Annotated in this window: 232 protein-coding genes, 1 other RNA gene, 1 pseudogene and 3 riboswitches (2 of these 237 running past the window's edge); of the genes and pseudogenes, 74 read left to right on the plus strand and 160 right to left on the minus strand. The window is 44.9% G+C overall.

Features of this window, described 5'->3' with window-relative positions; all coding sequences use genetic code 11:
* A protein-coding gene (locus tag FB592_RS00300) for a thiol-disulfide oxidoreductase DCC family protein (protein WP_141949154.1) crosses the window boundary here: on the plus strand, nucleotides 1-223 show its 3' portion. Its footprint begins 191 nt before the window's first position; the window shows 223 of its 414 coding nt (coding positions 192-414); the start codon falls outside the window, past its left edge; the stop codon is at nucleotides 221-223.
* A gap of 223 nt (nucleotides 224-446) precedes the next feature.
* Here the strand turns inward: FB592_RS00300 and FB592_RS00305 are convergent, their stop codons facing one another.
* Nucleotides 447-1,004, minus strand: a complete 558-nt coding sequence (locus tag FB592_RS00305; protein ID WP_003228837.1) for a YufK family protein — start codon at nucleotides 1,002-1,004, stop codon at nucleotides 447-449.
* Nucleotides 1,005-1,181: 177 nt separating this feature from the next.
* Between FB592_RS00305 and maeL the strand changes: the two genes are divergently transcribed.
* From maeL to maeN, 7 genes are all read left to right on the plus strand, one after another.
* On the plus strand, nucleotides 1,182-2,783 hold the full coding sequence (gene maeL, locus FB592_RS00310; protein WP_021480489.1) for a two-component system sensor histidine kinase MaeL: 1,602 nt from the start codon (nucleotides 1,182-1,184) through the stop codon (nucleotides 2,781-2,783).
* Nucleotides 2,776-3,483, plus strand: a complete 708-nt coding sequence (gene maeM / locus FB592_RS00315; RefSeq protein WP_014477821.1) for a two-component system response regulator MaeM — start codon at nucleotides 2,776-2,778, stop codon at nucleotides 3,481-3,483. The genes maeL and maeM overlap by 8 nt, the downstream gene beginning before the upstream one ends.
* A 473-nt stretch (nucleotides 3,484-3,956) precedes the next feature.
* On the plus strand, nucleotides 3,957-5,036 hold the full coding sequence (nupN, locus tag FB592_RS00320; RefSeq protein WP_021480490.1) for a guanosine ABC transporter substrate-binding protein NupN: 1,080 nt from the start codon (nucleotides 3,957-3,959) through the stop codon (nucleotides 5,034-5,036).
* 75 nt (nucleotides 5,037-5,111) lie between these two features.
* A complete protein-coding gene (gene nupO / locus FB592_RS00325; RefSeq protein ID WP_141949155.1) occupies nucleotides 5,112-6,644 on the plus strand; it encodes a guanosine ABC transporter ATP-binding protein NupO in 1,533 nt (510 codons plus the stop codon).
* Nucleotides 6,637-7,683 carry a guanosine ABC transporter permease NupP gene (gene nupP / locus FB592_RS00330; RefSeq protein WP_070547700.1) on the plus strand — a complete coding sequence of 349 codons (1,047 nt, stop codon included), beginning with the start codon at nucleotides 6,637-6,639 and terminating at the stop codon, nucleotides 7,681-7,683. Before nupO ends, nupP begins: the two co-directional genes overlap by 8 nt.
* The gene (gene nupQ / locus FB592_RS00335; RefSeq protein ID WP_070547701.1) at nucleotides 7,684-8,643 is read left to right on the plus strand and encodes a guanosine ABC transporter permease NupQ; all 960 of its coding nucleotides are present in this window, start codon (nucleotides 7,684-7,686) and stop codon (nucleotides 8,641-8,643) included.
* A gap of 154 nt (nucleotides 8,644-8,797) precedes the next feature.
* Nucleotides 8,798-10,144, plus strand: a complete 1,347-nt coding sequence (gene maeN, locus FB592_RS00340) for a sodium/malate symporter MaeN (RefSeq protein WP_021480493.1) — start codon at nucleotides 8,798-8,800, stop codon at nucleotides 10,142-10,144.
* 35 nt (nucleotides 10,145-10,179) lie between these two features.
* Here maeN and FB592_RS00345 read toward each other — a convergent pair whose 3' ends face one another.
* Nucleotides 10,180-10,395 carry a hypothetical protein gene (locus tag FB592_RS00345; protein ID WP_041052857.1) on the minus strand — a complete coding sequence of 72 codons (216 nt, stop codon included), beginning with the start codon at nucleotides 10,393-10,395 and terminating at the stop codon, nucleotides 10,180-10,182.
* A 230-nt stretch (nucleotides 10,396-10,625) separates the two neighbouring features.
* Here FB592_RS00345 and FB592_RS00350 point away from each other — a divergent pair, with 230 nt between their 5' ends.
* From FB592_RS00350 to mnhG, 7 genes are read left to right on the plus strand one after another with little or no spacing between them, the layout of a single operon-like run.
* Entirely contained in the window at nucleotides 10,626-13,031 is a 2,406-nt protein-coding gene (locus FB592_RS00350) for a Na+/H+ antiporter subunit A (protein WP_014480699.1), read from the plus strand.
* Nucleotides 13,024-13,455, plus strand: a complete 432-nt coding sequence (locus tag FB592_RS00355) for a Na(+)/H(+) antiporter subunit B (protein ID WP_003228819.1) — start codon at nucleotides 13,024-13,026, stop codon at nucleotides 13,453-13,455. Before FB592_RS00350 ends, FB592_RS00355 begins: the two co-directional genes overlap by 8 nt.
* The gene (locus FB592_RS00360; RefSeq protein WP_003220730.1) at nucleotides 13,455-13,796 is read left to right on the plus strand and encodes a Na(+)/H(+) antiporter subunit C; all 342 of its coding nucleotides are present in this window, start codon (nucleotides 13,455-13,457) and stop codon (nucleotides 13,794-13,796) included. The genes FB592_RS00355 and FB592_RS00360 overlap by 1 nt, the downstream gene beginning before the upstream one ends.
* Nucleotides 13,789-15,270, plus strand: a complete 1,482-nt coding sequence (locus FB592_RS00365) for a Na+/H+ antiporter subunit D (RefSeq protein ID WP_141949156.1) — start codon at nucleotides 13,789-13,791, stop codon at nucleotides 15,268-15,270. The genes FB592_RS00360 and FB592_RS00365 overlap by 8 nt, the downstream gene beginning before the upstream one ends.
* Before the next feature lie 5 nt (nucleotides 15,271-15,275).
* Nucleotides 15,276-15,752 (plus strand): Na+/H+ antiporter subunit E, encoded by a 477-nt coding sequence (locus FB592_RS00370; protein ID WP_072175141.1) that lies wholly within the window; start codon nucleotides 15,276-15,278, stop codon nucleotides 15,750-15,752.
* Nucleotides 15,752-16,036 carry a Na(+)/H(+) antiporter subunit F1 gene (locus FB592_RS00375; RefSeq protein ID WP_003228814.1) on the plus strand — a complete coding sequence of 95 codons (285 nt, stop codon included), beginning with the start codon at nucleotides 15,752-15,754 and terminating at the stop codon, nucleotides 16,034-16,036. Before FB592_RS00370 ends, FB592_RS00375 begins: the two co-directional genes overlap by 1 nt.
* A complete protein-coding gene (gene mnhG, locus FB592_RS00380) occupies nucleotides 16,020-16,394 on the plus strand; it encodes a monovalent cation/H(+) antiporter subunit G (protein WP_014477830.1) in 375 nt (124 codons plus the stop codon). The genes FB592_RS00375 and mnhG overlap by 17 nt, the downstream gene beginning before the upstream one ends.
* Nucleotides 16,395-16,432: 38 nt before the next feature.
* Here the strand turns inward: mnhG and FB592_RS00385 are convergent, their stop codons facing one another.
* The 6 genes from FB592_RS00385 to degQ all read right to left on the minus strand — a co-directional run bounded on the left by FB592_RS00385 (nucleotide 16,433) and on the right by degQ (nucleotide 21,223).
* Nucleotides 16,433-16,813 (minus strand): hotdog fold thioesterase, encoded by a 381-nt coding sequence (locus FB592_RS00385; RefSeq protein WP_141949157.1) that lies wholly within the window; start codon nucleotides 16,811-16,813, stop codon nucleotides 16,433-16,435.
* Nucleotides 16,814-16,831: 18 nt separating this feature from the next.
* Nucleotides 16,832-17,476, minus strand: coding sequence for a two-component system response regulator ComA (gene comA / locus FB592_RS00390; protein WP_003220716.1), 645 nt, complete (start codon nucleotides 17,474-17,476; stop codon nucleotides 16,832-16,834).
* Between the two features lie 80 nt (nucleotides 17,477-17,556).
* The gene (locus FB592_RS00395) at nucleotides 17,557-19,854 is read right to left on the minus strand and encodes a histidine kinase (RefSeq protein WP_141949158.1); all 2,298 of its coding nucleotides are present in this window, start codon (nucleotides 19,852-19,854) and stop codon (nucleotides 17,557-17,559) included.
* Nucleotides 19,855-19,861: 7 nt separating this feature from the next.
* Nucleotides 19,862-20,023 (minus strand): competence pheromone ComX, encoded by a 162-nt coding sequence (locus FB592_RS00400; RefSeq protein ID WP_049140565.1) that lies wholly within the window; start codon nucleotides 20,021-20,023, stop codon nucleotides 19,862-19,864.
* A gap of 14 nt (nucleotides 20,024-20,037) precedes the next feature.
* Complete coding sequence (locus FB592_RS00405) at nucleotides 20,038-20,898, minus strand: polyprenyl synthetase family protein (RefSeq protein ID WP_032677058.1); 861 nt, start codon at nucleotides 20,896-20,898, stop codon at nucleotides 20,038-20,040.
* Between the two features lie 184 nt (nucleotides 20,899-21,082).
* Nucleotides 21,083-21,223, minus strand: a complete 141-nt coding sequence (degQ, locus tag FB592_RS00410; protein ID WP_003220708.1) for a degradation enzyme regulation protein DegQ — start codon at nucleotides 21,221-21,223, stop codon at nucleotides 21,083-21,085.
* Between the two features lie 221 nt (nucleotides 21,224-21,444).
* Here degQ and FB592_RS00415 point away from each other — a divergent pair, with 221 nt between their 5' ends.
* Both FB592_RS00415 and FB592_RS00420 read left to right on the plus strand, forming a co-directional pair.
* A complete protein-coding gene (locus tag FB592_RS00415) occupies nucleotides 21,445-21,570 on the plus strand; it encodes a hypothetical protein (protein WP_120028613.1) in 126 nt (41 codons plus the stop codon).
* A 114-nt stretch (nucleotides 21,571-21,684) separates the two neighbouring features.
* Nucleotides 21,685-22,053: a YuzC family spore coat inner layer protein gene (locus FB592_RS00420; RefSeq protein ID WP_017695529.1), complete on the plus strand. Its 369-nt coding sequence runs from the start codon at nucleotides 21,685-21,687 to the stop codon at nucleotides 22,051-22,053.
* Here the strand turns inward: FB592_RS00420 and pdeH are convergent.
* From pdeH to FB592_RS00455, 7 genes are all read right to left on the minus strand, one after another.
* Nucleotides 22,029-23,258: a cyclic di-GMP phosphodiesterase gene (gene pdeH / locus FB592_RS00425; protein ID WP_003243525.1), complete on the minus strand. Its 1,230-nt coding sequence runs from the start codon at nucleotides 23,256-23,258 to the stop codon at nucleotides 22,029-22,031. The genes FB592_RS00420 and pdeH overlap by 25 nt on opposite strands.
* Before the next feature lie 136 nt (nucleotides 23,259-23,394).
* A complete protein-coding gene (locus FB592_RS00430; protein ID WP_003228788.1) occupies nucleotides 23,395-24,867 on the minus strand; it encodes a nicotinate phosphoribosyltransferase in 1,473 nt (490 codons plus the stop codon).
* 15 nt (nucleotides 24,868-24,882) lie between these two features.
* On the minus strand, nucleotides 24,883-25,434 hold the full coding sequence (locus FB592_RS00435; RefSeq protein WP_014477836.1) for a cysteine hydrolase family protein: 552 nt from the start codon (nucleotides 25,432-25,434) through the stop codon (nucleotides 24,883-24,885).
* 96 nt (nucleotides 25,435-25,530) lie between these two features.
* The gene (locus FB592_RS00440; protein ID WP_014480710.1) at nucleotides 25,531-25,929 is read right to left on the minus strand and encodes a YueI family protein; all 399 of its coding nucleotides are present in this window, start codon (nucleotides 25,927-25,929) and stop codon (nucleotides 25,531-25,533) included.
* Between the two features lie 71 nt (nucleotides 25,930-26,000).
* Nucleotides 26,001-26,249 carry a YueH family protein gene (locus FB592_RS00445; RefSeq protein ID WP_003228783.1) on the minus strand — a complete coding sequence of 83 codons (249 nt, stop codon included), beginning with the start codon at nucleotides 26,247-26,249 and terminating at the stop codon, nucleotides 26,001-26,003.
* 72 nt (nucleotides 26,250-26,321) lie between these two features.
* Complete coding sequence (locus FB592_RS00450; protein WP_015384524.1) at nucleotides 26,322-26,543, minus strand: spore germination protein; 222 nt, start codon at nucleotides 26,541-26,543, stop codon at nucleotides 26,322-26,324.
* Between the two features lie 59 nt (nucleotides 26,544-26,602).
* Entirely contained in the window at nucleotides 26,603-27,712 is a 1,110-nt protein-coding gene (locus FB592_RS00455; protein WP_014480712.1) for an AI-2E family transporter, read from the minus strand.
* 114 nt (nucleotides 27,713-27,826) lie between these two features.
* On the opposite strand from FB592_RS00455, the gene FB592_RS00460 reads away from it, so the two are divergent.
* Nucleotides 27,827-28,216, plus strand: coding sequence for a DUF2283 domain-containing protein (locus tag FB592_RS00460; RefSeq protein WP_072175143.1), 390 nt, complete (start codon nucleotides 27,827-27,829; stop codon nucleotides 28,214-28,216).
* Between the two features lie 40 nt (nucleotides 28,217-28,256).
* On the opposite strand, the gene FB592_RS00465 is transcribed toward FB592_RS00460, so the two are convergent.
* The 9 genes from FB592_RS00465 to FB592_RS00505 all read right to left on the minus strand — a co-directional run bounded on the left by FB592_RS00465 (nucleotide 28,257) and on the right by FB592_RS00505 (nucleotide 40,421).
* Nucleotides 28,257-28,493, minus strand: coding sequence for a YuzF family protein (locus FB592_RS00465; protein ID WP_072175144.1), 237 nt, complete (start codon nucleotides 28,491-28,493; stop codon nucleotides 28,257-28,259).
* Nucleotides 28,494-28,670: 177 nt separating this feature from the next.
* Nucleotides 28,671-29,201 carry an HD domain-containing protein gene (locus tag FB592_RS00470; protein ID WP_021480502.1) on the minus strand — a complete coding sequence of 177 codons (531 nt, stop codon included), beginning with the start codon at nucleotides 29,199-29,201 and terminating at the stop codon, nucleotides 28,671-28,673.
* 197 nt (nucleotides 29,202-29,398) lie between these two features.
* Nucleotides 29,399-30,130, minus strand: coding sequence for a (S)-benzoin forming benzil reductase (locus FB592_RS00475; protein WP_033884758.1), 732 nt, complete (start codon nucleotides 30,128-30,130; stop codon nucleotides 29,399-29,401).
* A 62-nt stretch (nucleotides 30,131-30,192) separates the two neighbouring features.
* On the minus strand, nucleotides 30,193-30,648 hold the full coding sequence (gene essA, locus FB592_RS00480) for a type VII secretion protein EssA (protein ID WP_010886603.1): 456 nt from the start codon (nucleotides 30,646-30,648) through the stop codon (nucleotides 30,193-30,195).
* Between the two features lie 31 nt (nucleotides 30,649-30,679).
* Nucleotides 30,680-33,904 carry a type VII secretion protein EsaA gene (gene esaA, locus FB592_RS00485; protein WP_141949159.1) on the minus strand — a complete coding sequence of 1,075 codons (3,225 nt, stop codon included), beginning with the start codon at nucleotides 33,902-33,904 and terminating at the stop codon, nucleotides 30,680-30,682.
* A complete protein-coding gene (essC, locus tag FB592_RS00490; RefSeq protein ID WP_141949160.1) occupies nucleotides 33,901-38,388 on the minus strand; it encodes a type VII secretion protein EssC in 4,488 nt (1,495 codons plus the stop codon). The genes esaA and essC overlap by 4 nt, the downstream gene beginning before the upstream one ends.
* Before the next feature lie 60 nt (nucleotides 38,389-38,448).
* On the minus strand, nucleotides 38,449-39,804 hold the full coding sequence (gene essB, locus FB592_RS00495; protein WP_024573120.1) for a type VII secretion protein EssB: 1,356 nt from the start codon (nucleotides 39,802-39,804) through the stop codon (nucleotides 38,449-38,451).
* A gap of 14 nt (nucleotides 39,805-39,818) precedes the next feature.
* Complete coding sequence (yukD, locus tag FB592_RS00500; RefSeq protein WP_003228763.1) at nucleotides 39,819-40,058, minus strand: ESX secretion system protein YukD; 240 nt, start codon at nucleotides 40,056-40,058, stop codon at nucleotides 39,819-39,821.
* A 69-nt stretch (nucleotides 40,059-40,127) separates the two neighbouring features.
* Nucleotides 40,128-40,421 carry a WXG100 family type VII secretion target gene (locus tag FB592_RS00505; protein WP_003220661.1) on the minus strand — a complete coding sequence of 98 codons (294 nt, stop codon included), beginning with the start codon at nucleotides 40,419-40,421 and terminating at the stop codon, nucleotides 40,128-40,130.
* Between the two features lie 519 nt (nucleotides 40,422-40,940).
* Here FB592_RS00505 and adeR point away from each other — a divergent pair.
* The 3 genes from adeR (at nucleotide 40,941) to FB592_RS00525 (ending at nucleotide 44,236) form a co-directional block, all read left to right on the plus strand.
* On the plus strand, nucleotides 40,941-42,209 hold the full coding sequence (gene adeR / locus FB592_RS00515; RefSeq protein ID WP_064671624.1) for a sporulation transcriptional activator AdeR: 1,269 nt from the start codon (nucleotides 40,941-40,943) through the stop codon (nucleotides 42,207-42,209).
* Nucleotides 42,210-42,310: 101 nt separating this feature from the next.
* Nucleotides 42,311-43,447 carry an alanine dehydrogenase gene (gene ald, locus FB592_RS00520; RefSeq protein WP_029725879.1) on the plus strand — a complete coding sequence of 379 codons (1,137 nt, stop codon included), beginning with the start codon at nucleotides 42,311-42,313 and terminating at the stop codon, nucleotides 43,445-43,447.
* 111 nt (nucleotides 43,448-43,558) lie between these two features.
* The gene (locus FB592_RS00525; RefSeq protein ID WP_003228755.1) at nucleotides 43,559-44,236 is read left to right on the plus strand and encodes a YukJ family protein; all 678 of its coding nucleotides are present in this window, start codon (nucleotides 43,559-43,561) and stop codon (nucleotides 44,234-44,236) included.
* A gap of 250 nt (nucleotides 44,237-44,486) precedes the next feature.
* On the opposite strand, the gene FB592_RS00530 is transcribed toward FB592_RS00525, so the two are convergent.
* From FB592_RS00530 to FB592_RS00565, 8 genes are all read right to left on the minus strand, one after another.
* Nucleotides 44,487-44,696, minus strand: a complete 210-nt coding sequence (locus FB592_RS00530; RefSeq protein ID WP_003228753.1) for an MbtH family protein — start codon at nucleotides 44,694-44,696, stop codon at nucleotides 44,487-44,489.
* A gap of 15 nt (nucleotides 44,697-44,711) precedes the next feature.
* Complete coding sequence (dhbF, locus tag FB592_RS00535; RefSeq protein WP_103803734.1) at nucleotides 44,712-51,848, minus strand: non-ribosomal peptide synthetase DhbF; 7,137 nt, start codon at nucleotides 51,846-51,848, stop codon at nucleotides 44,712-44,714.
* 19 nt (nucleotides 51,849-51,867) lie between these two features.
* Entirely contained in the window at nucleotides 51,868-52,806 is a 939-nt protein-coding gene (locus tag FB592_RS00540; protein WP_041850577.1) for an isochorismatase, read from the minus strand.
* A 27-nt stretch (nucleotides 52,807-52,833) separates the two neighbouring features.
* A complete protein-coding gene (locus FB592_RS00545; protein WP_043940187.1) occupies nucleotides 52,834-54,453 on the minus strand; it encodes a (2,3-dihydroxybenzoyl)adenylate synthase in 1,620 nt (539 codons plus the stop codon).
* A gap of 28 nt (nucleotides 54,454-54,481) precedes the next feature.
* Nucleotides 54,482-55,678: an isochorismate synthase DhbC gene (gene dhbC, locus FB592_RS00550; protein WP_041850575.1), complete on the minus strand. Its 1,197-nt coding sequence runs from the start codon at nucleotides 55,676-55,678 to the stop codon at nucleotides 54,482-54,484.
* Between the two features lie 25 nt (nucleotides 55,679-55,703).
* Nucleotides 55,704-56,489, minus strand: coding sequence for a 2,3-dihydro-2,3-dihydroxybenzoate dehydrogenase (locus FB592_RS00555; protein ID WP_041850621.1), 786 nt, complete (start codon nucleotides 56,487-56,489; stop codon nucleotides 55,704-55,706).
* A 192-nt stretch (nucleotides 56,490-56,681) separates the two neighbouring features.
* Nucleotides 56,682-57,551 carry a ferri-bacillibactin esterase BesA gene (besA, locus tag FB592_RS00560; protein WP_103803735.1) on the minus strand — a complete coding sequence of 290 codons (870 nt, stop codon included), beginning with the start codon at nucleotides 57,549-57,551 and terminating at the stop codon, nucleotides 56,682-56,684.
* Nucleotides 57,552-57,764: 213 nt separating this feature from the next.
* Nucleotides 57,765-58,361 carry a sulfite oxidase-like oxidoreductase gene (locus FB592_RS00565; protein ID WP_003228739.1) on the minus strand — a complete coding sequence of 199 codons (597 nt, stop codon included), beginning with the start codon at nucleotides 58,359-58,361 and terminating at the stop codon, nucleotides 57,765-57,767.
* 100 nt (nucleotides 58,362-58,461) lie between these two features.
* Here FB592_RS00565 and FB592_RS00570 point away from each other — a divergent pair, with 100 nt between their 5' ends.
* Nucleotides 58,462-59,064 carry a biotin transporter BioY gene (locus FB592_RS00570; protein ID WP_003228737.1) on the plus strand — a complete coding sequence of 201 codons (603 nt, stop codon included), beginning with the start codon at nucleotides 58,462-58,464 and terminating at the stop codon, nucleotides 59,062-59,064.
* A 53-nt stretch (nucleotides 59,065-59,117) separates the two neighbouring features.
* Here the strand turns inward: FB592_RS00570 and FB592_RS00575 are convergent, their stop codons facing one another.
* On the minus strand, nucleotides 59,118-60,446 hold the full coding sequence (locus FB592_RS00575; protein WP_003228736.1) for a Na+/H+ antiporter family protein: 1,329 nt from the start codon (nucleotides 60,444-60,446) through the stop codon (nucleotides 59,118-59,120).
* Nucleotides 60,447-60,592: 146 nt separating this feature from the next.
* Nucleotides 60,593-62,095, minus strand: a complete 1,503-nt coding sequence (locus FB592_RS00580; protein ID WP_141949161.1) for a leucyl aminopeptidase — start codon at nucleotides 62,093-62,095, stop codon at nucleotides 60,593-60,595.
* Nucleotides 62,096-62,252: 157 nt separating this feature from the next.
* Here FB592_RS00580 and FB592_RS00585 point away from each other — a divergent pair, with 157 nt between their 5' ends.
* Nucleotides 62,253-62,729, plus strand: coding sequence for a divergent PAP2 family protein (locus FB592_RS00585; RefSeq protein ID WP_003244337.1), 477 nt, complete (start codon nucleotides 62,253-62,255; stop codon nucleotides 62,727-62,729).
* Nucleotides 62,730-62,758: 29 nt separating this feature from the next.
* Here FB592_RS00585 and spsC read toward each other — a convergent pair whose 3' ends face one another.
* The 4 genes from spsC to FB592_RS00605 all read right to left on the minus strand — a co-directional run bounded on the left by spsC (nucleotide 62,759) and on the right by FB592_RS00605 (nucleotide 65,429).
* Nucleotides 62,759-63,415, minus strand: coding sequence for a stationary phase survival protein SpsC (gene spsC, locus FB592_RS00590; RefSeq protein ID WP_080286255.1), 657 nt, complete (start codon nucleotides 63,413-63,415; stop codon nucleotides 62,759-62,761).
* Nucleotides 63,416-63,518: 103 nt separating this feature from the next.
* Nucleotides 63,519-63,839 (minus strand): YuiB family protein, encoded by a 321-nt coding sequence (locus FB592_RS00595; protein WP_003243877.1) that lies wholly within the window; start codon nucleotides 63,837-63,839, stop codon nucleotides 63,519-63,521.
* Nucleotides 63,840-63,892: 53 nt separating this feature from the next.
* Nucleotides 63,893-64,036: a YuiA family protein gene (locus FB592_RS00600; RefSeq protein WP_003243733.1), complete on the minus strand. Its 144-nt coding sequence runs from the start codon at nucleotides 64,034-64,036 to the stop codon at nucleotides 63,893-63,895.
* Nucleotides 64,037-64,208: 172 nt separating this feature from the next.
* Nucleotides 64,209-65,429: an NAD(P)/FAD-dependent oxidoreductase gene (locus FB592_RS00605; protein WP_010886605.1), complete on the minus strand. Its 1,221-nt coding sequence runs from the start codon at nucleotides 65,427-65,429 to the stop codon at nucleotides 64,209-64,211.
* 331 nt (nucleotides 65,430-65,760) lie between these two features.
* Between FB592_RS00605 and yumC the strand changes: the two genes are divergently transcribed.
* A complete protein-coding gene (yumC, locus tag FB592_RS00610; RefSeq protein ID WP_003220618.1) occupies nucleotides 65,761-66,759 on the plus strand; it encodes a ferredoxin--NADP reductase 2 in 999 nt (332 codons plus the stop codon).
* Between the two features lie 38 nt (nucleotides 66,760-66,797).
* On the opposite strand, the gene FB592_RS00615 is transcribed toward yumC, so the two are convergent.
* Nucleotides 66,798-66,938 carry a hypothetical protein gene (locus tag FB592_RS00615; protein WP_003228723.1) on the minus strand — a complete coding sequence of 47 codons (141 nt, stop codon included), beginning with the start codon at nucleotides 66,936-66,938 and terminating at the stop codon, nucleotides 66,798-66,800.
* Nucleotides 66,939-67,216: 278 nt separating this feature from the next.
* On the opposite strand from FB592_RS00615, the gene guaC reads away from it, so the two are divergent.
* A complete protein-coding gene (guaC, locus tag FB592_RS00620) occupies nucleotides 67,217-68,197 on the plus strand; it encodes a GMP reductase (RefSeq protein ID WP_141949162.1) in 981 nt (326 codons plus the stop codon).
* Nucleotides 68,198-68,270: 73 nt separating this feature from the next.
* Here guaC and paiB read toward each other — a convergent pair whose 3' ends face one another.
* From paiB to FB592_RS00650, 6 genes are all read right to left on the minus strand, one after another.
* A complete protein-coding gene (gene paiB, locus FB592_RS00625) occupies nucleotides 68,271-68,894 on the minus strand; it encodes a protease synthase/sporulation negative transcriptional regulator PaiB (RefSeq protein ID WP_014480733.1) in 624 nt (207 codons plus the stop codon).
* A gap of 23 nt (nucleotides 68,895-68,917) precedes the next feature.
* On the minus strand, nucleotides 68,918-69,436 hold the full coding sequence (gene paiA / locus FB592_RS00630) for a spermidine/spermine N(1)-acetyltransferase (RefSeq protein WP_003244000.1): 519 nt from the start codon (nucleotides 69,434-69,436) through the stop codon (nucleotides 68,918-68,920).
* A 337-nt stretch (nucleotides 69,437-69,773) separates the two neighbouring features.
* On the minus strand, nucleotides 69,774-70,136 hold the full coding sequence (locus FB592_RS00635) for a HesB/IscA family protein (protein ID WP_003244166.1): 363 nt from the start codon (nucleotides 70,134-70,136) through the stop codon (nucleotides 69,774-69,776).
* A 78-nt stretch (nucleotides 70,137-70,214) separates the two neighbouring features.
* Nucleotides 70,215-71,069: a diaminopimelate epimerase gene (dapF, locus tag FB592_RS00640; RefSeq protein ID WP_003243745.1), complete on the minus strand. Its 855-nt coding sequence runs from the start codon at nucleotides 71,067-71,069 to the stop codon at nucleotides 70,215-70,217.
* A 122-nt stretch (nucleotides 71,070-71,191) separates the two neighbouring features.
* Nucleotides 71,192-72,406: a NupC/NupG family nucleoside CNT transporter gene (locus FB592_RS00645; RefSeq protein WP_003228710.1), complete on the minus strand. Its 1,215-nt coding sequence runs from the start codon at nucleotides 72,404-72,406 to the stop codon at nucleotides 71,192-71,194.
* 136 nt (nucleotides 72,407-72,542) lie between these two features.
* A complete protein-coding gene (locus FB592_RS00650; RefSeq protein WP_003222913.1) occupies nucleotides 72,543-72,779 on the minus strand; it encodes a YuzB family protein in 237 nt (78 codons plus the stop codon).
* A gap of 262 nt (nucleotides 72,780-73,041) precedes the next feature.
* On the opposite strand from FB592_RS00650, the gene FB592_RS00655 reads away from it, so the two are divergent.
* On the plus strand, nucleotides 73,042-74,109 hold the full coding sequence (locus tag FB592_RS00655; protein WP_003228707.1) for an NAD(P)/FAD-dependent oxidoreductase: 1,068 nt from the start codon (nucleotides 73,042-73,044) through the stop codon (nucleotides 74,107-74,109).
* 25 nt (nucleotides 74,110-74,134) lie between these two features.
* Here the strand turns inward: FB592_RS00655 and FB592_RS00660 are convergent, their stop codons facing one another.
* Nucleotides 74,135-74,461 (minus strand): YuzD family protein, encoded by a 327-nt coding sequence (locus FB592_RS00660; protein ID WP_021480530.1) that lies wholly within the window; start codon nucleotides 74,459-74,461, stop codon nucleotides 74,135-74,137.
* Nucleotides 74,462-74,560: 99 nt separating this feature from the next.
* Here FB592_RS00660 and FB592_RS00665 point away from each other — a divergent pair, with 99 nt between their 5' ends.
* Entirely contained in the window at nucleotides 74,561-74,896 is a 336-nt protein-coding gene (locus FB592_RS00665) for a NifU family protein (protein WP_010886606.1), read from the plus strand.
* A 41-nt stretch (nucleotides 74,897-74,937) separates the two neighbouring features.
* Here FB592_RS00665 and FB592_RS00670 read toward each other — a convergent pair whose 3' ends face one another.
* From FB592_RS00670 to cotNH, 5 genes are all read right to left on the minus strand, one after another.
* Nucleotides 74,938-76,911 carry a S9 family peptidase gene (locus FB592_RS00670; RefSeq protein ID WP_103803738.1) on the minus strand — a complete coding sequence of 658 codons (1,974 nt, stop codon included), beginning with the start codon at nucleotides 76,909-76,911 and terminating at the stop codon, nucleotides 74,938-74,940.
* 107 nt (nucleotides 76,912-77,018) lie between these two features.
* Complete coding sequence (gene thrB, locus FB592_RS00675; RefSeq protein ID WP_003228699.1) at nucleotides 77,019-77,948, minus strand: homoserine kinase; 930 nt, start codon at nucleotides 77,946-77,948, stop codon at nucleotides 77,019-77,021.
* Nucleotides 77,945-79,003, minus strand: coding sequence for a threonine synthase (gene thrC, locus FB592_RS00680; protein ID WP_043940272.1), 1,059 nt, complete (start codon nucleotides 79,001-79,003; stop codon nucleotides 77,945-77,947). The genes thrB and thrC overlap by 4 nt, the downstream gene beginning before the upstream one ends.
* The gene (locus FB592_RS00685) at nucleotides 79,003-80,304 is read right to left on the minus strand and encodes a homoserine dehydrogenase (RefSeq protein WP_014665242.1); all 1,302 of its coding nucleotides are present in this window, start codon (nucleotides 80,302-80,304) and stop codon (nucleotides 79,003-79,005) included. Before FB592_RS00685 ends, thrC begins: the two co-directional genes overlap by 1 nt.
* Nucleotides 80,305-80,504: 200 nt before the next feature.
* A complete protein-coding gene (cotNH, locus tag FB592_RS00690; protein WP_031315327.1) occupies nucleotides 80,505-81,524 on the minus strand; it encodes a spore coat-associated protein CotNH in 1,020 nt (339 codons plus the stop codon).
* A 152-nt stretch (nucleotides 81,525-81,676) separates the two neighbouring features.
* Between cotNH and FB592_RS00695 the strand changes: the two genes are divergently transcribed.
* Nucleotides 81,677-82,177, plus strand: a complete 501-nt coding sequence (locus tag FB592_RS00695; protein ID WP_003243814.1) for a phosphatidylglycerophosphatase A family protein — start codon at nucleotides 81,677-81,679, stop codon at nucleotides 82,175-82,177.
* Between the two features lie 26 nt (nucleotides 82,178-82,203).
* Here the strand turns inward: FB592_RS00695 and nucF are convergent, their stop codons facing one another.
* The 3 genes from nucF to FB592_RS00710 are packed head-to-tail and all read right to left on the minus strand — an operon-like array spanning nucleotide 82,204 to nucleotide 83,736.
* A complete protein-coding gene (gene nucF, locus FB592_RS00700; protein WP_043858611.1) occupies nucleotides 82,204-82,974 on the minus strand; it encodes a 5' nucleotidase NucF in 771 nt (256 codons plus the stop codon).
* Nucleotides 82,975-83,002: 28 nt separating this feature from the next.
* Nucleotides 83,003-83,437, minus strand: coding sequence for a DUF86 domain-containing protein (locus tag FB592_RS00705; protein ID WP_003228684.1), 435 nt, complete (start codon nucleotides 83,435-83,437; stop codon nucleotides 83,003-83,005).
* A gap of 23 nt (nucleotides 83,438-83,460) precedes the next feature.
* Nucleotides 83,461-83,736, minus strand: a complete 276-nt coding sequence (locus FB592_RS00710; RefSeq protein WP_003228682.1) for a YutD family protein — start codon at nucleotides 83,734-83,736, stop codon at nucleotides 83,461-83,463.
* 113 nt (nucleotides 83,737-83,849) lie between these two features.
* On the opposite strand from FB592_RS00710, the gene FB592_RS00715 reads away from it, so the two are divergent.
* Entirely contained in the window at nucleotides 83,850-84,482 is a 633-nt protein-coding gene (locus FB592_RS00715; RefSeq protein WP_021480537.1) for a YhcN/YlaJ family sporulation lipoprotein, read from the plus strand.
* A gap of 15 nt (nucleotides 84,483-84,497) precedes the next feature.
* On the opposite strand, the gene lipA is transcribed toward FB592_RS00715, so the two are convergent.
* Nucleotides 84,498-85,394: a lipoyl synthase gene (lipA, locus tag FB592_RS00720; RefSeq protein ID WP_003222888.1), complete on the minus strand. Its 897-nt coding sequence runs from the start codon at nucleotides 85,392-85,394 to the stop codon at nucleotides 84,498-84,500.
* 234 nt (nucleotides 85,395-85,628) lie between these two features.
* Between lipA and lytH the strand changes: the two genes are divergently transcribed.
* Nucleotides 85,629-86,609, plus strand: a complete 981-nt coding sequence (gene lytH / locus FB592_RS00725) for an L-Ala--D-Glu endopeptidase (RefSeq protein WP_103803739.1) — start codon at nucleotides 85,629-85,631, stop codon at nucleotides 86,607-86,609.
* Between the two features lie 27 nt (nucleotides 86,610-86,636).
* On the opposite strand, the gene yunB is transcribed toward lytH, so the two are convergent.
* From yunB to FB592_RS00760, 7 genes are all read right to left on the minus strand, one after another.
* Nucleotides 86,637-87,404, minus strand: a complete 768-nt coding sequence (gene yunB, locus FB592_RS00730) for a sporulation protein YunB (RefSeq protein WP_015483652.1) — start codon at nucleotides 87,402-87,404, stop codon at nucleotides 86,637-86,639.
* A 72-nt stretch (nucleotides 87,405-87,476) separates the two neighbouring features.
* Nucleotides 87,477-87,782 (minus strand): YunC family protein, encoded by a 306-nt coding sequence (locus FB592_RS00735; RefSeq protein WP_019712942.1) that lies wholly within the window; start codon nucleotides 87,780-87,782, stop codon nucleotides 87,477-87,479.
* 64 nt (nucleotides 87,783-87,846) lie between these two features.
* Nucleotides 87,847-89,235, minus strand: a complete 1,389-nt coding sequence (locus FB592_RS00740) for a bifunctional metallophosphatase/5'-nucleotidase (protein ID WP_128422388.1) — start codon at nucleotides 89,233-89,235, stop codon at nucleotides 87,847-87,849.
* A 19-nt stretch (nucleotides 89,236-89,254) separates the two neighbouring features.
* Entirely contained in the window at nucleotides 89,255-90,076 is an 822-nt protein-coding gene (locus FB592_RS00745; protein WP_024572475.1) for a sulfite exporter TauE/SafE family protein, read from the minus strand.
* A 17-nt stretch (nucleotides 90,077-90,093) separates the two neighbouring features.
* Nucleotides 90,094-90,942: a DUF72 domain-containing protein gene (locus tag FB592_RS00750; RefSeq protein ID WP_141949358.1), complete on the minus strand. Its 849-nt coding sequence runs from the start codon at nucleotides 90,940-90,942 to the stop codon at nucleotides 90,094-90,096.
* 37 nt (nucleotides 90,943-90,979) lie between these two features.
* Nucleotides 90,980-91,327 carry a YunG family protein gene (locus tag FB592_RS00755; RefSeq protein ID WP_128740703.1) on the minus strand — a complete coding sequence of 116 codons (348 nt, stop codon included), beginning with the start codon at nucleotides 91,325-91,327 and terminating at the stop codon, nucleotides 90,980-90,982.
* 96 nt (nucleotides 91,328-91,423) lie between these two features.
* A complete protein-coding gene (locus FB592_RS00760; protein ID WP_072173656.1) occupies nucleotides 91,424-92,764 on the minus strand; it encodes an allantoinase in 1,341 nt (446 codons plus the stop codon).
* A 174-nt stretch (nucleotides 92,765-92,938) separates the two neighbouring features.
* On the opposite strand from FB592_RS00760, the gene pucR reads away from it, so the two are divergent.
* The 6 genes from pucR (at nucleotide 92,939) to yuzJ (ending at nucleotide 99,722) form a co-directional block, all read left to right on the plus strand.
* Nucleotides 92,939-94,534, plus strand: coding sequence for a purine catabolism transcriptional regulator PucR (gene pucR / locus FB592_RS00765; protein ID WP_141949163.1), 1,596 nt, complete (start codon nucleotides 92,939-92,941; stop codon nucleotides 94,532-94,534).
* 144 nt (nucleotides 94,535-94,678) lie between these two features.
* Complete coding sequence (gene pucJ / locus FB592_RS00770; RefSeq protein WP_038829792.1) at nucleotides 94,679-96,028, plus strand: uric acid permease PucJ; 1,350 nt, start codon at nucleotides 94,679-94,681, stop codon at nucleotides 96,026-96,028.
* Nucleotides 96,029-96,033: 5 nt separating this feature from the next.
* On the plus strand, nucleotides 96,034-97,326 hold the full coding sequence (pucK, locus tag FB592_RS00775) for a uric acid permease PucK (protein WP_038829790.1): 1,293 nt from the start codon (nucleotides 96,034-96,036) through the stop codon (nucleotides 97,324-97,326).
* A 12-nt stretch (nucleotides 97,327-97,338) separates the two neighbouring features.
* Entirely contained in the window at nucleotides 97,339-98,823 is a 1,485-nt protein-coding gene (gene pucL, locus FB592_RS00780; RefSeq protein ID WP_101501434.1) for a factor-independent urate hydroxylase, read from the plus strand.
* Nucleotides 98,823-99,167, plus strand: coding sequence for a hydroxyisourate hydrolase (gene uraH / locus FB592_RS00785; protein WP_101501435.1), 345 nt, complete (start codon nucleotides 98,823-98,825; stop codon nucleotides 99,165-99,167). Before pucL ends, uraH begins: the two co-directional genes overlap by 1 nt.
* A gap of 423 nt (nucleotides 99,168-99,590) precedes the next feature.
* Nucleotides 99,591-99,722: a YhzE/YjcZ family sporulation protein YuzJ gene (yuzJ, locus tag FB592_RS00790; protein ID WP_009968115.1), complete on the plus strand. Its 132-nt coding sequence runs from the start codon at nucleotides 99,591-99,593 to the stop codon at nucleotides 99,720-99,722.
* A gap of 206 nt (nucleotides 99,723-99,928) precedes the next feature.
* Here the strand turns inward: yuzJ and pucE are convergent, their stop codons facing one another.
* From pucE to allC, 7 genes are all read right to left on the minus strand, one after another.
* Nucleotides 99,929-100,450: a xanthine dehydrogenase subunit E gene (gene pucE / locus FB592_RS00795; RefSeq protein ID WP_049139625.1), complete on the minus strand. Its 522-nt coding sequence runs from the start codon at nucleotides 100,448-100,450 to the stop codon at nucleotides 99,929-99,931.
* Nucleotides 100,441-102,678, minus strand: coding sequence for a xanthine dehydrogenase subunit D (gene pucD, locus FB592_RS00800; RefSeq protein WP_072173653.1), 2,238 nt, complete (start codon nucleotides 102,676-102,678; stop codon nucleotides 100,441-100,443). The genes pucE and pucD overlap by 10 nt, the downstream gene beginning before the upstream one ends.
* Nucleotides 102,679-103,512: a xanthine dehydrogenase subunit C gene (pucC, locus tag FB592_RS00805; protein ID WP_072173652.1), complete on the minus strand. Its 834-nt coding sequence runs from the start codon at nucleotides 103,510-103,512 to the stop codon at nucleotides 102,679-102,681.
* Complete coding sequence (gene pucB / locus FB592_RS00810; protein WP_072173651.1) at nucleotides 103,509-104,126, minus strand: xanthine dehydrogenase accessory protein PucB; 618 nt, start codon at nucleotides 104,124-104,126, stop codon at nucleotides 103,509-103,511. Before pucB ends, pucC begins: the two co-directional genes overlap by 4 nt.
* The gene (locus tag FB592_RS00815; protein ID WP_141949164.1) at nucleotides 104,123-105,115 is read right to left on the minus strand and encodes an XdhC family protein; all 993 of its coding nucleotides are present in this window, start codon (nucleotides 105,113-105,115) and stop codon (nucleotides 104,123-104,125) included. The genes pucB and FB592_RS00815 overlap by 4 nt, the downstream gene beginning before the upstream one ends.
* A 226-nt stretch (nucleotides 105,116-105,341) precedes the next feature.
* Nucleotides 105,342-106,592: a (S)-ureidoglycine--glyoxylate transaminase gene (gene pucG / locus FB592_RS00820; protein ID WP_072175166.1), complete on the minus strand. Its 1,251-nt coding sequence runs from the start codon at nucleotides 106,590-106,592 to the stop codon at nucleotides 105,342-105,344.
* Nucleotides 106,593-106,608: 16 nt separating this feature from the next.
* Nucleotides 106,609-107,847, minus strand: a complete 1,239-nt coding sequence (gene allC / locus FB592_RS00825; protein ID WP_049139632.1) for an allantoate deiminase — start codon at nucleotides 107,845-107,847, stop codon at nucleotides 106,609-106,611.
* 222 nt (nucleotides 107,848-108,069) lie between these two features.
* On the opposite strand from allC, the gene FB592_RS00830 reads away from it, so the two are divergent.
* Nucleotides 108,070-108,207 (plus strand): hypothetical protein, encoded by a 138-nt coding sequence (locus tag FB592_RS00830; protein ID WP_139020861.1) that lies wholly within the window; start codon nucleotides 108,070-108,072, stop codon nucleotides 108,205-108,207.
* 81 nt (nucleotides 108,208-108,288) lie between these two features.
* Entirely contained in the window at nucleotides 108,289-109,155 is an 867-nt protein-coding gene (locus tag FB592_RS00835) for an endonuclease I family protein (RefSeq protein ID WP_042974677.1), read from the plus strand.
* A gap of 33 nt (nucleotides 109,156-109,188) precedes the next feature.
* Here the strand turns inward: FB592_RS00835 and FB592_RS00840 are convergent, their stop codons facing one another.
* Nucleotides 109,189-110,292, minus strand: a complete 1,104-nt coding sequence (locus tag FB592_RS00840) for an ABC transporter ATP-binding protein (protein WP_064671609.1) — start codon at nucleotides 110,290-110,292, stop codon at nucleotides 109,189-109,191.
* Between the two features lie 181 nt (nucleotides 110,293-110,473).
* On the opposite strand from FB592_RS00840, the gene frlR reads away from it, so the two are divergent.
* Nucleotides 110,474-111,202: a transcriptional regulator FrlR gene (gene frlR, locus FB592_RS00845; RefSeq protein WP_014480777.1), complete on the plus strand. Its 729-nt coding sequence runs from the start codon at nucleotides 110,474-110,476 to the stop codon at nucleotides 111,200-111,202.
* A 24-nt stretch (nucleotides 111,203-111,226) separates the two neighbouring features.
* On the opposite strand, the gene frlD is transcribed toward frlR, so the two are convergent.
* The 7 genes from frlD to FB592_RS00880 form a co-directional block, all read right to left on the minus strand.
* Nucleotides 111,227-112,081 (minus strand): fructosamine kinase FrlD, encoded by an 855-nt coding sequence (frlD, locus tag FB592_RS00850; protein WP_003228626.1) that lies wholly within the window; start codon nucleotides 112,079-112,081, stop codon nucleotides 111,227-111,229.
* Between the two features lie 13 nt (nucleotides 112,082-112,094).
* On the minus strand, nucleotides 112,095-112,997 hold the full coding sequence (locus tag FB592_RS00855; RefSeq protein WP_003228625.1) for a carbohydrate ABC transporter permease: 903 nt from the start codon (nucleotides 112,995-112,997) through the stop codon (nucleotides 112,095-112,097).
* A 3-nt stretch (nucleotides 112,998-113,000) separates the two neighbouring features.
* Nucleotides 113,001-113,879, minus strand: coding sequence for a carbohydrate ABC transporter permease (locus FB592_RS00860; RefSeq protein WP_014477910.1), 879 nt, complete (start codon nucleotides 113,877-113,879; stop codon nucleotides 113,001-113,003).
* 57 nt (nucleotides 113,880-113,936) lie between these two features.
* Nucleotides 113,937-115,205, minus strand: a complete 1,269-nt coding sequence (locus FB592_RS00865; RefSeq protein ID WP_072173646.1) for an ABC transporter substrate-binding protein — start codon at nucleotides 115,203-115,205, stop codon at nucleotides 113,937-113,939.
* An 80-nt stretch (nucleotides 115,206-115,285) separates the two neighbouring features.
* Complete coding sequence (gene frlB / locus FB592_RS00870) at nucleotides 115,286-116,272, minus strand: fructosamine deglycase FrlB (protein ID WP_015251278.1); 987 nt, start codon at nucleotides 116,270-116,272, stop codon at nucleotides 115,286-115,288.
* Nucleotides 116,273-116,487: 215 nt separating this feature from the next.
* Nucleotides 116,488-116,862, minus strand: coding sequence for a nucleotide excision repair endonuclease (locus FB592_RS00875; protein WP_003228617.1), 375 nt, complete (start codon nucleotides 116,860-116,862; stop codon nucleotides 116,488-116,490).
* A gap of 102 nt (nucleotides 116,863-116,964) precedes the next feature.
* Nucleotides 116,965-118,083: an NAD(P)/FAD-dependent oxidoreductase gene (locus tag FB592_RS00880; RefSeq protein WP_021480556.1), complete on the minus strand. Its 1,119-nt coding sequence runs from the start codon at nucleotides 118,081-118,083 to the stop codon at nucleotides 116,965-116,967.
* A gap of 158 nt (nucleotides 118,084-118,241) precedes the next feature.
* Between FB592_RS00880 and sspG the strand changes: the two genes are divergently transcribed.
* Together sspG and FB592_RS00890 are read left to right on the plus strand one after the other, a co-directional pair.
* Complete coding sequence (gene sspG / locus FB592_RS00885; RefSeq protein ID WP_015384584.1) at nucleotides 118,242-118,388, plus strand: acid-soluble spore protein SspG; 147 nt, start codon at nucleotides 118,242-118,244, stop codon at nucleotides 118,386-118,388.
* Nucleotides 118,388-118,663 carry a hypothetical protein gene (locus tag FB592_RS00890; protein ID WP_124072754.1) on the plus strand — a complete coding sequence of 92 codons (276 nt, stop codon included), beginning with the start codon at nucleotides 118,388-118,390 and terminating at the stop codon, nucleotides 118,661-118,663. Before sspG ends, FB592_RS00890 begins: the two co-directional genes overlap by 1 nt.
* Nucleotides 118,664-119,007: 344 nt before the next feature.
* Here the strand turns inward: FB592_RS00890 and FB592_RS00895 are convergent, their stop codons facing one another.
* The 21 genes from FB592_RS00895 to FB592_RS01000 all read right to left on the minus strand — a co-directional run bounded on the left by FB592_RS00895 (nucleotide 119,008) and on the right by FB592_RS01000 (nucleotide 138,379).
* Nucleotides 119,008-120,762 (minus strand): DUF2075 domain-containing protein, encoded by a 1,755-nt coding sequence (locus FB592_RS00895; protein WP_103803713.1) that lies wholly within the window; start codon nucleotides 120,760-120,762, stop codon nucleotides 119,008-119,010.
* A 3-nt stretch (nucleotides 120,763-120,765) separates the two neighbouring features.
* Nucleotides 120,766-121,104 carry a nucleotide pyrophosphohydrolase gene (locus FB592_RS00900; RefSeq protein WP_103803712.1) on the minus strand — a complete coding sequence of 113 codons (339 nt, stop codon included), beginning with the start codon at nucleotides 121,102-121,104 and terminating at the stop codon, nucleotides 120,766-120,768.
* 473 nt (nucleotides 121,105-121,577) lie between these two features.
* A complete protein-coding gene (sufB, locus tag FB592_RS00905) occupies nucleotides 121,578-122,975 on the minus strand; it encodes a Fe-S cluster assembly protein SufB (RefSeq protein WP_003228608.1) in 1,398 nt (465 codons plus the stop codon).
* Between the two features lie 20 nt (nucleotides 122,976-122,995).
* Nucleotides 122,996-123,439: a Fe-S cluster assembly sulfur transfer protein SufU gene (gene sufU, locus FB592_RS00910; protein ID WP_003222809.1), complete on the minus strand. Its 444-nt coding sequence runs from the start codon at nucleotides 123,437-123,439 to the stop codon at nucleotides 122,996-122,998.
* Entirely contained in the window at nucleotides 123,429-124,649 is a 1,221-nt protein-coding gene (gene sufS / locus FB592_RS00915; RefSeq protein WP_015714668.1) for a cysteine desulfurase SufS, read from the minus strand. Before sufS ends, sufU begins: the two co-directional genes overlap by 11 nt.
* A complete protein-coding gene (gene sufD, locus FB592_RS00920; RefSeq protein WP_014480787.1) occupies nucleotides 124,649-125,962 on the minus strand; it encodes a Fe-S cluster assembly protein SufD in 1,314 nt (437 codons plus the stop codon). The genes sufS and sufD overlap by 1 nt, the downstream gene beginning before the upstream one ends.
* A gap of 17 nt (nucleotides 125,963-125,979) precedes the next feature.
* On the minus strand, nucleotides 125,980-126,765 hold the full coding sequence (gene sufC / locus FB592_RS00925; RefSeq protein ID WP_014477918.1) for a Fe-S cluster assembly ATPase SufC: 786 nt from the start codon (nucleotides 126,763-126,765) through the stop codon (nucleotides 125,980-125,982).
* 193 nt (nucleotides 126,766-126,958) lie between these two features.
* On the minus strand, nucleotides 126,959-127,096 hold the full coding sequence (locus FB592_RS00935) for a YuzK family famiily protein (protein ID WP_003228600.1): 138 nt from the start codon (nucleotides 127,094-127,096) through the stop codon (nucleotides 126,959-126,961).
* A 193-nt stretch (nucleotides 127,097-127,289) separates the two neighbouring features.
* Complete coding sequence (locus FB592_RS00940) at nucleotides 127,290-127,667, minus strand: carboxymuconolactone decarboxylase family protein (RefSeq protein ID WP_014477920.1); 378 nt, start codon at nucleotides 127,665-127,667, stop codon at nucleotides 127,290-127,292.
* 84 nt (nucleotides 127,668-127,751) lie between these two features.
* Nucleotides 127,752-128,576: a methionine ABC transporter substrate-binding lipoprotein MetQ gene (metQ, locus tag FB592_RS00945; protein WP_141949165.1), complete on the minus strand. Its 825-nt coding sequence runs from the start codon at nucleotides 128,574-128,576 to the stop codon at nucleotides 127,752-127,754.
* A 13-nt stretch (nucleotides 128,577-128,589) separates the two neighbouring features.
* Entirely contained in the window at nucleotides 128,590-129,258 is a 669-nt protein-coding gene (gene metP, locus FB592_RS00950; protein ID WP_003228593.1) for a methionine ABC transporter permease MetP, read from the minus strand.
* Nucleotides 129,251-130,276 (minus strand): methionine ABC transporter ATP-binding protein MetN, encoded by a 1,026-nt coding sequence (metN, locus tag FB592_RS00955; protein ID WP_003242531.1) that lies wholly within the window; start codon nucleotides 130,274-130,276, stop codon nucleotides 129,251-129,253. The genes metP and metN overlap by 8 nt, the downstream gene beginning before the upstream one ends.
* A 105-nt stretch (nucleotides 130,277-130,381) precedes the next feature.
* Nucleotides 130,382-130,488: riboswitch (SAM riboswitch) on the minus strand.
* Between the two features lie 114 nt (nucleotides 130,489-130,602).
* Nucleotides 130,603-130,947: an SCP2 sterol-binding domain-containing protein gene (locus FB592_RS00960; RefSeq protein ID WP_003228587.1), complete on the minus strand. Its 345-nt coding sequence runs from the start codon at nucleotides 130,945-130,947 to the stop codon at nucleotides 130,603-130,605.
* Between the two features lie 106 nt (nucleotides 130,948-131,053).
* Nucleotides 131,054-131,374 (minus strand): thioredoxin family protein, encoded by a 321-nt coding sequence (locus FB592_RS00965; protein ID WP_014480792.1) that lies wholly within the window; start codon nucleotides 131,372-131,374, stop codon nucleotides 131,054-131,056.
* A 1-nt stretch (nucleotide 131,375) separates the two neighbouring features.
* Nucleotides 131,376-131,738, minus strand: a complete 363-nt coding sequence (locus FB592_RS00970; RefSeq protein WP_015483668.1) for a toprim domain-containing protein — start codon at nucleotides 131,736-131,738, stop codon at nucleotides 131,376-131,378.
* Between the two features lie 77 nt (nucleotides 131,739-131,815).
* Entirely contained in the window at nucleotides 131,816-132,052 is a 237-nt protein-coding gene (locus FB592_RS00975; protein ID WP_003228581.1) for a YusG family protein, read from the minus strand.
* A gap of 55 nt (nucleotides 132,053-132,107) precedes the next feature.
* A complete protein-coding gene (gene gcvH, locus FB592_RS00980; protein WP_003222781.1) occupies nucleotides 132,108-132,491 on the minus strand; it encodes a glycine cleavage system protein GcvH in 384 nt (127 codons plus the stop codon).
* A gap of 66 nt (nucleotides 132,492-132,557) precedes the next feature.
* The gene (locus FB592_RS00985; protein WP_003222779.1) at nucleotides 132,558-132,914 is read right to left on the minus strand and encodes an arsenate reductase family protein; all 357 of its coding nucleotides are present in this window, start codon (nucleotides 132,912-132,914) and stop codon (nucleotides 132,558-132,560) included.
* Nucleotides 132,915-133,024: 110 nt separating this feature from the next.
* The gene (gene fadE / locus FB592_RS00990) at nucleotides 133,025-134,809 is read right to left on the minus strand and encodes an acyl-CoA dehydrogenase FadE (protein ID WP_141949166.1); all 1,785 of its coding nucleotides are present in this window, start codon (nucleotides 134,807-134,809) and stop codon (nucleotides 133,025-133,027) included.
* Between the two features lie 14 nt (nucleotides 134,810-134,823).
* A complete protein-coding gene (locus tag FB592_RS00995) occupies nucleotides 134,824-135,999 on the minus strand; it encodes an acetyl-CoA C-acetyltransferase (protein WP_141949167.1) in 1,176 nt (391 codons plus the stop codon).
* A gap of 10 nt (nucleotides 136,000-136,009) precedes the next feature.
* A complete protein-coding gene (locus tag FB592_RS01000) occupies nucleotides 136,010-138,379 on the minus strand; it encodes a 3-hydroxyacyl-CoA dehydrogenase/enoyl-CoA hydratase family protein (RefSeq protein WP_128740715.1) in 2,370 nt (789 codons plus the stop codon).
* Nucleotides 138,380-138,553: 174 nt separating this feature from the next.
* Here FB592_RS01000 and FB592_RS01005 point away from each other — a divergent pair, with 174 nt between their 5' ends.
* Nucleotides 138,554-138,700: a YuzL family protein gene (locus FB592_RS01005; protein ID WP_003240817.1), complete on the plus strand. Its 147-nt coding sequence runs from the start codon at nucleotides 138,554-138,556 to the stop codon at nucleotides 138,698-138,700.
* A 24-nt stretch (nucleotides 138,701-138,724) separates the two neighbouring features.
* Here the strand turns inward: FB592_RS01005 and FB592_RS01010 are convergent, their stop codons facing one another.
* The gene (locus FB592_RS01010) at nucleotides 138,725-139,633 is read right to left on the minus strand and encodes a proline dehydrogenase family protein (protein ID WP_032722491.1); all 909 of its coding nucleotides are present in this window, start codon (nucleotides 139,631-139,633) and stop codon (nucleotides 138,725-138,727) included.
* A gap of 93 nt (nucleotides 139,634-139,726) precedes the next feature.
* On the opposite strand from FB592_RS01010, the gene FB592_RS01015 reads away from it, so the two are divergent.
* The 4 genes from FB592_RS01015 (at nucleotide 139,727) to mdtP (ending at nucleotide 142,565) form a co-directional block, all read left to right on the plus strand.
* On the plus strand, nucleotides 139,727-139,972 hold the full coding sequence (locus FB592_RS01015; RefSeq protein WP_003228567.1) for a hypothetical protein: 246 nt from the start codon (nucleotides 139,727-139,729) through the stop codon (nucleotides 139,970-139,972).
* Nucleotides 139,973-139,984: 12 nt separating this feature from the next.
* Nucleotides 139,985-140,317, plus strand: a complete 333-nt coding sequence (locus tag FB592_RS01020) for a spore coat protein (RefSeq protein ID WP_003222766.1) — start codon at nucleotides 139,985-139,987, stop codon at nucleotides 140,315-140,317.
* 158 nt (nucleotides 140,318-140,475) lie between these two features.
* Nucleotides 140,476-140,943: a MarR family transcriptional regulator MdtR gene (gene mdtR, locus FB592_RS01025; protein ID WP_014480800.1), complete on the plus strand. Its 468-nt coding sequence runs from the start codon at nucleotides 140,476-140,478 to the stop codon at nucleotides 140,941-140,943.
* Nucleotides 140,940-142,565, plus strand: a complete 1,626-nt coding sequence (gene mdtP / locus FB592_RS01030) for a multidrug efflux MFS transporter MdtP (RefSeq protein ID WP_021480565.1) — start codon at nucleotides 140,940-140,942, stop codon at nucleotides 142,563-142,565. The genes mdtR and mdtP overlap by 4 nt, the downstream gene beginning before the upstream one ends.
* Nucleotides 142,566-142,600: 35 nt before the next feature.
* Here the strand turns inward: mdtP and FB592_RS01035 are convergent, their stop codons facing one another.
* On the minus strand, nucleotides 142,601-142,984 hold the full coding sequence (locus FB592_RS01035) for a tautomerase family protein (RefSeq protein ID WP_015251261.1): 384 nt from the start codon (nucleotides 142,982-142,984) through the stop codon (nucleotides 142,601-142,603).
* Between the two features lie 18 nt (nucleotides 142,985-143,002).
* The gene (locus tag FB592_RS01040) at nucleotides 143,003-143,743 is read right to left on the minus strand and encodes an SDR family NAD(P)-dependent oxidoreductase (protein ID WP_021480566.1); all 741 of its coding nucleotides are present in this window, start codon (nucleotides 143,741-143,743) and stop codon (nucleotides 143,003-143,005) included.
* 133 nt (nucleotides 143,744-143,876) lie between these two features.
* On the opposite strand from FB592_RS01040, the gene FB592_RS01045 reads away from it, so the two are divergent.
* A complete protein-coding gene (locus tag FB592_RS01045) occupies nucleotides 143,877-144,764 on the plus strand; it encodes a LysR family transcriptional regulator (protein ID WP_021480567.1) in 888 nt (295 codons plus the stop codon).
* 19 nt (nucleotides 144,765-144,783) lie between these two features.
* Here the strand turns inward: FB592_RS01045 and FB592_RS01050 are convergent, their stop codons facing one another.
* From FB592_RS01050 to FB592_RS01065, 4 genes are all read right to left on the minus strand, one after another.
* Nucleotides 144,784-145,071, minus strand: a complete 288-nt coding sequence (locus FB592_RS01050) for a YusU family protein (RefSeq protein WP_021480568.1) — start codon at nucleotides 145,069-145,071, stop codon at nucleotides 144,784-144,786.
* Between the two features lie 24 nt (nucleotides 145,072-145,095).
* Entirely contained in the window at nucleotides 145,096-145,923 is an 828-nt protein-coding gene (locus tag FB592_RS01055) for an ABC transporter ATP-binding protein (protein WP_080265401.1), read from the minus strand.
* A 217-nt stretch (nucleotides 145,924-146,140) separates the two neighbouring features.
* Nucleotides 146,141-146,578, minus strand: coding sequence for a YusW family protein (locus FB592_RS01060; protein ID WP_014477935.1), 438 nt, complete (start codon nucleotides 146,576-146,578; stop codon nucleotides 146,141-146,143).
* 110 nt (nucleotides 146,579-146,688) lie between these two features.
* Nucleotides 146,689-148,485, minus strand: a complete 1,797-nt coding sequence (locus FB592_RS01065) for a M3 family oligoendopeptidase (RefSeq protein ID WP_141949168.1) — start codon at nucleotides 148,483-148,485, stop codon at nucleotides 146,689-146,691.
* A gap of 134 nt (nucleotides 148,486-148,619) precedes the next feature.
* On the opposite strand from FB592_RS01065, the gene FB592_RS01070 reads away from it, so the two are divergent.
* Both FB592_RS01070 and mrgA read left to right on the plus strand, forming a co-directional pair.
* Nucleotides 148,620-149,462, plus strand: a complete 843-nt coding sequence (locus FB592_RS01070; RefSeq protein ID WP_141949169.1) for an oxidoreductase — start codon at nucleotides 148,620-148,622, stop codon at nucleotides 149,460-149,462.
* 89 nt (nucleotides 149,463-149,551) lie between these two features.
* Complete coding sequence (gene mrgA / locus FB592_RS01075) at nucleotides 149,552-150,013, plus strand: metalloregulation DNA-binding stress protein MgrA (protein WP_014477938.1); 462 nt, start codon at nucleotides 149,552-149,554, stop codon at nucleotides 150,011-150,013.
* A 41-nt stretch (nucleotides 150,014-150,054) separates the two neighbouring features.
* Here mrgA and htrB read toward each other — a convergent pair whose 3' ends face one another.
* Nucleotides 150,055-151,431, minus strand: a complete 1,377-nt coding sequence (gene htrB, locus FB592_RS01080; RefSeq protein WP_032726833.1) for a serine protease Do-like protein HtrB — start codon at nucleotides 151,429-151,431, stop codon at nucleotides 150,055-150,057.
* Between the two features lie 277 nt (nucleotides 151,432-151,708).
* On the opposite strand from htrB, the gene cssR reads away from it, so the two are divergent.
* Nucleotides 151,709-152,386, plus strand: a complete 678-nt coding sequence (gene cssR, locus FB592_RS01085; protein WP_003228529.1) for a two-component system response regulator CssR — start codon at nucleotides 151,709-151,711, stop codon at nucleotides 152,384-152,386.
* The gene (cssS, locus tag FB592_RS01090; RefSeq protein ID WP_141949170.1) at nucleotides 152,383-153,738 is read left to right on the plus strand and encodes a two-component system sensor histidine kinase CssS; all 1,356 of its coding nucleotides are present in this window, start codon (nucleotides 152,383-152,385) and stop codon (nucleotides 153,736-153,738) included. Before cssR ends, cssS begins: the two co-directional genes overlap by 4 nt.
* 27 nt (nucleotides 153,739-153,765) lie before the next feature.
* On the opposite strand, the gene spxO is transcribed toward cssS, so the two are convergent.
* A complete protein-coding gene (gene spxO, locus FB592_RS01095; protein WP_003221681.1) occupies nucleotides 153,766-153,930 on the minus strand; it encodes an anti-adapter protein SpxO in 165 nt (54 codons plus the stop codon).
* Between the two features lie 167 nt (nucleotides 153,931-154,097).
* Between spxO and FB592_RS01100 the strand changes: the two genes are divergently transcribed.
* On the plus strand, nucleotides 154,098-154,973 hold the full coding sequence (locus tag FB592_RS01100; RefSeq protein WP_003243192.1) for a TetR/AcrR family transcriptional regulator: 876 nt from the start codon (nucleotides 154,098-154,100) through the stop codon (nucleotides 154,971-154,973).
* A gap of 39 nt (nucleotides 154,974-155,012) precedes the next feature.
* Here the strand turns inward: FB592_RS01100 and fumC are convergent, their stop codons facing one another.
* Both fumC and FB592_RS01110 read right to left on the minus strand, forming a co-directional pair.
* Nucleotides 155,013-156,401 (minus strand): class II fumarate hydratase, encoded by a 1,389-nt coding sequence (fumC, locus tag FB592_RS01105; RefSeq protein WP_003228523.1) that lies wholly within the window; start codon nucleotides 156,399-156,401, stop codon nucleotides 155,013-155,015.
* A gap of 66 nt (nucleotides 156,402-156,467) precedes the next feature.
* A complete protein-coding gene (locus tag FB592_RS01110; protein WP_003221676.1) occupies nucleotides 156,468-156,653 on the minus strand; it encodes a YvzF family protein in 186 nt (61 codons plus the stop codon).
* A gap of 117 nt (nucleotides 156,654-156,770) precedes the next feature.
* On the opposite strand from FB592_RS01110, the gene gerAA reads away from it, so the two are divergent.
* The 3 genes from gerAA to gerAC are packed head-to-tail and all read left to right on the plus strand — an operon-like array spanning nucleotide 156,771 to nucleotide 160,403.
* The gene (gerAA, locus tag FB592_RS01115; protein ID WP_032726836.1) at nucleotides 156,771-158,219 is read left to right on the plus strand and encodes a spore germination receptor protein GerAA; all 1,449 of its coding nucleotides are present in this window, start codon (nucleotides 156,771-156,773) and stop codon (nucleotides 158,217-158,219) included.
* Complete coding sequence (gene gerAB, locus FB592_RS01120; RefSeq protein WP_021480573.1) at nucleotides 158,188-159,285, plus strand: spore germination receptor protein GerAB; 1,098 nt, start codon at nucleotides 158,188-158,190, stop codon at nucleotides 159,283-159,285. The genes gerAA and gerAB overlap by 32 nt, the downstream gene beginning before the upstream one ends.
* Nucleotides 159,282-160,403, plus strand: a complete 1,122-nt coding sequence (gerAC, locus tag FB592_RS01125) for a spore germination receptor protein GerAC (RefSeq protein WP_021480574.1) — start codon at nucleotides 159,282-159,284, stop codon at nucleotides 160,401-160,403. Before gerAB ends, gerAC begins: the two co-directional genes overlap by 4 nt.
* Before the next feature lie 7 nt (nucleotides 160,404-160,410).
* Here the strand turns inward: gerAC and liaR are convergent, their stop codons facing one another.
* The 11 genes from liaR to FB592_RS01180 form a co-directional block, all read right to left on the minus strand.
* The gene (liaR, locus tag FB592_RS01130; protein ID WP_021480575.1) at nucleotides 160,411-161,046 is read right to left on the minus strand and encodes a two-component system response regulator LiaR; all 636 of its coding nucleotides are present in this window, start codon (nucleotides 161,044-161,046) and stop codon (nucleotides 160,411-160,413) included.
* The gene (gene liaS / locus FB592_RS01135; RefSeq protein ID WP_003244464.1) at nucleotides 161,024-162,106 is read right to left on the minus strand and encodes a two-component system sensor histidine kinase LiaS; all 1,083 of its coding nucleotides are present in this window, start codon (nucleotides 162,104-162,106) and stop codon (nucleotides 161,024-161,026) included. Before liaS ends, liaR begins: the two co-directional genes overlap by 23 nt.
* On the minus strand, nucleotides 162,103-162,828 hold the full coding sequence (gene liaF / locus FB592_RS01140) for a LiaRS two-component regulatory system accessory protein LiaF (RefSeq protein ID WP_003228510.1): 726 nt from the start codon (nucleotides 162,826-162,828) through the stop codon (nucleotides 162,103-162,105). Before liaF ends, liaS begins: the two co-directional genes overlap by 4 nt.
* A gap of 33 nt (nucleotides 162,829-162,861) precedes the next feature.
* On the minus strand, nucleotides 162,862-163,734 hold the full coding sequence (liaG, locus tag FB592_RS01145; RefSeq protein ID WP_103803708.1) for a LiaG family protein: 873 nt from the start codon (nucleotides 163,732-163,734) through the stop codon (nucleotides 162,862-162,864).
* A gap of 100 nt (nucleotides 163,735-163,834) precedes the next feature.
* Complete coding sequence (liaH, locus tag FB592_RS01150) at nucleotides 163,835-164,512, minus strand: stress responsive protein LiaH (protein ID WP_015714684.1); 678 nt, start codon at nucleotides 164,510-164,512, stop codon at nucleotides 163,835-163,837.
* A gap of 26 nt (nucleotides 164,513-164,538) precedes the next feature.
* Nucleotides 164,539-164,919, minus strand: coding sequence for a cell envelope stress-induced membrane anchor protein LiaI (gene liaI / locus FB592_RS01155; protein ID WP_003243447.1), 381 nt, complete (start codon nucleotides 164,917-164,919; stop codon nucleotides 164,539-164,541).
* A gap of 160 nt (nucleotides 164,920-165,079) precedes the next feature.
* Nucleotides 165,080-166,348, minus strand: coding sequence for an MFS transporter (locus FB592_RS01160; RefSeq protein WP_038427906.1), 1,269 nt, complete (start codon nucleotides 166,346-166,348; stop codon nucleotides 165,080-165,082).
* 175 nt (nucleotides 166,349-166,523) lie between these two features.
* Entirely contained in the window at nucleotides 166,524-167,105 is a 582-nt protein-coding gene (locus FB592_RS01165) for a cob(I)yrinic acid a,c-diamide adenosyltransferase (protein WP_072173516.1), read from the minus strand.
* A 22-nt stretch (nucleotides 167,106-167,127) separates the two neighbouring features.
* Nucleotides 167,128-168,456: an ABC transporter ATP-binding protein gene (locus FB592_RS01170; RefSeq protein ID WP_103803718.1), complete on the minus strand. Its 1,329-nt coding sequence runs from the start codon at nucleotides 168,454-168,456 to the stop codon at nucleotides 167,128-167,130.
* Nucleotides 168,456-169,517, minus strand: a complete 1,062-nt coding sequence (locus tag FB592_RS01175) for a FecCD family ABC transporter permease (protein ID WP_032726839.1) — start codon at nucleotides 169,515-169,517, stop codon at nucleotides 168,456-168,458. The genes FB592_RS01170 and FB592_RS01175 overlap by 1 nt, the downstream gene beginning before the upstream one ends.
* Complete coding sequence (locus FB592_RS01180) at nucleotides 169,480-170,424, minus strand: ABC transporter substrate-binding protein (RefSeq protein WP_003228496.1); 945 nt, start codon at nucleotides 170,422-170,424, stop codon at nucleotides 169,480-169,482. The genes FB592_RS01175 and FB592_RS01180 overlap by 38 nt, the downstream gene beginning before the upstream one ends.
* Before the next feature lie 105 nt (nucleotides 170,425-170,529).
* Nucleotides 170,530-170,668: riboswitch (cobalamin riboswitch) on the minus strand.
* A gap of 153 nt (nucleotides 170,669-170,821) precedes the next feature.
* Between FB592_RS01180 and FB592_RS01185 the strand changes: the two genes are divergently transcribed.
* Entirely contained in the window at nucleotides 170,822-171,613 is a 792-nt protein-coding gene (locus FB592_RS01185; protein ID WP_003228495.1) for an SDR family NAD(P)-dependent oxidoreductase, read from the plus strand.
* Between the two features lie 37 nt (nucleotides 171,614-171,650).
* Here the strand turns inward: FB592_RS01185 and FB592_RS01190 are convergent, their stop codons facing one another.
* The 5 genes from FB592_RS01190 to sigO form a co-directional block, all read right to left on the minus strand.
* Complete coding sequence (locus FB592_RS01190) at nucleotides 171,651-172,529, minus strand: SMP-30/gluconolactonase/LRE family protein (protein ID WP_003228493.1); 879 nt, start codon at nucleotides 172,527-172,529, stop codon at nucleotides 171,651-171,653.
* Between the two features lie 71 nt (nucleotides 172,530-172,600).
* Nucleotides 172,601-174,343: a two-component system sensor histidine kinase YvrG gene (gene yvrG, locus FB592_RS01195; RefSeq protein ID WP_003228489.1), complete on the minus strand. Its 1,743-nt coding sequence runs from the start codon at nucleotides 174,341-174,343 to the stop codon at nucleotides 172,601-172,603.
* Entirely contained in the window at nucleotides 174,340-175,053 is a 714-nt protein-coding gene (gene yvrH / locus FB592_RS01200; protein WP_003243545.1) for a two-component system response regulator YvrH, read from the minus strand. The genes yvrG and yvrH overlap by 4 nt, the downstream gene beginning before the upstream one ends.
* A gap of 148 nt (nucleotides 175,054-175,201) precedes the next feature.
* Nucleotides 175,202-175,441 carry a sigma-O factor regulator RsoA gene (gene rsoA / locus FB592_RS01205; protein ID WP_021480583.1) on the minus strand — a complete coding sequence of 80 codons (240 nt, stop codon included), beginning with the start codon at nucleotides 175,439-175,441 and terminating at the stop codon, nucleotides 175,202-175,204.
* Nucleotides 175,442-175,444: 3 nt separating this feature from the next.
* Nucleotides 175,445-175,975, minus strand: a complete 531-nt coding sequence (gene sigO / locus FB592_RS01210) for an RNA polymerase sigma factor SigO (protein WP_003228469.1) — start codon at nucleotides 175,973-175,975, stop codon at nucleotides 175,445-175,447.
* A 201-nt stretch (nucleotides 175,976-176,176) separates the two neighbouring features.
* Between sigO and FB592_RS01215 the strand changes: the two genes are divergently transcribed.
* The 3 genes from FB592_RS01215 (at nucleotide 176,177) to rsiO (ending at nucleotide 178,077) form a co-directional block, all read left to right on the plus strand.
* Nucleotides 176,177-176,329, plus strand: coding sequence for a YvrJ family protein (locus tag FB592_RS01215; protein WP_003244090.1), 153 nt, complete (start codon nucleotides 176,177-176,179; stop codon nucleotides 176,327-176,329).
* A 119-nt stretch (nucleotides 176,330-176,448) separates the two neighbouring features.
* On the plus strand, nucleotides 176,449-177,606 hold the full coding sequence (gene oxdC / locus FB592_RS01220; protein WP_103803707.1) for an oxalate decarboxylase: 1,158 nt from the start codon (nucleotides 176,449-176,451) through the stop codon (nucleotides 177,604-177,606).
* A 60-nt stretch (nucleotides 177,607-177,666) separates the two neighbouring features.
* Nucleotides 177,667-178,077 carry an acid stress-sensitive anti sigma factor RsiO gene (rsiO, locus tag FB592_RS01225; RefSeq protein WP_003243579.1) on the plus strand — a complete coding sequence of 137 codons (411 nt, stop codon included), beginning with the start codon at nucleotides 177,667-177,669 and terminating at the stop codon, nucleotides 178,075-178,077.
* Between the two features lie 36 nt (nucleotides 178,078-178,113).
* On the opposite strand, the gene FB592_RS01230 is transcribed toward rsiO, so the two are convergent.
* The 6 genes from FB592_RS01230 to FB592_RS01255 all read right to left on the minus strand — a co-directional run bounded on the left by FB592_RS01230 (nucleotide 178,114) and on the right by FB592_RS01255 (nucleotide 184,254).
* Nucleotides 178,114-179,343, minus strand: coding sequence for an ABC transporter permease (locus FB592_RS01230; protein WP_087614705.1), 1,230 nt, complete (start codon nucleotides 179,341-179,343; stop codon nucleotides 178,114-178,116).
* Nucleotides 179,336-180,025, minus strand: coding sequence for an ABC transporter ATP-binding protein (locus FB592_RS01235; RefSeq protein WP_003228456.1), 690 nt, complete (start codon nucleotides 180,023-180,025; stop codon nucleotides 179,336-179,338). Before FB592_RS01235 ends, FB592_RS01230 begins: the two co-directional genes overlap by 8 nt.
* Nucleotides 180,009-181,202: an efflux RND transporter periplasmic adaptor subunit gene (locus FB592_RS01240; protein WP_015251242.1), complete on the minus strand. Its 1,194-nt coding sequence runs from the start codon at nucleotides 181,200-181,202 to the stop codon at nucleotides 180,009-180,011. Before FB592_RS01240 ends, FB592_RS01235 begins: the two co-directional genes overlap by 17 nt.
* 170 nt (nucleotides 181,203-181,372) lie before the next feature.
* A complete protein-coding gene (locus FB592_RS01245) occupies nucleotides 181,373-182,182 on the minus strand; it encodes an ABC transporter ATP-binding protein (protein ID WP_003243882.1) in 810 nt (269 codons plus the stop codon).
* Nucleotides 182,183-182,197: 15 nt separating this feature from the next.
* Nucleotides 182,198-183,208 (minus strand): FecCD family ABC transporter permease, encoded by a 1,011-nt coding sequence (locus FB592_RS01250; RefSeq protein WP_003244298.1) that lies wholly within the window; start codon nucleotides 183,206-183,208, stop codon nucleotides 182,198-182,200.
* Nucleotides 183,208-184,254 (minus strand): FecCD family ABC transporter permease, encoded by a 1,047-nt coding sequence (locus tag FB592_RS01255; RefSeq protein WP_049139749.1) that lies wholly within the window; start codon nucleotides 184,252-184,254, stop codon nucleotides 183,208-183,210. Before FB592_RS01255 ends, FB592_RS01250 begins: the two co-directional genes overlap by 1 nt.
* A gap of 205 nt (nucleotides 184,255-184,459) precedes the next feature.
* On the opposite strand from FB592_RS01255, the gene FB592_RS01260 reads away from it, so the two are divergent.
* A complete protein-coding gene (locus FB592_RS01260) occupies nucleotides 184,460-185,407 on the plus strand; it encodes an iron-hydroxamate ABC transporter substrate-binding protein (protein ID WP_049139696.1) in 948 nt (315 codons plus the stop codon).
* Between the two features lie 234 nt (nucleotides 185,408-185,641).
* On the opposite strand, the gene FB592_RS01270 is transcribed toward FB592_RS01260, so the two are convergent.
* Both FB592_RS01270 and sspJ read right to left on the minus strand, forming a co-directional pair.
* Entirely contained in the window at nucleotides 185,642-187,051 is a 1,410-nt protein-coding gene (locus tag FB592_RS01270) for an amino acid permease (protein ID WP_021480593.1), read from the minus strand.
* 103 nt (nucleotides 187,052-187,154) lie between these two features.
* Nucleotides 187,155-187,334, minus strand: a riboswitch (Lysine riboswitch).
* Nucleotides 187,335-187,450: 116 nt separating this feature from the next.
* Nucleotides 187,451-187,591 carry a small acid-soluble spore protein SspJ gene (sspJ, locus tag FB592_RS01280; protein WP_003221612.1) on the minus strand — a complete coding sequence of 47 codons (141 nt, stop codon included), beginning with the start codon at nucleotides 187,589-187,591 and terminating at the stop codon, nucleotides 187,451-187,453.
* Between the two features lie 166 nt (nucleotides 187,592-187,757).
* On the opposite strand from sspJ, the gene FB592_RS01285 reads away from it, so the two are divergent.
* Nucleotides 187,758-188,240, plus strand: a complete 483-nt coding sequence (locus tag FB592_RS01285) for a metal-dependent hydrolase (RefSeq protein ID WP_049139698.1) — start codon at nucleotides 187,758-187,760, stop codon at nucleotides 188,238-188,240.
* Nucleotides 188,241-188,341: 101 nt separating this feature from the next.
* Nucleotides 188,342-190,195, plus strand: coding sequence for an LTA synthase family protein (locus tag FB592_RS01290; RefSeq protein WP_049139699.1), 1,854 nt, complete (start codon nucleotides 188,342-188,344; stop codon nucleotides 190,193-190,195).
* Nucleotides 190,196-190,222: 27 nt separating this feature from the next.
* Here the strand turns inward: FB592_RS01290 and FB592_RS01295 are convergent, their stop codons facing one another.
* On the minus strand, nucleotides 190,223-191,149 hold the full coding sequence (locus FB592_RS01295) for a substrate-binding domain-containing protein (RefSeq protein ID WP_049139750.1): 927 nt from the start codon (nucleotides 191,147-191,149) through the stop codon (nucleotides 190,223-190,225).
* Between the two features lie 110 nt (nucleotides 191,150-191,259).
* On the opposite strand from FB592_RS01295, the gene modA reads away from it, so the two are divergent.
* Both modA and modB read left to right on the plus strand, forming a co-directional pair.
* The gene (gene modA / locus FB592_RS01300; RefSeq protein ID WP_072173511.1) at nucleotides 191,260-192,042 is read left to right on the plus strand and encodes a molybdate ABC transporter substrate-binding protein; all 783 of its coding nucleotides are present in this window, start codon (nucleotides 191,260-191,262) and stop codon (nucleotides 192,040-192,042) included.
* Nucleotides 192,014-192,706 (plus strand): molybdate ABC transporter permease subunit, encoded by a 693-nt coding sequence (modB, locus tag FB592_RS01305; RefSeq protein WP_120363516.1) that lies wholly within the window; start codon nucleotides 192,014-192,016, stop codon nucleotides 192,704-192,706. The genes modA and modB overlap by 29 nt, the downstream gene beginning before the upstream one ends.
* Before the next feature lie 30 nt (nucleotides 192,707-192,736).
* Here modB and pgoN read toward each other — a convergent pair whose 3' ends face one another.
* Nucleotides 192,737-193,567, minus strand: a complete 831-nt coding sequence (gene pgoN, locus FB592_RS01310) for a glyoxal/methylglyoxal reductase (RefSeq protein WP_015483687.1) — start codon at nucleotides 193,565-193,567, stop codon at nucleotides 192,737-192,739.
* Between the two features lie 446 nt (nucleotides 193,568-194,013).
* Here pgoN and FB592_RS01315 point away from each other — a divergent pair, with 446 nt between their 5' ends.
* Nucleotides 194,014-195,030, plus strand: coding sequence for a hypothetical protein (locus FB592_RS01315; protein WP_141949171.1), 1,017 nt, complete (start codon nucleotides 194,014-194,016; stop codon nucleotides 195,028-195,030).
* A gap of 331 nt (nucleotides 195,031-195,361) precedes the next feature.
* On the opposite strand, the gene FB592_RS01320 is transcribed toward FB592_RS01315, so the two are convergent.
* Nucleotides 195,362-196,798: an SIR2 family protein gene (locus FB592_RS01320; RefSeq protein WP_141949172.1), complete on the minus strand. Its 1,437-nt coding sequence runs from the start codon at nucleotides 196,796-196,798 to the stop codon at nucleotides 195,362-195,364.
* Between the two features lie 109 nt (nucleotides 196,799-196,907).
* On the opposite strand from FB592_RS01320, the pseudogene yvgO reads away from it, so the two are divergent.
* Nucleotides 196,908-197,081, plus strand: a pseudogene (yvgO, locus tag FB592_RS01325) (stress response protein YvgO); the annotation flags it as partial.
* Between the two features lie 46 nt (nucleotides 197,082-197,127).
* Here the strand turns inward: yvgO and FB592_RS01330 are convergent.
* From FB592_RS01330 to helD, 4 genes are all read right to left on the minus strand, one after another.
* Nucleotides 197,128-199,140, minus strand: coding sequence for a Na+/H+ antiporter (locus FB592_RS01330; RefSeq protein ID WP_141949173.1), 2,013 nt, complete (start codon nucleotides 199,138-199,140; stop codon nucleotides 197,128-197,130).
* Nucleotides 199,141-199,395: 255 nt separating this feature from the next.
* Nucleotides 199,396-201,111: an assimilatory sulfite reductase (NADPH) hemoprotein subunit gene (cysI, locus tag FB592_RS01335; RefSeq protein WP_072175782.1), complete on the minus strand. Its 1,716-nt coding sequence runs from the start codon at nucleotides 201,109-201,111 to the stop codon at nucleotides 199,396-199,398.
* A 25-nt stretch (nucleotides 201,112-201,136) separates the two neighbouring features.
* The gene (locus FB592_RS01340) at nucleotides 201,137-202,954 is read right to left on the minus strand and encodes an assimilatory sulfite reductase (NADPH) flavoprotein subunit (protein WP_064671595.1); all 1,818 of its coding nucleotides are present in this window, start codon (nucleotides 202,952-202,954) and stop codon (nucleotides 201,137-201,139) included.
* A 170-nt stretch (nucleotides 202,955-203,124) separates the two neighbouring features.
* Nucleotides 203,125-205,449, minus strand: a complete 2,325-nt coding sequence (gene helD / locus FB592_RS01345; protein ID WP_041850540.1) for a DNA helicase IV — start codon at nucleotides 205,447-205,449, stop codon at nucleotides 203,125-203,127.
* A 577-nt stretch (nucleotides 205,450-206,026) separates the two neighbouring features.
* Here helD and FB592_RS01350 point away from each other — a divergent pair.
* Nucleotides 206,027-206,461, plus strand: a complete 435-nt coding sequence (locus tag FB592_RS01350) for a hypothetical protein (RefSeq protein ID WP_014477979.1) — start codon at nucleotides 206,027-206,029, stop codon at nucleotides 206,459-206,461.
* A 108-nt stretch (nucleotides 206,462-206,569) separates the two neighbouring features.
* On the opposite strand, the gene FB592_RS01355 is transcribed toward FB592_RS01350, so the two are convergent.
* The 7 genes from FB592_RS01355 to csoR all read right to left on the minus strand — a co-directional run bounded on the left by FB592_RS01355 (nucleotide 206,570) and on the right by csoR (nucleotide 213,931).
* Nucleotides 206,570-207,181 (minus strand): trimeric intracellular cation channel family protein, encoded by a 612-nt coding sequence (locus FB592_RS01355; RefSeq protein ID WP_003228419.1) that lies wholly within the window; start codon nucleotides 207,179-207,181, stop codon nucleotides 206,570-206,572.
* Nucleotides 207,182-207,367: 186 nt separating this feature from the next.
* Nucleotides 207,368-207,784, minus strand: coding sequence for a disulfide oxidoreductase (locus tag FB592_RS01360; RefSeq protein ID WP_003228417.1), 417 nt, complete (start codon nucleotides 207,782-207,784; stop codon nucleotides 207,368-207,370).
* A gap of 4 nt (nucleotides 207,785-207,788) precedes the next feature.
* Nucleotides 207,789-208,457: a disulfide bond formation protein BdbD gene (bdbD, locus tag FB592_RS01365; RefSeq protein ID WP_003228414.1), complete on the minus strand. Its 669-nt coding sequence runs from the start codon at nucleotides 208,455-208,457 to the stop codon at nucleotides 207,789-207,791.
* Between the two features lie 119 nt (nucleotides 208,458-208,576).
* Nucleotides 208,577-210,685, minus strand: a complete 2,109-nt coding sequence (locus tag FB592_RS01370; RefSeq protein WP_125121138.1) for a heavy metal translocating P-type ATPase — start codon at nucleotides 210,683-210,685, stop codon at nucleotides 208,577-208,579.
* A gap of 160 nt (nucleotides 210,686-210,845) precedes the next feature.
* Nucleotides 210,846-213,257 carry a copper-exporting P-type ATPase CopA gene (copA, locus tag FB592_RS01375; protein ID WP_103803705.1) on the minus strand — a complete coding sequence of 804 codons (2,412 nt, stop codon included), beginning with the start codon at nucleotides 213,255-213,257 and terminating at the stop codon, nucleotides 210,846-210,848.
* Between the two features lie 83 nt (nucleotides 213,258-213,340).
* Nucleotides 213,341-213,550 (minus strand): copper chaperone CopZ, encoded by a 210-nt coding sequence (gene copZ / locus FB592_RS01380; RefSeq protein WP_003228406.1) that lies wholly within the window; start codon nucleotides 213,548-213,550, stop codon nucleotides 213,341-213,343.
* A gap of 75 nt (nucleotides 213,551-213,625) precedes the next feature.
* The gene (gene csoR / locus FB592_RS01385; RefSeq protein ID WP_003228404.1) at nucleotides 213,626-213,931 is read right to left on the minus strand and encodes a copper-sensing transcriptional repressor CsoR; all 306 of its coding nucleotides are present in this window, start codon (nucleotides 213,929-213,931) and stop codon (nucleotides 213,626-213,628) included.
* Nucleotides 213,932-214,058: 127 nt separating this feature from the next.
* Here csoR and iolW point away from each other — a divergent pair, with 127 nt between their 5' ends.
* Nucleotides 214,059-215,135, plus strand: a complete 1,077-nt coding sequence (iolW, locus tag FB592_RS01390) for a scyllo-inositol 2-dehydrogenase (protein WP_014480865.1) — start codon at nucleotides 214,059-214,061, stop codon at nucleotides 215,133-215,135.
* Nucleotides 215,136-215,171: 36 nt separating this feature from the next.
* Here the strand turns inward: iolW and azoRB are convergent, their stop codons facing one another.
* The 6 genes from azoRB to FB592_RS01420 form a co-directional block, all read right to left on the minus strand.
* Nucleotides 215,172-215,807: an FMN-dependent NADH-azoreductase AzoRB gene (gene azoRB, locus FB592_RS01395; RefSeq protein WP_003228400.1), complete on the minus strand. Its 636-nt coding sequence runs from the start codon at nucleotides 215,805-215,807 to the stop codon at nucleotides 215,172-215,174.
* Between the two features lie 158 nt (nucleotides 215,808-215,965).
* Nucleotides 215,966-217,861: an FUSC family protein gene (locus FB592_RS01400; protein ID WP_103803703.1), complete on the minus strand. Its 1,896-nt coding sequence runs from the start codon at nucleotides 217,859-217,861 to the stop codon at nucleotides 215,966-215,968.
* Nucleotides 217,862-218,026: 165 nt separating this feature from the next.
* Complete coding sequence (locus tag FB592_RS01405) at nucleotides 218,027-218,428, minus strand: YvaD family protein (RefSeq protein ID WP_003242541.1); 402 nt, start codon at nucleotides 218,426-218,428, stop codon at nucleotides 218,027-218,029.
* Nucleotides 218,425-218,784, minus strand: coding sequence for a DMT family transporter (locus tag FB592_RS01410; protein ID WP_103803702.1), 360 nt, complete (start codon nucleotides 218,782-218,784; stop codon nucleotides 218,425-218,427). The genes FB592_RS01405 and FB592_RS01410 overlap by 4 nt, the downstream gene beginning before the upstream one ends.
* The gene (locus FB592_RS01415; RefSeq protein WP_032722523.1) at nucleotides 218,781-219,353 is read right to left on the minus strand and encodes a TetR/AcrR family transcriptional regulator; all 573 of its coding nucleotides are present in this window, start codon (nucleotides 219,351-219,353) and stop codon (nucleotides 218,781-218,783) included. Before FB592_RS01415 ends, FB592_RS01410 begins: the two co-directional genes overlap by 4 nt.
* A gap of 109 nt (nucleotides 219,354-219,462) precedes the next feature.
* Nucleotides 219,463-220,257, minus strand: a complete 795-nt coding sequence (locus tag FB592_RS01420; RefSeq protein ID WP_003228388.1) for an SDR family NAD(P)-dependent oxidoreductase — start codon at nucleotides 220,255-220,257, stop codon at nucleotides 219,463-219,465.
* A 1,084-nt stretch (nucleotides 220,258-221,341) separates the two neighbouring features.
* Between FB592_RS01420 and FB592_RS01425 the strand changes: the two genes are divergently transcribed.
* On the plus strand, nucleotides 221,342-221,572 hold the full coding sequence (locus tag FB592_RS01425) for a hypothetical protein (RefSeq protein ID WP_021480611.1): 231 nt from the start codon (nucleotides 221,342-221,344) through the stop codon (nucleotides 221,570-221,572).
* A gap of 33 nt (nucleotides 221,573-221,605) precedes the next feature.
* On the opposite strand, the gene FB592_RS01430 is transcribed toward FB592_RS01425, so the two are convergent.
* From FB592_RS01430 to secG, 6 genes are all read right to left on the minus strand, one after another.
* Nucleotides 221,606-222,190 (minus strand): hypothetical protein, encoded by a 585-nt coding sequence (locus tag FB592_RS01430; protein WP_021480612.1) that lies wholly within the window; start codon nucleotides 222,188-222,190, stop codon nucleotides 221,606-221,608.
* Between the two features lie 516 nt (nucleotides 222,191-222,706).
* Nucleotides 222,707-223,069, minus strand: a transfer-messenger RNA (tmRNA) gene (gene ssrA / locus FB592_RS01440).
* A gap of 176 nt (nucleotides 223,070-223,245) precedes the next feature.
* Nucleotides 223,246-223,716, minus strand: coding sequence for an SsrA-binding protein (smpB, locus tag FB592_RS01445; RefSeq protein WP_003220025.1), 471 nt, complete (start codon nucleotides 223,714-223,716; stop codon nucleotides 223,246-223,248).
* Between the two features lie 144 nt (nucleotides 223,717-223,860).
* On the minus strand, nucleotides 223,861-226,200 hold the full coding sequence (gene rnr, locus FB592_RS01450; protein ID WP_003228386.1) for a ribonuclease R: 2,340 nt from the start codon (nucleotides 226,198-226,200) through the stop codon (nucleotides 223,861-223,863).
* 18 nt (nucleotides 226,201-226,218) lie between these two features.
* Nucleotides 226,219-226,959, minus strand: a complete 741-nt coding sequence (locus FB592_RS01455; RefSeq protein WP_003242610.1) for an alpha/beta hydrolase — start codon at nucleotides 226,957-226,959, stop codon at nucleotides 226,219-226,221.
* A gap of 131 nt (nucleotides 226,960-227,090) precedes the next feature.
* Entirely contained in the window at nucleotides 227,091-227,321 is a 231-nt protein-coding gene (gene secG / locus FB592_RS01460; protein WP_003220028.1) for a preprotein translocase subunit SecG, read from the minus strand.
* A 148-nt stretch (nucleotides 227,322-227,469) separates the two neighbouring features.
* On the opposite strand from secG, the gene FB592_RS01465 reads away from it, so the two are divergent.
* Nucleotides 227,470-228,240: an alpha/beta fold hydrolase gene (locus tag FB592_RS01465; protein WP_049139742.1), complete on the plus strand. Its 771-nt coding sequence runs from the start codon at nucleotides 227,470-227,472 to the stop codon at nucleotides 228,238-228,240.
* Nucleotides 228,241-228,279: 39 nt separating this feature from the next.
* Here the strand turns inward: FB592_RS01465 and FB592_RS01470 are convergent, their stop codons facing one another.
* On the minus strand, nucleotides 228,280-228,513 hold the full coding sequence (locus tag FB592_RS01470; protein ID WP_003220031.1) for a helix-turn-helix domain-containing protein: 234 nt from the start codon (nucleotides 228,511-228,513) through the stop codon (nucleotides 228,280-228,282).
* A 151-nt stretch (nucleotides 228,514-228,664) separates the two neighbouring features.
* On the opposite strand from FB592_RS01470, the gene rghR reads away from it, so the two are divergent.
* The 4 genes from rghR to FB592_RS01490 form a co-directional block, all read left to right on the plus strand.
* Nucleotides 228,665-229,072, plus strand: a complete 408-nt coding sequence (gene rghR, locus FB592_RS01475) for a transcriptional repressor RghR (protein ID WP_014665397.1) — start codon at nucleotides 228,665-228,667, stop codon at nucleotides 229,070-229,072.
* A gap of 29 nt (nucleotides 229,073-229,101) precedes the next feature.
* Entirely contained in the window at nucleotides 229,102-229,521 is a 420-nt protein-coding gene (locus FB592_RS01480) for a helix-turn-helix domain-containing protein (RefSeq protein ID WP_014480905.1), read from the plus strand.
* Nucleotides 229,522-229,612: 91 nt separating this feature from the next.
* Nucleotides 229,613-229,939 carry a catDE operon transcriptional regulator CatR gene (gene catR, locus FB592_RS01485; protein ID WP_003242888.1) on the plus strand — a complete coding sequence of 109 codons (327 nt, stop codon included), beginning with the start codon at nucleotides 229,613-229,615 and terminating at the stop codon, nucleotides 229,937-229,939.
* 128 nt (nucleotides 229,940-230,067) lie between these two features.
* Nucleotides 230,068-230,686: the start of a methyl-accepting chemotaxis protein gene (locus tag FB592_RS01490; RefSeq protein WP_038829369.1), read on the plus strand. 1,082 nt of this gene lie beyond the right edge of the window; 619 of the gene's 1,701 nt are visible here — the first part of the coding sequence; it begins with the start codon at nucleotides 230,068-230,070; its stop codon lies beyond the right edge, outside the window.

A 230,686-nucleotide genomic window follows, 5' to 3' on the forward strand; every position in this document is an offset into this window, starting at 1 on the left:
CTTTATTGAAGACGGCCAAGTGTACACAAAGTCAACTGCAGCCATTAAGGTTTTCAGGCATCTGCAAGGCCCATGGCGGCTCTTCGTCCTGTTTTTCGCAGTGCCGAAGCCTGTCAGAGATATGGTCTATTCTTTCATTGCCAACAACCGCTATAAGTGGTTTGGCCAAAAAAATGAATGTATGATCCCCTCCCCTTCTATTAAAAAAAGATTTTTACCGTAAATAAAAAATGGCTAGGAAGCTAGCCATCACAGATTGTTGACAAAATCCTAAAACGGCTTCGTTTTAGGATTTTGTCATCTTTTCAGCATGATTGAAAACTTTTGAAGTCGATGAAGAGCGAGCATTGGATGTGAAACGGCGGAAACCTGAGAATCTAGCCGCCGTTTTATTGCGTATAGAGCACGAAGCGCAAATCTGACCACCAAACGCTGAAATGGCTAGCTTACACAGGTAAGCTAGCCATTATGCTATTATAAAGCTTGATAAATATGAACAGAATACCGATAACAAAGGTAAACCAAAACAGCAGTTCCAATAGAATGAACCCGACTAATGACATGAGAGAAAGCGTCGAATAAATCCGGTATACGGTAAACACAAAGTAAGCGAGCGTGACAACCGCAAACCAGATCACAATCCAAATGACATTTTGCAAGAGCACAAAGGATAAAATCCCGCCGCCCAAATAAATCATGGAACCCATTCTGAGTTTTTTCAGGTTGTTCCCTTCCGGATCATTAGCAAAAAACAGCAATGACAGCTCGGTCACGGTATTTGCAATCAATTTCAGAGCGGACAGAACCATAAAATATAAAAGTGCAAAGGCAGCAAATAACGCAAGCCTGATTCCTTTCTCTGAAAAATAATCGAGCATTCCATCATACATTCCAAATGAAGACAGCATCTTCAACGCATAAAGTGAAGTTGAGATGGATAAGGACGAACTAAAAAGCAGGATCGCAATCAGCGGAAAATATCCTGTCAAATAAGTATTTTTCATATAAAAAAGTCCCTTTCTATAATCTACCTCATTTATTATGGAGGACTTAAAACACATTGACAAGATAAATTATTCCATTTTTTCTCCTTTTTACGAATTACGGTCCCAAATCTTCACAAAGCAGCATTTTGAGAGTAAAGTAGTACGCAGGAATCATAAAACGTAAGGAAGTTTTATATGAAAAAAACATTAAAACTGCAAACCAGACTCACCATATTTGTTTGTATCGTTGTATTAATCGCATTGCTCATTACGTTTTTTACAGTCGGTGCCCAAACCACCAAACGAATTAGAGATCAGGAAAAGGCCACTGCGCTGCAGACTGCTGAAATGGTAGCTGAGGCGCCGATGACAGCCGCTGCTTTAGAAAACGGAAAAAAACAAAAGGAACTGCAGAGCTACACAAAGCGGGTTCAGAAAATCACCGGCACGGAATTTGTTGTCGTCATGGATATGAACGGTATCCGCAAAACTCATCCTGACCCGAGCAAAATCGGGAAAAAATTCAGGGGCGGTGATGAGTCCGAGGTATTAAAAGGGCATGTCCATATCAGCACAGCCTCTGGCACGCTCGGGAAATCGCAGAGAGCGTTCGTCCCTGTCTACGCGGAGAATGGAAAACAGGTCGGTGCAGTCGCGGTCGGCATCACCGTAAATGAAATTGATGAAGTGATCAGCCATAGCTTACGGCCGCTTTACTTTATTATTTGCGTCAGCATCTTCGTCGGTGTGATCGGAGCCGTTATCGTCGCCCGTACAGTGAAAAATATCATGTACGGACTTGAACCTTATGAAATTGCGACTCTGCTTGAAGAACGGAGCGCGATGCTGGAATCGACGAAGGAAGGAATACTCGCTGTCGATGAACATGGCAAAATTAAACTTGCCAACGCGGAAGCAAAACGCCTATTCGTCAAAATGGGCATCAACACAAATCCCATTGATCAGGATGTAGATGACATCTTGCCGAAAAGCCGCTTGAAAAAGGTCATTGAGACAAAAAAACCTCTTCAAGACAGAGACGTCCGCATTAACGGGCTGGAGCTTGTGTTTAATGAAGTTCCTATCCAGCTGAAAGGACAAACTGTCGGAGCGATTGCAACATTCCGCGACAAGACCGAGGTAAAACATTTAGCTGAACAGCTTTCCGGTGTTAAAATGTATGCAAACGCACTGAGAGCGCAGTCTCATGAATTTATGAACAAACTGCATGTGATATTAGGTCTCGTCCAGCTGAAAGAGTATGATGATCTTGGAGATTATATTAAAGATATAGCCATACAGCAAAAATCAGAAACAAGTGAAATTATAAATGATGTCAAAAGCTCCGTACTGGCCGGTTTTCTGCTTGGAAAGCAAAGCTTTATACGTGAACAGGGCGCAAATCTTGATATTGAATGCAACGGTGTCATCCCGAACGCGGCAGACCCTTCTGTCATCCATGAACTTATTACAATCATCGGAAATCTCATCAACAATGGCTTAGACGCCGTTGCCGATATGCCGAAAAAACAAATCACCATGTCCATGCGCTTCCATAACAGCATACTTGATATTGAAATTACCGATACTGGAGCAGGCATGTCTGAAGAAGACCAAGCCAAAGTATTTGAACAAGGCTATTCAACAAAGGGCAAAAACCGGGGATTCGGCCTTTATTTCACACAGCAAAGCATCGAAAATTTAAAAGGCCAAATGATCCTCACAAGCGAAAAGAATGAAGGAACGACATTCAGTATTCGCATCCCGTACGAACCGAAGGAGGAAAATCATGATTAATGTACTAATAGTTGAAGATGACCCCATGGTGGGTGAATTAAATAAACGATACTTAAGCCAAATAGATGGCTTTCAGCTGAAAGGCATCGCTTCTTCCTTTCAAAGCGCTCTGCATATTTTAGGCGAGCATCATATCGACCTCATTTTGCTTGATATTTATATGCCGGGAAAAAACGGGCTGGAACTGCTGACGGAATTGAGAGCCCAAAATGAAGCGGTTGACGTGATTGTCATCTCAGCGGCCAGCGAGCTTGACGTGATCAAGAAAACACTTCGGTACGGAGCTGTTGATTATTTAATCAAACCGTTTGAATTTGAACGTTTCCAAACGGCTTTGTCTGATTACAGACGAAAACAAAAGGTGTATTCAACCCATCGCAACATGAGCCAAAAAGAACTGGACGCCGAGCTTTTTCAAAAGAAAGAAGCAACAGAAAAAGTGCAGCTTCCTAAAGGCCTGACAAAAAGCACGCTGAAGCTGATCTGGTCCAGTATCCAGTCATTTGAAAATGAATCTTTTACGACAGAAGACTTGGCAAAGCACACAGAAATCTCTCAAGTATCCATACGAAAATACTTAAAGTTTCTTGAAGATATACAGGTTCTGAATGTAGAAATGGCGTACGGAACGATCGGAAGACCTGTGTTTCAGTACAACGTCAACAACAGTAACCTTAACGGAATAAAGCAATATCTATAAGAAAACGCACTGCTTGTTTTGAGCAGTGCGTTTTTCTGTCATATCTCTTGCCAAGATGCTTGATTCTATTGTTGAAAAGTTATACAAGAATAACAAAGGGCCTTTCAACATTTTTAAGCAAACAATTCTAAAAATAGATACTTTTTAAAAAATTATGCGAAATTCTATTTATTTCTTATTAGTTAAATGATAAATTATGATTGGTAAGTTGATCCCGAAAAACTAAGTCATAAGTCTTACTTCAGAAAACGATGTCACGGTTTTCCGCCCGGAACGCCTTCCACATCCTTCTCTTCCCCGCCTTTCGAAGGAAATACTCACACCACGCTTATTCAGGGAAGAATAGAACTGTCTCAGCGCATTCCATTTGTTATTATCAGAAAATTTTATCGATTCTAAGAAATTGTTCAGGACAGCCCATCACATGACTGGCCGGATCAGCTTTGAACCAAATTTTTCTGGGGGGTTATATCTTGAATAAACGAAAAATCGGATTGGCGATGTCACTTGTGATCGCAGCAGGCACCATATTAGGAGCATGCGGAAACAGCGAAAAAAGCAGCGGCTCCGGCGAAGGCAAAAACAAATTCAGTGTGGCGATGGTTACTGACGTAGGCGGAGTGGATGACAAATCCTTCAACCAATCAGCCTGGGAAGGCATTCAAGCCTTTGGGAAAGAGAATGGGCTGAAAAAAGGCAAAAACGGTTACGACTATCTTCAATCCAAATCAGATGCAGACTATACAACGAACTTAAATAAATTGGCACGTGAGAATTTTGACTTAATTTACGGCGTCGGCTACTTAATGGAGGATTCAATCAGCGAAATTGCTGACCAGCGCAAAAATACAAACTTTGCGATTATAGATGCTGTTGTCGATAAAGACAACGTCGCAAGTATTACGTTTAAAGAGCAGGAAGGCTCATTTCTCGTCGGAGTGGCCGCAGCCCTATCAAGCAAATCAGGAAAAATCGGCTTTGTAGGCGGCATGGAATCAGAGTTAATCAAAAAATTCGAGGTCGGCTTCCGTGCCGGCGTGCAAGCAGTTAACCCTAAAGCCGTTGTAGAAGTGAAATACGCAGGAGGTTTCGATAAAGCCGATGTCGGCAAAGCAACCGCCGAAAGCATGTATAAATCAGGCGTAGATGTTATTTATCACTCTGCGGGCGCCACTGGCACAGGCGTCTTTACTGAAGCGAAAAACCTGAAGAAAGAAGATCCAAAACGCGATGTCTGGGTCATCGGTGTCGATAAAGACCAATACGCAGAAGGCCAGGTAGAAGGAACAGATGATAACGTCACCCTCACTTCCATGGTGAAAAAAGTAGATACAGTCGTTGAAGATGTAACGAAAAAAGCGAGTGACGGAAAGTTCCCGGGCGGCGAAACACTTACCTACGGGCTTGATCAAGACGGAGTCGGCATTTCTCCATCTAAACAAAATCTATCGGATGATGTGATCAAAGCGGTCGATAAATGGAAGAAAAAAATCATCGACGGATTGGAAGTCCCGGCAACTGAGAAAGAGCTGAAAACCTTCAAAGCTAAATAAGAATCGCAGGGATAAGGAGGTCGAGCCCTTATCCCTTGTTTTTCTTTTATTTTGAAATAAAGGAGCGGTCAATCAATGGAATATGTCATTGAAATGCTCAATATCCGCAAGGCGTTTCCAGGTATCGTCGCCAATGACAATATCAATCTTCAAGTCAAAAAAGGCGAAATACACGCGTTGCTCGGTGAAAACGGAGCGGGGAAATCAACATTGATGAATGTCCTTTTCGGGCTGTATCAGCCGGAGCGGGGTGAAATTCGGGTGCGCGGCGAGAAGGTGCACATCAACAGCCCGAACAAAGCGAATGACCTTGGAATTGGAATGGTGCACCAGCACTTTATGCTTGTTGACACCTTCACAGTTGCTGAAAATATTATTCTCGGGAAGGAGCCAAAGAAGTTTGGCAGAATTGACCGGAAGCGTGCTGGCCAAGAGGTGCAGGACATTTCCGATCGATACGGCCTGCAGATCCATCCTGAAGCAAAAGCAGCTGACATATCAGTCGGTATGCAGCAGCGCGCAGAAATATTAAAAACCCTCTACCGCGGTGCCGACATTCTGATTTTTGATGAACCGACGGCTGTTTTGACGCCTCATGAAATTAAGGAACTGATGCAAATTATGAAGAACCTGGTCAAAGAAGGGAAGTCCATCATCTTAATCACCCATAAGCTGAAAGAGATTATGGAGATTTGTGACCGCGTTACGGTTATCCGTAAAGGAAAAGGCATCAAAACCCTTGATGTCCGTGATACAAACCAAGACGAACTCGCCAGTCTAATGGTCGGCCGTGAGGTATCGTTCAAAACCGAAAAGAGAGCTGCTCAGCCGGGAGCGGAAGTGCTTGCGATTGACGGCATAACTGTAAAGGATACCCGCGGAATAGAGACAGTCAGAGATTTATCTCTTTCTGTCAAAGCGGGAGAAATAGTCGGCATAGCAGGCGTCGACGGAAACGGGCAATCAGAGCTGATCGAAGCGGTGACAGGACTCCGCAAAACAGATTCAGGAACAATCACCTTAAACGGAAAACAGATCCAAACCCTGACGCCAAGAAAAATCACTGAATCCGGGATCGGGCATATTCCTCAGGATCGCCATAAACACGGTCTCGTCCTTGATTTTCCAATCGGAGAGAATATCCTGCTGCAAAGCTATTACAAAAAGCCGTACTCAGCATTGGGCGTTTTACATAAAGGCGAAATGTACAAAAAAGCACGCAGCCTGATCACTGAGTACGATGTCAGAACGCCGGATGAATATACACACGCTCGGGCATTGTCAGGCGGAAACCAGCAAAAAGCGATTATCGGGCGGGAAGTAGACAGAAATCCTGATTTATTAATTGCCGCCCAGCCGACTCGCGGCCTTGATGTCGGAGCGATTGAATTTGTCCATAAAAAGCTCATTGAGCAGCGTGATGCCGGGAAAGCCGTTCTTCTCCTCTCGTTTGAGCTTGAAGAAATTATGAATCTCAGTGACAGAATCGCCGTTATTTTTGAAGGACGCATTATCGCCAGCGTTAATCCGCAGGACACCACTGAACAGGAGCTTGGTCTCTTGATGGCAGGAAGCACGCAAAAGGAAGCGGGGAAAGCAAATGGTTAAACGACTCTCTCATTTACTCGTGCCGCTCATCGCAATCATCCTTGGTCTTGCGGCCGGCGCGTTGATTATGCTTGTGAGCGGCTACAGTATGGCCAGCGGATATTCGGCTTTGTGGAATGGGATATTCGGAGAAATCTATTATGTCGGAGAAACCATCCGGCAAATTACGCCTTATATTTTATCCGGATTGGCTGTCGCCTTTGCATTCCGAACCGGACTCTTTAATATCGGCGTCGAGGGCCAGCTGCTCGTCGGCTGGACAGCAGCGGTTTGGGTCGGTACGGCGTTTGACGGACCGGCATATATTCACTTGCCGCTCGCATTGATTACAGCGGCAGCTGCAGGAGGATTATGGGGGGTTATTCCCGGCATTTTGAAAGCGCGATTTTACGTTCATGAAGTCATTGTCACCATTATGATGAATTATATCGCGCTGCACATGACCAATTACATCATTTCAAACGTCTTGACAGATCATCAGGACAAGACGGGGAAAATTCACGAATCCGCCTCCCTCCGCTCTCCTTTTCTTGAACAGCTCACCGATTACTCACGGCTGCATTTGGGAATCATCGTTGCCCTTCTCGCAGCAGTTATCATGTGGTTTATCATCAACAAAACTACAAAAGGATTTGAGCTCCGGGCGGTCGGATTTAACCAGCACGCTTCCCAGTATGCCGGCATGAGCGTGCGGAAGAATATCATGACCTCCATGCTTATCTCCGGCGCTTTCGCAGGCCTTGCCGGAGCCATGGAGGGCCTAGGAACATTCGAATACGCAGCAGTGAAAGGCGCATTTACCGGCGTAGGCTTTGACGGTATCGCTGTCGCTCTTCTTGGGGGAAACACAGCCGTCGGCGTTGTACTGGCAGCATGCCTGCTTGGCGGGCTGAAAATCGGCGCATTAAATATGCCGATTGAATCAGGCGTTCCATCAGAGGTCGTTGATATTGTGATTGCCATTATTATTCTGTTTGTGGCTTCAAGCTATGCGATTCGTTTCGTCATGGGCAAATTGAAGAAAAAGGGGGCGAACTAAGTGGACATTGTGCAGATTTTATCTATCATTGTCCCTGCCACACTCGTCTATGCAGCCCCGCTTATTTTAACTGCTCTCGGCGGCGTGTTTTCCGAGAGATCAGGTGTGGTGAATATCGGCTTAGAAGGCCTCATGATTATCGGGGCGTTCACCAGCGTGTTATTTAATTTATTTTTTGGTCCGGAATTAGGTGCCGCCGCACCTTGGCTTTCGCTCCTTGCCGCCATGGCAGCAGGCGCCCTGTTTTCACTGATTCACGCGGCAGCAGCGATTTCGTTTCGCGCCGACCAGACAGTCAGCGGTGTCGCCATTAACATGCTGGCGCTTGGGGCAACTTTATTTATCGTCAAACTGATCTACGGCAAAGCGCAGACAGACAAAATCCCAGAGCCTTTTTATAAGACGAAAATCCCCGGTTTGGGCGATATTCCCGTCTTGGGAAAGATCTTCTTTTCGGATGTCTATTATACGTCTATTCTTGCAATAGCACTTGCCTTTATTTCCTGGTTTATCTTGTTCAAAACGCCGTTCGGCCTTCGTATCCGTTCTGTCGGAGAGCATCCGATGGCGGCCGATACGATGGGAATCAACGTATATAAAATGCGCTACATCGGCGTGATGGTCAGCGGATTGTTCGGCGGTCTCGGCGGCGGCGTATATGCCTCTACAATTGCGCTTGATTTCACGCACTCTACCATCTCCGGGCAAGGCTTTATCGCCCTGGCAGCGCTTGTATTCGGAAAATGGCATCCGATCGGAGCACTGGGGGCCGCCCTGTTTTTCGGATTCGCCCAAAGCTTAAGCATCATTGGATCGCTGCTCCCTCTTTTTAAAGACATACCAAATGTGTATATGCTGATGGCTCCTTATGTCTTAACGATTCTCGCTTTAACCGGCTTTATCGGGCGGGCAGATGCGCCAAAAGCCAATGGCGTGCCTTATATTAAAGGAAAAAGATAAAACATTCTCCCCTGGGAAGACGATTCTCAGGGATTTTTTTCTAATCCAAAAGGCCCCCTTAATTTAATTGTTTATTAGTTTTTTAACTTAAAAAAATATGAAGTGTTAACGCTTTCTTGTAGACTGTAACAAACAATACATGGGGGTGTATGACATGGGAGCAATTCCAAAAACGGGGACAATTTCACCTGAGCAAAAAGACTCACAGGGGAAAAACCTGTTTCAAAAAATCTGGTCTTGGGAAATCGGTGTGATTCCTCTGCCATTATACACAGTATTAGCAGTTATTATTATTCTTGCAGCCTATTACAATGAGCTGCCGGCAAATATGCTTGGCGGGTTTGCCATCATTATGATTCTTGGTGTGTTTCTCGGAGACATAGGCCAACGCATACCGATATTGAAGGATATTGGCGGCCCTGCTATTTTATCTTTGTTTGTTCCTTCATTTTTAGTCTTTTACAATGTACTGAATTCAACATCTTTAGACGCTGTAACCAACTTGATGAAAACATCTAACTTCCTTTATTTCTATATCGCTTGCCTTGTTGTGGGAAGTATCCTCGGTATGAACAGAATTGTTTTAATACAGGGGTTTATCAGAATGTTCGTTCCACTGGTTGCAGGAACGATCGCGGCCGTTGCAGCCGGCATCCTTGTCGGATTTATTTTTGGCTATAGTGCCTATGATTCCTTTTTCTTTGTTGTTGTCCCGATTATTGCCGGGGGAATAGGTGAAGGGATTTTGCCGCTTTCAATCGCCTATTCACAAATACTGGGCTCATCCGCCGATGTATTTGTGTCTCAGCTGGTGCCAGCCGCAATTATAGGAAACGTTTTTGCTATCATATGTGCAGCCTTAATGAAAAAGCTTGGCGATAAGCGTCCAGATCTAAATGGGAACGGACGTCTCGTAAAATCTAAAAAAGCAAATGAGATTTTCAATCAAAAAGAAGCCGAAGCAAAAATTGATTTTAAGCTAATGGGAGCAGGAGTTCTGCTCGCGTGTACATTCTTTATTTTTGGCGGGTTATTGGAGAAATTCATCTTCATCCCGGGCGCGATCTTAATGATTATTTCAGCTGCGGCTGTCAAGTATGCGAATATTCTTCCGAAAAAAATGGAAGAAGGCGCTTACCAGCTTTATAAGTTTATTTCTTCAAGCTTTACATGGCCGCTGATGGTCGGTCTCGGCATCCTCTTTATTCCGTTGGATGACGTAGCGTCTGTGATTTCTATTCCGTTTGTCATCATCTGTATTTCAGTTGTTATCGCGATGATTGGTTCTGGATATTTCGTAGGCAAGCTGATGAACATGTATCCGGTTGAATCCGCAATCGTTACCTGCTGCCACAGCGGCCTCGGCGGAACGGGTGATGTTGCCATTTTATCGGCATCAGGAAGAATGGGCCTTATGCCGTTTGCCCAAATTTCAACCCGTCTCGGCGGTGCAGGCACAGTTATTTGCGCGACAGTGCTGCTTCGTTTTTTCACTTCATAAACAGAAAGAGTTCCGTTTTATGCGGAACTCTTTTTTTATTTATTCACAATCCGAATATACTCTCGGGGACCAAACGGCAGATCCTTTGATTCCGTCTCACTCATTCTGGCTGACAGGTGGTGCTCCAGTAAATACAGCTCCCACTCATCACCAGCCGCCACACCGCTGCGCCCGTCATATTGATTCAACATGAATGCCCCTGCAAATACTGAGCAGAATAAACCTGAGCACATCACGACTTTTCTTTTCACATGACCAGCTCCTTTCCTTCAGCTTGATCAGGATTGATTTTAAATATACAAATAACCTCTTTTTTGTTAGACTTATTTTGAGGTCAAAAGAACTCATAAAAACCCATTACAGCAGTTCGAAGCGTGGCAGCTTGCAGAAAAGTGCGATATAATTTGGACTAGGTCGTTTGACCGTATATTTCATACATAGCGCATTTTTCAATTGAGAACGAGAAAAGGAGGTCTTATCTTTGCAGCTCTTACATCTTGCTATTTTATCGCCTTTTTTATTTGCTTTTATCATTCCCTTCTTGGCAAAATACGCAAAAAGAGTGCATACGGGCTGGTTTGTGTTGATCTTGCCCGTCTTGCTGTTTATATACTTTCTCCCAATGATCAGGATGACACAATCTGGAGAAACACTTCGATCGGTATTAGAGTGGATTCCGTCACTCGGCATTAACTTTACCGTTTATATAGACGGCCTCGGGTTATTATTCGCTTTACTGATCACAGGCATTGGCTCTTTGGTCACTCTTTACAGCATTTTTTATTTATCGAAAGAAAAAGAACAGCTTGGGCCCTTTTATGTCTACTTATTGATGTTCATGGGCGCCATGCTCGGCGTCGTTCTAGTAGACAATGTCATGGTTCTCTACATGTTCTGGGAGCTTACAAGCCTTTCATCCTTTTTGCTGATCGGCTATTGGTATAAGCGGGAAAAGTCGCGCTATGGCGCAGCCAAATCACTTTTGATTACGGTCAGCGGCGGGCTGTGCATGCTCGGCGGATTTATTCTCCTTTATTTGATAACGGATTCCTTCAGTATTCGAGAGATGGTTCATCAGGTTCAATTAATTGCCGGCCACGAATTGTTTATCCCGGCTATGATTCTCATTTTATTAGGGGCTTTTACGAAATCAGCGCAATTTCCTTTTTACATCTGGCTCCCTGACGCGATGGAAGCTCCGACGCCTGTCAGCGCTTATCTCCATTCAGCTACTATGGTAAAAGCCGGCATTTATGTGATTGCGAGATTCAGTCCTATTTTCGCCTTTTCAGCTCAGTGGTTTTGGATCGTGTCCCTCGTTGGCCTTTTTACGATGGTTTGGGGTTCATTCCATGCCGTGAAACAAACTGATTTAAAATCGATTTTGGCGTTTTCAACCGTCAGCCAGCTCGGCATGATCATCTCCATGCTCGGAGTCAGTGCTGCGGCCCTTCATTACGGACATACAGAATATTATACAGTTGCCGCTATGGCTGCCATTTTCCATTTGATCAACCACGCAACCTTTAAAGGAAGCTTGTTTATGGCAGTCGGGATTATCGATCACGAAACAGGCACACGGGATATCCGGAAGCTAGGCGGCCTGATGGCGATTATGCCGATTACATTTACCATTTCCTTAATCGGGACATTTTCAATGGCCGGCTTACCGCCGTTTAACGGATTTTTGAGTAAAGAAATGTTTTTCACAAGCATGCTTCGCGTGACACATTTTGACCTGTTCAACGTGCAGACATGGGGCGTTCTGTTCCCTCTTTTCGCCTGGATCGGAAGTGTATTTACGTTTATCTACAGCATGAAATTGCTGTTTAAAACATTCAGAGGAAATTACCAGCCTGAGCAGCTTGAAAAACCGGCTCACGAGGCGCCTGTCGGCATGCTCGTACCACCGGTCATTCTTGTCGCTTTGGCTGTCAGTCTCTTCTTTTTCCCGAATATATTGTCGTACAGCCTGATAGAGCCTGCGATGAACTCAATCTATCCGACACTGCTTGCCGGCCATGAGAAATTCCACGTTCACATTTCACAGTGGCATGGGGTTACAACGGAATTGCTCATGACTGCGGGTATTGTTGTGATCGGAACAATTGGTTATTTGTCGCTGAATAAGTGGAAGGGAATCTATAAACTGTTTCCTTCGAAACTCACACTCAACCGGTTATACGATAAGCTTTTGACTCTGATGGAGAAAGGCTCTTACCGGATCACAAAACAATATATGACCGGGTTTTTAAGAGATTATTTGCTGTATATCTTCGCTGGTTTCATCATTCTGATAGGCGGAGCTTTTGCCATTAAAGGCGGATTTTCATTTAAAACGGAAGGCATGGCTAAAATCGGTGTATACGAAATCATTTTGACGCTTGTCATGATCAGCGCCACAGTGGCGACTGTTTTTGCTAGGTCAAGACTGACGGCGATCATTGCACTCGGTGTTGTCGGTTATACGCTTGCATTGTTTTTTGTCATTTTCAGAGCGCCGGACTTGGCATTGACTCAGCTCGTCATTGAAACGATTTCTGTGGCACTGTTTCTGCTTTGCTTCTACCATTTGCCGAAACTGAGGCTGAAAACAAAAACGAGAACGTTCCGGATGACGAATTTTATCATTTCTTTAGGCGTCGGTATTATTGTTACTCTGCTTGGCATCGCATCCTCAAGCCAGCGGACAAAAGACAGCATTGCGTCCTTCTTTGTCAAACACAGCCACGATCTCGGCGGAGGGGATAATGTCGTCAATGTCATTCTTGTTGATTTCAGGGGATTTGATACAATGTTTGAAATTACGGTATTAACAATAGCCGCTCTCGGCATTTACAGCATGATTAAAACAAAAGTAAAAGAGGAGGGGAAAAGCGGTGAATGAACAAAAAACAAATGACTTGATTCTTCAAACCGCGACAAAGCTTGTATCCTTTATCATTTTGCTTTTCTCTTTCTATTTATTTTTATCAGGGCATAACGCGCCCGGAGGAGGCTTTGTCGGCGGACTGATCACGTCCTCTTCCATCGTTCTCTTGCTCTTGGCATATGATTTAAAAACCGTGCGTTCCCTTTTGCCGGTCAATTTCATTTATGTCGCGGGAGCCGGCCTTCTGCTCGCTGTATTAACAGGCGTTGGCTCCTTTGTCTTCGGGGCTCCTTTTTTAACCCACACATTCGGATACTTTCAGCTGCCGATCCTTGGGAAAACGGAGCTCGCCACAGCGACGATATTTGATTTAGGCGTTTATCTTGTTGTCGTAGGCATAACGATGACCATTATTCAAACGATTGGAGAGGAAGAATAATGGAAATCTTAATGGCTGTATTAGCCGGTATTATTTTTATGGCTGCTACGTATTTGCTGCTGTCTAAAAGCCTGCTTCGCGTCATTATCGGAACAGCACTGTTAAGCCATGGCGTTCATTTAATGCTTTTGACTATGGGAGGATTAAAGAAAGGCGCCGCTCCGATTTTGAGCGAGCATGCCAAATCATTTGTCGATCCGCTTCCGCAAGCCCTGATTTTGACCGCAATTGTCATTTCTTTTGGCGTTACGTCATTCATCCTCGTCATGGCCTTTCGCGCTTATCAGGAATTGAAATCGGACGATATGGATCAAATGAGGGGAAATGATCAACATGAATAATTTTGTTATTTTGCCAATCCTGATCCCGCTTTTGTCGGCTATTCTTCTGATTTTCATGACGAAGAATCTTATGCTCATGAGAATCTTCAGCACGGCGGCATCGGCCATCGGGATTGTGATTAGCGGCATACTTGTACAGACTGTCTTCACAAAAGGCATCCAGACACTCAGCCTAGGCGGATGGAAAGCGCCGTACGGCATTGTGCTTGCCGCAGACCAATTCGCCAGCCTGCTCGTTCTCACAACAGCGGTCATCGGTTTATTGGTTGGGCTTTATTCCTTCCGTTCTATCGGTGAAAAACGGGAGCGCTCCTTTTACTACTCCGGCGTACAGTTCTTGCTTGCCGGCGTCAGCGGAGCGTTTTTAACAGGCGATTTATTTAATATGTACGTATTTTTTGAGCTTCTGCTTATTGCTTCCTATATGCTGATTGTATTAGGCGGCACAAAAATTCAGCTGCGCGAATCCCTTAAATATATTGTGTTTAATATCGTGTCGTCTGCCCTGTTTGTCATAGGGGTCGGCTTTTTATACGCTGTAACCGGCACGTTAAGCATGGCGGATCTTAGCGTGAAAATCAGCGAAACAGGACAAACCGGGCTGATCACTGTGATTGGTGTCCTGCTGCTTTTGGTATTTGGCATGAAGGGCGGAATCTTCCCCCTCTACTTTTGGCTTCCAGGCTCTTATTACGCGCCACCGGCAGCAATCTCCGCGTTGTTCGGCGCTTTGCTGACAAAAGTCGGGTTATATGCGATTGCGAGGGTTTTCACATTGATTTTTATTCACGATACAGCCTTTACCCATCAGCTGATGATTTGGCTGGCGGCGCTGACTGTGATTTTCGGTGTGATCGGTTCACTCGCTTATTCGAATGTCATGAAAATTGTGATCTATAACATTATTACTGCTGTCGGCGTGATTTTGTTCGGTGTGGCAGTACACACCCCCGCATCCATTCAGGGCGCGATCTACTATCTGATTCACGATATGCTGATTAAGGGCGCTTTGTTTATGCTGGCAGGTACGCTGATCGCATTGACTGGAACCGCGAGCCTGCATAAAATGGGCGGGCTGATCAAACGCTATCCTGTTCTTGGATGGATGTTTTTCATTTCCGCTATTTCTCTTGCAGGCATTCCGCCACTAAGCGGATTTGTCGGCAAATTTAAAATTGCAGAGGGCGGCTTCGCAGAAGGTGAATTTACGATATCCATGCTGATTCTGCTTTCGAGTCTGCTCGTACTGTACTCTGTGCTGAGGATCTTTATACATGCGTTTTGGGGCGAAGAAAAAGAAACGCCAAAACCAAATCATCGAACAGCTAAAGGACTTCTTTATCCGGCAGCTATTTTTCTCTTGCTGTCTCTTCTCTTCGGGTTGGGTACAGAATGGGTGTCGCCTTACGTTGATCAAGCGGCCGAGACGCTGCTGAATCCGGAAAAATATATCGAAGCTGTTCTGAAGGAGTAGATCGCATGGCATTTCAAATTTTATTAAATGTGTTTCTCGCTTTTTGCTGGATGTTCTTAAGCAACAGTCCAAGCGCCGCAGGATTCATTACAGGCTATATTCTGGGCATGCTCTCTCTCTTTTTCTTCCGGCGCTTTTTCACTCGCCAGTTTTATCTATGGAAATTGATTTCTATCATCAAGCTCTGTTTCATTTTTATAAAGGAACTGTACCTTGCCAATGTCAGTGTGATGAAATCAGTCTTATCTCCAAAACTGAATATAAGACCGGGTATTTTTGCTTTTAAAACTGAACTGACGAAGGACTGGGAAATCACCCTGCTTTCCCTGCTCATTACACTAACGCCGGGAACCTTGGTGATGGATATTTCTGATGACAGAACAATACTTTATATTCATGCAATGGATATCGAGGATGCGGAAAAAGCGATTTTTGATATTCGGGAGTCATTTGAAAAAGCCATACAGGAGGTGAGCCACTGATGTTTACGCTGATCCTGCAAATCGCGCTCGGCATTATGGCAGTGTCTACCTTTTTATATGTCATTCGTGTCATTAAAGGGCCGACTGTGCCTGACCGGGTCGTGGCTCTGGATGCAATCGGCATCAATCTGATCGCAATCACGGCGCTTGTCTCCATTTTGCTGAAAACAAGTGCGTTTTTGGATATTATTTTGTTGCTGGGGATTTTATCGTTTATCGGAACGATCGCATTTTCCAAGTTCCTGGAGAAAGGAGAGATTATCGAAAATGATCGAAACCGCTAAAGTTGTTGTGGCTGTATTCATATTGCTGGGAGCTCTTGTATGCCTCATTGCTTCATTTGGCGTACTTCGCCTTCCCGATGTGTTTACACGCGCTCATGCTGCTTCTAAAGGCTCAACATTAGGTGTCAATATGATTCTGCTCGGTGTCTTCTTCTATTTGTGGTTTGTGACGGGGGAGCTCTCCGCTAAAATCCTGCTTGGGATTCTCTTTATCTTTATTACGTCGCCGATCGGCGGGCACTTGATCTGCCGTGCTGCGTATAACTCCGGCGTCAAGCTTGATGAGAGAAGTGTACAAGATGACTATAACGGAATCAGAAACTTTGTGATTAAACGAAAAGAGGATTCTTATTTATAAAAATAAGCAGCCGGACAGGCAGAGTTCCGGCTGTTTTTTTATTTCTTGATGACAGCCAGCGTGCATCTGGATATACAGATCAGACTCTCTTGCTCGTCATATATGTGAATGTGATAGACAATCGTCGTTCTGCCTATGTGAACGGGCTCGGCTATCGCCTTTACCGTTCCTTCCTTTACAGATTTTAAATGGTTGGCGTTAATCTCCAAACCGACACAAGCCTGTGTTGAATGATCAATCAAGTTCTGTGCACCTGCGCTCGCCGCTGTTTCCGCCAGGGCCACTGAAGCGCCCCCATGCAAATATCCGAACGGCTGAACCGTCCGATGATCCACCGGCATGACCGCAACGCATCGTTCCGCTGTGTTTTCAACAATCTCTATACCAAGCGCTTCAAGCAATGTGTGTTTCGTATCCATCATCTACACCCCCAACATTTAAAGTACACCGTCTGATTTCGCAATCAAAACCGCTTCCGTCCGTGAACCGACATTCAGCTTATTGAAAATCGATGTCAAGCTGTATTCAATGGACCGCTTGCTTAAATGAAGGGCATCTGCGATTTCTTGGTTTGTAAATCCCTTTTCAACTTCTTGAAGAATCAGGCATTCTCTAGGTGTGAGCACATCTTGTTCTTTTTGAGAGGAAGGAGCCGGCTTTGTTTTTTGCTGAGTCATCAGCTGTTTAAAGTAAGCAAAATCGACTAAAATTTCTCCGTTGAGTACGTGGTATATGTATTGGGTGATCTTTTCTTTAGATTCCGTTTTGCTGATGGCACCGTGCAGACCCGCACGAATCGCTTCCTCGAAATAATCCTCGACCTCATAACCGGTATACACGATAATTTTACAATGAGGATTCTCTTGTAAAATCTGTTTAGAAAGCTCCATCCCATTGACCTCGCCGCCTAAATTCAGATCCATTAAAATGAGATCATATGACGAGAAATCATGCTGCTTGATAAACTGTTCGCTCGGTTCAGGACTGAGACAATCAACAGACAAATTCGAATCCGTTTCCAAAATTGTCTTGGTGCCTTCCATGACAGCCGGATGGTCATCAATCACTAGTATCTTTTTCATGTTTTCCTCCCTTTTACTCACTCTTTTCCATTTTATAAAAAAGACTTGGCCTGTGCCAAGTCGTTTCCGTTATAAATCCATTACAATTCGATTTCAATATCAGCCTTAAAGCCCTTTCCTTCACTTGTTTCAATCCGAAGGCGCCCATCTAAAGCCCTGACTCTCTCCTTAATGCCAGAAAGCCCCATGCTCATGGAATGCTCAGTATTCTTTTCCTGATCAAACCCTACGCCATCATCCTCATAATGAAGAACGATTTTGTTTTGAATACTGATGAGCATAATCAGCACATCCGTCGCCTGAGAGTGCTTGACCGCATTAGACAGAAACTCTTGAATGATCCGGTACAAATTCAGCTGCGAATCCAGATCAAGGGAAGCCGTAAATCTCCCGGTATTTAAACGAATATGAAACGGAACCCGCTCCTGCTGCTGCGCCACCAGCTTCGACAGCGCCTTGACCAGCCCAAGATCATACAGAAGCTGCGGCCGCAGCTCATGACACGTCTCCCTCGTCATCGAAATCACATCAGACATCTGCTCATTCATCTGTACAAGCTTGTCCTGCACCTCTTCACGGCACGGATTATCATCCTTCTTGAAATCACCCAAAAACAGCTCACACTGGCGTTTTAAGGAAATCAAATCCTGAAGAACCGAATCGTGGAGATCGCGGGCGAGATCCGAGCGTTGTTTTTCCTCGATCGTGTACATGAGTTTTTTGAGCCATACGGGGTTGGATTCTTGTTGTTTTATTTCTTCTAAATGACTCATCAGTTCTTCGATTTTCATGACGTTTTCGATCGATACATTTGTATAAAAAGCCAAAGTTTTCAGCCAAGAAAGTTCTTCGAGTGTGAGACGAGGCGTATTCATTTTAGATAAACAAAGGATCACAAATGATTTACCACCGCGTTCACCTATCTTCATGACAAAACCTTTATTAAATTCAACGATTTTTCCTATTTCGGATGTTACTTTTCTAAATTCTTTTTGATAGACTTTTTCAAATGAATTTACGTTCTCATCATCATATAGTTTAATACTTCCGTCAGCTGAAACTTCATATACATGTGCTCGGCTAACAAGAGAAACCTCAAGTATAGTATTTTTCAGTTCTTCAAATACTTGAGACAGGGAAGTAGAGTCTCTTATCATCTGCGTGAATTTATATATACTGTCTTGATAATTGAATTTTTCCGAGACCCTTTTTAATCTAAATCTGAAATCAAGTACTTCTTTATAATAAAAGACCGCCAACATGATAATATAAATTAAAAAGGTTAGTTTAACACTATAAAAATCACTATCAGGACTACTAATTAATTCAATTGTAGAGATTAGAATAATTGTTGGCGTTAGAGCTAAAAAGCCATAGTACCTTAATCTGCTTAAAATAAAATCTACATTATAGATTTTATTTGTCATGAATTGAAATACCAATGAGAATGGTATCAGCAGCATAAATGAAGCCGCTAAAAAAGAAGAAACATAATGTGCATTTAAAAACACGTAAGGTATCAAATATAAACACAGAAAAGGCGAAAAAGAAAAGATATTAATGATAGTGAGAACCTTAATAATATGTGCTTGTTCAGTGTCTTTATTTTTAATTAGTATGATACTAAAATAAACCCCTACTATAATAAATAAAAAGAAAAAAGCAAGTAAATTTAATTTAGGAACATAATCTCGAAAGAAAAGATGTGAACGAAAAATTTCACAAACTACATTTATGACCGGAATCAAATATAAAATAAAAACTTTCTTATTAAATAATTTGGTTCCTAATTCTTTGAAATATTGATAAAGAAAGAGAAGATAGTTTAGCGGAACAGATATTAATGTTACCACCATTATAAGCCTGCTCAGCATATCTCCCTTAGCAGACCCTCCAGCGCTTATAAATGCAATAGAGGCAGACAACAGAAAGATAATTAAAACTACAGCTGAGAGAAGGTTCTTTGATTCATTTATTTTTAATATAAAAAAGCAACAAAATAAACAAACAATATAAAATATTAACGGTATTAAGTAAGTAGTGAAATTTTTATCATTAAATAAGGTCATTTTCAACTCAAGATTATGTCCATTTCTTTCCACAATCATCGAACTTACATTTTTTAGTTTGTTCATTTTTATTTCGTTTGTGTTTATCTTTTTATTATTAATACGCTTTACGATATCTCCTTTTTCTATACCGCTGTATGAAGCCATTGAAAATTCATCTACATTGGTAATTACAATATCGCCATTTTTTCCTTTAGAGACAGTTGCCCCTACTAATAAATTATTATTACTAATATAAGTCAAATAAATAACATAAATCAAACTTAATACAACTAACACTACAGAAATTTTGTTATTTCTAGACTTCATTTAAACCTCAGTACTTCCAATCTAGCATTGAATAAATTTCTAATCCTTTAAAACCATTTATTATGCATTCAGATTGATCATTATCAACACCCAATAAACAAGCATTCCCTTCCATTACTTCCCTTAAAACATTTGGGTATTTAATTAAGTATCCTACCATTTCTTGCATAATAAATCCCCTCCTTATTTAATCATAACAGACAATAATTTTTCAGTTTTATCTTCTTCTAGTTTTAATTGTGACATTTCATTTTTTATTTTTTGGAGAGATAAATGTTTCATCACCAGTAAATATTGTATAACGCCTGCTTCTGTCAATTTTCGCTTCAAAGCCTTAGTATTAATAGAAACAAATTCCTCTGGTTTTTGATATAAACTTAGTAGCTCCGCTGAAGCATCGTTAAATTGTTTCTTTAAGTATAAGTATGCCAATGTATTTTTTTTCTGAACAAAATCGTTATTTAAGTAAAACAAACCTTTATAATCATTATCGATCTGTGAAATAATCCCAAGTTCATAAGAATATGAAGCTACAATGGGATGGTATTTGCCTGTTGCCAGCATTACTCCCATTACACAGGGCAATGCCGTTAGCGCTCCTGATTTATTTTTGATCATTTCAAGACAGGCTTCTTCCGTTTGCGGTGCATTCACAATATCATCATGCTGGCCTTGAATTGATTGTAACGCAAAATTCAATATCTCTTGTGAAAATTCTGGTTCATGACTAGCTTGACACATCACTTGTATACTTAGGGTGTAAAGAGCTGTAACTGCATTTAAAGCGATTGACGAGTCAATCTTCATCCAGACAGCACTTCCATTATCTTGATCCTCTAAGTCATCATAAATATCGAATGAGAGTATAAGCAATTCAATTCCGGCAGCTAGCAATTCGATTGCTTTTTGGTCCTGACCGTTAAAAGCTAAATAATGATGAAGAGCCAAATCGGCAAACTCAAACGTATCCTTAGACTCAATAAAATTCTGAAGATATCGTTCCAAGTCCTGATTCATTATTTTTTGGCTTACAATCTCCTTCATTTTCTCCTTGATCCGGACAGAATCTAAACATATCTGCTCAATAACGACTTCCCCCCTCCCATTCCATTTTACTAAATGGGACATTTAAAGGACAGCAGGTTTTTCGTTTTTTAACAATCATATAATACTTTATCCATTTATTGTATCGGTAGAACGAAAAAAAAGACTTGTTTCCAAGTCTTTTTCACGAAATTTTCATTGCATAATTGTATTTATCGAGTTGATCAATGCTTTTGTTAATGTTTCGTAATGAATCTGTCGTTTCTTTAATATCAAGTTCGAGTCGGAATAACAATTGTTTTACTTCTTCAAGTTTCTTTTCCATCGTTTCCACACTCCTTTTTTTGAAAGATCAATGAATTGTGTATGGTGAACGAGTCCTAGGTATTTGATCTGTTACTAATAGTGTATCTGCTTTCGGCTCATTTTTCACCGAAAAGTATGCAAAAAGATCCTGCGTGACACCGCAAATATCAATAGGTCCTTATACTCAAAGAGATCACAACGAGAACGGGACTATTTTTCTATGTGCAGGAGCGTATATTTCTGCTCAGATTGAGAAAGATTCTTAATCTCCTTGATTTTAACGGGTTTCGCATTTTTACTAAGCAAGACTATAGTCCTTCATACCGTATTTTCAAAATTGAATATGCGATTCTTGGCGTTTCCTGACCGACAAACACCGAAAAAGACCGCAACGCTAAAGTTGTGGCCTTTTCGCTTTGTCATATTCGGCAATTAGGGATCTATACATATAGAAACATCCCTTTTTTGTGAGGTGCTCCCATGAGATATCGTTATCCCTGGTTTTACGTGTATCCGTATGAGGTACGCCGTCCGCCCGCTCCTGCCAACAATATTGATACCTTTATCCGTTCAGCGAAGCAGGCCGCAGGGATATTTGCGGATGCCCAGCTCGTTCTCGGCCGCATTGCGGGCTCGCGGGAGCTCTCGCGCCGCATTCTGACCGCAGCCGAGCAGTCCGATAAACAAACCATCAAGCGCCTGATCAAACAAATGGGCGTCCGGCATGAAGTGGATACGGTCTTTAATCCCGACGGCATCTATATCAGCCTTATCGGAACGCAAAGCCGAATGATTCTTGCTTTGCGGTGGTCAGAGGACCGCAATCATTTTGCGTCCATAAGATTATGACACCATTCCAGAGCCTCTAAATAACATTCATACGCTTCTTCTTTGTCGAGTTGATTGCCTAATTCCGAGCAAGTGTCCCAGTTGTTGCTTTCAATTAATTTCACAAGCTCAAGCATTTGGTAGTAGTCGTTTTGATGGCCTAATAATGCTTGCCCGACTTCATCTTTTAAAGGCAATTCTTGAACAATTTCCTCTATTTCTCTATGCAGGAGGGTGTCTATGAGAGAAAACATTCCGATCAGCATATAAGAAGCAGGCTGCGGCCGGGATGTCTTTCTCGCCAGCAGTTCGCAAAGCTTTGCTCTTATCAAAGAAATCTTAATGATTTCGTGCTTGCTGGAATGCCCTTTCCTGCTTAAATCCTTAAAGGAAAGAATATATATCCACCGTTTGATTTCATTAAATCCCAACAGCATAATGGCCTGTTGAATGCTTTCAATTTTCTGGCTCAAACGGCTGTGGGATGAGTTTAAAAATTTTAAAATCTGATAGGACAGTGATAAATCCCGCTCTATGTACTCTGTCACACGCTTTATGTTAGGCTGCTCTTTGCTCAGTTCGTTAAGCAGTTCATAGTAAGAATAGAAATGAGTCGATAGGTCATGCCCGCTGATGATGCGCGGCTCGCTGAAAAAGTAGCCTTGGAATAATTGAAAGCCGTCTTGGACCGCCTGTTTATATTCTTTTCGGGTCTCTACTTTTTCCGCTAAAAAAATCAGGCCGCGGCAGCCGTAGGTTTGCAAAATTGTTCTGCGTTCCATTCGTGTTGTTTTGAGAAAATCAATTTTCAATATATCAATATAGCTCATGAGTTTTTCCAGTAAGTCCTCATCTTGCGGGTTTATTGCATAAAAATCATCAAGCGCCAGCATATACCCCATTTTTTTCAATTCTTTGCATCTAGAAATGAGGGCCGGCGTGATCGGTATATCTTCAAGGATTTCAATGACAAGCTGTTTCGGATTGAAGGAGGTGGGAAGATTTGAAAACATCAGGCTTTCCGTAAAATTAACAAAACAGCGTTTCCCTTCCGTCAGCTTCTCAATTCCGATGTTTAAAAAGCTGTTGATCACCAAATCTGTTGTTGCCTGATCGCCGTCTTTAGCGCTATACACGTTCTCTTCGCTTTCTCTATACAGCAGTTCATAAGCAACAACCTGTTCTTTTCTATTAAAAATAGGCTGTCTTGCAACAAACACCCTCATTGATTTATCCCCCTTACAATACGCGCGGCTTTCACCCCTAAGTATATCAAATAATTTGACGAAAATTGTCTAAACATGAAAAATAATATATACATAAAGAAAACTGGCCCTTCGCGAATGAAAGGCCAGTTTTTCTTTATTCTTCCTCAAGCTCTTCTTCAATTCTGCTTTTCACTTCGTGGATCCGCTGCATTTTATTGCTCCAGCAGTCCTCGCTTAAATCAACCGGGTATTCCTCCGGCTTGCTGATTCTCTTATATTCCTCCCAAAGAAGGCTGAGGTTATCCTGCACATACTGCTGTATGTCTGAAATCTCAGGGTTTTGGTAGCAAAGAATACCCTTCTCAAAAATCAGCTCATGAAGATCCTTCGCATAAAAATTCGTGACAAATTTGCTGATGAATGTATGAACCGGGTGGAACATTCTGAGCCGCTTCTGATCATTCACCTGCTCATCATAAAGCGCAATATAGTCGCCTTCAGAATGATGGTTGGACTGATTAATAATGCGGTAGACTTTCTTTCTGCCCGGTGTCGTCACTTTTTCAGGATTGGACGAAATTTTGATCGTGTCAACCATTTTCCCGTCCTCTTCAATGGCAACGAGTTTATAAACTGCGCCGAGAGCCGGCTGGTCATAGGCAGTGATCAGCTTCGTACCGACACCCCAGACATCAATGCGCGCTCCCTGAGCCTTTAAATTCATAATGGTGTGCTCATCCAAATCGCTTGAAGCAATCACCTTCGCATCTGTAAATCCTGCTTCATCAAGCATTTTCCGGGCTTTTTTTGACAGGTACGCCAAATCGCCGCTGTCCAGACGGATGCCAATGAAATTAATGCGGTCGCCGAATTCCTTGGCAACCCTAATCGCGTTCGGCATGCCTGAACGAAGCGTGTCATACGTGTCAACTAAGAAAACGCAATCCTTATGTGTTTCCGCGTATTTTTTGAAAGCTGTATATTCATCGCGGTAAGCCTGCACAAGCGCATGCGCATGTGTGCCGGAAACCGGGATATTAAAGCGCTTTCCGGCTCTTACATTGCTTGTCGCGCTAAAGCCGCCGATTAAGGCTGCTCTTGCTCCCCACATGGCCGCATCCATTTCGTGCGCCCGTCTTGTTCCGAATTCAAGCGCAACTTCATCACCAATGACGCCTTTAATCCGGGCAGCCTTTGTTGCGATTAATGTTTGATAGTTCACAATGTTGAGCAAAGCTGTTTCAATCAGCTGCGCTTCTACCAGGGGTGCCTCCACCCTCATAATCGGCTCATTGTTAAAAACGAGCTCTCCTTCTTTCATGGAGTAAAGTGAACCTGTAAAAGATAAGCCGCGCAAATATTCAATAAAATCTTCATGATACCCGAGTTCATCCTGTAAATAACTCAAATCGCTATCCGTAAACTTGAAATTTTCCAAGTATTCAATGGCTTTTTCCAAGCCCGCAAATACGGCATAGCCATTTTCAAACGGAAGCCTTCTGAAAAACAGCTCAAAAATCGCTTTCTTTTCATGAATGCCGTCTCTCCAGTACGTTTCCGCCATATTGATCTGATAAAGGTCTGTATGTAATGACAGGCTGTCATCTTTAAATCCGTACTCTAACACTGTTTTTCCCCTTCCTTACTCTGCCACTTGCGCTCCGATGCTGTTTGCAAAATGGGAAAGAGCCCATGCGTGCCCCTCCTGATTAAAGCTGGCAACAGCTTGTTTATGCACAACAATCCGAAAACCTTTGTTATATGCGTCAACAGCTGTATGCAACACACAAATATCTGTGCAGACACCGGCAAGGTGCAGTTCGCCAATCTGCCGCTCTCTGAGTTTGAGCTCTAAATCAGTTCCCGCAAAAGCAGAATATCTCGTTTTTTCCATGTAGTAAACATTAGGCTCATGTTCATGTTTCTGATATAGAGGCAAAAGCTTTCCGTACAGATCTTTTCCTTCCGTGCCTTTTATATTATGCGGAGGAAAAAGACGGGTTTCAGGGTGATATTGATCCCCTTCATCATGAGAATCTACTGCTAATACGACGTAATCACCGTTTGTGATGAATTCTTCAGTTAAATTGACGATCGCCTCTTCAATCATTCTGCCGGGCTCCCCGCAGGTCAATTTTCCGTCACTCGCCACAAAATCATTCGTATAATCAATACAAATAAGTGCTTTTTTCATAGCCGGCCTCCCCGCCATCAGTATGAGAACATTATATCTTATCTCCAGTTGTAAGTGAATTGCCATGAACAAAAAGACAAACGGTCCGTTTGTCTCTTAAGATTTCAGCACTGACCGATTATAAATGTCGTCCTGAATATATATCAATTCACGATTCACAGCGATGTCAGCCGCAATAACGAGGCCTAAAGGCGTATGAAACTGAAGATCAGATACAATCTTGAAGGGCACTCCGTACCGGTTCGCCATTTGGATATAAGGAGAGTAAGACTGATACTGAAGCTCTCCATTAACCAAAAGGGTGACGTTATGGCTGTTTTTCAGCTCGTGCTCCGCCTCTTTATACGGTTTACTTCTAAGCACCTGTCCTTTCGTCAGTGCCAAAACGACTCTTTCTCTTAAAGAGCCTAAAAACAAATGGCGCTCGTCAGGCTTTGTCTCCAAAGGCCCATACATTCCTTGCTGCAAATAGAGATCCATTTTATCTTCACTCAAAAGCCTGTCCTCCCGTCTTGTTTGTCTTCATTATCACCTGATCAGGCAGGAGCTAAACTTTCAAGCGCCGCTTACATTTCTGTTACCCAATGAATGATTTTTTTGGCCAGCTCACCAGCAGGGGTTTCCTCTGTATGCCGGCGCAACGACGCTTCCAGCCGTTCAGGCAGAGTTGCTTTATCTTCTTCATAGGAAATGATCGTGCTCCACTCCAGCTGCGGTACCGCTACAAGCGTGCGCAGTTCTTTTCTGTTTTCATGCAGATACACGTCCGTGATCATTCCGGTTTGCGTATTGATATTTGCTTTTCTGATTTTCATAACATGACCTCTCTATTTAAAGACTACCCATATTATACAATAAAAAAGCAACAGCCTCTTGTGAAAAGGCTGTTACCCGTTAAACGAAACTGTTTCATCAGTGATATCGGCATCTTTGAAGAGAGTTTTACTCGTTTGGTTGTTAATCTTCACAAAATCACCAAGCTGAAATGCGCCTGACCCCGCCCCTGAATGAGCGACGCTTTTGGGCGAAATCGCAAATACGTCTCCAAAGCTTGCCGCGGCATTACCCGTAACTGACATGATATAAATCGGCCCCACAATTGCAGGCATTTCCCCACCTCCGCATTGATTTACAGCATCATATGCAAAGAGCCGCTAATGGTGCCCGCCTATTCAGCTGGCTTTGCGTTTTCCTCGAGTCGTGACCGCTGGCGCAGCTTGATCAAGCGGACAATATTCAGGAAGAACGCCTTCACTACCGCATAAACCGGCACCGCTAAAATCATGCCGAGAATTCCGCCGAAGCTTCCCGCTCCGATTAACAGCAAAATAATCGTAAGCGGATGGGTATTCAGACGCTTTCCGATCACAAGAGGAGACAGCAGGTTTCCGTCCAGCTGCTGAACGATGACGACCACAATAATCGCAAACAGCGCTTTGGCCGGCGAGTCCATAAAACCGACAATGACAGCCGGCGCGGCACCGAGAAAAGGCCCGACATAGGGAATGATATTGGTAATCGCCATGACAATCCCAAGAATCAGGGCATACGGCAGTCCGGCAATTAAATAGCCGATAAAACACGCTGTCCCGACAAAAAGACAGATTAACAGCTGACCCTGGAAGTATGCCGCAAGCGTATCGGATAAATCTTTAAAAATCTTTAAGCCTTCTGTCCGATAAGAAGCCGGAAGAATTTTTACTGCCAAATGCGGAAAGCGGTGTCCGTCTTTCAGCATGTAAAAAAGGATAAATGGAACAGTAATAATAACAAGCGTGATGTTTGTCACGACGCCAAACACCGCAGATAAACTGGACGTGATATTTTGCGGCAGGTTTTGGAGAAAACTTGTCAATGACTGTTCAATTTTTGATATCGATACATAATCCTGGTTCATCATCCAGGTAAACCATTGAGAATGGGACAAATCCTTTGTCAGCGCCTGAATCTGTTTTATATAATCAGGAAGGTTGTTAAACAGCCCTGTCACCTGTGAGGTGATGATAGGTCCAACTGACGCTGAAATAAAGGCAAGCAAACCGATAAACAGTAAATAGATCAATAGAATGGATAATGTCCGCGGAATTTTTTTCTCAAGCAGGCGGACGACCGGATTAAATATGAAATACAAAATTCCCGCAATCAGCATCGGGAAAAACAATGTCGAGATAAAAACAATAAACGGCTGAAATACAAATGAAACTTTTGTTGCTACAAAAATAATCAGCAAAACAAATAAAATCTGCAATGTCCAAAAATGGACTTTTGATTTCAACAAGCTTTGTTCCTCCTAGTTTTTCTTTGTCTGTCAGATAAAAGAACTTATACCCCATCATTGTAACAAAAATGAACTCATATCAGAACTCTTAATATAATGAAAGGATTGTTGGTGATGAAGGCCGTGACATACGATACAGATTCAGAACTGGCTTATATCTATGTTCTTCCTCCGAAAAAGAACAGGAATGTACGGACTGAGGAGCTCAGAGTCAATGATTGTCTCCTGCTGGATATCAGCCAAGACGGCAAAATCGCCGGATTCGAATGTTTTGGTGAGGCAGCACACCTCTGTGCCCCATTTGCCGGGAAATCCCGGCTATATGTAAAAGATTCAGACGGTTATCATTTTCGGGTCTGCCAGCATGCTGCAGTCCGTTCCTGCTATACGGTGTACGGTGTCACTTTCTGTTTTTCAGATGGTGACTATCAGGAATTTGCCGGCTTTGACCTTGATGGAACAATGTATCATAGTGCGTTTTTACAGCGCTTAACTGAAAAATAGGACGTCCCGGTGTACGCCTATTTTTCATGCGCAAGCACTGTTAGACCCGCTCACTGTAATCTGGGGTGATGGAAATCATGTGCTGGATTCTGATCAAACAAACAGAATTTCGGGCTCCTTCAATTGTGATATGGTCAGGTTTTACATCGATCAGTCTGCCTCTGACCGTATCTCGTACTGTCTGTATAACGAACCTTGAGCCGATGAGCTTTTTAATGGTCTGATAGACATAAGGATCGACTAAAGAGACCAGTTGCGGACTACCTTGGTTGACCATACTTTTATCCCCTTTGTGTGTTTTATCTCAGCTTATGCCGCGCTTATGGATAATGACACAGGCTTACCTGATAAAACAAAGGGGTGCGGAGATTTTAGGAGAATACGTTTGGAAGCGGGTGTAAAGGAAGTATCGATGAAGCGGAGACAGCGAAGAAAGCTGGGCGCTGTTCCGTACTTATACAGGCTTTATCACGGATGTCTGGGCTTGATCGATTAATTGGTCCAGCTTTTCTATTTTTTTTCGTGCGGTTGAAGGATCAATTTGGCGGTAATGATGGTGGCCGCCCGGCTCTTCATCCAGTTCGTCCGCTTTTTTGACAATCTGCTGCAGCGTGTTTTTATCTAATTCGCCTTCAGGCAAATAGGAATCTGTATGAAGCAAAATGGCTAGTGCAATCTCTTTTGCCGCTTTCGGTTCCTCGCCAAGCCGAATCAGAAGCTTATGCGCGCGTTCCGCCCCTTTAATGGCATGAATGTCATTTCTTTTGTATTTCTCATAATCCCACTTTCCGTCTGTATACCATTCATAATGGCCGATGTCATGAAGCAGTGCCGCTTTTGCTGCTAAATCAGGATTAATGTCAGCCTTCACAGACAGCCTGTATGCATGATAAGCGCAGGCAATCGCATGTGCCACGCCGGAACGCTGAAGATATTTTTGTGCAATTGGATGGGTGAAAACATCCATTAATGTAACCTTTCTCATGGAAACCCCTCCTTTAGATATTTTTAGAATCCTAACATAATTTGCAGAGAAACTCAATTCTTATGTCACATCATTTTGATCTTCTTATCATCATTGTTATACCCTAAAAGCAGCGTTTCAGTCAGTATATGCGGCTGTTCAATAAAATGCGCTGGCTGCAGCCTTTTGTATAAAAAAAAGAGCAGAAAATATCTGCTCTACAAAAACTCTTTAATATCATAAATGCGGCCGTTTTCCGTCCCTTTTTCTAGTAAAGAAAGCAGCGTGCCGGCAATAAAGTCCGGACTGCGAAGGCTTCCTGTTTCATTTAATTTCCGGAATCGTTCAATGTGGTGGAAATCCTTTTTCGATGAAGAACGGATGACGGCCTGCATCTCAGTGTCCATCACTCCAGGTGAGAACGAAATCATGTTCACCGGCAGCTCTTCATCCTCCTGTTCAAATCCGAATGTCCTCGTAAACATGTCGAGCCCGGCTTTTGAACTGCAATACGCGCTCCATCCCTTATATGGATTTTTGGCGGCTCCTGAAGTAATGTTGACAACCGTCTTTTTGCCGCTGTATGAAGCAAACCGTTTTGTAAACAGCTGACTCAAAAGCACGGGCGCAGTCAGGTTCAGCTGATAATGGCGCTGAAGCTCGTCAAGAGACGCTTCGCCGGCACGTTTGATCGGCGTTACCATTCCGGCGTTATTGACCAGGGTAATACCAGAATAACGATCTGGATCGATGGATGAGAGCAATGTTTCAAATTGCTGTTCAGCTTCTTCGAGATTGATGAGGTCTATTTGATGCTGCGTTAGTTTTTCATGAGAGACATCTGTTTTCGTTCTGGATAAGGCATGGACTTCATGCCCCTTTTCTAAAGCCTGTAATGCAATGGCTTGACCCAGCCCTTTTGACGCTCCGGTGATGATATAAAGTTCCATTGGAAACCTCCTTTTCCGTTATTATTGTACGGCACCGCTTTTACACAACACAAGCACGCGGCCTATGCCTTCTTGTTTTCCTGCGCTGTGACTTTTGGGATGAGGAACACGATGCCTGCAATTCCGAGCAGGATCAGTACGACATAGATCATCGGCAGCAGCAATGATGATGTTTCTTGTTCATCTTCTGTTTCCGTTGATGATGTCTTTGTCATTGGTTTTTCAGCAAAAGTAATTCCAAGCTGTTTCGACTGGGCCGCAATCGTGTTGGAATCCTCGGCATTTGTTGATGTAAACAAATCTTTTATCAGCTCGGCGTCCTTGTCCTTCGGTTTATCAAAAGTGATATCCTTCTGTTCCTCAGGCAGTTCTGTTTTTTCTTCATAGTAGGTATCTTCATGCAAATAATTCGTATCGATTTCGATGTCTTTTTTCTCATACTGGTTTGGCGCGACATCTGTATTTTCTTCAGTTTGGGCAGCAGCTGCAGAGGGTATGAAAAGGGAAAAGGAGAGCATACAAATCATGATCCCCTTTTCCATGCTGCGATTACGCTTCATACGTTTCATCGCTTTCTGCTGTGTGTTCAGCCATCAGCCGGATAATCAGCGGCAGAGCCGCGGCAATCACCGTGATGATCAGCAGAACTGTTATTCCCATTGTAAACAAGTGCCCAGTACCGTACTGGATGTCGATATATACTTTCGAAACTGGATCTTCAAATGTAAAGTTCGGCATGATCAAATCAATAAGCGGTGCGACATAGAATAGAATCATTGCCGCTGAAGCAACCCAGCCAGGGATTGATCCGAATCTGAATGCCGTCCGGATGAAGGCAGAGCTTGCGACCAGCAATAGAATCGTAAACACCGACCACTTAATCGTCTGATCGTCCGGCAGTGAATAAATATTCAAACCGAACAAGCTGATCATAAGTCCGACAAGGATATTCAGAATTCCGAATAACGCTCCTTTGACGAGAAGCGGTGCGTTTTGGTAATACGAGCTGAAATAGCCGATTAACAGACTGCTGATCAACACAATGACAAGGATGACAACCGGAGGTACCGTCTGAATTTTTTCTTCCGGAACCTCTCCGCTGATTTTAAGCGGATTCGCTAAGTAATCATATACATAGCCATTGTTTTGCCCGTCTACTAATGTATTTCCGAGTATGCCGTATACGTCATTTCGCACGAGTTTCGTGGAGGCTACATTTTTCCCCCAGTTGTTGTTTAAGGTGTCGGCTTTCGCTTGAACATCATTGACGCTTTGCTGCATGTTGGTTGTGTAATCAATGATGCCTGACTGGCGATCAGACAATGAACCCATCATGTCTGACATTTGCAGCACTTCCTGGCCGACCGTATCTTGGACACTCAGTGCCATGGTGCCAGACAGCCCATCGTTGCTGAACGTCGCAGATTCCTGTGTTGCGCCCGTTACAAGCTGTTCTGACGCTTTTGCGGCACTTTCAGAGATTTTCGTCAGTTCGTCGAGAACACCTGCTTGAGAGTCACGAATAAAGCCGCTGTAGTCATCCGCAAATTTGGTCATTCCGTCGATGAAGGTGTTAATGTCTTCATCAGTTTGCATCGTGTTGTTTTTGAGAGCTTCCCAGCTGGCTGATTCTTCAGGTGAGAGAGCCAGGACTGATTGGACGTTGCTCTGCTGGCCGTTAATGGCGCCGGCTTTTGCAGCACTGTCAATCGTACCGGATAATACAGAGTCATAAACAGACAAATATTTATAGTATCTCATTAAAGCGGAGATGCTTTCTGTATTGATGTCTCCTGAGAATTGAAGCTGATCTTTATTTTCAAGCTCGCGAATCGCACTGTAAATTCCTTCAAACTCCCGCTTCCGTTTCGCTTCGAGATTTTCAAGTTTACCTTCGAGCTTTTTCACTTTGTCTTTCAGGTCATCAATTTCATCAGTGAGACCATTCATTTGCTCTGTTAGTTCCTCTAACTTCTTTTTCAACTCTTCATTATGAGCAGTTTCTTTTTCTTTGAGCTCTTCTTCAATTTGCTTGATTCGCTCAGACGCTTTGCTGAGCTGTTCTTTTGCTTTTGCAATATCAGAAATGTCGTCGTTTCCTGGTTGATCTTCATTTCCTGGCTCAGTCGTGCCACCGTCGCCTCCTGACTCTCCAGTTCCGCCTTCATTTGCCAGCTTGATAAATTGAAGGGCTGAGTCAGATGAAGCAGTCTGTTCGGCAGATGTGCCCGTTTCGGTTTGTCCGCTGTCTGACGTACCATTAGAGGCATCACCGTTCTGCTCCTGACCGTCTGTTCCCTGCTGGTCTTGATCCTGAGTACTGCCGTCCGTTTGTCCGTCATTACCGGTATCACTGCTGTTATTGTCGTTCCCTGTGTCGCCCTGTGTATCATCGGGATTTGTACTGCCCCCGTCATCAGGTTTTTCTGGATTATCAGTGGACGGATCGTCTGGTTCAGTACCCGGGTCTTCCGGTGTTGGATCCTCTTTTTCAGGCTCCTTCAGATTGTCTGAAATATCCTGAATATCAGCAGCGATATTTTTCAGTTCTTCACGCTGTTTTTCAAGATCAATTTTGAGTTCTTCAGGATCTTCTTCTTTAGGGTCTTTATCTTTATCATTGTTGTCAGAACCATCGTCTATGACTGGGTCGTCCCCTTTCGCAACTGTCAATGCCTGACGTGCCGGGACAAGCAATTCATACACCTGATTTAGTGCAGCCTGTCTTGATGCGGCCTGATATTGTTCGATTAAATTACTTTGGATTTTTGCCATGCCAAGTTCCTGCTGGGACACTTGCCCTTCCCTAATTTGCTGGGCGTTTGCCAGCACATTACTGGTTTGTCCGAGCTGTGTCTTCACTTGGCTGATCCCGGTTGCCAATCCGCTCATGCGTTCGCTGAACTGATTCGCCTTTTGCTGTGCCTGGATGGCGTCCAAGCCTGTCCGGATTTGCTGCTGTGTTGAATCTTGGGCTGCCAAAAGCAGCTTTTTCTGATTTTCTTGATATTCTTTGTATCTTTCAACTGTATCAATGAATTCTTTCAGCGTATTTTTGGCTTCCTCCGCTGTAGAAGCTTTTTCTTTTGTCGTGCCTTGCGCTTCATTCATTGATTTCTTCAGCTCATCGATTAAGTCTTTTTGCTGTTTGATTTCACCTGCTAAATCATTAGAGCTTGGTTTGTAAAAGTTGTACATGACATTCTGGAATTCAGATTCTTTATTGACGATCTTGTCAAATTCTCCTCTGATGTTGTCCACTTTTTGTGAAACAAAATTCCAGTATAAGGCCGACATTTTTTTGTTCATTGTCTTTTGGGCATCCTCAAGCTCACGCTGAACTTTTTCTTTGTTAACCGCATTCAGGTTATCTTGAATGCTGAATTCGAGCGTTGCTTTTTGAGGATGGTCTTTGTCATAGCTCAAAATGTTTTTTGAGAAGTCTGAGGGAATGTAGACAATCGCATCGTATTTCTTTGAAGCGAGACCGGTCTCGGCCGCGCTTCGGTTTACGACCGTCCACGAATAATCAGGACGTTCACCCAGAACGGCCGCTACTTCCTTGCCGAACTGGGCGGATTTGTCCTCTTCATCAGACTTTACCTCATCACTCAATACGCCTGTGTCTTCATTCACCACCGCGATTTGCCGGGTGGAATTGACTGCTTTTTTCGTTGGGTCGTCTCCGATAAATCGGAAAAACAACACCGGCAGCAGCAAAATGATGATGACGGCGGATATTAACTTGATCAAGCTTTTTCGTTGTTCTGTCATCTAGCACTCTCCCTTTCAGCAGAACATAAAGGAATTTGAACTTTTTGCTCCTTCCCGTTTTCCACAACATATCCGAAGCCCGGCTGAATCTCAGGCTCCTGTCTTTGGTACGGGAGAGGAATGACATTTTGCTCAGATTTTTTCATCAGCAGAATCGCGTGGCGGATTTGCTTCATCTCAGTCGTCAAGGAGTCATAGCCTTTTGAGAATTCGCTGTGATTTCCGCCCGGGATAAAGCTGAACCCAAGATGAGCGTATGATTTCATGAAGTTAGCGAGACGGTCTTGTATTCTCGTATCAATCGTCTGCTGGAATCTCGTTATCCCGTCAATCATCAGCACGACTTGTGAGAATCGCAGATTTTGTGCGTCTCCTTGGCGGACGGCTTCTACATACATGGCCTCTCTTGTTTTGAAAATGTCTTCAGCTGTTTCAATCCACTGCTCAATATCTTCTTTCGTTTCCAAATATGAAACATCTGATTCCTTCGCGTAATGAGATAAGCCGCGGTCAATCGAGTCAAACAGGCCGATCATTTCAGTTTCATCATCAATCAGATGTTCGAGCATTACTTTTAAGACGTTTGTTTTCCCGCGCTGAGTCTGGCCTAAAATCAGGCAGTGCTTATGCTTGCCTAAATCAAAATAGACTGGGCTGACTGTTTCTTCATGAAGCCCGATCGGTACAGATAAAGGCTTGCGTTCCAGCTTGAAGCGGATAGACAATTCTCTCGTAGACAAGCTCTCAGGCAGCATCGGAATCGGTGCCGGCTGCTCCATTGAAGCAAATCGCCCTTGAAGTTTCTGTACGTCTGATTTCAGCTCGTTGAACATGCCGATATCATCATCGGCGTCAACAGGCAGGAACATTTGCGCGAAATAAAGCTCTTCCTTTTGAATGATGACGCGTCCCGGAATCGGCTCAAGATTGAATTTCGGACGGCCGTAAATGGAATATCCTTCTGATTGATCCATGAGATAATGGACAACCTTTGTTTTCAAGTTATTTAACAATGACTGGCGGACAGCATTCACCCGCGTTGCTGTCAGCATAAAGTAGATACCCAAGCTTTGTCCGTCTCTGGAAAGCTGGACAAATTCCGATTCAAGCTCATGCATCTCATCCTTGACAATGTCAAAGTTGTCAATGGTGATAAAAATGAACGGAAGCTCTTCTTCGCTCAGCGCATTGTACATTTTGATGTGGCTGATTTCTTTTTCCCGGAACAAACGTTTACGGCGGTCAATTTCTTCTTTGATGCGAATCATGAACTTTTCAATTTTTCTTGACTGGTCCATCAGGAAGTAATCCGCGGTATGCGGGAGCTTCGCTAATGGCAGCAGCGTTCCGTTTCCGAAATCAAAGATATAGACATGAAGCTCTTCAGGTGTGTATACGTCCGCAAAACTCATCAGGAACGTTGCGGCTGCAATCGATTTTCCGTAGCCCGAAGAGCCGAAGATGCCGATATTTCCATCTTCCATCATCTTATAAGCAATTGGCGCCTGTCTTTGCAGATCAGGTTCATCGACATACGCAAAGTGGAAATGGTCTTTTTCGTTTGAAGGGAAAAGAGTGCGCGGAATACGTTCCGCAAGCGGCGGCAGCCAAGGGCTTGGCAGCTTCTCGATTCCCATTTCATCTTGGATGCGTTCAATTTCGTCAACTACAGCTTCGATTTCGGTTTGAACGTCTTTTTTCGCGTTATCTTCGGTATCAACCTCAGAAAGCGGGATCAGACCCGTATCTGTAACAATCGCGATTTCATCCTCAGTACCGTAGACTTCCTCTAAGTAAGGCGCCCCGCTCCATGCAGATTGGAACAGCTCATACACTTCATTGTTTCCGACCTGCAAATAGCCGCGGCCTGTTACGGTAATGTTTGCGGCATCGCTGTTTTTCAAAATTTCTTTACTGTCGGTGGCATCCTGGACCTTGAGCGCTACTTTAAAGCGCGAGTTACTCCAGATCTGGTCGTCGATGATGCCGCCTGGCTTCTGTGTCGCCAAAATCAAATGAACGCCGAGGCTTCGTCCGATACGCGCGGCACTGACAAGCTCCCTGATAAAATCAGGCTCCTCGCTTTTCAGCTCGGCAAACTCATCAGAAATTAAGAACAAGTGAGGCATCGCCACTTCTGCTTTCCCTTGCTTGTATAACTTTGTATAGTCATTGATGTGATTGACTTGATACTGGTCAAACAGGCGCTGCCTTTTTTTCAGCTCGCTTTTAATGGAAGCAAGCGCACGCATACTGAAGTTTTTGCTTCCTTCAATATTTGTGATCGTGCCGAGGAGGTGGGGAATGTTGCGGAACGGCTGCGCCATTCCTCCGCCTTTATAGTCAATTAGTAAGAAAGCCGCTTCATGCGGATGAAAATGCACTGCAAGTGACAAGATGTAGGTCTGGAGAAATTCACTTTTCCCTGATCCCGTTGTCCCCGCAAGCAAGCCGTGCGGACCGTGTGCTTTTTCGTGAAGGTTCAGATACACAATGTCATCTTTCCCTTTATAGCCGATCGGCACTGACAGCGACTTCGACGATTCACTTGTCAGCCATCTTTGCTGAATGCCGATTTCTTTTACTTCCTTCGCATGAAAAAGCTCCAGGAACGATACCGTTTCCGGAATGGAATTCGTAATGCCGACCTGGTGGTTCAGCGTCCGCAGCGTGCGTGAGAACCGTTCGTTGTCCTCACGCTGATGATGATCGAGACGGAACGGAATTCTTACCGCTTTTTTCTTTTGTATTAAAATGTCGCCTTCATGCTCATTAATGTAGCGGACAAGAGTTGTAATGTTTTCCGACAAGCTTTCCTTTGTTTCCGCCGCGACAATTGTCGAGATGCCCAGATGCTCATGCTGTCCTTCTAAATATTCGAGAATGACATGTTCAGAGATCAGCTGCTGATTCGTGATGACAAATACAAAATGCGGTTTGAACTGCAGTTTTTCTTTGTCATCTTCGAGATCACGCTCTCTGATCAATTCGTAAAGTGAAGACAAGAGCTGATCTCGGGTTTGCTCATTATAAATAAATCCTTTTGCATAAATATGGGGCATTTGAAATTGCGGAAGCCACTTCATCCACTCCCAGTCTTTATACTCTTCTTCATGAAAAATAAATACAAAACGCAAATCGTGATAGCTGTTAAAGAACGACAGCTGTCCGATCAACTGGTGAATCTCATTTTTCACAATTTGCGATTTACCGACAAGCCCCATCGGACCTTCTGCCAAATCGACCGTCACCGGCGCATGGCGGATATCTTTATAGACGCGCTGCATGTGCTGCGATTTCTCCATGAGGTCATCGATATCACGATTCGCCAAGTCTCCGCCGCTCATATTGATTTCATAGCTTGACGGAACTGTTCCCGTCCCAAGCCGCAGTTGCAGATAATCCTTGCTTTCAAGTGATTTTTCCCAGATCCGGTCACTGATTTCACTTGTTAAGTATTTCATTTGTTCAAATGAAGGAAAGTGAAATTCAAGAACCTGCTTTTGCTTTTCAGCAAGTGCCTGAAGCTCTTTCCGCTTATTGTCTAAGTAAAGCTTATATACACGCTCCCGTTTTTCCTCGCGTTTTTTCCGCTGGTTTTTATCCCGGAAATATTGCACTGTCGAGGTAATGAGAGTCATCATAAACATGGCCAAAGAAACGAGTATAAATATGCCGCGCGGCTGGATGATGGCAACTACGCCCATCACGATCAGCATCACAAGCGGAGGCAGGATGACGAGCCACAGCCCTCTGTTGGTTTGATCGCTCTCCTGAGAGGGAAAACTGAAAGAAACGCGGTCATCCGGCAGATCGTATACCATCCGCGGCGTTCTTCTGTACTGCGGATATTTTTTCTGCATCTCTGTACTCGGTTTGACCGTTTCTGTTAACGCTGTTTCAAACTGGGCATAATGAACAATTTCTAAAAGGTCTTGTTCCGTCACCCTCATTTGCGTGAAGTTCCAGAATATTTCATCCCCCGGCTTGAGCGGCGTATTGGCGTTGATTTTCTCTCCGTTCAAGAAGATCGTTCCGCTTTCAGGGCGGACCGACCAGCTGCCGCCTGCACGAAGCAAAGAAAACGTGCTTTGTTCTGCAAATGCAAAATCTTGCGGATTCAGATAAATATCTGCATTCGTTTTTTCTGAGGAACATACAATTTCATCCCGATTTCCCGTAAAATAAACGGATTTCTCAGGTTCACTGCCCGTCAATATCAAGCGTATATCCTGCTGATCCGTTTGGAGAGTAAATGATATATCCGTCTCAATCGTGCCGAGACAATCATTTCCCAGGAAAACTTCGTATTGGCCGCCGGATTCCTTTCTTTGAAGAGAAATGACTCCGCTATTAAATGGAATGGAGCTGATCGTAACAGAATCCTTCACATCAGGCCCTATGGTCACCGGATGAGACGACGGGAGGTTAGACAGATTTAATTTTTGAACGTTATTTTGGTAAAAAACCCATAATAGACTCAAATGGCGAACCCCCTTACGGCCGAATGGCAGCATGCGATGACCTGCGCTTCATGTCTCACGTTATTTGTCATCTTTTTTCTCATCTTTCTTTTCTGTTTCTTTTTTCTCGTCTTCTTTTTTCTTCTGTTCTTCTTTTTTCGCTTTTTCCTCGGCTGCGGCTTTTTCTTCTGCCGCTTTCTCTTCTGCTTGTTTTTCTTCGTCTGTTTGTGTCTGTTCTTCGCTTGTATCGACTAACGATGTTTCAGAATTAGACTGTTTATTTTCTTGACGTTCTTTTTGCGCTTTTTCAAGCTCACTATTTACTGAGTCAAGTTCTTTTTGTATGTCTTCATCATTTGTATCCTCAGATAAAAGCTGCTGTTTATATTTAGCTAGGGCAAAGTAAATATAATCATTGTATTCCAGCTTGCGGCCGATACTGATCGCTTCTTTGTATTCTCCTCGACCATAATCAATCCAATATAAGAAATGCTGAGGGTCTGATTGAAGGGTGACTAAATTATTTTCTATATTTTTGGTTTTTGCACTCCCCAGGTTTTCGACCTCAACATAGGACGTCGCCAGCTGATACTGCACCGATTCAGGCAGGCTTTCCGCATCGTACTTGGACAGTGTGCTGATGACTTCACTGTACTGCTTGTTTAAGAACGCACGGTTGCTGTCCACTATCGCCTGGTGCTTTGGCTGCGCGAAAAATAAGGCGTACATCGAATAAATAAGTGCCGGTACAAGCAAAACAATGAGCCCCAGGCCGATATATCGCTGGATGTTCCACTTCTTTCTCGGGATATGTATGTATGTTTTTGCTTTGGCTTCGAGCTCATCAATATGGGTTTGAATCAGCTCGAGCAAATCATCATAGGATTCAGCATCTAATATCGCCTTTGCCTCTGCGGAAAACGTCAGCGTTTCATTGAATTTCAGGTAGTCTTCAAACGCAAAAGCGCCGTCAACTGCCAAAGCCGCTGCCGCTTTCAGCTCCTGCCATACTCTTTCCTCATCACGCTCGTAAGGAGGAATGCTTTCTTTTACTCCATAATGGAGAAAATAAGGCGTAAGCCCTTTATCGAATACAATGTTTTCAGGAGCGACAATCAAATTCAGCCTAGACAGATTGTGCTGCTGTACGGCTTGAACAAGCTGATAGGCAAACTGCCATTTACTTTTTTTATCCTTAGCTTTCATGAAGCGGAATGCTTTATAGGAGGAGGGAGGTTGGATTGTGATGATTACTTCATCATCCGTCACATCGATTTCTTTATGAAAAAATGGATTTATATCTTTGATCACGTTAGCTTCAAGACCGTCGAGAAGCTTTATTTTTTCCCGTTGAAAGGTAAATGTATAGCCGGCATCTGTTTTCTCGGCAACAGCTTCTAATTGGTTTTCTAAATATGATTTTTGTTTACCTGACATTCAACCAGATCCTTTCATAATATTTCAAGCCGGTCTCCGTTTGTAATGCCGCAATCAGACAGCTTGCATTCTCCGGAAAACACCTTATCCTTGTTCACCACTCTGATCCAGTGCCCTTCGCGCGGAGGCATAGATACGCTTTGGGCCTGCCAAGCAATATCAATTACTTTTTTCACCGGGTGGTAATCTGACAATCTGAGATCAAAGACACTGCCGTTATAATGTTTCAAATCTATTGTAATATCAATATACATTTAGGATCACCCTTACATAGAAAGAGCGCCGTCTTCTTTTGAATCAGGCGCTCCTTCCCTTTCATACTGTTATCCGCGGATTTGATTTGCGATGTCTTGGTCAGTAGACTCAAGTGTATTTGCTGTTTGATCAAGCTGCTGATTCACATCTTGAAGCAAATCTGACATTTTGATAAATGAAGGTTTGAGCTGCTCGTATTGATCTGCGAACGCTTCGCTTGAAGCACCTTCCCACATGCTTTTCAAATCAGAGATCATTCGGTTTAAACGATCAACCTGATTTAATACTTCTTGGCTTTCAACGCCGTATTGCTTCGCCATCGCTCTTAGCTCTTCGGGTGTGACACGAATTAATCCTGCCATATTCCTCATTACCTCCTGTGCCATCAGCCTAAATATGGGCTAATTCACTTATTTTTAGAACGTCATTATTATAAAAACAGTTTTTCGGCATAGTCAAACAAATATGTTTTAATTTTACAAAATGAGTCCAATGGTTTATCCCGAATCACTTAAAAATGACATATACTGTAAAGTAAATAGGTTTATTTTCTTAATCTTCTCTTCATTCTCCGAATAATCCAAAAGACCCAAATAACGCTCCAACTCCCAAAAAAAACCTTTCAGAAAATTTGATGCTACAGCACCATTTCTGAAAGGTTCAGTTTTTTCTTTCCTTAATTAGTCTCGCCTCCGATGACTTTCTTAGAAGATTAATAGGATAAGCTGTCGTTATATGAGGCATACAACTGTCCTGCAAAAAGGCGATTACACCGCCAATTGTATATAGAACGTTTCTCTCATGAAATTGTTTTTTTGCTTCTGTTCTTTGTTGTTGATTTTCACAAACAACAACAATCATAATAAAAGGAAGGGGATGAGATGTCAAAGAGAAATCAAGCACGAAAAGTAGGGAGATTTATGACCATGCCGAATGATCCGTTTAAATATAGTTTTGACAGACTTGAAGATGTGGCTGATCATATCAGCGACGTTCTGCGGTGCCCGATCACCATAGAGGATGTTAACCACAAGCTGCTTGCCTACAGTACACACAGCGACTGCACAGACCCTGCCCGGACGTCTACCATTATTGGCAGAAGGGTACCGGAGAAGGTGATTAACAAGCTGTGGAAAGACGGGACAATTCCAGCTCTCTTAAAAACGGACCAGCCGATCAGAGTCAAGCAAATTGATGAAGTCGGGCTGAGCAATCGCGTCGCTATTTCGATTTGGAAAAACAATCAAGTGCTTGGCTTCATATGGGCGCTTGAGATCCAAAAAACATTGTCCGATGAAGATCTGCTGACATTGCAAATGGCAGCAAAAGCAGTGAAAAACAAGCTTCTCAAACTTCAAATCAGAAAAACGAAAAATGAAGAACGCAGCCAAGAATTTTTCTGGAAAATGCTGACCGGACACATCCATCAGGAGGATGATATGGCGGATGGGTTCCATAAGCTTGGAATGGCGGCTCCTTCAGAGTTTTCCGTTATGATCATCCGCATAAATGGCGAGCTGACTGAAAAAATCGAACAGCAGCTGCAATATTTACAGGAAACGACCCAGCAGGTTTACGTGCTGCTGGCGACCGTAGATTCCAATGAACTTATTATATTAACCTCACCCAAAACAGATCATCCTTTTCAAGATTTAAAACAGTTTGCTTTAAGTACGCAAAAACAGCTGAAGGAGCGGTATAAAATAGAAGACGTTTCTATCGCTTTTGGCGGAATATACAACTCTATTTCTTTTGTCTCCCGCTCCTATCAGGAAGCATTGTCCGTCTTAAAAACGAAGGAACGGTTCACTGAAGAGACCAAACATCTTTTCAGCTTTTCTGAGTTAGGCATTTATCAATACTTAGATGTCTTATATGAAAAACGGAAACAGGTGGGCCATTATAATTACTCGCTTTCCAAACTGGAACAATATGACCGGGATCACCAGTCAAATCTGGTAGAGACGCTAGAGCGCTTTATTGAAGCGGACAGCAACGTGAATACCGCTTCCAAGCTGTTAAATATACACGTTAATACGTTGAATTACCGACTCAAGCGGATCAGCCAGATCGCTGAAATTGATTTGAAAAATGTGAATCAAAAATTCACCATCTATTTAGATATCAAACTTCGGCACATGGATTTGTGAAATTTCACAAATCCATGTTTTTTTATTTTCTTAATCAAACAAAGAATTTTCCAAAATATCAAGCTACACTAAAAATATCACAGATACAGGAGGAGACAGATATGATCATAGGGGTTCCTAAAGAGATAAAAAACAATGAAAACCGTGTCGCATTAACACCCGGGGGCGTTTCTCAGCTCATTTCAAACGGCCACCGGGTGCTGGTTGAAACAGGCGCGGGCCTTGGAAGCGGATTTGAAAATGAAGCCTATGAGTCAGCAGGAGCGGAAATCATTGCTGATCCGAAGCAGGTCTGGGACGCCGAAATGGTCATGAAGGTAAAAGAACCGCTGCCGGAAGAATATGTTTATTTCCGCAAAGGACTTGTGCTGTTTACGTACCTTCATTTAGCAGCTGAGCCTGAGCTTGCACAGGCCTTGAAGGATAAAGGAGTAACTGCCATCGCATATGAAACGGTCAGTGAAGGCCGGACATTGCCTCTTCTGACACCTATGTCTGAGGTTGCGGGCAGAATGGCGGCGCAAATCGGCGCTCAATTCTTAGAAAAGCCTAAAGGCGGAAAAGGCATTCTGCTTGCCGGGGTGCCGGGCGTTTCTCGCGGAAAAGTAACGATTATCGGAGGAGGCGTAGTCGGGACAAACGCGGCGAAAATGGCTGTCGGACTCGGTGCAGATGTGACGATCATTGACTTAAACGCAGACCGCTTGCGCCAGCTTGATGACATCTTCGGCCATCAGATTAAAACGTTAATTTCTAATCCGGTCAATATTGCTGATGCTGTGGCGGAAGCGGATCTCCTCATTTGCGCGGTATTAATTCCGGGCGCTAAAGCTCCGACTCTTGTCACTGAGGAAATGGTAAAACAAATGAAACCTGGTTCAGTCATTGTTGATGTAGCGATCGACCAAGGCGGCATCGTCGAAACTGTCGACCATATCACAACACATGATCAGCCAACATATGAAAAGCACGGGGTTGTGCATTATGCTGTAGCGAACATGCCGGGTGCTGTCCCTCGTACATCAACAATCGCCCTGACTAACGTTACTGTTCCATACGCGCTGCAAATCGCGAACAAAGGGGCAGTAAAAGCGCTCACAGACAATGCGGCACTGAGAGCGGGTTTAAACACCGCAAACGGACACGTGACCTATGAAGCTGTAGCAAGAGATCTAGGCTATGAGTATGTTCCTGCCGAAAAAGCTTTACAGGATGAATCATCTGTGGCGGGTGCTTAATTCACAATGAGCTTGCAGAAAGATTTCTGCAGGCTTTTTTATTTTTTAAAAGGAAAAAAGAGACCATTTCACGAATTATGACTATGAAGTTGATCATAAAGGAGGATTCATATGGCTGTTCAGCAATATGGCGTGTTAAAAGGCATAGTCTTAGACATGAAGCGGGAAACAGATGATGACAGTCCTCATTTCCAAGTCAAAATGCTCGGTGAAGAGAATACGTATTACAGGTGCGCCATCAATGTGATGTCCAGTTCTGAGGAATCTGAAGTATTGTATTTGGCTGACGATCAGTTTGATTCGGGCTCAATTACCATCCTTCCGAACATGCCGTATGGATATACAAGGATCAATGAAGCAAACCGTGAAGTGGCACTGGATTATGTGCGGGGCAATTTGTTTGACCCGCGGGAAATGAAGCCTTTGCCTCATGAAATCACGGGACCTGATAATGATTTAAATGATTTTATTGAAACCTATATGAAGAAAGCACAAGATGAGAAAGCGCCGGTTTATATATTTGGTTCAAAATTCGGACCTGAACAGGCTGCAGATAAAATATTCGGCTTTACCCCGACTAACGGAATGCACAATATCCATATGAATCAAGGGAATGCAATGGATACCCGCTGGAAAAAAGACAACGGCTCTTGGCATGACGGGGGTATTCTGATTCAGTTTGCAGATCAGTGGGCCGCTGTGTTTTTAGCGTTTTTATCCCAATCTTGGTGTACAGATGAAAACGGAAACCCGGTCAGGGATTGTGATCATACCCAAACGTCTGCGTAAGATTAGAAAAAGAGACTGCGGCGAGCAGTCTCTTCGGAAGTTTGTTGACAAAATCCTAAAGCGTTTTAAAAGCTTTAGGATTTTGTCATGTTTTCAGCGTGATTGAAAACCCTTGAACTCTAGGAAAGATGAGCATTGGAGCGGAGCGAATGTTCTAATTCGTGAGCACCAACGCGCAGACTTGACAACGAATGCGAGGGTTTATCGACACGCTGAAGAGACTGCGGCGAGCAGTCTCTTTTTGATACGATTACACATTTTCAACAGTCTTTAGGCTGTTTGGCCTCATATCGCTCCAATGCGATTGGATATAGTCCAAACAAGCTTCACGCCCTTTTTGCTCATGAACGACTGTCCAGCCGCTCGGCACATCTATAAAACCGGGCCATAGGGAATATTGGCCTTCTTCATTGATCAGCACCAAATACGTGCCATCCGCATTTTCAAAAGGATTTGCCACTCTATTTCTCCTCCCTTATTTATTCAACTCTTCCAATTTGACAGCGAGAACCTTGCCGATTTGAGCCAGAGGTTCCGGCTGACATAAATCTTTATGACGGCAGTCGATGTCGATTTGTTCAATCTGTCCGTTAATATAAGGCTTCCACGAGTCAGGTTCAATCGGGTCAAACCATTCAGGAATGATTGTTGATCTGAAAAACAAAACATTTCCACGGAAGGTTTTCGGCTTATAGGAACCTAAAATGCCGACAGAATTGACATACGTATTCTTCAAATTTAAAATGACCGTTTCATCCAGGCTCGCAAGCGCACTGCCGTCACGGCGAAGAATCTCAATCGCCGCTTCAAAATCTAGCGGTTTTTCCCCTAAGCTGTCTGGATCATACCCGCCTAACGCCAGAAGGGCAATAAGCGCTTCCTCATCATCCGGTGCCTCTTTTATAGGAAGGAAGTGGTTCGGATAGGCGTCCAGCATCACCAACAGGGATACTTCTTCTCCTTGATTTTGCAGCTGGGTAGCCATCGCTTGAACGACATTCCCGCCCAGGGACCAGCCCAGCAGATGGTACGGGCCTTTTGGCTGGACCGTTCGGATTTGTTTAATGTAATCGGCAGCCATGTCATCAAGTTGTTTCGGAAGCTCCTCGCGCTGCCCGATTCCCCGTGCCTGCAAGCCGTAGATCGGATAATCTGTTCCTATATTGGTCATCAAACCGGCATAACACCAGCTGAGCCCCCCTGCCGGATGAACACAGAATAAAGGAGGCTTGTCTCCGCTTGTTCGGAGCGGCAGCAGAACGTCAAGAGCGCTTTGGCTTGATCCCATTTCAAGTCTTTCAGCGAGCCCGGCTACAGTAGGTGCTTCGAACAAGTTGCCGATGCTGAGTTCAACGCCGAGCGCTTCACGAATGCGGCTCATGAGCTGTACAGCAAGCAAGGAATGTCCGCCTAAATCAAAGAAACGGTCATCAATGCCGACACGCGGCAAGTGAAGCACCTCCATAAAGAGGTCACAGAGAATTTCTTCCTGCGGCGTTCTCGGTCCTCGTCCTGTCACTGCCGCTGCGAAATCCGGAGCGGGCAGTGCTTTACGATCAAGCTTTCCATTCGGTGTCAGCGGCAATTCTTTCATCGTCACAAAGGCAGCAGGCACCATGTAATCCGGCAGTCTCTCCGCAGCATATTTGCGCAGTTCCGCCGTATCAAATGTTTCTTCCGAAGGGATGACATAAGCTGCTAACCGTTTATCTCCCGGCTGATCCTCACGAACGATCACTGCCGCATCTTCAAGCTGCGGATGCTGAACAAGCGCGGCTTCAATTTCTCCCAATTCAATCCGGAATCCCCGAATTTTCACTTGATGGTCTGCACGGCCGACATAGTCGAGAGAACCGTCAGCGCGGAGGCGGGCCACATCCCCAGTGCGGTACATCCGGGTGCCTGGAGGACCGAACGGATCAGCTATGAAGCGTTCAGATGTTAAACCAGGCCGGCCTAGATAACCTCGTGCTAACCCCGCTCCTGATACATACAGCTCTCCGGCAACACCCGGCGGAACCGGCTGCAGGCGTTCATCCAGCACGTATACACCAAGATCGGGAATGCCGCAGCCGATCAAGCTGTTTGCCCGTAAAGCTGCCATGCTTCGGTCTAATTCGATATAGCTCACATGCACCGTCGTTTCTGTAATCCCATACATATTGATAAGCTGCGGTCTATTTTCAGGGTGGCGGTTGTACCAATCCTCTAAACGGCTGAGTTCAAGCGCTTCTCCGCCAAAAATGACATAGCGCAGACTGAGTGCCTGTCCGAGATCCGGCTGTTCCCGTTCCGCCTGCATAAACTGATAGAAAGCAGACGGTGTCTGGTTCAGAACAGTCACCCCCTCTTTGACAAGCAGGCGCAAAAACGCTTCTGGCGATCTGCTGACGTGGTGAGGTACGATCACAAGACGTCCGCCATGCAGCAGAGGACCCCAGATCTCCCACACCGAAAAATCAAACGCATAGGAATGGAACATGGTCCAGATATCGTCTGAGCTGAAACGGAACCAGTGCTCAGTCGCTGCAAATAAACGTGTTACATTTTGGTGAGGAATCATTACACCTTTTGGAACACCTGTTGAGCCGGATGTATAAATGACATACGCCGTATTCAAAGGCGAAAGCGGCTGAGTCCTGTCCTTATTTTTTGGATTCTCTGCAGGGTACGTGTTTAGTTTCTCTGCCAGCTCGGGATCATCCAGCACGATTTTCGGCACGTTTTCAACTGGCGGAATGTGATCTGCTGCTTTAGTGTTCGTCATGATAAACGCAGGCTGGGCATCTTTTAGCATAAAAGCAATTCGATCAGCCGGATAATCCGGATCAAGAGGGAGATAAGCTGCCCCGGCCTTTAGCACCGCCAATAGGCCGACAGCCATTTCCAACGATCGGGGCAGTGCCAATGCCACAAATTGCTCCGGCCCGACACCTTCACTAATCAGCATTCGGGCAAGCCGGTTTGCTCTTTCATTCAGCTCTGCATAGCTCAGTTCCTGATTTTCATATACAACGGCAATGGCATCAGGACGTAAAGCAGCCTGCTTCTCAAATTGCTCTGGCAAACATGCGGGCGGAATCTTTTCAGATACACTTTGCCAATCAGTCACCATGCTGCTGCGTTCCTCTGGTGCAAGAATATCCAGATTTCCGATTTGCTCGTCAGGATCAGACTCGGCAGCCTCCAACAGGCGCATCAATCGGTCAGCAAGAGCCTGAGCAGTTTCCCGCTTGAAAAGATCAGTGCTGTATTCAAGCAGTCCTTCCATCCCGTTTGGTGTCCCGTCAGCAAGGCGATCTTCACTGATTTCCAGCGTCAAATCAAACTTGGCAGAACCGACACTGTTGATTCGCAGGCTGCTCTCCATATCAGGAAGATGCAGTTCAGCGTCCGGTGTGTTTTGGAACGCAAGCATGATTTGGAATAAAGGATGCGTCGCACGCGAACGAGCCGGATTGAGCACCTCTACAAGTCTCTCAAACGGCAGATCCTGATTGTCATAGGCGGCCAGATTCACTTTCCGTACTCTGTCTAGAAGCTCACGAAAGCTTGGGTCACCGGACGTATCAGTTCTGAGCACCAATGTATTAATAAACAGCCCTACAAGATCGCCCAGCGCATCATCATTCCGTCCCGCGATCGGACTGCCGATCGGAATGTCGGTGCCCGCCCCGAGCCTTGTCAATAAAGCGGCGAGACCGGATTGAAGCACCATAAACAGGCTCACCCTATTTGTGCGAGCCAGCTCCTGCAATCGCTTGTGAAACTCGGGCTCAATACGAAAATGAATCGTATCTCCATCATGACTCGGCTCAGCCGGACGTGAATAATCGGTTGGCAGTTCAAGCTGATCAGGCAGGTTTTTCAAGGTTTCTTTCCAGAAAGCAAGCTGACCGGCAATCAAGCTGTTTGGATTATCCTCATTTCCAAGCAGTTCTTGCTGCCAGAGCGCATAGTCTGCATACTGCACAGCAAGAGGCGCCCATTCGGGAGGTCGTCCGTGGCAGCGAGCCGCATAAGCCGTCCCAAGGTCTCGGGTCAGCGGTGTTAAGGACCAGCCGTCTCCGACAATATGATGGACGAGAAGAAGCAGCACGTACTCGTCAGGACCGATCACAAAAAGCTCGGCACGAAAAGCAGGTTCAGCTGCAAGATCAAAGCTGTAGCGTACAGCTTCGGCAAGCCGATCAGAAAGCTCCTTCTCAGCAATTTCAGTAACATGTAACTCAGGATGGGCTTGATCGGCATCTAAAATATGCTGATAGGATGTCCCCTGTGATTCAGGGAAGATCGTCCGAAGGCTTTCATGACGGCAGACGAGGTCATAAAGTGCCGCTTTCAGCAATCCTTGATCCAACTCACCTGACAAACGGACAGCAACCGGAATATTATAAGTAGGACTCGGTCCTTCCAGACAATGCAGGAACCATAGCCGGCGCTGGGCAAATGATAGCGGGATCTTTTCAGGCCGCTCAGCTCTCTGCAAAGCGGGACGTGCACTCTGCGCCAAATCAAGATGGGCAGCGAGTCCGGCTACTGTCGGTTCGTCAAAGAGCTTGGCGATACCAAGTTCGGCTCCCATTACCTCGCGAATGCGGCTCATCAGACGGGCTGCAAGAAGAGAATGGCCCCCAAGCTCGAAGAAACTGTCATCGATACCGACGCGTGCCAAACCGAGAACCTCTGCAAACAAGTCACACAATATCTCTTCCTGAGGAGTCCGCGGGGACCGATCACTGACAGATGTGCTGAAGTCTGGTGCCGGCAGTGCTTTCCGGTCAAGCTTGCCATTAGGTGTTAATGGCAGCTCGTCCATCTCCACAAACGCCGCCGGTACCATATAATCAGGAAGACTAGCCCCCATATAACGACGAAGCTCTGCAGTATCAATAGCACCATCAGCGACTACATAAGCCGCCAATCGTTTGTCTCCCGGCTGATCTTCCCGTACGACAACCGAGGCCTGTTCAATGTGCGGATGATTGGCAAGCACGGCATCAATTTCTCCAAGTTCAATTCGGAATCCGCGAATTTTGATTTGATGATCCGCCCGCCCGATATAATCCAAAGACCCATCGGCACGCCAGCGGGCCTGGTCTCCGGTCCGATACATCCTAGTTCCCGGCGGTCCGTATGGATCTGCAACGAAGCGCTCCGCCGTTAAATCAGGGCGATGGAAATAACCTCTGGCCAAGCCGGTGCCTGCAATATAAAGCTCTCCGACAACGCCCGGCGGCACCGGCTGCAATCCATTATCAAGCACATACACCTGCGTGTTCCAAATCGGTTTCCCAATCGGAGGAACGCCCTGCAGCCCTTCTTCAAGAAAAGCTGCTGCAGACCAAATCGTTGTTTCAGTGGGACCGTATAAGTTCGTGACTGAACAATGAAGGTCTTGAAGCGCCTGCAAAAGACCGCTCGGCAGCGCCTCGCCTCCTACAAGCACTCTAAGCCCCCGAAGTTTCTCAGGTTCACTCGTTACCAAAGCGTGCCACAGTGTCGGTGTCGCCTGCATGATGTTAATATCGAAATTTTCAATCATTTGAGCTAATGCCTGCGGCTCACGGATCGTTTCTTTCTTTGCGATCACAATTTGCGCTCCGCTAATCAGCGGAAGATATAACTCCAATGCTGAAATATCAAAAGCGACAGTCGTCACAGCCAACAGCCTGTCTTCTTCTCCTAGAGAAAATGCCTCCTGCATGGACAGCAGAAAATTGCTTAAGCTTTTCTGTGTCACAACGACTCCCTTCGGTCTTCCTGTTGATCCTGAGGTATAGATGATATACGCGGGATGGTCAAGAGAAACCGATACATCCGGATTTTCCGGCGAATAGCGTTTTATAATCTCCTGTGTAACAGCCTGATCAAGCACAAGCTCCGGTACAGCCAGGTTATCAGGCAGACTGGCTGCTATTTCCTCAGTCGTTATGATGCATGAAGGTTTCGCATCCTCCAGCATGTAAGAAATGCGGTCGGCTGGAAACTCCGGATCAAGGGGGAGATACGCCGCACCAGTCTTGAGCACACCAAGCATTGAGGCCACCATCTCAGGGGAACGCGGCAGCGCCAAAGCGACAAACTGCTCCGGACCAATCCCTTTTTCGATCAACAGACGCGCGAGGCGGTTTGCCTCTTCATTGAGCTTTCGATAGTTGACTTGAATGTCATCACACATGAGAGCGATACGTTCTGGCGTAAGAACTGCCTGCTTTTCGAACATGTCCTGAAGGCTGACCAGCTTCTCGGATTTTGCTGTCTCATTCCATTTAGAAATGACTTTTTCTTTCTCCTCTGGCAACAGAAGCTCCATTTGCCCAATCAGCATGTCCTCTCCGGCAGAAGCCGTTTGCAGCAGCTGCAGGATACGCTGCTGATGAAGCTTAATATCAGACTCACTGTATACCTCGGGATTCGCATCAACATCAATTCGCAGCCCGCTGCCGTCTGTTCTGTCATATACATTGATTGATAGATCATCAACAGGACCGGCTGAAAGATTATGCGTTGTGCCCCGGGCGCCGGCAAAGTCGAGACCGTAATCAAACGGCATAAGATTGATTTGAGGGCCAAATAATCTATGATTTTCTCCTATCAATTTCAGATCGCGCCGAAGCTCTTCATGGCGATACTTATGATGTCGCCGAATGCTGCGGATTTCCCGGGAAATTTGCTGAATCAGTTCAGAAAAGCTCATCGAAGAGCTTACCGTCAGCCGGAGCGGGAGAAGGTTCATCACCATAGCCGGTACATTCAGTGACGCGGACCCTATCCGACCCATCATGGGCAGGCCGAGCACAACATCCTCAGAGCCGGTCATACGGTGCACATAAACAGCTGACACCGCAATCATGACTTCATGCCAGCTTCCTGAGAAATAGCGCGACGCTTCTTTTAACGCGTTTACATCAGACGGAGGCAGATATGCAGTATGACGAAGAAAACTGTTAGATGTTCTTGGCGCCCGATCAGCCAAGCTCACAACTTCAGGTGCATCTGCAAAACGGTCCAGCCAGAATTGACGATCCATCTCATACTGCTCTGATCCGCGATAATCTGTATCCTCCTCCAAAATGGCCTTGAGAGACCCAAAGGAACGGCTTTTAGCTGTTTGTCCTTTTATAAGCGCAGTATATGTACTTGCCACACGCTGGGCTATCAGGGAAAAACCGAAGCCGTCGATCGCTATATGGTGAATGCGCTGATACCAAAAGAAACGATCAGGCCCGGCAATAAACAGAGCTTCATTGAACAAAGGGTCATACCCTAAATCAACCGGCTTTGCTAAATCAGCTTTCATCCAGTTTAATGCTGTTTTTTCCGGATCAGGCTCAGAGCTGACGTCAATGACGTGCAGCTGTACATCCGGAGACGGGTTTATCATCTGCCAAGGCCCGTCCATATTTTCACCGAAGCGGACATGCAGCGATTCCGCTTCCTTGGTCACGTGCCGCAAAGCTTCTTCAAAAAGAGCAATATTGATTGGTCCATTGATTTCTATATATTCCGCTGTATTGTAGATTGGATTGTCCGGATCAAGCTGCTGAGCAAACCATATGCCAGTTTGCGCCCCGGTCAAAGAATATTGAAGATCTTTTGTATCAGGCATCCGTTTGTTTACCCTCCTTTTATAAATAATCCGCGTTTGGCAGCACTTGCTGGCTGCGGGTTGTGAGCAATTTTTGCCATTCTTCGATCGTTGGGCGTTCAGCCAATTCCACGAAAGTCACCTCTGCCCCTTCACGGCGCCATTGTTCCACCAATGTCATGATCCTTACCGAATCAAGACCACGATCGAGCAAATCCTCTTGATCTGTGATGTCTTCCGATGTTTCTTGTAGAAGCTCAGCAATTTGTTTACGGATATTCTCACATGTAAACACATTCTTTTTGCCAGTGTTTGCTGACGTTTTTTGAACGTCTGCCGGCGCATTCTGCAGCTGATCAAGAAGACTGTCAGTCATCACGGTAAACGCACAGCGTCCAGCCGCATAGTCCAGCGCCATTTGATGTTTTTCTAATGAAAAATCAGCAACTGCATCTCCCACAAAAAAGGCTTTAATATCCTCCATAAATGCTTCACATGCTGTAACAAGACAGCCGATATGGGCGTAAATTCCTGTAATGATCAGCTGATCGCGTCCCTCTTTGCGCATCATTTCAAGCAGATTCGTTCTCTTAAACGCGCTGTATCTCCATTTTGTCAGCACAAGATCATCATCCTCCGGTGCCAGCTCGGTTATAATTTTCTCCTCATAAGGACCGCTGTTTAATCCCGGGCCCCAAAAGTCTGTCAGCAGCGCACGGTCATCCGGATTTTGGCTTCCCGGCTGTGCGGTATAGACAACAGGAATCCCAAAATGAACACATTGATTCTTCAGCTTTCGTATATTCGCTGAAAGCTCTGTTACCGGAGACGCTCCCGCTGTGAAAGCATCGACAAAATAGTTTTGCATATCGTGTATTAATAGGACCGCCCGATTTGGATCAGGCACCCATGAGACTTTGTTTTGCGGCATATCAGACGCTGTCGGCATTTGATACGGCTGAATGGCAGGTATAGCCATATGAACACTTCCTCTCAAATTGTTGATTTATTTTTTTGACCCTGCAAGAAGTTTCTCGGAAATGGCTTCACGAAGAGCCTTTTTGCTTACCTTTCCTACCCCTGTCTGCGGAAAGGATTCGACAAATTCAACTCGGTCAGGGATTTTATATGCCGCCAGTCCGCGCTCTCTCAAAAATGCTTTAAGCTCTGCGGCTTTTGGGGCTTCATCCCGGGGAATAATGAACACACAAGATCTTTCGCCAAGAAATTGATCAGGCATGGAGACCATTGCTGCATCATGGACAGCCGGATGCGCCAGCAGATGATTTTCTACCTCTTCAGCCGCAACCTTTTCTCCTCCACGGTTAATTTGATCCTTCGCCCGGCCTTCAACGACAATATAACCGTCTCGTGTCAGCCTGACGATATCACCCGTACGGTAAAAACCGTCCTCAGTAAATGAAGCGGCGTTATGCTCTTCTGCCTTATAGTAACCGCGAATTGTATACGGTCCCCGCGTCAGCAGATGGCCTGTTTCACCAGGTTTTACGTCGCGATCATGATCATCCCAAACACGCACTTCATCATATGGAGACATCGGTTTTCCTTGGGTGTTGACAATGATCTCCTCAGGATCATCCAATCTCGTATAATTGACGAGACCCTCTGCCATTCCGAACACCTGCTGCAGCGTGCAGCCGAAAACAGCTTTTACCCTGCGCGCGGCTTCAGCACTAAACTTGGCACCGCCGACCTGCAGCACTTGAAGGCTGGATAAATCATCACGGCGTGAGGATGCCGCATCCATCCATACCATCGCAAGAGGCGGAACAAGAGCGGTTATCGTGACCTTTTCCCGTTCAATTAAAGGAAATGCGTCATCTGGACTTGGAGAAGGAGATAATACCACTCTTCCTCCAGCGTATAATACGCCGAGAACGCCAGGTGAGCTCAGCGGATAATTGTGTGCCATCGGCAGCGCGGCCAAGTACACCGTGCTGTGGTCGAGCCAGCAGACCTCCACACTCCGCTTCAGGCTGTATATGTAGTCATCGTGGGTCCTCGGAATCAGTTTCGATAGCCCGGTGCTCCCGCCAGAAAGCTGGAGGAACGCCACATCCGAAGATTTGACTTCAGGCAGTTTTACAGGTTCTGTATGCAAATCCTCCAGCGGCAAAAATTCCTCTGCCTCACCTGCGACAATGACGTGTTTCAAAGTCGGCAGCTTGCTTTGAACTTGTCTGGCAAGCGTACGGTAGTCAAAACCGGAATAAGCGTCGGGAATGATATATGCAGCCGCTTCAGCAAACTCGCAAAAATATGTAATTTCACTGCTTCGATGAGAAGGCAGTGCGAAGACTGGAAGCGCCCCCAGACGGAATAGCGCGAAAATAACTTCAAAAAACTCTTTGATATTTGGCAGCTGCACCACGACACGATCCATCTGTTGAATGCCGAGCTTCTGAAATCCGGCAGCCAAACGATCAACCCTTGTGTCAAGCTCTTGATAGCTCCAATGGGTGTTCCCGCATGTAATCGCAATGCGGTCGCCATATTTGGCTGCCCGGTCTCTTAACAAATCTCCAAACGTCTCGCCGGCCCAGCAGCCATTCTTTCGATAGGTCTCAGCTAACTCATCAGGCCAAGGAGTAAATCCTTTCAGCATGTTGCATCCCTCCAGCAATTCATTCTGTTCATATGTGATCCACGCCCATTGCCCGCAGCATTGTCCGAAACTTTGCGGACGTCTCCTGAAGCTCGTCCTCGGGCTTTGAACCGGCCACAACACCAGCTCCAGCATACAGGCGGAGTGAGCGTTCTTCTGCTTCTGCACAACGGATGGTCACGATCCATTCTCCGTCACCGGCATCGTCACACCATCCGACCATGCCGGTAAAGAAACCGCGGTCAAATGGTTCAATGCTGTGAATCGCTTCTCTTGCAAGATCAGTCGGTGTTCCGCAGACTGCTGGCGTCGGGTGGAGAGCCGCCGCCAATTCAAGTGCGGTTACAGACGGGTCGGAAAGCTCTCCCTTAATCACGCTGGACAGGTGCCACATCGTTTCCGTTTTGATCAGTGAAGGCTTCTCCGGAACCTCCAGCGTCCGGCAGAAAGGTCTCAGCGCTGCCGCAACCGCGTCAGCGACAACCGCGTGCTCATGAAGATCCTTTGCGGAAGAAAGCAATTCAGCTGCCCGGCGCTGGTCTTCAACAGGATCATTACTGCGCGGCCTTGAGCCGGCTAATGGGTTGGAAACGACCTGTGTTCCCATCCTTGAAACGAGAAGCTCCGGACTTGCTCCGAGCAATGTTCGGCGGGGAGACGTTTCCTCCTGACTGGACACGTCTGCGGCAAACGTGTAGCCATGCGAGTTATGCTGAGCCAGATGGCGAAGCAATTCATCCGTCTGAATCGGTTCAGGCGATGTCAAATGCAGCGATCTGGACAGGACGATTTTGCTGAGTGTTCCATCGGCAATGCGTGTCAGCCCTTGTTCAACACCATTTTTATAATCCTCAGGTTCAGGAACAGGCTTTATGTGGTATGTATGCCCAGCCTGCTGTTCCTTTTCCTCATGATCAAATTGAAGCGGTCCTGACCAGCGCACTTCTTCAGGTACAACGAGCCGCGCTGCTTTTACTTGATCAAAAGGAACGGCCCCGACAACAAGCGGCCGGCTTTGCCCTGATTGTTTTGCCTGACGTAACGCCTCTGCAATTCGGCCAGAAAGGGTTTCCATTTGGTTTTGCCCGTCTGCCTCCGGTACGATTTCACATATGCCTTTCGCTAACAGTACACGATGAGGAGACGCTAAGAAAAAGGCGCCCGGCTGATATTCATGAAGCAAATGCTCCGCTTTTGTTTCTGTTATAACGTTTTGATCCAACATTCTCATGAACCTCCTTTAAATTCAGTTACACGCCTAAGGTCGCGCCGCCATCTACGCATAAATTATGCATCGTAATATGCCCTGCCTGGCCAGAAACCAAAAAGAGCACCGCATCCGCAATATCCGAAGGCTTGGCTAGTTTTTTGAGCGGAATCCCTGTTTTAAATGTCTCAAGTGATCCTTTTATGACTTGCTCCGCTCCATTCTCGTCGGCCCATAATGACCACTGCATGTCTGTTTCCGTTGATCCGGGAGATACAATGTTGCAGCGAATATTGTATTCTGCAAGCTCAAGGCCAAGGCATTTCGTAAACATCACAGCCGCAGCCTTTGAAGACGCATATGCCGCCATAGATGTTCTTGGTACACCGGCAGCATTCGATCCGACTGTTACAATCGAACCCGATCTTCGGTCCATCATATATTTGCTGACTGAACGCGAGGCGTTAAATACGCCAGTCGAATTCACTGAGAACGTCGCCTCCCATTCCTCATCGCTAAGCGAATGGATCAGTCCCGGGCGAAGGACACCCGCTACATTCACTAAAATATCAATCGGCCCCATTTCACGTTCGATGCGCGCCGTGATCTCGTCAATCGCCGCGCTGTCTCTCACATCCGCAGGAAAAGCTTCTGCATGGCGGCCTTCTGCTTTGAGGCTGCTCACAACCTTTTCCAGCTTTTCAGGATTATAATCAACTGCCGCAATATGTGCGCCTTGACTGGCAAGCGTCCGCGCAACAGCTTCGCCTATTCCTTGGGCAGCCCCTGTTATAAAAGCAATTTTTCCCTCTAAACCCTTTGCATTCATATCATCAATTCCTTTCTTCGCTCCAATGCCGGACAGACATCCAGCGAAAAAGACTGCTGCGCCTTGAAAAACGCAATCCATTGATAATGATTATCATTATCAATTATAAAAATAATCATATCCAAATGTCATGTGACAGTCAAATATAATTTCAGTGACAAATATCTTTTTAAAGGCAAGGCTGAGTATGTCTCAGCCCATTGATAGATGCGGTCCGTCAGGGTGAAGCGCAAAACGCAGCGCCCGGCTGACCAAAACAGGAAGAACTGAAATATGTCCTTCTCCTGAAAACTCGCAAAATTCTGCCCGTATGCCTTGTTCAGATAAAACGGCCAGCCGCTTATAAAGCTCCCTCGCATTGTCGTTCATCCGGCTTTTATGATGCTGCTCCAATTCCCCTGCGGCAAGCAGGATATTGATAGGCTGATTGTTTTTCTTGGTGAGGGAGGCGAAATGGTCCGCTTTCTCGAGAATAAATGGTTTATTCCAATGAATGGACGGACTTCCCGCGATATACGTTTGAAACGCATCGGGCTTTGTTAGCAACACCTGCAGCACGAAAAGCCCTCCGAGCGAATGGCCAAAGATTGTTTGTCTTTTTTTATCAATCTGGTAATCTCGTTCTATCTCCGGTTTTAAATCCTCTTCAATAAATCTGAAAAAGCCCTCCGCTCCGCCATGCTCCGGCCATTCTCTGCCGTCGGGCCTTTCCGGCAGCTTCGATTGGGCTGTTGGCATTGTAAAATCCCGGTGGCGTGCTGAAGAGAACGGCTCCGCTGTCTCATAGCCAATGCCGACGATCACTGCAGGGATCACCCCGGTTTTTTCGGGTCGGCGTCCCTGTATTCGAACGGCTTCCGTCATCGTTCCGAAGACAGAATTGGCATCCAGCAGATAAATCACAGGATAACCAGCGGGTGGCGGCGGCGTACTAGGTTTCGAGATAAAAATGTGATAGGTACGGTTTTCATTGCGTGAAGACATCATACGCACTTCCGTACCAGGAATCGTAAATACGTTTGATGTCCCGCCATTTGTCCGGTCTGTTGTTTGCTCTTTCATGCAGTACGACATTCCTCTCTTTAAACTAAACCGCAATGTATGATAATGATTTTCACTATCAACTAGACACCTCAAATAATAGGTTTTCTTCCAAAGAAAGTCAACTTTTTCCCGAATAAAAAAGGCACCTTGATCAAATAAGGTACCTGCAGACTATCAATATGGAAGTAAAAACCCAATAAAGATGCGGATTGTCCTATTTGAAATAGAACCTTAATCCCATGTAAACCTTTGATTTTGCCAAGGGTCGCCTCTCATGTGATAGCCATTCCGCTCCCAAAAGCCAGGGTGATTTTCTTTCGTAAATTGGATGCCGCGCAGCCACTTGGCGCTTTTCCAAAAATACAGATGCGGAAATACACCCCGCAGCGGAAAGCCGTGTTCAGGGGTTAAAGGTTCGCCATTATGCGCATAAGCCAGAAGGGAAGTTTCCGCTAAGAAATCATCAAGCGGCAGATTGGTCGTCCAGCCCTCTTCAGCATGTAAAATGACGTAGCCCGCTTCTTCTTTTACACCCGCTTTTTCCGCTATATCACAAGCCCGCACGCCTTGCCACACATTATCAAGCCTTGACCATCCCGTGACACAATGAATGTCATTTTTCGATTCATACCGTGGAAAGGCTTTGACATCTTCAAAGCTTAGCAGCATCGGATGGTCAACCAAACCGTATACTTGAAGATTCCATTTCGTCATATCTTCGTAATATGGGACATCTCCGGTATGAAGCACAGGAAATGAAGTGGTGACGTTTTGATTTGGCGGCACTCTTCCAGATTGATCGGACTGTCTTGTTTTTCCGAAATACATATGGGCCTCCTTTTTGTTAACCTAATTTAAAATCATGTTGACAATCTTTTTGTTCTTTATTACTCTATGATTGTGTATGTCAACCTAAGGGGGAACAACGATGAAACAACGTAAACTTCGTGCGGGAGATATGGCGCTGATTGGCATGTTCGCCGCACTTATGGCTGTCGGGGCCAACATTACATCAGTAGCACCCTTTTTACAAGTAGCCGGCATTCCGCTTTCGATGCAGCCGTTTTTCTGTCTCTTGGCAGCTTTGCTTCTTGGCAGCAAACGAGCAGCGATTGCCATGATTGTATATGCACTTGTCGGATTGGCCGGAGCGCCTGTGTTTGCTCAATTTTCAGCAGGCTTCGCACCGTTTGCAGGGAAAAGCGGCGGGTTTATTATCTCATACATTCCGGCAGCATTTGCAGCGGGGTGGTTTTTAGAACGAAACATTCAGCCAAGTAAAATTCGATTTCTCATTGCTTCACTTATCGGAACGGCGATCATGTATCTCATCGGCACTACCTATATGTATCTTGCACTGAAGCTGTGGATTCATACGCCAGTGAGCTACGGCACGGCTTGGGGCTTTATGATTTGGTTTATGGTAAAAGATACAGCGCTGGCTGTGATACTGTCGTTTATCGCACCAGCAATCTACCGCTCTATTCATAAAGCAACCGGCTTTAACAGAAATCACATATCATCTACGTAAACGTTTTTTTATCATAACGAGAAAAGGCTCCCCAGTAAAGGGGAGCCTTTTTCCTATAAAACAAGCGCTGCAATCCAGCCAAAGATGACAAGCGGAATATTATAAAATATAAACGTCGGCACACAAGTATCCCAAATGTGGTGATGCTGGCCGTCCGCACTCAAACCTGAAGTCGGGCCAAGCGTACTGTCACTGGCAGGTGAACCGGCATCGCCGAGGGCAGCAGCAGCTCCGATAATCGCAATCGTTGCCATCGGGCTGAATCCAAGCTGCATGCATAGAGGCACGAAAATGGTTGTGATAACAGGAATCGTCGCAAAAGAAGATCCGATCCCCATTGTAATTAATAAGCCGACAATGAGCATCAGCAATGCGCCCAAGGACTGACTGTGTCCGATAAAACCAGCTGACGTTTTGACCAGTGACTCGACATCTCCGGTTTTCGTCAATACGTTTGAAAATCCGGCTGCAACAAGCATGACAAAGCCGATAAAGGCCATTAAAACCATTCCATCAGTAATCAGTGAGTCCGCTTCATCACGCTTCATCACACCGCTGACAAACAGAACAATCAGACCAGCGAGCGCCCCCATAATCATTCCTTCTACTCCCAAAGTCTGAGATAAGTAAAGCTGGACGCCGAGTGACACAACAATGGCTAGAACCGCGATACCAATGCTTTTTCTCGTATATGGCGATGCTTCTGCACCTGAAATGTCTTTTGTTTCATATTGTTTCGGTTTACGGTATACGATCACTGATAAAATAAGGCCGACAACCATACCTGCAACTGGAATAATCAGTGCGTACGGAATATCAGCAAGCGGAACGTTTAACCCAGCATCCGCCATATTGTCCTTCAGCATGCCTTGGAAGATTTGGCCGAAACCGACCGGAAGCAAAATATAAGGAGCCGTTAAGCCAAATGTAATTACACACGCGATCAGACGGCGGTCCATTTCAAGTTCATTAAAGATTTTCAAAAGCGGCGGAATCAGCACCGGGATAAACGCGATGTGAACCGGAACGACGTTTTGCGAAAAACAAGATACAATTAAAATAATCAGCACAATCAGCACCTTAGACAGTGCTTTTTTTCGAGAATCTTCTTTATTTCCGATTAATTTAACGGAGGCTTCCACCATTGCGTCCGGAAGACCTGTTTTCGTCAAAGCGGCGGCAAACGCGCCAAGCATGGCATAGCTAACTGCAACGGTGGCATTTCCGCCGAGACCGTCTGTGAAAGCTTTAACCGTTTCGCCAAGACCGAGCCCGCCTGTTAACCCGCCGGCCAAGGCGCCTATAATTAATGCGATAACAATATTGACACGCAGCAGGCTTAATACAAGCATAAGCAGGACTGCGATGACGACTGCATTCATGATGATACCCCTCCAAAAATCCTTTAGTTTGCTAATGTAGTAGATAAATAAAGCACGAACGTATCGTATCATAACCGATCCACTTTAGTCAACTAAAGATTTCGGAAGAAAAAATCCCTGCCGCATCATACAGCAGGGATTTTTCATTACTCGTTTTTATCTTCTTCCAATGTAAATCGCTCCGCAAGTGTAGCCAGTGTTCTTGCCATAACGCCAGTAGCCCCGGCCGGCCCGAAGCAGTTTGCTTTATTGGCAGTCGCTGTTCCTGCAATATCAAGGTGAACCCAAGGTGTTGACTCAGCGAATTCACCAAGAAACGTTCCTGCCATAATCGCATGTCCCTCGCGTCCCGGTGAATTGTTGAGATCCGCCATTTGGCTGCTTTTCACGCGTTTTTTATCCTTCTCTGTTATCGGCAGCTGCCAGATTGCCTCGCCGCACTCTTGTGCAGCATCAGCTACCTGCTGGTAAAAGCTTTGATCATTTGTCATTGCGCCGGTTGTTTCTGTTCCTAATGCCACAACGACGCCGCCGGTAAGCGTAGCTACATCGACAAGAACTGACGCGCCATGCTGTTTCGCGTATGTAATGCCATCTGCAAGCACTAGCCTTCCTTCAGCATCCGTATTAAGGATTTCTATTGTTTTTCCGCTTAAAGATACGATCACGTCATCCGGCTTCATGGCCCCGCCGGAAATCATATTATCGGTTGATGGAATAACGCACAGCACGTTTTGCTCAGGACGAAGCTCTCCGATCGTTTCCATAGCACCGAGAACCGCAGCTGCTCCTCCCATATCTGATTTCATGCCGACAATTCCAGATTTCGTTTTAATGGAGTAGCCGCCTGTGTCAAAGGTAATTCCTTTCCCGACTAGTCCGACGACGTCCTCCCATTCCTTTTTGCCCTGATATTTCAACACAATCATTTTCGGCGGTTCGGTGGAGCCTTGGTTTACCGCAAGTATTCCGCCCATACCGAGCTCTTCCATCTCTGATTTCTCCAATATCTCACACTCAAAATCATATTTCGCCGCAAGCTCTTCAGCATACGAAGCGAGGTCAGTCGCTGTCAGCATGTTTCCCGGCATATTCACAAGCGTTCTAGCCGAATTTGTCCCTTGTCCGTATGCCTGGCCGACGCGAAGCCCGGCCTGCACTTCCTGTGTATCTTCATCTGTTACAACATACACGGCTTCAATTTGTTTGTCAGGCTCATTTGATTTGTGCTTATAATCCTGCACCTCATAGGAAGCAAGCAGGCAGCTCTCAGCTAAAGCATGCGCGGCATCGGCTGGAGGCACGTCTTCCGAAATAAACGTATCAAGCAGAACAGCAGTTTCTTGTTTTCGATCTTTATGAATGGCTTGAAAAACATGAGCAAAACATTCCTTCGCCTGTTCAAACGAATAATTTGCTTCTCTCCCCAGACCAACGAAATAAATCCGTTTCATACCCGCAGAAGATGGAGGGAATACTTTTGATACTTGATTCGGTTTCGCAGAGACATCACCCTCTTTTAAAAGCTGTGTCAGATGGCCTTCGAGCATTTCATCAATTTCCAACGCTTTTCCTGTCAGCTGGCTTTTTTGAAAAAGCCCGACCACAAGGGTTTCTGTATGCTCTGATTGTTGAACCGCATAAAACATGAGGCTTACACTCCTAACGTAATGGGTATTTGTAATGAACAATGGTATAATAGGAAAAACATTCTTTCCACTATACTTATTTTAACAAACAACAGTCTAAGACTTGCTTTTTTCTTTTGAAACACGAAGGATTTTTCAAATAGAAAGGATGTCGCCGATGGAACTTTTAACGAATTTTCCTTTATTATCAAGCCTGGCCGCAATTATTTTTGCTCAGGTCATCAAAGTGCCCATACAGTTTATCGTGTCCAGAAAACTGGACTGGTCGCTGGTCACAAGCACAGGCGGCATGCCCAGCTCTCACTCCGCAGCGGTCACTGCACTTTCAACAGGCGTAGCCTTGGAGCATGGATTAGACTCCTCACTCTTTGCGGTTTCCGCCATTTTCGCCGTCATAACCATGTTTGACGCAACTGGCGTCAGACGTCACGCCGGTGAGCAGGCAACAGTCATTAATAAGCTTGTCATTGATTTTAACCGTTTCGTAAATGAAGCGAAGGACTTCCCTAAGGCTGCAGAGAAAGAAAAGCAAAAAAAGCTGAAAGAGCTTCTCGGACATCAGCCGATCGAAGTCTTTTTCGGAGGACTAACAGGTATTTTACTGACATTGGTACTCGCTTACTTTTTCATGTAAAAAAACGCTCCTGCTTTCGCTGGAGCGTTTTATTCTTTCACAGTTTTATATTGATTTCTGAACACTTGCAAAGATTTTGTTTCATTGAGCTTCTCAAGCTCATCCTCGGTAATTTTTCCCGTTCCCTTTTTAATCACATAAACATCAAGGGTTTTTTTGCCCCATTCATTGTATACATCTTTGACTGTCTCATAGTACAGATCAAGGCGGTTTCCCTTAATAGCTGATCCTGTGTCGGCCACAACTCCGAGACCGTAGTTCGGAATGAATAAAATTGTTCCGATCGGGAAAACGGACGGGTCAGCAGCAACCGTGGAATATAAATCCCGTTTCACTTTCACACCTGAATATGTAAGCCCGTATAATGGATCACCGGGATTTTTGCCCGTCGACTCAGCTCCTGCTGTGTAGCCTGTTGCTGTTACTCTTTGGACTGGATATTCATCCCAATCAAATGCCTCTTCTAACGGTTTTGTTTTATCCTCAGCCGCGGACGTGGTTTGTGTTTGTTTCTGCTGCAATGCTTTTAATGTCAGTCCTGCATGCTTCAAGTGCTTTTCCTGATGTTCCTGCACCCATTTTGACAAGTCCTTCGCTTCAATTCCTGACACTGATAAAAATGTCGTGCCAAATGCAAGCAGAAATAAACAGGTCATCAGCAAACGTCTGATCATATTCAACATCATTCACCTCTCCTCCGAATCATTGTTCCCAAGTGGAGAGAGCATTATTCAAAATGACGAATGAGCTGAACGCATAAAAAAAGCTTTCTTTAGAAGAAAGCGGCATTTAAAACATTTGATATCCTCTTTTTCTGAGCATGTTGATCGCTATACCGGATACGATGGCGCCGGCCAAACCGCTGACTAAAATCAGCACATCGGCAGCCGCTAATGATAAGACACGATGAAACAGGCTGGCAAAGGATTCTCCCGGCGACTGGACATAGCTGATCAGCTTTTCTTTGCTGATAATGAAAAGGCATACAATCGGATAAATCACAGCCATAATCCAAGACATTCTCAGCAGCATGTTTAATAAGAAACCGATTCCAAAAAACAAGACAAAAAACAAAACAATTGAGATGATTACGACTGGCAGACTAATCAACCTATTCCACCCCCCTGCGTTGTTTTTAGTGTAACGCGGGGGTGGAAATAAAGTCAACGGCTGGAAAAAGAATGACTGTCTTTTCCTGTCCCCTGGCAAGACGGACAAGTCTCTGAACCGCCGAGAATCAATTGAAAATATCCTTTTCCTGAACAAAATGGGCATGCATGTGAAGCGGTTGTCGTTGCAGTTTTCATCTAATCATCACCCTTTTTCTTAATTTTCTGATAATATACCATATCAAGCTGTCAACAATAAAGTCAGATCATGTGACAAATCTTTTGATGTAAGCGGAAACATACTTATTTTCCTCTCGTTCTCTTTTTATTTTGGCGTTTTTTAATAAAGAAAACCCGCTTCCGCGGGTTTTTAGAAAAACTTGAACTTGCCTTTTTTCAATGTCAGTCCGAGTCCGCCAATCATAAACAGTGAGCGGTTATCAATGACTTTTTTCATAAACGAAGCGGGCGTGCCTTTCAGCTTTCTGCCATAAACAACCCCAACCGCGTTATGCTCGCCAAGAGAAGCCACTGTTCCCTTAATGTCCGGCTTGAATTCCTCAAGCTCTCCGCCTTTAATAAGCCTGCCAAGGTTTTTAGCGACCGTTATGCCCTGCTGCATTGCAATTTGCGCAGTCGGCGGATACGGGCGCTCTGTATCTTCATTCATAAACAGCGAGCTGTCGCCGAGAATAAAGACATTGTCATGTCCCGGGGCGCGGAGATCAGGGTTGACTTTGACTCGGCCGCGCATATTCTCAAAACCGGCTTCCTCCACAATCGGATGACCGCGGACACCTGCCGCCCATACAACGGTTTGCGATTTGATCTGCTCTGGTTCCTCATCTTTTTTGCCGACTCTGACTCCTTCCGGTGTACATTCTTGTACAGCCGTGCCGATCTTGAACTCAACTCCGTTTTCCTCAAGATAATGTACGGCATAGTCAACAAGTTCCGGATCAAAGCCCGGCAAAACGGTCGGCGCTGCTTCCACACAAATGATGCGGACAAGGCTTCTGTCAACGTCATATTCCTTACAGAGCTCCGGCACGCGAGCAGCCAGTTCGCCAAGAAATTCAATTCCCGTAAATCCGGCACCGCCAACAACGATCGTTAACCTGTCCGGCCGTTTTTCCGCTTCCGTATTGTAAGTCGCAAACTGCAGCTCAATATGTTCCCGCAGCAGGCGCGACGTGTTGATGTTGGCAATCGGAAACGCATATTCTTTTAAGCCTTTAATGCCGAACGTTTCAGGCACGGCGCCGAGCCCGATGACTAAATAATCGTACTGCAGTTCTCCATTCGCAAGCACAACTTTTTTCTCATCAATTTTGATTGCCTTTACGGTATCCTGTACAAAATTCACCCGTGACTGGTTGATTACATCTTTTATCTGATAACGGCAGCGGTCATGATGGAGCGTACCCGCGCTCGCTTCATGCATCCATGTCGTTTCATAATGATAATTGTGTTTATTTACAAGCGTAATGTCAGCATCATTCGGCCCGACATACTTCGTCAGCCTTGTCACCGTCATCAATCCGCCATATCCTGCACCTAAAATCACGATTTTGGGCTTATTCAATGCCATCACATCCACCTTCTCTTTTTTTGCTTTTGTTAGACCCATAATAAAATCATCATTTGTGTTAGCTTCAGCTTATTGGCGGGATTTTATGAAATATATTGAAAAGTTTTTTGTGAAGTCCTTACCCGTAGCACTATTATCATGTTTATCCGGCTGGCCCAAGAAACATTCAGAAAAAGATCATTTCATTTGGTTATTATCGTAGCGGCCTGCGGAAATATTTTCAAGAACGGATGGGCACGTTAGATCCTTACGATTTTTTCTGCTGACTCGTCAATTTGAACGGCAATATGGTATAATTAATAACAATTTTCATTTAGGAGGCAATTTTCGTATGCGAGAGGATACAAAGGTTTATGATATTACAATTATAGGCGGGGGACCGGTCGGCTTATTCACCGCTTTTTACGGCGGGATGAGACAGGCAAGCGTCAAAATTATCGAAAGCCTGCCTCAGCTCGGCGGACAGCTTAGCGCCCTATACCCTGAGAAGTATATATATGATGTAGCGGGATTCCCGAAAATCCGTGCGCAAGAGCTTATCAATAACCTAAAAGAGCAAATGGCGAAATTCGACCAAACCATTTGTCTGGAGCAAGCGGTTGAATCTGTTGAGAAACAAGCGGACGGCGTGTTTAAGCTTGTAACAAATGAAGAAACCCACTACTCTAAAACAGTCATCATCACTGCAGGAAACGGCGCATTCAAACCGAGAAAGCTGGAACTTGAAAATGCCGAGCAGTATGAAGGCAAAAACCTCCATTACTTCGTTGATGATCTGCAAAAATTTGCCGGCAGACGCGTTGCGATCCTTGGCGGTGGAGATTCCGCGGTTGACTGGGCGCTTATGCTTGAGCCGATCGCAAAAGAAGTATCGATCATTCACCGCCGTGACAAGTTCCGTGCGCACGAGCACAGTGTGGAAAACCTTCATGCGTCGAAGGTTAATGTCCTGACACCATTCGTCCCTGCGGAGCTGATCGGCGAAGACAAAATCGAACAGCTTGTGCTTGAAGAAGTGAAAGGCGACCGCAAAGAGATTTTAGAAATTGATGACTTAATCGTCAACTACGGTTTCGTTTCATCTCTTGGACCGATCAAAAACTGGGGCCTGGACATCGAGAAAAATTCCATTGTCGTGAAATCAACAATGGAAACAAATATCGAAGGCTTCTTTGCAGCAGGTGACATTTGTACATACGAAGGAAAAGTCAACCTGATTGCCAGCGGCTTCGGTGAGGCACCGACAGCAGTGAACAACGCCAAGGCTTACATGGACCCGAAAGCCCGCGTACAGCCTCTTCACTCAACAAGTCTTTTTGAAAATAAATAATAAAAAAGGGAGCTTGTGTCTGCGACACAGCTCCTTTTTTATTTGAAGATATTTATATAATTCAATGCAGTTCCTACAACCAGCGCAATCACAAGGGCTGCGACTACCCAGATCATTGCCATAATAATGCGGTCCTGAATCTTTTGGGACTTCGGTGTTTTTTCTTCGTTTTGGGCCATCTTATTCGCTCCTTTCCCATGTCCATGCCATAAAGAAAGCCTGGTGCTGAACGACCAAGCTTTGCTGAACGTATATCATTCGCGTTTTGATCCGCTCTCTAAGACCATTCGTTAAAACTATGATACCTAAACTCACCCTGCATGACAAGCTTCGGCACTTGCACCACACCTGCCAGCAAATCATAATGTTTGACATCCTAAATAAAACAGAGTACATTATAGAAGGCGAACATTTCATATAATATAATTTTAAATATTCGTTTTTAGGAGTGAAAACCATGGAAAACGTATTTGATTACGAAGATATTCAGCTAATTCCTGCAAAATGCATTGTAAATAGCCGTTCAGAATGTGATACATCCGTACGTTTAGGCGGACGTACATTTAAATTGCCCGTCGTCCCTGCCAATATGCAGACGATTATAGATGAAAAACTAGCGATTTCATTAGCCGAAAATGGCTACTTTTATGTGATGCACCGATTTGAACCTGAAAATCGGATTGATTTTGTTAAAGATATGAACGCACGCGGGTTATTCTCTTCTATCAGCGTGGGCGTCAAAGATGAGGAGTATGAATTTGTCCGCCAGCTGGCAGAAGAAAATCTGACTCCTGAATACGTGACAATTGACATTGCTCACGGGCACTCAAATGCTGTCATTGAAATGATCCAGCACCTTAAAAAACATTTGCCGGACAGCTTTGTTATTGCTGGCAACGTCGGAACGCCAGAAGCAGTCAGAGAGCTTGAAAATGCGGGAGCGGATGCCACTAAAGTCGGCATCGGACCGGGAAAAGTATGTATTACGAAAATCAAAACCGGCTTCGGCACAGGCGGCTGGCAATTAGCAGCGCTGCGCTGGTGTGCCAAGGCTGCCAGCAAACCGATTATCGCCGATGGCGGCATCCGCACCCATGGCGACATCGCAAAATCAATCCGATTCGGCGCAACGATGGTCATGATCGGTTCACTATTTGCCGGACACGAAGAATCGCCAGGCCAAACGATCGAAAAAGACGGAAAGCTTTACAAGGAGTACTTCGGCTCAGCCTCTGAATTCCAAAAAGGCGAAAAGAAAAATGTCGAAGGCAAAAAAATGCACGTGGCGCATAAAGGCTCAATCAAGGATACACTGATTGAAATGGAGCAGGATCTTCAATCTTCTATTTCTTATGCAGGCGGAACAAAGCTTGACGCCATCCGCAATGTGGATTATGTGATTGTGAAGAATTCCATTTTTAATGGGGATAAATATTAATCATAAAAAAACGCCAAGTCAGCGGTTCTCCGCTTGAGTTGGCGTTTTCTGCTACTTCTTCAGCAAAGTAAGCTTATATTTGCTTTTTGAATTTATTTTCCATCAGTTCTGCCATTTGTTTTGCATTTGGATTTTCTTCATTTTGCAACTGTTCAATGATGTTCATATAATCCGTTTCATTTCGGTTCTGGCTTAATTTATATGCCGCTTGAATGTCTTCCACCTTAATCTTAAATCCAACGATACCTTTCAATTCACGTTCTAAGAGTTTTGGAGAAAGCTTATCCCATAAAACAGGATTGTCACGATGTTTTTCGTATTTCTCCAGCATGATTGTTAATTCTTCTGCTAATTCATCTTTCTCTAACATACTTGCTTTTCCATACATGTGGACAGCCTGATAATTCCACGTCGGAACATTTTCGCGCGAATACCAGGAAGAAGAAATATAAGCGTGCGGTCCCTGAAACATCACAAGCACATCTTCACAGGCTTCAAACGTTCTCCACTGAGGATTTCCATAAGCGAAATGCCCCGTAATATAGTAATGATCGTCTTTTTTATTGAATCCTAACGGCAAATGTGTGGCAATTGGTTTTCCTTGTTCTGTTGTGACAACCGTACCAAAGGAGTTTTCTTGTACAAAATTCCAAATTTCTTCAGCATTTGTGACCTTAAAATATTTTGGAATATACATCATCATCCACCCTTCGAAAAATGTTATATGAGTGTTTTAGCCATGATTAAATCCGTTTGCTCTTCATCACCCATATAAAAAGAGTGGGCGCCGGTCTGAACAAACCCCATTTTCTTATAAAAGGCGATGGCATTTTCATTTTTTTCCCACACACCTAGCCAAATGTTCTTTTTATTACGTTCCAGCGCAATTTCTATCGCTTTATTCAGCAGATGTTTGCCAAGCCCATGTTTTTGAAAGCTGTTCTTTATATAAATTCTCTCGATTTCAAGTGATTCAGCACCCATTTCTTCAGACTGAGCATCATCGATATTGACTTTTACATATCCAGCGATTTCATGATCAAAGTAAATAAAAAAGAATTGCGAAGACATATTGGATAACTCTTTTTCCAGCTGCTCAGTGTTAAATGCGCTTTCTAAATAGGCTTTCATATTTTCAGGTGAGTTCTGTTCCTTAAAAGTGTCATTGAATGTTTCAATACTCAATTGTTGAAGTGTTTGTAAATCTTCCCGGCTGCATTTTTTCATTTTTACACTCATTGTTCGGATTCAGCCCCTTTATTTTAAATTCAATTGTCTAGTGTCCCTTTTATATATTTAAACACGGAACAGATACTGGCCTTGTTACCAGTCCAAAAATCTTCTTCATCACCAACTCCCTATCATGTTTTTGTTGTAAATGCAATAAAATATACTCCGCATTAAATATAGCGTAACTTTGCTGTATTTACAACAAAAATCAAACAACAAAGCAGCGTTTCTCTTGCCGAAGTCCCCGGAACTCTCTGCATCATTTCCCCATAATAAAAACGCCTCCCTTAACGATGATTTATCGCTAAGAAAAGCGTCATTAATAGTTGCTATCCGTTTTTAGTGCTTAGCACTCTTCAGGCTTGCCTGCATTCGTTGCTGTTCTGAACGAAGAACCGCAGCCGCATGAAGCAATGGCGTTTGGATTGTCGATGGTGAAGCCGCCGCCGAGCATGGATTGTTTATAATCAATCACGGTGCCGTTCATGATGTCAAGGCTTTCTTTGTCAACTAGAACAGTGATGCCGTGCTGATCAAACACACTGTCTGATTCACTCTTTTCATGCTCAAAGCCCATGCCGTAAGAAAGTCCGCTGCAGCCGCCGCCTTTGACGCCTACACGCAGAAACGCGTTTTCTTCTTCATGCTCTTTCATCATATCTTTTATATGCAAAGCTGCTGCTTCTGTAATTGTTACCGGGTTGCTCATCATTGTGAACCTCCTTTTAAAAACCGGTTGCTGTCTTTTATTATAAACATGATCGTTCCAATTCTCAAACAAGGTGTTTTACAAGAAATAGACACCCTCACAAACGGTTTCAGCCGGCCCTGTCATCATTACATGGCCGTTATCTTTCCAGTTTATCACCAAATCCCCGCCTGCTAAATGCACCGTGATGTCTTGATTTCGCTTTGATACGCCGTTTAATACAGATGCGACTGCCGCTGCACATGCTCCTGTCCCGCATGCCTGAGTAATCCCTGATCCCCGTTCCCAGACGCGGAAATGCAATTCTTGTTCATTCACGGTTTCAACGAATTCCACATTGATGCCTTCCGGAAATCTCGGATCTTTCTCAATCACCGGCCCCAGTGTCGTTAAGGGTGCCTGTTCAATGTCTGCGATCGGAAAAACGATATGCGGATTTCCCATTGAAACGGCAGTGCCTGTTAGTTCTACTTCACCAAATGCCATCGTTTCATTGATTGTGTGCTCTTCCCCGCCGTCAAGCATCGGGAGCTCGGATTTTGTCAAGCGCGGTTCGCCCATATCGACAGTGACCACATTCACTTTTCCGTTTTCGACTTGAACCTCCGCTTTTACAAGCCCGGAAAGAGTTTCAATCAGAAAAGATGTTTCCTCAACCAGCTTATGCTCATATGCGTATTTTGCGACGCAGCGCAGGCCATTGCCGCAGTTTTTCCCTTCAGACCCGTCATTATTAAAAATCCGCATTTTAACAGGCGCTTGGTCTGATGGGCATATCAGGATCATTCCGTCCGATCCGATCCCTGTATAAACAGAAGAAACCTGAATTGCAATCTCTGACAGTTTTTCTTCTGGAAGCTGTTCTTCAAATTGATTCACATAAATATAACTGTTTCCCAGGCCGTGCATTTTGGTAAATCGAAATGAGTTCATAGGTGCCTCCAACTTTTTTTCTTTTTCTTAGTATAAAAGCTATTATAAGCGGACACAATACAATTATCCCCCGTTTTTCATACATAAAAGCTCCTTGCACTGACGCAAGGAGCTTTTATCGTTTATATAAACATGCCGGCAATGGCTGCGCTGAGCAGATTGGCTAATGTTCCTGCAAGAACAGCCTTCAGGCCGAGACGCGCGATATCTGAACGGCGGCTGGGTGCTAATCCGCCCAGCGTACCAAGCATAATCGCAATTGATGAAAAATTGGCGAATCCGCATAACGCGAAACTGATAATGGTAGCAGTTTTCTTAGAAAACTCGCCGATGTGCGGACCGAAGTTAGAATAAGCGACAAACTCATTCAGCACCAATTTCTGGCCGATATAGCTTCCCGCCTGCAATGCTTCATGCCAAGGCACGCCAATCAAAAAGGCGATAGGAGAAAACACATAGCCGAGAATGGATTCTAATGTTACGCCTTTTAAACCGAACAAGCCGAAAGCCCCGCCGAGAATACCGTTTACTACAGCGATTAACGCAACAAACGCAAGCAGCATCGCCCCAACGTTTAACGCAATTTGCAGTCCTGTTGACGCTCCCTTTGCAGCTGCGTCAATGACATTGGCTGCGCCTTCGCCTTCATCCATTTTGAAATCGCTTTTTACGGTTTGCGTTTTTTCCGTTTCGGGTATAATCAATTTACCAAAGACTAGTCCAGCTGGAGCAGCCATAAAGCTGGCCGCCAGCAAGTATTCAATCGGAATACCGAGAAGCGCGTACCCAAACAAGGTAGATCCCGCTACTGCCGATAGACCGCTCGTCATAATCGTAAACAACTCAGAGCGCGTCAGCCCGGCAATCAGGGGTTTGATCACTAACGGAGATTCTGATTGTCCTACAAAAATATTGGCAGCGGCCGCCAGAGATTCCGTTTTGCTTGTTCCAAGGAGCTTCGACAATCCGCCGCCAATGACACGGAAAACGAGCTGCATGATTTTCAAATGATATAAAACTGCAATCAGTGCTGAGAAGAAAATGATAACGGGCAGTACACTTAATGCAAATGCCGGACTGTCTCCGACCTTTAGAAGCGGTCCAAAAATAAAACTGATGCCTTCATTCGCATAGTCAATCAGAAGCTGTACACGGCTTGAAAACCATAAAAAAACAGCGCGTCCCGCTTCCCATTTCAACACGATGTATCCAAACGCCACCTGTGTGCATAAACCAACGATGACGGTTCTTATCTTAATATTGCTTTTCTTTTCTGAAAATAAAAACGCGATAGCAATGATCGCAACTGCGCCCAGCAGCCCCCACAGAACATTCATGAATACTCGTACACCTCTTAAATTTTATTTAAAAAAATATCTTTTATACGATAACAATAATATTTTTTGATGTCTACACATTTTTTTAGTTCTTTTGTACGGCAAAATAAAAAAGGGCCTGTCCAGGCCCTTTTCTTTAAAACATTGGATTTTCTTCAATAAAGGTATATATATTCTCAACAAGCTCAGCAGGCGTTTCACCCATGACGACTTCTCCGTTTACCAGAGCGAAAAGCGATTCCATGCATGTCCCGCAGTAGCTTAAGCAGCCATATTCAAGGACATCAAGGTTGGGATCCTTCTCCAAAATTGCCCGGGCTTCCTGAGAGCCGTGAGCCAGATTGCTGACACAAAATTCAATCATTGGATTCATGCGGTTTCACCTCACATATGTCCATTATCGCGAATTTTTCACTATTCGTCAAAGACAACGGATGATTCAAAATTTATTATCGTAACATATTATTTCTCAAATAACGTTTTACTAATTTGTGTTTTCAGGCTAAATTGTAGGTTATTTTGAAACTATTATTGTGATTTTAGATCAAATTCGATATAATTCTAGATGTTATTTTACATAGTTCGTATTTTCTTCAATGTATCTATCATACTCTTCGGATTAAAGGGGAATTCAAATGAAAAAATTGGTCTTGATCGGCGGAGGTTACGGGAACATGCGTGTTCTTCATCGCTTATTGCCAAACCAGCTGCCTGATGATGTTTCAATCACGTTAATTGACAGAAATCCTTATCACTGCTTGAAAACAGAATATTATGCCCTTGCCGCAGGCACAATTTCTGACCATCATATCAGAGTGTCATTCCCAGAGCACCCTCGACTGGATGTCCAATACGGTGATATCACATCAATTGATATTGTACAAAAACAAGTGCTGTTCCAAGATCGTGAACCGATTTCTTACGATGACGCCGTAATCGGGCTCGGCTGTGAGGATAAATATCACAACGTGCCGGGAGCGCCTGAATTCACCTACAGTATTCAAACCATCGATCAGTCCCGCGAAACCTACCAAAAGCTGAATAATCTGAGCGCTAATGCCACCGTCGCCATTGTCGGAGCGGGCTTAAGCGGCGTTGAGCTTGCAAGTGAATTGAGAGAAAGCCGTGATGACCTGAACATTATTTTGTTCGACCGCGGTAATCTCATTTTATCAAGCTTTCCCGAGCGTTTAAGCAAATATGTGCAAAAATGGTTCGAAGAGCACGGTGTCCGCATTATTAACAGGGCAAATATCACAAAAGTAGAAGAAGGCGTTGTGTATAACCACGATGATCCGATTTCTGCAGACGCCATCGTGTGGACAGCCGGCATCCAGCCAAACAAAGTCGTCAGAGACTTAGATGTGGAGAAGGACGCACAAGGGCGTATTGTATTAACGCCTCATCACAATCTTCCAGGTGATGAACATCTGTACGTTGTCGGCGATTGCGCCAGCCTTCCTCATGCGCCGAGCGCCCAGCTGGCAGAGGCTCAAGCAGAGCAGATTGTCCAAATCTTGCAAAAACGCTGGAATGGAGAAGCCCTGCCTGAATCAATGCCGCAGTTTAAGCTGAAAGGCGTCCTCGGTTCACTCGGAAAAAAAGCCGGCTTCGGGCTTGTTGCTGACCGTCCGCTGATCGGCCGTGTTCCGCGTATGCTGAAATCCGGCTTGCTGTGGATGTATAAACACCATAACGGTTAATGATAGAGAAGAACCGCTGATCAAGTCAGCGGTTTTCTGTATACCCATGCTTCTCCATTTCCTCATAAACGTCTTTTAATTTTGGATTGCCTTCACCGACAATTTTGTCTTCTACGAGCACAAGCGGATAAAAATACTCGTCATTTCTGATTTTTTCCGCAAGCTCTTTCGCATGTTCATTGTCAGGCGGCTCATGAATATCGATGTACTGCATCTCAAAAGGCTGATTTGGATATTTTCTTTTCAGCGCAGCCTCAAGCCACTCGTATGTATCCTTGGCTGTCGGCATATTGACACAGCTCGCACAAACGGTCTCTGCCCCGTACACGCTTAGCATGACTGGTTTCATCACTTGTAAACGCCCCCTTCTCCTATGTAAGTCCTTTCTTTTAAGTATACAGAGCCAAAGGACGTTTTTATAGAAAAAAACCGTTTTTGTGTTGAAGTCTGAATGTGCTATAATAGGGAGAGCAACTTTGCAAACCAAACAATAGATTTTTATTGTTACACTGAATATAATGGTTTTATGACGACGAAAGGAGCGAATGTCATGACTGAAGTTGAAATGAAAGAACAGGTGCAGGAAGTACTGGACAAACTTCGTCCGTTTTTACTTCGTGACGGCGGTGACTGTGAGCTTGTAGACGTAGATGAAGGTATCGTTAAGCTTCGTCTTCTAGGCGCATGCGGCAGCTGCCCAAGTTCAACAATTACGCTGAAAGCCGGAATTGAGCGCGCTCTTCTAGAAGAAGTGCCGGGTGTCGTTGAAGTAGAACAAGTCTTTTAATAAAGCAGCCAGGCTAATATTTGATCAGCCTGGCTTTTTTATTAGAGATGTTGATCAAACCATGAGCTGATATAATTCAGGCGCTTGATCCGCTGTCTTGGGTGTCCGGTGCGTGACAAATTGTGCGATGCATTCGGAAAACGGACAAGCTTGGTTTCCTTGCCCATTTTTTTCAGAGCGATAAACAGCTGCTCCGCCTGCTCGATCGGGCATCGGTCATCCCGCTCGCCATGCAGTATCAAAAGCGGTGTCTCCACGTTTTCTGCGTATTTTAAAGGAGACCGGTCCCAGAGCTTTTCTGTGTCCTCAAACATGTCATGCTCAAGCTGCCAGTCTGTAAAGAAATAGCCGATATCACTGACGCCGTGAAAGCTGATCCAGTTTGAAATCGAGCGCTGGGTGACGGCAGCTTTAAAGCGGTTCGTCTGCCCGACGATCCAGTTGGTCATAAAACCTCCGTAGCTTCCGCCCGTGACACCGAGCCGCTTAGGATCAATATGCGGATCTCGCTTGATAGCCTCATCCACAGCTTGCATCACATCGTCATAATCCTTTCCTCCATAATCCCCTCTGACCGCATTTACAAATTCCTGCCCGTAGCCGTGGCTTCCTCTCGGATTGATATAAACGACCGCGTATCCTTTCGCCGCCAGCACCTGAAACTCATGAAAATATGTATGTCCGTACATCATATGCGGACCGCCGTGTATGTTGAGAATAAGTGGATATGTTGTCTCACCTTCCATTTGTGCAGGCTTCATCAGCCAGCCGTTCACCGTCACGCCGTCTTCTGTAGCATATTGAATCTCTTCAGGTATTGATATCATATGCTCACTGACAAACTTGTCATTCGCGCCAGTCAGCTGTTTCTCTTCCTGTCCAAGCGGGATACTGTAAAGCTCACTCGGTCTGTCCGGCTTAGTCACACTGGCAATAAAGTGCTGTTCATCAGGTGAAAGAGAAAAGCTATTAATGTATTCTTTTTCCAGACGAATCGGATATACAAGGCCTTCAATCGAAATATAATAGATGCCCGTATTGCCTTGATCTGTGCCGATGACATAAAACCCTTGGCTGTCCTTTGTCCAAATCGGGCGCTGTTCAGCACCACCGATCAATGAATCTCCAATCAGCGCATCCGCTAAATGAACGTCCAGCATCTCAGTCAGACATGTGAGGCGGCCTTGTTCGATATCATAGAGCCACGCCTTTGAGAGCGTTGCATTCTTATATTCCTTTTCATTTCCAAGCAAAGCAAGATACCTTCCGTCTGGTGAAAATGAACTAGATCCGAATGAGCCGCGATGAGGTGTAACCTGCTTAAGATCTCCAGACTCCAGTGACATCATGTAAACATCATGCGGCTTGCTGGCATCATCTGTTTCAGTTAAATTAGCTGAGAAAACAAGCCATTTGCCGTCAGGAGAAAAAGCAGGATCACCATGATCAGCTTTGTGATTTGTCAGCTCCTTCATCTCACCCGACTTTACGCTGACAAGCACAAGCTGGGCATACGCGCCTCTCGTCAGCCCTTTGCCGTCCCGTTTGTAGGAGAGGCTTTGCACCTCAACAGGTTCATAGCTGTCTTGCTCTGTTTTTTCTCGGTCATCAATGCTTTCTCCCTCTCCTAAACTGACAGTGACCAGAATCGATTCGCCATCCGGGGACCATATTGGCTTTGACACGCCATATGGGATATCAGTCAGTTTTCTTGCTTCTCCGCCTTCAGCGCTCATGATATAAAGCTGTGCCGCATCGCCTTCTCGATCAGAAATAAAGGCTAGCGTACGCCCGTCCGGAGACCACCTTGGGTCGGTGCTTCGCTTTTCTCCATGTGTCCAAGGAACAGATCCACCCGTTTTCGTTTCATAGATCCATATATTTGATGTATACGAATCTTTCTCTTGATTTACTTGTGATTTTACATATGCGGCACGGGTGCCGTCTGGGGCGTATTGAGGATCGGTCACAGAGACAATCGCTGTGATGTCTTCTGCGGTTATCAGCTTTTTCATATTCATCTCCTCCTTTTTACATGTATTTCGTTTTTCTAAATAAAAACTCCTTTATCTCCAGCAAAAAAAAGCGCCCTCCGCTGACGCTGAGGGACGCTTGGCATGATCTATACACTTTTTACTTGATATAAAGGATTTCGCTCTATTATACTTCCCTCTTTCGGAACGGTCAAAGCGTCTACTTCACAATGAGGGAAATGAAGCGCGAGCTGTTCTTTTAGCTCTTCTCCCTTTCCTTTTTCGGTCATGACGAGAATCGTTGGGCCTGCTCCGCTGAGAGCCGTTCCATATGCGCCCTTCATCTCGGCGACGTGCTCTACTTTTGACAGCTCAGGCACAAGCATCGCCCGGTACGGCTGATGGAACATATCCTTCTTCATGATTTTCCCGACAAGCGGCCAATCCTTCGACATGATCGCAGCAATGAGGATATTGCTGACAGCACTTGCTTTTACGGCATCGGCATATGGAAACTCCTTCGGAAGCACGTCTCTCGCGTCTCTTGTCAGCACTTCATAAAAAGGAATGACAACGACTACGTCAATGTCAGCATTCGGGACGCGGATCATTTGGGTCTCGTCATCCTCATGCAGGCCGATCACAAGTCCGCCGACGAGAGAAGCGCCAGCATTGTCCGGGTGTCCTTCTTCTAGACTGGCTAAATGCAGCTTGTCCGCTTCAGACAGCTTTAAGCCGCATAATTCATCAGCCAGTTCAATGGCCGCTACAATCGCCGCGGCGCTGCTGCCAAGGCCGCGTGCAAGCGGGATGTCGCTCCACACCTTCACATGGACAGGAGGCATTTCTTTTCCGTACAAATCTGCGGTCCGTTTAGCCACTTGATAGATCAGGTTATCTGTACCCGCCGGAATTCCGGCGACTGTTTCTGTTTCAGCTTCAAAAGACCATTTGTCGCTTTCAAAGACGGTCAGCTTCAAATATCTGCTGAGCGCCATTCCGACTGAATCAAAGCCGGGGCCTAGGTTAGCTGTGCTTCCGGGAACAGTGACAGAGAACAGCATGTCGGCTTCGTTCATACACGGGCCGCTCCTTTTACATATTCAAGGATGCTGTCTTCATCAGTCGGCAATGTGACAGGCTTGATTTCTGAAATGTCGACCGCTGTGTTCGGATCTTTCAGTCCGTTTCCTGTTAACACAGCTACGACCTTGCTGCCTTTCGGAATTTCTCCGGATTTCACCTGTTTCAGCACTCCTGCGATAGACGCGCAAGAACCTGGTTCTGCAAACACGCCTTCTACACGGGCGATCAACTGATATGCGTGAAGGATTTCATCATCAGTGACTTCGTCAATTTTCCCATTGGATTCCTTGGCTGCCTTTACAGCTTTGTCCCAGCTTGCCGGGTTTCCGATACGAATGGCTGTCGCTATTGTTTCAGGATTTTCAATCACTTCATTGCGCACGATTGCCGCCGCACCCTCAGCTTCAAAGCCGCGCATTTTCGGAAGGCCTGTGCCGTTTTTCTCATGATATTCCTTGAAGCCCTTCCAGTACGCAGTGATGTTTCCAGCGTTTCCGACCGGGATCGCTAAAACATCAGGCGCTTCCCCCAGCTGTTCGCACACTTCGAAGGCAGCAGTTTTTTGGCCTTCAATGCGGTAAGGGTTGACTGAGTTGACAAGGGCAATCGGTGATTTCTCACAGATGGAACGGACAATTTTAAGCGCATCGTCAAAGTTTCCGTCAATTGCGATAATCTCGGCTCCGTACATGACAGCTTGAGCGAGTTTTCCAAATGCAATTTTTCCATTCGGGATGATGACAATGCATTTCATGTTAGCACGGGCTGCATATGCTGCCGCAGCAGCGGAAGTGTTACCTGTTGACGCGCACATAATCGTGTCATTGCCTTCTTCTTTGGCCTTGGCCACAGCCATAACCATTCCGCGATCTTTAAATGATCCCGTAGGATTGACGCCTTCCGTTTTGACATGAAGCTCAATTCCGAGCTGCTCAGACAGCTTAGGCAGGTGAATAAGAGGTGTGTTTCCTTCATGTAAAGTTAGCGCCGGTGTTTGATCTGTTACAGGTAAAAATTCTTTATATTGATGGATAAGTCCTTTCCACATTAGCTCCAACCGTTCCCTTCTACACGATATGTGCTTTTGACTTCTTGAACGACTTCCAAATCATTTAGGTTTTGCAAAATATCACTGAAATCAGCTTCTGATGTATGATGTGTGACAATTACGATTTCAGCTAACTCATCATGGCCTTTAATTGGCAGCTGAAGGATTTTTTCAAAGCTCACGCCCCGCTCTGAGAACACAGATGTAATTTTCGAGAATGAACCAACCTCATCTTTTACATGAATTCTTAAAAACTGCTGTGCATAAATGTCAGACGGCGATTTCATGTTTTTCTCATATTGCGGTCCGACAAAGCTGTTGCCGGTTACACCGAGGCGCATATTTTTCATGACAGCGACGAGGTCAGAAACAACGGATGTCGCTGTCGGCATGCTTCCGGCTCCCGGCCCGTAGAACATCGTCTCACCGACAGCCTCGCCGTATACATAAACAGCGTTAAACTCATTATGAACAGCAGAAAGCGGATGGTGGTCAGGAAGCAGTGTCGGCTGTACGCTGACCTCGATTTTGCTGCCGTCACGCTGAGCAATCCCGATCAGCTTCATTGTATAGCCGAGGCGTTTGCTGAAGCTGATGTCCTCGTCTGTAATTTGGGAGATCCCCTTTACTTTGACGTCTTCCAAATCCACGTTCATCGAGAAGCCGAGGCGCGCCAATATCGCCATTTTCCGTGCGGCGTCAAGCCCTTCCACGTCAGAAGTCGGATCAGCTTCGGCAAAACCGAGATCCTGCGCTTCCTTGAGCACTTCCTCGTATGGGCTTTTCTCTTTGATCATTTTTGTTAAGATAAAGTTTGTTGTGCCGTTCACAATTCCCATCATTTTTGTAATTCGATCAGATGAGAGGCCTTCCTCTAACGTGCGCAGAATCGGAATCCCGCCGGCAACACTGGCTTCAAAGTAGATATCGCATCCATTTTCCTTCGCTTCAGCAAGCAGCTCGGAGCCGTACACAGCCATTAAGTCCTTGTTTGCTGTGACAACATGCTTTTTCGATCTCAGCGCGTCGACCAAATATTGTTTTGTCTGCTCAACGCCGCCGATCACCTCGATGACGACATCAACATCTGGATCATCAATGACATCATACACTTCTGTTGTAAGCACTTCTTTCGGCAAATCTACTTCTCTCTTTTTCTCTACATCTTTTACAAGCACTTTTTTTATCGTAACCGGACAGCCGACCTGATGCATAAGCTTATCCTGATGGTCTTGAATAATTTTAACGACACCGCTTCCGACGGTACCTAAACCTAAAAGCCCTACACGAATCGCTTTCAAAAAAACTCCACCTTTCTTTTGATTGTCCTCTTGAAAAAGACAATTGTTAACTCAACACAGACATATAAGTTACAAACATTATATAAGCCCGCTCCTATTTTGACAAGACAGCATTAGGCTGAATTTTGCGAATGTAAACGCTTAACGCATTGATATGACAAGATTCTTTATTTTCTAATTATTTTTGTCAGATTTTCTCCTCACCCTGAGCTGCCTTTGCCGAGCCAGCTGACGCGTGGAACAAACAGCTTCTGCGCCCTCATATTCATGAATTCCTGCGCTGTATTGAGAAATTGTTCATAACGCCCACAGTCATTAAGAATGAAGTCAAGCTGTTCTTCAAAATAATGCTTTTCTGATTCTGATGACATGTAATAGCTTTCCACGATTTCAAAATAATGAAGCGGGAAAAGCAGACGGCTGTATAAAAGGCGTTTCGAAAACGAAGACAGCGGTGTGACTTGCTCGTATTCCTGTAAAAAGAGAAAGCCCTGCTGATTAAAATCTTGTCTGTGATGCAAAAAAGTATGCCTCATATATTCAGCCAAATCACGGGAAGCGTGGTCAAACACCCAATCGGCCGGAATCCTGATCAATGATTCCGGTGACCATGTATGCCTTTCCATCCGCTGATGGCATATCGTTCCTGAATCAGCGGCTTGGGGCTTGTCATCCAGCTCAGTGTCCACTAAATATTGTATCGCGTTTTCTGACAGTCCTAAATAATAGGGAAATGATTCGATCATTTTTTTATCGAATGGCTCATGCGGAGGGGTCTGAACCTTTCTCTGCCAAAATGCTTCCAGCTGATCAATTCGTTTTCCCCACAGATCCTTCCACTGGCCGATTCTTCCGGCTGCCTTCACCTCATACGGATATCCTCGGCCTTTTCGGTGAAATTCCGCAAGCTCCGCTCCAATGGAGAACGCCCTGTTTGAATAAGGGGGGGCCGCCTTCAGCAGAGCGTACGTTTTTCCATCATGTTCAAATGTCAGCTCACCTTCTTTTGTAAAGATAAAAACTGAAACGTATGGGTCACTTTGTTCTTGTAAATACTGACTCATGTAATAAAGCTCCGCCAGCTCTGTATCTGAGAATTGGGAAACGGGGACAATCAGAAAGTATGAATTAGGCGTCTGAAAGCATTGATATGTGTGCTGGTACATGGAAAGCTGCCTGATGTGAATGCCGTATTTTTCTTTTATTGTACCTTTCACCAAGATCACCTGCCTGTTGAATTAGGGCTCATCACATCGTAGTCATACACAGCCGGAATTATGAATACATATTTTAATCCGAAGAAGGCGCAAGAAAAAGTCGTAAACTTCTCAAGCATTTTGTATAAACTAGTAAAAAAGATTGGGTGAAGCTGATGTCAGAAAACGAACAATTCAGTCAGATGGAAGCTAAAGCAAGAGCACGGATGAAGGAGCGCGGCGTTGAGGTATCAGACATTGCCGAGCTTGTCTTTTTTCTGCAGAAAAAATATCATCCGGATCTAACCATTGATGAATGCACGCTGAACGTCAATCGTGTTCTCGCAAAACGCGAGGTGCAAAACGCGATTTTAACGGGCATTGAATTGGATGTTCTTGCTGAGCAGAAAAAACTGTCTGAACCGCTGCAAACGATGCTGGAAATAGATGAAAGCCTATATGGAGTAGATGAAGTTCTGGCATTTTCCATTGTGAACATTTACGGATCGATCGGGTTTACGAACTACGGTTACATCGACAAAGAAAAACCCGGAATCCTTAAACGATTGAATGATAAATCAACCGGTGAATGCCATACTTTTTTAGATGACATCGTCGGAGCGATTTCCGCCGCGGCTTCAAGCAGACTTGCTCACCGCGCGCGGCATACAGAATAAGGGCACCCTTTTAGGGCGCCCTTTTTTCAAATGTATGGAATCCATTCAGTCAGAGAGTCAATGGCGTGAGTCGGTTTTTCCATATCGTCTGTCATATGTTCTCTTTTCGTTACGCCTGTGTGAACGAGCAGCGTATCCATACCCGCGTTAATGCCGGCCATAATATCAGTGGCGTAGTTGTCGCCGACCATGAGTGTTTCAGACATATCTGTGCCGAGAACGCGCATCGCCTGCTCCATAATAATTGATTCCGGCTTGCCGATAAATACAGGCTGTACACCTGTAGATACGGTTAACACTGATGTCAGTGAGCCGTTTCCCGGCAGAAGCCCTCTTTCAGTCGGAATCGCAATATCTCCGTTAGTGGAAATAAAGCGGGCGCCATTTCTGATTGCCAGGCAGCCGACAGCAAATTTTTCGTATGTAATGGAACGGTCGATGCCAACAACAACAAAGTCCGCGTTTTCTCCGCCAAATGTCAGGCCATTTTCTTCAATCGCCTGGCGGATTCCTTCCTCCCCAATCACATACACAGACGCGTCTTTTTTCTGCTGTGCAATGTGCTGGGCAGTTGCCATGCTGGTCGTGAAGACCTGCTCTTCTGTTGCCGGAATATCAAAAGACACGAGCTTGTCCGCTACCTGCTTCGGTGTGCGCGAAGAGTTGTTTGTCACGAAAAGATAAGGAACGCCGCGATCTTTCAGCGTTCTGACAAATTCACACGCTTCCTCGATTTTTTCCGTGCCATTGTACATCGTTCCGTCTAAATCAATTAAATACCCTTTATATGTTTTCATATCCAACACTCCTGTGGCTTTCCAGTTGTTATTTAAACGCAGAAACAGGTCCTAGCTCTGTTTCCAAATAGCTTCTGATCCGTTTCGGGAAGTCCTGAAGAGCTGTTTGATGCGCCTTGATCAGCCTGTAAAGCTCGCCGCTGTCAGCGAGCAGATACTGTTGAACCAACGTTTTGCGGTAGGCGATCAATTTTTTGAGCTCATCACCCTCTTTTTCCGTGACAACTTTCTCATCAACAAGTATATCCATAATGTCGTCATAGCTGCCCGGGTCCCGCATAATAAAGCCGTCAATCATGTCATTGCCTGTATCCAAAATGCATTCGATTAACAGATGGCCTATACGCTGAAGTGCCAATTCCCCGATTTCAGACTGCCAGTCTGTTTGTGAGTCAAATAGCGCCAGCTGGTGCTCGAAGAACCCTAGTGTTTTTTCGATTTTGCTTCTGTCAACAAAATACATGACAGCATCCCCTTTGTGTATATTTATTTTCTGATCCGTTTCAAGACAAAATACGCACAGCCGAAATTGCAGTATTCGTAAATATATTCATCTAATGTGCTGATTTTCGTTTCGAAGGTTGCCTTTTGATTCTGGTCGTCAAAGAAGCCCTTGAGCCTTAACTGACCGTATCCCCAGTCTCCCACAATATAATCGTATTTATTTAATATATCGGAGTAGCGGGCTTTAAAAGCCTCTTCGTTGAAGCCGTCTTTGAAATTGTGCACCAATTCAAATTCGGCATTTTGAATAAGAATCATGATCTCACCTCTTTTTCACTCATTCCTATCATAATTCATTGCCCCGTCCCCATCAATTGCTAAAGAATAAATCATGCGATTTGGCTACCCTACACATGAGGAGGGATTGATAAATGAAACGAACCGCTGTCAGCCTCTGCCTGCTGACCGGACTTTTATCCGGGTGCGGAGGCGCAGGATTGGATAATGCACAAAATGTCCGGAATCAGACGCAGAATCAAACCAAACCCATTCATGTGTCGGACCGCAACGAGGCTTTTAACAGGCATAATGAGAACGAACAATTTGGCTATGTCCGCTATCAAAAAGAACAATTTGACGGAGACCAGCAGAAAACGCCGGTGATGAACCGGGAAGAAACCGCTCACATGATATCAAGTTTAACGGTTCAGCTCCCCCATATTCAAGATGCTGCGACATTGGTGACTGACCGAGAAGCGCTTGTCGTATACAAAACCGATTCTAAAAACCGGGAGCTGACCGCCGATCAGGTGAAAAAAACAGCGGCTTCCGTGATACCGCGATACTATCACGTGTATATTTCCGATAATCCAAACCATATGCAGTCCGTCGAAAATTACAGCAATCTCGGCTCTGGTTCAAGGGATATCAGAGAGATCATGTCGGGGACGATTCAAGAAATGAAAACCTCCCCGCAAGGAAGCCCTGTCTCAGAGAATGAAAATGCCAATGGAGAAACGCGTCAGGACATGAAAATCGATAGGAATGACAAAAACGCCAGATGATCTGGCGTTTTGGCATTATGCTTGGGCTTGACGCTTTTTAGATGCTTCGTTTACTTGTTCATCCGCATGGTAAGAGGAACGGACAAGCGGACCGGCTTCACAATGGCTGAAGCCTTTTTGCATCGCGATTTCTTTTAATTCTGCAAATTCATCAGGATGGTAGTATTTTTGGACTTTCAAGTGTTTTTTCGTCGGCTGCAGATATTGGCCGATTGCCATAATATCCACGTTGTTCGCCAAAAGGTCGTCCATTACTTCAATAATCTCTTCTTTTGTTTCGCCGAGCCCGATCATGATACTTGATTTTGTCGGAATGTCAGGCTGCATTTCCTTCGCACGGCGCAAAAATTCCAATGAACGGTCGTACGTCGCACGCGCACGGACTCTTGGCGTCAGGCGGCGAACCGTTTCGATATTGTGATTCAGGATGTCTGGGCGTGTATCCATTAAGGTTTTTAGGTTATCGTAGTTTCCGCCCATATCAGACGGCAGCACCTCAATTGTTGTGAACGGGCTTTTTCTGCGGATCGCACGGACAGTTTCCGCGAAAATGCCTGCCCCTCCATCTTTCTGATCGTCACGCGCAACAGCCGTAATAACCGCGTGCTTCAGATTCATAAGCGCGACTGAATCCGCTACGCGTTCCGGCTCTTGCAGGTCAAGCTCAGTTGGAAGGCCTGTTTTGACAGCACAGAAACGGCATGCTCTTGTACAAACAGAACCTAAAATCATAAATGTCGCTGTACGTCTGACAGCCCAGCATTCATGAATATTCGGACATTTTGCTTCTTCGCATACGGTATGAAGGTTGTTTTCCCGCATGAGTTTTTTGAGCCCTGTATAGTTTTCATTTGTATTTAATTTAATTTTAAGCCATTCGGGCTTTCTGAGGTGTTCGTCTTTCTTTGCCAATTCCCATCATCTCCAATATCCAATATACTCAATTTCTGACACGAAACATTCTGAAAACGAGAAAGGTGCAGATTTTAGTTCTGCAACAAAAATAATGTTTTTCTAACTAAAGAAAGTCTTTTCTTTAGACACTTTAACATAGGAAAAATTTCTCGACAAGGGAAGATGATTACTGACATTTTTAAGCCAGGTTGCCGCAAACTATGTGTATTCAATATGAAAGGAGATTATTTTGTGAAAGTTTTGTTATCCGCTCTTCTTCTCCTTTTGTTTGCATTTGAGCCTTCTGCGTCTGGAAAAAAACTTTCAGATCCAGTGCTGTCGAAACGGATGGAATTATATCATAAAATCGAAGCTGTGACGCAGATCCCTTGGTATGCGCTCGCCGCTGTTGATCAATACGAAGAAAACGTGCGGAGCAACCGGAAAGATCTGCCTGAAAAGGCGGGAATCATCAGCATCTATATACCCGATGATATCTGGAGCGGGCCTGAAAACCCGAATCCGAAAGACGATGCGCCGTTAAGCATTAAAGTGTTTGACGGAATGGGAATGGATGGCGATGGAGACGGGAAAGCCGAGGTCAGCAACGATGAAGATATCTTGTATACGTTCAGCCAATACTTACTGTCGTATGGCACAGATGAAGACAACATCCGGATCGGGCTTTGGAATTATTACCGGCGTGATCAGACAGTGGGGATTATATCTGAATTCATGAAGCTGTTTAAAGCCTACGGCCATATTGATCTGGGCGAGCATGCATTCCCGCTTCCGATCAGAACCGATTACAGCTACCGAAGCACGTGGGGAGATGCCCGCGGCTTCGGTGGAAGACGGATTCATGAAGGTACGGATATCTTTGCCCATTACGGCCTTCCTGTCAAATCCACATGTTACGGCGTAGTTGAAATGAAGGGCTGGAACCGCTTCGGAGGATGGAGAATCGGCATCAGGGACATTAACAATACGTATCATTATTTTGCCCATCTCAATGGGTTTGCCAAAGGGATTAAAACAGGACAAATCGTTGAGCCTGGCCAAGTGATCGGATCAGTCGGCAGCTCCGGATACGGCCCGCCGGGAACCGCCGGGAAGTTCCCGCCGCATCTGCACTATGGCATGTACAAAGATAACGGAAGAACCGAATGGTCATTTGATCCATACCCGCATTTGAGGGCGTGGGAGCGATATGAATACCAAAAAAAGAAGTAACAAAAAGCCGCCTCTTCGACAGGCGGCTTATTTGCTGCTTTTTTCTTTTTTTGAATCAGCACCGTCTTCTTCTTTGCTGCTCGGGAGCTGGACAGAAGGCGTGACACCCGAGCCGCCGCTTCCATTATAAAACTGCGGCACTTCGCCCTGCACTGCTTTAATCGATACAGGAACATTATTTGTGACGACAGCGGTTTTGCTGGCAAATGGAATGATGACCTTCACTTTAATTTCGACAAAGATGCTGATATCAATAAGTGCGTTATTTATGCCATACGGCTTGATTTTGGTTTTGACATCTGTAAAAGCGTCACCGATTAAATTGAACCGGACCGGGATTTTCGGCCCGAGGTTTCCAAGAAGGCTGTTGCCGGTTACCTGTCCCAGCGGAATGTTGATCATAATGTTTTCACTGGCGCCGCTGTGTCCGGTATGGGTTTCCATCTCTTTCAAATGAGCCTGAAGCTGCTTTGTCACTTTTGTTTTCACACTGTTTACAACCTGTGTATTAAAATCGATTGTCGTTAAGTTTCCGTTTTCATCAGAATTCATTTGAAACATATCTTTCATATTTTCACTGTCAGACATATAGTCCTCAATCGAATCCTGGATCACCTCTGTCGCTATACGCTTCGTTTCCATCTCGCCGATGTCCATTAAAACAGGTTTGATCGAGCCATTGATCATCCAAAGGCTGACCGTTGTTGACAGGATAAAAAAGACAACGGACAGGAGCATCACGTAACGGAAAGGCAAAGGTCCTCTCTTGCGAAAAGGGCCGCGATATCTTGGCAAGAAAATCCCCCCTTACATATCACAATGTATGCTTGTAAGAGGGGACATAGTAATAGCCGGGGCCAATTTATTTTATTTCACCATTTTTAAAAGCGCTTCTCTGCCGCTCATGCCGACTTTGATGCCAAGATCTTCCGCAGCGTACGTGACGGATTCTAAAGGTGCGTCTAACAGCTGGTCAATGGTGCGGACACCAACTGCGCGTCCCGCCACAATGCCGCGCTCCTTTAATTTTTCATTCAGCAGCGCCACATCCAGCGCACCGCACATAATATATCCGTGATCATTGGCGACGGCCATAAAATTCGTTTTGGGAAGCTTTACTGTCACAGCTGTAAAAGGCTGTCCTTCTATCATGATCGGTGTCAGGTTTACCACGTCAACCACTCCCTTCATTCATCACTTTATGATGAAGGGCACAGCTTGTTGTGGGCTGACTGCCTTATTGCGCAAGCTTCCAAGCAAGCAGATCCCGCAAAAATTCCGGCATAAAATATTCTTTTTCTGCAGCGTCGCGAATCAACGGAAACAGTTTGCCGAGCGTAAACATATCAAGCACCGCAACGGAGTATTGTTTATGTTTTTTAATATCTTCCCCGTTCAGTGTGATCCGGGTGACGTGGGTGATCCCGTCATCGAGCCGTTTCGTTTCTACCTCCACGCCGGCATACACCATTTTCCCCATCACTTCTCCGCGGAAGCCAAGTCCTTTGATCCGGAGCTGCTCCATTTGTTCGGAAGCGGCATGGACAATGGTTTCCTTCAATTCTTCTCCCGTCAGGCGGACAGCCACCGGGTTGATCGGATGCGGACAGATGCGGTGCAGGTCCAGTTTCGTCACAGGGCCTGCTTTTAGCGGACCGAGAATGACACCTGAATTGACCATACTGATGTCCGTCTCGCACCATTCCTTTAAGGCGTATGCCAAAAGCAAAGGCAGCTCTGATTCTTCAAACCACTTCACCTCAGCATCTTGTGCAAGCTCTGCAACGGCATCGGACAGCTTCTCCTCGGCTTCACGTTCTTTTTCATTGAGAAACGCTTTTGTTTCTGCGGATTCTCCTGTCCATTCCGCCATGTTCTGCACAGAAGCCGTTTTGCTGATGATGCTTCGCTGTACGCTGTCCACCGTGATTTCTACACAGCCGACATAATGGCCGTATTTCTCGGCGCTGGCCAGCAGTACCCCATTCACCACTTGTCCATCTTCGAGCAAATGATGGGTATGTGATTCGAGGATTACATCAATCTCAGGCACCGCTTCAGCCACTGCTTGATCATCAAGAATGCCTAAATGTGACAGCAGAACGATAATATCAGCCTGCCCTTTCACATCCAGAATGGTTTCCTTTATGCTTTCAAGAGCATCCGTTACTGTCCATCCCAGCTTGTCATATACAGGATAATACGGCACAGTTACACCTAAGAAAGCAATGGACATACCGTTTTTCAATGATTTGATATGGTAAGGCACCGCCCAGGACGGACGGTTTCCGTTTTTATCAAACAGGTTAGAGACGATGACAGGAAATTCAGCATGATCATATAAGGCAGCAAGCTCTTCATGCGGAAGCGTAATCCCTTCGTTATTGCCGATCGCCGCTCCATCAATGTGAAGGCGGTTTAAGAGATCGACATTCGCTTTTCCGAATGTCGCCTCTGTCACGAATTGAAAACGATCAAGATGATCGCCAAGATCAAAAACGAGCGTCTCTTCGCCGTCTGACTGATGCTCTTTTCTTTTCTGCTCGATATAATCTACAATTTTCGGCCAATTTTCAAAATGGCTGTGCAAATCATTTGTATGATATAAGCGGAGCTTCTCCTTCATAATATCTCTCCCTAATCGTTCAGCTGAAAATGCCTTCATAAATGAGCTGGCAGCCGATCAAAATCAATACGATCCGCATGATCATAACGATCGTTTTCGTCTGCATTTTTCTGTTGATGGCGGCGCCAAGCTTTCCGCCGAACCAAGCGCCGGGCACAAGCGCGAGGGCGTACAGCCAATTGACGTGCCCGGAAATCATATGTGAAACAGACCCTGTCATAGAAGACAGGAAAATAATAAACATGGACGTTGCCACCGCAACCTTCGGCGGAAACAGAAATAACAGCATCATCGCCGGAACCATCAGTGATCCGCCGCCTATACCGAAAAGTCCGCCTAAAAAACCGACAACAAAGGCAATGGCAATACCGACAGGGGCCTGATATGAGTACGTATAAGGCTCACCGGCATCATCCTGAAATGTCCGGATAATTCCTTTGTGCGCTTTGTTGATTGGCCGGGCTTTCGCTTTCAGCATTAAGGATAATGAAATCAGAATCATAAAAATGCCAAACCAAACGGAAAACGAGTTTGAATTGAACAGCTTTGACACGTAAGCCCCGATCATGCTGCCGGGACCTGAACCGATAAAGAAAATGAGCCCGCTCTTATAATCAACGGTTTTATATTTAATATAAGCCAAAGTTGAAGAAAGACCCGTAAAAATAATGACCAAAAGCGAAGTTCCAATCGCAACCTGCGGCGTCACATCCTGAAACAGCTCCGTCACTGTGCTTAAAAACATCAGAGACGGCACAATGACAATTCCGCCGCCAAGCCCGATCAGACTTCCTACCGTACCTGCGATTAATCCCAGGACGACCAAAATCACAAACGACATCAGTAAAAACCTCTTTTCTAAAATAAATCGAGCTGTCTCGGAGCAAGTCCGCTGTACTCGATATCAAGCAGTTCAAGCATCTGCTTGCCGTTATCCGCGGCGTCACCGCCGGAATTGTTGTTGAACAGAACAAAAACATCCTTACATTGCTGCTGCAATTCATTCAGGTGCTTTTTCCAATCCTCCAGCTCCTGTTGGTTGTAGCGGTATAAGTACCTGACCTCCCGCCAGTTTTTCCCGCCATCAGGCTTCATCCAGCCCTGCTTGTTGCGTCCGTGAAATCTGACGAGCGTTTTGTTTTCATCGGTCGCGCGCAGCACAGTCGGAACGCTGCCTTCTCCGATTTGTGGTTCATCACAGACACTGTGAATCCAGCCTTCCGCTTTCATAAATGAAAGCGTCTGCTCATAAAATGGCGGCGAGAACCAGGAACGGTTTCTGAATTCAAGCGCACAAGGGATATCTCCCATTTGGTGCTTGCACCATCTCAAATAGGTGACATTCTCCTTCTTGCAGTCAAACCACGGCGGAAATTGAAACAGCACCATGGCGAGCTTATTGCTATGTAAATATGGCGTTAAAGACACCTTAAACGCATCAAACATCTCCTCTTTTGAGTCAAAGGGAATTTCGCCGCGCTGATGCCCTGTCATGCCCTGATATGCTTTCACGATAAATTGGAAGGTTTCGGGCGTTTCCTTCACCCACTTTTCATTATTGCGCGCCGGCTGAATCGCGTAAAAACTCGCGTCTAATTCCACGATCGGAAAATGGGAGGAATAGGCCTGCAATTTTTTCTGGCTGGCCGTTTTCGGCGGATAGATGCTGTCATGATCCCCCCACCCCGTCAGTCCGATATAAATCACACTCATTCACCTCTCTTCCAGTTTATCACACGTGTTTTCAGGTTTCCTCGGAAATGCTGTTCATATGGCGGGAAAATGCAGAGCGAAGATGCTGATATTGTTCCTCATTCGTATCTAAAAACGCCTCTTCTCTTGAGGAAGGAATATGCTGATAATCAATAGGCGCCTGAAACTGCTCACTCGTAAAATCGAACATCACACCATTGATGCTGTTGTAAAAATGCCAGCTCTCACCGACTTTTGTTTTGAAAATCGTGCCGCCGAAATGGTCTTGAATCACCAATGCCGTCACGCCGCATTGGCCGCATGACGGGCATTCTTCCGTCCATTTAGAGCTCGAATGGCGCGACCAGGATTGCTTAAGTATGTATTTGACATGCTCCATTGCCTCCGCCTCCTTTAAAAAAAGATACCACGTTGATGAGATTTTAAAAACTAGAACGGAGGAAATCAAAAAACCCGGCGGTAAAATCCGCCGGGCTTACGAAGGAACGACCAGAGCTCCGTCAATTTCAGTGACTTTTTCCCCATCATTGTACACGCACCGGCCTTTGCTGTAAGTGGCCGAAATGCTGCAGGGAAATGTATGTCCTTCGTAAATGCTTTTTTTATGCTTAGCAAACATCGATTCTCTTGTAACAGTGTACGGCTCCATGCTGACGAGCACGAAATCTGCATCACACCCCGCCTCAAGCCGCCCTTTTTTCTGAAGGCCGAATCGTTTTGCAGGGGCCGCCGCTGTCCATTCTGCGATGGTTTCAAACGGAATCTGATGCTCAAGCGCCAGTTCCAGCATTCCTAATAAAGTGAACTGCCCGCCGCTGATTCCGCCCCATGATAAAAACATGTTATCCTCCCGTTTCAAGGATGGACGGCAGGGGGAATGGTCTGAGGAAACCATGTCAATGTCCCCGGCAATGAGCGTCTCGATCAGCGTCTCTTTTGATTGCCGTAACCGGAGCGGAGGCGCGCATTTTGCGACAGAGCCCCTTTGCCGTAAATCGTCATGGCTGAACAAGACATAATGCGGGCATGTTTCAACCGAAACATCAAGACCTTCCTGTTTCGCCTCTCTGATCAGCCGGACCGCTTTCGCCGTGCTGATATGGACAAAATGAACCGGACAGCCTGTCACCTTCGCATACTGAATCGTGCGATACACCGCTTCAACTTCTGCTTCCTCCGGGCGGGAGGCGGCGTACGCATCCGCATCCACCTTTCCTTTATTGGCCAAAACCATCTGCAAGTAGCTTGTGATCGCGTCGCTTTCCGCGTGGAGAGCGAGGATTTTTCCTGCAGCCGCGATTTCTGCCATGCCTTTGAGCAATGTCCGTTCATCAACAGAGCGGAACTCATCAGTGCCTGACTTTGATAAAAACGCTTTAAACCCGATCGCTCCCGCTTCAGCCATCGGACGGATGTCCTCGATATGGCCTGGCACAAGGCCGCCCCATAGCGCAAAATCCACGGCAGATTTTTGCCTGCCTAGCTCAGCTTTTGCGAGAAGATGCTCTGCCGTCACGGTTGATGGAATACAGTTGAGCGGCATATCAAAATAGGTGGTGCAGCCGCCTGCGGCCATCATTTGAGAACCTGTTTCAAACCCCTCCCAATCCTCCCTGCCCGGTTCATTAAAATGAACATGGCAGTCTATCACACCAGGAAACACGTATTTCCCGTCTGCCTGGATGATTTCCGTCCCGCTTGCTTCAATGTCAGAACCTATCTCGGCAATGACACCGTTTTGAACTGCAATCTCAGCTTCTATAACGCCATCTGGCGTAACTGCCTTCGCACCTTTTATCACCATATCGTAAGCCATATTGATCCCCCCATGTCAGGATGACGATTTTTCATGTCAGTTTATGTAACACAACCAGTTCTATTTTCAACAGTTTACTGCTACTATGATCGTATTACATCAGCAAAACCGCTAGAATTCCTATTGAAAATTATTCACCTTAACCAATGTTTTTATAGAAAAGGAGAATGCGCTATGAATATTTTTGATGTGATGAAAATACCGGCTTTTGAAAACGCCAATTTAATCGCTGGAAAAGCAGGAGGGGAAAGAGAGGTTCAGCATGTCAATATGATGGACGCTCCGGATATCGCAGACTTTTTGCATAAGAATGAATTGCTCGTCACCACCGCCTATCACCTGAAGGATCACCCGCATCAATTATCTGAACTGATTCGGCAAATGGCAAAACGCGGCTGCGCGGGCCTCGGCATTAAAACAAAGCGCTATCTGGAAGATATCCCGAAGGAAATCATCGAACTGGCCGATTCATATGCGTTTCCGATCATTGAACTTCCAGAACACATCCGCCTCGGCGATATTGTAAATGCCACACTCAGCCACATTCTCGATATGCGTTCTAACGAGTTGCAGCAAGCCATTTACGCGCACAAAAAATTCACAAACCACATTATGAGCGGCAAGGGGCTGCAATCCCTCCTCAAAAAGGTGTCAGACCTCCTTCAGCTTCCCGTGCTGCTGCTTGACCAGCATGCCAAAATGCTGTCTGCGTCTCATCAGATTTCAGTTGAGACCGAAAAGCTGAAAGGCACCCTGAATACCGTATCCGGGCCATTTTTCACTTGTTTCTCTACAATCTCAGATCAGAAAACATATTCTGTCCTGCCTATTTATAATTACGAAAAAAACTGCGGATACCTGCTGATACCGGACATGGTCCAGGCCGGCGATAAAGGATTGATCCTCACGATTGAACAAGCGGCCAACGTCATTTCCTTTGAACTGCTGAAGGAAAATGCGCTGAAGCAGTTCAGCCGGCGGGCTCGCAATGAGTTTTTCAACAATTTTATTGAACGGTCCTTTTCTTCAGATGACGAAATCAAAAACCGGGCGAAAGAATTCAAGCTGCGCTGGGATCAAAAATACATGTGCATTGCCGGCAAACTCGATCGCAATGACGAATCAATCAGCTTTACAGAAAATCAGCTCGCTTCCGACAGCGTATTCGAATTTCTTGAAGGTGAACTATCAGCCTTCCCGTTTCCGCCTCACTTCTTTATGAAAGGAAATGTCGGCATTATTTTAATCGAGGCGACAGACAGCTGGAGTGAAATGCACGCCTCGGTGATCAGCTTTTTAGAACAGTTTCAAACACAGGTCAGCGCTCAATTTAAACGAACCGTGTCCTTTGGCATCAGCAATATCTGCCAAAAGCTCATTGATGTTCCCGACGCTTTCACAGAAGCTTCTGATGCTCTGCAATCGGGGCATTTGTCAAGAAGCACCGCATTTATCCAGGTGTATCACGCCAAAGATGTGCCTGAGCTTCTGCGCTTGCTCCCAGTTGAGGATTTGAAGAAATTTTACAACTCCACGCTTCAGAGCCTCGCTGAAAAACAGCAGGAGGATCAAAGCCTGCTTCATACGCTTTCCGTCTATTTAGAGACACACTGCCAAATTTCAGAGACGGCAAAGCGTCTGTACGTTCATCGCAATACGGTCATATACCGCCTTGAAAAATGCGAAGAGCTTCTGGGTAAAAGCTTAAAAGATCCTGAAACAACGATGCGTTTGCGGCTTGCCTTACGTATGCAACGGCTGATCAGCTAACGTTTGTCACATTTTCCTACAAAATGAATCATTTTTCGTCACTTTCAGCAATCACACCTGTCTTTTTCAGCTACTGTATCCAATGACACCCCTCGGCCGGCACGATATCATGTTACTAAAGTTCACATACAGGGAGGGACTATAGTGAAAAAAAGATCGTTTAAGGTGTTTACGCTTGGCCTGCAGCATGTGCTCGCCATGTATGCAGGTGCGATTTTGGTGCCCCTGCTTGTCGGCAGGGCGCTGAATGTAACAACTGAACAGCTGTCCTACCTATTGGCGATTGACCTGTTAACGTGCGGCGTCGCGACGCTTTTGCAAACCTTGCGCGGAGCATACATCGGCATCGGGCTTCCCGTCATGCTTGGCAGTTCATTTGTGGCCGTCACCCCGATGATTGCAATCGGCAGCAATTACGGCATTCACGCGATTTACGGTTCCATCATCGCGGCCGGTGTGTTCATCTTTTTGTTTGCGCGTTTTTTCGGCAAGCTGACTGTGTTATTTCCTCCTGTCGTAACAGGTACCGTTGTGACCTTGATCGGCCTTTCACTTGTTCCGACAGGTGTGAAAAATATGGCTGGCGGCGAAAAAATAAACGGCAGCGCCAACCCCGAATACGGTTCGCTCGAAAACCTTCTTCTCTCTGTCGGTGTCCTTGTTCTGATCTTAGTCCTCAACCGCTTTCTCAAAGGATTTGCCCGAACACTGTCCGTTCTGATCGGCATCGCCGCCGGAACAGCGGCAGCAGCGATCATGGGCAAAGTCAGCTTTTCTTCTGTTACAGAAGCACCGTTCTTCCAAATCCCGAAGCCTTTTTACTTCGGAGCCCCCACGTTTGAAATCGGTCCGATCTTAACGATGCTGATCGTCGGAATCGTCATTATTGTGGAATCAACCGGCGTTTTTTACGCAATCGGAAAGATATGCGGCAGACCTTTAACTGAAAAAGATCTCGTCAAAGGCTATCGAGCGGAAGGAATCGCCATTCTCATCGGCGGGCTGTTCAATGCCTTTCCTTATAATACCTTTGCGCAAAACGCCGGCTTATTGCAGCTGACCAAAGTGAAAACAAGAAACATCGTCGTTACCGCAGGCTGTATCCTTGTCTGTCTCGGGCTGATTCCGAAGATTGCCGCCCTTGCATCTGCCGTTCCTGCTGCTGTACTTGGCGGCGCGACCCTCGTCATGTTCGGCATGGTGATTGCCTCTGGCGTCAAAATGCTGAGCACAGCGGATCTCAAAAATCAATACCACCTCCTGACCATCGCATGCTCAATCGCACTCGGCATCGGCGCCAGCACGGTCCCCGGGATTTTTGCTGAATTCCCCGCTCCGATCCGGATTCTGGTCAGTGACGGCACCATCACTGGCAGCCTGACCGCCATCTTTTTGAATCTATTTTTCAGCTTGCGCGACAAAAAAGAATTAACAGCACAGCAAACAGAACTTCCGGTATTAGAACGTACACTCGTATTAGAAAAAGAGGTGTAAAAAAGATGAAGGAACAACACAATGCCTTACAGCTGATGATGCTGGGGCTTCAGCACATGCTTGCCATGTATGCGGGAGCCATTCTCGTTCCGCTGATCGTCGGAGCGGCGATCGGGCTGAATGCGGGGCAGCTGACGTATTTAATCGCGATTGATTTGTTTATGTGCGGGGCGGCAACTCTTTTGCAGCTCTGGAGAAACCGATATTTCGGCATCGGCCTTCCCGTTGTGCTCGGATGTACGTTTACCGCAGTCGGCCCGATGATTTCCATCGGCAGCACTTACGGTGTCCCAGCGATATATGGTGCCATTATCGCCGCAGGACTGATTGTCGTCTTAGCCGCGGGCTTCTTCGGGAAGCTTGTCCGTTTTTTTCCGCCTGTCGTAACCGGATCAGTCGTCATGATCATCGGCATCAGCCTGATTCCAACGGCAATGAATAACCTGGCCGGAGGTGAAGGAAGCAAAGAATTCGGCTCACTCGACAACGTGCTCCTCGGGTTTGGCGTCACAGCTTTTATCTTATTGCTATTTTATTTCTTTAAAGGCTTTATCCGCTCCATAGCGATTTTACTCGGTCTTATCGCAGGAACAGCGGCTGCATATTTGATGGGAAAGGTCGATTTTTCTGAGGCCTTGGAAGCGTCTTGGCTTCATGTTCCGTCTCTGTTTTATTTCGGACCGCCAACCTTTGAGCTGCCGGCTGTTGTCACGATGCTTCTCGTTGCGATTGTCAGCCTCGTTGAATCGACAGGCGTTTATTTTGCCCTCGCTGATATCACAAACCGCAGGCTGTCGGAGAAGGATCTGGAAAAGGGCTACCGGGCAGAAGGCCTTGCGATTTTGCTGGGCGGCTTATTTAACGCGTTTCCTTATACAGCTTTCTCGCAGAATGTCGGCATCGTTCAGCTTTCAAAGATGAAAAGTGTCAACGTCATCGCCATCACAGGAATCATACTGGTCGCGATCGGCCTGGTTCCAAAAGCAGCGGCCCTGACAACAGTGATCCCCACCCCAGTTCTCGGCGGCGCAATGATCGTCATGTTCGGTATGGTCATTTCTTACGGGATCAAAATGCTATCCAGCGTTGACCTTGATTCGCAAGGCAACCTGCTGATTATCGCCTCTTCCGTCAGCTTAGGGCTTGGCGCTACAACAGTTCCCGCGTTGTTTTCATCTCTTCCGGGCGCGGCCTCTGTCTTGGCAGGAAGCGGAATTGTGATCGGCAGTTTGACGGCCATTGCACTGCACGCTTTTTTTCAAACCAAACAGTCGAATGGCGCAGACATAAAAACGTAAAGGAAGATGCCAATGTTCACAATGGATGACCTGAACCAAATGGACACACAAACACTGACAGACACACTTGGCTCTATTTTTGAACACTCTTCATGGATTGCGGAGAGATCCGCAGCACTACGGCCGTTTTCGTCGCTTTCTGATCTTCACCGCAAAATGACTGGCATTGTAAAAGCCGCGGATCGCGAGACACAGCTTGATTTAATCAAAAAGCATCCCCGGCTCGGAACAAAGAAAACAATGAGCAATGACTCGGTACGAGAGCAGCAGAACGCGGGGCTCAGCAAATTAGAACAGCAGGAATACGAGGAGTTTCTCAAACTGAATGAACACTATTATGATCGCTTCGGCTTTCCTTTTATTTTAGCGGTGAAGGGAAAGACGAAACAGGACATTCACCAAGCCCTTCTGGCAAGGCTTGAGAGCGAACGAGAAACGGAGTTCCAGCAGGCCCTTATAGAAATTTACCGAATCGCCCGCTTTCGTCTGGCTGACATCATCACTGAAAAAGGAGAGACGCAAATGAAAAGAACTATGTCTTATGGCAAAGGAAATGTATTTGCATACCGAACGTTTTTAAAACCGCTCACTGGAGTGAAGCAAATCCCAGAATCATCTTTTGCCGGGAGAAGCAATACCGTTGTCGGCGTTGATGTGACATGCGAAATTGGCGGAGAAGCCTTCCTGCCATCATTTACAGACGGAGACAATACTCTCGTCGTGGCAACGGATTCAATGAAAAACTTTATCCAGCGCCATCTCGCATCCTATGAAGGAACGACAACCGAGGGGTTCCTACACTATGTAGCTCACCGATTTTTAGATACCTATTCTCATATGGACAAGATCACTCTGACTGGCGAAGACATTCCGTTTGAAGCAATGCCTGCATACGAGGAGAAAGAGCTTAGCACAAGCCGCCTCGTCTTCAGAAGATCGCGTAATGAACGAAGCCGCTCTGTGCTGAAAGCAGAACGAAGCGGGAATACCATAACGATTACAGAGCAATACAGCGAAATCATGGATCTTCAGCTCGTCAAGGTGAGCGGCAACTCCTTCGTCGGCTTCATCCGGGACGAATATACGACTCTCCCGGAAGACGGCAACCGCCCGCTGTTTGTCTATTTAAACATCAGCTGGCAATATGAAAATACCAATGACGCATACGCTTTTGATCCATCCCGCTACGTTGCGGCTGAACAAGTCCGCGACTTAGCGAGCACCGTTTTTCACGAGCTCGAAACCCCTTCAATCCAAAACTTAATCTATCATATCGGCTGCAGAATATTAGCGAGGTTCCCGCAGCTCACTGATGTCAGCTTCCAATCTCAAAATCACACGTGGGATACGGTTGTCGAAGAAATCCCGGGCTCACAAGGAAAAGTCTACACCGAACCGCGCCCGCCATACGGTTTCCAACATTTTACCGTGACAAGAGAAGACGCCGAGAAAGAAAAACAGAAAGCCGCTGAAAAATGTCGGAGCCTGAAAGCCTGATGGGAAAACTGACAACCCATATTTTAGATTTAACCAGCGGCAAACCAGCGGCGAACGTAAAAATTGAAGTGAAGCGGCTGGGCGAAAGTATTTTGAAAGAGGTTTACACTAACAATGACGGCAGAGCCAATGTCCCTCTGCTGGCTGGTGAAGAGCTGGTTTCCGGAGAGTATGTGATGGAATTTTATGCAGGAGACTATTTTGCGAATAAAAACGTGAATACGATCGACCAGCCGTTTTTAACCATCGTCACCGTCCGTTTTCAGCTTGCAGATCCAGATGCACATTATCATATCCCGCTCTTGCTGTCGCCGTTTGGTTATCAGGTGTATAGGGGGAGTTAAGAAGAAAGCCCGCCGGTAAGGCGGGCTTCTATTTGCACTTCAATAAACTTTTAATCCTAGGACAGTACTTGCAGTGATCCCACACTTAGTGAAACAACAGCTAGAATAAACATTCACCAATATTTTTCAGGATAATTGCCTACGAGAAAAATATCCTGTAGTCCTTTCATTTATAAATCGGGGTTTCAAACTAATAAGTCAGCTCTTAGAAGCCGAGCTCCCTTTTCCAATCCTATAAACAGACCGCGTTTTTTCTCGAAAAATTACTCTGAAAACAATTGCTGCGGTTTTAATAGTTTTGATAATGCGTTCTCTCTTACACCTTTAGACAAAATATTCATTTTTTCTTTTTTAGACTTAAATCTATGTCGAAAATGATCGTTTGGCATATCTTATACTATCTCCACTAAAGGAGGTGACATTATGGGATTCTACAATTCTGGTGGATACAGTGGAAACTCTGGTTACTCAAACGGTTTCGGGAGCTCCTTCGCTTTGATCGTGGTGCTATTCATTTTGTTGATCATTGTTGGAGCAGCTATCTTTAATTATTAAGTTTAACTTTCCTTGCCTCCGCCGTATCCAACACCTCCCTGTCCGACAGACGCCATAAGAAGTTTTTATGGCGTCTTTGCTATGTGATTCACTAATCATTTTCTAATCCAGAAGCTGTCAAGTTCTACGAGATTTATCGTGTGTTTTCCCACAACGCTTCTGCGTCTTGATCGCGCTGTCTGACTGAGGCTAAAAAAGTCCGGCTCTTAAAAGCCGGACTCCAGACTACCCCCGTTCAACTCTCTTCTAATCCTGCAAGCTGACCGCATAATCCCGCCATACCCGGTACACCGGCACAAGTTCCCCGCCAGCCCTTCTTCTATATCTTTGTCAGAAGGTTGAGGGGTTTCCCGAAACAGTGCTTTAAGCGCAATTATCATTCCTGGGGTACAGTAGCCGCATTGGAAGCCTCCTTCTTCCAGAAAAGCGGTTTGGCAGATATCCAGTTCCTCTTGTTGTACGCCCTCGATTGTTGTAATGGAGTGGCCGTCCACTTGATAAGCCATGGTCATACACGCATTGGCCAGTTTTCCGTCGATTAAAATAGAGCAGGCTCCGCAGCGGCCGATTCCGCAGGACACCTTTGTCCCGGTCAGCTGAAATTCCTTTCTAAGCAAGTCACTCAGATGTGTCGTAGGAATGGCAGCAACCTCCCACTCCTGCCCATTCACGGTCATCCGGAACTGTTCCTTTTTTACAGGAAATGGCCCGGCCTCTTTTACGTCCATTGCTTCAGCCCCTTTCTGTCTATCGCTTCAAGCAGCTCTTCTCTTGAAATTGGCAGCTTGTTTATCCAGCATCCGACCGCATCATGTACTGCCTTTACAATCGCCGGAGTGATGGCGATTGTTCCAATTTCGCCAACACCGCGTGGTCCATATGCATCACCCTTCATTAGTTCTTCTATTGCGATCACCTTCATGTCAGGAACGTCTTTGACTCCAGGGATCAAATAGTGATCTAGATTTTCTGCGGCATAACGGCCGTCCGTCATTTTCGCTTCCTCCATCAGCGTATAGCCGAGTGCCATGGCAGCGCCGCCTTCAATTTGACCTCGATATCCCTGCGGACTGACAACCGGACCTGCCGCAATAGCGTGCTCACAATCTATCAATTTGACATCGCCTGTTAACAGATCTACCTCCACCTCAACGGCAGCCGCTCCAAATGAGTAGAGGAAATGGCCGCCCACCACAGGATCAGGCGTTGTTGGAAAGTCAAAGGCCGTTTCCTCTGCCAAAGGGCCTTTTTCAGCCAGCTCCTTATACGTCACCACGAGCGCCTTTGTGTTTTTGTCACGCAAGCCTGCAGCGCCGGGAATAAGGTTTTCCGCTGAACAGCCGCTCCATTCTGCCGCCCGTTTTTTCAACTGAGATAGAAACGGCTTCTTCAAACGCTGGATCGCGTGCCACACCATGCTTGTGCCGCGGGATGCTGTGGAGGAGCCTGACTTCGGCACTTTTGCAGTATCCCCAATAACAATGGAAATATCCTCTGCGGCACAACCCAGCTCCTCCATGACAATCTGTTCAATCGCTGCTAGAATCCCCTGTCCGCATTCTTCAAATCCAAATGATGCTGTGATTTTGCCTTCACTCGAAAGAGACAAACGGCCTCCTGCCGCATCCATTCGGCCAAACCCCAGCCCGCCGCCGTGCATTGTAATTGCCGCTCCCGTGCCTCTTTGCAGATACCCGCAGTTCCGGCTTGTTTTTTTAAGAATGGGAGATTTAGATATGGCATTCAACACCTGTGCCGCTCCGTCAGTCGATGCAATCCGATGCTCCAGCGGCCCCAAGTCATGCGGTTTTCTGATATTTTTTCTTCTCAGCTCCAGCGGGTCGATGCCGAGCATGCCGCTGAGACGATCGAGATGGGTTTCGAGTGCAAATGTGATTTGGTTGCCGCCAAAGCCCCGAAATTCCCCCGCCACCCCGTTGTTCGTAAATACTGATATTCCTTCAGTCCGGATATTCGGAATACGGTACGGCCCCGCGGCATGCTCGACAGAAAAATCTAGAACGGCAGGCCCAAGCGTGGCGTAAGCGCCTGTGTCCGCCACAATTTTCACGTCGTGCGCCAATAGATTTCCCGAATGATCTGCACCCGTTTTTATCGTAATCTTCATCGGATGGCGCTTAATGCCAGAACGTACAGATTCCTTTCGTGTCTGATGGATTTTGACAGGGCGTCCGCTTTTCAGGGCCAAAAGCGCAGCATACGGCTGAATATTCAGCTCATCCTTCCCTCCGAACGAGCCGCCCATCGGACTTGACACAATTCTGATCTTCTCTTCAGGAATATCAAAAATACGGGCAAGCTGGAAACGGTCTTTATAGCCGTGCTGGGTTCCTGCATACATCGTAAAACCCCCGTCGTCTTCCGGAACGGCTACGCCTCCCTCCGTTTCCATATACGTATGCATCTGCCGCGGCAGCTCATAGGTTTCTTCAAGGACTGTATCAGATGCTTGAAACCCTTCTTCCACATCGCCGTTTGAAAAAAATGCGCGGTGCAGGATATTCCCGTCCTCATGCAGTCTTTGCGCATTCGGCCGAAGCGCTTTTTCTGGTGAATCTATGACTTCCAGCTCTTTATACTCAACTCGAATCAGCTCCAGCGCCGCTTCCGCGATTTCCTCCGTTTCCGCAGCAACCGCGGCGATCGCATCCCCGACATACCGCACCCTGTCCTCACATAAAACCGGCTGATCAGGGATGACAATGCCAAATCGGTTTAAGCCGGGAACGTCTTTATGCGTGACGATGGCTTGCACGCCTTCCATTTTCTCAGCTTTTATGGTGCAAACCGACACAATCTCTGCATGAGGATAAGCACTTCTCAGCACCTTGCCATACAGCATTCCCGGAAAGCTGAGATCGGTCATATATTTCAATTCCCCTGTGACCTTATCCCTTCCATCCGGCCTGACTCTTGACGGTTTGTTGATGATCATTTATTCCCCTCCCTCAGCCATCAGCTCTGCCATGATGACGTTGGCAGCGGCTTTTTTTCTGTATGCCGCTGACATAAAAGCATCTGAGGAAAACGGCAGCTCATGGATAAGTGTTTTGTACAGCTCATGCGAGTCCCACCCTGGTGCCATCCATTTCGCTTCGCTGTCCAATAATCTCCTAGGAGTGATATCGGCATGGCCAGCGGCGAGACGAATGCTGCCGTCTTTCAAAAAACGTCCAGCTGCAACAGCAGCCGCTCCTGTAAAAGCCTGGCGCCTTCCAAGCTTGTGATAAAATACACGCTCTCCCTCCGCCCGCGGGATGATGACACGCGTGACGATAGCCGTTCTAAAGTCTTCCTCACTGAGCCAAGCGCCAAGCGGCAGCCTGATTAGCTCCTTTTGATATACGATAAGCTCAGCACCAAGCACAAGCAGAAGCGGAATGAAATCACCAATTTTACTCGCTATGTTGCCGCCAATCGTGGCACGGCTGCGAATCCCCGGTGCAGCGACAGCGGAAGCAGCGTCACTGAAACAGCCAAGCGCTCTCTTGAGCAAAGGGTTCTTTCTGCATTCATTCAGTGATGTGAGCGCCCCGATCGACACGTGGGTGTCACTGGCGCTGATCCCTCGCATCTCGTCAATCCCTTCAAGGCTGACAAGGTGCTGTTTCGGCAGAGTTCCTTTGTCCCACTGAAGCTGAAGCAGCGTGCTTCCCGATGCGGCACACACATCCGGAGCAAGCTTCTCTAAAAGCGAATAGGCCTCATCAAGCGCTGTCGGCCTCCATAATTGAATATTCATCCTTGCTTTTGTCACTTGGCCGTTCAAGCCATCGCCCTCCTTACCATGTCATATTCCTCGGGTGTATCAATATCGTCCAACTCGCCGCTATCCTTTGCCTCCAAAACCGCTCCTGCTCCAAGCTGTCCGCTTTTCAGGAGCCTGCGAGCCCCTTCATCTCCCGTTAACCCCTTTACATAAGGAAAACAAGCCGACGAGAAGTAGATTGGCGGGGTCAATGCCCCTAAAAACGATGACACGGCAAATGACTCAGGGGCCAGTACCACAAGGGCATTGAGATGATCGACGGAAAGCTGAGGCTGGTCGGCTAACAAAATGACAACGCCGTCCGCCCCCATGCTTTCTGCTTTTCTCACCCCGCTGCTGACTGAATGCCCCTGACCCTTTTCTGCATCTTGGCAAACGTGCAGGCTCCAGCGTTTTTGAAAAGGCGGAGCGTGATACGGCGCTCCTATCCACTCAAGGGAGGCATGTTCTGTCCGCTCGACGACCAGCACGTGATCAAGGCGGGACGACAGAGCAGTTTTCAAGGAAAGTGAGCCTATGTTTTCTCCTTTTAGCGGCAAAGCCAGCTTGTTTTGGCCCATTCTTCTGCTTTTGCCGGCAGCGAGAAACACGCCGATCAGATAGGGGTTTCTCATACAACCGCCACCCGTTTTCTTGTTTGAATAATTTCTGCAACTACACTTACCGCAATTTCCTCTGGACCTTCCGCACCGATTTTCAGCCCGACCGGACTGTAAAAGTGAGACGGAGGATGTTTTCCGTTCAGCAGCCGTTTCGTGCGGTTTGCCGAACCCAACAGTCCAATATAATGGAGGTTTTGAGAAAATAAGAAGTTGATGATCGTTTGATCGTGCTGATAATGATGGGTTGCCACAACAGCTGCATCATGCGGAAAAAATTGAAATTTGCTAAGCATTTGTTCCGGAAAAGCGGTAATCAGCTGATCCGCTTTTGGAAAAAGAGAGGATGTACAATAAGCGGGCCGCCAATCCGTCACAATAACAGAAAACCCTGTGTCAGCCGCCAAATTGGCCAGCGGTACAGTATCCGGTCCCGCCCCAAACAGAATGAGGCGCGGCTTCGGTTCAATTCGCTGAATAAACATGTTAGTGGGTCGATCGAAATGCGGTAAATGAAGCGTTGAAACAGTACGTTGAATAGCTTGCAGAGGCGCGTCCGGCCAGTTGCCAAAATGCCCGTTCTCCATCAGAAATAAATAATGGGAGGATCCAATCTTTGTAACGGAAGTGACAGCTTTGCCTGATTGAAGGCAGTCCCTCACTTTCTCATAGTGCCGCCTTTTTCCCTGAGCGATTCGCTCTGCATGAACATGAATAATGCCATTGCACCCGGCTCCCATGCCCCAAGAAAGATCGTCCTCCGACCGCATGTCGTAGGGAATCAGCGTTGATGTGAGCTGATCGCCCAGCGCACTGATTCTTTGGAATACATCTTCTTCCACACACCCGCCGCTCAGCAAGCCAATCCGTCTGCCATTTTTCTTAAAGAGCATAGAGGCGCCTGCTTTTCGATACGCGGAGCCTTCCACTTGAACAATTGTCGCCAGTACAGCCTCCTCCTGGTCTTCCAGGAGCGTATCTAACATCGTGTGAAAATTCCCCAATGCCGCATCCTCCTCTCGAAAATTGCCGTGAGAAACAACTAGTTCAGCGTGATTTTATAGGTAACTTGTATAAAGAATAGACGATGGAAGAAAAAATGACTCATGATTTGTCAGAAAATGAAACACATAGAAAGAGGATTTGTAAAAAGAGTCAAACGAAGAAAATTAGATTGGAGAAAACACGAAATCATATCTAAAAAGCTTGCGGAGTTCCGCAAGCTTTTCTTTACACCGCTGCCTGGCGGTCAGCGTTTTCATACACATCCAGCGCTGCTTGGAGCGCTTTTCCTGCTTCGATTCCTGCGTTATGTCTAAGAAGCACAGCCTCTAACCCGGCAAGCACGAATAGCACGTTTTCTTTTCTGCAGCTGTACCCCATCGTGCCGATTCTCCAGATCTTCCCTGCGAGCGGGCCGAATGAGCTGGCGATTTCAATACCGAATTGTGCCAGCAGCATGCCACGGACAGACTCGCCGTCAATGCCGCCGGGAATTTCGACACAGGTGACAACAGGCATTTTGCAGCTATCATCTCCAAACAATCTTAGCCCCATTGCCTTTATCCCTGCTGCTAATGCGGCTTCATGGTGCCGATGCCGCTCAAAACGCGCCTCAAGGCCTTCTTCAAGCACCAGTCTGACTCCCTCACGTAAGGCGTACAGCATCGTCGTCGCTTCTGTATGATGATTGAGCCGTCTTTCGCTCCAATAATCCTCAAGCTGGCTCAAATCAAAGTAGTTGCTTGTGATTGGCCGATTTCCCGAAAGCGCTTCCCTGTCAGCTTGTGACGCAATCCCCCGCTCCACCTTTTTACGAGCTGCAATCACGTCCGCCACCCGCTCATTATATGTAATCGGCGCCATTCCTGAGGGCACAGACAAACACTTTTGCGTTCCGCCGATGGCAGCATCAATCTTCCATTCATCGACTTTAACCTCGCAGCCCCCAATCGTTGCGACTGCATCGACGATAAACAATGCATCCTCGGTGCGGCAGGCTTCGCCGATGGCTTTCAGCGGGTGAATCCGTCCTGTCGATGTTTCTCCATGCACCATTGCCACAATTTTCGGCTTTACTTTTTTTATCTCCCGTATGATGTCCTCCGGGTCAAAAACCGTTCCCCATTCGCACTCAAGCATATGAACATTTGCCCCATATCGCTCTGCGATTTCAGTCAGCAAATAACCGAAACGGCCGTAAATGGGAATGAGCACATCATCTTCCGGCTCTATCACACTAGCCAGCACTGCTTCAATTCCCGCCCTTGAAGTGCCGTCAATCGGGTATGCCCAGCGGTTTTTTGTTTGGAACAGCTCCCGAAGCATCTCCATCGTTTCATTCATAATACCTGTAAACGCCGGATCAAATTGGCCGACAACCGGGGTGCTCATTACTCTTAATACACGCGGATCAACCTCAACAGGCCCTGGCGTCATAATCGTTCTTAACGGGGTGCATAATTCTCTTCTGCCTGACACAGCCATTCCTCCTTTATCAGTAAGCCAGTTTGTATAATAAATCAGTCAGTGCGCGGACGCCGATCTCGAGCTGTCTGGCTGACGTATATTCCTTCGGTGAGTGGCTGACGCCGCCTCGGCTCGGCACAAACAGCATACAAGCAGGATAGCGCCTTCCGATCATTTGCGCGTCATGCCCTGCTCCGCTCACCATTTCCTCACAGCTGAAGCCGTTTTCTAATGCTGTTTCAAAAGCCGCAGCCTTCAGCCTTTCGTCCATCGGCACAGGCTCTATCCGCATATATTCATCAATCACGGCGCGAATTCCTTTTTGTAGGCAAATGCCGTTGATCAAAGCAACCATGTCTTGATGAAACTGCTCCAGCACATGCTGATGCTGATGGCGAATATCGATTGAAAACTGGACGCGGCCCGGTATGACATTGGCTACATTGGGCTCTGCCGTTATTTTTCCGCATGTCAGACGGAGCTCCTCCGGCAACTCCTCCGACCGCAGCAGCAGCTCATGAATGATACGGCTGCTGGCTGCGAGCGGGTCCTTGCGCCATTTCATGGAGGTGGTTCCCGCATGATTGCATTCCCCCTCCAGCGTGACGAGATATCGCCTCTGACCCGCAATGCTTGTCACAATCCCGAGATCCCGTCCTGACATTTCCAATGTCTGTCCCTGTTCAATATGGAGCTCAACAAAAGCGCTGATATCTGTCCGATATGCTGCCTGAAACACACCTTTGCCAAAACCGTTCTCATGCATCGCATGTTGCAGTGAGACTCCTGATTCGTCTCTTGGCTCTGCTCCATCCTGTAATGAAAAAACACCCGTCATATTCCCTGATCCCCAATAGGTCATTGGAAAACGGCTGCCCTCCTCCTCACATAAAGATACCGCTTCGAGTGTTTTTTTCGGCGCTCCATATGTCTCTTTGAGCCGCTTTATCGCAAGCATTGCCGCCAGAACACCATAGGCGCCGTCGTATTTTCCCCCATTGATGACAGTATCGATATGTGAACCGGTTACAATGACTTCATCCGGAGACTGGGTGCCCGAAAGCCTTCCAAACACATTGCCGACATCGTCGAATCTTGTTTCAAGCCCGAAAGAAGACATTTCCGTTTTCACAGCAAGCTGTGCGTCCATCCACTCTTTTGTGTATAAAAGCCTCGTTACGCCGCCATCCGCAGACGCACCGTATTGGGCGAGCCATTCAATATAATCTGTGATGCTGTTTTTTACTGAAAGCTTCTGCTTTTCCATGTACTCCCCCCTCTGGCCGCTATGGTGACTTCATTATAGAAGGAGCAACATGATAGTTCATTGACAGATTAACCAAAAAAACGTTTATTTTTTAGTCACAGTATCCATCCAGCAACCAGATTCACCCTACATGTCACAACTATTTTGATGTAAAGGTCAAAAGAAAACACGGTAAGGAAGAGAGCCAGCAAGAGCGAAAAAGAGGGTCAAAATGCCTTTCATATGAACAAGCTAAGCTGGAGAGGCGATGTTCGCGGAACGGATGAAAACAGAAATGCCGGCAGCCCGCAAAAACAGGACCTAAAGGTATGGGAACAGGAGATTTCCGCCTCCTCCAAAGGAACTAATTTACAATTTTAATGAAAAATATACAAAATGACACTTCAATCCTTTATTTCAATTTTAGATAATAGACATGATCTGATAAAAGGAGGGCAAGTGATGACAAAAAAAGCATGGTTTCTGCCGCTCGTCTGTGTATTACTGATTTCCGGATGGCTTGCGCCGGCAGCTTCAGCAAGCGCGCAAACCGCATTAAGCCTTAATGACCGATTGGCGTCTTCCCCTTCAGGAACGGGAAGCCTTCTCTCATTAGCCGCCCCAGCTGCACCCTATGCTGACACAGATACCTATTATGAAGGGGCTGAAGGTAAAACAGGAGACTCGCTAAAAAGCACCCTGCACCGTATTATCAGCGGACACACGATGCTGTCCTACAGCGAAGTGTGGAACGCGCTGAAAGAAACGGATGAAGATCCGAGAAATCCGAATAACGTCATCCTGCTCTATACGAAAGAATCGCGGTCCAAAAACCTGAACGGCGGGAATGTCGGCGATTGGAACCGCGAGCATGTCTGGGCGAAATCCCATGGCGATTTTGGTACGAGCAAGGGACCTGGTACTGATATTCATCATTTGCGCCCGGCTGATGTTCAAGTTAACAGCGCCAGAGGAAATATGGATTTTGACAATGGCGGCACTGAATATGCGAAGGCACCCGGAAATTATTATGACGGCGATTCATGGGAGCCCCGCGATGATGTGAAAGGCGATGTTGCCCGCATGCTGTTTTACATGGCTGTCCGTTACGAGGGTGATGACGGCTATCCTGATCTTGAGCTTAATGATAAGACAGGCAACGGCTCAGCTCCTTATCATGGCAAACAATCTGTCCTGCTCGAATGGAATAAGCAGGATCCGGTTGACGACCGCGAGCGGAAAAGAAATGAAATCATTTATGAAAAATATCAGCACAACCGCAATCCATTTATCGACCACCCTGAATGGGCGGATGAGATTTGGCCGTAAGAAAAAGGTGCTCCTTTTTAGGAGCACCTTTTTCTAATACACAGCCTCTTCCGTTTCCACATCGAAAAAGACGACGTGGTCCATTTTCACTGAGAGCTGGATTAAATCGCCTGCATCGATTCGCGTGTTTCCGTCCAGACGGACCTTGAGCCGCTCATCCCCAGCCATGACATGCACTATGAGCTCCGAGCCCAAATTTTCATTCACTTCCACCTTCGCTTGAAACACTGAATCAAACAACTGGTCATTTCCTGTCATTTGTGTGATGTGCTCCGGCCGTACACCGGCAATCATCTGTTCTCCGGCATATCCCTTTTCCTTCAGCCGCTTTGCTTTTTCTTCAGGAATATGAAGCCGGATCGAAGAATTTGTGAAAAACAGCTCGCCATGCTGCTGTTCTATGATGCCTTTCAAAAAGTTCATCCCAGGAGAGCCAATGAAGCCTGCGACAAACAAATTGGCCGGGTAATGATAAATGTCATGAGGTTTCGCCACTTGCTGGATTTCCCCTTCATTCATGACGACAATCCGATCTCCCATTGTCATTGCTTCGGTCTGGTCATGCGTGACATAAATGATCGTTGCCTCTAATCGCTGGTGCAGCTTGCTGATTTCTGTCCGCATCGTCACTCTTAGTTTTGCATCCAGATTAGAAAGCGGCTCGTCCATTAAAAAGACCTTCGGCTCCCGCACAATCGACCTGCCAAGCGCCACCCTTTGCCGCTGCCCGCCGGAGAGCGCCTTCGGTTTTCTCTTCAGCAAATGTTCAATTTCTAAAATTCTAGCTGCCGCATGAACCCGCTCGGCAATTTCCTGTTTCGCCATCTTTCTGAGCTTTAATCCAAACGCCATATTATCAAAAACCGTCATATGCGGATAAAGCGCATAGTTCTGGAATACCATCGCAATATCACGTTCTTTCGGCGGAAGATCATTGACCCGCTCCCCATCAATAAGAAGATTTCCTTCAGAAATGCTTTCTAATCCAGCCACCATCCGCAGCGTTGTTGATTTTCCGCATCCTGACGGCCCCACCAGCACCAAAAGCTCCTTATCCTTTACATCTAAATCAAAGTCCTTCACGGTTAATTGTGAGTGATATGATTTTTTGACGTGTTCAAATGTTAATGAAGCCATCAGAAAAGTCCCCCTATCTTTTGACCCGTTATTTCGTCACTGGAAACAACTTGGTCTTTCTGTTATTTTTAGAGTAATCGATTCCCATTTTTGCTATATTTCTAAAATAAAAAATGTAAATTTGTATTATAACGTCATAATACATTATAATATAAATAATAGGTTAAAAGGAGGCTACCCTTTGTTAAACAACGGAAGTTCTACACCTTTATACATTCAGCTAAAACAAATCATCACTGATGACATCAAAAAGGGCGTGTATTCCCCAACCGCCAAGCTGCCTACCGAAAACGAGCTTTGCACCAAGTATAACGTCAGCCGCATCACCGTCAGGAAAGCCATTCTCGATTTAGTCGAAGAAGGCTATCTGATCAGGCAGCAGGGAAAGGGAACGTTCGTTAAAAGCCCTAAATTAAAACGAGAGCTGATCGCTGTAAACGGCTACTCGGAATTTATGGAATCAACCGGCAAAAAACCGAAGCATCATGTGCTGTCCCATGACATCATTCCAGCGTCAAAACCCATCGCAGAAAAGCTTCAAATCCATCCCGAGAGCCCTGTCGTTGAATTAAAACGGATTTTATATAATGATGATCAGCCTCTCACCTTTGAAGTGACGCATTATCCGCTTGATTTGTTTCCCGGCATTGATACCTTTATTGCTGACGGCGTCTCCATGCATGATATTTTGAAACAGCAATACAAAGTTGTACCCACGCACAATACGAAGCTATTAAACGTTGTATATGCCCAACAGGAGGAAAGCAAATACCTGGATTGTGATATCGGGGATGCGCTGTTTGAAATTGATAAAACGGCTTTTACATCAAACGACCAGCCAATCTATTGCTCATTGTTTTTGATGCACACAAACCGTGTCACTTTTACCATCAACAGCCCCTACACATAACAGGCATAAAAAACGAGACACTGCTTATAGTATTCTCGTTTTTTCACTGCTTCCCCCGTCCTCCAAGCGATAAGGATAGCCATAGCCGAAAGCTCCGTACACACCGCAAGTTTTCGCAGCCGTTTCAGCAGCCTGGCGCAAAGCATACGTTATATCCTGCTTCACGCAAAAGGCAGTCAAAAAGCCTGCTATAAAAGAATCTCCCGCTCCAAGTGTATCTATTATATCAGCTTCCACAATCGGCTGATGATAGACTCGATCACCCGCAGACAGGATTGCTCCTTGGCCCCCTCGGGTCATACAAACCATTTTGGCTCCGTACCCATGAGCTGTTTTGGCAAGCTCACCGCATTCCGACTCACTCAAATCGCTTCCTGAAAAAAACGCATACGTCACATAAGGACAGACCCTCCTCAAATAATCATCCTCCCGATTGGTTGAAAAATCAAATGAGACAGGGACCAGCCCGCACAGCTGCGGAAGATCGTTCTCAAGCCTGCTGTACACGCTCGTATGCAGCAGATCATGCCCGCTGATAAAAGATACATCTTTCTCCTGAAACGCGAGGCGAAGCCGGGACTGAATGCCGCCTTTATTTGACCTGACAAAAATGCGGTCCCCCTGTTCATCAAGGGTGACAATCGCCATCCCGTTTTCTCCGTGCGCCTGGCGGATATAATCTGCATTGACCTGCTCCAGCTTGAGAACGTTCAACAGATGCGCCGCGGCTTCGTCATTGCCGACGATTCCGATATAGGAAGACTCATGCCCGAGCCGCTTGGCAAGCACAGCAACGTTTAAGGCATTTCCTCCCGGGTAAAATGTTTCTTGATCCTGGTAGTAATCTACAACATTATCTCCAACCGCAATCAATTTCATAGCGCTTCCTCCTTTATCCTTTTACACTGCCGCTTGCAATCCCGCGGACAAAATATTTCTGCATCAATAAAAATAGAATAATAATCGGCGCGGCTGAAATCGTTAACCCCGCCAGCAGGACGCCCCAGTCTGTCTGCAGCGCGTCTCTGAACTGCATCAGCCCAGCTGGAATGGTCCGCAAATTCTCATCATCTATGAAAATAATCGCAAACATAAACTCATTCCATGTATGGTAAGCCGTCAAAATGCCGGATGTCACCAAAATTGGCACGCTCATTGGTAAGAAAATTCTGAAAAATACTCCAAAACTTGTACACCCATCCAAATAGGCCGCCTCCTCCAATTCTTTTGAAATAGAAAGAAAATAAGAGCGGATCAAAATGATGGTGAATGGGATCCGATAAGCCGCATACGGCAGGATTAACGCCCAATACGTATTGTACAGGCCAAGCGACTGAATAATAGAATAAAGCGGCACAAGACTGACCTGCGGCGTCAGCATCAATCCGCCAAGACATAGCACCAAAAAGAATCCTTTTCCTTTAAACTCAAACCGGGAAAGGCCATACGCTGCCCATGCACTGATAAAGACAGTGATCACACACGTCAGCGCCGTAACGATGACACTGTTCATAAAATAAGAAGAAATCCCCTGGTTCCAGGCGGAAACAAAATTTTCCGGATGCCACGAAGACGGCAGCGACCAGCTGTGCTCAAAAATATCGTCAGAGTTTTTAAAGGCGCTCATCACCATCCAGAGAAGCGGATAGGCAATCGCAATCAGATAAAGAAACAGAAAAACCCACACAGACGTTTCTCCGATATACCATTTTCGTCTAGGCTTATCTTTAACCTCAATGTGCTGGTCAGGCACAGGCTCCAATCTGAACGAATCTGTCTTCTTCTGAGGCAGCATCAGTTACTCCTCCTTTCCGGTTTTAAAGAACTTCATTTGCATGAGCGATAATGCAAGCGTAATGATTAACACGACAGTGGCAATCGCTGAGGCGTAGCCCATCATATCCTTTGTAAAGGCGCTTTTATATAAAAACGTGCTCAAGACTTCTGACGCGTTTCCCGGCCCGCCGCCTGTCAAAATGTACGGCTCATTAAAGACCGTAAAGGCCCCGGTCAGCGTCATGACCACCGCAACAAAAGACATCTCTTTCGTCTGGGGAACAGTAATATGAAAAAACTGCTGAATTTTACCCGCGCCGTCAAGCCGGGCCGCTTCATACAGTTCATCCGGTATTTTTTGAATCGACACGATGTACAGCATCGCAATATAACCGACAGATTGCCACTGGGACACAAAAATGACAGAAAGCATAGCTGTGCTGTCATCCCCGAGCCAGGCCCTCGTCAGCTGATCAAGACCGATGGCCTGAAGCAGCTGATTCAAAAGCCCTGTCTCCGGATTGTAAATAAAATCAAACAAAAGCGCGATCACCGTCATTGAGATGACAACTGGCAAAAAGAAAACGGTACGAAAAAACGGCGACCATTTTCTGACCAGCTTATCCTCAAGCACCGCCGCCAAAATCAAACCGCCAAATACCTGGCATACAATTGAGATCACTGCATAAAGCACATTATTGGTAAGTGCCTGATAGAAGACAGGATCATGAAATAATTCAACATAGTTTTTTAAGCCGATAAACGTTTTTTCCGGAGAAAATGAGCTCCACTGAAACAGGCTGAGGAATACATTCTCAAAAATCGGGATATAAACGAAAAGTAAAAAAACGAGAGCGGGCACCAAAAACAAATAGGGGATTATTTTATTCTGATTGACCAAGGGTATCTCATCTCCTTTATAAAAAGAAAAGGTGCGAAGCTTCACCTTTTCTTTGATTTATTCAGCTGACGCCCTCACCTGCTTTGCTGCCTTTTGAACGGCTTTCATCACCTGCTGCGGTGTCATGTCGCCGCCAAGCATTTGCTGGACGCCCGTTAGGTACGCATCTGCGACTTCAACATCGACATCCATATCAAACCATGGAACCATTGATTTGGCATCAACAATATGCTGAACGGCTTCACGCTGAATAGCTGTTGCATTTTCTTCAGTAGCCGTACCTTGCACTGCACTGTATTTCCCGACATCTTTCACGAGCTTTTCGCCCATTTTTTTCGACGTCAAGAACTGCAAAAATTCCATTGCTTCCTTCGGATGTTTTGTTCTTGAGGAGATCATGAATCCTTCCGGCGCTCCCGTTAACGCTTCTGAAGATCCTTTTTGTCCGCTGATTTCAGGGAATGGGAACATCCCCAGATTAACCGGTTCAACCAGCTTGATTTCCGCTGTTTCCGCATATATCATCGCCGACTTTTCGCTCTTAAATTGCTGTCTCACATATTCGTGGTCGACGGAGTTTACATGTTTATTAAAATAAGGCATCAGCTCCTGAAGCTTTTCAAGGGCTTTTACATAGCCTTCATCAGTAAATTCACCCGTTTTGGCGTTATAGTCCTTGTCTCGCGTTTTTTCATCGACCATCCGCTGATTAAGCGTGCCGATATAGTGCGAGATTGTCCAAGTCGCCTTTGTTCCGAAGCTGATCGGTGTGTAGCCATGTTCTTTCAGCTTTTTTGACACATCGATTAATTCATCCCACGTCTTCGGGGGATCAAGATTCAGCTTTTGGAAAATGTCTTTATTATAGAAGAATGATTTAGCGTCCATTTGCCACGGTACGCCATATTGCTTGTTTTCATAAGTAAATGGTGTAATTTGCGATTGAACGAGCTGTGATGACCAATCGGTGTCATTTTTGTAGTAGGACGAGAGATCAAGTGCTTTATTGCCTCTGATAAATTTAAAAGCAAACTCATCGCTCCAAGAGAAGTAAATGTCAGGAGGGCTGGTGGTTCCCAGCATGACCTTAATTTTATCTTTATAGGAGTCATTTAAAACGGCTTCAATTTGAATATCGATATCTGGGTGTTCTTTTTCAAATTCCTTAACAACCTCTTCAAAATAACTTTTTTCCGGCTCCTTCGGCCATCTGTGGAAAAATTTCAATGTCACCTTTCCGTCCGCTGAACTGCTTTGGCTCGAACAGCCTGCAATGGTGAACATACTGACAGCTGCAATGATCAAGAACAACAACATTTTCTTCAAAGGGTTGGCCTCCTCTGGACATTAGACTATAATGTTATATAACATTATAGTCTAATGCATAATGGTTCCTCATTTTCAGATCAATACTCAACTTTCCACATGTATCTTCTATGAGATAAAGGATGATTTCTCGCCTCTGCCAGCTCGTCTGCATAGCTTCTCAGCACACGATTGAGAACGAGCGGAGCAAGGTAGCCTTTAACTGAATCGTCAATTGCAGTGAAGTCGTAAGATGCAGCATCAAGCACAGTGAGCTTTTTGCCATACTTTTTCGAGAAGGTAAGCGCCCGCTCTTCAAGAGGTCTTGTTTCATCTAAACCGAGCAGGATGATAAACGGCACGGATTCATCAATAATTTCAAACGGTCCGTGAAAATATTCTCCGGCATGAATGGCGTGGGAATGAATCCATTGCATTTCCATGAGAATGCAGATGCTGTAGGAGTAAGCGACACCGTAGTTTGCACCGCTTGCCATGGTATAAATAATGCTTTCTTTTTCATGGGCTTTTGCAAATTGCTTGGCGTTGTCAGCTTCCTGCTTAAGGGCTTTTTCATATACAGCCTGCAATTGATCTAAGCCTTCAATTGCTTGTTGGAATTTCGTATTGTTTTCTAATACTTGCAGGGTTCCAAAAACGATTTGATACAAAACGCCATAGTTTGTATTGATCGCAAGCGCCTCATCACCCCAATCGTACTGGGCAACATATTGCGCTTCCTGCGCTAAAGGAGACTCCGGTTTAAACGTCATCGCAATCGTAAGTGCGCCCTTGCCCCTTGCAAACGCAGCAGCTTTGACTGTCTCCGGGGTATTTCCCGAATGCGAGCACAAAATAACAAGAGACTTTTCACCAAGCTGAACAGGGTTGCGCTGAATAAATTCGTTGGCGCTGTAGAGGTCGGAGTTTATTGATTTTGACTCTCTGTCAAACACATACTTACTCGGATACATAATGGCAGAAGACCCTCCGCATGCGACAAAGAATACATGATCAATGGTTTTCCCTTTCAAATCCTGCAAGAAAGCTTGAACCTCACGATTTACTTTTGCTGTGGCCTGACTCAAATCCTTCACTCCCCGTTTTTATTATATAACGTTATATAACATTATATATTGTTATATTAAAGTCCGCGGGTAGGATTGTCAATGTTATTTTCTGAAATTTCTCAATAATTTATTCGGATGACAGACAAAGGGTCTATATTTGAAAAAATGCCCAAATCAAAAGCCAGAACTTGACTTAAGCTCTGGCTTCGCTGTTCAATCCGCAGACTGACGTCTTATTTAAAAAATACCTTGTCTATATTGTACTTCGAGTGCTGTGTATTGATGATATATGTTTCGTAAATCTCTCTTTCCATTGGATCATCAACTACACATACCTCGATTTTATATACTTCATCTCTGTGATGTTTGATCGGTGAAACAGTGTCTTCGAAATGCTTCTTAATTCTCTGTCTTAACTTTCTGGCTTTACCGACAAACAGCAGCTCGTCATGAATGTTGTAAAACATAAAAATGCCGCCTTTGTCCCTTGGGATCTGGTGAAAGTCGATGAATCCGTGAATCGGTTTTATCTTCGGCTCGTTATCATTAGCTGACTGCTGTCGTTCAGTGATGGTGACATTCGGTGCGGGTATATCAATTTTTATCAAAATCAGTTCACGTCCTCTTTTTCATTAAAGATAAATGCTAACACATACAGAAAAGAAAAGCTAGAACAGCTTTACTATATTTGTTTGTTATGCTCTTGCTTATTATGCAAGTGCTCCGGCTGGATGATAAGGACTAAGGTCTAATTCTGTCTGCTTTCCAAGAACTAGCTTTGCGAGCTCTGCACCCAAGAACGGCCCCATCGTCAGTCCAGAAGCACCCAAACCGTTTGCAGCATATAATCCTTGAACATTCGGCACGGCCCCTACGACCGGCAGAAATCCCGGTGTAAACGGCCTGAAGCCCACTCTTGTTTCAACAGCAGCCGCATCAGCAAGACCCGGTGCAACGGCTAACGCTTTGCTCAATACTTCGTGCTGACCTCCGGCTGTCACACGAAGATCATCAAGGCCTGCATCGTTTTCGTGTGTGGCGCCGGCTACAATTCTGCCGTTATCAAACGACAGAATGTACTGATCACTCGGCGGCATTACAACCGGCCACGATCCTGTATCTGCATCTGTCATTTCAAAATGCATAATCTGCGCTTTTTGAAATGACACTTGAAAATGAATGCCGAGAGGCTTCAATATCTCATTGGCCCATGCTCCCGCCGTCACAATGACCGCGTCAGCCGCAATCTGCTTTGCATCTGTTTGCACGCCGGTGACTGTTCCGTTTTCAAAAAGCAAAGACGCATTTCCTTTGATGACCGTTGCGCCGCGTTTCTCTGCAGCGCTTAAAAGCGACCGGCACAGCGCTCTTCCGTTCACACGGGCGGCACCGCTGATATGAACCGATTCATAGCCGTCAGCTAAAATCGGAAACAGCTTTTTCGTTTCACTTGCAGACAAGCGGGTAATGTCGCCGATTTCCGGCGCATCCTCCCGTCTCTTATACGCTCTTTCCTCCATTTTATCGAGTTTAGACGCGTCAGTATGAATGCTGATGGCACCGACACGTTTGTATCCTGTATCCGTTTCACCGTCTTTTTCCAATTGATGGATTAAATCCTTATAGTACCGGGCTCCCCCCTTAGCAAGCTGGTACCAATCCTGATTACGGCGTTGCGAGAGCCATGGACAGACGATCCCCGCCGCCGCATCAGTCGCTTGTCCCGGCTCTTTCCGATCAATGACAGTAACGCGAGCGCCTGATTTTGCGAGATGATAAGCCGTCGACGCGCCCAGAATCCCTGCGCCGACGATGATGTACGATTTCATATGCAAACACCTTTTCTATTATAATGTCTATTCATTTTACCAAATAGAATGCTTTCCTTCGACCTTTTGCCCTAATGTGGAAAAACCGCGAAGTTCGTCCAATCTCTTTACTCTCCTATCGAATATCCTGTCACTATCAATAGAGAAAGGATGATAGCATGAGCGAAAATCGTCATGAAAATGAAGAAAACAGACGCGATGCGGCAGTCGCAAAAGTCCAAAACAGCGGTAATGCAAAAGTCGTGGTCAACGTGAATACAGATCAGGATCAGGCACAGGCGCAGTCACAAGACGGAGAAGACTAATGAACGAAAACATCATTCCTCTCAACAGACATACTCAAGAGATACCCACTACTGAATCTGTTATCAAAAACAGCGGCAACTCAGAGGTCCATATCGACATTCACATTGATACAATGCCAATTGCTTTTGCTATATTATGCTCTGCATTAGCCGCAAAGCAAATGACAAAAGAGGAATTCGATATGGCTTATACTCAATTGCGAGAGATGAACAGAGAAACTAACAGCAGATCATCCGTAAAGCAAATTATCAATCAAGAGACAGAAGAAGAGTAAAAAACCGCGGCCCCTCGGCCAGCGGTTTTTCTTCTGGATACAAAAAGGACGCGACTGAAAACCAGTCACGTCCTTTTTTATGAAGGAATTAACCGAATGAACTTTAATTAATCGTAAATAATACAGTTATAATTTTTGATTAGAATTCACCAATAAATCGTTTAGAAATATGGTTATTTCATGCATTGATTACTCCTATACAATGTGAATAAGGTTACCCGCATGTATCGTCGAAGACAGCTATTGTGACTTGGCTCAAATAACCCAGCCAATCCTAAAAAGATAAGTCCTGAGAATACTAGTTAATAGTTGTAAAAAATTTGAACATGCAAAGTATCAGATACTTATTTAATCTCCAATATTTCCTTCATATACTTTTTAAATGCTTCATTCTTCCAGAATCCCAGACGAATCCCGTCAATTCCTCTAGTCATCAAAATATAGTAAATGTTCAACACAAATAAGGTAAACTCTTGTGCATTTTTAGGGCTTTCATCGTCTTTTGAGAACTTACCGTTTACATTATGAAAATTCTCTGGATTACCGAATAACCGACCCTTTGCGTCGACTTGCAGATCATTGCCGATTAAAACACCGACTTTATTCAAATCGATTCCCTGAACTGCGAAGACAGAGCCAATCTGATCTTCGGCATCGGCATCCTCTGAAAAAACCCAATTTTCTTGAGTAGAATTCCATCTTCGTTTGATATTCCCTTCATGCCAATGAGTGATCGAATGGTCTTTGCCATCAGCCTGCTTCCAAGGTTCAACTAATCCACCTAACACGCGGTTTATGTGTTCAGGATTGAAATTTCTGTCTTCTTCTACCCAATCAATCAAATTCTTTAAAGGTTCTGTTTCAAAATATCCAAAATAAGCATCTGCATCATCATCATGAAAAACCGCTCTGTTAAAATTCGGGTTAAAATTCGTTGCTTCTTGTTCTAATAGACCTGTATCCTTATACAAAAGATATTTTATGCCATTTACGAAATCCTCTGATGTATAGTTCTTGCCTTTTGGAGCTTGAATTCTAAATTGCGTTGTTAAGTATCTCTTTTCAAAATCTGTGGTTGCTTCCTTAAATTGCGCACGTGTCATATTGGCAGGGCGAATAGCTTGCAATACATCATACATTAACACAATTTGACGACCTAATTTTTTTAAGCACTCTAAGTGGTTCTCATCCTGTGCAAATCTTCCTTTATACACACTATTAAAAGATGCCATTTGCTTTGAAAATTTTCTGGAAAGCTTATGAGATTCGTCAACAATTACAATATCATAATTTTCATCGTCATTAATCAACTTTGTCGAAGTAGCAAGTGTAAGGTTACTGTTGTTCATTCCATATACTCTAAAGATTTGCTTTGCCGTTTTAATCCAGTTAGGCTGCAAAACGACTGCTATTCTATGATTAGGTTTATCATTCAACAGCTTAGCGACCAAATGAGTCAGTAGCACGGTTTTGCCAGTACCTGCATCACCATTAATCACAAAGCTTATATCAGGATTTGATTCAATCTCATCTAGAATGTCTATTTGCTGTTCTGTTATTACTTTGATTGGGCTATATTTGACCAGTGCTTCATTGCGCAACTTCTTTAAAGTCGGTGTGCTTACCCATCCATTAGGGTATAGCTCGTTTTCCCAAAAAGGCAAAACAACTTCTGAAGCAACCTTTTCTTGGTCTCGATAGGCATTGACGCTGATACCCTTATTTCCATTAGTAATGTCATCATTGTCATAATGAACCAGTTGCTTTCTAGAGTTTGAATTCTCTGCCTTAAAGTATGTGATTAGCTGGCTTTCGACATCATATAAAGCTGTACCACCATCTAAATAAACTGAACAAAGAATAATCACTTGGTCGAAATCTGCATTATTAAATCTTTCATCTTCACCATTGTAGTGTTGCTTATTCCGCACAGTAAATTGTTTCGTTTGTCCAATGTAAATCTTTTTCGACTTCGACCCTTTATAGATATAAACGACATTGCCATTTTTAAGGATATTTTGTTCAGGCTGACGAAGTCTATCGAAACCATCCAATTCTCCATTTTTCACTTTCAATGTTATACATTTGTACTTAGCCATTGCTTAATCCACCTCATCCAGTTCATTATATTTCTTTTTTTGACCAAAGCTTTTGGGAACTGGATATTTCCGGGCATTTTTATTTAATTTTTCGGCTATGATTTCATCAATATCAAATCCTAGATTATCAGCCATCATATAAGAGTAAATCAGCACATCTGCCAGTTCTTCTTTAAGTCGCTCAAGATTTCCCTTGGATTCCTCTGGTGTTTTCCATTGAAATAATTCCAATAATTCATTGGCTTCTAAAGAGATGGAAATGGCCAGATCTTTTTCATTATGAAATTGCCGCCAGTTGCGCTCATCTCTAAATTGATTAATCCGCTGCATTGTTTCACTCATAATAATTCCCTTTCATTCCTTCCAGAAAATGTTTCCTTATCTCTTAATTATTGAACCAGATATAAGTTTCTTTTCTAGCAATCCTTCCATATTTATGTACATATTTAGTTTATGTTACGAACCTTTCTTCTTCAACTATCCTGCCCCGTTAATTCAATATAAAGAGCAGCTAAATTAAATAGCTGTATAAGAACAGAACTAACATAAAGCTTCGGGGGTCGAATATAGGGGCCACACACTGTCTTGTGCTTGAATGAGGTGCATCCCTTCCCTGATTTATGTATCGAAAAGATTGGGGCATAAAAACAACAAGTGAAACCATCATATAATGGAAAAAATCGAACAGGATGAACTTGCAAAATTCGCATCTTACATATCAAGATAATAAAAGCTTGGCAAAAAGTTGGCATGACAGAAACTTGGCACGTATCAAAAATAAGAAAAACCCTTGATAAACAAGGGTTAATCGTTAGTTATCCAATAGAACCTTCCATTTCGAACTTAATCAAACGGTTCATTTCAACTGCGTATTCCATTGGAAGCTCTTTTGTGAATGGCTCGATAAAGCCCATTACGATCATTTCAGTTGCTTCTTCTTCAGAAATACCGCGGCTCATCAAGTAGAAGAGCTGCTCTTCAGATACTTTAGACACTTTCGCTTCGTGCTCCAATGAAATGTTATCATTTAAGATTTCATTGTAAGGAATTGTGTCTGAAGTTGATTTGTTATCCATAATGAGCGTATCGCACTCGATGTTAGAGCGAGCGCCTTCCGCTTTGCGTCCGAAGTGGACGATTCCGCGGTACGTTACTTTTCCGCCCTGTTTTGAAATCGATTTTGATACGATTGTAGATGATGTGTTTGGTGCAAGGTGAATCATTTTCGCACCTGCATCCTGATGCTGGCCTTTACCTGCAAGAGCGATAGAAAGCGTCATACCGCGCGCGCCTTCGCCTTTTAGGATACAAGCCGGATATTTCATTGTCAGCTTAGAACCGATGTTGCCGTCGATCCATTCCATTGTTGCGTTTTCTTCACAGACTGTACGCTTTGTTACAAGGTTGTAAACGTTGTTCGCCCAGTTTTGGATCGTTGTATAACGGCAGTAGCCGCCTTTTTTCACGATGATCTCAACGACCGCACTGTGAAGTGAGTTTGTTGTGTAAACAGGCGCAGTACAGCCTTCAACATAATGAACGCTTGCTTCTTCGTCAACAATGATCAGTGTACGTTCGAACTGACCCATGTTCTCAGAGTTGATACGGAAGTAAGCTTGAAGCGGTGTTTCAACCTTCACGCCTTTAGGCACGTAGATGAAAGATCCGCCCGACCAAACAGCTGAGTTAAGCGCCGCAAACTTGTTATCAGTCGGCGGGATTACTTTTGCCCAGTGCTCACGGAAAATATCTTCATTCTCTTTCAGCGCGCTGTCAGTGTCTTTAAAGACAATACCTTGCGCTTCAAGATCTTCTTTCATGTTGTGGTATACAACCTCAGATTCGTACTGAGCAGAAACACCCGCAAGGTATTTTTGTTCAGCTTCAGGAATACCGAGCTTGTCGAATGTTTGCTTAATTTCTTCAGGAACTTCATCCCAAGAACGCTCTGAACGCTCAGACGGTTTTACGTAGTACGTAATTTCGTCAAAGTTCAGTGAGTTTAAATCTCCGCCCCATTGAGGCATCGGCATGTTGTAGAAATGCTCAAGTGATTTCAAGCGGAAGTCAAGCATCCATTGAGGCTCTTCTTTCATGCGAGAAATTTCTTCTACGATTTCTTTTGTCAATCCGCGCTCTGAACGGAAAATGGAAACGTCCTTGTCGTGAAAACCATACTTGTATTCACCAATATCAGGCATTTTTTTAGCCATCCATTTTCACTCCAATCCTTTTAATTGCCGCCTTCTTCTTTCGCGACTCCTTTTTCAAGTGCTTTCCATGAGAGGGTTGCACATTTGATACGGGCCGGGAATTTTGAAACGCCTTGAAGGGCTTCAATATCCCCGAGATCTATAGAATCATCATACTCTTTCCCTTGCATCATATCCGAGAAAATCTTAGACATGGAAAGGGCAGTTTCAATATCTTTCCCTTTAATCGCCTGAGTCATCATCGAAGCGGATGCCATTGAAATGGAACAGCCTTCCCCTTCAAATTTCGCATCTTCCACGATGTCTCCGTCAAGCTTCATTGTCAGTCTGATGCGGTCGCCGCATGTCGGATTGTTCATATCCACGACGATGCTGTCATTCAAAACCCCTTTATTGCGCGGGTTTTTGTAATGATCCATAATCACCTGTCTGTACAATGTATCTAAGTTTGCATTAAAAGACATTTGTAAAATACTCCTTTGTCTTTTGAAGAGCTTCCACAAGCTTATCAATCTCTTCCTCTGTATTATACAGATAAAAGCTTGCTCTTGCAGTAGCAGTTACATCCAGCCATTTCATCAGCGGCTGCGCACAATGGTGGCCGGCTCTGACTGCGATTCCCTCCGCATCAAGCACAGTAGCCACATCGTGCGGATGAACATCATCAAGGTTAAATGTGACAAGCCCGGCACGCTCTTCCGGCCCGTAAACCGTTACGCCGTCAAGCTGGCGGAAGCGTTCAAGCGCATAAGCTGCAAGCTTGTGCTCATGGCGGGAAATCTCATCAAGACCGATTTCTTCGAGAAAATCAATGGCGGCACCGAGGCCGATTGCTCCTGCAATAATCGGCGTACCCGCTTCGAATTTCCACGGAAGCTCTTTCCAAGTTGATTCATAAAGCCCGACAAAGTCGATCATTTCACCACCGAATTCGGCAGGCTCCATGTTTTCCAGCAGGGCTTTCTTTCCGTACAGCACACCAACACCGGTAGGTCCGCACATTTTATGGGAAGAAAGCGCAAAGAAGTCGCAATCGAGATCCTGCACGTCAATTTTCATGTGAGGCGTGCTTTGTGCTCCGTCCACCACAATGACAGCCCCATTGTCATGAGCGATTTTAGCCATTTCTTTAATCGGGTTGACCGTGCCGAGGACATTAGATACATGAGACACCGCAACAATTTTTGTGTTGCTTGTGACCGTTTCTCTGACGTCTTCTAAAGAAATCGTTCCGTCTTCCTGCAGCGGAATATATTTTAATGTGGCGCCAGTTGCTTTTACAGCCTGCTGCCACGGAATGATATTCGCATGATGCTCCATGTAGGTGATGACCACTTCATCACCAGGTTCCAGGTTGGCGCGTGCATAGCTTAACGCCACCATATTCAGTGATGTGGTCGTGCCTTTTGTGAAAATAATCTCAGCCATTGACTTCGCGTTAATAAACTTGCGGACTTTTTCACGCGCTCCTTCATAACCATCTGTCGCTCTGGTTCCAAGTGTATGGACGCCCCGGTGAACATTGGAATTGTATTGGTTATAATACTTATCCAGTGTTTCAATGACAGCACGCGGCTTCTGGGAAGTCGCCGCGCTGTCGAGATAAACGAGATCATGTCCGTTCACTTGCTGATGAAGGATCGGGAACTGTTCACGAATATCTGTGATATTCATTACTTCACTTTCCTTTCGATAACAGAAACTAATTGTTTCTTAACGCCTTCAATCGGAAGTTCATTTACTACCGGTGCAAGGAATCCGTAAATGACTAAGCGTTCTGCTTCTTCTTTCGGAATTCCGCGGCTCATCAGGTAGTAAAGCTGAATAGGGTCCACACGGCCGACAGATGCCGCATGTCCTGCAGTTACATCGTCTTCGTCAATTAAAAGAATAGGATTTGCGTCTCCGCGTGCTTTTTCGCTAAGCATCAGCACGCGTGATTCTTGCTCCGCATTCGCTTTAGAAGCGCCATGTTCGATTTTGCCGATTCCGTTAAAGATAGAAGAAGCGGAATCCTTCATCACACCGTGCTTCAAGATATAGCCTTCAGAAGCTTTACCGAAATGGATGATTTGTGTTGTGAAGTTTTCTGTTTGCTCTCCTCTTCCGACAACAACTGTTTTCGTATCGCCGTATGTGCCGTCACCGTAAAGGTTTGTTGTATTTTCGGAAATCGTGTCGCCGTCGTTCATCAGGCCAAGAGCCCACTCGATTTTGCTGTCGCGTCCGCGCGCAGCACCGCGGCGGTTCACATAAGTTGTCACACCGCTTGACAGATTATCCACCGCACCGTATGTCACGCTGGCATTATCACCTGTGATGACCTCACTGATAATATTGAAGACAGCGTCTTTCGGGTTTACAGTGCTGATGTAGTTTTCTACATATGTTACAGAGCTGTGGTCTTCAGCCACAATCAGCACGTGGTTGAATAGAGCTGTATCATTGCTTTCGTGGACATAAACAGCCTGAACCGGCGTCTCCACCTGAACATTTTTCGGAACATAAAGGAATGCTCCTCCGTTAACAAGAGCCGCGTGAAGTGCAGTTAACTTATGTTCGTCAACTTTCACGCCGTCCTTCATAAAGTATTTCTCCACCAAGTCGCTGTGCTCACGTGCAGCAGTCAGAATATCAGTGAAGATGACGCCTTTGTCTTTCAATTCTTGAGAAAGAGAAAGATATGCCGGCGTCTGGTCACGCTGTACGTATAATGTTTTATCTTCGTTTTCAACGTCGATCAGCGCTTTTACTTCATCAGTCAAATCTTCTAATGAAGAAAGCGGTTCGTTATCCACTGTATGCTTCGCGAAATTCGTGAAGTTCCAGTTTGTGATTTTTGTTTTGTCAGGTTTCGGCATCGGCAGATCCTCAGCTTGTTCAAGAGCCTGTAAGCGCAGGTTCTTCAGCCAGGCAGGTTCTTGGTGCTTTTCGGAAAAGCTTTTGAGATACTCCTGATCTACGGATAGTTTTGTACCTAGTGTCATATTAATCCCCCTAACGCTTACGCTTCTTGGCCAACAGTTTCGTCTTCAATGCCAAGTTCTTGTTTGATCCAGTCATAACCTTCTGCTTCAAGACGCTGTGCAAGCTCTGCACCGCCGGATTTTACAACGCGGCCTTGCATCATAACGTGAACAACATCCGGAGTGATGTAGTTTAACAGGCGCTGATAGTGAGTGATCATCAGGCAGCCGAAGCTTTCGCTGCGCATTTTGTTGATCCCTTTTGATACAACTTTCAAAGCGTCAATATCAAGACCTGAGTCAATTTCATCAAGGATGGCGATTTTCGGTTCAATCATCATTAATTGAAGGATTTCATTGCGTTTTTTCTCCCCGCCTGAGAAGCCTTCGTTAAGATAGCGCTGAGCCATTTCAGGGTCCATTTCAAGGAACTCCATGTTTTCGTCCATTTTGCGGATGAATTTCATGAGAGAAATTTCATCGCCTTCTTCTCTGCGCGCGTTGATTGCTGAGCGAAGGAAGTCGGCATTTGTCACACCGCTGATTTCACTTGGGTACTGCATCGCAAGGAATAAGCCTGCCTGCGCACGCTCGTCCACTTCCATCTCCAGTACATCTTTGCCGTCAAGCGTGATGCTGCCTTTTGTTACTTCATATTTAGGATGCCCCATAATAGCAGCTGATAATGTGGATTTACCAGTTCCATTCGGGCCCATTACTGCGTGGAATTCTCCACCTTTTATTTCAAGGTTTACACCCTTTAAGATCTCTTTCCCTTCGATTTCAACGTGAAGATCTTTGATCGTTAATGTTGAAGCAGCCATATCTATACCTCCAAAAATATATAATCATTATTCTCATTTTATTCTCATTCTAATTTTATAACAAATGAAAAGTAAATACAACTTTTTATCGTGCCTTGCACATTCCTCAAGTTTAACAAAGATCAGCACTTTATTAAAGCGATTGAAAAAGAAAAAGAGTGGATTCCCACCCTTTTTTAAAAGATTGATTTTCTCAATAAGCTCCCGCAGAAATCCGCTTGCTTTTTTCGTAATCAAGCTCTCTCTGCCGCTCTACTTTCATTCTTGTTTCCAGCCGGCGTCCATATTCCTCGTATCCAATTCCGTGTGACAGCTGCATCGCTTTTTCCATTTCTGACGTATAATCGAGGTTCAGTCTGTCCTGGCTGCTGCAAATAATGAATCAATCCCTTCATATATTTGCTTTTTATTGTACCAGTGCTGCGTTGGATGCCGCAAAAACGATTTGGCGTGAAATAGCGGCAGATGAGACGAAAGCATCCTTTCAGAACAAATGAGAATGGTTTTTCGGAATATTCCTTCTCTTAATGCGTGGTGTTTCCGAATTCCTCAATGCACTGTTGAACAACTGTCACGCCTTGGCTGAAAGCTGCGCCGCCTCCAAATGCCGCTGCCACACTGACGGCTTCGAGAATGTTTTCTTCTGTCGCTCCCTGATCGAGACAGCCTTTTGTATGATAGATCATGCAATATTCGTCCTGAGCATTGATGGCAATTCCGAGGGCGATCAGCTGTTTTTCTCTTTCAGTCAGAGAATTCCCGGCAAAGCACTGTTCAGTAAATTCGTTAAATTTCCTTCCCATCAGCGGCATCTTTTGTTCAAATGTACCTAAACCATGTTTATATTGTTTTAACGCGTCCTGCATGCTTCCTCTGTCTTGATTCAAAGAAAATCCCTCCATCTGTTTAACATTCCTTTTTATTATGAACAGCTTTTAGGAAAATACGCGAAAAAAACCCCGGATTTCTCATCCGGGGTTTCAGCCTTATTCAGATACAGGAAGCACAGCTCCGTCGTATTTTTTCTCGATGAAGTCTTTGATCTTTTTAGAGTGAAGAACTTCCATCAGCGCTTTGATTTTTGCAGAATCTTCTTCGTCTTTTCTTACTGCGATGATGTTAGCGTATGGGTTGTTTTTCGTTGATTCTACTTCAATTGCATCTTTTTTAGGATTTAATTTATTTTGGATCGCATAGTTTACATTGATGAAGGCCGCGTCTCCTTCTTTGTTTTCATATGCTTTTGCCGTTAATTCAGGCGCCACTTTTTTGAATTCAAGGTTTTTCGGGTTTTTCTTAATGTCTTTCAGTGTTGCGTCAATTGTTTCTACCTTAGAATCAAGAGTGATTAATCCAGCGTTTTCAAGCATTGCAAGCATACGTCCTTGTTCAGCAACGTTGTTTGTCAGAATGATTGTCGCACCGTCTGGAAGGTCTTTCAGTGATTTGTATGTTTTAGAGTAAATACCGAATGGCTCTAAGTGAACTGCGCCGGCATTCACAAGTTTGTAATCTGTGTTTTCTTTCATTTCTTGCTCAAGGTAAGGAATGTGCTGGAAGTAGTTCGCGTCCACTTCTTTATCAGCTAAAGCTTTATTGTACATTTTGTAATCACTAAGCACTTTCACTTTCAGCGTATAGCCTTTTTCTTTCAGCAATGGTTCAGCTTCTTTTAAAATTTCCGCATGCGGTGTTTTTGTTGCCGCAACGACAATTTCTTTCTTGCCAGATTCAGCGCCGTTATTCGAACCGCAGGCAGACATGACTCCTGCAAATACAAGCAGTAATGCACCCAAAAATAGCTTTTTCAATGTAAATCCTCCCTTATCGTTTGTCTATAATATTTGTTATTAGATCACCGATGATTTGAATAATAAACACGATGATTAAAATAAACACAGTAGCAACGAAGGTAACATCAGCGTTATTAGACTGATATCCTTCTACGTACGCAAGGTTTCCAAGGCCTCCTGAACCAATGGCTCCGGCAATTGCCGTTGAGCCGATCAAAGCGATGGCAGTAACCGTAATGCCAGAAATAAGAGCAGGCATTGATTCCGGAATCAGCACTTTGAAAATAATCGTAGACGTTTTCGCGCCCATTGATTTAGCGGCTTCAATCACACCTTTATCCACCTCACGCAGCGCGATTTCAACAAGGCGCGCATAAAATGGTGCCGAGCCGATTACCAGCGCCGGCAATGCGGCGTTTGGCCCTAAGATCGTGCCGACTAAAAATTTCGTAAAACCTAATAGTAAAATAATTAAAATAAGGAACGGAATCGATCTGAATATGTTAACAACGGCCGCAATCACAGAGTTGACCGCTTTATTCTGCCAGAGGCTTCCTTTGCTCGTCAGAAAGAGCAGCAAGCCGAGGATGACCCCGATGACAAAAGCAAACAGTAAAGAAATCAGCGTCATATAAAGTGTTTCATATGTCGCGTTCCATAATTCAGTTAAATCAACGTTCGGGAAGTATTTTTCAAACATTCGTGATCACCTCTGCTTTCACCTGTTTGTCATTAATGAAACGGATCACGTTTTGCACTTCTTCCTCGTCCCCGTCAATGTGGATGAACAGTGAACCGTAAGCCCCATCCTTCGTCTGCGAAATTTTCCCTTGCAGAATATTGACGCTGACATTGAAGTTTCTGATCATCTCTGTAATCAGAGGCTGTTCAGCTGACTCACCGACAAATGTGAGCTGAACCATTTTTCCTGATGCTGTATCATCAAGAAGGTGCTGAAGCGTCTCTTTCGTTTCTTCCGGCTCTGTCACCTGCTGAACAAATCGTTTTGTCATTTGTTCCTTTGGATTTTTGAAGACATCGAGAACCTCGCCTTCTTCGACCACCTTGCCGTTTTCCATGACGGCGACTCTGTTGCAGATTTTGCGGATGACATGCATTTCGTGCGTAATCAGCACAATCGTCAAACCGAGTCTTTCATTAATATCGGACAATAGATCCAGAATTGAATCTGTCGTTTGCGGATCTAATGCTGATGTCGCTTCGTCACAAAGGAGAACCTTCGGATTGTTTGCAAGCGCTCTGGCAATTCCCACACGCTGCTTCTGACCGCCGCTCAGCTGAGACGGATAAGATTTTTCTTTTCCTTCTAAACCTACCAGTTTAATCAGTTCATTGGCGCGCTTGATCCGCTCGCTCTTTTTCACTCCGGCAATTTCCAAAGGAAACATGATATTATCTCTGACAGTCCGCGACCAAAGCAAATTGAAATGCTGGAAAATCATACTGATCTCATGGCGTGCTTTTCTTAAACCGCGTCCATTTACTTCATTAATCTTGGTTCCCGCCACTTCCACGGTTCCTGAGGTTGGTTTCTCAAGGCCGTTCAGCAGACGGATTAAGGAACTCTTACCAGCTCCGCTATATCCTATAATTCCAAAAATCTCACCTTTTTTAATGGAAAGCGAGACGTTTTGGACAGCATTGACATCTCCATGTTTCGACTTGTAAACTTTTGAAACATCCTGAAGATTGATCAAAGCAATCACCTGCCTTAACACTATTCTAAGAAATCTTCCGGTTTTTTCTGCAAAAGAAAAGCCTTTCTGCACACTTGAGCAGAAAGGCTTATATAAAATGCCTTTCTCTCATCTTTCAAAGCTGAACGCTTCGTGTGAATTGGCACCATTTCAACAGCGTTGATGGTTGCCGGGCTTCATAGGGCACTTCCCTCCACCTCTCTTGATAAGAGAAATATATAGTCTTTTTCGTCCGGAAATTCTTAATGTAGAATAGCACGGCGAATGATTAAATGTCAATAAAATAAATGATGTCAACTTTTACTATTATAATAATTTATTATTTTTTAATTTTTTAAAATCCTCTGAAAAAACCCATTTGTCAGCCAGAGAATGGCTTCCAGTTTTAACAGGGCCCTGAATGACCCCTTTACTTTGAGGCTTCCGCTCTGAATGAGGTGCTGCAGGGAAATGTCTCCGTGCAATAAATCAATAATTTCCGTTTGGTTTCCGTAAAAGGTCAGGTTGGACGTTTGGGGCGGAGAAACTTTTTTCATTTCTCCCTGTTCGTTTATTGAGACGGTTAAGGCTTCTGCTTCTCCTTGGAAGGTAATGAGCAATGTTGAGGCATTCAAAAGGGGTTTTAAAAACAGATGCTGATACTCATCCTCTAAAACTTCCGCTTTCTCCATATGTACAACCTCCTATTTGTTGGTCATACATACACATTTCTCTCTTTGTCGCAAGAACCCCTTTATAAAACGAACGACAATTTCATTGGATATGCTGAGAAATATGTCATAAATGGGATGCGGAAGATGATTTTTGTTTGATCAGCTCATATAAATAAGAAACGGAATGAAATGCATATCCTCTTTCTACCACCTTTCCGCCTTTAAACAGTAGAAAACAAGGGACGCTTTCAATTTGATACGCTTTTGCGAATGTCGGAGAGTAATTGACATTGTTTTGATAGAAGGCGACATCCGGCAGCATTTCTTTCACCACTGTCAGCATTTTGCTTGCAAGCTGGCAGGTGCCGCAAAACGGAGTATATAAATATAGAAGGTACACATCATCTTCAATGTGATCAAGTTCGTGTTCTTGGAGTTCTTTCATGCTATACACCTCGGGACTTTCTTTCAAGAAAAATAGTATGGACATTCAGATTCGCACGCAGCAATACAGAGGCGACATGGTGCCTGGGCGCAGCCGCTACTTCCTTATAGGCTCTGTCGATATGGAGATGGCAGGCTTCATTAAATTCACGCTTCAGCTGTTTTCTCAATTTCTCACCTGATTCATCAGCATCAACTAATATATAGACGTCTTTATCATAAAGCTCGTCAGCCAATTCCTCGAGCCTCAGCTGGCTGATTGTTCCGTTTGTGCAGATAATGCGCACCGGTTCATTCAGGACGCTTTCGATTTTCTCTTTATCTGATTTCCCCTCGACAATCATAACCTTTTCCAGCTCATCCATCTTCATCTTGTTCACCTGCCGCGTCAAATTTGAAACGTTCAGATTGTAAAAGAAGGCAGTGAAATTCACCGCCAACATTAACACCAGCCGTTTTCGTAGTCACAATCTACATATTTTGCGTCGTCTCCAGAGACCACATCGGCTGTCTTATAAAATTTCTCATTTTCAAAGGAATAACCGGACTTAAGCTCATATTCATTCATGCTTGTCATTTGGCCGATCATCTCATTATCATGATATAACGAGAGCCGGCCATTTTGAAAGCGGCCTGTCACGTCATTGGTGACATCGAGCTTTTGTTTGTCGAAAGCCATATTGGACACCTCCCATAACGTTAGCGTGTCCAATTGCTTTTACGGCTATCCTGTTTTAGTCTTCTTGTGTCATCTCTTCGTATTGCTCTGCTGTCATCAGTTTTTCAATTTCAGAAGCGTCAGATGGCTCAACGACGATCATCCATGCTTTTTCGTACGGAGATTCGTTGACGAATTCCGGACTGTCATCAAGATCTTCGTTTACTTCCACAACCGTTCCGTTAATCGGTGCATAAAGCTCAGATACCGTTTTAACGGATTCAACACTGCCGAATGGCTCGTCCGCTTTGATTTCAGCGCCCACTTCAGGAAGTTCGACAAACACGATGTCGCCTAGTTCGGACTGGGCAAAATGCGTAATTCCGATTCTGGCTTTTTCTCCTTCAACTTTTACCCACTCGTGTTCTCCTGAGTAACGCAAATCTTTTGGTATGCTCAATTGAATCCCTCCATTTTTTACAGCACTACAATAAGAAGATACCACACTTTTCAAAAAAAATTTACATTAAGCCCAGTTTTCTTCAAATTGGTCTTCTTTAAATCCGACAGTCACTTTTTCGCCGTCTGTTGTAAGCGGGCGTTTGATCAGCATACCATCTGAAGCCAGCAGCTCGAGCTGTTCGTCCTCTGACATGTGATACAGCTTTTCCTTGAGATTGAGTTCGCGGTATTTCATGCCGCTCGTGTTGAAAAATTTCTTGAGATCCAGCCCGCTTTTTTCATAAAGCGCTTTTAATTCTTCTTTGCTTGGCGGCTGCTCAGCAATATGTATTTCGTTTATTTCTTTTCCATGCTCTTCAAGCCACTTCTTTGCTTTGCGGCACGTTCCGCATTTAGGGTACCAGTAAAAAGTTAACGACATCTTCTTCCCCCTCAATAAAATAATCGAGGTTATTTTAACACAGTTTGTTTTAAAAACCTAAAACAGTGCTTCTTAAAAAAGAGCTCCGCGCATGCGGAGCTCATGGCCAATCAGACAATATATTTCTCAGCCTCAAAAATGCCTGCCGCCGCCTCGCGTTTTTTCTGAATCACGTTTTTAGGCGTTACGCGTGTCAGCTTGCGCAGAGCGGAAAGCATCATGCGGAGTGAATCTCCTTCTTCCATTGCGATAAGGGATTCCTTCGCATGCGCTTCAATTTCGTTAAAGGCCTCTTGAACGAAAATTTCTGTGTACAGCACCTTTTGCGCTGCTTTTTCAGCGCCTTGTGCGGCAATGGCCTTTTCCGTTCTGAGCACGGCTGATTCCATTGCGTATACATTGCTGACGATATCCGCTACGTTCACGAGAATTTCTTGCTCACGATCGATCGCTTTTCCGTATTTTTGCGCGGCTAGGCCGGCAGCAAACAACGCAATTTTTTTGGCTTGCTTGACGATATATTTCTCCTGCTCTAAGACGCCGCTTCCAGGCTCTTCAGGCATAAGCATCATGAGTTCTTCCTGCAGTGACTGTGCTTTTTCAAATAGAGGCAGTTCGCCTTTAAGCGCTTTTTTCAGGAAGGTGCTTGGCACGATTAACCGGTTGATTTCGTTTGTGCCTTCAAAAATCCGATTGATCCTTGAATCCCTATAGGCCCTTTCTACTTCGTACTCCTGCATAAAGCCGTAGCCTCCATGAATCTGCACGCCTTCATCAACGATATAATCAAGCGTTTCAGAGCCGAATACCTTATTCAGAGAGCATTCGATGGCGTATTCCGCAATCGATTTGGCGATTTGCCGGCCGTCCTTGAGATCTTCGGCCGTGAACTGGCTCATATTGTCTTCAAACAGCCCGACGGTTCTGTATACAGAGCTTTCCATCGCATACAGCCTTGAGGCCATTGTCCCGATTTTTTCCTGTGTTAATGAAAAACCAGCAATCGGCGTTTTAAATTGGCGGCGCTGATTTGCGTATGCCGCAGACAGCTCGATGACGCGTTTAGATGCGCCGATTGTGCCAACCGCCAGTTTGTAACGGCCGATGTTTAAAATATTAAAGGCGATGACATGCCCTTTGCCGATTTCTCCGAGCAGGTTTTCCTTTGGCACTTCAGCTTGATCCAGAATGAGAGTTCTTGTCGATGATCCCTTGATTCCCATTTTCTTTTCTTCCGGTCCCGTGGAGACACCCGGGAACTCTTTTTCTACAATAAAGGCTGAAAACTTGTCGCCGTCTACCTTAGCGTAAACCACAAATACATCGGCAAAAGCAGAGTTGGTAATCCACTGTTTTTCCCCTGTTAATACATAATGGGTTCCTGCTTCATTCAGCACAGCTGTTGTTTTTGCTCCACGTGCATCAGACCCAGAGCCAGGCTCAGTCAGAGCATAAGCGGCGATCTTTTCGCCTGAAGCGAGTCCAGGCAAATATTTTTTCTTTTGTTCTTCTGACCCGAAAAAGACGATCGGCAAGGAACCGATACCGACATGCGCGCCATAAGAAAGAGAAAAGCTTCCCGCACGCGAAAATTTCTCAGTGATGAGTGCCGAGCTGATTTTATCTAGGCCGAGTCCTCCGTATTCTTCCGGCACATCGGCGCCAAGCAGCCCTAGTTCGCCCGCTTTCTTCAACAGTCTGACAGAATGCTCGAATTGGTGGTTTTCGATATCATCTATATGAGGGAGAACATCTTGCTCGATGTAATCCTCCGTTGTTTTCGCAATCATTTTATGCTCGTCAGTGAAATCCTCCGGTGTATACATTTGATCGTATGTGACATCCTCGATTAAAAATCCGCCGCCTTTTTGTACTTCAGCCGCTTTTTTTGCCATTTGTTTTTCCCCCTTTAGCATAATTCAAATACACCGGCCGCTCCCATCCCGCCGCCGATGCACATGGTCACGACTCCAAATTGCTCGTTTCTCCGTTTCATTTCATGGATGAGTGAGAGTGTAAGCTTTGTGCCCGTACAGCCAAGCGGGTGTCCAAGCGCGATTGCGCCCCCGTTGACATTCACTTTTTCTTCATCAATTCCCAATTCCCTGATTACTTGAATGGCCTGTGAGGCAAAAGCTTCATTCAGTTCAAACAAGCCGATGTCCTGCAGCTGAAGTCCGGCAAGCTTCAAAGCGCGCGGAATTGCTTCCACCGGTCCGATTCCCATCACTTCCGGCGGCACGCCGCCTACGGCAAAGGAGCGGAATTTCACAAGCGGCGCCAGGCCAAGAGCATCGGCTTTTTCCCGGTCCATCAGCATGACAGCCGCCGCTCCGTCACTTGTCTGCGAAGAATTGCCCGCAGTCACCGTCCCGTCAACGGAAAAGGCCGGGCGCAATGTCGATAAGATGTCTGCAGTCGTTTGCCGGCGAACACCTTCATCCTGAGAAAACACAAACTGTTTTTCCATAGGCTTATGGTCTTCTCCGATTTCTGTCACCGTCACTTCGACGGGTACAATTTCATCTTTAAATTTTCCTTCTGCAAGGGCTTTAGCGGCGTTTTGATGGCTGCGAACGGCAAACGCGTCTTGATCCTCACGGGAGACGCCGTATTTTTTCGCGACTTGCTCGGCTGTGTGCCCCATGCTCATATAATATTCCGGTGCCTTTTCTGCCAAAGCAAGGTTCGGACGGGTAACATGCCCCATCATCGGAACTTGCGACATGGATTCCGCTCCGCCGGCGATCGCTGTATCGTAGGCGCCCAGCATAATTTTTTCTGCTGCATATGCAATAGACTGAAGGCCTGAAGAGCAATAGCGGTTAACTGTAATCGCCGGAACCGTGTACGGCAGGCCCGCGAGCGCACCGATATTTCTCGCCATATTAAGCCCCTGCTCCGCTTCAGGCGTTGCACAGCCAATAATCAAATCGTCAATATTGCCTTCGTAACCGCCTGCCCGTTTCAGTGTCTCTTTTACACAAATCGCTCCCAAATCATCCGGGCGAACGGTGGCCAACGATCCTTTTTTTGCTTTTCCAACCGGTGTTCTTGCACCTGATACAATGACTGCCTCTTTCATAAGCTCCCTCCTAATTCCGTAAAGGTTTACCTTTCACAAGCATATGCTGCATTCTCGCTTGAGATTTTGCCTCTCCTGCCAAACTCAAAAACGCTTCTCTTTCGATCTCCAATAAATACTCTTCATCAACCTCTGTACCAAACGGCACTTTTCCGCCCGCAATGACATAAGCGAGTTTTTTCGCGATCTTAAAATCATGCTCAGATATATAGCCGGACAGCTTCATCTGCTCAGCGCCAAGCAAGAGTGCCGCATAACCGGTTTCTCCCGGCACCTTGACCTTTTCTTTTACAGGCGGCCGCCAGCCGGTATCGTATAAAGATGCGGCCAGCTGCTTCGCATCGTATAACAGGTGGTCTTGATTCACGCTGATGTGATCCGTTTCTTTTAAAATGTTCATCTCACGAGCCTCTTGGGCGGAAGCGGACACTTTCGCCATCGCGATTGTTTCAAATGTTTTCATTGCCGCATTCATCGGATCATGGCCGCGGCGAAGATGGTTGATGTACAGCTCTTTGTTACCTCCTCCGCCAGGGATGAGGCCGACACCGGATTCCACAAGTCCCATATAGGCTTCGCTTGCCGCTTGAATGCGCGCCGCCGGCAGGCATGCTTCCGTTCCTCCGCCGAGCGTCATGCCAAATGGCGCGGCGACGACCGGTTTCGCACTGTATTTGATCTTCATCATCGTCTCCTGAAAACGGCGGATCACAAAATCAACTTCCAAAAAGTTGTCGTCTTGGACTTCCATTAAGATCATGGCGAGATTCGCGCCGACGCAGAAATTTTTACCTTGATTGCCGATGACAAGCCCCTTGTAATTCCGTTCTGTTTCCTCTAATCCTTTGTGGATCATTTGAATGATATCGAGGCCGATCGCATTGCTTTTCGAATGAAATTCAAGAAGGGCCACATCATCTCCAAGATCAATTAAGCTTGCTCCGCTGTTTTTCGCAATCACGCCTTTTGTTTCTTTAAGTGCTTGTAAATGAATTCGTTTTTTGTTTTCTTTCACGGCTCTGTATTCGCCGCGGTCATAATAAAATACCGTTCCGTTCTCTTTGATGTAGAAGGTTTCATTTCCTTTGTCCAGCATCTCTTTTATCCAGCCAGGCATATCTGCTCCAAGCTGCTCAAGCTTTTCCGCTGACTGCTTGAGGCCGATGGCATCCCACATTTCAAAAGGGCCCAGTTCCCAGCCGAATCCCCACTTCATGGCTTGGTCAATCGCATGAATATCATCGGCAATCTCGCCAAGCAGCTCGGCTGAGTAAAGCAGGGTTTGAGAAGTGATATTCCACAGCAAACGGCCGGCCCTGTCATCCGAATAAATAAGCGCTTTCATTTTGGCTTTTGTCCCTTTTGCCTGTTTTGCCGCTTCAAGTGCCGGTGATTTCATTTTTGTCCGCTCGCCGTAAGTAAGCGTCACTGGGTCAAGCTCATAAATCGTTTTTCCTTCTTTTTTATAAAAGCCTTGGCCGGCCTTGCTTCCGATCCACCCTTTTTCCAGCATATCGTTCATGAAGCTTGGAAGGCGAAACACTTCTTTTTCATCGCCATCAGCTTTGTCATACACATTTCGGGCAACGTGGGCGAATGTATCGAGACCGACCACATCAAGCGTTCTAAAGGTAGCGCTTTTCGGCCTGCCGATCAGCGGTCCTGTGATCGAATCAACCTCCCCGACCTGATAACCGCCTTTCAGCATTTCTTGGACTGTCACGAGAAGCCCGTAAGTCCCGATGCGGTTTGCGATAAAGTTCGGTGTGTCCTTTGCTGTAACAACGCCTTTCCCGAGGACATTTTCTCCGAAAGCTGTCATAAACTTTAAAATATCAGGATCCGTTTCCTTAATCGGAATGATCTCTAGCAGCTTTAAATAGCGTGCGGGATTAAAAAAATGCGTTCCGAGAAAATGGGCTTTAAAATCATCCGACCGGCCTTCAGCCATTTCCTGCACTGATATGCCGGATGTGTTGCTTGAGACGATGCTTCCAGTCTTTCGATGTTCATCCACAAGAGCGAAAATTTTCTTTTTGACTTCAAGGTTTTCGACAACGACCTCAATAATCCAATCTGCTTCTTTCAGTTTTTCTGCATCATCCTCCAGATTGCCAGGTGTAATATAGGAGGTATTTTTCGCTGATGTGAGGGGAGCGGGCTTTTGTTTCAGCAGTTTTTTCATCGCCTGCCGGCTCAGCCTGCTGCGCACCTCCGGACTGTCCTTCGTCAGCCCCCTTTTTTCCTCTTCCTTTGTCAAATCGTTCGGCACAATATCTAGCAGCAGGACAGGAATTCCGATGTTAGCCAAATGCGCCGCAATCCCGGAACCCATTACCCCCGATCCTAAAACGGCTGCCTTCCGAATGTGTTTGTGCATGAGATATCCCCCTTGAACATTGAATGAATAGTCATTCATTTTTTGACTAAAAAAAATGAAACCCGTTTCTTCTTTCATCTTAAAAGATTTCCGGTTCGACTTCAATAGCTAATTTGTTATTTTTTTGTATGAAGCCTATAAAAGTCGGGCAACTTAAGCCCGGAGGTGAAGGGAATGGTACGAGAGAAAAAAAATCCGTCTTCAGCGGCAGTCAGCGCGGCGAGCGTAAAGGGAGATGCCGGTCCGACTCAGCATTACGGCGGCGGAAAACGGACAAGTCAAAATCAGCAGTATAAAAAACATAACATGGAACAATCATAATGCAGCTGCTTCCCGCGGCTGCTTTCACTTTTTCAAAATTCCTTTTAACACAAACGCTGCATTGGCAGGCCGTTCGGCAATTCTTCTCATAAAGTAGCTGAACCAGTCCGTTCCATATGGGACATACACACGCATTCTGTAGCCTTCCTTGGCGAGTTCCTTCTGACGCTCCGGCCTGATGCCGTATAGCATTTGAAACTCAAATTGCGACGCGGGGATTTGATGTTCGGCGACGAGCTGTTTCGTAAATGCAATGATGTCATCGTCATGTGTGGCGACAGCCGTGTAGTTCCCGCTTAACAACTGCAGCTTTATTAAGCTCTGAAAATGAAGGTCCGTTCCTCTTTTGTCGGGAAACGCTACGGCCGCAGATTCTTTATAAGCGCCTTTTACAAGTCTGAGATTCGGCTTTAAGTCCCGCATCTTTCTGATATCTTCTGCCGCCCGGTACAGATACGCCTGAATGACCGTGCCGAGCTTCTCAAATTCCTGTTTGCATTGCCTGTAAATAGAAAGTGTCTGTTCATAATGGGAATAGTCTTCCATATCAATGGTAACAGCAACATCATATTGCTTCGCAACGGAAAGAATGGCGCGCAAATGAGTAAGAGCAAGTTCTTCTGAAAGATCGAGCCCGATTGAGGTCAGCTTAAGTGAAAGCTCTGAGTCCAATTGATGTTCGGCAATGGCTTGAATGGCTTTCTTGCATTCCTCTGCGACTTGGTTTGCTTCTTTTTCCGAAGCTGCATACTCGCCTAAATAATCAATTGTTGCACACAAACCGGATCTGTTTAGCCTTTTGACGGTCTTAACCGCCGATTCAATCGTATCCCCTGCGACAAACCTTCGTGCTCCAAGCCGCGTTCCGTATGCTTTTGCGAACTTGGTAAGTGTTTTATTTTGAGATAAGAATAAAAACACATGTCTCAACATCCGACTCCCTCCCGCCGTCATCTTCAAAACCCTGTATATAACTCCCAGTCTGAAGGAAACTATAAAATGAACAGAAACCAAAGGAGGATCACAATGGATAATCAGCAGCAATCTCAAATGCCGCCTTCCGTTATTTCGACAAAGGATCATTTGTATCTCAATGACATGCTGAACTGGAATTTGCTCGCGATGAAAAAAGCGCATTTCATGGCGCAGCAGTGCCAGGATCAAACGTTAAAGCAAGAACTCGACCGCGTCGGACACATGCATCATGATCACTACCAAAGAATATTAAAACATCTGCAGCCAGGCCAGCAGCAGTCCGGCTACATCCAATAAGGAGGCGCCAGAATGAATCAGCAAAATCAAAAAATCAGCAACCCGCAGACACCTGTACCGACAACATCGGAAATGAATGACAGAGATTTCGTCAACGAATTGCTGACAACTGAAAAATACATGACAACAGCTTATTGCACTGCCTTGCACGAATTCAGCCACGAGTCTCTTTATCAGGATATTCAATCCATTTTTGATGAGTCACAAAAAGCGCAAAGAAAACTATATGATCTCATGTTCCAATATGGATGGTATTCTGTTGAAGCGGAGGATGCACAAAAGCTGCAGCAGTCCTATCAAAAATTCCAGCAGACCATTCAGCAGCAGTCTCCTTATCAGCAATAACAACATTAGTAAAAAGGATACGATGTTCTATCGGGCATCTATCCTTTTTTTGTGTAAAATCAGTTGACTTTTCATTTACGCTTATTTATATTTAATAAGCATTAACTATTTTGTCATTAAAATATATATACAGTGTATGTAACAGAGGGGAAATGAATATGAAGAGTGCGGATCAGTTAATGTCCGATATTCAATTATCGCTTCAGGCGCTCTTTCAAAAGATACAGCCTGAAATGCTGGAAAGCATGGAGAAACAAGGTGTCACCCCAGCGCAGCTGTTTGTGCTGGCCAGCCTAAAGAAACACGGCAGCCTCAAAATTTCTGAAATTGCCGAGCGTATGGAGGTGAAGCCAAGCGCGGTGACGCTGATGGCAGATCGCCTTGAACAAAAAAATCTTATCGCCAGAACACACAACACAAAAGACAGGCGAGTGATTGATCTCAGTCTTACTGACGAAGGAGACAGAAAGTTCGAGGAGGTTTTGGCAGGCAGAAAGGCCATTATGGCGCGCTACCTTTCCTTTTTGACGGAGGAGGAAATGCTGCAGGCGGCGCATATTACTGCAAAGCTCGCACAAGCAGCAGAAACGGATGAAAAGCAAAACATGAAAAGAGGAAACGGATGAAAATGAGTAAAGAAGGCAAACAATCAAAACGAACGTTATTAATAACAGGCTTAATTATTGCCATGTTTTTTTCAGCCCTTGACGGTACTATTGTCGGAACGGCCATGCCGAAAATTGTCGGTGATCTGGGCGGTTTGAGCATGATGACCTGGCTGACAACGGCATATTTGTTAACATCAACAACCATTGTTCCAATTGCCGGTAAACTGGCTGATTTATTGGGACGCCGCATTGTCTATGTATCAGGTTTAATTATTTTCATGGCAGCTTCTGCTTTGTGCGGAATGGCCAACAACATGACGGAATTGATTATCTTCCGTGGACTGCAGGGAATCGGCGGAGGCATCATGATGCCGATGGCGATGATTGTCATCGGTGACTTGTTCACAGGAAAACAGCGTGCTAAATTCCAAGGTGTCTTTGGCGCAATTTACGGGCTGGCTTCAGTGATTGGGCCGCAAATCGGCGGCTGGATTGTAGACTCGTTAAACTGGAAATGGGTTTTCTATATTAACCTGCCAGTCGGAATTATTGCGGTTATTTTTATTGCCAGGGGATTACAGGGACGCCAGCAGACTGGGCCGATCAACTTCGATATCGCTGGTATTTTCACAATGATTGTGGGTGTGGTCAGCCTCCTGCTCGCCTTAAGCTTTGGCGGAAAAGATTATGCATGGGATTCATGGCAGATTCTTGGGTTGTTCGCTCTCGCACTGATCGGCATTGTCAGCTTTATCATCGTAGAATCAAAAGCAAAAGAGCCAATCCTGCCAATGTATTTATTTAAAAACAGAACATTTACATTTCTAAACTTGATCGGCTTCTTTATGAGTATCGGTATGTTTGGCGCCATTACGTTTGTTCCTTTCTTTATGCAAGGAATTGTCGGTGTAAGTGCGTCTGAATCGGGTACAATTATGACACCGATGATGATTTCTATGATTATCACAAGTATCATCGGCGGACAGCTTGTTTATAAAATCGGGATTAAACCGCAAATCATTGCAGGCATGCTGGTTATGGCCGGCGGATTCCTGCTGTTAACGACATTGGATCTCGACACGAGCAAGCTTGTCGCTACATCTTTTATGGCGATTATTGGTCTGGGAATGGGTCTTGTTATGCCGATTCTGACATTGGCTTTACAGGAAAGCTTTTCGAAGGAGGAGCTTGGAGTTGTCACTTCATCCAGCCAATTCTTCCGTTCTATCGGCGGAACATTCGGCATTACCATGCTGGGAGCCGTAATGAATGCGAGATCAGGAAATCTATTAACAGATAAATTGGTTCCATATTTAGACTCTCTTCCGGCACAGGCAAGCTCGTTTGCCGCCCAGCTAAAGGGTATGATTGATACAAATCCGCAAGGGCTGCTGCAATCACTGTTCAGTCCGGACGCGGTCAAACAAATCCCTGCGGCTTTCTCATCCCATATTGTGCCGATTTTAAAAACATCGTTGATGGATTCGCTCCACAGCGTGTTTTATACGGGCCTGATCTTTATCGCAGTCGGAGCCGTATTCACCTTGTTCTTAAAACCTATCAAGCTATCAAATAAGAAAGCGGAAGACCAACAAGAAAAAGAGAAGGCGGCAAAAGCCGTTGAATCACCTTCCCATTAATAGAGCACCCCGCGGGTATCAATCCGCGGGGTTTTTTATTCAATCATCTGGGCTCTTCCATTTCCGAAAGACCAATCCTCAGCCTGATTTCCGGCCAGCATGATAAACACATCTTCTTTTCTGACACCAAGCTCGGAATGAATCCGGCTCGCGATTGAGCGGTAAAGTGCTTTTTTCTGTTCAGTTGTTCTTGACTGTTTCAGTGTAAAATGAATGTATATCAGTTCATCAGTACGCTCGACTTGGAGATAAAATGGATCATAAAAAAATTCGCTTTTTTCATATTGTCTGATGACTTGAAAATAGTCATCTTCCGGCACATTGATTTCTTCAATCATCGATTGGTGGACAGTCCTGCTCAGTTTTTGAAGCCACGCTTCGCTTCTTCCCGACCGTAAATGAATCTGTACAAATGGCATCTCCCTGCACCCCTTTCTTTACAGCGTCTGTCCGCTGTCAATTGTGATAATTTGGCCTGTGAGTGATTCCTGTTCAATTAGTGAACAAATCAATTTGGCAACATCATCTGGTTCAGCAATACACTGCAGCGGCAAAGAGCCGATCATGCTTTTCATTTTTTCTTCCCGGCCAGCCCACCATCTCGTTGCCACAGCTCCTGGTGCTACACCGCTCACTCTGATTTCAGGCGCTAAGGCGTGGGCCAATGATTTCGTTAAACCGTGCACCGCCGATTTTGATACTGCATAAGGCATAGATGAGCCGGCACCAGTTACCCCTGCGATGCTGCCGACGTTTACGATCGCCCCGGCCTTGCTTTTCTTCATGAACGGAGCCACTGCCCGCGCGCAGAAAAACATCCCTTTCACATTGACGGCATACAGCTCATCCCATATGTCTTCTGTCGCAGCCTCAAGATTATCCATTGGAATATGCCGTGTAATGCTGGCATTGTTGACTAAAATATCAATCGGGCCGTATGTTTTCACGATTGATTGAACCATATCCTGCACGTCGCTGTTTTTGGATACATCTGCTTGGATGGCGAAGGCTTGCCCGCCAGCTTTTCGAATCTTTTCCACTGTTTCCTCCGCTTCTGATTGCGAGCGTGAATAATTCACCGCCACAATCGCCCCGCGCTTTGCCAATTCCATACTGGCTGCTTTTCCGATTCCTGTGCCGCCCCCCGTTACGAGAGCTATTTTGTTCAAGACATTCATTGCCGCCACTCCTTACTGTTGACTAAAGTATATTTCTGATTCCATTGTAATCCAGCTTTGATGTTACGTATAATGATTGTTAAAGATACTAGATATCACTTAGATTGATAGCAAACGAACGGAGGAGTTCAAAATGGAAAGCGGAGATTTACGTGTGTTTCAAATGGTAGCTCGTGAAGGAACCATTACGAAAGCAGCCCTGCAGCTTGGCTATGTACAATCGAATGTCACGGCCAGAATTCAGCAATTGGAAGCTGAGCTGGGTACCACACTGTTTTTGCGCCATAATCGGGGCATGACACTTTCTGCAAGCGGAAAATTGCTGCTGGACTACGCAAATAAAATTATCGGCCTGCTTGATGAAGCGTCTAAAGCGCTCTCATCCTCCGCAGAACCAAGCGGGCCGCTTATGATCGGCTCCACTCAGACAACCGCCGCGGTAAGGCTTCCAAAGCTCCTGGCATCTTATTATGAAGAACATCCAAACGTCCAGCTATCTTTAACAACAGGACATACGCAATTTCTCCTTGATAAAGTTCTTCGTTATGAATTGGATGGCGCGTTTATCGGATGCGAATGCCATCATCCTGAGCTCGAATCCTATCCTGCGTTTGAAGAAGAACCAGTAGTTGTTTCGGCTGCCTCCGTGCCCGATGTTGAGGAAGCCATCACAAAGCCGATTCTCGTTTACAGCACAGGCTGTTCGTATCGAGAAACACTTGAAAAATGGCTGCGTTCCGTCGGTGTCACACAGCCGGTCATTATGGAATTTGGGACGCTTGAAGCAATTATCGGCGGAGTTACAGCAGGTCTTGGCATCTCGTTGCTGCCAAGAACGGTTGTGCAGAAACATGAAGCAGAAGGATCAATTCGATTGTACCCGCTGCCTGAAGCGCTCAGCCAGATGAAAACAGAGTTTATTGTTCGAAAAGATTCGTTTATCAGCAGCGCGCTGAGAACCTTTATGGATTCCTTTACGCCAGATAAAACGGCTGAATCACAAAAAAGCAGTCTGCAATAATGAACAGACTGCTTTTTGGCTATTGTTTGTTTCGATGCGCTTCATTTAATTCCTTAATATGCTGAATGATCTCTTTAATGCCCTGCTTTGCATCAGGGTATGTCGCATTCCAATGCTTAGCGAGCGGAGGCATGCTTTTGGCTATATGGGTGTACAAAATCCATTGCTTCACTTCTTCTTTTAGCTCATCGTTTGTCTCACCAAGCAGAAGCTCAGTATACTTCTCCAGCAATCCATCCAGCTGCTCCTGAAGTTTTTGTTCCATTTGCCATCTTCCTTTCGAAAAAACAGCAAGGAGCTTTCTCAATTGAAAGCTCCTTCGCTGCGTTATTTATCCATGCGATGTGAAAGCCGCTTCCTGGACAATGCATCTGCCCCTGCCATGAGGAATGCAAAGAGGCGTTCCGAAGAGCGGGTCCTGTGTAACCTGACAGTTCATAGAAAATACATTTTGCACAAGATCACAAGTGATGACCTCTTCCGGACGGCCTTCTGCATAAATCCGTTTATCTTTTATGGCCACAAGATGATGCGCATAGCGGCACGCCAAGTTTAAGTCATGGAGTACCATAACAATCGTCCGGCCTTCCTTTTCATTCAGCTCAAACAGCAAATCAAGAATTTCAATTTGATGCGTCATGTCTAAATACGTCGTCGGCTCGTCAAGAAGGATGATATCCGTTTCCTGGGCAAGCGTCATCGCAATCCAAGCCCGCTGGCGCTGTCCGCCTGACAAAGAATCAACGGCGCGGTCAGCCATGTCCTCAAGCTTTGTTGCTTTAAGCGCTCTTTCAACTGCTTCCTCATCCTCTTTTGACCACTGCTTCAGCCAGTTTTGGTAAGGATATCTTCCTTGCTTCACCAGCTGATGCACCGTCAGCCCCTCAGGAGCCGAAGGACCTTGAGGCAGGATTGCGAGCTCTTTTGCGACTTCCTTCGTCGGAAGCTTGGCAATCGCTCTTCCTTCCAGCAGCACTGAACCGCCTCTCGGCTTCATCAGGCGCGCTAATGAACGTAAAAGTGTCGATTTTCCGCAGCCATTGCTGCCAATAAATACGGTAATTTCACCTTTGGGAATTGTTAAATTCAACTCATCAATAATAACGGCATCCCCGTATCCTAAGCTCAGCGTTTCTGTAGAAATTGCACTCATACCCATAACCGCTCCTTTTTGCTGGCTTTTTAGCAGCACTATGTATTGCACGTTTTCTATATACATGCTTTTAAGTCAATTATCATCAATGCAAGTGATTCCGATATTCAGCCATTTGATATGGTCATATATCCCTCATTGTAGCAGAAAACACTGACTTTGAAAATCATTTTCAATTAGTTTTATGGACATAATTGACGTTTATGGGTTTTTTATCACAAGATTACTTCTTGATTTCTCTGATGGAGCCGTCCTTCAGCTTCAATTTTAAATCGATATGATCATAATGACTGTCCAGATTAAATGCTGCCAGCACACTGTGTATCACTTCTGTTTCAGCCATTTGGTCTGTTACGGAAAGCTCGCTCAAAATCATTTTCATCTCATCCAATGCTTCTTCTCCCTCCTGATTGACACCGGAGAGCTTATCCTGTATTTCCGCTTTTTCCTGAGTTCCGTTCTTTGTATAGATTCCTTCATAACGGTTATGCTCACCATCCCCGTAGCTCACACGAAGCGAAAAATTACTGTAGGGAACGGACTTCAGCTGGGTGACGGCTGTATTTTCTCCTTCTGCCTGCTGCTGGTCTTCATTGAAACGGCAGCCCGCAATCAGAACCACTGCGAGACATACAGCCCCGGCTGCTCTGATCAAATGCATATGTTTCCCCCCTGTAGGATTCCATTTATTTTAGGTATATCCAGAGAATGAAATCCTCATTCAGAGAAGAATTGAAAAAGCCGGGGCATTTAACGCCACGGCTTGGTTCTTTAAGATTCGGTCATTTGCAAAAAGGTTTCGGCGTCACGCACAGCCAGCTTGATGGCATTCTCCCAGAAATCGCGCTTCGTAATGTCAGCACCCAAATGCTTCATCGCCAAATCCTCCACTGTCATAGAAGCAGTATCGCGCAATAGCGCCATATACTTCTCTTCAAATGCGTTTTTTTCTTCAAGCGCCAGCGCGTAAATGCCAAGAGAAAACAGGTAGCCGAATGTATAAGGGAAATTGTAAAACGGCACCCTCGTGATGTGAAAGTGAAGTTTTGATGCCCAAAAAAGCGGATGATATTCTTCTAACGCATTGCAGTATGCCTCTCTTTGCGCCTCTTCCATCAGCTCATTCAAGCGGCTGGCCGGTACCACTCCCCGCTTTCGTTCCTCGTAGAATCTCGTTTCGAATAGAAATCTTGCGTGAATGTTCATGAAGAACGCAACACTTCTTTGCACTTTATCCTCCAGAAGAACAAGCTTTTCTTCCTTGGTCTCGGCCTGCTGGACAGTCGCGTCCGCCACTATCATCTCTGCAAACGTTGAAGCTGTTTCTGCAACGTTCATGGCGTAGGAGCGGTTTAACGGCCTGACGTTGAGCATTGCTTCCTGATGGAACGCGTGCCCGAGTTCATGCGCAAGGGTAGAGACATTTGAGGCGCTGCCCGAAAATGTCATGAAAATCCGGGATTCCCCGCTGTCCGGAAAGCTAGTGCAAAAGCCACCGACTCTTTTTCCGCTCCTGTCTTCCGCCTCAATCCAGCCGTCCCGAAACGCTTTTTCAGTGAATGAGGACAGCTTTTTGCCAAACGTTGAAAACTGGCTGGTAATGATATTTGCGGCTTCATCATACGAATAGACCTTTCCGTCAGAACCGATCGGTGCCTCAACATCGTACCAGCTGAGTTTTTCAAGGCCGAGCATGGATGCTTTCCGGTTCAAAAACTGAACGAACGGCTTCTTGTTTTCAGTGATGACCTGCCACATCGTATCAAGTGTTTCTTTTTTCATCCTGTTGATTTGCAGCGGTTCCTTCAGGACATTCTCCCAGCCACGCGCTTTATAGGTTTCAAGCCGGAATCCCGCCAAATGATTCAGCGTGCTGCTGAAAAGATCCTGCTTGCTCTCCCAAGCTTGGCGGAAACGTTCATATACTGTTTTTCTGACAACACGGTCTTGATGGTCCATCATATTCTCCGCCTGACCGACAGACAATTGCTTGTTTTCACCGTTTTCCTCATACGGGATCGTCATTTTCCCGACAACCATATTGTATAAGTCACTCCAAGCGTGATATCCGTCCACCGCAAGGTTTCCAATCAGTTTTTCTTTACCTGGGCTAAGCTTTTCGGCAACCCTCTGTCTTCTTTCATTTAATATGTAAGATACATCGCGTAATCCCGGTTTTGTTAACAACTCATTCCACACATCTTGATCAATGTCTACAAGTTTATGATCTAATGTAACGAGCGACGATTGAAAATCTGCGGAAAGCCGGTTCATGAGTGCCTGATGCTCTATAGCCTTTTGATCATTGATATTCTGGGCCTGGAGGCAGGCAACAAACGCGCCGGCCTGCTGAAGCTTGACGGATGTCTGTTCGAATAAATCAAGCAACGCGGTCAGCCCTTTAGCCTCTTCAGGCGATTCAGGCACCTGAAACGCATCAGTCCTGTCTTGAAATGCACGCAGACTTTGTGACAGCTTCTCAATATATCCTTTGAATTCTTCCGATTGGCTCCCGCCCTTAAAAAATGAATCAAGATCCCATCTTTGGCCTACCCCTTGCAGCGCCATATCACAAAACCCCTTTCCTTCTTTTGTTCTATTATAGAACAATTCTGAATTGTTGTATAAAAATTTCTTTTTACAGACGTCATTTCCTGTTCAAGATTGTACAATAGCTATAGCAGTTTAATAGGAGGTATAGGATGAATAAAAAAATAGCCATCGTAACAGGAGCGTCCAGCGGCTTCGGTCTGCTGGCAGCTGTAAAGCTTGCCCGATCATTTTTCGTGATAGCCACATCAAGACAGCCTGAAAAAGCGGAACAGCTTCGGGAATTGGCTGCAGCACACAATGTGTCTGATTCCATTCTCATTACAGCTCTCGATGTCACCGATGAACAATCTATAGTCTCATTCGGAAAAGCCGTTAGTGCTTACGCCCCGATCGACTTACTCGTTAACAACGCCGGAACGGCTTATGGAGGTTTTGTCGAGGATGTGCCGATGGAACATTTCAGACAACAATTTGAAACGAACGTCTTCGGAGTGATCCATGTGACAAAAACCGTGCTGCCTTACATAAGAAAGCATGGCGGCGCAAAGATTATAAACGTGAGCAGCATCAGCGGACTGACCGGATTCCCAGCGCTGTCACCATATGTTTCTTCTAAGCATGCATTGGAAGGTTTTTCTGAAAGCCTGCGTATCGAGCTGCTTCCGTTCGGTATCGAAACCGCTTTGATCGAGCCGGGCTCATACAAGACATCGATCTGGTCAACGTCATTATCAAATTTTATGTCGGTGCCTGCTGACGATTCAGCCTATCATCAATACTATAAAAAGATCCTTTCCTACGTTGAAAAAAACGGAGAAGAAAGCGGAGATCCCCAAGAGGTTGCCGACCTCATTTATCAATTGGCAACAAAACAGCATATCAAGAAATTGCGATACCCGATCGGAAAGGGCATCAAGCTCACCCTGCTGTTCCGATCGCTTTTTCCTTGGTCTGCGTGGGAGTCTATCCTGAAGAAAAAGCTATTCAGCTGATCTAAATTATAATTATTATAATTTAGTATTGATTTTTATTTAGTATATGATATAATTAAGTCAACAGATCACAAGGAGGACGTTATCTTATGAAAACTGAAAACGCAAAAACAAATCAAACATTAGTTGAGAATTCAATGAACACACAATTATCAAACTGGTTTCTTTTATACTCTAAGCTCCACCGTTTTCATTGGTATGTGAAAGGGCCTCATTTCTTTACATTGCACGAGAAATTTGAAGAACTTTATGACCATGCGGCTGAAACAGTGGATACCATCGCTGAGCGCCTGCTGGCGATTGGCGGACAGCCTGTTGCCACAGTGAAAGAATACACTGAGCATGCATCTATCACAGACGGCGGAAACGAAACATCAGCTTCAGAAATGGTACAAGCATTGGTAAACGACTACAAACAAATCAGCAGCGAATCTAAATTTGTGATCGGCCTGGCTGAAGAAAATCAAGACAATGCGACAGCGGACTTGTTTGTCGGATTAATTGAAGAAGTTGAAAAACAAGTGTGGATGCTTTCCTCTTACTTAGGATAAAAAAAGCTGAACCCTATTTGGGTTCAGCTTTTTGTTTTTTCTTAGCTTGAACTGCTTTCTGTCTGCTTGGTCAGTGTCGCGTTCAACGTTTTCGTTTTTCCCTTTCGCAGCACTTGGATTGTTGTTTTATCTCCGACTTTTAAGTCTTTGTAAAGGATCTGACGGATATCCGCACTGCTTTCCACGTCTTTACCGTTTAGTTTGACAATGACATCCTCAGATTTAATACCTGCTTTTTCTGCCGGCGAATTTGCTTGAACTTCTTTTACATAAACACCTTTGCCCAATTGATCTCCAAACAGGCCGAGCGTATTTTCCTGATAGGTTTCAGGAACTTGTGACATGTCAATCATCTGCACGCCTAAAAACGGACGGTCCACCTTCCCGTTTTGCAGCAGCTGGTCAACAATCGGCTCGACATCATTGCTTGGGATCGCAAATCCAAGTGATTCCACGCCGCTTTCACTCACCTTCAAGCTGTTGATGCCGATGACCTGGCCGCTTGCATTGATTAATGGGCCTCCGCTGTTCCCCGGATTGATCGCTGCATCGGTTTGCAGCACGTTCATTTCCACCGTCCCTTGTGTTGTATCCACATCAATTGTCCGGTTCAGTCCGCTAATGATGCCTTGTGTCACCGTACCGGAAAACTGCTGTCCGAGCGGGTTACCGATAGCGATTACCTTTTCGCCAGTGCGCAGCTGTGAAGAATCACCAAAGCTCGCCACTTTTTTGACGTTCTTGCTGCTGATTTCCAAAACTGCCAAATCAGTAATGGTATCGCTGCCGACAAGCTTGGCAGTTTCCGTTTCTCCGTTGTATAGCGTAACAGTCAGCTTGTTCGCGCCTTCAACGACATGGTTGTTTGTAATGATATACGCTTTATCACTGTCTTTTTTGAAAATAACACCTGACCCGGTTCCGCTTTCACTTTCTGAGCTGGAGCCTCCTCCCGTGCCGAATGTGTTATTTTGAGAGGTTTGGATATTTGAGATTCCGACAATCGTAGGCTCTAAATCCTCTACCATATCAGCGATGTTTGATGCGTTCGTTATCGGCGCCGTTGTAAAATTATCAGACTGCACCTGTTTATTTGCGGAAGCGGTCTCGGTCGCCTGATTTTGGTCTGACGGCAGATAAGGCGCGATGCCAAGCATGAGGCCCCCGCCGATAATACCGCCTAAAATCGGGCTCAGCCATGCGGCTCTCCGTTTCTTTTCTTTTTTCACAGCCGTTTCTTGCTTTTCCATTTCTAAAGCAGAAGCCGTTTCCTGCCGTCCCGCTTCATACGACACAGGCGCGTCAAGCAATTCTTGTTCAGAATGTCCAATCAGCTTCTGGTTTTCTGTATTCTGCTGTTCTGTATGTGAAGGTTCAGTTTGATGTTGATCGTTTTGGCCATCACGTCGATAATCCATGTTCTTACACTCCTTTAACGGTTATTCATTTATCGTTACATATTCATCGCATGTACAAGTTCAATTGTCCCAATAATGAGGAGAAAAGCAAAGCACCAAAATAGAATATGTTTGATCATCCTACATCTTCCTCGCTCTTTTTCTCTTCCTTTCTTCCCTTATACATATCATAAACAAACATTGTGGGATAAAAATGAAAAGAATATGTGAAATTATGAAAATTGCCTGCCGTATGTTAAAACTAGTTTATAATGACGTTGAAAGGATGTGAAGTGCCTTGTCATACACCATTTATCTAGTTGAAGATGAGGATAACCTGAATGAACTGCTGACGAAGTATTTAGAGAATGAGGGCTGGAACATTACATCTTTTACGAAAGGTGAAGACGCCAGAAAGAAAATGACACCGTCTCCCCACCTATGGATTCTCGATATCATGCTGCCGGATACCGACGGCTATACATTAATAAAAGAAATCAAGGCGAAAGATCCTGACGTGCCGGTCATTTTTATTTCCGCCCGAGATGCGGATATTGACAGAGTGCTTGGCTTAGAGCTTGGCAGCAATGACTACATTTCAAAGCCGTTTCTGCCGCGGGAGCTGATTATCCGTGTGCAAAAGCTGCTGCAGCTCGTATATAAGGAAGCTCCTCCTGTACAGAAAAATGAAATTGCCGTCTCCTCGTATCGGGTCGCTGAAGACGCCCGCGAGGTCTATGACGAAAACGGGAATATCATCAATTTGACGTCAAAGGAATTTGATCTGCTGCTATTATTTATCCATCATAAAGGGCATCCGTACTCTCGTGAGGATATCCTCCTAAAAGTGTGGGGACATGACTACTTCGGAACAGACCGGGTCGTTGATGATCTCGTCCGGAGACTGCGCAGAAAGATGCCTGAATTGAAGGTGGAGACGATTTACGGTTTCGGCTACAGGATGATGTCATCATGAAAAACAAGCCGCTCGCGTTTCAGATATGGGTTGTCATATCCGGCATCCTGTTAGCGATATCGATTTTACTGCTTGTGTTATTTTCAAACACGCTGCGTGATTTTTTCACTAATGAAACGTATACGACGATTGAAAATGAGCAGCATGTTCTGACAGAGTACCGCCTGCCAGGTTCGATTGAAAGGCGCTATTACAGCGAGGAGGCGACGGCGCCGACAACTGTCCGCTCCGTACAGCACGTGCTCCTTCCTGAAAATGAAGAGGCTTCTTCAGACAAGGATTTAAGCATTCTGTCATCTTCATTTATCCACAAGGTGTACAAGCTGGCTGATAAGCAGGAAGCTAAAAAGAAACGTTACAGCGCCGACGTCAATGGAGAGAAAGTGTTTTTTGTCATTAAAAAGGGACTTTCCGTCAATGGACAATCAGCGATGATGCTCTCTTACGCGCTTGATTCTTATCGGGACGATTTGGCCTATACCTTGTTCAAACAGCTTCTGTTTATTATAGCTGTCGTCATTTTATTAAGCTGGATTCCGGCTATTTGGCTTGCAAAGTATTTATCAAGGCCTCTTGTATCATTTGAAAAACACGTCAAACGGATTTCTGAACAGGATTGGGATGACCCAGTAAAAGTGGACCGGAAAGATGAAATCGGCAAATTGGGCCATACCATCGAAGAGATGCGCCAAAAGCTTGTGCAAAAGGATGAAACAGAAAGAACTCTATTGCAAAATATCTCTCATGATTTAAAAACGCCGGTCATGGTCATCAGAGGCTATACACAATCAATTAAAGACGGGATTTTTCCTAAAGGAGACCTTGAAAACACTGTAGATGTTATTGAATGCGAAGCCCTTAAGCTGGAGAAAAAAATAAAGGATTTATTATATTTAACGAAGCTGGATTATTTAGCGAAGCAAAAAGTGCAGCACTACATGTTCAGTATTGTGGAAGTGACAGAAGAAGTCATCGAACGATTGAAATGGGCGCGGAAAGAACTATCGTGGGAAATTGATGTAGAAGAGGATATTTTGATGCCGGGCGATCCGGAGCAATGGAACAAACTCCTCGAAAACATTCTGGAAAATCAAATCCGCTATGCTGAGACAAAAATAGAAATCAGCATGAAACAAGATGATCGAAATATCGTGATCACCATTAAAAATGACGGTCCGCATATTGAAGATGAGATGCTCTCCAGCCTCTATGAGCCTTTTAATAAAGGGAAGAAAGGCGAATTCGGCATTGGTCTAAGCATCGTAAAACGAATTTTAACTCTTCATAAGGCATCTATCTCAATTGAAAATGACAAAACGGGTGTAACGTACCGCATAGCAGTGCCAAAATAGACTGTAGATGTTTTGCAGTCTATTTTTTTATGTGAAAGAATAGCCGTTAAAATCTCTGTAATTTGTTTTGAGCGGCTGTTTGCATTGATGAACCCATTTTTTCTCTGACAAGGTCTGCTTCGGATATTTGACTTTCTCCACTTTGATTCCTCTGTTTCGCAAGCGGCTGATCATTTCGTCCAATTCTCTCATTCTAGATTCACCCTTTCGCTTGAGCTTTGACCATTCGGTCATCTCAATTTATAATATAAATAATACATGATAAAAAAACAAGTTACAATAAGGTTAATTTTATAACAGACGGTGTGACTATATGGTCATATCCTAGCAGGCCTCCGGGCTCCGAAAGGGTGGAACCATTGAAGGAAAAAGAAAAACTGATTATTGAAACAGCCTTAAAACTATTTGCCCAAAAAGGATACAACTCAACATCAGTCCAGGAAATCGCAAAAGAATGCAAAATATCTAAAGGCGCTTTTTATATTTATTTTCCTTCGAAAGAAGCGCTTCTTCTCTCTATGCTGAACTACTATTATGATAAAACGTTTACCCGAATTTTAAATATTAAAACGAAGGGCGACAGCCCCAGAACGGCTTACCGTAAACAGCTGACCGTCCTCTATGAAAACATTCTTGAACACAAAGATTTTATCAGCATGCAGTTGAAGGAGGGTTCTCTGCCTTACACAGAAGAAGTGGAGCAATGCGCAAAAAAAATCCGCCAGTCCTCACTTCAATTTCATATCGACAGCCTGCTGAACATCTATGGAAAAAAAGCGGAACCGTACACTGCTGAGCTTTGTTTTTTAATAGAGGGCATCAGCCAGATTTACCTGGAATGCATGATTTTGCTCGGGTACACTGTGAAGCCGTCTCAATTAGCTGATATCATTATGAATCGAATTGATGATATGGTAAAAGGCATGTCTGAACGAAACGATAAGCCTTTCATCACATTGGAAGAGGCGAGCTCTTTATTCGGGCCTCTTACGCACGGACGGCCTGACCCGCTGACTGAATCGATTGTGAAAAGCCTACGTGACAAAATTAACAGCTTAAACACAAACTCCTCTCTTGAATTATCGGAGAGCTTGGACATACTTGAAGCAGAAATGAAGAAAAAAACACCGAAGCTGGCGATCATAAAAGGAATGATTCATAATCTGACGGAGTCTGAAGCTCTCGCCAAAGATGCGGAACAGCTTAAATATTTATTAAAACAGCAACATATTTAGAAGAACGGCTGCTTAAAAAGCAGCCGTTCTTTCTTTCTATTACGCCTTTGGTTTTACCATGTCTTCCGGCTTAACCATTTCGTTAAATTGCTCCTCTGTCAGCAATTCAAGCTTCAAAGCTGCTTCTTTGAGCGTCAATCCCTCTTTATGGGCAAGCTTGGCGATTTTCGCCGCGTTTTCATAACCGATATGCGGGTTCAGCGCCGTAACAAGCATTAATGAATTTGACAGGTTTTCCTGAATGGTTTCTTTATTAGGCTCAATACCGACAGCACATTTATCATGGAATGAATTCATGCCGTCACTGAGCAGCTGCACAGATTGCAGGAAGTTGTAAATAATAACAGGCTTAAACACGTTCAGTTCAAAGTTTCCCTGACTCGCAGCAAAGCCGATTGTCGCATCGTTCCCCATGATTTGCGCTGCGATCATTGTTAACGCTTCGCTTTGTGTCGGGTTGACTTTACCAGGCATAATGGAGCTTCCCGGCTCATTTTCAGGAATGACGATCTCGCCGATGCCGCAGCGAGGTCCGCTTGCGAGCCATCTGACATCGTTCGCGATTTTCATTAAGTCCGCCGCAAGCGCTTTTAATGCGCCATGCGCATAAGTGATTTCGTCATGGCTTGTCAGCGCGTGGAATTTATTCGGTGAACTGCTAAACGTTTGGCCGGTCAGCTTAGTGATCTCTTCTGAGACAAGCTCTCCAAACTCTGGGTGGGCGTTGATACCCGTTCCGACAGCCGTTCCACCAATTGCAAGCGCACGCATTTTATCTGTCGCTTCCAAAATCATTTCCTTCGAACGGTCCAGCATGTGAACCCATCCGCTGATTTCCTGTCCGAGGGTCAGTGGCGTAGCATCCTGAAGATGCGTGCGCCCGATTTTGACAATATCATTGTATGCTTTTGCTTTTTCATCCAGTGTATTGCGAAGCTGATCAAGCGCCGGCACAAGCTGCTCGTAAACAGCCAAAACAGCGGCAACATGCATCGCAGTCGGGAATGTGTCGTTTGAGCTTTGGCTTCGGTTCACGTCATCATTTGGATGAATCGTTTGATCAGAGTTCTTCTCTTTTAATAAAGCAGTCGCACGGTTGGCTACCACTTCGTTCATGTTCATATTGCTTTGTGTGCCGCTTCCGGTCTGCCATACGACAAGCGGGAAGTTGTCATCGTACTTGCCTTTGAGCACATCATCACAAACCGCTGCAATCGCTTCTGCTTTTTCAGCATCCAGATTGCCGAGGCGTTTATTAGCTAGAGCTGTGCTTCGTTTTAATATTGCAAACGCCTTCACAACACGCATCGGCATTTTTTCAGAACCGATCTTAAAGTTCTCCTTGCTTCGCTGTGTTTGGGCGCCCCAAAATTTATCAGCAGGAACTTTTACTTCTCCCATGGTGTCTCGTTCAATTCTGTATTCCATTTATGTATCCCTCCATAACGGTTGCTTCAATAGATCATAATTCGCCAATGACACAAAAAATCCTTTTTATTTTTCGATCTTGGCAGATTTTAATTTTAATTCAAGATATACGCGGGAATCCTTTGAATATTTGTATTTTGGATTCGTCCTTCCGTACTCCTTTGATGTATAAGAGACATCATAATGCTTTTCAAATGATCTAATGAGCTGTTCAATTTCTTCTTGTTTTCCAGCTAGCCTTACCTGTGCCACTTCGTATCCTCCGCTTTCATAAAAAAACTTACTCCATGAAATACTCTAACACAGTATATCATTTTTTTAACAGGAAAAGATAACCTCTACTAAGGTTTTGGATAAGAGGTGACCTCATTGGAACAAACAGAGTTTAAGGAATATATACACGATAATTTAGCATTGGTGCTGCCAAAATTAAAAGAAAACGATGATCTGGTGAAAAACAAAAAAATGCTTGCGAACGGACTGGTTTTTTACTATCTCTATTTCAGTGAACTGACTGATGAGAATAAGGTGTCAGAAGCCATTAAAACTTTAATTAAAGATGAGGAGACCTTAACGCTTGACCAGGTCAAAAAACGCCTTGACCAGCTTGACGCAAGACCTGTTGAAACCGCAAAAAAAACGATTGAATCGATTCTCAACGGCAATTGTGCTGTGTTTATCAACGGATTGGATAAAGCCTATATTCTGACCACAGGAAAGAAAAAAACAAGAAGCCTGACAGAGCCGACAACTGAAAAAGTGGTACGCGGCCCAAAAGTTGCGTTTGTAGAGGATATTGATACAAATCTCGCTCTGATCAGACAAAGAACCTCTCATCCGAAATTGATCACCAAAAAAATCATGATCGGCGAAAACAAGCTGAAGCCCGCAGCCATTATGTACATTGAGGGCAAAGCGAAAAAGTCCGTCATAAAAGAAGTGAAGGCGCGGCTTAAAAATATCCAGCTGGAAGATATCCAGGACAGCGGAACGCTCGAGGAGCTCATTGAAGATAATAAATATTCACCATTTCCGCAGATACAAAATACGGAAAGACCTGACAAAGTATCTTCAGCCCTGTTTAACGGCCGTGTGGCAATTTTGGTCGACAGTTCACCATTTGTGCTGCTGGTGCCGGTTTCTCTCGGCATCCTGATGCAATCCCCGGATGACTACTATGAACGCTGGATTTCAGCATCTCTTATCCGGTCGCTGCGCTTTGCTTCTATCTTTATCACCTTGTTTTTGTCATCGATTTATATAGCACTTGTTTCCTTCCATCAGGGGCTGCTGCCGACCGCGCTCGCCGTTACAATTTCGGCGAACAGGGAAAACGTGCCGTTCCCTCCGATATTTGAAGCCCTGCTGATGGAAGTCACCATCGAGCTGCTAAGGGAAGCCGGACTGCGACTCCCCAATCCGCTCGGACAGACGATCGGCCTCGTTGGGGGCGTAGTCATCGGACAGGCTGCTGTAGAAGCGAATCTCGTCAGTTCGATTATGGTCATTGTCGTCAGTGTCATTGCCCTGGCATCCTTTACCGTTCCTCAATACGGAATGGGTCTGTCTTTCCGGGTGCTGCGTTTTATTTCGATGTTTTCCGCCGCTATTTTAGGGCTGTACGGCATTATTTTATTTATGCTTGTCGTTTATACGCACTTAACGAGACAAACGAGCTTTGGGTCTCCGTATTTTTCGCCAAACGGATTCTTTAGCCTGAAAAATACGGATGACTCCATTATCCGTCTCCCAATTAAAAACAAACCAAAAGAGGCGAATAATCCAAATGAGCCAAAAACAGACTCCACTGAAACTTAATACCTTTCAAGGTATTTCTATTGTTGCAAATACAATGCTTGGGGCCGGACTTTTAACATTGCCGCGAGCGCTGACCACTAAGGCTAATACGCCTGACGGCTGGATCACGCTGATATTAGAAGGTTTCATTTTTATTTTCTTCATTTATTTAAACACGCTCATTCAGAAAAAACATCAATACCCTTCACTCTTTGAATATTTGAAGGAAGGGCTTGGGAAATGGATCGGCAGCATCATCGGCCTTTTGATCTGCGGCTATTTCCTCGGCGTAGCCAGCTTCGAGACACGGGCAATGGCTGAAATGGTGAAGTTTTTCCTGCTGGAGAGAACCCCAATTCAAGTCATTATTTTAACGTTTATTTGCTGCGGTATTTATTTAATCGTCGGGGGTTTAAGTGATGTGTCGCGGCTGTTTCCCTTTTATTTAACGGTAACCATTATTATTTTGCTGGTTGTGTTTGGGATCAGTTTTAAAATTTTTGATATTAATAATTTGCGTCCTGTTTTAGGCGAAGGCCTTGGACCCATTGCAAACTCCCTTACCGTCGTTTCCATCTCTTTTTTAGGAATGGAAGTGATGCTGTTTCTTCCTGAACATATGAAGAAAAAGAAATACACGTTCAGATATGCGTCTCTAGGATTTCTGATTCCGATTATCTTATATATCCTTACGTATATTATCGTTGTCGGAGCTTTGACCGCTCCCGAGGTAAAAACGCTGATTTGGCCGACTATTTCTCTCTTTCAGTCCTTTGAGCTTAAAGGCATATTTATTGAACGGTTTGAATCGTTTTTACTGGTGGTCTGGATCATCCAGTTTTTCACCACATTTGTCATTTACGGATACTTTGCCGCTAACGGGCTAAAGAAGACATTCGGATTATCGACTAAAACAAGCATGGTGATTATCGGCATAACGGTCTTTTATTTTTCTCTCTGGCCGGATGACGCCAATCAAGTCATGGTGTATAGCGATTATCTTGGCTATATTTTTGTCTCCCTGTTTCTGCTTCCCTTCATTCTCTTTTTCATTGTAGCTCTCAAGAGGAGGATTACAGCAAAATGAAAATCCGGATTTTATGTATGTTTATATGCACCCTATTGCTGTCCGGATGCTGGGACAGTGAGAATATCGAGGAATTAAGCTTAGTGATCGGAGTAGGGCTAGACAAGCCTGACGATGAAAACTTAGAGCTGACACAGCAAATTCTCGTGCCGAAAAAAATCAGTGCCAAGGAGGGCTCTTCATCTGATCCGACACAGCTTTCTATCACAAAGGGTGAAACTGTCCATCAAATGATGAGAACCTCTGCATTAAAGCATAATCCTACGTTTTCACAGCATTTGCGTCTCATTCTGCTTTCCAAAAGCGTGATTGCGGATCAAATTGGAATGGACGCGATCATTAACCAGTTTGTCAGAGACAACGGAACAAGGAGGAGTTCCTATGTCTTTATCACCAACGGCCGAACTAAGGATATATTTAACATGAATGATGAAGGCGAACCCGCATCCAACGTGATATATGATCTGACAGAGAATAATAAGGTGACGATCAGAATGATGGAGCCAGTTACATTGGGGGAGATCTCAGAACACTTAACCTCTGACGATTCATTCCTCATCCCTCATGTCGGTAAGGAAAACGGCAAGCTCGCGATAAACGGAGCCTCTATCATCAAAAATAAATTATGGCACCGGGATCTCACCCCGATTGAGGTTCAAAATATTAACTTATTTTCAGGCACTGTCGAGGGAGGCGTCATTGACTTGAAGCGCGATGGCCATCTCTTTTCTTATGAAGTATATTCGAGCAATCGGAAGATCAAGACGGCCTATAAGGACGGAAAGTTCAAATTCACCGTCACCCGCACTATTGAAGGTCGTCTATCTGAGGACTGGAATCCCAGTGAAGATTCGTTTAAGGATTCATATATTAAAAGCATTGAAAAGGCAGTCGAAAAACGAATACACAAAACAGTAACGACATTTATTACAGAGAAGCTGCAGAAAGAGATCAAAGCGGATGTGACCGGATTGGGAAACCAAGTCAGAATTCATTATCCTCAAAAGTGGAAAAAGATCGCAAGAAAATGGGATGATGATTATTTCAGCAATGCGGAAATAGACTACCGGGTCAATGTGATTGTCAGAGACTTCGGAACGAAAGGCGCAAACAAATAGGAGCCGCCTATTTGACGAGATGATTTCGATGCGCGTACACCGCCGCCTGCGTCCGGTCACTGACATCCAGCTTTGATAAAATATTGGTAATATGTGTTTTGACTGTTTTAATCGTAATAAACAGTTCCTCGCCTATTTCTTTGTTTGTCTTTCCTTCTGCGATCAGGCAGAGTATTTCGAGCTCCCGTTTCGTCAGCGATTCATGCGGGAGCGCGTTTTCACCTGAGTGGCGCAGCCTGGATAATACTTTTCCCGCCACTTTTGACTCCAGCTTCGGCTCTCCCTTGCTTGCGGCGCGGATGGCATCGGCGATTTCTGCCGCTTTTGAGGTTTTCAACAGATAGCTGAGCGCGCCAGCTTCAATAACCGGGTACACTTTGTCATCATCAATGAAGCTAGTGAGCACAATAATTTTCGGGTCGGAAAGCTCCCGGCAAATTTGCTTTGTAGCTTCAATGCCATCCATGCCCTCCATGACAAGGTCCATTAAAATGACATCCGGCGACAGTTCCGCAGCAAGCCGAACACCTTCGCTGCCGTCCGATGCTTCGCCGATGACTTCAATATCGGGCTGCGCCTCCAAAAAAGCCGCGAGCCCCATTCTGACCATTTCATGATCATCAATCAATAATACTCGAATCACGTTCGTTCTCTCCTTTTTCTTCCGGGAAAATCGGGACCTTCACTTCAATTTGGGTGCCTTTTCCTTCTACTGAAATCACTTCGGCGACCCCGCCGATTTCACTTGCACGTTCCTTCATAGAATTCAAGCCGTATGAGGATGCTTTCACCTGGTCCATTTTAAAGCCTTTTCCATTATCAATCACCTTCAGACGGAGCTGGCTGTTCTTTATGCCCAGAATCACGGTTACTTTTGACGCTTTTGAATGTCTAAATACGTTTGAAAGGGCCTCCTGCACGATTCTGAACAAGTGGTCTTCAACACCCTTGGATATCGCTGTGTCCTGTATATCCCACTCAATATCAATCGGCTGCTTTTTTCGGAACTCGTCCAAAAGCTCCGTAAGGCCCTCCTTCAGCCCTTTTCCTTCAAGGGTAACAGGCCGTAAATGGAGCAGCAGCGCCCTCATCTCATTTTGGGCTTCGCCTGCCATATGCTCGACCATCCTGATCCGCTTGACTGTTTTGTCATCAGCATCCTTGACATGTTCCAGCACGGCTGATGTCATCATCGATATGGCAAAGAGCTGCTGGCTGACCGCATCATGAAGATCTCTAGCCAATCGCTGGCGTTCTTCTGAGATAACCGACTTCTTCATTTGAGCCTGCCATTCCGCACGTTCATTGGAAAGTTTCTGGAGGGATGCGACTTGAAGCTCCACGCGCTTCGCCATTTCGTTCAGCTGATCAGCAGCCAGGCCGATTTCATCATCACCGAGCGGCGGTATCCGATAAGCGAAATTGCCGTTTTCAAAGGTTAAAATGGATTCAATTAATGTATCAATCCTTGTCTTCAACCGGTTGCCGTACATATACCCTGAGGCGAAACCGACGGTCACGCTGATCAGAAGCAAAATCAGGATAAACGGAATTCCGAACCAGCTAGATGACAGCAAAACAAGCGGATCGAGCCGATAGTAAAACATCATAAAAGAAATCAGGCAAACAAAAAGGAGCAGGCTGATTCCCGTTGTCATGCGGATGGCGCGCCATTGGAGGCTGGCAAGCATTTTTTTTCTCATACGTACTTCACATCCACATCACCGATAAATAAGGAAACGGACACTTTGACACGGCGCTTTGACTCGCTGAAATCGGTTGACGCGGCATATACCTTCGTGCTTAATCCGCTTTTCTTCGAGCCGATCAGATTGATGTCACCTATAAAAACAGCTGAGCTGACAGCCACTTCAAGGTCCGATGGTACATAAATATCAACGTTTCCAATGACTCCGCTAATGACGATTGTACTTTCTCCCTCAGGAATCATCGCTTTAGATAAATCGATTTTGATATCACCGATAAAACCAGAGACATTTAAATCATTCAGGTCAAACGGCTGCTTCATCATTTGCAGCTCACCGATAAAAAAGCTGCGCATGTCGGGATGTTTTACATCTTTTGGCGGATCATGATGTTCTTTTTTATTGAGATTGACCTGTTTCTCATTCGGTTCGAATATCGGCTTCCCTTTGACAAGCCTGTAGCCGGCGTAAATCAGAAATGCGGCAAACGCATAGCCGAATAAATTAAAGGTGATGCTGAAGAGGTTTTTCAAAAATAGAAACGCGGCAAAGATATACATGACGGAGCCAAGCCAATCACGGGAATATTTTTTAAGGAAATAGCCGGCAATCAGAAAAAAGAGCGGCCAAAACAGCAGATCGCCTATTCCGATAATTTGCAAAAACATACTGATGCCGAATAAAGCAATGATCAATCCGAGAAGCTGTTTTTTTGTCATTCCTGGTGTCCGCCTCCTTTCTTCTGCCTGGTGCTACCGTATCGCTAGATCCCCGCTGTCCGTTTTGATGTCGATTGGATGCTGGCCGCTTCCTTGCGTGCCTGTGATGTGATGCTGTTCTTTATGTGCTTTGTCAGCAAATGAATACGGCGAACTGACGTCACCGCTTGCTGATAAAGCATTGACTGCAAAGCTGCCGTTTTGGGGAAGGCTTAAATTAGCATCACCGCTTGTCAGCGTGACAGATACGGGACCGGTTACCTTTTTCAATACAGCATTAAAATCTCCTGAAGTCATTTTCACATCAAGAGAGCCTGATACATGAACCAGATTTGCGTCCCCTGAAGCTAAATCAATGCCGGCTGTTTTGGAGACGGTATTTGAAATGGAAACATCCCCCGATGATGCCTTCACTTTCAGGTCTTGAATGCGGACGTCCGTCACGCTCGTATTTCCGCTCGCAGATACTGCGTTCAGCCCGGAAAGCGCAAGATGGTCATTCCCGGCCACAGACACGTCACCGCTTGAGGTTCGTACTGCCAGATCACCTTTATAATCATACGGAAGCCTGACGATAAGAGTTGAACGGTTAAACCCATTCAAAAATTGAAATTCTTTTTCCTTTACGGTCAGCTCCAGTTTTCTTTTGTTTTCAGTAACAAATAACTTTCCTGAGTCTCCTGAAATGCCTGCCGATATGTCACTTCGTTCTTCCGCTATAATCCGGACATCCTTGCTATCCGACTCAATGACCATACTGTCAATGTCCCGCGGCGATGCGCTGGCTGAATCGGCTTCTGTGCCATTTATGAAACCCAGGCCTGCAGCAAACACATCTTTTACGACGACGGCGAAAAAAACCAGAATACCGGCAGTGATCAACAGTTTGCCAAGCATTTTTTTCATTCGGTTTCATCCTTCTCATTCATTCTATTATAAAGGAAAAGCTTGCGAATTGATACGTGCGGAAGGGAAGGACTTGACCGCAAATCCTTCCCCGTTCCGCTTATTCATTTGCCGCTTGTGTCTGGTCTGATTTTTGCAGTGAAAGTGTCCGCATTTTTTCAATCTCTGCTTCCACATCGTCTGCGAATTCTTTACGTGTAAGTTCTGCGCCGGCTTCCGCTGACTTTGAATAATTCGCGCGGATTTCCATTTCTTCAATACGATTTTCAATACGCAAAAATTCACGATACGCGCTTTCACTGTCAATTTTGTCAAATGTCGTATTCATATGCTCTTTAGCTTTCGCCGCATTTGCCCGCGCAATCAGCGCCTGTTTTTTATCCTTTACGTCCTGAAGCTTTGTTTCAAGTGCAGCCAGCTGCTCTTTCAGATCGGCCAGCTGACTGTTTGCCTGTTCATAGGAAGCTTTATGCTCAGCCGCCTTTCCTTCTAAATACTTCATTTCAGTCAGCGCCTTTTTCGCCAGTTCTTCTTCACCCGCGTCAAATGCGAGCTGTGCCTGATTTTTCCGTTTGCCAGCCACTTCAGCGGCTTCTTCATATTTTTTCTTAAATTGATAGGCAATCGTGTGCTGTTTCACAATTGTTTGCTTTGCTTTTGCGATGTCGCTTTCCATATCGCGTACATATTGATTCAGCATCACCTTTGGATTCTCCATTTTATCAAGTCCTTCATGAACTGACGCAACAAACATATCTCTGATTCTTTTTAATACCATACCTAATTCCTCCTAATATATTGATATTATTTTTTCTTCAAAAATTCTTCCCATTCGTCATCAAAGTGAGATTGGTAGGCAGCAGAAGCCGGTTCAGGATCAAAAGATGATACACCGTTATCAGCTGATCCGTTTTTCATCAGCTTCCAGCCGTAATACACCATAGCGGCCGCCAATGCGATTCCGACGACAAACGGAAGTGAGCAGATGAGCATAATGGCCCCGATACCGCCCACGATGATTCCCGTGATGGTTTTTCCCGCGGCAAACCTTTTGATTCCTGCGTATGTCATCAAGCTCCCGATGGCGAGCGGGATGATAAAGCCGAAGCTTCCTCCTCCAAAAAAGACAGAGATCCCAAATACAATTAATAAGAATCCGCCTATTGTTTTCTTGTTTATCTTCATGCAGACCCTCCTTTCGTTTTCCTTGTCTTCATCTTATACAAGTTGGAAGATATGCAAAACGAATCAGAGATTGATTTTTATATAAGACCGGAGTCGTATCTCGCACCGGACCCATCGGCACAAAAAAAGCCATGCACGAGGCATGGCGTTTTAAAACCCTTTACAGATGAACACTTGCTTCCCTTTCTTTAATCAGGTCGGACCTTTCTGCTTTGGCCAGTTTTGTAAACAGCAAAATTCCGATACCCGCAATAATTTCGACAATCCCGCCGGCAGCAATCACTGTTCCTGAGCCGAAAGCATTAGCGGCATACCCGCAAATGACAGCTCCAGCAGGGATCGAAATATTTGAGATCATATGTATAACGGCGTAAACCTGCGGCTGATCCTCACTATCCACAGACGTCTGGATAATCGTGTACTCAGGAACATTAACAGCACTGACTGCGGCACCAAAGGTAAAAGCAGCGAAAAAGACAAGCGGCAAAAAGGTATTCATCCCTGTAATAAAGAAAGCAAATCCTTCAATAATGCCAGCAGTGACGAATAACAAGCCGTACCTGTTTACCTTGACTTTCGCCAGCACAAACCCTAATAAAAACGCGCCCGCGGCGGTGGTGGCCTTTAAAAGCGAGTATACGATCGGCTGGCCGTTTAAATCTTCCGCTACGTATACGGCAGAGAGCGCTTCCCATGGGGCAGCCGCGAAATTCATAAAGATACAGTAAATGGCGAGCGGATATAAAATCTGGTGTTTTCTGACGAGCCTAAAGCCGCGTTTCAGTCTTCCGATATATGTGCCTCTCTGTGTAACAACCGCAGACTCTGATTGAGATTCAACCGCAGTGTACTTAATAAAAAGAACGAGAAAACCTGACACCAAATAGAGCACGAGTGCGATAAGCATGGTATAAGAAGGACTGATAAATGTAAGAAAAGCGCCGCATAATGTGACAGCCCCAAGCCGGACAATTTGAGCGGAGGATTGCAGCACAGCGTTTGCTTTTTGAATGCCCTGTTCATTGACGATTTGAGGAATCAAAGCGATAGAGGCGGGATTGTAGGCAGCTCCAGTAGCTGAATGCACAATCATAAGCGTCATGACAAACCACAGCGGAGAGAAGCCCGCAAAATGACATAGAGGGATAATCAAAACAATCGCCGCCCTTGTCAGATCTGAAAAGTACATCCAAAATTTCAGCGTGGTCTGTTTCATAAAAGGCCCCGTCACAGGCGCCAGAACGGCTTCCGGCAAAAACGTGACAGCAATCAATAAAGCAGTGCCGATCGCACCTTTGCCGTCATAAATTAAAAACCATAATATTGAATTAAATGCGAACATATCGCCGGATATCTTGACTATTCTTGAGAAAAACAGATAATTGAAATTTCTCTTCCAGATGCTATCACTTTCAATCAATTTCACCATCCATCAGAGCCCCCCGTTGCCTATTTTTTACATCTATTTATTACAATATCTCATTTTTCCATTTTTCAGTCAATAATTCATAAGGTTCATTTTTTGTCGTAAAATGGGAAATTGACAGAGTGAAAAACAAAAAAGCCGGCATGTATTTGAACACGCCGGCTTTCGTTTTCACTTTTTATGATTCACTGCTGTCTCGGTCCCGAAACACAATGGCACTTCTTTCATATTCTACATCGCCAATACCGTTTCTTGCATTCACAACCCGTGCGGCGGCAAAGAAATAATCGGACAGACGATTGAGATAACGCAGCACTGTTTCATGAATCTCCTCCGATTTCATCAGCGCCACCACTCTTCGTTCTGCCCGCCTTGTAATGGTGCGTGCGATATGGAGAAGCGAAGCACACTTTGATCCGCCTGGAAGAATAAATTTCTTCAGTTCCGGCGCTTCTGCTGTATAGGCATCAATGCGCGTTTCTAAAAAGGAAACAGATTCTTCCGTTAGTTTGTAGTCTTTTCTTTCTGTGACGATTGCCAGATCGCCTCCGCAGTCAAACAGCTCATGCTGGATGGTCAGCAGCTCGGCTGTCAGATCTTCAAAGCCGGGCTGCCCGGAAAGCTCTGCCAAAGCAAGCCCGATAAAGCTGTTAAGCTCGTCAATCGTGCCGTAGCTTTCGACGCGTAGGCTGTCCTTGTCCGTTCTGCCCCCGACTAAGCCCGTTTGTCCCTTATCGCCTGTTTTTGTGTATAGTTTCATACCCTGAATCTCCTTTACAGACTTATTCAAACAACTCAGCAGCCTCTTTTATACATTCAGCTGTCCCTTTCTTTATCAATTGATTCAGCCGCTGTTCTATGTTTTCGGATTGCTGAGTTTGAGTCGCGGCGATGAGAATATCACCTGTGCCTCCTCCGTCTCCCAGCACTTTCGTCCGTTCTGCTTCGGCAGCCATAAGAGCTTTGATGAAAAATTGATCTGCCGCATAGCCGTTTATCAAAATCCAAATCGAAAAGCCGGTCTGAACGCATATGAAAACGGATAACTCTCTGTCTTCATACGTTCGATACACGAAACGGTCAAGTCTTTCTGAAGAAGCCATCGCACATGTCTCCTGCAGTTGAAAACCGCTTTCTGAAAGACAGGCCGTAAGTCCTTCTATCGGATCTGGCTGATCTGGCAGCCGTTTATGGATCAGCGTCCTGCTCCACGAAAACCCTGCACCGATAGGCGTCGAGGACAATGTTCGAAGCGGGATTTCCGTTTGCAGAAGAATGTTATCACGCCCCGCTTGGAGCAATGCTTCAAATGGGATAGACTGCCGCTTCGCGCTATCTTTTTCAGGCTGAATCACAATCATCGGTTTAGGTGAGCTTTGATGTACCAAGGCGGTGACATCTGTATCGTACACCGCCTTTATGCTTTGTTCTGTGACAGCATATTCCGGTTTTTGCTTAGGACCAGCGGCACCGTTTTTCATAAACATGAGCTCATCACAGTACAGGCTTGCGGTGTTCAGATCATGAAAAACGCTGACAGCTGCCAATCCGCTTTCTCTCGTCAGGCGTTTGATCAGATCAAGCAGGTCTTTTTGATAAGCCAGATCGAGAAAATTAGTCGGCTCGTCCAAAAATAAAATACGCGGCTGCTGCGCCAAAGCTTGTGCCAAATACACCCGCTGCTGTTCCCCTCCGCTTAGTTCGCGAATCGGCCTTTGCGCAAAATTGGCCACTCCTGTTTGCTCCATTGCTTCCTGTACAATGGCTTTATCCTTTTCAGTCTGCTGTCTGAACAGTCCCGTTTGGAATGGATATCTGCCAAAGGCTACAGTTTCTTCGACGGTAAAGGTGAAGGCTTGATCCATTTTTTGCGGCAGGACGGCCATGATTTGCGCCAGTTCCTTCGGTTTATAGTCCGCCAGCAGTTTTCCGGCCAGATAAACGCTGCCTTCCTTGGCCGGCAGCGTACCTGTCAGCAAGTGCAAAAGCGTGGTTTTTCCGCTTCCATTAGGGCCAAGAATTCCGAGAAATTCTCCCTTCTCCACGGTTAAGCTGATATTGTTAATTAGGCGGCTGTCGCCGTATCCTCCCGACAGCCCTTCTGCCTTCATCATAAGCTTCTCCCCCCGCGGTGCTGCCGAATTAAAATAAGAGCGAACACAGGCGCTCCCGCCAAGGACGTAATGATCCCGATCGGCAGTTCAATCGGCTCAATGATGGTTCTGGAAAGCAGGTCGGCTAAAACGAGAAATCCTGCCCCGAGCAAGGCGGACAGCGGCAGTAAATGCCGATGGTCCGTTCCCCACAAAAGCCTTGTGATATGCGGAATCACAAGGCCGACAAAGCCAATCGTACCCGATACTGCCACAGCGCTTCCCGTCAAAAGAGATCCGGCTATTAGAATCATCATCTTCCTCTGCTGAACGCTGACTCCAAGAAGCTTTGCTTTATCTTCTCCATATGTCATCACGTTCAGTTCCCTTCCGTTTATAATCAATAAAATGGTTCCCAAAAGAAAAAACGGGAGAAACAAAATAACATAGCTCCAGCCCCTCATTGAGACGCTGCCAAGCAGCCAATGCACAATCGGAAGCAGGTTGTCTCCTGTCAAGGCGATGATAAGAGAAATAAATGCGCCCAAAAAAGAGTTGGTGATGACACCGGTCAAAATGAGGGTGGAAACAGACATCGAAGCATGAACGAGGCGGCTGAAGAAAAGGACCGCCGCCATCGTGGCAAGTGCCGCGGCTACACTCACAACCGGGAGTGTAAACCCTCCGATGACAGGAAGGTGCAGACCTAAGAACAGAGTCACAACAGCTCCGACTGAAGCACCGGATGACACACCTAGCGTATAGGGATCAGCAAGTGGATTTTTCAACAATCCTTGAAAAGCGGCCCCTGCAATAGAAAGAGCCGCCCCCACAAGGGCGGCCAGCACAACTCTCGGCAGTCTGATATTCATCATAATATTAGTGTACATCGGATCATCAGAACCGATAGAGCCGCCGAAGCCTTGATGCCAAAAGACACGAAAAACAGCGGGAATAGGAATATGCAGGCTGCCGCAAGAAATTCCTAAGATGATGCTCACGGCTAAAAATGAGAAACCAATGATATATGCGGCATAACGATTATTCCTTAAACGTATCCGGGTAAATGCTTTCCGCAAGTTCTTCGACCCCTTCGATCAGACGGGGACCGGAACGTGTCACAAGATCAGGGTCCACATCATATACACGATGATGTTTCACAGCATTGATTTCGCTCCAGCCATCGCGTTTTTCCACAGCTTTCGCTTTCACACCGTCCGTTGTAACAATTGCATCAGGATTGAGTTTTACGATCGCCTCATCTGTCATTTGCACCCATCCTGTCTGATCCGCAGCTGCGTTTTTAGCATGGATGACATTCAGCATTTCATTCATAAACGTATCTTTTCCGGTTGTATAAATGTCAGGATCAGGAGAAACCTCGATAAATACGCTTTTCTCCTCGTCTTTTGAAATGGTTTTCGCTTTTTCTTGAATATCCTTTAGATCTGATTTCATGCTTTTCACGAGCTGATCGGCTTTTTTCTCCGCCCCGCCAGCTTCTCCGATCATTTCGATTGATTTGTACACCTCGGAGAATGATTGTGCATCATTGACAGTCAGCACTGTAATGCCCGCGTCCTTCAGCTGTTTGATGGCATCTGCTGATGCTGACATGGAAGACTCATGGGCCAGAACGAGATCTGGTTTTAGAGAAATGACTTTTTCAACGTTTACATTCATATCTCCGACTTTCTCAACCTTTTTGACTTCCTTTGGATAGGTATCGTTTGTGGTGACACCGACCACTTTGTCACCAAGGCCGAGTGCGTATGTAATTTCTGTGTTGCTCGGCATTAATGAAACAATCTTTTTTGGCTCTTTTTTGATGGTTACATCTTGATTTGACGCATCATCAATGGTGACAGGAAACGCTTCTGTTTTTTGTTTTGCCTTTGAATCCTTCTGATCCGCAGGATTGCCGCAGCCTGCCAGCATAACAACAGCCAACAGGAGCGCAGTCCATATCCCGGCTCGTTTTTTCATAATCTTTTCCTCCTAAACGAACTAAAAAAGCATCTCTACGACGGTAAAGATGCTGTAAACAACACAAAAAAGCCTATTGTTTACACATCATCTGTCCTCGCAGAATTCGTGCTGATCAAACAGGCAGGTATCCTGGCTCTTAGCGCTTGGCCAATTACAGTGGCGGGACCGCACCGGCTTTTACCGGTTTCCCTTTTAAGCCGGCTGTTGTTCACGGACCGGCACCTATTTGACATTCGTATCCTTTTTTCGGAGTAATTATACTATATGACTGACAGGCTTGTATATGTGTCCTGAATGACTTTTCCCCGTATTGTGTATGGGAGCAAAATCCTCGTAAACACTAAATTTGATCTTGTATACTTAATACCATCATCAATCAAAAGGAATGATTCTTATGGATTTACAGCTAAAAGACAAACTCGTCTTAATCACCGGCTCGACGTCCGGTATCGGGAAAGCCGCCGCAAAAAGCTTTCTGCAAGAGGGTGCGGCAGTCATTGTCAACGGACGCAAACAGGAGACTGTCGATCGCACCATTGAAGAGCTTTCTGGCTATGGAACAGTGCACGGTGCTGCTGCCGATTTGTCAAAAACAGATGAAGCAGCGGCTTTTATCGAAAAAGTAAATGAAATCGGTGATATCGATATCCTTGTCAACAACCTTGGTTTCTTCGAGGTAAAAGACTTCGCCGATGTGACAGATGAAGAGTGGAATCAATATTTCGAAGTGAACGTGATGAGCGCCGTTCGGACAAGCCGTCACTTCCTTCCAAAAATGCTTGCCAAAAACAGCGGCCGCATTTTAAATATTGCAAGTGAAGCAGGCGTCAAACCGCTGCCAACGATGATTCCATACTCAATGACAAAAACGGCGCTGATCAGCCTTTCAAGAGGAATGGCTGAAATGACAAAAGGCACAAATGTGACGGTTAACTCAGTGCTCCCGGGACCTACTTGGACAGAGGGCGTGGCATCCTATATGGAAGGTGCCGCACAAGCAGCCGGCCAGGATACAGATTCATTTATCAAAGACTATTTCAAGGTCAATGAGCCAACCTCACTTATTCAGCGATACGCGACAGCAGAAGAAGTCGCTAACACAATCGTATTCCTCGCGTCTGACGCCGCATCCGCCATTAACGGCACGGCACAGCGTGTGGAAGGCGGCATTATCCGTTCTCTGTAGTATAAAAAAACGCATCCGTGTTTCGGATGCGTTTTTTTTATACGTCTCCAGCAAATGGTACCGGCTGATATCCGCCTGTTTCCAGTTGTGCTGAAAACAACCCTCCAGCGTGAGGCTGCTCGTATCTCTCTTTTTCTGTCATTTGTTCTGTTGCCGTTGTAATGTAAAGGGTTTTTAAGTCTCTGCCGCCGAACGCGCAGCACGTGACATATTTAGCCGGCACGCTGATTGAATTGATTTCTTTTTTCTGAAACGGGTCAATGTGAACAACGCGGCTGCCGCCAAACAGCGCCACCCACAGCATGCCATTTTGGTCAATTGTCATGCCGTCCGGCAATCCGTCTGACTGATCAAAACGATAGACAGGTTCTGGATTCGAAACATCTCCGCTTTGAGGATCATAGCTGTAACGCACAATCTCCTGCGTCGGCGTGTCGATGTAATACATCAAATTCCGCTCGCGGTCCCAATCCAAACCGTTTGAGGTGGAGACTTGATCCTTGATTTTGACAAGACTGCCGTCTAGATTCAAACGGTACAGCGACGCCTGTTTTTGCTCGCCTTCCATGCTCGTTGTCCCCGCCCAAAGCCTTCCGTACGGGTCACATTTAGCATCATTAAATCTCAGGCTCTCATGCATGTCCTTCGGCTGTTTAATTTTTTCCAAGCTGTCATCCCGAAGATGATACAGGTAAAACCCGTCCTTCATCGTCATAATCAGTTCATCCTTTGAATATTTCGCAAGCGCCGTCACAAAGGATTTGAATTTGATTGATCGGTTGATTTTTTCTTCAGGGTCAAAGATATGGAGCTCGCTCCCCAGGATATCAACCCAATATAAGCGGCCGTTTTCTTCATCCCATAACGGGCCTTCTCCAATCACTGCCCGAGTGTCTGCTTCCAATACTGCATCCATGTGTTACACCTCTTTAGCTTCAGTCTATATATTGTTATTCCCGGCAAAGAGGTGTCCAAACCACTTGATGTTTATTGTTTTTTAAAAAGGATGGTAATGACCGTTCCAATGTTCATTCTGCTGTTCACATGGATCGTTCCGTTATGGAGATGGACAAGCTCCTTGGCAATCGCGAGCCCGAGACCCGTTCCGGCAGTTGAATCTTTTGTGTTCGTCCCTCTGTAGTAACGGTTAAACAAATGGGTAATCGTTTCTTCATCCATTCCTTTCCCATTGTCCTTCACCTTTAAAGATATATGATTTTTTGTTTGCTCCAGAATGACTTGAATCTCTGTTCCTTTGTCGTTGTGCTTCACGGCATTCCCAAGGAGGTTTTCTAATATGCGCCTGAACCACGCTTCATCAAGGGCAAATTCAATATGCTCTTCTTTGGATACAAACGAGATATCATAGCCTTCAGAAAACGGATTTTTCTTAAAATCCTCAATGACATTTTTAAAAAACGGGATAAGGCTAGTGAGATTTCTCTCAATAGGAAGAGCATCATTTTTCAGCCGATACGTTAAATTTAAGTCTTCAATCAGCTTGGACATGTATTCAGATTTTTCTCTGACAACCTGCCCCATTTCTTTCACTTCTTCCGGCGACCAGTCATACTGCTTCGACTCGAGCATCATGCTGTAGCCGTAAATGCTGCTGAGCGGTGTTTTTAAGTCATGTGACAAACCGGCAATCCATTCTTCCCTTGTCGCCTGGATTTTTTCTCTGTTTCTTTTATCCCTTCTCAGCGTTTCAGTCAGCTGATCCATTGATTCAAATATCTCACCGAAGAAGCGGTACGGCTGTTTGATTTTTCCCTTTTTATTTTTGCTGACAGGACGGCCTTCCCGGTTTCTGGGCTCCTCAAGCTTCCCTTTTGACAGATTGACCAGCCATCTAATCGTGTGAAAAATCGGCAGCCCGAATCGGAACATATACCAAACGGTCATCCAAATGATATACATGAACAAAACGGCCATCACGAGAAACATCGCTTTTAATACAACCTTCAGGAATGATTTGTTAAACTCCTGATCGGTTACATAGACTGGGTTTGGCACCGTAGCGACCATCCATCTGTCTTTATTGAGGATCTTAACGGAAATTTCCCGCTTATAGTTCCAAGGCTTAGAGCTGTATTTAAGCAGCTCCAGCTGGTTCATCGTTTTTCTTTCGCTTTTTGTGCTGTTGATGCTGTCGAGAATCTTTCCATTGCTGTCTAACAGGTAAATGGCGCCTTTTTTCCGTTTAATATAGTCGACGGTACTGGACTTATAGTGCGCTAGCGAGTCTATCTTTTGTTCGCGCTTTTCAACGGAAGTCAGGAGCTGTTCACTTTTTGATTTCCAGCCGGACAATAGAAGATACGACTTATCTTCAATATTGATGGCCCAATAATTCAGTTTATAGTTATGAAGCTTTTTGGTTTTATAAATAGACAAAAGCTCTTTCTTGGTATAGGTGCCCGGCACGTCTTTTGGCACGCCGTAGGAATAATCAGTGTTTCCTTCCGAATCAATGATTTGCATCCAGCCGTGCTGTTTATCAACAGATTTCTTCAGGAAATTATCCACTTCCCATGTCCCGTCTTCGTTTACATCGAGATATGCCTCAAGTGTGTCGGTCGTTGCCTTCGTCAGCCCTGAATTGGATTCCGCATCGCTAAAACGAGCGTCTAAATAGAAAAACGACGCAACAAGCATAACCGTAAGCAGCAGGATCACAATCAGCATCTGGCCGAAAAAGTGAAACAAAAACTTCCATCTTAACCTCATGACCGCTTGCCTTCAGGATTTGGGATAAAACGATAGCCGAGACCTCGAACGGTTACAATATACTCCGGATTGCTCGGATCGCGCTCAATCTTCTCCCTAAGCTTGCGAATATGTACCATGACGGTGTTGTTGTCACCGTAGGAAGGATAGCCCCATACTTTTTCATATATTTGATCTTTGGAAAGCACCACGTTAGGGTGTTCACAAAAATACTGCAAAAGCTGCAGAAGCTGGGCTGAACAGGCAACGGCTTCCCCGCCTACGATCAACTCGGCATTTTGCGGAGAAAAAGTAAAGTAATCATATGTGTAGGTTTGATTTGAACTCGTTTCTTTCGATTGATATGTACGCTTGAGATGCGCTCTGATCCGCGCCGCTAATTCCAGCGGATTAAATGGTTTTGTGATATAGTCATCAGCTCCAACCGCAAAGCCCGATAATTTGTCCGCGTCGGATGATCTTGCCGTCAGGAAAAAAATCGGAGCGTCTGAATACTCTCTGATCAATGTGCAGGCTTCAAAACCGGACATTCCGCCCATCATGACATCCAGCACAATCAAGTCAACCTTATTGGCCTTCACAACGGGAATCGCTTCTTCTGCGCTTGCCGCATCCAGTATATTTCGATAACCTTCTTTTTCGAGAACGCGTTTGATCATGTCCACAATCGCTTTCTCATCGTCTACGATTAAAATTGACGCATTTTCCACTTTTATGTTCCTTTCTGTTTTTTTTTTCATCTTATCATTATATCGTTTATTTATGGTACATTTTTGAATACATTGGAGCTTGGCAAATCAAAACAGCAAAAAAGGAGCAAACAAGCGCTCCCTTTTGATGTTTTTTCATATGAAAATATTATGAGTTCTCATCCACCATGTACAAAATAAACTCCCAAAACCCCGGTACATCCTGACATAAAAGCATATCAGCCTTTTCAAACATTTTGATCTTCAGCTCTTGCTCTAAATCTTCTCTTTCTTGATAGGACGTATTGCTGAGTTTTTTTCTGATCATCGGTGAAAAGCATGCAATCAGGTGCTCAATGTCATAAGTCTCGTCTTTTTGTTTCTTTTTTTGTTCAAACTGGCCGTTCACAGCTTACTTTTCCCCCTTTTTTTGCGCCGCTAGCTGCTTTCTGATATTCTCCAGCCCCTTTTTATGAATGTTGGAGATGTTTTGTCGGGACTCCCCTAATGAATCTGCAATCTCCTGCATCGTGGCACCGTGAAGATACACTTTCGTCAGCACACTTTTTTGTTTGTCAGTCAGATTCTGAATCGCTTGGTAGAGCTGATAATCCTGAACATGCTGGCTCAAATCATCCTGCCTGTCTAAAAATTCTTCAAATGCATCGCTTCCTGTTTCGGAAGGAAGCCGATCTCCTGCCTCCGGATGATCAACCGTCAGCGGATACCGTTTTTGATTTTTGCGAACCCGCTTATCAAAATCAATAGAAAAGATGCGAATCATTGAATTCATATACTTGACGATGCGGATTTCTTTATAAAACTGCTTAAATAGCTCGTCCAATGATTTTGCATCTTTTTCGTTAGGGCTTTCCATTACGTTTTTGAACAAACGGTAATGCTGAGGATTGCTCAAAAAATGCTTCACGATGGGATGCTTCATTATCTCCTTACATTTTGACCGTAAAAGACTTTGATAGTCCATCAAACCGCCTCCCTACTAAATTAAATGAAGGAAAGCAAAAAAAAGTAAACTACTTCTTTCCGACTAGTGTTTTGCAAAATACTTTGCAGCAGTTTACGTTTTATCGGATTTCCTTCACTTACATACATGACTGCAGAAAAAGAAGGGAGGTATTTTCCTATGGATCAGGTTTTTATAGAGGAAGTCGTAAAACAGATCGGCAATTTGGGGTTTCCCGCGCTGATTGCAATGTATCTGCTGACCCGATTCGAAAAGAAGTTTGATCAACTAATAGAACTAATGACAGAACTGAAAGATCATGCAAAAAAATAATTTTTCAATCGAAGTTGACTTTTCACTGGTTTTTTTCACTTAACAAAACAGAAGGGAAAACGAAAGGCCTTTCACCTTCTCTTTCTGCTATCACATTAAATTTAAGGAGGAAACATTTCATGAAAAAACAAAATGACATTCCGCAGCCAATTAGAGGAGACAAAGGAGCAACGGTAAAAATCCCGCGCAATATTGAAAGAGATCGACAAAACCCTGATATGCTCATTCCGCCTGAAACCGATCATGGCACCGTCAGCAATATGAAGTTTTCGTTCTCTGATACTCATAACCGATTAGAAAAAGGCGGATATGCCCGTGAAGTGACAGTACGTGAATTGCCGATTTCAGAAAACCTTGCATCCGTAAATATGCGGCTGAAGCCAGGTGCGATTCGCGAGCTTCACTGGCATAAAGAAGCTGAATGGGCTTATATGATTTACGGAAGTGCAAGAGTCACAATTGTAGATGAAAAAGGGCGCAGCTTTATTGACGATGTAGGTGAAGGAGACCTTTGGTACTTCCCGTCAGGCCTGCCGCACTCCATCCAAGCGCTGGATGAGGGAGCTGAGTTCCTGCTCGTGTTTGACGATGGATCATTCTCTGAAAACAGCACGTTCCAGCTGACAGATTGGCTTGCCCACACTCCAAAAGAAGTTATTGCTGCGAACTTCGGCGTGACAAAAGAAGAGATTGCCAATTTACCTGGCAAAGAAAAATATATATTTGAAAACCAACTTCCTGGCAGTTTAAAAGATGATATTGTGGAAGGGCCGAATGGCGAAGTGCCTTATCCATTTACTTACCGCCTTCTTGAACAAGAGCCGATCGAATCTGAGGGAGGAAAAGTATACATTGCAGATTCGACAAACTTCAAAGTGTCTAAAACCATCGCATCAGCGCTCGTAACAGTAGAACCCGGCGCCATGAGAGAACTGCACTGGCATCCGAATACCCACGAATGGCAATACTACATCTCCGGTAAAGCTAGAATGACCGTTTTTGCATCTGACGGCCATGCCAGAACGTTTAATTACCAAGCCGGTGATGTCGGGTATGTACCATTTGCAATGGGTCATTACGTTGAAAACATCGGGGATGAACCGCTTGTCTTTTTAGAAATCTTCAAAGACGACCATTATGCTGATGTATCTTTAAACCAATGGCTTGCCATGCTTCCTGAAACATTTGTTCAAGCGCACCTTGACTTGGGCAAAGACTTTACTGATGTGCTTTCAAAAGAAAAGCACCCAGTAGTGAAAAAGAAATGCAGTAAATAAGAGACTTGCGGCTTGCAGAGAGCACTCGTTCTCTGCAAGCCTTCATAAGGAGCTGAACCAGTGAAACATCAAAACCCTTCAAAACGCTTATTGCGGCTCTCCATAAAGTACTTGCTGGCCGCAGCAGCAGTGGTGTTGACCTATTTTGCTGTCATCTATATATTGTTTTCTTTAGCGGGAACGAGCTACCGCTCAGCAGCTCATGTCCTGCTTTTTGCCGTGGTATTCCTTGTTCTAGGATTATGCTTTGAACCATTTGAAAGGCTGATGATACATAGCTTTACATTTTTCAAGACAGGAAAACGTCTATTCATTCTCCTTGCCGGCATCGTACAGCTGCTGTTTTTGTGGATGACTGCTCATACAACAGACCAATTGATCAGCGACATCTGGCTGTCCACCACAGAAGAAATGATTGTCGCAGCCGTTTTTTTGATTTTAGACAAATGCAACTCGGCCCTTCCCAGCTAAAAAAAAAAAAACGCATTCCAATTGGATGCGTTCTTTTTATTCATAGCGAAGCGCGTCTACAGGCTGAAGCTTCGAAGCCTTGATAGACGGAAGCAAGCCGAAGATAATGCCGACTGCCATTGAAAAGATGAGTGCTCCGACAACAGCTGGAATGGAGACGATAAAAGGCATCGGAAAAATGACCGTCAGCAGCTTGGCGATGCCGAAGCCCGCCAGCACACCGAGTATTCCGCCAATGCTTGTCAGCACAACAGCCTCGGTTAAAAATTGAAATAAAATCACACGCCGCTTAGCACCGAGCGCTTTCTTAATTCCGATTTCCCTCGTGCGCTCCGTTACGGAAACGAGCATAATATTCATGACGCCGATACCGCCCACCAAAAGTGAAATACTGGCGATTCCGCCAAGCAGCAATGCAAATGACTGATTAAAGGACTCCACTTCCTGCGCGATCTCCTGAAGATCCATTACACTGTACTCTGCTTTTTCCAGCTCAGCTTCTGACAGTCCCTGATTTAAAAGATCTGCAGCCATTACACCCGCTTCTTGGATATGCTCAGAAGAATCAGCCTGCACGGCAATCTGCGTTGGCGCGTCAAACCCTTCAATAAGCGGCCACACTTTTTTCGGCACGTACAAAACCGGGTTCGCGTAGTCGCCTTCAAACATGCTTTCCTGTTGATTTTTTTCTTTAAAAACACCGACGACCTTAAACGGCACACCATTCATCTCAATGCTTTTATGCAGAGCTTCTCCGTCCGGAAACAGTTCATCTCTGACAGCTTCATTGATCATCACCACTTGGTGTGTGCTGTTTAAATCATTTTCCGTCAGCTTTCTTCCTTCGGTTATTCGGATTGGAAACATGTCGAAGTAATCATCGTCCACTCCATACACTTGGGGATACGAAACGTTTGTTAAATGAAAAACGCTCGCGCCTTCTGACAAGTAATATAAGGATAATCCTTTGACCATCGGGTCTGATTTGATCGCCTTTACTGTTTCTTCCGCTACAGGCGGCGCGGACGCATACGACACCTGAGGGCCGCCGCTCTCCTCTTCTCCGTCAGACGGCTGGTAGACAACATTGATGGCGTTGTTTCCCATGCCGATCATACTTTGCTTTAATTGCTCACTTTGGCCCTTCAGCATTGAAACAATCGCGATGATTGCCGCTATGCCGATAATCACGCCGAGCATTGTCAGAATGGATCTTAATTTATGAGAGAAAATGGACTGAAAGGAGATTCGAATATGTTCAAGCATGGCTGATATCCCCTCTCTCATCTAATACCAGCTCTCCGTCTCTGATAAAAACGGTTCTGTCAGCTTTTTTGGCGACGTCCGGGTCGTGGGTTATCATAATAATGGTTTTGCCTTCCCGATGCAGTTCGGAAAACAGTGACAAAATTTGTTCACTTGATTTGGTATCAAGCGCCCCGGTCGGTTCATCAGCTAAAATAAACCTCGGCTGATTGACAAGGGCCCTCGCTATCGCCACCCGCTGCTTTTGGCCGCCGGACAGCTTAGGCGGTTTGTAGGAGACCCTGTCTTTTAATCCGACCTTTTCCAGCGCTTCATATGCCCGTTGTCTTCTCTCTTTTTTCTTCACTTTATTGTAGATCATCGGCAGCTCGACATTTTGCAGCGCGGTGAGACGCGGCAGCAAATGAAAAGTTTGAAACACAAACCCGATTGATTCATTGCGAATTTCGGCTAAAGCCCCGTCTTTCCCTTTCAATATATCGATCTGGTCAAGCATATAGGTTCCTGAGGTTGGCCTGTCCAAACAGCCGATAATATTCATTAACGTTGACTTTCCAGAACCTGAAGGCCCCATAATAGCTAAAAACTCCCCCGCCTGAACAGTCAGATTGATATGTTTCAAGATTGGAACTTCTTCTTTTCCCAGCTTGTATGACTTCGAAATATTATTCAGTGTCAGCATTGACTGTAACCTGCTTTCCTTCCTTGACCGCGGGATCAGGATAGATCACATAATCTTCCGGCGTCAGGCCGCTCTTAATTTCCACCATGTCATTTTCATCAGTCTCTCCGATTTCAACAGGCTGCTTAACCGCTTTCTGATTCTCATCAGCTTTCCACACATACGGTTCGCCGTCATCCTGAATGACCATGTCGGACGGCAGCTTGATCGTATCCGCATCAGCATTATCACTCATCACTTCGATGTTGACATGATAGCCGACTTCAAGACCTTTATGGCTGTCTAATAAAATGGTGAAAGGATAGTTAGAGGACTGGGGATTCATTTCTTCATCAGCAAAGCTTTCTGATTCTTCACCCTCGCCTGCTCCCGCTGGAAGCTTGCCGATCGAGGTGACCTTTCCTTTCCACTCGCCCTCACCGCCTGTTTTCAGCGTGACCCTGACTTTGCTGCCTTTTTTGATCGTGTCCATTAACAGCTCATTGATTTGGCTTTTGACCAGATATTTGCCCGTCGAAACAATCTGGATATACGGGCCTGCTGCCTGGTCACCTGTTGCACCGTCAGCGATATCCTGATTGACGCTTTGAACGATTCCGTCATGCTTGCTTGTAATGACATTGGAACCTTTGTTTTTCGTCAGGCCAGCCAGTTCTTTTTGATGCTGCTTCAGTTCGAGCTGGCTTGTTTTCAAATCGAAATTGGCCTGATCAAGTTCATCTTGAAGCTGGGTTTTCTCTTCTTTTCCTGCAACTTTCAGCTTCTTTTCCGTTTCCGTTATTGATTTTTGCAAACGGTTGATTTGCAGATTTGTCATTTCAATTTGCAAATTGGCTTGCTCCACTTCATCAGAATGATCCTCGCCCTCATACTCAAAAAGCTTATCGCCCTTTTTAACCTGATCGCCTTCTTTGACGTATGTTTTTTTAATGCTGCCTTTTTCTGAATCTATGTATACTTTCTGCTGTTTCTCAGGTTCAACCTTTCCAGAAAACGTTTGGCCTGATTCTGAATCTCCTCCCATGTATACCGCGACCGATTCAGCATAGGGCTCCGATGATACGGCAACTTGGTTCATGTGAGTAAAAAAGTAAAAACCGCCAGCGCCGATCCCAGCCAATACAAGCACACCGGCACATATCGCACCGCCAATAAGCCATTTTTTCTTCTTGGACACAACGATCTCCTCTTTCTGTAAACTATGTAATATTTTCGAAACATTCTAACCAATATTATCTATTAATTCAAAAAGACTTGCAATCCTTTTATTGAAATGACGGCATCAAATAGAAAAATTGTATTTTCAAAGCCGAATAAAAAAAATCCCGGCTTCGAACCGGGATTTTTTCATACAGTAACTAGCTCTTTTTCATTTTTAATCAAGTCATAGGTCAAGCATACAGGTTTATTTGTACGGGGATCAGTCACGATTTCGGCATCAATCTGAAATACCTGCTTCAAAATGTCCGGTGTCATGACCTCCAGTGCAGTTCCTTCCTTGATGACCGTGCCTTTTTTGAGCGCGATCATATAATGAGAAAAACGAGCTGCATGGTTAAGATCATGAATGACCATTAAAATCGTCCGCCCTTGCTCTTTGTTGAGTCTGTCAAGCAGCTGCAGAATTTCAAGCTGATGTGCAAGATCAAGATACGTTGTAGGTTCATCCAGCAGAAGCAGTTCCGTCCCTTGCGCAAGCGCCATGGCAATCCACACGCGTTGACGCTGTCCGCCTGACAATGCCTCAATCGGCCGTTCAGCATATTCAGCCATGCCTGTTTCTTCAAGCGCCCATTTGATAATCCGGCGGTCTTCGTCATTTAATCTGCCGAATCCTGATTGATGCGGAAACCTGCCGTACGACACCAATTCGTGCACTGTTAGGCCGCTCGGCGCTTCAGGTGTCTGTGGAAGAATCGCCATATCTTTCGCAATGTCCTTTGTAGACATTTTATGAATCGCTTTGCCGTTTAAATAGACGGCACCTGCATGTGAACGCATAATTCTGGACATTGTTTTTAAAATCGTTGATTTCCCGCAGCCGTTCGGGCCAATTAAGGTGGTAATTTTCCCTTTAGGAATCGATATATTTAAATCCTCTACAATCACCCTGTCGCCATAACCGATTCCAAGCTGTTCCGTTGATAATGAATTCATATTCGGCCCCCTCCTCTAATTCGCTTTCATCAATAAATAAATAAAGTAAGGCGCACCTAGCACGGAAATGACAAGTCCGACCGGAATTTCTGATGGTGCCAATACATTTCTCGCCAGCGTATCAGCAAGCAAAAACAGGAATGAGCCGATGAAGGCGGAGACCGGTATCAGCGTCTGGTGACGTGGACCGGTCAGCCTTCTAGCCACATGCGGCGCGATCAATCCGAGAAACGCAATGCCCCCCGCAGCTGCCACGCATGAAGCGGCAAGAGTGACCGCTGCCAGAAGAAGAATCCGTCTTTCCTTTTCAACAGCGGTGCCCAGTCCGGTCGCCAATTGGTCTCCGAGCTGCATAATGTTCAAATAGCGTGCCTTATATAAAGTAAACAGAAGCAAGATCACAATCCAAGGGAGAATCGCCCAGATCATATTCCAGTTCGCCCCCCATATTGAGCCGGATATCCAAACCGCGGCTTGCATAAAATCATGAGGGTCCATCTTGAGCTGAAAAATCAGCAACAGGGCGTTGAATCCGGCATTCACCCCTATGCCGACTAAAATCAGCCGAATCGGTGTCACGCCTTTTTTCCATGCCAGAATATAAATGAGAAACGCAGCGAGGATTGCTCCTGCCAAAGCACTGAACGGCAGCATAAATGTTCCGAAAAAGCTGAGATCTGAAGCTGACCCTTGAAAAAAGTATATAAAAAGCACTACAGCAAGTGAACCGCCGGCGTTAATTCCGAGAATACCAGGCTCGGCAAGTTCATTTTGAGACACGCTTTGCAAAATGGCTCCAGCTACGGAGATCCCTGCTCCAACAAGCAAAGAAAGGATGATCCTGGGCAGCCTGAACTCAAATAAGACAAGTTCATCACGCGCCGTTCCTTGGCCGAAAAAGACCTGAAGCGTTTTAAGCGGTGCAATTTTGATAACGCCCAAATTGAGACTGATAAAAAAGACCACCACGATAAGCAAAAAGGTCACAGCCATTACAATAAGCGGTTTGTTTGTTTTTGTTTTCATTACAGCCCTCTCCTTTCACGACGTGCCAAATAAAAGAAAAAGGGAACGCCGATCAGAGAAGTCAGCGCGCCGACAGGCGTTTCAAAGGGCGCATTTACGAGTCTGGCCGCTATGTCAGCAAAAACAAGCAAAACAGCACCGAGCACCGCCGAGCAAGGAATGATCCACCGATAATCCACACCGACCAAAAAACGGGTAATATGCGGAATGATCAGCCCGATAAATGCAATGGTGCCGGCAATGGAAACCGCAGCTCCGGTCAGAATTACTACAATAAGCATGCCAACCAGTTTCACCGCTGATGTATATTGTCCAAGCCCTTTTGCCAGATCGTCACCGAGACTTAACACTGTCACAGACCGGGCGATGAAAAACGCGAGCGTTAAACCGACAGCCCCTGCAATAAGCAAAAGCTGGACCCCCGGCCATTTCACACCCGCTACCCCGCCTGCGTACCAAAAGCTGATATCCTGAGCGACATCAAAGCGGATTGCAATGGCAGTTGAAATGCCGGTAAAGAAATAAGTAACTGCCGTACCCGCCAGAGCAAGCTTTACAGGCGTAAGTCCGCCCCTTGAAAACATGCCTATGCCCATTACCGTCGATGCCCCCAGCCCCGCTCCCGCAAAGGACCATAGCACAAGCCCCATTGCAGAAAGCCCGGGAAAAAAGGCAAACGCAATCGAAACCGCAAACGCAGAGCCTGAAGTCACACCCATAATCGAAGGCTCTGCCAAAGGGTTTCTCGTCATCCCCTGCATGATTGCTCCCGACACTGCCAACAATGCGCCTACAAGCGCGGCAGCCGCCGTTCTAGGCAGTCGAAGATCATGTATAATTTGGTGAGATGTCTTTGTCGGCTGATAATGAAAAATGGCGTCCCATACAGTGCGCAAATGAATATCCGCTGCACCGAGGGATATGGATAAAAATGCGCCAAGGCAAAGCAGGCATAGACCTGCAATAAGGACGATGATCGCGCCATATGTCCTTGACGTCCATTGGATTTCTTCTGATGCAGTCCGTATATTTTTATGTTGACTCAACTGCCGTACTTCCTTTCTGTTACTGATAATGATTATCAATTGCTGTTTCAGTATATCACTTTTTTCAGCTGATTTAATAGAGTGTTTTGAACAAAAATGAAAATGCATTTGCAAAAATATCGTGTCAACCGGCACTTGCAGTGGTATAATCACAGATGATAATGATTCTCTTTTTCATCTATCTTTTAGAAAGAAGGTATGAGATATGACCCATATATACAAGAAACTCGGAGCCGCGTTTTTTGCCCTGTTATTGATTGCAGCGCTGGCAGCCTGCGGGAATAACTCAGAAAGCAAAGGTTCTGCCTCTGATTCAAAAGGCGCAGAAACCTTTACATACAAGGCTGAAAACGGAAATGTAAAAATCCCGAAGCATCCTAAACGGGTGGTTGTCATGGCAGACGGCTATTACGGCTACTTCAAAACACTCGGCATCAACGTTGTCGGTGCGCCTGAGAATGTATTTAAAAACCCTTACTACAAAGGAAAAACTGACGGCGTCGAAAACATCGGAGACGGCACTTCGGTTGAAAAGGTCATTGATTTGAACCCTGACCTGATTATCGTCTGGACAACACAGGGCGCTGATATTAAAAAGCTTGAAAAAATTGCGCCGACTGTCGCAGTAAAATACGATAAGCTCGACAACATCGAACAGCTGAAAGAATTTGCAAAAATGACGGGAACTGAAGATAAAGCTGAAAAATGGCTGGCCGAGTGGGATAAAAAAGTTGCGGCCGCTAAAACAAAAATCAAAAAAGCGGTCGGTGACAAAACCATTTCCATTATGCAAACGAACGGAAAAGACATTTACGTATTCGGTAAAGACTTTGGAAGAGGCGGAAGCATCATTTACAAAGACCTTGGCCTGCAGGCTACAAAGCTGACAAAAGAAAAAGCCATTGACCAGGGGCCAGGTTATACAAGTATTTCATTAGAGAAGCTCCCTGACTTCGCCGGAGATTACATTTTCGCGGGCCCATGGCAATCAGGCGGTGATGATGGCGGCGTTTTTGAAAGCTCCATTTGGAAGAACCTGAATGCCGTTAAAAATGGCCATGTCTACAAGATGGATCCGATCGGATTCTATTTCTCTGACCCGATTTCATTAGAAGGACAACTGAAGTTTATTACGGAAAGCTTGACTAAATAAACAAAAGAGCCGCCTGCCCGCGGCTCTTTTGCTTATTTATAAGGAACGGCTCAATTTGAATCATATCGGATATTTTCTTTGAGCCATTCATATTAAGCTGCATCCTCAACACGATCAGTTTTTTTATGCTGGAGAGACTGAAAAACGTTTTTTGCATATTTAACGAACGGATTCCTAACAGGAGAAATTGTGATTTTATAAAAAAGACACCTGAGCAAATCAGGTGTCTTTTCATTATGCTTGTTTTTCTTTCTGGAACTTTTTACTCACAAATGGATAAACGATTAAGCCGACAAAGAATAAACCGATGCCGAGGATAAATGTCGTTAAATCTGCTGTGCCTGTTACGATAACAAACACGGAGTATGCACACGCCAGTATTGCGATCAATCCGTCTCTTACACGGGAGCCTTTCAGCTGGTCATACGTTTCACCTTTGATGACTACCTTCAAGCTGTAGATTGCAGATACTAGATACGGAATTAAATATGCGAGTGTAGCCGCTGTCGTTAAAAATGTAAATGCGTCACTTATTGTCCGGGAAATAACCGAGAAAATGAAGACCTGTGACATGACGTTTGTAATAATGAGTGCAATGACCGGACTTCCCTTTTTATTCGTTTTTGCAAAAAATGCCGGGAAATCTCCCGCTTTAGCTGCTTGGTATGGCACCTCAGAGCCAAGCAAAATCCAGCCGAGCATCGTTCCGAATAAACAAAGGATAGCCAAAAGCGCCATAATCACGCTTCCCGCGTTTCCAACAATCGCATAGAGTACATCAACAAATGGTTTTTCAGAGCCGACAAGCTTATCATGCGGCAGAACACCCATCGTAATTAAAGTCACAATAATATATATGCTCAAGGCAATCAGCAAGCCGGTAATTGTCGCACGTTTCACATCACGCTGAGAGCGCGCACGGCCGGACAGGATCACCGCGGATTCAATTCCGACAAACGCCCACAGTGTAGAAATCGCGGCGTTATGAACCTGGCCGCCAATTCCAATGCTTGTGCCGTTTTCTCCTTGAACCGGGAAATAAAAATGACCGAATAATGTCGTTTGAAACACAAATAAACCAGCAACGATAAAGAAGACAAAACCTAATACTTTAGAAAGCGTTGTGACAAAGTTTAATTTACTTGCGCCGTTAATGCTGGCAACAAGAATCGCGTGCGTTCCCCATAACAAGATCGTACATACGGCAAACGTCAGTAATTGGCCGAGTGTCACCTCTTGCCCGCCGATCGAAAACATCTCACGTTTATCAACCAAGATCGGGAAGAACGAAGTCAAGTAACCGGCGAGACTTGTGATGATCGCCACGTTACTGATCCAGCTCGCCACCCAGTAGCCCCACACCATTGTGAAACCGGCAGCGTTGCCTTTTTTCGGGTCAGAAAACAGCGCTCTTGCATAACTTTGCGGTCCCGCTGTCAGTTCAGGCTTGCGAATGGACAAGTGTCCGAACACAAGTGCAATCATCAGCACGCCGGCACCTGTCAAAAGCCAGGCGGACGTAGCTCCAAACGGACTCGCAATTGAAGCAAGCGAGCTCGGCAAGGAGAAAATTCCTGATCCAACCATATTTCCAACGACAAACGCCGTTAATAACCAAAAACCCCATTTTTTTGTCTGTTCCATTCCAGTACCTCCATGATTCTTTGTACGGACCAGACCCCGAGATCATATAAACGCAAAAAAAGCCTGAACAAAAGTCCATGCTTAAAGAAACACACACCCTTGATCTCCGGATAGCCCTCCGCGAAAAAGCACGCGGCAGTCCTGCACTTATTCAGATACAGTCCCAGCATAGAGAAGGATCGGCTTTCTCCACACTTCGGCGCTGATGCCTTTTACACATGTTTAACAGCTCCTGTCAGCCTGGCATGTGTGACTTATCATCCGCGCAACCTCTACCTCACTGAGAAAGAGTGAGGATTTAATTATTCAGTTACTCCCAGAAGGTTATCAAAGAAAGGATGATCTGTCAAAGGGAACAGATGGAAAATACGGATAGAGCCAAGCTCTATCCGCATGTGGTTATCGATTATTTTTCTTTTTTTGCACAGCTTCTTGAAGCGGATCATCTTTTAGAGCTGAACCAGCATCTTCAAGAGCTCCTTGGATTACGTTTTTTTCTTTTTCGGAACGTTTTCCTTTATCTTTATTAAAGAAACCCATTCGTATCACCTCTTTTAAAAAATAGGTACATGTTTAAGATGCCTCTTTCCTGAAAAATTATGCGGGATATTTTTTATCGTCCAAAGTCCTGTTGATCAAACATACATTCTCTTGATATATTTGTAATTCAGAGATTTTTTGCAAAAGATAAAAGGAGAAGCGGCAAATGACAGGAAAAACACACATCATGGGAGGCATCGCTTCTTGTACGGCAGCGGCTTATTATTATGGATTTGATCCAGTGCTTATGGCTGCGTCAGGCGCGGTTGGAGCATTAATACCCGATATCTGCCACACACAAAGCAAAATCGGGAGAAAATTTCCTATTTTATCGAAAGTGGTCAGCTCCGTTTTTGGCCATCGTACATTTACACACAGCTTGCTGTTTATGCTCATCATGTTTTTTATCACTTCTACATACATTCCAGATAAAAACATATCAGCCGGCCTGATGATCGGAATGGCGAGCCACTTGTTTCTTGACGCTTGGACGGTGAACGGAATCAAATTATTATTCCCTTCAACGATCCGCGTTCGGCTTCCATTATATATGAAGACAGGCAGTTTTTCTGAGCAGCTCGTGCTAGCCGGCCTGACCCTTGCTTCATGTTACTACTTTTATATGCTGTTTCATGGGCGCATGTTTTAAACACATGAGTGCTGAGACTTGTCTGAACCGGCTGTTTTTAGTAGGTTTTACTTAAGAAGCATTTCATGCAGATGATCAAGAAAACGTGAGGAGTCATATTGATGAAAGGAACCTTTTTTCACAATCAGCGGTTTTTATGTTTTTCGATCTTATTTATGTGGATCAAAACGTATGTGATATATAAACTCGGCTTTGATTTGCAAATCGATACTCTGTTGGAGGAGCTAATGCTGCTGGTCAACCCGCTCAGCTTTATTCTTCCTTTATTCGGGATCGGCCTGCTTCTGAAAGGAAACAAGCAGCGGGCTTTTTTGCTGATTGCCAATTTGGTTCTGACTGTTATCTTGATCTCTAATACGATTTTTTACGGCTTTTATATCGATTTTATTACCATTCCGGTTTTATTTCAGGCGAGCAACATGAGCGATATGGGAAGCAGTGTAAAAGAATTGTTCCATCCTCTGTTTATCGCCCTGTTTGTGGATTTGGTTTTTCTGCTGCTGTTCGCCAGAAAAACCAAACACCCACAGACAAAAGCCGCTCCCCGCACGATCAAACGGTACTATGCAGCTTCCTGCGGCATGCTTTTATGCACACTGGCACTTGCAGAAGTACAGCAGCCGAAGCTTTTGGCACATTCTTTTGACCGGGAAATGCTAGTCAAAAGCATCGGCCTGTTTCAGTTCCATATTTACGATACAATTTCTCAGACTGTTAATATCAGCGCGAAAGCTTTTGCCGATGAAGACAGTATAACTGCCATTAAAAACTATACAGAGGCTGATTACAGCAAGCCTGATCAAAGCAAATTCGGTCTTGCAAAGGGGCGCAATGTCATCTTTGTAACACTTGAATCGACCCAAAGCTTTGTTCTGAATGAAAAAGTAAATGGAAAAGAAATTACCCCATTTATGAATGATCTCATTAAAAAAAGCTATTCCTTTGATCATTTCTATCAGCAAACAGAACAAGGGAAAACATCTGATTCAGAATTCATCGTTGCTAACTCGCTGTATCCTTCCCTTAGCGGCGCCGTCTTTTTCACGAAAAGCGACCATCAATTTCATACGATGTATAAATCGCTGAAGCAGCACGATTATTATTCAGCCGTCTTTCATGCTAACCATAAAACATTTTGGAACAGAGATGTCATGTACGATACATTTGGCATTGACCGCTTTTTTGATGTTGATGATTTTCATGTCACTCCCGGGACATCGACAAGCTGGGGCTTAAAAGACAAAGAATTTTTAGAGCAGTCCGCCGAAAAGCTGAAAAGCCTGCCGCAGCCGTTCTACAGCAGTTTTATCACGTTAACGAATCATTTTCCGTTTGAGATTGATGAAAAGGATCAGCTGATAGATGAATTCGATTCAAGCAGTGATCTGTTAAACCGCTATGTGACCACGGTTCGCTATGAGGATGAGGCATTGAAGCATTTTATCAAAAAACTGAAGGACGAAGGCTTATACGAAAATTCGATGATCGTATTTATGGGAGATCATTACGGCATTTCTGAAGCCCATAACGAGGCCATGGCTGAGTTTTTAGGGAAAGACGAAATCACACCGTATGACAACGTTCAGCTCCAGCGGGTGCCGTTTATCATACATATCCCGGGAATCACCGATCAAAAGCCGGAAACCATCCCTGATGCCGGGGGACAGGTCGACGTCAGGCCGACGCTGATGCATTTGCTCGGCGTTGAGACAAAAGGCGATATCCAATTCGGCAATGATTTGCTGTCGGGCGACCGCACCCCATTCGCCGTTCTGCGAAACGGCAGCTTTATTACGAACGATTATATATACACAAAGAACACGTGCTATAGCCAAAAAACAGGTGAAGTGCTGGAAGATCAGGATGCGTGCCTCCCTTACAAGGAGAAAGCAAACGAAGAACTTTCTCTCTCTGATAAAATTTTAAATGGTGACCTGCTCAGGTTTTCCGAATGAAAAAATCCCTCTATCAAGAGGGATTTTTTACGTTTCCAACATCACCTTGCCAGTCAGCTTCGTTTCATAGCCGTTTAAATGAGACAAATTCGCCTTGTATTCCTCAGAATTCAAAATCTCCTTCACGGCTTTCAGCAGCTGCTCATGTTTTTTCAAAACAACGATATCATATTGTTCGTCGATGAGCGGGATAAAATCAACACTGCCCATATGTGCCGCGTGCTGCGCCCCGATTCCCGCGTCAGCCTGTCCGCTTGAAACTTGTGAAGCGGCAGCGTAATGATCGGTCACGATATCGCCGTATCCCTTTACATCAGCCGGATTCACACCAAACAAGCCAAGCTGTTCATCAAGGAGCACCCTTGCGCCAGAACCCTTTTCCCTGTTGATGATCCGGATATCGGCTCTTTTCAAGTCTTTCCAGCCTTGAATGTTTTTCGGATTCCCTTTTTTCACATACAGTCCTGCTTTGCGGAGAACGACATTGATGAGACAAAACGGTTCACCTGTCAAAATCCGTTTTACATAAGGAGCGTTATACTGGCCCGTTTCAGCATCGTACAAATGGAGGCTGACAATGTCACACTTGCCTTGATACATATCAATCAGGCTGTTTAAGCTTCCTTTGTATTTACGGAGCGGCGTCTCCTGAATGGCATTCTCCAAATGCTTGCTGAGAAGATCCATCGAAATGTCCTGTCCGCTGATCATGACATTCGGTCTGCCGTCCGGCTCAGCCTCCTGCACCTGTTTCGGCGCTTCTGTTGCAGCGATGGGCTGAGACATTCTCATATTCGTTTTATATTGCTTTAAATCTTCTTCATCCACACGCATCTGCCTTCCGACACGATAAGCAGGCAGCACGCCTTTTTTAATCAAATCATAAACGGTCAGCTTTGATACCTTCAGCAGACCTGCAACTTCTTCTATCGTATAGGAAGAGGTTTCATTCATCATCATCACTCTCCTATTTTATTATACCTTTTCGCCGAATGTAAAAAAACCCACATAAACCAAACATAATCAGTTATAATTAGTTATATCTAATGATAAGGGGTGCAATCATGTTTAAGAAGTATTCTATTTTCATCGCAGCCTTAACTGCTTTTCTCCTTGCAGCAGGCTGTTCTTCAAACCAGTCTTCAACGGACAGCGAGAAAAAAGTAACGTTAACCATCTCAGCTGCCGCCAGCGCGCAGGATGCACTTGAGGAAATCCAAAAAAATTATGAAAAAGAGCATCAAAATATTACCATCCAAGATAACTATGGCTCATCCGGCGCCTTGCAAAAACAGATTTCTCAAGGAGCAGGAGCAGATCTGTTCTTCTCAGCTGCTGAGGATAAATTTAAAAAGCTGGTGGATGATGGAGATATCGCAAAAAAAGACAGCACTGATTTAGTCGGTAATGAAATTGTGCTGGTCGTACCGAAAAACGGAGATTCACCTGTGACAAGCTTCAGCAATCTGGCTGAATCAGAAAAAATCGCCCTTGGCACTCCGGAATCCGTACCGGCAGGAGCTTATGGGAAAGAATCACTGACAAAGCTGTCTTTATGGGAAAAAGTGAAGGATAAAATTGTGTATGGAAAAGACGTTCGCCAAGTTCTTTCTTATGTTGAAACCGGCAATGTAGACGCAGGTATTGTTTATAAAACAGATGCCCTGGTCTCGAAAAAGGTCAACATTATTGACGAGGCAAAAGCAGATACACACAGCCCAATTGTCTATCCGTTAGGAATCGTAAAAGATACAAAACACCGTAAGGAAGCGAAGGAATTTTACGAATACCTGCAATCTGATGAAGCAATGAAAGTATTTGAGAAATATGGCTTTACTGCCGAGTAGCATAAGCACTTCAGAATTTTTCACACCCGTTGTGCTTTCCTTTCAGGTGGCGGCAGTTGCCGGAATTGTTGTCATTATTCTCGGAACACTTGCTGGAGCATGGATGTCACGGGCATCATTTTTCGGAAAAACGGCACTCGAAACATGTTTTATGCTTCCGCTCGTTCTTCCGCCTACTGTTGTCGGTTTTATTTTGATCGTCATTTTCGGAAAGCACAGCTTCATCGGACAAGCCATCGAGTGGATTTTCCAGCAGCCTGTCATTTTCACCTGGTGGGCCGCTGTGATCGCCTCGGCTGTTGTAGCCTTTCCGCTTATGTATCAATCAGCCAAAAACGGATTTGCTGACATTGATCCCGATATACAAGGTGCGGCAATGGTAGACGGCGCTAGCAGATGGAAAGTGTTTATCCATATCTCCGTCCCGCTTGCCTATCCTTCGTTACTGACCGGAAGCATCCTCAGCCTTGCGCGGGCGCTCGGAGAATTTGGCGCAACACTCATGTTTGCAGGAAACATCCCCGGTGTTACGCAAACACTGCCGACGGCGATATATGTCGCATTGGATTCCGGCAACAATACCCTTGCTTGGGCGTGGGTCGTCTGTATTGTTGTCATTTCCTTTTTGATGCTGTTTTTCATTCAACAGAAAAAAACGCACTAAAAAAACTCCCCATAACGGGGAGTTTTTTGATTAAAACAGAAGCTCATCAGGATTTGGGCCGACACGCTCATCTTTATTTAATGCGTCAATTTTGTCCATGTCTTCTTGAGACAATTCGAAATCAAAAATATCAGCGTTTTCGATGATACGGTGTTCTTTAATGGATTTTGGAATGGTTACAACTTCATGCTGCAGATCCCAGCGCAAAATCACTTGAGCCACAGATTTATTGTGTTTTTCAGCAATCTGTGTCAGCACTTCGTTATCCAAAAGCTGTCCCTGCATGAGCGGAGACCACGCTTCCAGCTGAATGCCTTGCGCTTTGCAGTAATCTCTTAATTCTTTTTGCGTCAAACGAGGGTGAAATTCAACTTGGTTCACCATCGGTTTGATTTCAGCATCTTTCAACAGCTCTTCTAAATGATGAACTTGGAAGTTGCTGACGCCGATCGCGCGAATTTTGCCATCTTTGTACAGCTTTTCAAGCGCGCGCCATGTATCTTTATATTTATCTTTGCCAGGCCAATGGATCAAATATAAATCTAAGTAATCAAGCTGTAATCTTTCCAGGCTTTTTTCAAAGGCAGCAAGCGTTGTTTCGTAGCCTTGATCTTCATTCCACACTTTTGATGTGATGAAGAGCTCTTCTCTTGCCACACCGGATTCTTTAATCCCGATGCCAACGCCTTCTTCATTTTTGTAGATCGCTGCTGTATCAATACTGCGATAGCCATTTTTAATTGCCGCTTTCACTGATTCAGTCGCTTCATTACCATTTTCTACTTTAAAAACACCCAGACCGAACCAAGGCATTTCAACTCCGTTATGTAACTTTACAGTATCTTTTAAACTTGTTGGCACTTGAACATCCACCCTTTCACTGAAATGTAAGCGTCTATATTATCTCACATTCCTCTCAGCCGATACCAATAATACGCTTAAGACCCTCTTTTTGCTTCTTTTTTCACAGTACCGCTAAACCGACATACTATTTTTTCATTTAAACAATATTGAGATAATAAGAAAAGCTGCAAGGGTATTGAATAGTGTAACCCACAATCAACAAAGGAGGAACCACGTTGAAACGCGTTCGTATTCCAATGACAATTGCGCCTGATGCCGCTTTGACAAATGCCCCTCTTCGCTTAAATTGTCAATACACTTTACTCTTTTCACCCTTCGTCCGTTGAGTATTATTAATCCCTGCAATTACCGTTTATAAGCAATTTTGACTAACTTTACGTTGCACCCATTAAAGAGTCAGGATTAAAATATTATATATCTAATAATTTTTAGGGGTGGTATTAATGCGGTTTGAAAAACTAAGCGATTTCATTGGAAGAGGTGCCCATTTATTATTCAATTTCCCGTTATATACAAAAATAAAAATTGAAACATCCGTCGAAACTAAGGATGAAAAAGAAATTCTAAGTTATGATGAAGAAACAGGACCATTAATCATTAATCATACTGAATTTATAGAAGGTAAGGACTTAAGATTCTTAAAAAGCATGGTTTTAAAAGAACATAACTTCTATCACTATTGCCCTTTCTGTAAAAAAGAAACTCCCATTATTTATAAAAGACTGGACATAGATGAGGAATATAAAGGCCACATACTTTCAACGTATTCATATATATGGGCTTCGAAAGAATATGAGTTGTACGAAGAGTCTGCTTACGAAGAATTTGCCAAAAGATACAAAGAATTTACAGAGAATATACTTGATGAAAATAGGTCATTTCAAATGAATTTTGAGTGTACTTCTAAAGAAAAACATAGGATGTATGTAATATTTCACTTAACCAAGGATAATTATCTAATAAAGACAGGACAGTATCCTTCCATTATGGATTTTGATAATTCTCTGCAAGAATATAAAAAGATTGTGAAAAACAAAGATATAATTAAAGAATTAAATAGTGCAACAATCTTAAAAACACATAATTATGGCGTAGCTTCCTTTCTTTATTTACGTAGAATTTTCGAGAACCTTATCTTTGAAAAACTTGAACAAGCTAAAGCTGAAAACAAAATTGATGAACAAAAATTCATGAAATCAAAGATGAAAGAAAAAGTAAAAATGCTTCATGAACAAGGATATGTTCCTGACTTCCTAAAGGAAAATAATACTTTTGTTTACGGTATATTAAGTAAGGGTGTTCACCAATTAACTGAAAAAGAATGCTTAGCAAACTTTGATACACTTAGAACTGCTATCTTAATAATTCTCGAAGAAAAAATTGAAGCAAAACGAAAAGAAAAATTAAAGAAAGAAACAAAACTTAATTTAAGTAAAATAAATTCAGATTTATCAAAGTAACATATAATTCCCTAAGTTCAACTTTGTTTATAAATACATTCAACACACCTTTCTCCAAGCGGTTGGTACCCCCGTCCCCCGTGGTACCAACCACGTCCATTACTTCACGTTTTAATTCCCTTTGGATTAACATGGATTATTCGTATCGGTAACGTTATGTATGTATTTTTAATCAGTCATATTAAGTAAACGTAGTATCTACTGCGTATCAGTTATTAAACGTGGGGACTCTGAAAGAACGTTGCCTCCTATGTGTCTCGTTTTAAGGCGTTAATGGAAAAGGAAATCATACAAAAAGACCGATTAACGTCGGTCTTCTTCTGTCTCATTATTACCCTCTTGTTACAGCCACTTCTGTACCAGCATCATCTATTATAATAGAGTAATCTTCATTATTTAGTACCTTTCTTAATAATTCCAAGGCTTCTTTTGAATAGCGATGTAAAGGTTGTTTGATCCCAATATCAACATGATAAATATTATTGGATTCTTTTAAGTTGAAACCTGTTTCATTATGTATTTGTTTTATAGCTTTGTCTACGTAATACCAATATGATAATCCTAGCTTGTCTGCAACATCTGATATTCGCATAGGAAACATGGCTATTAACTGTTCATGGTCTGCTATGGTAGCGACCCCCATTAGATTGATTCTTTCTTCAGAAGATGTGCTATCTTCATTACTAAGACCGATAAGCCTTGCTAAACTATTTTCGTCGGTAATGTTCTGTACGTTTACTATATCTACTTCCAAGTCAGTAATAGTTTTACTTTTTACAATGTTATAAATGTTGTTTTGAAGTTCCCGTAACGTGTTAATTCCCATTGCAGAATCTTGATATAAACTTTCAAATAAACGTTCAAACGAGTTTACTAACATGTAATTAACTCTTATGCTTTTTCCTTCACCAAGATCTATCGGTTTATCCATAGGAGGTCTAATACTTGGGTCAATCTCTTCTTGTTTCCACTCAATAAACCAAATATTGTTTACAACTTCGTCGCTATCCCCACTTACAATTTCAGAAATATCAGCTAAAATACTTTTAATATTTGAATCAGTGACAGAGTAACCCAAGAAAATAACAGGGTGTTCCATAAAATAAGTTAGCAACTTGGCGGTCAAATATTTTTGTTTTCTATGAAATAATTCATAGTCTTCTTCTGAAATGATTATTTCATCAGGTCTACCGGTTGACCCATGGATTTTTAGTATATGACCAATGTTAGTAGCTTCTTTTTTTCTAATTACTTGTTGTCCAACGACAACTTTGAATTCAGGAAACAAATTCTCTAACAAAGAATCATAGTTAGTTGTTATAATAGCATGAGGCTTTAACGTTTTTAAAATTTCTAATTCTATTGAATGTGGATGCCCCTTCTCGTGGAACGCCTCTGATAATTCATCAAGTATTTGTGCAATTTGTGACTTCAAAAATATACTTTTAGAATAGGAATGGTCATATAACTCTTTGGGAAAAACATCATTCTCATACTGTTCCCAAGCGTATGATTGATATTCATCAACTAATGCTGACGCCACAGCAGGTAAATTATTATTTGTATTTTGCGTGTAATACCCAATAGGCATTTTTATAATCGGATTTAGCTTAATTAGTTTTTCCAGTAAACCTAACCAATCTGGTGAGCCTAAGTATCTTCGTGATAAACCCGAACCAGCAAATAATATAGGTCTAGTCCCACTGTCATCTAATACAGTTCTTAATCTTGTTAATGATTCAGTTATGTATGTTTCGTAGATTGACATTATAACACCTCCAAAATAATGGTATATTCTTAGTGTAATGGGTTAGGGTAAATAGGTCTACCAATATATGCGTTTTCCTTCACTGTTTATTCTATTATAAATATGAAGACACTTAAATGGTGTGCAATTTTACGGCTCAGCCGTTTACGACGGCATTACGTATGGCATTTGGGTATTTGAAGACGGAACCTTTACAAACAAAGGCGATGGCGGCTGGATCAACTGGGCCTTCAGAGGCTGGTTCGACCGGGATGGCAGCACTGTCACATTTCATCGCCCTTAATATAGAAAAAAGCTGGCGCTTTAACGCACCAGCTTTTTTGCTGCATTTATTCGCCGCCTTCAAGCATGGCGGCTTCGACATCATTAATGTATTGGCGAAGCTCATGGGAGATGTCCCGGGAAATTTCTCTTTCCTCGAAGAGCGTTTGAATTTCATTTCTGATCGCCTGCACAGCCTTCAGCTTCACTTCCAGCTTCTGATTTTCAAAATGGGCGCTTGATTTTAACTCATGATGGCTGTGCTCCAGCCTGAAAATTAACTGCTTATAGAATGTAATGACAGATAAAAACACTTCTTTATGCTCTTCCGTCTTATGTTTTTCCAAATATTCTATCGCTGCTTTTGCCGTTTTCACTCTTGTTGCCCGTATCAATCCCGCTTCATTTAAAATCGACATCTCCGGCTTTTTATGTTCACCGAAGAAAATCCAATACATCAGCCTCTTGAGCCTTGTTTTTGATAATCCGACTTTAAACGGGTTCGCATACAAAATTTCCAACTCGTTAAATCGTTCTTGCAGCACATTTGCTGTTTCTTCCGGGATGTCACCCCGCTCCAGCATTTTCATCAGCGCCTCTTGCTCAGCCTTAACCCCTTGCGCACGGACTTTTCGCTCGTGCTTCTTAATGCGATTAGATGATGTATACTGCTGAAAACGAAGATTTTTCATTTTCTCATTGTATTCAGCTATCACCGCAAGAGAGGCCGTTTTGTTTGTCTCATTCATGTCCTCTTTAATCGTTTGAAGGGCTGTTTTGATCAATTTGCGTCTCGCCGTCAGCAGCTTCTTGTTTCGTTCCTCGTCCTCTTCTTCTTTTTCAGTCAGAATCGGCAGCACAACGGTGGCAATGACAAGCGTGCATAAAATAACGCCGGCTGCTAAAAAGAGAATCAGATTTCTTTCCGGAAACGGCGTGCCGTCCTCCAGGAAATACGGAATGGAGAAAGAACCCGCAAGCGTTACTGCTCCACGCACACCGGAAATCGAAATTAACAGCGTCGAACGAAGACCCGGTTTATAGATGTTCTGATCTTTATTAAAGAACCATTTGCCGTTCCAGAAGAACAGCACCCACAGGAATCTGAGGAGCATTAACGTAAATGTGATGACTAGGATATAGCCGATCACCTTCATGTTGCTGATGGCGGTGTCGTTAAAGATAACAGAAATAACATCAGGGATTTGCGCGCCGAGAATAACGAAGACCAGGCCGTTCAAAATAAATAAAATAATGTTCCACGTACTTGAGGAGACGATTTGCAGCTTGATCATCGTTGATTCCAGACGATCCTGCTCAACCGCATGGGTAATACCGCCAGCCACAACAGCTAAAATGCCGGAAACGCCGATTTCTTCAGCTGCCAAATAAATCACAAATGGCGTCAGAATTTGAATCAGCATATGCATCGTGACATCCTGCATGCCAAGGCGGCGCAGAAGTAGGCGAAAACGAATAATCAAAAATGAAATGACAACCCCGCACAGCAAGCCTCCGAGAGAAATAAAGACAAAGCTGACAGCCGCTTGTGCTAATGAAAATGCACCAGTCACTGCCGCTGCAATCGCAAACTTAAAGGCCACCAGACCTGATGCGTCATTCATCAGCCCCTCACCTTCCAGCAGGCGAAGAATCCCTTTTGGCATTTTCACTCTTCCTGATAATGCGCTGACAGCGACGACATCAGTCGGTGAAAGAATGGCCGCAAGTCCAAAGGCCGCTGCCAGCGGAATAGCAGGAATCATCCAGTGAATCGTGTAGCCGCCTACAATCACAGTCGCAAATACAAGGCCGAGTGCAAGCAATAAAATCGGAGCCCTTAAATTCCAAAGCTCTGCCCGCGGTGTCCTCTTTCCATCATTAAATAGCAGAGGCGCGATAAAAAGAACAAAAAACAATTCGGTGTTTAATTCAAAATGAAGTCCCTGTGGAAATGAGGCGGCAAGAATCCCAAGAGCCACTTGAATCAGCGGCACCGGAATAAACGGAATAAACCGGTTCACGATATTAGAAATCGCAATAATCGTTAATAATACGAGCACAACTAAAAATATGTCCAAATGCATGACCTCCTTCGTCTGTTGTGTGTCGGCATGATGAGCCAAAAAATCTGTTTGTCTAAAAGCCGCTAAGCTAGTCTGGCCTTGCATCCGCTATGTGGTTTCGCAGGAGTTCCCTCCACACTTGTCTTCTTTTATAGTACCCTTTTTAGGGTATTTTTTCTCATGATATGCTCACAGTGAACTTTTTTGCAGCAGAGCAAATTACAGAAAAAAGAGACAGGAAGCTATTCCCTGTCTCTCTTCTTAGTTTTCTCAATCATGAAAATTCGTACCGTCAGTTGTTGCTTTAATAATGCCCGCACGGATGACAAAGTCACCGAAATGCTCGCCTTCCTCGCGTTCTTTCGCATAGCGGGAAAGAAGGACGCGCAGCTCGCTTAAAATGTCTGCTTCACCGATGTTTTCACGATACATTTTGCTTAAACGGCTTCCGTCAAACGCAGCGCCAAGATACATATTATATTTGCCCGGCGCCTTTCCGATAAATCCGATCTCACCGAGCGCATGACGTGCGCAGCCGTTCGGGCATCCTGTCATGCGAATGGTGATTTCCTGATCACGAAGGCCATTTTCGTCAATAATCTCTTCAACCTTATCTAACAGGGTCGGCAAATAACGTTCTGCTTCAGCCATTGCCAATCCGCAGGTCGGAAGAGCGACGCATGCCATCGAGCTGCGGCGAAGCGCTGAATAGTGCTTGCCGTCAGTTAGTCCGTACTGTTCAATTAAAGCACTGATTTCTTCTTTTTTATCGCTTGAAACGTTCGCAATCATTAAGTTCTGATTGGCCGTCAGCCGGAACTCGCCTGTATGAACTTTGGCGATTTCCCGCAAGCCCGTCATCAGCTTATAATCATCGTAATCCGTTATACGGCCGCCTTCGACAAACAGCGTAAAATGCCATTTATCCTCAATGCCTTCCACCCAGCCGTAACGGTCGCCGTTATGATCGAAATGATACGGCTTCGCTTCTTCCAGGCTCCAGCCGAGACGGTTTTCCAATTCTTCTTTTACGTTTTCTAAACCGAGGCGGTCAACTGTGTATTTGAACCGCGCATTTTTACGGACAGAACGGTTGCCGTAATCACGCTGAATCGTAATCGTTTTTTCAGCAACGTCATACATTTGCTCAGGCCGGCAGAATCCGATCACCTTGGCTAATTGCGGATATGTCGCAGTATCGCCATGCGTCATTCCCATACCGCCGCCGATTGCCACGTTAAAACCGATCAGCTTGCCATCCTCGACAATCGCAATGAATCCCAGATCTTGTGAAAAGACGTCAATATCATTAGACGGCGGAACGGCAATACCGATTTTAAACTTCCGCGGCAGATAGAGCGGTCCGTACATTGGCTCGACTTCTTCCTCCGGCGTGCCGGCAACTTTTTCCTCATCAAGCCAAATTTCATGATAGGCTCTCGTCCGCGGCAGTAGATCATCACTTAATTTTTTAGACCACTCGTATACCTCTGAGTGGATTTCAGATTGATAAGGGTTTGATGCGCACATGACGTTACGGTTTACGTCTCCGCAGGCTGCGATCGTATCCAAAAGTGCTGAGTGGATCGTCTGAATGGTTTTCTTCATGTTCCATTTCAGAATCCCGTGCATTTGGAACGTTTCACGTGTCGTCAATTTTAATGTGCCGTTCCCGTATTTCTGGGACAGGTCATCCATGACAAGCCATTGTTCAGGCGTCGAGACGCCCCCTGGCATACGCACGCGCAGCATAAACTGATATGCGGGCTCAAGTTTCTGCTTTTGGCGTTCATTTCGGAGGTCCCGATCATCCTGCAAATAACTGCCGTGGTGTTTCATCAGGCGGTTATCATCATCCGGAATTCCGGCACTGATTCGATCGAGCATCACTTCTTTCAGCGTGCCGCGCAAATAATCACTTTCTTTTTTAATGCGTTCAACATCACTTGGAGAGCCGTCCGGTGCTTTTAGAATTTTGGTCACCATGTTGAAAAACTCCTTTCAAGTCAAATCAATATACATCACGCTGATAGCGTTTTTGCTGCTGCATATCGGCAAGATAAGCCTCCGCTTCTTCGCGGCTCATATTGCCTTCTTTTTCGATAATTTCAAGTAATGTGTGATGGACGTCATGCGCCATATGCTTTTCATCTCCGCAAATGTAAACAGCCGCTCCTTCTTGAAGCCATTCAAACAATTCTGCGCTGTGTTCGAGCATGCGGTGCTGCACATATACTTTTTCTTCCGTATCACGTGAGAACGCCACATCCATTTTTGTCAGCACACCGTCTTTGAGCCAATTCTGCCACTCTGTCTGGTAAAGGAAATCCGTGACAAAGTGCTGATCGCCAAAGAACATCCATGCCTTTCCTTCCGCTCCCGTCTCCTCACGCTCCTGCATAAAGGAACGGAAAGGTGCGACGCCTGTCCCAGGGCCCACCATGATAATCGGTGTTTCAGGGTCTTTCGGAAGCTTAAAGTTTTGATTGTGCTGTACATAAACCGGCAGTGTGTCACCCGGCTGCAGACGTTCCGCGCACAAAATCGAGCAGACGCCTTTTCGTTCACGGCCGTGCGCATCGTAGCGGACTGCGCCGATTGTTAAATGCACTTCATCCGGATTTGCGGATAAACTGCTTGCAATCGAATAAAGGCGGGCAGGCATTTTTCGCAAAATAGAGACAAACTCCTGCGCAGATACACTAAATGGGCCATAGTCACGGACGAGATCAAGCAAATCGCGCCCTTCAATATAGGCTTTTACATTCTCCTCATTTCCCGGGGCTAAAAGCTCTCTAAGCTCATCGTTCCCTGTCAGCTGGGCTGCCTGTTCAAGAAGCGGTTTTGTGAGAACGGTAATCTCATAGTGATAAATCAGCGCTTCTTTCAGCGGACGGACATCACCTTGCTTATTAAGCGTCACAATTTCTTCCGGGTCCCAATTCATTTCCTTTAGGAGCAGCTCGACAAGTTCCGGATCGTTTTCCGGATAGACGCCGAGGCTGTCACCAGGCTCGTAAGTCAGGCCAGATCCTTCAAGAGACAGCTCCACATGGCGTGTTTCTTTATTTGATCCTCTGCCGTTTAAATTTAAATTTTCTAACACTTCAGCCCGAAACGGGTTTGTTCTGGAATACGAAGACTCACCGGTTTGTGACGCAGCCGCCGGCGCAGGCGCGGCGCTTCCGACCCCAGCTTCATTTAATCCCTTCAATACACCCTCAAGCCATTCGGCTGCCGGTTCATCATAGTCAAGATCGCAATCAACGCGCGGAGAAATCCGTTTTCCGCCGAGTTCTTCTAAGCGCTGATCAAATTCTTTCCCTGTCTGGCAGAAAAACTCGTACGAACTGTCACCAAGCGCCAAAACGGAAAAGCGCAGGTCTTCAAGCTTAGGCGCCCGTCTTCCGTGCAGAAATTCGTGAAACGACAGCGCGTTATCAGGCGGCTCGCCTTCTCCATGCGTACTGACGACGATTAAAAGATTGGTTACCTTCTTCAGCTGATTCGGCTTAAAATCGCTCATGGATGAGACGGTCACTTGAAAACCGCTCTGTTCAAGCTGCTTGCCGGCATTTTCTGCAAGCCCCTGTGCGTTTCCCGTCTGTGAACCATAAAGAACGGTCACTTCTTTTGAAACGGCCGGTGCTGGTGCTTCCGCAGACACAGCTGCCGCCGGCGCACCCGCAGCTTCTTGGGCGGAAACAGATTGAGCGGATAAATATCCGCTCAGCCAGATTTTCTGGGATTCGGTCAAGGTCGGCAGAAGGCGGTTAAGGAGCTCTGCCTGCTCCTGATTAAACGGACTGTTCATTACCTGAAGTTGCAACGTATCCACCTCACAAAGTTATAAACTGATCGAAAATTGCATCTAATTGAACTTTACCGGAATACTAGGCTTAAGTAAAATATATTTACATGATGATAACTATTAAGAATCCTAATGATAAAACGGCTATGCTTCATGTAAATAGAAAAAAGAGAAGGACTCCCTTCTCTTCATTCAGCAATCTGATATAAGTGAGGCGGCACAGCGGTTACAAACGGACTGGCTTCACCTGTATAAAATACCGCCAGCATGTGCATCGCACGGGTGCACGCAGTATATAAAAGCCTGCGGTCGTGCTCTGTATGATAGTGTTCTTCAGATGCATCATAGACAAGCACTGCGTCAAATTCAATTCCCTTCGCTAAATACACCGGAATCACGCAAACACCCTTTTGGAATGGTTGATTTTCTTTATGAATCAGGCGAACATCTGTATATTCACTCATGTGGGCGTGCGCCTGTATGCATTGCTGCGCAGTCTTGCAGATGACGGCTATTGTTTCGTGCCCTTTTTTCTTGAGCCGGCCAATTTCTTGCGCGAGCTTTTGGCAAAGGCTCTCATGTCCTTCAGTTTTGACAACGAGCGGCATTTCCCCGCTTCTATTAAACGGCTCAATATCCGCTCCATCTTGAAGCATCGCTTTGGTAAACTCGACAATCTGCCTTGTTGATCTGTATGTTCTCTTTAAACGAACATACTCAGCAGGATCATCCTCAAAGCACGCATCCATACGCTGATCCCCGTGTATGGTATGCGCGTAGATGGACTGATTGATATCACCGAGCACTGTCATGCTGGCAGCCGGAAAAATACTTCTCATGTAAGCCATCTGAAACGGTGAATAGTCCTGGGCTTCGTCAATAAATAGATGTTTGATCTTCGTATTTTTCTTTCTGCCCTCAATCAGATCCTGCATATAAAGAAACGGTGCCGCGTCCTCATAGAGCAATTTATTATCCGTAAATGCCGAACGGGTCAGCTCACCTATCACGGCCATCTTCTCATGCTGAAATTTCCCTCCCCAGCCAGAAAACAATTGCAAATACAGCTGTGAAACATCAAGAAATGCAAGGAGCCTGACTGCCTGCTTGAGCGGTTTGAAAGCTTTTTTCACAATGATGGCGGCAAGCAGCTGCTGCTCTCTTTGATAATCGTTAAACGTACTCTCGCTGAACCGTTTCCTTTCCTGCAGTTTTTTGTACACGTCCAAGTAGTCCTCTTTGTCAAGCAGCTCAGCTTCATGAACGACCCAATCCTTTCGCCGTTCCTTTTTCTCAAGCTTGTTAAGCTCACTCAGCAGCCACTTCGCGGTTTGCTCCATCCGATTCGGAATGGAGTGATTTTGATCCAATGAGTAAAAATAGGATTGAATTTGCTCCTTTGTGATCAGCTTTTGTCCGCGGAATATAATATTTTTAAAAATCATCCCTTCAGAGGAAAGCCGTGTGACGTATTCATTAATGAATTGCTGAAAGGATAAACCCGCCTTCCATGTGATTCCCGCAAGCCTTGTTGGAAAATCGCCTCCCTTTGTTTCGGTCAGGCAATATTCGAGCTGATCAAAGGGGCTTTCACATTTGAACTTGCGGCCAAGACGATGCTCGATATATTCCTGAAACGTCGCCTGCTCCATATTCTCTTCTCCTAACTCCGGCAAAACAGAGGAGACATAGCTGTTAAATAAGAAGTTGGGAGAAAACAAAACGATTTGTCCGGCATCAATGACGCCACGGTGCCTGTATAACAAATAAGCGACACGCTGAAGCGCAGCCGATGTTTTCCCGCTGCCAGCCGCTCCCTGCACGATCAGGATCTTGCTTTTTTCATTACGGATAATCTGATTTTGTTCTTTCTGAATCGTAGACACGATGTTTTTCATTTGGGTATCGGAGTGATGGCTTAATACCTCTTGCAGCATTTCATCACCAATCGTCATATCGGTATTAAACATCGCCTTGAGAGTGCCGTTTTTGATCATAAACTGGCGTTTCAGCACCATTTCCCCTTCTATCGTTTCACCGGGCACCTCGTACTCCGCTTTACCTGGGGAATAATTGTAGTACAAACTTGATATCGGCGCCCTCCAGTCATAAATCAGAAAGTGTTCCTCCTTCTCATCCAAACAGGAAGCTAAACCGATATAAATTCGCTCTGCCTGCTCCTCGCCGTTTTCAATAAAATCAATTCGGCCGAAATAAGGCGATTTTTTTAATTGATGAATTCGTTTGAGCTGCTGATCCATGCGCCGATGATTGTGTTCCCGATCAGACAGCAGCTCTGCCTGCTGCTTAATGCTTGCCATCGTTTCAATCGCTTCATGGGCATCATCAAAATTAACCTTAACATCCTCCCAAAAGCTTTTTCTTAATCCGATGATATCATGCTTCAACCCGCCCGCAGACGTTTCCAGAAACCGCTCTTTTTTTTCGAGCTCCTGCAGCACCTCATCTATTCTCGACTGCTCTTCCTTCCATTCCTTATCCTGCTGATTCATGAACGGCACCTCCAGAAAATAGTTGACAAACATAGATGAAATACTGTAAAATATAATTGGATACATATATCGAATGTATGACGAAACTGGCAAATACAATTTATCTTAGCACATTCACCCAATACCAATCAAGGTTTGGGTTATTTATATGCAGAAAAAACCGATTTCAACTCGAAATTGGTTTTTTCTCTTATGATTTCACATTGATCACTGTTGGAGGTGCTTTTCTTAGGTTGCGAATCTTCTCTTTCATCAGTATCGATTCCTTATTCCATTCAATCTTCGATATAATATTTCTTTTTCATTTTAAAAACACCGCAGAGCTTTACCGTGTTTGTCTGTTCATCTAACGTGAAGAATGACTAAACTGGCTGTTATTGTCATCTTCCATAAAACAACTACATCCTCGCTATCGTATCTATAGTCGCAGTAAAATAGTCATTTTTCATCCAATTTCGACATATTTCAACAAATTGAAGTTTTTCATTTGGGAGAATAGGACGATGTTACATTATTTCTCTCGGTTTATGATAAGAACATGAAGAAAGAACCAGAATTAGTTAGGAGGAAATACTCAGTGAAGAAAAAGCTATCTATGATGTTGCTGGCATTCGTCGTAGCCGTAACAAGTTTTACGGCAATTGACCTAGTAAACAACAAAGCGGAAGCTAAAGATTGGGTTAAAAAAGGTCAAATATGGAGTACTCATTACCATTCGGGCTCATTTAAAAACTATACTTACTCGCCAACATTTCAGATTTATTATCCGGGACGAGGAACTTGGGCCAACATGACAGCAAACGGATCAGGCAGCGGGAAAATTACAGCAACTCTGCAACAAAAGACAAATAAAGGCTGGAAAAATGTTAAAACTTTTTATGCAACGAAAAAAGGCTCTACAAATTTAAGTTACAAACAAGCTTCTAAAAGCTACAAAACAAAATACAGATTCAAATTCACTAACACAGGAACTAAAAAAACCATCAGCTATACCTTTTGGGCTACCTATTAATTTTCAATAGCTTTGCTCTGCGCGTCAGCATTCGAAAAGGACTTTTTATTTGATCCCGGCAGGCTACCATAAAAGAAACCTCTCCATGACGGAGAGGTTTCTTTTATTTTACTGACTATCTAAGCGAAAAGAACGGTTTGGCAGCTTCCAATTAAACATATAGGAACAAACCCGGCAAACAACGAGCACGAAAAACAGAACGTACAAGCCGAACGAGTTTCCCAGCCAGCCCAAGCCGACGATTAAACCGCCGAGAGCCGCCCAGACTGCATAAATTTCTGCCTTCAGCACAAGCGGTTTGCGCCCGGCAAGAAGGTCGCGGATGATTCCGCCCCCGCTTCCCGTCAGCACCGCAGCCACGATCACGGCACTAAGCGGATGGCCCATTTTGACAGCATACAGTGCGCCTTGGATAGCAAAGGCAGCGAGGCCGATCGCATCTGATAAATTGCCCCACTTATTCCAATGCTTCAGCAGCAGCTTCGGAAACAGAAACACAATTGTAATAGATAAAAGCGCGATTTGAAAGTACGCTCCCTGCTCCCATAGCGCTGACACCGGAACACCGATCAGCAAATTGCGGATCGCTCCTCCTCCAAAAGCGGTGACAATCCCTAATATATAAACTCCTAAAATATCATATTCCTCTTCCATCGCAACAATTGCGCCGCTGACTGCAAACGCAATGATGCCAATCACACTGAGCAGCTCCCAAGCCATTCTGATGACTCCCTTTTATGTTTGTTAAATTTTCTGACGACCTCTAGATTTTATAATCGCTCCAGCGTAAAATCAATAACATTTTTATGAGAAAAAAAGATAAATTTAGAGGGAATACGGCTATTGCTGATGGACATGAGTTTGCGAAATTAAAAAAGCGTCCGGCATACGCGGGCGCTTTTTTTGTTATTCAGATTTTTCGCCTTTCAGCAGGCACATAAAAATGATAATCAGGATAAAAGCAATCAGGGCCAGGAATGGAATCGTAATAAAACCAAACCAGTTAATATATTGGCCCGAGCACGGCACGCCGCTAACACATGGCTTAATGCCGCTAAAGCCGGGCACTTTTTGCTCTAAGTAATGCATGATCGAAATGAATGCCCCTATAATCGCCATCGGGAGCACATATTTTTTCACTCGTGTGTCCCCTTGAAAGGTGGCGATGCCTAAAATCAGGACGAGCGGATACATGAGGATACGCTGGTACCAGCACAGTTCACATGGAATAAACTTTCTGATTTCACTGAAATACAGGCTGCCCAGCATAGCGATAAGAGCCACAACCCAGGAAGCATATAAAAATACGATTCTATTTTTCATATCGTTACTTCCCTTTCAGCTCTTTTTCTATTGTCTCTTTGATTTCATCATAATCCGCAAAATTTTTGATCACTTTATCATTGACGTAAATCGTCGGTGTTGCCTGTATGTTCATTTTTTGATTAAGGTCAGAATCCTTTTCCACTTGAGAAGCGAATGTTTCCTTATCAAGATTTTCCTTGAGCGTCTCAGGTTTTATCTTTGTGGTGCTTTTTGCAAGATCACCAAGGAGGCCTGGGGTTACCCATTCCTGTTCCGTATCCGGCTGTTTTTCGAACAGCTTTTCATGGAAATCCCAGAAAGAGTCAGGGTCTTCCTTCCATACTTCTTCAGATGCAAGAGCCGCTAACCTTGAACCTTTTCCATGGAACATGACGTTCACGAAAGAAAATTTCACATCGCCCTTATCAATAAAGTCTTTTTGTATTTTTGGAAAGATGTCACTGTTAAACACCTTGCAAGACGGACATTTGTAATCTCCGAATTCTACTACAGTTACCGGTGCATCGTCCTTGCCAAGCACAGGCTGCCCTTTGATAGACGGCTGTCCGGAAACCGCATCATTGCCTTGTTCCGTTTTGTTATTAATGATGACAATGGCTGCTAGCAATACAACAACCACAACCGTAAGGATGACCGCGAATTTCGCAGAAGACTGCTGTTTCTTTTTCACTCCGACACCTCATCGTTTTAAAATTAAAAAAGAAGCGGATCGCAATTGACCCACTTCTTTATTTTAACAAGACAAGCGCTGATAAGAAAACCCCGAAAAAATGAATTCTCTCCGACAATTTATTTGTTTTTGAGACGCATGACGCGCATGGCGTTCGCCACAGCAAGCAGTGTAACGCCGACATCTGAGAAAACCGCTTCCCACATGGTCGCAATTCCAAATGCACCAAGAATAAGAAAGATCGCTTTCACACCTAAAGCAAATCCGATGTTTTGCCACACGATACGCCGTGTCCGTTTCGCAATCCGAATCGCTTCCGCAATTTTTGACGGCTGATCTGTCATTAGCACGATGTCTGCGGCTTCTACCGCGGCATCTGAGCCAAGGCCTCCCATCGCGATCCCTATATCTGCGCGGGCAAGCACTGGTGTATCATTGATACCGTCACCGACAAAAATGAGTTTTTCATTAGGCAAAAGCTTAGCTTCTAATGCTTCGACCTGCGCGACTTTATCTTGCGGCAGCAGCTCTGCATATACCTCACCAATCCCAAGCTGTTTTCCGACGGCTTCTCCCGTTTGTTTCGAATCACCCGTCAGCATAGCTGTCTGTTTGATCCCAAGCGACTTCAGATCAGCAACCGCCTGTGCTGCGTCTTCCTTTATCTCATCCGCTATGATGATTGCTCCGGCATAGCGGTGATCAACAGCAACGTGTACGATTGTTCCAGCATTTTCATCCGGGACATCCTCAATTTGTTCTCTTTCCATGAGCTTTTTATTCCCAGCAAGGATCTCAGTTCCATTTACCTTTGCAAAAATGCCGTGACCGGAGATTTCTTCGTATGACTCAATCTCATCGGAGGAAAGCATTTTCCCGTAAGCTTTACGCACAGATTCAGCAATTGGATGCTGTGAATGAAGCTCAGCGTATGCCGCCGCTTCAAGTAATCTATCCTTTGTAAAACCTTCCGCGGGTTTGATTTCTGTCACTTCAAAGCTGCCTTTTGTTAGTGTTCCCGTTTTATCAAACACCGCGTATTTGACTTGATTCAAAGCTTCTAAATAATTGCTTCCCTTTACAAGCACTCCGGCCTTTGAGGACGCTCCGATTCCGCCGAAGAAACCGAGCGGAATGGAGACAACAAGCGCACAAGGACAAGAAATCACTAAAAAGATAAGCGCGCGGTACACCCAATCGGAAAGCGCGGCGCCAGAAAGAACAAGCGGCGGAACAAAGGCCAGCAATACCGCGATGATCACAACAGCAGGTGTATAATACTTGGCAAACTTCGTGATAAAGTTTTCTGTCCGGGCTTTACGGCTGCTCGCATTCTGAACCAAGTCTAATATTTTTGATACTGCTGATTCCTGATAGCCCTTTGTGACTTCAATATGCAGAACGCCGTTTTGATTGATAAAGCCTGACATTACATCTTGTCCTTCCGCAGCTTTTCTCGGAACGGACTCACCTGTTAAAGCAGATGTATCAACCATCGCTGACCCTTGCACGACCTTACCGTCCAGGGGTATGCTTTCTCCCGGATTAACCACAATGATGTCTCCTGTCTGAACATCCTCCGGGGAAACCTGTTCGATGCCGTTCTTTGTTTTGAGATTGGCGTAATCAGGCCGTATGTCCATTAACGCACTAATTGATTTTCTGGAACGGCTGACCGCGGCACCTTGAAAAAGCTCACCGATTTGATAAAACAGCATAACGGCGACGCCCTCAGGGTATTGCTGAATCAGAAAGGCGCCGATTGTAGCAAGAGCCATTAAGAAATGCTCATCAAACACCTGACCGCGGATGATGTTTTTGACTGCGCGGATCATAATGTCACCGCCGATGATCAAATAAGCAGCGAGGAAAAGGAAAAGTTCAATGGTTCCCGAATGAACCAAATATGCCGCTGCGCCGAGAATGACAGCCGCCGCCATTCTGATCAGCATATTGACCATTCGATTACGATAGCCATCATCAGCTGATTTCTTTATATGCTTTTGGCGAACCGTTACATGCGGATCAATTGATTTCACTTTTTTCTCTACTTTATTCGTGACCCATTGCTCTTCTTTCCCATCGGCTGAGACAGTTAAGGTGCTTGCCGCAAAATTTACCGCGCATCCGTCAATGCCTTTTATGCCTTTGACTCCATTTTCGATTTTTTGGGCACAATTGCTGCAATCCAAACCGTCCAGAACGTATTCCTGTTTCACTAGTCTCACCTTACCTTCCGATTTAGGGTTCCCTTTTCAAAGCGTATCAATGAGTATTGCATTCATTTTAATATATATGAGCATATACTCATATATAAGTTACACCTATTATATGTTGTTTTCCAAGAAAGTGTCAATGAAAAACAAAAACCGGCATATAGCCGGTTTTTCATTTTACTTTTTGCAGACGAAGAGCATTCAGAACAACGGAAACGGAGCTGAATGCCATTGCTGCTCCTGCTATCCACGGTGCTAAAAATCCAAGTGCTGCGATTGGGATGCCGAGGCTGTTATAGCCAAGCGCCCAGAATAAATTTTGTTTAATGTTTTTCATTGTCAATCTGCTCATGCGGATTGCGTCGGCAATACTGTTCAGATCGCCGCGAATCAGTGTAATGTCTGCTGTTTCCATGGCAATGTCCGTGCCAGTTCCAATCGCCATGCCGATGTCAGCTGTGGCAAGCGCCGGCGCATCGTTAATTCCGTCGCCTACCATTGCTGTCTGGCGGCCTTCTTTTTGCAAGCGGGCAATTTCTGCTGCCTTTTGTTCAGGAAGGACTTCCGCAATGATATTCGTAATTCCCGCTTCCTTCGCGATGGCTTCTGCGGTTCTGCGATTGTCTCCTGTCATCATGATGACATCAAGGCCCAACTCTTTCAGACGGGCAACAGCCTTCCGTGACGTATCCTTAATCGTATCTGCAACCGCTACTAGCCCCGCTGCTTCTCCATCAATGGATACAAGCATAACTGTTTTCCCTTCGGCCTCTAGCTCTTCCATTTGGGCGAGAAGAGCACCATGCTCAACCTGTTCGCTCTCCATTAATTTTCTTGTGCCGACGAGAATGCTTTTTCCTCCGGCTTCAGCCAAAATGCCTGCGCCGACTTTTGCTTCAAAGCGGGTAAGCTTCGGTATCTCAAGCCCTTTATCTTTCACGCCAGCAATAATCGCTTCGCCAAGCGGATGCTCTGATCCCGTTTCCGCTGCCGCTGCAAATTGAAGCAAATCTTTTTCTTCAAAACGGCCGAATGGAATGGCATCCGTCAGACGCGGCTTCCCGTTTGTCACGGTTCCGGTTTTATCAAGAACAATGGTATCGAGACGATGTGTTTTTTCTAAATGCTCGCCGCCTTTAAATAAAATCCCGAATTCAGCAGCGCGTCCAGATCCAGCCATTATGCTCGTCGGAGTGGCAAGACCGAGGGCGCAAGGACAGGCAATGACAAGAACCGCAATGAACTTGCTGATCGCTTCAGCAAAATCGCCAGGAGCCGCCCAAAGATACCAAATGAGAAAAGTGAGAACGGCAATCCCCAATACAATGGGTACAAAAATGCCTGAAATCTGGTCAGCGAGACGCTGGATCGGCGCTTTTGACCCTTGTGCTTCCTCAACAATTTTGATGATATGAGAAAGCGCAGTATCCTTTCCGACGTTGACAGCTTTAATTTTCAGGAAACCGTTTGCGTTAACGGTTGAACCTGTCACGCTGTCACCAGGATTTTTGTCAACAGGAAGACTTTCTCCTGTAATCATCGATTCGTCAACCGCTGAACGGCCTTCAACCACTTCTCCGTCGACAGGAATTCGTTCGCCAGGTTTGACGTAAACAATGTCATTAACAAGAACTTCGTCGATCGGGATGATTTGCTCCTGTCCGTCTCTTACAACAGTCGCTGTTTTCGCTTGAAGCTTCATCAGCTTTTTAATCGCATCCGAGGAACGGCCTTTTGCTTTTGTTTCAAACAACTTGCCTAATAAAATCAGCGTCAGCAAAATCGCGCTTGTTTCATAGTAAAGGCCATCTGTATGCCCGTGAGAGCCAAGGCTTTGAAAAGTAAGATAAAGGCTATAAGCGTAAGCAGCCGTCGTACCGAGGGCGACCAATACATCCATATTGGCGCTTTTATTTCTGAGCGCCTTATACGCACCCACATAAAACGGCCAGCCGATCAGAAATTGGACTGGTGTCGCCAGCGCAAATTGCATCCACGGATTGAGAAATATATCGGGTACCCAAATGAATGATGTAAATGTAAAATGGCTCACCATCGCCCAAAGCAATGGAAATGACAGGACAGCTGAAAAAATCAGTCTCGCTGTTTGCTTCCGTTCTTCTTTCTTTTTAGCAGCAGCAGCCTCACTGTCCTGTTCCCCCTTCAACTTTAGCTTATATCCAAGCTTATCTACCGCTTCTTTCAAATCGCCGACAGACGCTTCTTTTGGATTGTATTCGACCGTAACTGTTTCTAAAGCGAAGTTTACTGGTGCATTTGCGACGCCTTCTATTTTGTTAAGCCGTTTTTCAATCCGATTGGCGCAAGCCGCACAGGTCATGCCTTCAATATCGAATTCAGCTTTTTCTGTAACAACGTGATAGCCCAGCTTTTCTATTTTTTCTTGAATCGCTGCAGTCCCTGTTTCAGCAGGATCGTAGATTACATTTGATGTTTCCGTTGCCAGATTAACATTTGCATCCGTGACACCGGGCATCCGCTTCAGGCCTTTTTCAATTCTGGCAGCACATGCCGCACAGGTCATACCAGAGACCTGCATCGCGATTTCCTTTTGTTCACTCAACATACTCACTCCTTTATATACACCTGGGGGGTATATAAAAATGAAAGAAATATCGCGCCTCCCTAAAGGCGCGATACCTTGAATCACTCAGCTACGTCATAGCCCTGATCTTCTATCGCATCCGCAATATCTTTGACTGATACTTTGTCAGCATCAAACGAAACATCGACTTTACCCGCTTCCAGATTGACATGAACGGCACTGACGCCGTCCAGTTCTCCTACGCTTGTTTCTACTGCTTTGACGCAGTGCTGACAAGACATTCCTTCAACTTGCAATGTTTTTTGTTCCATAATCAATTCCTCCTGTTTATTCTTTCTATTTACATCCTACCATACCCCCGTAGGGTATTACAATAAAAAAACGCTTTATGATTTTGTGAACTTTTTAAATACGTCCAAAAGCTCAGAAATGGCCTGTTCCCCGTCGCCGCTTTTGATGGCATCTGCTACACAATGATGGGCATGATCCTCAAGCAAATGAAGCGCCACATTTTTCATTGCCGCCTGAACAGCTGAAATTTGCACAAGAATATCTACACAATATCTGTCGTTTTCCACCATGTTTTGAATGCCTCTGACCTGGCCCTCAATCCGCTTAAGCCGGTTTGTAATCTGATCTTTTTCTTTCGAGCTTTTATGGTTTAATGTTTTATGTTCGTTATGCTTTTCCATGCGTACACCTCTGTTTAATGATATTAATTCCCATTATACTGATTGTCCAAACGGTTGTCTAAGCATGCCGACGCAAAAAATGAATCAGTTAGGTTTTACCATTTGATCAGGAGGGTATATACTTCTGTTGATAACGCTTTTAAAGGGGAGAAGAAAAGTGGATACGATCAAGGTTGGAATATTAGGATACGGATTGTCCGGTTCTGTTTTTCACGGGCCGCTGCTGGATGTTCTGGATGAATATCAAATCAGCAAAATCATGACATCTCGGACAGAAGAAGTGAAACGGGACTTTCCAGATGCTGAGGTTGTACATGAGCTTGAGGAAATCACAAATGACCCTGCCATTGAGCTTGTCATTGTCACCACCCCGAGCGGCCTTCATTACGAGCATGCTATGGCATGCATACAGGCCGGAAAACATGTTGTGATGGAAAAACCAATGACAGCAACAGCCGAAGAGGGGGAAACATTAAAAAGGGCTGCCGATGAAAAAGGCGTATTATTAAGCGTATATCATAACCGACGCTGGGATAACGACTTTTTAACGATTAAAAAGCTGATCTCTGAGGGATCTCTTGAAGATATCAATACATATCAAGTTTCCTATGACCGCTACAGACCTGAAGTTCAAGCGCGGTGGCGGGAAAAAGAAGGCATTGCCACTGGTACGCTGTATGATCTCGGCTCCCACATCATAGACCAAACCCTGCATTTGTTTGGGATGCCTAAAGCCGTGACTGCAAACGTGATGGCCCAGCGGGAAAATGCCGAAACGGTTGACTATTTTCATTTAACCCTGGACTATGGCAAGCTTCAAGCCATTCTATACGGGGGATCAATCGTTCCGGCAAACGGACCTCGTTATCAAATCCATGGAAAAGATTCCAGCTTTATCAAATACGGAATTGACGGACAGGAAGACGCACTCAGAGCGGGGAGAAAACCAGAGGATGACAGCTGGGGTGCAGATGATCCGGAGTTTTACGGACAGCTTACAACCATTCGTGGCTCCGGCAAAAAAACAGAAACGATCCCATCAGTAAATGGCTCCTACCTTACTTATTACCGCAAAATAGCGGAAAGCATACGGGAAGGTGCTGCGCTGCCAGTCACTGCTGAGGAAGGTATTAATGTCATCCGCATCATTGAAGCCGCGATGAAAAGCAGTAAAGAGAAACGAACCATTATGCTGGAGCACTAAAACAAAAGCCTCCCCAAATAAGGGGAGGCTTTTTCATTAGAATGTTTTTCCTGCTTCTTTCGCACGCGCAATCGCGTCTTCTTTGATTTGCTGTGCTTTATCAGGCTCCGCATTATGTCCCTCTACGAAAATGCCTTCGAATGATGGTACGCCGAAGAAGTTCATCATGATGCCGATGTAGCGGTGTCCCATTTCCATCTCAGCCGCAGGGCCTTCTGAATAGTAGCCGCCGCGAGCTTGGATATGAATTGCTTTTTTATCAGTCAACAAGCCGACAGGACCTTGTTCTGTGTATTTGAATGACTTTCCTGCAACGGCAACAGAATCGAGATACGCTTTCATCACTGGCGGGAATGAGAAGTTCCATAAAGGTGTAACAAATACGTACTTATCAGCTGATGCAAATTGATCGCTAAGCTCTCCCAAACGGCCTACTTTCGCTTTTTCGCTTTCAGAAAGCTCTTCAAAGCCTGTACCTGACTGAAGCTTTCCCCATCCGCTGAATACATCTGCGTCAATGTGCGGGATGTTTTCTTTGTACAAATCGATATGTACAACTTCATCATTTGGATTTGCTTCTTTGTAAGATTCGATAAATGCTTTACCTGTTGCCATACTGTACGAAGTTGCTTCGTCATGCGGATGAGCAGTGATATATAATACTTTTGCCATTTTTACCAGCCCTTTCGTTTTTAAAAATCACACACCAATTATTATCATACAGATGCATAATGATTATTCTGTCTCTCTTAGACTTTATTATAGAGACAAAGAAATTTACTTTCAAGTAAAACATCTCGAATTAAAGATTATTTAACTTTCCAAACAGCTTACTTTTCAAAAGCTGTTCTCAAACCTGAATACAGCGCGGACAATTCTTTACTGATTCGAGGATAATGAGGAACATGCGGCACTTGAATATCCGCAGGCATCCTTTTCATGAAAAAGGATTGCTGAGCCTGTTCAAAAAACGCCCGCAGCTGGTTGATCTCTTCATCAGAAAACGGAGCAGGCGGACGGCGGTGAGCTTGCGCCGAGAGCAAATAGTACCCTAAGTGCTGAGCACCGGAAATGGCAGGCCAGAGCGCCTCCGCATTCGCATGAGGAAACTCGCCAAGGGCCTTGTCATACGCATCCCGAAGCCTGACAAGGCTCACCCTTAACTTGTGTTCGTCGGCATTCTGCCCGGTTAACAGTTTCTCCATAAACTGCCCTTCCAGCCGGATGACGTTCCTCATCAGTTCAGGCAGCCGCTTCGTTGAAAACCGCCGCCACAAAAGCATTGTTCCCAACAGCCCGATCACGCTGCCGACAGCTACATCCGTCAGCCTCGCTATCATAAAATAACCGGCACCCGCGCCGCCATGCATACTTTCTGTGATAACAAGCGCATTTGCGGTTAAAAAGGGAACAGCCAGCGCATAATTGCGGACGATCAGCATCTCAAGAAGACATTGCAGCGCTGCAATACAAAACGCAATATAAACACCGCCCGGCTTAAAAAACAGGATTGCGCCTGCCAGCATAACACCGATCACCGTTCCGGCCGAACGCTGAATAGCCCTGTGAAGCGTAAAAACAACAGTAGTGCCAAGCATGACCGCTGCTGCCGAAAGCGGAATCCAATAGGAGCGTGCAAAGCCGAATACGAGGGCAAACATATCGGCGGCAAACAGAACAATTCCGTACTTTAACGCTCTAATTAAAACTGGAGACTTCCAGTCAAAAGCATTTCTCAAAAAGTAAAAAGAGGATGGCAGGCGGCTCGGCTCCCCGTCAAGCTGCTTATCAAAACGTTCTGAAGCGATATTCAAAACCTCATTGATTTCTTCAAACAGCTTCCGCCTAGGCTCAGATTCGTTCTCATTAATCTGAAACGTACCGGAAACCCGTGCATGCGCAAGCATATCTCCGGTTTGGCGAAGTGCCTTTTCAATCTGCGCGGTCTCTCTGTCCGGCGTTTCAGCTGAAAAATGAATAATGGCAAGGAATATGTCGTCAGCTTTTTCAAGGAGGCGGAAAAATCGTTCATCATGCCGCGATTTTTTCCGTTTATTCCCTTTCCCAAGAACTGTTTGGCGGGCTGTTCTAAGCATGAGCACCGTCTGATGCTGTGCGTTATGAAAACCTGGCGTTCCGACGGCTGAAAGACATGCAGCCAGCTGATGATATGTTTTTTGCAGCACCGCTCCCTCCGGTCCATGTTTGTTCGATAACCAGCCGATTAAAGCGATACCCATGGCGAAAATGCCGCCGAGAAACGTCAGTCCCGCTCTGAACAGCGCTTGTGAAGGATCGGCCGGCAGCCCGGAACTGACTAAAAAGGCAAGGACAAAAAACATTGGCGCAGGGCCTTGAATGCCGAGCGCGCTAAAAATAAACATCGCCGCTGCACCGATCAGCCCCAAAACAGCCGCCATCATCCAAAGCATCCCGGACAAAAGCGTCCCTAAACCAAATGAGAGGGCGATCCCAATAGAAACCAAGAGCAGCTTCAAGGCGCGCTTTTTGTACGATTCACCGCCCGCATATAAATAAACAAAGCCTCCGATACTTGCAATTAATCCGTAATCCGTGTGACCTGCCAATGCACCGACCAGCACAGGAAACCCTGAAGCGAAACCTGATCCGATAGCTTTTTTCCAAGGAAATGGATTTGCATGAATGCGAAAGGCATCCTTCACGATAGGCATGATTCTTTGATTGTTCGCAGCAGTTTTGTTCATTTGACAAAATCCTTTTCAATGAATGTGTAGAACTTTTCCCGTTTCTTCGCTTTAGTATGCCCAAAAACGCGGTTAGCTTCTCAATTGGTGCGCCCGATAAAAAAACAGAGACTTATACCGTCTCTGCTTCATTACATCAGTTTATTATCATAAAAGCGGCACCTGTCAGGACTGTTTTGTCCTTCTGCCTTCCTTCAAGAGCAGGTGAATAAAAAATAAAGGATAAATCAATAGATACCCATTAAACAGCCACCACACAAGATCAAAGTCACTGCTGAATGTCCAGAATGATAGCGCCTGCAGACCTGAACAACAGGTCAGCACAAGAGAAATCAGCGCCATCAGCTTCCAGTCAGCACGATTCACCCGCTGTAGGTACAAGCTGTACAACCCTGTGACAGAAATCAGGATATCCAGCGGAAAAAAAGACCAGTTCCAAGCGATCATAAACGGATGGTCATGATGTTTAAAAGCCCAGCTTTCCGGTATGAGCGAAAACCCGGCTGACAGCCAGTACAAGATAAAACCGATATCAGTCACGAGAAAAAACAGCTTCATATATCTCATTTGTACTGCCCGCTTTTATGTATCGGCTCAGACACCGCAGCCTGCTCGATCAGGTTTAAAGACACAACACCGGCAATAATCAATCCAATTGAAATGACTTTCATGACACTAACATGTTCTTGAAAAAACAAAAAACCAACGACTGTAATCAGGACAATTCCCATCCCTGACCATACAGCATAAGCAACTGATACATCTATTGATTTTAGCGTAAGCGTCAGAAAGAAAAGACTCCCTCCATAAAAGAAAATCAACAGCAAACTGGGAATAAGCTTTGTAAAACCGGACGATAGCTTCATGCTGACCGTTCCCGCAACCTCAAACAAAATCGCCAAGCATAGAAACACCCAATTCACGTCGCATCAGCCTCCTCATCAGCTGTTATACCGTTAAACAAAACATCTACAATTGATTCAAGCACCTCTCCTGTCGTGAACTGATGTTTCAGTGGATATTCAGGGTCATACACTTGGTTGATGCTCCCTATATACATGTGAATAAACAGGTCCGGATTGATGTTTCTGATTCTCTTTTGCTGTTTGCACTCGTTTAATAATTCTAGGACAATGGCCCATTCTGCCTTAATAAACGTGTCTAATGTAAGCCACGCATCGTAATGGTATTTCTTTAGTTCATTTAATAATCCCATGTTCAGCAGTTCCATCCCCTGCGGAAGGCTGATCAGCATTTTTTTCACCTTTTCAAGCACATTTAAACTTTCATTTTCATAGATGTCTCTTTCCATTTGCTTCATTTCGGCTAAAAATTGTTCGACAACCGCCTCAACAAGCTGATCTTTAGATGAATAATATGCATAGAGCGTCCGTTTGCTCGTTCCCAGCGCTGCAGCCAAATCATTCATCGTAAATGAAAATCCTTTTTGCTTGATCAGCCGGAAAGTTTCCGCCAGAATTCTTTTATCCATATTAATCCCCCGCTTTCGGTACCAAGAAAACTATTTCGGTACCAATATTATACGGCAGAAATTTATGGAAATCAACAATATATAAAAAACCTCTCCTGTTGGGAGAGGTTTAAAAGACACTGCGGACCAAACCGCCGTCTGCCCGAAGTGCCGCGCCATTGATCGCAGAGGAAAGCGGGCTGCTTAAAAATGTAACGAAGTGGGCGATTTCTTCCGGACGGATCAGTCTTTGAATAATAGATGTCGGCCGGTTTTCTTTCATAAAACGTGCCTCAGCTTCTTGAACAGTCAGGTTTTCACCAGGATACAGCGAATTCAGCATGGTTTCCACACCCTCTGTTAAGGTAGAGCCCGGCATGACGGTGTTGACTGTGACATTCGTGCCGGTTGCCAGCTCCGCCAAACTGCGGGAAATGGACAGCTGCATCGTTTTTGTCGCACTGTAATGGGCCATTTCCTGTGACGGCATAATCGCCGCTTCACTGGCAATGAAAATCACACGCCCTTCTTTTTTCTCTATCATGTTATGCAAATACCTGCGTGTCAGCCTTACACCGCTCATAATATTCACTTCAAAAAAACGAAACCATTCATCGTCGGGAATATCAAAGTACTCCGCCGGTTCAAAAATCCCTAAATTGTTGACCAAAATATCAACCTCTGGATATGCCTGAAACAGCTCATTGCAGCCTTCTTCAGTTCCCAAATCAAATGCGGCCGGATAAAGAACCGCTTCAGCATGTTGTGTTTTCAGTTCATCTATCGTCTGATTCACTTTCTCTTCCCGGCGTCCGTTAATGATCACTGCCGCACCTTCTTCAGCTAACGAAGAGGCAATAGCTTTTCCGATCCCTGATGTCGAACCGGTCACCAGTGCGGTTTTTCCTTGTAAATTCAGCTTCATTATTCATCCCTCCGTTTTTGATTCCTCTTATTTATTGACAGAAATCTGATTGGTGAAACATCTGCTCTGCAATCAGTATGAAACAGCTGGGTTTGAAATGGAAGTACGCACTTTTTGGTGCCTGTGGTTTGGAGAAAAAATAAAGCAGAACCTCTTAAGAGGTTCTGCTTTATGCTCATTATGTATGGAGACAGCGGGAGTCTATTACCATGGTATGGTTATGTTTTAAAATAGTTACAAGCCGTTGATATATAAGCCTTTACGTATGATAAAAAATCAGTTTAAAAACTATAATTTTATATTTTTGTTATCAAAATGTTACCGCAAATGTCATGGACCTACACACATACTCAATGCCTTGAATTCTGCTACGATGCGGTAGGTCCATTTACCGATCGTTCCCCTCCCTCCTCATTTTCCCTGTTCTGGTCCATAATCACCTTATCATTCAACCTAAGGGTAATTTTCACATGATAGCTAACACTTTGATTTGATTTATTTTAAAAATAATTCTTTGTTTATCAATATACTCATTATCTAAATCTACTTTAAAAAATGGAACCGCCCTTGTAGAACTTTCTGCCTGCAAATAAAAAGGGCCTTCACTAGGAAAGGGCCTTTTCCATTCCTCTCTAAAAATGGAGGAACTTGATTCCAGATTGTAATTCTAACATTTTAAAAGCAAAGACAAACATTCCTTTAAAATGGTTTCCGCCAAAAAGTCTCACTAGATATAATTGAATTATGTGCATATGTGCTTTAAAGATAGAGGTGAATATATATGAAATTAACTTTGATCCGCCTGTTGGTATGGGGTGTGGGTGATACAGAAAACACAAATGAGCATGACAAATTTTGAACGCAAGTTATATCAGTTTTTTGTTAATATGCGGCTTTACAGAAAAAAAGAAAGACCGTAAAAAGTGAACAGGAAATACGTGATACCACGAAAACCTTATCCGAAAAATGGATTGTTTATAAAGTCCTACTCGATGAGGACTTCTTTATGAATAGGCTAAATTCTCTTCAAAATAAATTTTACATTTGGTAAAATAATGGATATATGAAGGAGAGTGATTGATACATGTTGCTATTTATAGGTAAATTCATATTGCTCTATATCTTCTGTTCTTTTGCTTATTATTTATTTAAAGTCGCTTATTACAATATTGGTAAAAAATTAGCGCTAAGCACATCGGAAGGAACTAAAGCGAATTGGGTCGCAAACGTGTTTATTAAAAACGGTACTAAGCTAACTGATGGTGATTATTTTATGGTTGCAGTTGTTTCAGCATTGTGGCTTTTACTTAGGTAAAATAACAAGCCTCCCTTTACAGGAGGCTTGTTTTTATTCAGTTGGATAACCATTTGCCTTACAGAAACTCTTAATATATTTGTTTTTGCTAGCAAATTTTCTGCAAGCTTTATTCATCCCAGCGTTATAAACTTCTTTCAAGAATTGTTGAGCTATCCCAGCCAGACCAATTGCAGTAAGAAGAGCAATAAGCTCTTGCAATCCAATATATACTACCCACGGGAGTGCTGGAACAATTGCAGTGGAGGCATCTCCAACTTTGACTTCTTGTCCTTTGTTTTGCTCTAACCATTTAACCTGTTCAGTTGGAATGCTAGCATAAAATAATGAAAGGTTAAAGATTTCATCACCAGTATAACCAATTTGTTTAGCTTTTTCTTTATCTACGCTGTATGTAAAATCATCGTTGAGTTTTAAAGCTTCTTTGACAAATTTCTCTGCTTTCTCAAAATCAGCTTCCGTTGCATGCTTTAATGCCTCGCTTACCTTCTCTTTCGATGTTAAATTGTTCATAATTGATTTTGCTTCTACGGTGTTGGCAGGAGTGCTTAAGAGGACAGTGACTAAAAGGGCAAAAGACGACAAAATGACAATTATGCTACTTTTTAGCTTACTCATTCCTTTAATCATTCCTTTCTACTAATTTGTTAAATGCTAAATATTATCATATTTGGAATTTAATTTACATTACAAAACTGTGACATTTAAACTTTTTACACATTAAAAAAGCCCTGCTCATACGAGGGGGCTCAATTATTATGCGGACGATATTTTTTATTTGTTTCAAGCTATTCTTTCAACGCCTCCGCATCTTGCAGTAAAGACAAACTTGTATTCCCTATCTTTTTTTTACAGCTTCAATGCGTTTGTCACTTATCAATTTACTCATGCGCTACTTATTTACCCCTAAAATCTCGGCAACTTCAGAAGTGCTGAGGACCTCAGTTTTCAGGAAGCCTTCAACCTCCTCACGACCGCCGAAACATTAAACACGTATAGTCACCTTTATCCGTCTGCACAACGTGAGGTTATTGGCTTTATGAAAAACGAAAAATTTTAAAAGTGTTACCAAAATGTTACCGCAGTGCCCTCAAAAGCTTTAAAAGCCTTGATAGCACTGCGGTTTCAAAGTATGTATGGAGACGGTGGGAGTCGAACCCACGTCCAGAAACATCGATTACTTAAGCGTCTACGAGCGTAGCCTGCATATTTATGGTTTCACTCATCTTCTTGCCTGCGGGCGGGCCTTCCAAGAGCTAGTCTGTTCATCTCTTCTTACGTTCTCAGACAGGAACGCAAGCGTAGCCTACTTGGATGTGCTCTTCACAGACACATAGGCAATGTCAGGAAGAGCTCGCTGCGCTTATTAGGCAGCTAATGCTACGTTTTGGTTAAAACTGTTAGTTTTGCCAGTTATATTTAAGTGCGTGTTTACGAGATCGCCTCTCGGCTCGCAGCTCAAGCTCGATCCATCCCTGTCGAATCCGTAACGTCCCCTTGGTATAAGGGAAATACGGGAGAAAATATCAAGCTCTCACTCAAACTGGCTATAGTCTTATTATAACATGATCACGGCTCTTTTCAATTGTCAAATCCTTCAAATGAATAGCGACGTGATCTGATCGTGAACACAGTATAGCACAGGCCTGATTTTCGAATCAAGCACTATGCCTTTAGAAGCCTTTTTGACTGTCTCTGAACGCTCTTTCGATTTCCCGCTTCGCGTCCTTGCGCTTCAGATCTTCCCGTTTGTCATAGTTCTTCTTCCCTTTTCCAAGGCCGAGAAGCACTTTGGCAAAGCCGTTTTTTAAATACAGCTTCAGCGGAACGAGAGAATAGCCTTTTTCCTTTGTTAACCCGATCAGCTTATTAATCTCCTTGCGGTGCATTAACAGCTTTCTTGTCCGAAGCGGATCGTGGTTATAGCGGTTTCCCTGCTCATATGGGCTGACGTGCATATTGTGGAGAAACACTTCTCCCCGTTCGATTTTGGCGAAGGAATCCTTAAGGTTTACGCGGCCGGCGCGAATCGATTTGATTTCGGTTCCTTGCAGAACGATGCCTGTTTCATAGGTTTCTTCTATAAAATAATCGTGATTGGCTTTCTTATTTTGAGATAATACTTTTCCTGACCCTTTTGGCATGCCAGAACCTCCTCTCTCTAAGGAAAAACTGTCCACCTTTTGCGATACGCTCTATTTTACCAAATGTCACGTACTGCTACAATGAAAAGCTGTTTCCGAAAGAAAGCAAATAGAGCGCTGCGGCCCTATTTGCTGGTTGAGCTGCTATTTCTTCTTTTTCCGTTTCTGTTTCGGAGCATTCTGGAAGCCGCGTTTTTTCTTTTTCTTCTTCGGCTTAGTGAACCACTCCCCTTTTTCCTCAGACGGAGCTGGAGAAACAGGTGTATTGGTGCTTTGAACACGTTTTCTGGCAGGCTTTCCGCGTTTTCTGCTCCGGCTGCTGTCCAATTCTCTCGGACGCCGCGGAGTGCCCTTCATGCCGACAATTTCAAAGTCGATATTGCGCTCATCTTTATTGACATCGACAACCTTGACTGTGATTTCATCCCCGATGCGGAAGACGTTGCCTGTCCGCTCGCCGATCATTGCGAAATGCTGTTCGTCAAAGCGGTAGTAGTCATCTGTCATAAAGCTGACGTGGACGAGTCCTTCAATTGTATTCGGCAGCTCGACGAACATTCCGAAGTTTGTCACAGAGCTGATCATGCCGTCAAACTCTTCACCGATTTTATCAAGCATGTATTCCGCTTTTTTCAGATCATCCGTCTCACGCTCGGCGTCAACTGCACGGCGCTCCATTGATGATGTATGTTCGGCGATATCCGGCAGGCGTTCAGCCCACTTTTCCTGAGTCGCTTCATCGACTTTGCCGTTGATCAAATACGTTCGGATCAGGCGGTGAACGATTAAGTCCGGATAACGGCGGATCGGCGATGTGAAATGCGTATAGAATTCCGTTGACAGACCGAAGTGCCCCAAGCTTTGCGGGTCGTATTTCGCCTGTTTCATCGAACGGAGCATAACAGTAGATATAACCGTTTCCTCTGGTCTGTCACGCACAGCGTCCAGAATGCTTTGCAGCGCGCGCGGATGAATATTCCCCGCCGTTCCTTTCACCACATAGCCAAATGTCGTCACAAATTCTAAAAACTTTTGCAGCTTTTCAGCATTCGGCTCTTCGTGAATCCGGTATATAAACGGGACGTTCATCCAATGGAAATGCTCTGCCACTGTTTCGTTTGCTACAAGCATAAATTCTTCAATCAGCTTCTCGGCAACAGAGCGTTCTCTGATCACAACGTCTTTAACCGCTCCTTCGTCATCAACAAGCACCTTTGCTTCTTTGAAATCAAAGTCAACGGCGCCGCGGTCCATCCGCTTATCGCGAAGAATTTGAGCCAGGCGCTCCATGTCTTTGAACATCGGAACAAGAGGCTCGTATTTTTGCTTCAGCTCTTCATCATCGTCAACAAGAATTTTATTCACATCTGAATATGTCATTCTTTCCGTTGTTTTGATGACACTTTGGAAGATCTCGTGCTCTGTCACCTGTCCCTGACTGTTAATTGTCATTTCACAAGAAAGCGTCAGGCGGTCAACCTTTGGATTTAAGGAGCAGATGCCGTTTGACAATCTGTGCGGAATCATCGGGATGACACGGTCAACCAGATACACACTTGTCCCTCTTTCAAGCGCTTCTTTGTCAATCGGTGAGTTTTCGGTTACGTAATGGCTGACATCAGCTATGTGAACGCCAAGCTTGTAGCTTCCATCATCAAGCTTCGTCACGGTAACTGCATCATCCAAATCCTTCGCATCCGCACCATCAATGGTGACAATCACCTGATCACGGAGATCACGGCGGTCTTTCAGATCTTTTTCATCAATCGTGTCAGGCGTACTTGATGCCTGTTCCATCGCGTCAGCTGGAAATTCTCCCGGCAGGCCGTGCTTATGAATGACCGATAAAATATCAATGCCCGGGTCGTTTTTGTGGCCGAGAATGGTTTCAACCTCACCCTCTGCGTTCATGCGGCCTTCAGGATAGCTCGTCAGCTTGACAACAACCTTATGCCCTTCCGCAGCTCCGTTTTTCCCATTTTTCGGAATGAAGATGTCACTCGTGATTTTTTTGTCATCCGGAATGACAAAGCCGAAGTTTCTCGTTTCTGTATACGTGCCGACAACCCGCTGAATCGCTCTTTCTAAAATCCGTATGACGGTTCCTTCCTGCCTGGAGCCGCTTGACTGTGAATTCAGACGAACCATGACGATATCGCCGTTCATTGCCGTATTCAGCTCATTAGGCGGAATAAACACATCACTTAACGACGTATCCTCAGGCAGCAAAAAGGCGAATCCTTTCGCATGCGCTGAAATCTTTCCTTTTATTAAATTCATCTTCTCCGGAATGCCGTAACGGTCGCTTCTCGTCCGTACGATAAGGCCTTTTTCTTCCAAGGCGACTAACGCTTTGACGAGCTCTTTAAACTCCTCGGCTTCCGTAATATTTAACATCTCCTCAAGTTCCTGAACGGTCAGAGGTTTGTACGCCTCTTCCTTCATAAACGAGAGAAGCTTTTCCATAAATGCTTCTTTTTCCATTATCCGACCTCCTGTTGATTACCAATCGAGCTTCTCTAAAAATTCATACACATCCTGATGGACGAGGTCACGTTCTTTGTCGAGTGTAATGACATGCCCTGATTCCTCGTACCATTTCAGCTGTTTATCATCAGTTTCCACTTCGTTGTAAATAATATTGGCGCTTTCGGTATTAATCATGTGGTCATGACGGGCCTGCACCACAAATGTCGGTGAATAAATCATATCGACATTATTCCGCACATCAGCAATTAAGTCTTGCAGCGCCTTGAGGGTATTCATCGGCGTTTTTTCGAATTCTTTCATTTCCTCTTCAATTTGCTCCGGGCTTTTCCCCTCAAACTTTTTGTAATTGCGAGCGTATGAAAGAACGCCTTGATACATGACCTCTTCACTCTTAATATGCATCGGTGCGCACATTGGGACAATTCCCTTTATGGGTACAGTGTAACCCAATTTCAGCGAAAAAACCCCGCCAAGCGACAGTCCGCAGGCAGCAATGCTCTCATAGCCTTCAGATTTTAAGTATTCATAGCCATCCATTACGTTTTTCCACCAGTCTTCGGGCCCCGTATGTACAAGTTCTTCAGGCGGGACGCCATGTCCTTCATATTGAGGCGCGTGGCACGTATAGCCGCGTTCATTCAAATATCGTCCCAGCATCCTTACATCCGCTGTATTGCCTGTAAAGCCGTGCAGCAAAAGCACCGCTTTGTCTCCGCCTTTAAATGTAAATGGTTTTGGTGTCACAACTTTCATGCTCATGTCTCCCTTTCTATCTGCACGATCATTTTAGTTTTCCACAGTTTAATCAGAAAAAAACGTTTTGAATATCATCCAGAAACGTGAAAAAGGCCTGACTTCACATCAGACCTTATACAAACATTGCCCTATAGGATATAAGCAAGCGCAATCGTTAACACGAAAAACAAGACTGCCAGCACTACCGTAATGCGGTGCAAAATTAAATCAAGACCTCTTGCTTTTTGTTTCCCGAAGAGCTGCTCCGCTCCGCCTGAAATCGCACCAGATAATCCGGCGCTTTTACTAGATTGAAGCAAAACGACAATAATAAGTGCAATGCTGACGATAACCAATAAGGTAATCAAAACTGCGTGCATCCCATACACCTCCAGACTCACTGGCTACATTACTTCTATTTTACATGAAAAGGGTTGGCATGTCACGCTGTATCAGACGCCAAAAGGCTGGATAAGACGTTTTATCTTGGTTACCCTATTCATATGAAAAGGTCAAAGGAGAAAAGCGATGCCGCTTATCAGCATAGACAGCAGGAAACATCTTTTTTATGAAGAATATGGACAGGGAATCCCTATCATTTTTATCCACCCGCCGGGCATGGGACGCAAGGTTTTTTATTATCAGCGCCTTCTTTCCAAGCATTTCAGGGTGATTTTTCCCGATTTAAGCGGCCACGGTGATAGTGATCACATCGATCAGCCAGCGTCTATTTCCTATTACGCAAACGAGATCGCGCAATTCATGGACGCTTTGCACATTGATAAAGCTGTGTTATTCGGGTATTCTGCCGGAGGCTTAATCGCGCAGCATATCGGCTTTAACCGCCCGGACAAAGTGTCACACCTTATTCTGTCCGGCGCCTACCCAGCTGTTCATAACGTAATCGGCCAGAAGCTGCACAAACTGGGAATGTATCTGCTTGAAAAAAACCCCGGTTTGCTCATGAAAATCCTCGCTGGCAGCCACACAAAAGACAGACAGCTTCGCAGCATATTAACAGACCATATGAAAAAAGCAGACCAGGCCCATTGGCATCAGTATTATCTGGATTCGCTTGGCTACAACTGCATTGAACAGCTGCCCCGCCTAGACATGCCAATGCTGTTTATGTATGGCGGCCTGCGGGACTGGACCTTTACGAACGCAGGCTATTACCGAAGATCGTGCAGACATGCCGAATTTTTCAGATTGGAATATCAGGGACATCAATTGCCGACAAAACAATGGAAAACGTGCAATGAGCTGGTGACAGGGTTTGTGCTGACACATCATTCATAGGAATAGAAAACGCTTGGCTTCCTTGCGTTTTTTGTTACTTTATTGACTTTTGTCAATAAAGTCATAGTAAAAAAGATCCTCAAATTTCAAATTAAAATAGTGAAGCATTTTACCGATCACAAGCTGCCCCGGCCGTCTTTCTCCATTCAGCACGCGGCTCAGTGTGGCGGGTGAGACTCCGATTTCCAGCGCAAGCTGATTAAGGGAATAATCGTTATTAACCATATACTGCAAGACATAATCACGTCTAATCTGTATCTTTTCTACTGGCACTTTCCTCACCTTCCATTCCTGAAAAACTTTTTTCTATACTTTTACATTACGGCTTATGTTAACTTTTGTCAATACATTTCCAGTCTACCTATTCCCTTTAGTCAATAAACATACTAAAATATGAGTAACAGTGAGGGACGGGGTGAGATATATGGAAAGCTTTGGCGAACAATTACGGGCATTGCGTGAAGAGAGAAAGTTAACAGTCAACCAGCTGGCGACTTATTCAGGCGTAAGCGCGGCCGGCATCTCCAGAATCGAAAACGGAAAACGGGGCGTTCCCAAACCTGCCACCATCAAAAAACTGGCAGAGGCCTTAAAAATTCCTTATGAGGGGCTTATGTACAAGGCTGGTTACATCGAAGAAGTGCATGAAGCCAAGGCTCCTTATGAAACGAAGTGCAAGCTGCTCGAAAAAGCGGAGGCCTATGACCTGAAAAACCTTGCGCTTCTTGAGAACGAAAAATGGCAATATCTCAATAAAGAAGATTTGCTCATGCTGGATCATTATTTTTCGTTTATTTCAGACGAAGCCAAAAAACGGTCTGCTGATGACTGACTCTTGATAGAAATGTGAGGCGATAGACCATGTCACCGTTCGGACAGCAATTACGGGAGCTGCGCCGCGCCCGCAAACTGACAGTGAATCAGCTTGCGGTGTACTCAGGCATCAGCTCTGCCACCATTTCAAAAATTGAAAACGGCAAACGCGGGACGCCAAAACCCGCCACGATTAAAAAACTGGCAGCCGTCCTGAAAGTGCCGTACGAAAACCTAATGGCCGCCGCAGGCCATATTCAGGCCTTTCCTGAAGAAATCCGCGAAGCATCTGAAAGCTATCAATCCGTTTATGAAATTTACCAGACGGCTGTCACGCGCGGAGCGGAGCACCTCCCGATTTTCAACAGTCAAAAATGGGAACATCTCTCAAAGCAGGATATTGAAAATCTCAGCAAATACTTCGATTTTTTGTCTTCAGAAGCAAAAAAACGGGCCTCTTCCTCATAATCCCCTGTTTCTCTTTCTATATTTTATCAATCACGCTTGCATACCCTCCCTCGTTATTTGCGTTATAATAGTGACAGACGAGGTGAAAAGTATGAACCAATCAGAAATGTGTCCTAGATTTGAAAAAGCAGTCGACATCTTAAGTAAACGCTGGGTCGCTTTAATCGTATTTCAGCTCTTGAACGGGTCGCAGCGATTTAGCGAAATTGAAGCAGCACTTCCAAATCTAAGCGGCAGAGTTCTGTCAGAACGGCTGAAAGAACTTGAGCTTGAAGGAGTAGTGAAGCGGGATGTCATCCCTGAAACTCCGGTTCGCATCGAATATTCATTGACTGATAAAGGAAAGGCACTAGCACCCATTTTAGGTGAGATTTCTAAATGGGCGACTGAATGGATTGACCCTTCCTTTCTTGACTAATTGCTAAAACGGTTCTGATCTCATAGACGAGAAAAGAACCGTTTTTTATTTTTTTCCCAGGTGAAAAAACGATTTCTCAGCCGATATATAGTACATCCATACATTACGTTTTTAAAGGAGACCACTATATGCGACTGACGATTTCCCGCAAATTCAGCCTGGTATTTTTGACACTGATCCTGATCAATTTACTTGTAGGCGGAATAGGCGTTCTTAATATGCAGCATATCATTCAAAAAACAGATGAAATCAACACAAAATGGATTGACGGCATCAAAGGAATCACTTCAATTAATTATGTAACCGAGCACCTGTCTTCTAAAGAAAAGGACTTTCTGATTTATACAGACAAAAGCAAAATGGATACACTTGATCAAGAAATGAATCAAATCATGGAAGACATTAACCAAAAGCTCGATAACTACGAAAAAACGATCTCCACTGATAAAGAGCAGAAACTGTTCGAGCAGCTTCAAACTGAAGTGAATACCTATATGGATATTCATGCGCAAATTATCGAAAGCGGCCGCACGAATGACATGGACAAAGCAAGAGGTTTATTGGTTCAGACTGAGGCCAGCTTTGAGGATATGAAAAAAACAATCACTCAGCTTGTTGACTTAAATCAAGAAGGCAGCAACACAGCGGTAAAAGAAACGAAGGCCGTCTATCATAAAGGGCTCATTTACACTGCTTTGCTTGTGGCAGCATCGATCCTCATCAGCATTTTCATCTGGCTTTATATCA

This window comes from Bacillus sp. SJZ110 (assembly GCF_006715455.1).
Lineage (GTDB): Bacteria > Bacillota > Bacilli > Bacillales > Bacillaceae > Bacillus > Bacillus subtilis.

Coding starts and splice junctions, on each gene's coding strand:
- FB592_RS00525 (WP_003228755.1), top strand. CDS start 43,559: ATGGCTGTTCAGCAATATGGCGTGTTAAAAGGCATAGTCTTAGACATG.
- nupO (WP_141949155.1), top strand. CDS start 5,112: ATGGAATATGTCATTGAAATGCTCAATATCCGCAAGGCGTTTCCAGGT.
- FB592_RS01045 (WP_021480567.1), top strand. CDS start 143,877: ATGGAAAGCGGAGATTTACGTGTGTTTCAAATGGTAGCTCGTGAAGGA.
- FB592_RS00705 (WP_003228684.1), bottom strand. CDS start 83,437: ATGTATTTTGTTGACAGAAGCAAAATCGAAAAAACACTAGGGTTCTTC.
- FB592_RS00600 (WP_003243733.1), bottom strand. CDS start 64,036: ATGAAAACTGCAACGACAACCGCTTCACATGCATGCCCATTTTGTTCA.
- frlD (WP_003228626.1), bottom strand. CDS start 112,081: ATGAAATTGATTGCGGTTGGAGATAATGTTGTAGATTACTACCAGGAT.
- maeM (WP_014477821.1), top strand. CDS start 2,776: ATGATTAATGTACTAATAGTTGAAGATGACCCCATGGTGGGTGAATTA.
- FB592_RS00475 (WP_033884758.1), bottom strand. CDS start 30,130: ATGGAACTTTATATCATCACCGGAGCGTCAAAAGGGCTGGGTCAAGCC.
- FB592_RS01235 (WP_003228456.1), bottom strand. CDS start 180,025: ATGCTGACACTGAATAATATTTCGAAGTCATACAAGCTGGGAAAAGAA.
- FB592_RS01015 (WP_003228567.1), top strand. CDS start 139,727: ATGGATAATCAGCAGCAATCTCAAATGCCGCCTTCCGTTATTTCGACA.
- FB592_RS00365 (WP_141949156.1), top strand. CDS start 13,789: ATGAATAATTTTGTTATTTTGCCAATCCTGATCCCGCTTTTGTCGGCT.
- FB592_RS01315 (WP_141949171.1), top strand. CDS start 194,014: ATGCGGTTTGAAAAACTAAGCGATTTCATTGGAAGAGGTGCCCATTTA.
- nupP (WP_070547700.1), top strand. CDS start 6,637: ATGGTTAAACGACTCTCTCATTTACTCGTGCCGCTCATCGCAATCATC.
- FB592_RS00405 (WP_032677058.1), bottom strand. CDS start 20,898: ATGAAGGAGATTGTAAGCCAAAAAATAATGAATCAGGACTTGGAACGA.
- FB592_RS00665 (WP_010886606.1), top strand. CDS start 74,561: ATGTGCTATAATAGGGAGAGCAACTTTGCAAACCAAACAATAGATTTT.
- FB592_RS00555 (WP_041850621.1), bottom strand. CDS start 56,489: ATGAATGCAAAGGGTTTAGAGGGAAAAATTGCTTTTATAACAGGGGCT.
- FB592_RS00585 (WP_003244337.1), top strand. CDS start 62,253: ATGGAACTTTTAACGAATTTTCCTTTATTATCAAGCCTGGCCGCAATT.
- nucF (WP_043858611.1), bottom strand. CDS start 82,974: ATGAAAACATATAAAGGGTATTTAATTGATTTAGACGGAACGATGTAC.
- FB592_RS00460 (WP_072175143.1), top strand. CDS start 27,827: ATGAAGGCCGTGACATACGATACAGATTCAGAACTGGCTTATATCTAT.
- FB592_RS00420 (WP_017695529.1), top strand. CDS start 21,685: ATGAGATATCGTTATCCCTGGTTTTACGTGTATCCGTATGAGGTACGC.
- FB592_RS00400 (WP_049140565.1), bottom strand. CDS start 20,023: ATGCAAGAAATGGTAGGATACTTAATTAAATACCCAAATGTTTTAAGG.
- dapF (WP_003243745.1), bottom strand. CDS start 71,069: ATGAACTCATTTCGATTTACCAAAATGCACGGCCTGGGAAACAGTTAT.
- FB592_RS01250 (WP_003244298.1), bottom strand. CDS start 183,208: ATGAAAACAAAAACAAACAAACCGCTTATTGTAATGGCTGTGACCTTT.
- FB592_RS01430 (WP_021480612.1), bottom strand. CDS start 222,190: ATGAGTAAGCTAAAAAGTAGCATAATTGTCATTTTGTCGTCTTTTGCC.
- FB592_RS01425 (WP_021480611.1), top strand. CDS start 221,342: ATGTTGCTATTTATAGGTAAATTCATATTGCTCTATATCTTCTGTTCT.
- FB592_RS00615 (WP_003228723.1), bottom strand. CDS start 66,938: ATGGCCCAAAACGAAGAAAAAACACCGAAGTCCCAAAAGATTCAGGAC.
- fumC (WP_003228523.1), bottom strand. CDS start 156,401: ATGGAATACAGAATTGAACGAGACACCATGGGAGAAGTAAAAGTTCCT.
- secG (WP_003220028.1), bottom strand. CDS start 227,321: ATGCACGCAGTTTTGATTACCTTATTGGTTATCGTCAGCATTGCACTT.
- FB592_RS00880 (WP_021480556.1), bottom strand. CDS start 118,083: ATGAAATCGTACATCATCGTCGGCGCAGGGATTCTGGGCGCGTCGACG.
- liaF (WP_003228510.1), bottom strand. CDS start 162,828: ATGACAAAAAAACAGCTTCTCGGATTGATCATTGCTTTATTCGGCATC.
- FB592_RS01455 (WP_003242610.1), bottom strand. CDS start 226,959: ATGAAAGTTGTGACACCAAAACCATTTACATTTAAAGGCGGAGACAAA.
- liaS (WP_003244464.1), bottom strand. CDS start 162,106: ATGAGAAAAAAAATGCTTGCCAGCCTCCAATGGCGCGCCATCCGCATG.
- FB592_RS00385 (WP_141949157.1), bottom strand. CDS start 16,813: ATGGATACGAAACACACATTGCTTGAAGCGCTTGGTATAGAGATTGTT.
- paiA (WP_003244000.1), bottom strand. CDS start 69,436: ATGAGTGTAAAAATGAAAAAATGCAGCCGGGAAGATTTACAAACACTT.
- pucR (WP_141949163.1), top strand. CDS start 92,939: ATGAATATTTTTGATGTGATGAAAATACCGGCTTTTGAAAACGCCAAT.
- FB592_RS00360 (WP_003220730.1), top strand. CDS start 13,455: ATGGAAATCTTAATGGCTGTATTAGCCGGTATTATTTTTATGGCTGCT.
- FB592_RS01180 (WP_003228496.1), bottom strand. CDS start 170,424: ATGAAAAAACGAGCCGGGATATGGACTGCGCTCCTGTTGGCTGTTGTT.
- liaG (WP_103803708.1), bottom strand. CDS start 163,734: ATGAAAAAAATGCTTGGCAAACTGTTGATCACTGCCGGTATTCTGGTT.
- FB592_RS00900 (WP_103803712.1), bottom strand. CDS start 121,104: ATGAGTGAAACAATGCAGCGGATTAATCAATTTAGAGATGAGCGCAAC.
- sspJ (WP_003221612.1), bottom strand. CDS start 187,591: ATGGGTTTCTTTAATAAAGATAAAGGAAAACGTTCCGAAAAAGAAAAA.
- FB592_RS01230 (WP_087614705.1), bottom strand. CDS start 179,343: ATGCTTGAACATATTCGAATCTCCTTTCAGTCCATTTTCTCTCATAAA.
- FB592_RS01215 (WP_003244090.1), top strand. CDS start 176,177: ATGGATCAGGTTTTTATAGAGGAAGTCGTAAAACAGATCGGCAATTTG.
- FB592_RS00740 (WP_128422388.1), bottom strand. CDS start 89,235: ATGAAGGAGAAGCTCCGCTTATATCATACAAATGATTTGCACAGCCAT.
- metP (WP_003228593.1), bottom strand. CDS start 129,258: ATGTTTGAAAAATACTTCCCGAACGTTGATTTAACTGAATTATGGAAC.
- FB592_RS01400 (WP_103803703.1), bottom strand. CDS start 217,861: ATGAACAAAACTGCTGCGAACAATCAAAGAATCATGCCTATCGTGAAG.
- FB592_RS01035 (WP_015251261.1), bottom strand. CDS start 142,984: ATGCCATTTGTACAGATTCATTTACGGTCGGGAAGAAGCGAAGCGTGG.
- htrB (WP_032726833.1), bottom strand. CDS start 151,431: ATGGATTATCGACGTGATGGCCAAAACGATCAACATCAAACTGAACCT.
- FB592_RS01415 (WP_032722523.1), bottom strand. CDS start 219,353: ATGGATAAAAGAATTCTGGCGGAAACTTTCCGGCTGATCAAGCAAAAA.
- mnhG (WP_014477830.1), top strand. CDS start 16,020: ATGATCGAAACCGCTAAAGTTGTTGTGGCTGTATTCATATTGCTGGGA.
- FB592_RS01190 (WP_003228493.1), bottom strand. CDS start 172,529: ATGGATGCAGTATTGGAAGCAGACACTCGGGCAGTGATTGGAGAAGGC.
- dhbC (WP_041850575.1), bottom strand. CDS start 55,678: ATGTTGGATCAAAACGTTATAACAGAAACAAAAGCGGAGCATTTGCTT.
- yuzJ (WP_009968115.1), top strand. CDS start 99,591: ATGGGATTCTACAATTCTGGTGGATACAGTGGAAACTCTGGTTACTCA.
- FB592_RS00975 (WP_003228581.1), bottom strand. CDS start 132,052: ATGGCTTTCGACAAACAAAAGCTCGATGTCACCAATGACGTGACAGGC.
- FB592_RS00745 (WP_024572475.1), bottom strand. CDS start 90,076: ATGTCGTTTGTGATTTTGGTCGTCCTGGGATTAATCGCAGGTACGGTA.
- FB592_RS00895 (WP_103803713.1), bottom strand. CDS start 120,762: ATGGCTAAGTACAAATGTATAACATTGAAAGTGAAAAATGGAGAATTG.
- FB592_RS01480 (WP_014480905.1), top strand. CDS start 229,102: ATGTCACCGTTCGGACAGCAATTACGGGAGCTGCGCCGCGCCCGCAAA.
- FB592_RS01355 (WP_003228419.1), bottom strand. CDS start 207,181: ATGGCTTGGGAGCTGCTCAGTGTGATTGGCATCATTGCGTTTGCAGTC.
- spsC (WP_080286255.1), bottom strand. CDS start 63,415: ATGATGTTGAATATGATCAGACGTTTGCTGATGACCTGTTTATTTCTG.
- allC (WP_049139632.1), bottom strand. CDS start 107,847: ATGGAAAAGCAGAAGCTTTCAGTAAAAAACAGCATCACAGATTATATT.
- FB592_RS01290 (WP_049139699.1), top strand. CDS start 188,342: ATGAAAGGAACCTTTTTTCACAATCAGCGGTTTTTATGTTTTTCGATC.
- pdeH (WP_003243525.1), bottom strand. CDS start 23,258: ATGAGGGTGTTTGTTGCAAGACAGCCTATTTTTAATAGAAAAGAACAG.
- FB592_RS00965 (WP_014480792.1), bottom strand. CDS start 131,374: ATGAAAGAACTCCAAGAACACGAACTTGATCACATTGAAGATGATGTG.
- FB592_RS00830 (WP_139020861.1), top strand. CDS start 108,070: ATGAACAAGCTAAGCTGGAGAGGCGATGTTCGCGGAACGGATGAAAAC.
- sufS (WP_015714668.1), bottom strand. CDS start 124,649: ATGAATATCACAGATATTCGTGAACAGTTCCCGATCCTTCATCAGCAA.
- mrgA (WP_014477938.1), top strand. CDS start 149,552: ATGAAAACTGAAAACGCAAAAACAAATCAAACATTAGTTGAGAATTCA.
- FB592_RS00305 (WP_003228837.1), bottom strand. CDS start 1,004: ATGAAAAATACTTATTTGACAGGATATTTTCCGCTGATTGCGATCCTG.
- FB592_RS00575 (WP_003228736.1), bottom strand. CDS start 60,446: ATGAATGCAGTCGTCATCGCAGTCCTGCTTATGCTTGTATTAAGCCTG.
- rnr (WP_003228386.1), bottom strand. CDS start 226,200: ATGGAAAAAGAAGCATTTATGGAAAAGCTTCTCTCGTTTATGAAGGAA.
- gerAB (WP_021480573.1), top strand. CDS start 158,188: ATGAGCCAAAAACAGACTCCACTGAAACTTAATACCTTTCAAGGTATT.
- FB592_RS00695 (WP_003243814.1), top strand. CDS start 81,677: ATGTCAGAAAACGAACAATTCAGTCAGATGGAAGCTAAAGCAAGAGCA.
- FB592_RS00450 (WP_015384524.1), bottom strand. CDS start 26,543: ATGCCTGCAATTGTGGGGCCGATTTATATCATGTCAGTTACGGGTAAT.
- FB592_RS00755 (WP_128740703.1), bottom strand. CDS start 91,327: ATGGAGCATGTCAAATACATACTTAAGCAATCCTGGTCGCGCCATTCG.
- FB592_RS00375 (WP_003228814.1), top strand. CDS start 15,752: ATGTTTACGCTGATCCTGCAAATCGCGCTCGGCATTATGGCAGTGTCT.
- FB592_RS01060 (WP_014477935.1), bottom strand. CDS start 146,578: ATGCATTTGATCAGAGCAGCCGGGGCTGTATGTCTCGCAGTGGTTCTG.
- copZ (WP_003228406.1), bottom strand. CDS start 213,550: ATGGAACAAAAAACATTGCAAGTTGAAGGAATGTCTTGTCAGCACTGC.
- FB592_RS00995 (WP_141949167.1), bottom strand. CDS start 135,999: ATGAAAGAGGCAGTCATTGTATCAGGTGCAAGAACACCGGTTGGAAAA.
- FB592_RS00435 (WP_014477836.1), bottom strand. CDS start 25,434: ATGAAAAAAGCACTTATTTGTATTGATTATACGAATGATTTTGTGGCG.
- thrB (WP_003228699.1), bottom strand. CDS start 77,948: ATGAACGAAGCCGACATGCTGTTCTCTGTCACTGTTCCCGGAAGCACA.
- FB592_RS00645 (WP_003228710.1), bottom strand. CDS start 72,406: ATGAATGTTCTGTGGGGGCTGCTGGGCGCAGTTGCGATCATTGCTATC.
- adeR (WP_064671624.1), top strand. CDS start 40,941: ATGTCAAAGAGAAATCAAGCACGAAAAGTAGGGAGATTTATGACCATG.
- FB592_RS00835 (WP_042974677.1), top strand. CDS start 108,289: ATGACAAAAAAAGCATGGTTTCTGCCGCTCGTCTGTGTATTACTGATT.
- besA (WP_103803735.1), bottom strand. CDS start 57,551: ATGAAAGAGCAAACAACAGACCGGACAAATGGCGGGACATCAAACGTA.
- maeN (WP_021480493.1), top strand. CDS start 8,798: ATGGGAGCAATTCCAAAAACGGGGACAATTTCACCTGAGCAAAAAGAC.
- catR (WP_003242888.1), top strand. CDS start 229,613: ATGAACCAATCAGAAATGTGTCCTAGATTTGAAAAAGCAGTCGACATC.
- FB592_RS00465 (WP_072175144.1), bottom strand. CDS start 28,493: ATGGTCAACCAAGGTAGTCCGCAACTGGTCTCTTTAGTCGATCCTTAT.
- FB592_RS00840 (WP_064671609.1), bottom strand. CDS start 110,292: ATGGCTTCATTAACATTTGAACACGTCAAAAAATCATATCACTCACAA.
- modA (WP_072173511.1), top strand. CDS start 191,260: ATGTTTAAGAAGTATTCTATTTTCATCGCAGCCTTAACTGCTTTTCTC.
- csoR (WP_003228404.1), bottom strand. CDS start 213,931: ATGGAAAAGCATAACGAACATAAAACATTAAACCATAAAAGCTCGAAA.
- FB592_RS01270 (WP_021480593.1), bottom strand. CDS start 187,051: ATGGAACAGACAAAAAAATGGGGTTTTTGGTTATTAACGGCGTTTGTC.
- ald (WP_029725879.1), top strand. CDS start 42,311: ATGATCATAGGGGTTCCTAAAGAGATAAAAAACAATGAAAACCGTGTC.
- FB592_RS00970 (WP_015483668.1), bottom strand. CDS start 131,738: ATGGATGAGCTGGAAAAGGTTATGATTGTCGAGGGGAAATCAGATAAA.
- esaA (WP_141949159.1), bottom strand. CDS start 33,904: ATGACAGAACAACGAAAAAGCTTGATCAAGTTAATATCCGCCGTCATC.
- sigO (WP_003228469.1), bottom strand. CDS start 175,975: ATGAAGCATCCCATCGTGAAGCATTTTTTGAGCAATCCTCAGCATTAC.
- FB592_RS00605 (WP_010886605.1), bottom strand. CDS start 65,429: ATGGCATTGAATAAGCCCAAAATCGTGATTTTAGGTGCAGGATATGGC.
- sufB (WP_003228608.1), bottom strand. CDS start 122,975: ATGGCTAAAAAAATGCCTGATATTGGTGAATACAAGTATGGTTTTCAC.
- FB592_RS00985 (WP_003222779.1), bottom strand. CDS start 132,914: ATGTCGTTAACTTTTTACTGGTACCCTAAATGCGGAACGTGCCGCAAA.
- FB592_RS01000 (WP_128740715.1), bottom strand. CDS start 138,379: ATGCACAAACACATTCGGAAGGCAGCCGTTTTAGGATCGGGGGTAATG.
- FB592_RS00470 (WP_021480502.1), bottom strand. CDS start 29,201: ATGAGAAAGGTTACATTAATGGATGTTTTCACCCATCCAATTGCACAA.
- pucK (WP_038829790.1), top strand. CDS start 96,034: ATGAAGGAACAACACAATGCCTTACAGCTGATGATGCTGGGGCTTCAG.
- essA (WP_010886603.1), bottom strand. CDS start 30,648: ATGCTCTCCTTTTCCCTTTTCATACCCTCTGCAGCTGCTGCCCAAACT.
- cssS (WP_141949170.1), top strand. CDS start 152,383: ATGAAAAACAAGCCGCTCGCGTTTCAGATATGGGTTGTCATATCCGGC.
- gerAC (WP_021480574.1), top strand. CDS start 159,282: ATGAAAATCCGGATTTTATGTATGTTTATATGCACCCTATTGCTGTCC.
- FB592_RS00940 (WP_014477920.1), bottom strand. CDS start 127,667: ATGGAGGGATTTTCTTTGAATCAAGACAGAGGAAGCATGCAGGACGCG.
- FB592_RS00715 (WP_021480537.1), top strand. CDS start 83,850: ATGAAACGAACCGCTGTCAGCCTCTGCCTGCTGACCGGACTTTTATCC.
- rghR (WP_014665397.1), top strand. CDS start 228,665: ATGGAAAGCTTTGGCGAACAATTACGGGCATTGCGTGAAGAGAGAAAG.
- sufD (WP_014480787.1), bottom strand. CDS start 125,962: ATGACACTAGGTACAAAACTATCCGTAGATCAGGAGTATCTCAAAAGC.
- FB592_RS01185 (WP_003228495.1), top strand. CDS start 170,822: ATGGATTTACAGCTAAAAGACAAACTCGTCTTAATCACCGGCTCGACG.
- FB592_RS00540 (WP_041850577.1), bottom strand. CDS start 52,806: ATGGCTATACCTGCCATTCAGCCGTATCAAATGCCGACAGCGTCTGAT.
- FB592_RS00370 (WP_072175141.1), top strand. CDS start 15,276: ATGGCATTTCAAATTTTATTAAATGTGTTTCTCGCTTTTTGCTGGATG.
- FB592_RS00960 (WP_003228587.1), bottom strand. CDS start 130,947: ATGGAGAAAGCGGAAGTTTTAGAGGATGAGTATCAGCATCTGTTTTTA.
- helD (WP_041850540.1), bottom strand. CDS start 205,449: ATGAATCAGCAGGATAAGGAATGGAAGGAAGAGCAGTCGAGAATAGAT.
- FB592_RS01405 (WP_003242541.1), bottom strand. CDS start 218,428: ATGAGATATATGAAGCTGTTTTTTCTCGTGACTGATATCGGTTTTATC.
- sufC (WP_014477918.1), bottom strand. CDS start 126,765: ATGGCTGCTTCAACATTAACGATCAAAGATCTTCACGTTGAAATCGAA.
- sufU (WP_003222809.1), bottom strand. CDS start 123,439: ATGTCTTTTAATGCAAACTTAGATACATTGTACAGACAGGTGATTATG.
- oxdC (WP_103803707.1), top strand. CDS start 176,449: ATGAAAAAACAAAATGACATTCCGCAGCCAATTAGAGGAGACAAAGGA.
- FB592_RS01065 (WP_141949168.1), bottom strand. CDS start 148,485: ATGGCGCTGCAAGGGGTAGGCCAAAGATGGGATCTTGATTCATTTTTT.
- uraH (WP_101501435.1), top strand. CDS start 98,823: ATGGGAAAACTGACAACCCATATTTTAGATTTAACCAGCGGCAAACCA.
- FB592_RS00650 (WP_003222913.1), bottom strand. CDS start 72,779: ATGAATCCAATGATTGAATTTTGTGTCAGCAATCTGGCTCACGGCTCT.
- FB592_RS00565 (WP_003228739.1), bottom strand. CDS start 58,361: ATGTATTTCGGAAAAACAAGACAGTCCGATCAATCTGGAAGAGTGCCG.
- smpB (WP_003220025.1), bottom strand. CDS start 223,716: ATGCCAAAAGGGTCAGGAAAAGTATTATCTCAAAATAAGAAAGCCAAT.
- FB592_RS00855 (WP_003228625.1), bottom strand. CDS start 112,997: ATGCTGCCTCAGAAGAAGACAGATTCGTTCAGATTGGAGCCTGTGCCT.
- FB592_RS01420 (WP_003228388.1), bottom strand. CDS start 220,257: ATGAAGCTGAATTTACAAGGAAAAACCGCACTGGTGACCGGTTCGACA.
- spxO (WP_003221681.1), bottom strand. CDS start 153,930: ATGAGAGAATTGGACGAAATGATCAGCCGCTTGCGAAACAGAGGAATC.
- thrC (WP_043940272.1), bottom strand. CDS start 79,003: ATGTGGAAAGGACTTATCCATCAATATAAAGAATTTTTACCTGTAACA.
- paiB (WP_014480733.1), bottom strand. CDS start 68,894: ATGTATATTCCAAAATATTTTAAGGTCACAAATGCTGAAGAAATTTGG.
- liaI (WP_003243447.1), bottom strand. CDS start 164,919: ATGAAGATAAACAAGAAAACAATAGGCGGATTCTTATTAATTGTATTT.
- degQ (WP_003220708.1), bottom strand. CDS start 21,223: ATGGAAAAGAAACTTGAAGAAGTAAAACAATTGTTATTCCGACTCGAA.
- sspG (WP_015384584.1), top strand. CDS start 118,242: ATGAGCGAAAATCGTCATGAAAATGAAGAAAACAGACGCGATGCGGCA.
- FB592_RS00670 (WP_103803738.1), bottom strand. CDS start 76,911: ATGAAAAAGCTGATAACCGCAGAAGACATCACAGCGATTGTCTCTGTG.
- FB592_RS00445 (WP_003228783.1), bottom strand. CDS start 26,249: ATGAAAATCAGAAAAGCAAATATCAATACGCAAACCGGAATGATCACG.
- fadE (WP_141949166.1), bottom strand. CDS start 134,809: ATGGCAAAAAAAGCGGCTGAAGTACAAAAAGGCGGCGGATTTTTAATC.
- FB592_RS01165 (WP_072173516.1), bottom strand. CDS start 167,105: ATGAAACTATACACAAAAACAGGCGATAAGGGACAAACGGGCTTAGTC.
- mdtR (WP_014480800.1), top strand. CDS start 140,476: ATGAAGAGTGCGGATCAGTTAATGTCCGATATTCAATTATCGCTTCAG.
- FB592_RS00760 (WP_072173656.1), bottom strand. CDS start 92,764: ATGGCTTACGATATGGTGATAAAAGGTGCGAAGGCAGTTACGCCAGAT.
- FB592_RS00570 (WP_003228737.1), top strand. CDS start 58,462: ATGAAACAACGTAAACTTCGTGCGGGAGATATGGCGCTGATTGGCATG.
- FB592_RS01360 (WP_003228417.1), bottom strand. CDS start 207,784: ATGAAAAATAGAATCGTATTTTTATATGCTTCCTGGGTTGTGGCTCTT.
- FB592_RS01160 (WP_038427906.1), bottom strand. CDS start 166,348: ATGGTGAAATTGATTGAAAGTGATAGCATCTGGAAGAGAAATTTCAAT.
- FB592_RS00635 (WP_003244166.1), bottom strand. CDS start 70,136: ATGAGCAACCCGGTAACAATTACAGAAGCAGCAGCTTTGCATATAAAA.
- pucL (WP_101501434.1), top strand. CDS start 97,339: ATGTTCACAATGGATGACCTGAACCAAATGGACACACAAACACTGACA.
- cysI (WP_072175782.1), bottom strand. CDS start 201,111: ATGGTGACCAAAATTCTAAAAGCACCGGACGGCTCTCCAAGTGATGTT.
- FB592_RS00545 (WP_043940187.1), bottom strand. CDS start 54,453: ATGCTGAAAGGATTTACTCCTTGGCCTGATGAGTTAGCTGAGACCTAT.
- yukD (WP_003228763.1), bottom strand. CDS start 40,058: ATGTATATTGATATTACAATAGATTTGAAACATTATAACGGCAGTGTC.
- guaC (WP_141949162.1), top strand. CDS start 67,217: ATGGAAAACGTATTTGATTACGAAGATATTCAGCTAATTCCTGCAAAA.
- pucE (WP_049139625.1), bottom strand. CDS start 100,450: ATGGACGTAAAAGAGGCCGGGCCATTTCCTGTAAAAAAGGAACAGTTC.
- FB592_RS01020 (WP_003222766.1), top strand. CDS start 139,985: ATGAATCAGCAAAATCAAAAAATCAGCAACCCGCAGACACCTGTACCG.
- pucB (WP_072173651.1), bottom strand. CDS start 104,126: ATGAGAAACCCCTATCTGATCGGCGTGTTTCTCGCTGCCGGCAAAAGC.
- FB592_RS01040 (WP_021480566.1), bottom strand. CDS start 143,743: ATGAATGTCTTGAACAAAATAGCTCTCGTAACGGGGGGCGGCACAGGA.
- yvrG (WP_003228489.1), bottom strand. CDS start 174,343: ATGAGGTTAAGATGGAAGTTTTTGTTTCACTTTTTCGGCCAGATGCTG.
- pucD (WP_072173653.1), bottom strand. CDS start 102,678: ATGATCATCAACAAACCGTCAAGAGTCAGGCCGGATGGAAGGGATAAG.
- FB592_RS01465 (WP_049139742.1), top strand. CDS start 227,470: ATGCCGCTTATCAGCATAGACAGCAGGAAACATCTTTTTTATGAAGAA.
- FB592_RS01245 (WP_003243882.1), bottom strand. CDS start 182,182: ATGAATTCATTATCAACGGAACAGCTTGGAATCGGTTATGGCGACAGG.
- azoRB (WP_003228400.1), bottom strand. CDS start 215,807: ATGGCAAAAGTATTATATATCACTGCTCATCCGCATGACGAAGCAACT.
- mdtP (WP_021480565.1), top strand. CDS start 140,940: ATGAAAATGAGTAAAGAAGGCAAACAATCAAAACGAACGTTATTAATA.
- FB592_RS00395 (WP_141949158.1), bottom strand. CDS start 19,854: ATGAAGTCTAGAAATAACAAAATTTCTGTAGTGTTAGTTGTATTAAGT.
- FB592_RS00890 (WP_124072754.1), top strand. CDS start 118,388: ATGAACGAAAACATCATTCCTCTCAACAGACATACTCAAGAGATACCC.
- essB (WP_024573120.1), bottom strand. CDS start 39,804: ATGTCAGGTAAACAAAAATCATATTTAGAAAACCAATTAGAAGCTGTT.
- FB592_RS01055 (WP_080265401.1), bottom strand. CDS start 145,923: ATGGGTATGAGTGCAATTTCTACAGAAACGCTGAGCTTAGGATACGGG.
- liaH (WP_015714684.1), bottom strand. CDS start 164,512: ATGGTATTAAAAAGAATCAGAGATATGTTTGTTGCGTCAGTTCATGAA.
- FB592_RS00505 (WP_003220661.1), bottom strand. CDS start 40,421: ATGGCAGGATTAATTCGTGTCACACCCGAAGAGCTAAGAGCGATGGCG.
- FB592_RS01070 (WP_141949169.1), top strand. CDS start 148,620: ATGAATAAAAAAATAGCCATCGTAACAGGAGCGTCCAGCGGCTTCGGT.
- comA (WP_003220716.1), bottom strand. CDS start 17,476: ATGAAAAAGATACTAGTGATTGATGACCATCCGGCTGTCATGGAAGGC.
- FB592_RS01010 (WP_032722491.1), bottom strand. CDS start 139,633: ATGTTGAGACATGTGTTTTTATTCTTATCTCAAAATAAAACACTTACC.
- dhbF (WP_103803734.1), bottom strand. CDS start 51,848: ATGCCTGATACAAAAGATCTTCAATATTCTTTGACCGGGGCGCAAACT.
- FB592_RS01295 (WP_049139750.1), bottom strand. CDS start 191,149: ATGAATGAAACCTCTTCCTATACGATAGAAGAAGTTGCAGGTCTGCTG.
- FB592_RS01170 (WP_103803718.1), bottom strand. CDS start 168,456: ATGAAGGCAGAAGGGCTGTCGGGAGGATACGGCGACAGCCGCCTAATT.
- FB592_RS01005 (WP_003240817.1), top strand. CDS start 138,554: ATGGTACGAGAGAAAAAAAATCCGTCTTCAGCGGCAGTCAGCGCGGCG.
- FB592_RS01320 (WP_141949172.1), bottom strand. CDS start 196,798: ATGTCAATCTACGAAACATACATAACTGAATCATTAACAAGATTAAGA.
- FB592_RS00710 (WP_003228682.1), bottom strand. CDS start 83,736: ATGATTCTTATTCAAAATGCCGAATTTGAATTGGTGCACAATTTCAAA.
- FB592_RS00580 (WP_141949161.1), bottom strand. CDS start 62,095: ATGTTTTATGCGGTTCAACAATCAGAGCATACAGAAACCCTTGTGGTC.
- FB592_RS01260 (WP_049139696.1), top strand. CDS start 184,460: ATGACCCATATATACAAGAAACTCGGAGCCGCGTTTTTTGCCCTGTTA.
- yumC (WP_003220618.1), top strand. CDS start 65,761: ATGCGAGAGGATACAAAGGTTTATGATATTACAATTATAGGCGGGGGA.
- FB592_RS01285 (WP_049139698.1), top strand. CDS start 187,758: ATGACAGGAAAAACACACATCATGGGAGGCATCGCTTCTTGTACGGCA.
- maeL (WP_021480489.1), top strand. CDS start 1,182: ATGAAAAAAACATTAAAACTGCAAACCAGACTCACCATATTTGTTTGT.
- FB592_RS00655 (WP_003228707.1), top strand. CDS start 73,042: ATGAAAAAATTGGTCTTGATCGGCGGAGGTTACGGGAACATGCGTGTT.
- FB592_RS00935 (WP_003228600.1), bottom strand. CDS start 127,096: ATGGAAAAAGCGATGCAGCTGTCACACGGAATTGGATACGAGGAATAT.